184 protein-coding genes and 3 tRNA genes (1 of these 187 only partly in view) are annotated in these 230,686 nt (G+C 43.5%); 114 read left to right on the forward strand and 73 right to left on the reverse strand.

Annotation, left to right across the window (positions count from 1 at the left end; all coding sequences use genetic code 11):
* Positions 1-60 precede the first annotated feature (60 nt).
* Genes BLR84_RS15430 through gldD form a run of 3 tightly spaced genes read left to right on the forward strand, consistent with a single transcriptional unit; the run spans position 61 to position 2,234 of the window.
* Positions 61-822, forward strand: coding sequence for a YoaK family protein (locus BLR84_RS15430; protein ID WP_090469795.1), 762 nt, complete (start codon positions 61-63; stop codon positions 820-822).
* Positions 823-858: 36 nt separating this feature from the next.
* A complete protein-coding gene (locus BLR84_RS15435) occupies positions 859-1,659 on the forward strand; it encodes a shikimate dehydrogenase family protein (protein WP_090469798.1) in 801 nt (266 codons plus the stop codon).
* Complete coding sequence (gldD, locus tag BLR84_RS15440) at positions 1,656-2,234, forward strand: gliding motility lipoprotein GldD (protein WP_090469800.1); 579 nt, start codon at positions 1,656-1,658, stop codon at positions 2,232-2,234. The genes BLR84_RS15435 and gldD overlap by 4 nt, the downstream gene beginning before the upstream one ends.
* A gap of 253 nt (positions 2,235-2,487) precedes the next feature.
* Here gldD and BLR84_RS15445 read toward each other — a convergent pair whose 3' ends face one another.
* Positions 2,488-4,467 carry an alpha-ketoacid dehydrogenase subunit alpha/beta gene (locus BLR84_RS15445; protein WP_090469803.1) on the reverse strand — a complete coding sequence of 660 codons (1,980 nt, stop codon included), beginning with the start codon at positions 4,465-4,467 and terminating at the stop codon, positions 2,488-2,490.
* Positions 4,468-4,526: 59 nt separating this feature from the next.
* Here BLR84_RS15445 and BLR84_RS15450 point away from each other — a divergent pair, with 59 nt between their 5' ends.
* The gene (locus BLR84_RS15450) at positions 4,527-5,378 is read left to right on the forward strand and encodes a DUF4198 domain-containing protein (RefSeq protein WP_090469806.1); all 852 of its coding nucleotides are present in this window, start codon (positions 4,527-4,529) and stop codon (positions 5,376-5,378) included.
* Positions 5,379-5,553: 175 nt separating this feature from the next.
* On the opposite strand, the gene BLR84_RS15455 is transcribed toward BLR84_RS15450, so the two are convergent.
* Entirely contained in the window at positions 5,554-6,597 is a 1,044-nt protein-coding gene (locus BLR84_RS15455) for a hypothetical protein (protein WP_090469809.1), read from the reverse strand.
* Positions 6,598-7,211: 614 nt separating this feature from the next.
* On the opposite strand from BLR84_RS15455, the gene BLR84_RS15460 reads away from it, so the two are divergent.
* The 9 genes from BLR84_RS15460 to BLR84_RS29710 all read left to right on the forward strand — a co-directional run bounded on the left by BLR84_RS15460 (position 7,212) and on the right by BLR84_RS29710 (position 16,568).
* Complete coding sequence (locus BLR84_RS15460) at positions 7,212-8,171, forward strand: AAA family ATPase (RefSeq protein WP_369829183.1); 960 nt, start codon at positions 7,212-7,214, stop codon at positions 8,169-8,171.
* A gap of 165 nt (positions 8,172-8,336) precedes the next feature.
* Complete coding sequence (locus BLR84_RS15465) at positions 8,337-9,218, forward strand: DUF58 domain-containing protein (protein WP_090469814.1); 882 nt, start codon at positions 8,337-8,339, stop codon at positions 9,216-9,218.
* Positions 9,215-10,195, forward strand: a complete 981-nt coding sequence (locus BLR84_RS15470; protein ID WP_255366955.1) for a BatD family protein — start codon at positions 9,215-9,217, stop codon at positions 10,193-10,195. Before BLR84_RS15465 ends, BLR84_RS15470 begins: the two co-directional genes overlap by 4 nt.
* On the forward strand, positions 10,192-11,193 hold the full coding sequence (locus BLR84_RS15475; protein WP_176852080.1) for a vWA domain-containing protein: 1,002 nt from the start codon (positions 10,192-10,194) through the stop codon (positions 11,191-11,193). Before BLR84_RS15470 ends, BLR84_RS15475 begins: the two co-directional genes overlap by 4 nt.
* A gap of 139 nt (positions 11,194-11,332) precedes the next feature.
* On the forward strand, positions 11,333-12,373 hold the full coding sequence (locus tag BLR84_RS15480) for a vWA domain-containing protein (RefSeq protein ID WP_090469817.1): 1,041 nt from the start codon (positions 11,333-11,335) through the stop codon (positions 12,371-12,373).
* Positions 12,370-13,128, forward strand: a complete 759-nt coding sequence (locus BLR84_RS15485; RefSeq protein ID WP_090469820.1) for a tetratricopeptide repeat protein — start codon at positions 12,370-12,372, stop codon at positions 13,126-13,128. The genes BLR84_RS15480 and BLR84_RS15485 overlap by 4 nt, the downstream gene beginning before the upstream one ends.
* 166 nt (positions 13,129-13,294) lie before the next feature.
* Positions 13,295-15,127: a BatD family protein gene (locus BLR84_RS15490; RefSeq protein WP_090469822.1), complete on the forward strand. Its 1,833-nt coding sequence runs from the start codon at positions 13,295-13,297 to the stop codon at positions 15,125-15,127.
* Between the two features lie 195 nt (positions 15,128-15,322).
* On the forward strand, positions 15,323-16,081 hold the full coding sequence (locus tag BLR84_RS15495; protein WP_255366956.1) for a tetratricopeptide repeat protein: 759 nt from the start codon (positions 15,323-15,325) through the stop codon (positions 16,079-16,081).
* A gap of 265 nt (positions 16,082-16,346) precedes the next feature.
* Positions 16,347-16,568 carry a hypothetical protein gene (locus BLR84_RS29710; RefSeq protein WP_143013920.1) on the forward strand — a complete coding sequence of 74 codons (222 nt, stop codon included), beginning with the start codon at positions 16,347-16,349 and terminating at the stop codon, positions 16,566-16,568.
* A 184-nt stretch (positions 16,569-16,752) separates the two neighbouring features.
* On the opposite strand, the gene BLR84_RS15500 is transcribed toward BLR84_RS29710, so the two are convergent.
* Positions 16,753-17,643 carry a PfkB family carbohydrate kinase gene (locus BLR84_RS15500; RefSeq protein WP_090469824.1) on the reverse strand — a complete coding sequence of 297 codons (891 nt, stop codon included), beginning with the start codon at positions 17,641-17,643 and terminating at the stop codon, positions 16,753-16,755.
* A gap of 321 nt (positions 17,644-17,964) precedes the next feature.
* Here BLR84_RS15500 and BLR84_RS15505 point away from each other — a divergent pair, with 321 nt between their 5' ends.
* Positions 17,965-18,366 carry an EthD family reductase gene (locus tag BLR84_RS15505; RefSeq protein WP_090469826.1) on the forward strand — a complete coding sequence of 134 codons (402 nt, stop codon included), beginning with the start codon at positions 17,965-17,967 and terminating at the stop codon, positions 18,364-18,366.
* Positions 18,367-18,689: 323 nt separating this feature from the next.
* Here BLR84_RS15505 and BLR84_RS15515 read toward each other — a convergent pair whose 3' ends face one another.
* From BLR84_RS15515 to BLR84_RS15525, 3 genes are all read right to left on the reverse strand, one after another.
* The gene (locus tag BLR84_RS15515; RefSeq protein ID WP_090469832.1) at positions 18,690-19,418 is read right to left on the reverse strand and encodes a heavy-metal-associated domain-containing protein; all 729 of its coding nucleotides are present in this window, start codon (positions 19,416-19,418) and stop codon (positions 18,690-18,692) included.
* 105 nt (positions 19,419-19,523) lie between these two features.
* Complete coding sequence (locus BLR84_RS15520; RefSeq protein ID WP_090469835.1) at positions 19,524-20,096, reverse strand: helix-turn-helix domain-containing protein; 573 nt, start codon at positions 20,094-20,096, stop codon at positions 19,524-19,526.
* 136 nt (positions 20,097-20,232) lie between these two features.
* Positions 20,233-22,176: a vWA domain-containing protein gene (locus BLR84_RS15525; protein ID WP_090469838.1), complete on the reverse strand. Its 1,944-nt coding sequence runs from the start codon at positions 22,174-22,176 to the stop codon at positions 20,233-20,235.
* Between the two features lie 170 nt (positions 22,177-22,346).
* On the opposite strand from BLR84_RS15525, the gene BLR84_RS15530 reads away from it, so the two are divergent.
* Complete coding sequence (locus BLR84_RS15530) at positions 22,347-22,919, forward strand: RNA polymerase sigma factor (protein ID WP_090469840.1); 573 nt, start codon at positions 22,347-22,349, stop codon at positions 22,917-22,919.
* Positions 22,909-24,300, forward strand: a complete 1,392-nt coding sequence (locus tag BLR84_RS15535; RefSeq protein WP_090469843.1) for an energy transducer TonB — start codon at positions 22,909-22,911, stop codon at positions 24,298-24,300. The genes BLR84_RS15530 and BLR84_RS15535 overlap by 11 nt, the downstream gene beginning before the upstream one ends.
* Before the next feature lie 334 nt (positions 24,301-24,634).
* Here BLR84_RS15535 and BLR84_RS15540 read toward each other — a convergent pair whose 3' ends face one another.
* The 8 genes from BLR84_RS15540 to BLR84_RS15575 all read right to left on the reverse strand — a co-directional run bounded on the left by BLR84_RS15540 (position 24,635) and on the right by BLR84_RS15575 (position 31,823).
* Positions 24,635-25,366, reverse strand: coding sequence for a DUF4197 domain-containing protein (locus tag BLR84_RS15540; RefSeq protein ID WP_090469846.1), 732 nt, complete (start codon positions 25,364-25,366; stop codon positions 24,635-24,637).
* A gap of 41 nt (positions 25,367-25,407) precedes the next feature.
* Positions 25,408-26,418: an inorganic phosphate transporter gene (locus tag BLR84_RS15545; RefSeq protein ID WP_090469849.1), complete on the reverse strand. Its 1,011-nt coding sequence runs from the start codon at positions 26,416-26,418 to the stop codon at positions 25,408-25,410.
* A 20-nt stretch (positions 26,419-26,438) separates the two neighbouring features.
* Complete coding sequence (locus tag BLR84_RS15550) at positions 26,439-27,089, reverse strand: DUF47 domain-containing protein (protein ID WP_076371689.1); 651 nt, start codon at positions 27,087-27,089, stop codon at positions 26,439-26,441.
* Between the two features lie 47 nt (positions 27,090-27,136).
* Positions 27,137-28,201, reverse strand: coding sequence for a sensor histidine kinase (locus tag BLR84_RS15555; protein WP_090469852.1), 1,065 nt, complete (start codon positions 28,199-28,201; stop codon positions 27,137-27,139).
* Positions 28,202-28,210: 9 nt separating this feature from the next.
* Positions 28,211-28,909, reverse strand: coding sequence for a methyltransferase domain-containing protein (locus BLR84_RS15560; RefSeq protein WP_090469855.1), 699 nt, complete (start codon positions 28,907-28,909; stop codon positions 28,211-28,213).
* Positions 28,910-28,927: 18 nt separating this feature from the next.
* Positions 28,928-30,052, reverse strand: a complete 1,125-nt coding sequence (locus BLR84_RS15565; protein ID WP_090469858.1) for an NAD(P)/FAD-dependent oxidoreductase — start codon at positions 30,050-30,052, stop codon at positions 28,928-28,930.
* Positions 30,053-30,055: 3 nt separating this feature from the next.
* Positions 30,056-31,165 (reverse strand): type III polyketide synthase, encoded by a 1,110-nt coding sequence (locus BLR84_RS15570; RefSeq protein ID WP_090469860.1) that lies wholly within the window; start codon positions 31,163-31,165, stop codon positions 30,056-30,058.
* Between the two features lie 121 nt (positions 31,166-31,286).
* A complete protein-coding gene (locus BLR84_RS15575) occupies positions 31,287-31,823 on the reverse strand; it encodes a YceI family protein (RefSeq protein WP_090469863.1) in 537 nt (178 codons plus the stop codon).
* Between the two features lie 154 nt (positions 31,824-31,977).
* Here BLR84_RS15575 and BLR84_RS15580 point away from each other — a divergent pair, with 154 nt between their 5' ends.
* On the forward strand, positions 31,978-32,862 hold the full coding sequence (locus BLR84_RS15580) for a UbiA family prenyltransferase (protein ID WP_090469866.1): 885 nt from the start codon (positions 31,978-31,980) through the stop codon (positions 32,860-32,862).
* A 311-nt stretch (positions 32,863-33,173) separates the two neighbouring features.
* On the opposite strand, the gene tnpA is transcribed toward BLR84_RS15580, so the two are convergent.
* From tnpA to BLR84_RS15610, 6 genes are all read right to left on the reverse strand, one after another.
* On the reverse strand, positions 33,174-33,638 hold the full coding sequence (gene tnpA / locus BLR84_RS15585) for an IS200/IS605 family transposase (protein WP_090469869.1): 465 nt from the start codon (positions 33,636-33,638) through the stop codon (positions 33,174-33,176).
* 83 nt (positions 33,639-33,721) lie between these two features.
* Complete coding sequence (locus tag BLR84_RS15590; RefSeq protein WP_090469872.1) at positions 33,722-35,032, reverse strand: carbohydrate porin; 1,311 nt, start codon at positions 35,030-35,032, stop codon at positions 33,722-33,724.
* A 41-nt stretch (positions 35,033-35,073) separates the two neighbouring features.
* Complete coding sequence (locus BLR84_RS15595; protein WP_090469875.1) at positions 35,074-35,721, reverse strand: HD domain-containing protein; 648 nt, start codon at positions 35,719-35,721, stop codon at positions 35,074-35,076.
* Positions 35,722-35,833: 112 nt separating this feature from the next.
* The gene (locus BLR84_RS15600) at positions 35,834-36,073 is read right to left on the reverse strand and encodes a helix-turn-helix domain-containing protein (protein WP_090469878.1); all 240 of its coding nucleotides are present in this window, start codon (positions 36,071-36,073) and stop codon (positions 35,834-35,836) included.
* Positions 36,074-36,276: 203 nt separating this feature from the next.
* Complete coding sequence (locus BLR84_RS15605) at positions 36,277-36,774, reverse strand: hypothetical protein (RefSeq protein WP_090469882.1); 498 nt, start codon at positions 36,772-36,774, stop codon at positions 36,277-36,279.
* Positions 36,775-37,953, reverse strand: a complete 1,179-nt coding sequence (locus tag BLR84_RS15610) for a THUMP domain-containing class I SAM-dependent RNA methyltransferase (RefSeq protein WP_090469885.1) — start codon at positions 37,951-37,953, stop codon at positions 36,775-36,777.
* 90 nt (positions 37,954-38,043) lie between these two features.
* On the opposite strand from BLR84_RS15610, the gene BLR84_RS15615 reads away from it, so the two are divergent.
* The 5 genes from BLR84_RS15615 to BLR84_RS15635 all read left to right on the forward strand — a co-directional run bounded on the left by BLR84_RS15615 (position 38,044) and on the right by BLR84_RS15635 (position 43,975).
* Positions 38,044-38,412, forward strand: coding sequence for a DUF3127 domain-containing protein (locus BLR84_RS15615; protein ID WP_090469888.1), 369 nt, complete (start codon positions 38,044-38,046; stop codon positions 38,410-38,412).
* Between the two features lie 447 nt (positions 38,413-38,859).
* Positions 38,860-40,668, forward strand: coding sequence for a sensor histidine kinase (locus BLR84_RS15620; protein WP_090469891.1), 1,809 nt, complete (start codon positions 38,860-38,862; stop codon positions 40,666-40,668).
* Between the two features lie 87 nt (positions 40,669-40,755).
* On the forward strand, positions 40,756-41,454 hold the full coding sequence (locus BLR84_RS15625; protein ID WP_090469894.1) for a response regulator transcription factor: 699 nt from the start codon (positions 40,756-40,758) through the stop codon (positions 41,452-41,454).
* 487 nt (positions 41,455-41,941) lie between these two features.
* Positions 41,942-43,504: a M20/M25/M40 family metallo-hydrolase gene (locus tag BLR84_RS15630; RefSeq protein WP_090469896.1), complete on the forward strand. Its 1,563-nt coding sequence runs from the start codon at positions 41,942-41,944 to the stop codon at positions 43,502-43,504.
* Between the two features lie 141 nt (positions 43,505-43,645).
* Positions 43,646-43,975, forward strand: a complete 330-nt coding sequence (locus BLR84_RS15635) for a hypothetical protein (RefSeq protein WP_090469899.1) — start codon at positions 43,646-43,648, stop codon at positions 43,973-43,975.
* Between the two features lie 60 nt (positions 43,976-44,035).
* Here BLR84_RS15635 and BLR84_RS15640 read toward each other — a convergent pair whose 3' ends face one another.
* Positions 44,036-45,439, reverse strand: a complete 1,404-nt coding sequence (locus BLR84_RS15640; protein WP_090469901.1) for an MBL fold metallo-hydrolase RNA specificity domain-containing protein — start codon at positions 45,437-45,439, stop codon at positions 44,036-44,038.
* Between the two features lie 167 nt (positions 45,440-45,606).
* Between BLR84_RS15640 and BLR84_RS15645 the strand changes: the two genes are divergently transcribed.
* Together BLR84_RS15645 and BLR84_RS15650 are read left to right on the forward strand one after the other, a co-directional pair.
* Positions 45,607-45,978, forward strand: a complete 372-nt coding sequence (locus BLR84_RS15645) for a BlaI/MecI/CopY family transcriptional regulator (protein ID WP_090469904.1) — start codon at positions 45,607-45,609, stop codon at positions 45,976-45,978.
* A 2-nt stretch (positions 45,979-45,980) separates the two neighbouring features.
* The gene (locus BLR84_RS15650) at positions 45,981-47,975 is read left to right on the forward strand and encodes a M56 family metallopeptidase (protein WP_090469907.1); all 1,995 of its coding nucleotides are present in this window, start codon (positions 45,981-45,983) and stop codon (positions 47,973-47,975) included.
* Between the two features lie 69 nt (positions 47,976-48,044).
* Here BLR84_RS15650 and BLR84_RS30075 read toward each other — a convergent pair whose 3' ends face one another.
* Entirely contained in the window at positions 48,045-48,182 is a 138-nt protein-coding gene (locus BLR84_RS30075; protein WP_176852081.1) for a hypothetical protein, read from the reverse strand.
* Between the two features lie 317 nt (positions 48,183-48,499).
* Between BLR84_RS30075 and BLR84_RS15655 the strand changes: the two genes are divergently transcribed.
* Positions 48,500-48,910 (forward strand): SPW repeat domain-containing protein, encoded by a 411-nt coding sequence (locus tag BLR84_RS15655; RefSeq protein WP_090469909.1) that lies wholly within the window; start codon positions 48,500-48,502, stop codon positions 48,908-48,910.
* A 106-nt stretch (positions 48,911-49,016) separates the two neighbouring features.
* On the opposite strand, the gene BLR84_RS15660 is transcribed toward BLR84_RS15655, so the two are convergent.
* Complete coding sequence (locus BLR84_RS15660) at positions 49,017-50,303, reverse strand: BamA/TamA family outer membrane protein (RefSeq protein WP_143013921.1); 1,287 nt, start codon at positions 50,301-50,303, stop codon at positions 49,017-49,019.
* Positions 50,304-51,095: 792 nt separating this feature from the next.
* On the opposite strand from BLR84_RS15660, the gene BLR84_RS15665 reads away from it, so the two are divergent.
* From BLR84_RS15665 to pyrH, 9 genes are all read left to right on the forward strand, one after another.
* Positions 51,096-52,034: a pentapeptide repeat-containing protein gene (locus BLR84_RS15665; protein ID WP_090469915.1), complete on the forward strand. Its 939-nt coding sequence runs from the start codon at positions 51,096-51,098 to the stop codon at positions 52,032-52,034.
* 9 nt (positions 52,035-52,043) lie between these two features.
* The gene (locus BLR84_RS15670; protein ID WP_090469918.1) at positions 52,044-52,805 is read left to right on the forward strand and encodes an ABC transporter ATP-binding protein; all 762 of its coding nucleotides are present in this window, start codon (positions 52,044-52,046) and stop codon (positions 52,803-52,805) included.
* A gap of 1 nt (position 52,806) precedes the next feature.
* Positions 52,807-53,580, forward strand: a complete 774-nt coding sequence (locus BLR84_RS15675; RefSeq protein WP_090469920.1) for an ABC transporter permease — start codon at positions 52,807-52,809, stop codon at positions 53,578-53,580.
* Positions 53,581-54,339: 759 nt separating this feature from the next.
* Positions 54,340-54,777, forward strand: a complete 438-nt coding sequence (gene rplM, locus BLR84_RS15680; RefSeq protein ID WP_090469923.1) for a 50S ribosomal protein L13 — start codon at positions 54,340-54,342, stop codon at positions 54,775-54,777.
* Positions 54,778-54,803: 26 nt separating this feature from the next.
* Complete coding sequence (gene rpsI, locus BLR84_RS15685) at positions 54,804-55,190, forward strand: 30S ribosomal protein S9 (protein ID WP_090469926.1); 387 nt, start codon at positions 54,804-54,806, stop codon at positions 55,188-55,190.
* Positions 55,191-55,208: 18 nt separating this feature from the next.
* Positions 55,209-56,069, forward strand: coding sequence for a 30S ribosomal protein S2 (gene rpsB / locus BLR84_RS15690; RefSeq protein WP_090469929.1), 861 nt, complete (start codon positions 55,209-55,211; stop codon positions 56,067-56,069).
* Between the two features lie 220 nt (positions 56,070-56,289).
* Positions 56,290-57,141, forward strand: a complete 852-nt coding sequence (gene tsf, locus BLR84_RS15695) for a translation elongation factor Ts (protein ID WP_090469934.1) — start codon at positions 56,290-56,292, stop codon at positions 57,139-57,141.
* 179 nt (positions 57,142-57,320) lie between these two features.
* Positions 57,321-58,442, forward strand: a complete 1,122-nt coding sequence (gene nagA, locus BLR84_RS15700) for an N-acetylglucosamine-6-phosphate deacetylase (RefSeq protein ID WP_090469936.1) — start codon at positions 57,321-57,323, stop codon at positions 58,440-58,442.
* Positions 58,443-58,583: 141 nt separating this feature from the next.
* Positions 58,584-59,288: a UMP kinase gene (gene pyrH / locus BLR84_RS15705; protein ID WP_090469938.1), complete on the forward strand. Its 705-nt coding sequence runs from the start codon at positions 58,584-58,586 to the stop codon at positions 59,286-59,288.
* A gap of 191 nt (positions 59,289-59,479) precedes the next feature.
* Here pyrH and BLR84_RS15710 read toward each other — a convergent pair whose 3' ends face one another.
* Positions 59,480-61,981, reverse strand: a complete 2,502-nt coding sequence (locus tag BLR84_RS15710; protein ID WP_090469939.1) for a M1 family metallopeptidase — start codon at positions 61,979-61,981, stop codon at positions 59,480-59,482.
* Positions 61,982-62,276: 295 nt separating this feature from the next.
* Here BLR84_RS15710 and BLR84_RS15715 point away from each other — a divergent pair, with 295 nt between their 5' ends.
* The 10 genes from BLR84_RS15715 to BLR84_RS15760 all read left to right on the forward strand — a co-directional run bounded on the left by BLR84_RS15715 (position 62,277) and on the right by BLR84_RS15760 (position 86,087).
* Positions 62,277-64,649 carry an ABC transporter permease gene (locus BLR84_RS15715; protein WP_090469941.1) on the forward strand — a complete coding sequence of 791 codons (2,373 nt, stop codon included), beginning with the start codon at positions 62,277-62,279 and terminating at the stop codon, positions 64,647-64,649.
* A 104-nt stretch (positions 64,650-64,753) separates the two neighbouring features.
* Positions 64,754-67,141 (forward strand): ABC transporter permease, encoded by a 2,388-nt coding sequence (locus tag BLR84_RS15720; RefSeq protein ID WP_090469943.1) that lies wholly within the window; start codon positions 64,754-64,756, stop codon positions 67,139-67,141.
* 105 nt (positions 67,142-67,246) lie between these two features.
* The gene (locus BLR84_RS15725) at positions 67,247-69,676 is read left to right on the forward strand and encodes an ABC transporter permease (protein WP_176852082.1); all 2,430 of its coding nucleotides are present in this window, start codon (positions 67,247-67,249) and stop codon (positions 69,674-69,676) included.
* A gap of 119 nt (positions 69,677-69,795) precedes the next feature.
* Positions 69,796-72,177 carry an ABC transporter permease gene (locus BLR84_RS15730; protein WP_090469945.1) on the forward strand — a complete coding sequence of 794 codons (2,382 nt, stop codon included), beginning with the start codon at positions 69,796-69,798 and terminating at the stop codon, positions 72,175-72,177.
* 52 nt (positions 72,178-72,229) lie between these two features.
* Positions 72,230-74,626, forward strand: coding sequence for an ABC transporter permease (locus BLR84_RS15735; protein WP_090469947.1), 2,397 nt, complete (start codon positions 72,230-72,232; stop codon positions 74,624-74,626).
* A 104-nt stretch (positions 74,627-74,730) separates the two neighbouring features.
* Positions 74,731-77,103, forward strand: coding sequence for an ABC transporter permease (locus BLR84_RS15740; protein WP_090469949.1), 2,373 nt, complete (start codon positions 74,731-74,733; stop codon positions 77,101-77,103).
* 96 nt (positions 77,104-77,199) lie between these two features.
* Positions 77,200-79,575: an ABC transporter permease gene (locus BLR84_RS15745; protein ID WP_090469952.1), complete on the forward strand. Its 2,376-nt coding sequence runs from the start codon at positions 77,200-77,202 to the stop codon at positions 79,573-79,575.
* 115 nt (positions 79,576-79,690) lie between these two features.
* The gene (locus tag BLR84_RS15750) at positions 79,691-82,051 is read left to right on the forward strand and encodes an ABC transporter permease (RefSeq protein WP_090470372.1); all 2,361 of its coding nucleotides are present in this window, start codon (positions 79,691-79,693) and stop codon (positions 82,049-82,051) included.
* Positions 82,052-82,164: 113 nt separating this feature from the next.
* A complete protein-coding gene (locus BLR84_RS15755) occupies positions 82,165-84,546 on the forward strand; it encodes an ABC transporter permease (RefSeq protein WP_090469955.1) in 2,382 nt (793 codons plus the stop codon).
* Between the two features lie 11 nt (positions 84,547-84,557).
* Positions 84,558-86,087 (forward strand): alpha/beta hydrolase-fold protein, encoded by a 1,530-nt coding sequence (locus BLR84_RS15760; RefSeq protein ID WP_176852083.1) that lies wholly within the window; start codon positions 84,558-84,560, stop codon positions 86,085-86,087.
* Between the two features lie 58 nt (positions 86,088-86,145).
* On the opposite strand, the gene BLR84_RS15765 is transcribed toward BLR84_RS15760, so the two are convergent.
* Positions 86,146-86,556: a BrxA/BrxB family bacilliredoxin gene (locus BLR84_RS15765; RefSeq protein WP_090470374.1), complete on the reverse strand. Its 411-nt coding sequence runs from the start codon at positions 86,554-86,556 to the stop codon at positions 86,146-86,148.
* Between the two features lie 212 nt (positions 86,557-86,768).
* On the opposite strand from BLR84_RS15765, the gene BLR84_RS30495 reads away from it, so the two are divergent.
* From BLR84_RS30495 to BLR84_RS15785, 4 genes are all read left to right on the forward strand, one after another.
* Positions 86,769-87,632, forward strand: a complete 864-nt coding sequence (locus BLR84_RS30495; RefSeq protein WP_176852084.1) for a M23 family metallopeptidase — start codon at positions 86,769-86,771, stop codon at positions 87,630-87,632.
* Positions 87,633-87,738: 106 nt separating this feature from the next.
* A complete protein-coding gene (locus BLR84_RS15775) occupies positions 87,739-88,119 on the forward strand; it encodes a bactofilin family protein (protein ID WP_090469964.1) in 381 nt (126 codons plus the stop codon).
* A 172-nt stretch (positions 88,120-88,291) separates the two neighbouring features.
* Complete coding sequence (ahcY, locus tag BLR84_RS15780) at positions 88,292-89,608, forward strand: adenosylhomocysteinase (RefSeq protein ID WP_090469967.1); 1,317 nt, start codon at positions 88,292-88,294, stop codon at positions 89,606-89,608.
* Between the two features lie 163 nt (positions 89,609-89,771).
* On the forward strand, positions 89,772-90,767 hold the full coding sequence (locus tag BLR84_RS15785) for a serine hydrolase domain-containing protein (protein ID WP_090469969.1): 996 nt from the start codon (positions 89,772-89,774) through the stop codon (positions 90,765-90,767).
* Between the two features lie 11 nt (positions 90,768-90,778).
* Here the strand turns inward: BLR84_RS15785 and BLR84_RS15790 are convergent, their stop codons facing one another.
* The 3 genes from BLR84_RS15790 to BLR84_RS15800 all read right to left on the reverse strand — a co-directional run bounded on the left by BLR84_RS15790 (position 90,779) and on the right by BLR84_RS15800 (position 94,401).
* Complete coding sequence (locus BLR84_RS15790) at positions 90,779-92,503, reverse strand: amidohydrolase family protein (protein WP_090469972.1); 1,725 nt, start codon at positions 92,501-92,503, stop codon at positions 90,779-90,781.
* Positions 92,504-92,909: 406 nt separating this feature from the next.
* A complete protein-coding gene (locus tag BLR84_RS15795; protein WP_090469976.1) occupies positions 92,910-93,908 on the reverse strand; it encodes a polysaccharide deacetylase family protein in 999 nt (332 codons plus the stop codon).
* Complete coding sequence (locus tag BLR84_RS15800; protein ID WP_090469980.1) at positions 93,889-94,401, reverse strand: hypothetical protein; 513 nt, start codon at positions 94,399-94,401, stop codon at positions 93,889-93,891. Before BLR84_RS15800 ends, BLR84_RS15795 begins: the two co-directional genes overlap by 20 nt.
* A 70-nt stretch (positions 94,402-94,471) precedes the next feature.
* Here BLR84_RS15800 and BLR84_RS15805 point away from each other — a divergent pair, with 70 nt between their 5' ends.
* The 3 genes from BLR84_RS15805 to BLR84_RS15815 all read left to right on the forward strand — a co-directional run bounded on the left by BLR84_RS15805 (position 94,472) and on the right by BLR84_RS15815 (position 99,430).
* A complete protein-coding gene (locus tag BLR84_RS15805; protein ID WP_090469983.1) occupies positions 94,472-95,203 on the forward strand; it encodes a pyridoxine 5'-phosphate synthase in 732 nt (243 codons plus the stop codon).
* Positions 95,204-95,541: 338 nt separating this feature from the next.
* Positions 95,542-98,433 carry an aminomethyl-transferring glycine dehydrogenase gene (gene gcvP / locus BLR84_RS15810; RefSeq protein ID WP_090469987.1) on the forward strand — a complete coding sequence of 964 codons (2,892 nt, stop codon included), beginning with the start codon at positions 95,542-95,544 and terminating at the stop codon, positions 98,431-98,433.
* A gap of 577 nt (positions 98,434-99,010) precedes the next feature.
* Positions 99,011-99,430, forward strand: a complete 420-nt coding sequence (locus tag BLR84_RS15815) for a response regulator (RefSeq protein ID WP_076371791.1) — start codon at positions 99,011-99,013, stop codon at positions 99,428-99,430.
* Here the strand turns inward: BLR84_RS15815 and BLR84_RS15820 are convergent.
* A complete protein-coding gene (locus tag BLR84_RS15820; protein WP_090469990.1) occupies positions 99,427-100,194 on the reverse strand; it encodes an MBL fold metallo-hydrolase in 768 nt (255 codons plus the stop codon). The genes BLR84_RS15815 and BLR84_RS15820 overlap by 4 nt on opposite strands.
* Positions 100,195-100,325: 131 nt before the next feature.
* Between BLR84_RS15820 and recJ the strand changes: the two genes are divergently transcribed.
* From recJ to BLR84_RS15840, 4 genes are all read left to right on the forward strand, one after another.
* Positions 100,326-102,026 carry a single-stranded-DNA-specific exonuclease RecJ gene (gene recJ / locus BLR84_RS15825; RefSeq protein ID WP_090469993.1) on the forward strand — a complete coding sequence of 567 codons (1,701 nt, stop codon included), beginning with the start codon at positions 100,326-100,328 and terminating at the stop codon, positions 102,024-102,026.
* Positions 102,027-102,148: 122 nt separating this feature from the next.
* A complete protein-coding gene (gene lptB / locus BLR84_RS15830) occupies positions 102,149-102,889 on the forward strand; it encodes an LPS export ABC transporter ATP-binding protein (RefSeq protein WP_090469995.1) in 741 nt (246 codons plus the stop codon).
* A 126-nt stretch (positions 102,890-103,015) separates the two neighbouring features.
* A complete protein-coding gene (locus tag BLR84_RS15835; protein WP_090469997.1) occupies positions 103,016-104,539 on the forward strand; it encodes a GH3 auxin-responsive promoter family protein in 1,524 nt (507 codons plus the stop codon).
* Positions 104,540-104,950: 411 nt separating this feature from the next.
* On the forward strand, positions 104,951-106,015 hold the full coding sequence (locus BLR84_RS15840; protein ID WP_090470000.1) for a type I restriction endonuclease: 1,065 nt from the start codon (positions 104,951-104,953) through the stop codon (positions 106,013-106,015).
* A 232-nt stretch (positions 106,016-106,247) separates the two neighbouring features.
* Here the strand turns inward: BLR84_RS15840 and dnaA are convergent, their stop codons facing one another.
* The 3 genes from dnaA to BLR84_RS15855 form a co-directional block, all read right to left on the reverse strand.
* The gene (dnaA, locus tag BLR84_RS15845; protein WP_076371801.1) at positions 106,248-107,672 is read right to left on the reverse strand and encodes a chromosomal replication initiator protein DnaA; all 1,425 of its coding nucleotides are present in this window, start codon (positions 107,670-107,672) and stop codon (positions 106,248-106,250) included.
* Positions 107,673-108,106: 434 nt separating this feature from the next.
* Positions 108,107-109,654, reverse strand: a complete 1,548-nt coding sequence (locus BLR84_RS15850) for an acyl-CoA mutase large subunit family protein (protein WP_090470004.1) — start codon at positions 109,652-109,654, stop codon at positions 108,107-108,109.
* Positions 109,655-109,658: 4 nt separating this feature from the next.
* On the reverse strand, positions 109,659-110,189 hold the full coding sequence (locus tag BLR84_RS15855) for a DUF7935 family protein (protein ID WP_090470007.1): 531 nt from the start codon (positions 110,187-110,189) through the stop codon (positions 109,659-109,661).
* 92 nt (positions 110,190-110,281) lie between these two features.
* Here BLR84_RS15855 and BLR84_RS15860 point away from each other — a divergent pair, with 92 nt between their 5' ends.
* The gene (locus BLR84_RS15860) at positions 110,282-110,629 is read left to right on the forward strand and encodes a HesB/IscA family protein (protein ID WP_076371805.1); all 348 of its coding nucleotides are present in this window, start codon (positions 110,282-110,284) and stop codon (positions 110,627-110,629) included.
* A gap of 53 nt (positions 110,630-110,682) precedes the next feature.
* Here the strand turns inward: BLR84_RS15860 and BLR84_RS15865 are convergent, their stop codons facing one another.
* Entirely contained in the window at positions 110,683-111,426 is a 744-nt protein-coding gene (locus BLR84_RS15865) for a TlpA family protein disulfide reductase (protein WP_090470010.1), read from the reverse strand.
* Positions 111,427-111,601: 175 nt separating this feature from the next.
* Between BLR84_RS15865 and BLR84_RS15870 the strand changes: the two genes are divergently transcribed.
* Positions 111,602-112,840, forward strand: coding sequence for an ABC transporter permease (locus BLR84_RS15870; protein WP_090470375.1), 1,239 nt, complete (start codon positions 111,602-111,604; stop codon positions 112,838-112,840).
* 81 nt (positions 112,841-112,921) lie between these two features.
* On the opposite strand, the gene BLR84_RS15875 is transcribed toward BLR84_RS15870, so the two are convergent.
* From BLR84_RS15875 to BLR84_RS15890, 4 genes are all read right to left on the reverse strand, one after another.
* On the reverse strand, positions 112,922-113,659 hold the full coding sequence (locus tag BLR84_RS15875; RefSeq protein ID WP_090470013.1) for a tyrosine-protein phosphatase: 738 nt from the start codon (positions 113,657-113,659) through the stop codon (positions 112,922-112,924).
* 47 nt (positions 113,660-113,706) lie between these two features.
* Positions 113,707-114,759 (reverse strand): dTDP-glucose 4,6-dehydratase, encoded by a 1,053-nt coding sequence (gene rfbB, locus BLR84_RS15880; protein ID WP_090470015.1) that lies wholly within the window; start codon positions 114,757-114,759, stop codon positions 113,707-113,709.
* Between the two features lie 122 nt (positions 114,760-114,881).
* Complete coding sequence (gene galE / locus BLR84_RS15885) at positions 114,882-115,901, reverse strand: UDP-glucose 4-epimerase GalE (protein WP_090470018.1); 1,020 nt, start codon at positions 115,899-115,901, stop codon at positions 114,882-114,884.
* 15 nt (positions 115,902-115,916) lie between these two features.
* A complete protein-coding gene (locus BLR84_RS15890) occupies positions 115,917-116,900 on the reverse strand; it encodes a UDP-glucuronic acid decarboxylase family protein (RefSeq protein ID WP_090470020.1) in 984 nt (327 codons plus the stop codon).
* 178 nt (positions 116,901-117,078) lie between these two features.
* Between BLR84_RS15890 and BLR84_RS15895 the strand changes: the two genes are divergently transcribed.
* The 9 genes from BLR84_RS15895 to hemH all read left to right on the forward strand — a co-directional run bounded on the left by BLR84_RS15895 (position 117,079) and on the right by hemH (position 125,254).
* The gene (locus BLR84_RS15895; protein WP_255366960.1) at positions 117,079-118,317 is read left to right on the forward strand and encodes a 3-deoxy-D-manno-octulosonic acid transferase; all 1,239 of its coding nucleotides are present in this window, start codon (positions 117,079-117,081) and stop codon (positions 118,315-118,317) included.
* Positions 118,318-118,413: 96 nt separating this feature from the next.
* Positions 118,414-119,223, forward strand: a complete 810-nt coding sequence (locus tag BLR84_RS15900) for an alpha/beta fold hydrolase (protein WP_090470024.1) — start codon at positions 118,414-118,416, stop codon at positions 119,221-119,223.
* Positions 119,224-119,226: 3 nt separating this feature from the next.
* Positions 119,227-119,850: a 1-acyl-sn-glycerol-3-phosphate acyltransferase gene (locus tag BLR84_RS15905; protein WP_090470027.1), complete on the forward strand. Its 624-nt coding sequence runs from the start codon at positions 119,227-119,229 to the stop codon at positions 119,848-119,850.
* A 28-nt stretch (positions 119,851-119,878) separates the two neighbouring features.
* On the forward strand, positions 119,879-120,505 hold the full coding sequence (locus BLR84_RS15910; protein ID WP_090470030.1) for a lysophospholipid acyltransferase family protein: 627 nt from the start codon (positions 119,879-119,881) through the stop codon (positions 120,503-120,505).
* 2 nt (positions 120,506-120,507) lie between these two features.
* The gene (locus BLR84_RS15915; RefSeq protein WP_090470034.1) at positions 120,508-121,596 is read left to right on the forward strand and encodes a glycosyltransferase family 2 protein; all 1,089 of its coding nucleotides are present in this window, start codon (positions 120,508-120,510) and stop codon (positions 121,594-121,596) included.
* A 14-nt stretch (positions 121,597-121,610) separates the two neighbouring features.
* Positions 121,611-122,249: a carotenoid biosynthesis protein gene (locus BLR84_RS15920; protein WP_176852085.1), complete on the forward strand. Its 639-nt coding sequence runs from the start codon at positions 121,611-121,613 to the stop codon at positions 122,247-122,249.
* A 216-nt stretch (positions 122,250-122,465) separates the two neighbouring features.
* Positions 122,466-123,317, forward strand: coding sequence for a 4-hydroxy-3-methylbut-2-enyl diphosphate reductase (locus BLR84_RS15925; RefSeq protein ID WP_090470040.1), 852 nt, complete (start codon positions 122,466-122,468; stop codon positions 123,315-123,317).
* A 30-nt stretch (positions 123,318-123,347) separates the two neighbouring features.
* On the forward strand, positions 123,348-124,046 hold the full coding sequence (locus tag BLR84_RS15930; protein ID WP_090470377.1) for a fatty acid desaturase: 699 nt from the start codon (positions 123,348-123,350) through the stop codon (positions 124,044-124,046).
* Positions 124,047-124,234: 188 nt separating this feature from the next.
* A complete protein-coding gene (hemH, locus tag BLR84_RS15935; protein WP_090470045.1) occupies positions 124,235-125,254 on the forward strand; it encodes a ferrochelatase in 1,020 nt (339 codons plus the stop codon).
* 116 nt (positions 125,255-125,370) lie between these two features.
* Here hemH and BLR84_RS15940 read toward each other — a convergent pair whose 3' ends face one another.
* From BLR84_RS15940 to BLR84_RS15965, 6 genes are all read right to left on the reverse strand, one after another.
* The gene (locus BLR84_RS15940) at positions 125,371-126,771 is read right to left on the reverse strand and encodes an aminopeptidase P family protein (protein ID WP_090470047.1); all 1,401 of its coding nucleotides are present in this window, start codon (positions 126,769-126,771) and stop codon (positions 125,371-125,373) included.
* 61 nt (positions 126,772-126,832) lie between these two features.
* Complete coding sequence (gene crtD / locus BLR84_RS15945; protein ID WP_090470050.1) at positions 126,833-128,305, reverse strand: 1-hydroxycarotenoid 3,4-desaturase CrtD; 1,473 nt, start codon at positions 128,303-128,305, stop codon at positions 126,833-126,835.
* Between the two features lie 275 nt (positions 128,306-128,580).
* The gene (locus BLR84_RS15950) at positions 128,581-129,135 is read right to left on the reverse strand and encodes a type 1 glutamine amidotransferase domain-containing protein (RefSeq protein ID WP_090470053.1); all 555 of its coding nucleotides are present in this window, start codon (positions 129,133-129,135) and stop codon (positions 128,581-128,583) included.
* A 338-nt stretch (positions 129,136-129,473) separates the two neighbouring features.
* Positions 129,474-130,367, reverse strand: coding sequence for a LysR substrate-binding domain-containing protein (locus BLR84_RS15955; RefSeq protein WP_090470056.1), 894 nt, complete (start codon positions 130,365-130,367; stop codon positions 129,474-129,476).
* A gap of 51 nt (positions 130,368-130,418) precedes the next feature.
* Positions 130,419-130,913 carry a hypothetical protein gene (locus BLR84_RS15960; protein WP_090470059.1) on the reverse strand — a complete coding sequence of 165 codons (495 nt, stop codon included), beginning with the start codon at positions 130,911-130,913 and terminating at the stop codon, positions 130,419-130,421.
* A gap of 33 nt (positions 130,914-130,946) precedes the next feature.
* Positions 130,947-131,729, reverse strand: a complete 783-nt coding sequence (locus BLR84_RS15965; RefSeq protein WP_090470061.1) for a hypothetical protein — start codon at positions 131,727-131,729, stop codon at positions 130,947-130,949.
* Positions 131,730-131,895: 166 nt separating this feature from the next.
* Between BLR84_RS15965 and BLR84_RS15970 the strand changes: the two genes are divergently transcribed.
* Entirely contained in the window at positions 131,896-132,987 is a 1,092-nt protein-coding gene (locus BLR84_RS15970; RefSeq protein ID WP_090470062.1) for an acyltransferase family protein, read from the forward strand.
* Positions 132,988-133,107: 120 nt separating this feature from the next.
* On the opposite strand, the gene BLR84_RS15975 is transcribed toward BLR84_RS15970, so the two are convergent.
* Positions 133,108-134,115: an aspartate-semialdehyde dehydrogenase gene (locus BLR84_RS15975; RefSeq protein WP_090470064.1), complete on the reverse strand. Its 1,008-nt coding sequence runs from the start codon at positions 134,113-134,115 to the stop codon at positions 133,108-133,110.
* Between the two features lie 580 nt (positions 134,116-134,695).
* Between BLR84_RS15975 and BLR84_RS15980 the strand changes: the two genes are divergently transcribed.
* The 5 genes from BLR84_RS15980 (at position 134,696) to BLR84_RS16000 (ending at position 138,966) form a co-directional block, all read left to right on the forward strand.
* On the forward strand, positions 134,696-135,646 hold the full coding sequence (locus tag BLR84_RS15980) for an NAD-dependent epimerase/dehydratase family protein (protein WP_090470066.1): 951 nt from the start codon (positions 134,696-134,698) through the stop codon (positions 135,644-135,646).
* 117 nt (positions 135,647-135,763) lie between these two features.
* On the forward strand, positions 135,764-136,489 hold the full coding sequence (locus tag BLR84_RS15985; RefSeq protein ID WP_090470379.1) for a YebC/PmpR family DNA-binding transcriptional regulator: 726 nt from the start codon (positions 135,764-135,766) through the stop codon (positions 136,487-136,489).
* A 191-nt stretch (positions 136,490-136,680) separates the two neighbouring features.
* Positions 136,681-136,896, forward strand: a complete 216-nt coding sequence (locus BLR84_RS15990; protein ID WP_166092845.1) for a DUF2442 domain-containing protein — start codon at positions 136,681-136,683, stop codon at positions 136,894-136,896.
* An 89-nt stretch (positions 136,897-136,985) separates the two neighbouring features.
* A complete protein-coding gene (locus BLR84_RS15995; RefSeq protein WP_090470071.1) occupies positions 136,986-137,945 on the forward strand; it encodes a hypothetical protein in 960 nt (319 codons plus the stop codon).
* A gap of 127 nt (positions 137,946-138,072) precedes the next feature.
* Positions 138,073-138,966 (forward strand): glycoside hydrolase family 43 protein, encoded by an 894-nt coding sequence (locus tag BLR84_RS16000; RefSeq protein WP_255366961.1) that lies wholly within the window; start codon positions 138,073-138,075, stop codon positions 138,964-138,966.
* 159 nt (positions 138,967-139,125) lie between these two features.
* Here BLR84_RS16000 and BLR84_RS16005 read toward each other — a convergent pair whose 3' ends face one another.
* The 5 genes from BLR84_RS16005 to BLR84_RS16025 form a co-directional block, all read right to left on the reverse strand.
* Entirely contained in the window at positions 139,126-139,923 is a 798-nt protein-coding gene (locus BLR84_RS16005; protein WP_090470075.1) for a carboxylesterase family protein, read from the reverse strand.
* A gap of 111 nt (positions 139,924-140,034) precedes the next feature.
* On the reverse strand, positions 140,035-141,387 hold the full coding sequence (locus tag BLR84_RS16010; protein ID WP_090470077.1) for a glucoamylase family protein: 1,353 nt from the start codon (positions 141,385-141,387) through the stop codon (positions 140,035-140,037).
* A gap of 102 nt (positions 141,388-141,489) precedes the next feature.
* The gene (locus tag BLR84_RS16015; protein ID WP_090470079.1) at positions 141,490-142,974 is read right to left on the reverse strand and encodes a RagB/SusD family nutrient uptake outer membrane protein; all 1,485 of its coding nucleotides are present in this window, start codon (positions 142,972-142,974) and stop codon (positions 141,490-141,492) included.
* Positions 142,975-142,985: 11 nt separating this feature from the next.
* Complete coding sequence (locus tag BLR84_RS16020) at positions 142,986-146,027, reverse strand: SusC/RagA family TonB-linked outer membrane protein (RefSeq protein ID WP_090470081.1); 3,042 nt, start codon at positions 146,025-146,027, stop codon at positions 142,986-142,988.
* 262 nt (positions 146,028-146,289) lie between these two features.
* Complete coding sequence (locus BLR84_RS16025) at positions 146,290-149,181, reverse strand: ligand-binding sensor domain-containing protein (protein ID WP_090470083.1); 2,892 nt, start codon at positions 149,179-149,181, stop codon at positions 146,290-146,292.
* Positions 149,182-149,354: 173 nt separating this feature from the next.
* On the opposite strand from BLR84_RS16025, the gene BLR84_RS16030 reads away from it, so the two are divergent.
* A complete protein-coding gene (locus BLR84_RS16030) occupies positions 149,355-149,558 on the forward strand; it encodes a hypothetical protein (RefSeq protein WP_090470085.1) in 204 nt (67 codons plus the stop codon).
* Positions 149,559-149,769: 211 nt separating this feature from the next.
* On the opposite strand, the gene BLR84_RS16035 is transcribed toward BLR84_RS16030, so the two are convergent.
* Both BLR84_RS16035 and BLR84_RS16040 read right to left on the reverse strand, forming a co-directional pair.
* Positions 149,770-150,729, reverse strand: a complete 960-nt coding sequence (locus tag BLR84_RS16035; RefSeq protein ID WP_090470087.1) for an oxygen-dependent tRNA uridine(34) hydroxylase TrhO — start codon at positions 150,727-150,729, stop codon at positions 149,770-149,772.
* Between the two features lie 134 nt (positions 150,730-150,863).
* Positions 150,864-153,344 (reverse strand): DUF5686 and carboxypeptidase regulatory-like domain-containing protein, encoded by a 2,481-nt coding sequence (locus tag BLR84_RS16040; RefSeq protein WP_090470089.1) that lies wholly within the window; start codon positions 153,342-153,344, stop codon positions 150,864-150,866.
* Between the two features lie 645 nt (positions 153,345-153,989).
* Here BLR84_RS16040 and kbl point away from each other — a divergent pair.
* The 4 genes from kbl to BLR84_RS16060 all read left to right on the forward strand — a co-directional run bounded on the left by kbl (position 153,990) and on the right by BLR84_RS16060 (position 160,031).
* Positions 153,990-155,180, forward strand: coding sequence for a glycine C-acetyltransferase (gene kbl / locus BLR84_RS16045; RefSeq protein WP_090470091.1), 1,191 nt, complete (start codon positions 153,990-153,992; stop codon positions 155,178-155,180).
* 526 nt (positions 155,181-155,706) lie between these two features.
* Positions 155,707-156,990, forward strand: coding sequence for a glycoside hydrolase family 99 protein (locus tag BLR84_RS16050; protein ID WP_090470381.1), 1,284 nt, complete (start codon positions 155,707-155,709; stop codon positions 156,988-156,990).
* A 26-nt stretch (positions 156,991-157,016) separates the two neighbouring features.
* Positions 157,017-157,562, forward strand: a complete 546-nt coding sequence (locus tag BLR84_RS16055) for a hypothetical protein (protein ID WP_090470092.1) — start codon at positions 157,017-157,019, stop codon at positions 157,560-157,562.
* A gap of 204 nt (positions 157,563-157,766) precedes the next feature.
* Positions 157,767-160,031, forward strand: a complete 2,265-nt coding sequence (locus tag BLR84_RS16060) for a glycoside hydrolase family 3 N-terminal domain-containing protein (protein ID WP_090470094.1) — start codon at positions 157,767-157,769, stop codon at positions 160,029-160,031.
* A 473-nt stretch (positions 160,032-160,504) separates the two neighbouring features.
* On the opposite strand, the gene BLR84_RS16065 is transcribed toward BLR84_RS16060, so the two are convergent.
* The 5 genes from BLR84_RS16065 to BLR84_RS16085 form a co-directional block, all read right to left on the reverse strand.
* Positions 160,505-161,740: a glycoside hydrolase family 99 protein gene (locus BLR84_RS16065; RefSeq protein ID WP_218128355.1), complete on the reverse strand. Its 1,236-nt coding sequence runs from the start codon at positions 161,738-161,740 to the stop codon at positions 160,505-160,507.
* A 195-nt stretch (positions 161,741-161,935) separates the two neighbouring features.
* Positions 161,936-163,075 (reverse strand): hypothetical protein, encoded by a 1,140-nt coding sequence (locus BLR84_RS16070; RefSeq protein ID WP_090470098.1) that lies wholly within the window; start codon positions 163,073-163,075, stop codon positions 161,936-161,938.
* Positions 163,076-163,096: 21 nt separating this feature from the next.
* Positions 163,097-163,801, reverse strand: coding sequence for a DUF3823 domain-containing protein (locus BLR84_RS16075; protein WP_090470099.1), 705 nt, complete (start codon positions 163,799-163,801; stop codon positions 163,097-163,099).
* 18 nt (positions 163,802-163,819) lie between these two features.
* Positions 163,820-165,637 carry a RagB/SusD family nutrient uptake outer membrane protein gene (locus BLR84_RS16080; protein ID WP_090470101.1) on the reverse strand — a complete coding sequence of 606 codons (1,818 nt, stop codon included), beginning with the start codon at positions 165,635-165,637 and terminating at the stop codon, positions 163,820-163,822.
* A gap of 11 nt (positions 165,638-165,648) precedes the next feature.
* The gene (locus tag BLR84_RS16085) at positions 165,649-168,786 is read right to left on the reverse strand and encodes a SusC/RagA family TonB-linked outer membrane protein (protein ID WP_090470103.1); all 3,138 of its coding nucleotides are present in this window, start codon (positions 168,784-168,786) and stop codon (positions 165,649-165,651) included.
* A 608-nt stretch (positions 168,787-169,394) separates the two neighbouring features.
* Here BLR84_RS16085 and BLR84_RS16090 point away from each other — a divergent pair.
* The 3 genes from BLR84_RS16090 to BLR84_RS16100 all read left to right on the forward strand — a co-directional run bounded on the left by BLR84_RS16090 (position 169,395) and on the right by BLR84_RS16100 (position 174,617).
* On the forward strand, positions 169,395-170,798 hold the full coding sequence (locus BLR84_RS16090; protein WP_255366962.1) for an alkaline phosphatase family protein: 1,404 nt from the start codon (positions 169,395-169,397) through the stop codon (positions 170,796-170,798).
* Positions 170,799-170,925: 127 nt separating this feature from the next.
* A complete protein-coding gene (locus tag BLR84_RS16095; RefSeq protein ID WP_090470105.1) occupies positions 170,926-172,728 on the forward strand; it encodes a cytochrome-c peroxidase in 1,803 nt (600 codons plus the stop codon).
* Positions 172,729-173,012: 284 nt separating this feature from the next.
* Positions 173,013-174,617 (forward strand): glycoside hydrolase family 99 protein, encoded by a 1,605-nt coding sequence (locus BLR84_RS16100; RefSeq protein WP_090470108.1) that lies wholly within the window; start codon positions 173,013-173,015, stop codon positions 174,615-174,617.
* Between the two features lie 55 nt (positions 174,618-174,672).
* On the opposite strand, the gene BLR84_RS16105 is transcribed toward BLR84_RS16100, so the two are convergent.
* The 4 genes from BLR84_RS16105 to BLR84_RS16115 form a co-directional block, all read right to left on the reverse strand.
* Positions 174,673-175,662 carry a hypothetical protein gene (locus BLR84_RS16105; RefSeq protein ID WP_090470111.1) on the reverse strand — a complete coding sequence of 330 codons (990 nt, stop codon included), beginning with the start codon at positions 175,660-175,662 and terminating at the stop codon, positions 174,673-174,675.
* Positions 175,663-176,190: 528 nt separating this feature from the next.
* Positions 176,191-176,277, reverse strand: a tRNA-Cys gene (locus tag BLR84_RS30080).
* 211 nt (positions 176,278-176,488) lie between these two features.
* A tRNA-Ile gene (locus tag BLR84_RS16110) sits at positions 176,489-176,561 on the reverse strand.
* A gap of 11 nt (positions 176,562-176,572) precedes the next feature.
* Positions 176,573-176,646: transfer RNA gene (locus BLR84_RS16115), tRNA-Pro, on the reverse strand.
* Between the two features lie 530 nt (positions 176,647-177,176).
* Between BLR84_RS16115 and BLR84_RS29715 the strand changes: the two genes are divergently transcribed.
* The gene (locus BLR84_RS29715) at positions 177,177-177,359 is read left to right on the forward strand and encodes a hypothetical protein (RefSeq protein WP_143013922.1); all 183 of its coding nucleotides are present in this window, start codon (positions 177,177-177,179) and stop codon (positions 177,357-177,359) included.
* 209 nt (positions 177,360-177,568) lie between these two features.
* Here the strand turns inward: BLR84_RS29715 and BLR84_RS16125 are convergent, their stop codons facing one another.
* The 3 genes from BLR84_RS16125 to BLR84_RS16135 all read right to left on the reverse strand — a co-directional run bounded on the left by BLR84_RS16125 (position 177,569) and on the right by BLR84_RS16135 (position 180,828).
* Positions 177,569-179,128, reverse strand: coding sequence for a DHA2 family efflux MFS transporter permease subunit (locus tag BLR84_RS16125; RefSeq protein ID WP_090470116.1), 1,560 nt, complete (start codon positions 179,126-179,128; stop codon positions 177,569-177,571).
* 76 nt (positions 179,129-179,204) lie between these two features.
* Positions 179,205-179,897 (reverse strand): ferredoxin reductase domain-containing protein, encoded by a 693-nt coding sequence (locus tag BLR84_RS16130; protein WP_090470120.1) that lies wholly within the window; start codon positions 179,895-179,897, stop codon positions 179,205-179,207.
* A gap of 76 nt (positions 179,898-179,973) precedes the next feature.
* Complete coding sequence (locus tag BLR84_RS16135) at positions 179,974-180,828, reverse strand: helix-turn-helix domain-containing protein (RefSeq protein WP_090470123.1); 855 nt, start codon at positions 180,826-180,828, stop codon at positions 179,974-179,976.
* Positions 180,829-181,132: 304 nt separating this feature from the next.
* Between BLR84_RS16135 and BLR84_RS16140 the strand changes: the two genes are divergently transcribed.
* From BLR84_RS16140 to BLR84_RS16185, 10 genes are all read left to right on the forward strand, one after another.
* Positions 181,133-181,708: a TerD family protein gene (locus BLR84_RS16140; protein ID WP_090470126.1), complete on the forward strand. Its 576-nt coding sequence runs from the start codon at positions 181,133-181,135 to the stop codon at positions 181,706-181,708.
* A gap of 100 nt (positions 181,709-181,808) precedes the next feature.
* Complete coding sequence (locus tag BLR84_RS16145) at positions 181,809-182,477, forward strand: TerD family protein (protein WP_090470129.1); 669 nt, start codon at positions 181,809-181,811, stop codon at positions 182,475-182,477.
* A gap of 185 nt (positions 182,478-182,662) precedes the next feature.
* Positions 182,663-183,370 (forward strand): HAD family hydrolase, encoded by a 708-nt coding sequence (locus tag BLR84_RS16150; protein ID WP_090470132.1) that lies wholly within the window; start codon positions 182,663-182,665, stop codon positions 183,368-183,370.
* Between the two features lie 144 nt (positions 183,371-183,514).
* The gene (locus tag BLR84_RS16155; protein ID WP_090470135.1) at positions 183,515-184,360 is read left to right on the forward strand and encodes a phosphoribosyltransferase family protein; all 846 of its coding nucleotides are present in this window, start codon (positions 183,515-183,517) and stop codon (positions 184,358-184,360) included.
* On the forward strand, positions 184,350-184,904 hold the full coding sequence (locus BLR84_RS16160; RefSeq protein ID WP_090470138.1) for a TerD family protein: 555 nt from the start codon (positions 184,350-184,352) through the stop codon (positions 184,902-184,904). Before BLR84_RS16155 ends, BLR84_RS16160 begins: the two co-directional genes overlap by 11 nt.
* Positions 184,905-184,910: 6 nt before the next feature.
* Positions 184,911-185,525 (forward strand): TerD family protein, encoded by a 615-nt coding sequence (locus tag BLR84_RS16165; RefSeq protein ID WP_090470141.1) that lies wholly within the window; start codon positions 184,911-184,913, stop codon positions 185,523-185,525.
* 94 nt (positions 185,526-185,619) lie between these two features.
* Entirely contained in the window at positions 185,620-186,768 is a 1,149-nt protein-coding gene (locus BLR84_RS16170) for a toxic anion resistance protein (protein WP_090470144.1), read from the forward strand.
* A 149-nt stretch (positions 186,769-186,917) separates the two neighbouring features.
* A complete protein-coding gene (locus BLR84_RS16175; RefSeq protein ID WP_090470149.1) occupies positions 186,918-187,880 on the forward strand; it encodes a hypothetical protein in 963 nt (320 codons plus the stop codon).
* Positions 187,881-187,915: 35 nt separating this feature from the next.
* Positions 187,916-188,737, forward strand: a complete 822-nt coding sequence (locus tag BLR84_RS16180; protein WP_090470152.1) for a TerC family protein — start codon at positions 187,916-187,918, stop codon at positions 188,735-188,737.
* Positions 188,738-188,926: 189 nt separating this feature from the next.
* On the forward strand, positions 188,927-189,391 hold the full coding sequence (locus BLR84_RS16185; RefSeq protein WP_176852086.1) for a phosphatidylglycerophosphatase A family protein: 465 nt from the start codon (positions 188,927-188,929) through the stop codon (positions 189,389-189,391).
* 124 nt (positions 189,392-189,515) lie between these two features.
* Here the strand turns inward: BLR84_RS16185 and BLR84_RS16190 are convergent, their stop codons facing one another.
* From BLR84_RS16190 to BLR84_RS16200, 3 genes are all read right to left on the reverse strand, one after another.
* Positions 189,516-191,240 carry a GMC oxidoreductase gene (locus BLR84_RS16190; protein ID WP_090470158.1) on the reverse strand — a complete coding sequence of 575 codons (1,725 nt, stop codon included), beginning with the start codon at positions 191,238-191,240 and terminating at the stop codon, positions 189,516-189,518.
* An 85-nt stretch (positions 191,241-191,325) separates the two neighbouring features.
* Positions 191,326-192,057: a 6-phosphogluconolactonase gene (locus tag BLR84_RS16195; protein WP_090470161.1), complete on the reverse strand. Its 732-nt coding sequence runs from the start codon at positions 192,055-192,057 to the stop codon at positions 191,326-191,328.
* Positions 192,058-192,062: 5 nt separating this feature from the next.
* On the reverse strand, positions 192,063-193,148 hold the full coding sequence (locus BLR84_RS16200; RefSeq protein WP_090470164.1) for a Gfo/Idh/MocA family protein: 1,086 nt from the start codon (positions 193,146-193,148) through the stop codon (positions 192,063-192,065).
* 384 nt (positions 193,149-193,532) lie between these two features.
* Here BLR84_RS16200 and BLR84_RS16205 point away from each other — a divergent pair, with 384 nt between their 5' ends.
* Both BLR84_RS16205 and BLR84_RS16210 read left to right on the forward strand, forming a co-directional pair.
* Entirely contained in the window at positions 193,533-195,914 is a 2,382-nt protein-coding gene (locus tag BLR84_RS16205) for a glycoside hydrolase family 3 C-terminal domain-containing protein (protein ID WP_090470167.1), read from the forward strand.
* Between the two features lie 99 nt (positions 195,915-196,013).
* Positions 196,014-198,353 (forward strand): glycoside hydrolase family 3 protein, encoded by a 2,340-nt coding sequence (locus BLR84_RS16210; RefSeq protein ID WP_218128356.1) that lies wholly within the window; start codon positions 196,014-196,016, stop codon positions 198,351-198,353.
* Between the two features lie 219 nt (positions 198,354-198,572).
* On the opposite strand, the gene BLR84_RS16215 is transcribed toward BLR84_RS16210, so the two are convergent.
* The 3 genes from BLR84_RS16215 to BLR84_RS16225 form a co-directional block, all read right to left on the reverse strand.
* Entirely contained in the window at positions 198,573-198,884 is a 312-nt protein-coding gene (locus BLR84_RS16215; RefSeq protein ID WP_143013923.1) for a hypothetical protein, read from the reverse strand.
* A 210-nt stretch (positions 198,885-199,094) separates the two neighbouring features.
* Complete coding sequence (locus BLR84_RS16220; protein ID WP_076378323.1) at positions 199,095-199,397, reverse strand: winged helix-turn-helix domain-containing protein; 303 nt, start codon at positions 199,395-199,397, stop codon at positions 199,095-199,097.
* Positions 199,394-200,014, reverse strand: a complete 621-nt coding sequence (locus BLR84_RS16225) for a hypothetical protein (RefSeq protein WP_255366963.1) — start codon at positions 200,012-200,014, stop codon at positions 199,394-199,396. Before BLR84_RS16225 ends, BLR84_RS16220 begins: the two co-directional genes overlap by 4 nt.
* Before the next feature lie 887 nt (positions 200,015-200,901).
* Here BLR84_RS16225 and BLR84_RS16230 point away from each other — a divergent pair.
* Both BLR84_RS16230 and BLR84_RS16235 read left to right on the forward strand, forming a co-directional pair.
* Positions 200,902-201,726, forward strand: a complete 825-nt coding sequence (locus tag BLR84_RS16230; RefSeq protein ID WP_090470176.1) for a thiol-disulfide oxidoreductase DCC family protein — start codon at positions 200,902-200,904, stop codon at positions 201,724-201,726.
* Complete coding sequence (locus BLR84_RS16235) at positions 201,726-202,655, forward strand: TIGR01777 family oxidoreductase (protein WP_090470179.1); 930 nt, start codon at positions 201,726-201,728, stop codon at positions 202,653-202,655. Before BLR84_RS16230 ends, BLR84_RS16235 begins: the two co-directional genes overlap by 1 nt.
* A 303-nt stretch (positions 202,656-202,958) precedes the next feature.
* Here BLR84_RS16235 and BLR84_RS16240 read toward each other — a convergent pair whose 3' ends face one another.
* Both BLR84_RS16240 and BLR84_RS16245 read right to left on the reverse strand, forming a co-directional pair.
* Positions 202,959-204,203 (reverse strand): DUF3999 family protein, encoded by a 1,245-nt coding sequence (locus BLR84_RS16240; protein WP_090470181.1) that lies wholly within the window; start codon positions 204,201-204,203, stop codon positions 202,959-202,961.
* Complete coding sequence (locus BLR84_RS16245; RefSeq protein ID WP_090470183.1) at positions 204,175-206,583, reverse strand: DUF2339 domain-containing protein; 2,409 nt, start codon at positions 206,581-206,583, stop codon at positions 204,175-204,177. Before BLR84_RS16245 ends, BLR84_RS16240 begins: the two co-directional genes overlap by 29 nt.
* Before the next feature lie 163 nt (positions 206,584-206,746).
* On the opposite strand from BLR84_RS16245, the gene BLR84_RS16250 reads away from it, so the two are divergent.
* The 3 genes from BLR84_RS16250 (at position 206,747) to BLR84_RS16260 (ending at position 211,590) form a co-directional block, all read left to right on the forward strand.
* Entirely contained in the window at positions 206,747-208,153 is a 1,407-nt protein-coding gene (locus tag BLR84_RS16250; RefSeq protein ID WP_090470186.1) for a serine hydrolase, read from the forward strand.
* Between the two features lie 125 nt (positions 208,154-208,278).
* Positions 208,279-210,660, forward strand: coding sequence for an alpha-L-rhamnosidase-related protein (locus tag BLR84_RS16255; RefSeq protein ID WP_090470188.1), 2,382 nt, complete (start codon positions 208,279-208,281; stop codon positions 210,658-210,660).
* A gap of 438 nt (positions 210,661-211,098) precedes the next feature.
* Positions 211,099-211,590, forward strand: coding sequence for a cytochrome P460 family protein (locus BLR84_RS16260; RefSeq protein WP_090470190.1), 492 nt, complete (start codon positions 211,099-211,101; stop codon positions 211,588-211,590).
* 183 nt (positions 211,591-211,773) lie between these two features.
* On the opposite strand, the gene BLR84_RS16265 is transcribed toward BLR84_RS16260, so the two are convergent.
* Positions 211,774-211,965, reverse strand: a complete 192-nt coding sequence (locus BLR84_RS16265) for a hypothetical protein (protein WP_090470193.1) — start codon at positions 211,963-211,965, stop codon at positions 211,774-211,776.
* A gap of 589 nt (positions 211,966-212,554) precedes the next feature.
* On the opposite strand from BLR84_RS16265, the gene BLR84_RS16270 reads away from it, so the two are divergent.
* Complete coding sequence (locus BLR84_RS16270) at positions 212,555-213,427, forward strand: CPBP family intramembrane glutamic endopeptidase (RefSeq protein WP_090470196.1); 873 nt, start codon at positions 212,555-212,557, stop codon at positions 213,425-213,427.
* A 302-nt stretch (positions 213,428-213,729) separates the two neighbouring features.
* Here BLR84_RS16270 and BLR84_RS16275 read toward each other — a convergent pair whose 3' ends face one another.
* The gene (locus BLR84_RS16275; protein ID WP_090470199.1) at positions 213,730-214,140 is read right to left on the reverse strand and encodes a hypothetical protein; all 411 of its coding nucleotides are present in this window, start codon (positions 214,138-214,140) and stop codon (positions 213,730-213,732) included.
* Positions 214,141-214,512: 372 nt separating this feature from the next.
* Between BLR84_RS16275 and BLR84_RS16280 the strand changes: the two genes are divergently transcribed.
* The 15 genes from BLR84_RS16280 to BLR84_RS16350 form a co-directional block, all read left to right on the forward strand.
* Positions 214,513-215,262, forward strand: coding sequence for an ROK family protein (locus BLR84_RS16280; protein WP_090470384.1), 750 nt, complete (start codon positions 214,513-214,515; stop codon positions 215,260-215,262).
* 23 nt (positions 215,263-215,285) lie between these two features.
* Positions 215,286-217,289, forward strand: a complete 2,004-nt coding sequence (gene tkt, locus BLR84_RS16285; RefSeq protein WP_090470202.1) for a transketolase — start codon at positions 215,286-215,288, stop codon at positions 217,287-217,289.
* A 97-nt stretch (positions 217,290-217,386) separates the two neighbouring features.
* Entirely contained in the window at positions 217,387-218,094 is a 708-nt protein-coding gene (gene rpiA / locus BLR84_RS16290; RefSeq protein WP_090470205.1) for a ribose 5-phosphate isomerase A, read from the forward strand.
* A gap of 274 nt (positions 218,095-218,368) precedes the next feature.
* Positions 218,369-219,466, forward strand: coding sequence for a transaldolase (gene tal, locus BLR84_RS16295; protein ID WP_090470208.1), 1,098 nt, complete (start codon positions 218,369-218,371; stop codon positions 219,464-219,466).
* Positions 219,467-219,473: 7 nt separating this feature from the next.
* A complete protein-coding gene (locus BLR84_RS16300; RefSeq protein WP_090470210.1) occupies positions 219,474-220,100 on the forward strand; it encodes an HAD family hydrolase in 627 nt (208 codons plus the stop codon).
* Between the two features lie 113 nt (positions 220,101-220,213).
* Positions 220,214-221,635, forward strand: a complete 1,422-nt coding sequence (gene gndA, locus BLR84_RS16305) for an NADP-dependent phosphogluconate dehydrogenase (protein ID WP_090470213.1) — start codon at positions 220,214-220,216, stop codon at positions 221,633-221,635.
* Positions 221,636-221,778: 143 nt separating this feature from the next.
* Complete coding sequence (gene zwf / locus BLR84_RS16310) at positions 221,779-223,296, forward strand: glucose-6-phosphate dehydrogenase (protein ID WP_090470215.1); 1,518 nt, start codon at positions 221,779-221,781, stop codon at positions 223,294-223,296.
* Positions 223,297-223,388: 92 nt separating this feature from the next.
* Positions 223,389-224,120, forward strand: coding sequence for a 6-phosphogluconolactonase (gene pgl / locus BLR84_RS16315; RefSeq protein WP_090470218.1), 732 nt, complete (start codon positions 223,389-223,391; stop codon positions 224,118-224,120).
* Positions 224,121-224,639: 519 nt separating this feature from the next.
* Positions 224,640-225,539, forward strand: coding sequence for a helix-turn-helix domain-containing protein (locus BLR84_RS16320; protein ID WP_090470220.1), 900 nt, complete (start codon positions 224,640-224,642; stop codon positions 225,537-225,539).
* Between the two features lie 375 nt (positions 225,540-225,914).
* A complete protein-coding gene (locus BLR84_RS16325) occupies positions 225,915-226,772 on the forward strand; it encodes an SDR family NAD(P)-dependent oxidoreductase (protein ID WP_090470223.1) in 858 nt (285 codons plus the stop codon).
* Between the two features lie 50 nt (positions 226,773-226,822).
* On the forward strand, positions 226,823-227,665 hold the full coding sequence (locus BLR84_RS16330) for an SDR family oxidoreductase (protein ID WP_090470226.1): 843 nt from the start codon (positions 226,823-226,825) through the stop codon (positions 227,663-227,665).
* A gap of 2 nt (positions 227,666-227,667) precedes the next feature.
* Positions 227,668-227,910: an Atu4866 domain-containing protein gene (locus BLR84_RS16335; RefSeq protein WP_090470229.1), complete on the forward strand. Its 243-nt coding sequence runs from the start codon at positions 227,668-227,670 to the stop codon at positions 227,908-227,910.
* Positions 227,911-228,007: 97 nt separating this feature from the next.
* A complete protein-coding gene (locus BLR84_RS16340) occupies positions 228,008-229,630 on the forward strand; it encodes an NADP-dependent glyceraldehyde-3-phosphate dehydrogenase (protein WP_090470234.1) in 1,623 nt (540 codons plus the stop codon).
* A gap of 205 nt (positions 229,631-229,835) precedes the next feature.
* Positions 229,836-230,381: a peroxiredoxin gene (locus tag BLR84_RS16345; RefSeq protein ID WP_090470236.1), complete on the forward strand. Its 546-nt coding sequence runs from the start codon at positions 229,836-229,838 to the stop codon at positions 230,379-230,381.
* A 164-nt stretch (positions 230,382-230,545) separates the two neighbouring features.
* On the forward strand, positions 230,546-230,686 hold the beginning of the coding sequence (locus BLR84_RS16350) for a carboxymuconolactone decarboxylase family protein (RefSeq protein ID WP_090470239.1). It continues 444 nt past the right edge of the window; only the first 141 of its 585 coding nucleotides appear in the window; it begins with the start codon at positions 230,546-230,548; the stop codon falls past the right edge of the window.

A 230,686-nucleotide genomic window follows, 5' to 3' on the forward strand; every position in this document is an offset into this window, starting at 1 on the left:
AATTTGTTTAGCTATCTTGGGCATGATATCATTTACCTATAAAACTATCGAACAACAGCAATGGTCACAGAAGCTGAAAATTCATCAACAGAAAATTCCGGCCAAACGCCGGTGCAGGTGTATTCTGATAATTCTATAGAAGTTGCCGCCTTGCTTACCTTGTCTGGCGGTTTTTTGGATGTATTTACCTATGTTGGGCATGGTGGCGTATTTGCTAATTCCATGACGGGTAATGTAGTGTTTCTGGGGATGTATGCCGCCCTGGGCGACTGGCAGCAGGCCATGCACCACATTCCGCCTATTATAGCATTTTTGATCGGTGTGTTCATCGCTTACCGCATGCACTTGCCATCAGTATTAAAATATCTGCCCAAGCCCGCCTTAACCTGTCTGGGTTTCGAGATCATTGTACTTATAGCCTGTTCGTTTTTATCTGATTCTTTTCCGGATATACCTTTGGTGTTGGCCATATCGCTGGTGGCGGCCATGCAAAATTCGAGCTTTACCAAACTGGAGCAATGGACCTATAACTCCGTCATGACAACCGGTAACCTGCGCCGTTTTGCCGAGGCTTTTTTTAGGGGTACTATGCCGGCGCGAAACCCCGTGGCCCTGCGCGAGGCCCGGCTATTCGGCTTTGTTTGCGTTTGTTTTTTAGCAGGCGCCATCCTGGCAGCCTTAACCACCAAACGCATGCATGATTACGCCCTGTTTATACCCGCGGGTACTTTGCTTATAGCATTCATTATTTGCTGGCGCAGGCAAAAGGCGAAAGTTTTGTATTTTAAATTGAAAAGGAATCAGCCTCCCACTGCTCAATAGTTTCCATAACTTATGAAATGTTGCTAATATTACGCCATGAAACAATACGGACTTATAGGCTATCCCCTTTCACATTCTTTTTCAAAGAAATATTTTGCCGAAAAATTTAAGGACGAAGGTATAACCGATGCTGCTTATGAGCTGTATCCCCTGGAGCATATCAAAGACCTGCAGGATCTGCTGGATGAACACCCGGATATCTGCGGTCTCAATATCACCATCCCACATAAGGTGGCTGTGTTGCCCTACCTGGATTGGATTGAGCATGATGCCCGCAAAGCCGGAGCGGTAAACTGTATCTGTGTAATTGCCGAAAGTCCTGTACAGGCAGCTTTTACCGGCGAGGTCGGTATTGGAGGCCATGATTTCAGGCTGGAGGGATATAACACAGATCTGTATGGTTTCGAAATGTCTATCCGTCCATTAATAAAGGATACCGAAGATGAGGCCCTGGTGCTGGGCGATGGCGGCGCGGCACAAGCGGTAAAATGTGTGCTGGAAAACATGGGTATTGCCTATAAAACCGTTACCCGTAAACCGCATCCCGATCATATCCTGTTCAGCGACCTGAAACCGGATCACATTAAACAGCATAAGATCATTATCAATACCACCCCTGTTGGCACCGCACCCAAGATTGATGAGTGCCCGCCGATACCTTATGAGGCGATAACCGATGAGCATTTGCTGTATGACCTGATCTACAACCCGGAAGAAACCTTGTTCTTGCGAAAAGGCCGCGAGCAGGGCGCCGCCACCAAAAACGGTTACGAAATGCTGGTACTACAAGCCGAAAGATCATGGGAGATATGGAATGCTAAAGATAACCGCGTATGAGATATGCAGGGCTATTGACGGCAGCGCTGTTGTTTTTGGCGGCCTGTGGTGGTAACCATGATTATTCGCCAAAGCCGAGGGGATATTACCGCATCGCTTTTCCTAAAAAAGAATACCAGGATTATAACGCGGGCTGTCCTTATTCTTTCAGCTATCCTAAATACGCCGTTATCGAGCCCGACAGAACCAAAGGTGCGAAACCATGCTGGGTAAATATGCAGTTCCCGCAATTTCATGCTACATTGCATTTAAGCTATCAGCCGGTAACCTCCAAAAAAGTATTTAATGAACTGGTGGAGGATGCCCGCACCTTCGCCTTTAAACATACGGTAAAAGCCACTTCTATTGATGAAGGTGTAATAGGTTATACCGAGCGTAAGGTTTATGGTATCTATTATACCATTGATGGCAACGCGGCATCATCGGCACAGTTCTTCCTGACCGACAGTACAAAAAATTACCTGCGCGGCGCCCTCTACTTTAACTCCGAACCCCGCCTGGATTCTATTCAGCCCGTGCTTAATTTTATCAAGCAGGATATAGCTGTAATGATCAAGAGTTTTAAGTGGAAGTAGGTTTTAGAGGCAAGAGATAAGAATCAAGAGACAAGAAAAAATTCAAAAACCACGTCATTGCGAGGTACGAAGCAATCTCTAAACTGTACAGAGCAAATAGGCGTAACCGATATGCTTACGTAGAGATTGCTTCGTACCTCGCAATGACGTATTTTTTATTAACCATGAGGTGTCACCCTGAGCTTGTCGAAGGGCGCGCGCAGAGGCCTGCCCACCATGCTTCGACGGCGCTCAGCATGACACCTCGTGTTAACTAATACTTTAGCAACCTCTCCACCGTTTCCTCCAGCCTTGCTTTCGCCAAAAATTGGTCTTCCAGGGCTTTGTTCATGGGGATGGCGGTATCCAGGCTGCCGCAACGCATTACGGGGGCATCCAGGTATTTAAAGCAATGCTCAGCAATATGCGCGGCTATCTCCGCGCCAAAACCACTGGTTAGGGTATCTTCATGCAATACCAGGGCTCTGCCGGTTTTCTTTACGCTTTCTTCCACTGCCTGGTGATCCCATGGCAGCAGGCTGCGCAGGTCGATGATCTCGAGCGATAGTTCAGGATGTTTTTCGGCATATTCCAGGGCCCAGTGTACACCCAGGCCAAAGGTAATAATACTGGCTTGTGTGCCCTGTTTCACTACATTGGCTTTGCCAATTTCTATCAGCACATCGTTATCGGGTACATCGCCGCTGATGCTGCGGTACAAATATTTATGTTCAAAATAAATGACCGGGTTAGGGTCGTCAATAGCGGCTAATAGCAAACCCTTGGCATCAGCCGGGAAAGCTGGATAAACTACTTTTAGTCCGGGTGTTTTGGTGAACCAGGCCTCGTTGCTCTGCGAGTGGAAAGGGCCTGCGCCTGTACCTGCACCTGTAGGCATCCGCACCACCATATCAACCGCTTGTGCCCAGCGATAGTGTGTTTTGGCCAGGTTGTTAATGATCTGGTTAAAACCACAGGTAACAAAATCGGCAAACTGCATTTCAACAATGGCTTTGTAACCATTCAGGGCCAAGCCCATGCCTGCTCCCACTATGCCCGATTCGCAAATAGGCGTGTTACGCACACGCGGCTTGCCAAATTCTTCCAAAAAGCCCTGGGTAATCTTGAAGGCGCCACCGTATTCGGCAATATCCTGCCCCATGATCACCAGGTTGGGGTGTTTGCGCATAGCCTGGCGCAGTCCATCGCTTATAGCATCAATATAACGTTTATGGGTTGCCGGGGTTGCAGTAGGTTGTGCAGCCGGGAATTGGTAAGGCTGATACATGTCCAGCACTTCGGTTGCTATATCCGGTATAATATCTGCCTCGTTGTATACCTTTTCAAATTCCGTTTCAATAAGCGTGGTGATCTCTTTTTTAAATACCGGGATCCACTCCGGACGGATCACACCTTCGTCCAATAAATATTGCTCAAAATTGGCTACCGGATCTTTACCGGCCCACCATTCAAACAAATTCTGTGGAACATATTTAGTTCCCGAGGCTTCCTCGTGCCCCCGCATCCTAAAGGTCATACACTCCAACAGTACCGGTCGCGGATTTTCACGGATGCTATCGTTTATCTCTTTAATGGTGTGATAAACCTCCAGTATGTTGTTGCCGTCAATGCGGCGGCCTTCTATACCATATCCTACAGCTTTATCAACTAGTTTTAAACAATTGTATTGCTCGTTCACTGGGGTCGATAGACCGTAGCCGTTGTTCTCGATCAAAAATATAACCGGTAGTTTCCAAACTGAGGCAATGTTGAGGGCCTCATGAAAATCACCTTCGCTGGTAGCTCCCTCGCCGGTAAATACCAGGGTCGATCTTTTCCGGTCCGCTAAAACATCTGCCAGGGCAATACCATCGGCCAGGGCCAGCTGCGGCCCCAGGTGCGATATCATCCCGATGATCTTATATTCCTGCGTGCCGAAATGGAATGAGCGGTCGCGCCCCTTGGTAAAACCCGAAGGCTTACCCTGCCACTGGGCCATCAGCCGGGAAAGCGGGATATCGCGGGTAGTAAAAACACCCAGGTTGCGATGCATGGGCAATATATATTCGTCGTTTTGCATGGCCAGCGTACTGCCCACGGCAATAGCTTCCTGCCCTATTCCCGAAAACCATTTGCCAATGCGGCCCTGGCGTAAAAGGATCAGCATCTTCTCCTCAATGAGGCGCGGCAGCAACAGTTTTTTGTAAAAAAATGTTAAATTTTCGTTATTCAGGCTTTTACGGTCAAAAATCATACTGTAAAACTACTGAAGTTTTTAAAACTTTGTATGTTTGGTAATCCTATCTAATAACTATGAAACGAAACGGACTTTTACTCCTCGCGCTCTTGCTGATCATTGGGTTTGCCGCCAGCTCACAGGATTATTTTTTGCTGCCGGAATCCTTTAACATGAAAAAAGGCGACAAGCTCAGTCTGCACCTGTTAAGCGGTAATGATTTTCAAAAAGACGCCGAATACCGGTATAAAGATGCCAAGTTGACCAAGTTCATGTTGTATGAAGGATCAAAAAAGACCGACCTGACACAGGCCCCCAAAGATACATCGGCCAATGTGCTGAATTACAAGCTGGAGAATAGCGGAATAGCCCTCATCGAGATGGTGAAAAGCGAAAGCATCGAATCGGAAAGAAATAAATTCTTGAAATATCTGGATAACGAAGGGTTGGATAAGATAGCCGAAGATGCCAAGAACAGCAACCAGCAGTATTTTGTCGAAAAAACAAACCGGTACTTAAAAACGCTGATATCAGTTGATAAACCCAACGGTAAGGATTTTGATAAACCGCTTGGCGAAACTTATGAAATAGTAATACAGCAAAACCCGTATAAAGCCAGCTATGGCGATGATGTAACCGCCCAGGTACTATTTAAAGGAAAGCCTTTGAAAGATGCCGTGGTAATTGTATACATCAGAACTATAAACGGTAATGTGTTCCCGCAAAAACTAAGCTCTGATGCCCAGGGACAAATCTATTTTAAACTGAGCCGTGAAGGCGTATACATGATCAGCTCGGTACATGTGGAAACATCGACCGATAAAAATGCCGATTTTGAAAGCTGGGGTGCCACCTTCACTTTCGCGTTCAAAAACGCGGATAGCGCGCCCAATACTTATAAAGAGTTTGGCTTTGGGGATAAGCACTGAGTTAGATGTGCGGATGTGCAGATTTCAGATGTGCGGATGATTAGAAAATAGCCAGTAAAACATAGTTTGTTATTCTGAGCGCAGCGAAGAATCTGTTGTTCAGTATGCATGTTAGCGGATAGATCCGTCACTACGCTCAGGATGACAAGTTTAAAATATAAGCCTCTCAACATTATTAAAATTTCACATACCCAAACGTAGTCAACTGTTTGCTGCTGCGGTTGGCATCGGTAATAATCAATGCACCATCCCGGTAAAGTGTTATACCTTCCCAGTTATTTTTTGGTGCAGGGAATGCCGCGGTAACCTGTTTCCAACGTTTATCTTTCCGGTTCTTGAGCATCACAATGCGGCCATAGTTGGTGCTTTTCTTTTTCAGATAATCCGGGTTTTGGGTAATATTATCCTTCAGATCGGGAATGCTTGCTTTTATATTTTCTTCTTGGTTTTTAAGCTGATCGTTATTAAGGTAAGCATCATAGTCGCCGTTCCAGAAATAATTGATGCCGTAGATCTTATCCTTTTTGGTAGCCACCATATCCGTTATCCTGAAATAGAGGAACGGTACTTTTACAGATTGTGGAGCCTTCTGAAGCGAAGTATCAATCAAATAACCTTTACCACCGCCAGGCATCCCGTTATACTCGTAATAAGCCAGCAGCTTTTTCTCTTTAGGCAGCCAGGTAACGCTTTCAAACCCCGCGTTGTTAATACGCAGGGGCCTTTTAAGCGTCGCGAAGTGCAGAGGATCGATAGTGATGGTATTTTGAAGGGTGTCCAGGACTCCCCGGAGCAGAAAGCAATAGTCGTAAGTATCGTTGGTTTCGATAGACAGGTATGCTATATTATTGACAATGGTTATAGCCTCAAAACCTTCATAATAAGTTTTTACGGAGTCGGGCAATTTATCCAGATTTTTAACACGGATGGGCCGGTAAGCGGTTAACGCCGTGTCTTTACCATCTATCACGCGGCCGACACTATCGGCCAGCAGGCTGTATATAAAAAAGTCGCCATCAAGTTTGGTTTCTTTATGACTGCCGTATTGCGGTTCAAGGTAAACCCTGCCGGCGTATAGCGTCATGCCCGAAAATTCTTCGTTTACACTACTGATGTTTGGCGGAAGGGGGATGTTTTTAAATGCAGTTTGACTGTGAACAATGCCTGAGAAAAATATACTGCCAGCAAGCAGCATGAGGAGTAGATATTTTTTGTACATGTATATTACAATAGCTGATAATACTTTAAAGGTAGCCAAATCGTTCTGTTTCTGTTATAAGAATTTGGTTACAAACGCCGATTATTTCCGAATGCATAGTAATGCCATTGACTTAACAATTAGTAAGTGCACCGGTAGGTGCAAAAGCTCGGTAGGAACCAATAGTAGTACATTTCGCGTGCCGTAGGTACGCCACATAATCCGCTGATAAATAACACAGGGTTTTCGTACCTACGGCACGGTACTTTTATTCTTTTGTTTTCTGCCGAGCTTTGACCCCGATGGGGTCGGGGCTAATTTCTTAACTCAGTGACATTGATATGTATCTGAAAAGTTATTAAAGCCTCTTTTTATATAATAGTCGCTTTAGGCTTTCTGCTTTGCGCTTTAGGCTCATAAAAACCTATATATTTACGGCGAACGACAAAGATTTAACAAATTTTAACATTTAAGCGGGCATTTTTTTTGGCGAAAAAATGTTAAGGTGAGTAAGTTTGCCTACCGAACAAAAAAGAAGCATGGAAGAATTAAAAAGTAATACTGAAAACGTTTCATCAGGCACTGTACCTGGTAGCTTATCGTATTCAACCGATATCAGGGCGCTGAATGAAATGATACAAAGAGAAAGCGCTTTTATCGACCTCCTGAAATTGGAGATGGATAAAGTGATCATCGGGCAAAAATATATGGTGGAACGCTTACTGATCGGTTTGCTGGCCGACGGGCACATCCTTTTGGAAGGAGTTCCGGGACTGGCAAAAACGCTGGCCATCAACACGCTGGCCAAAGCCATCCAGGCCGACTACAGCCGGATCCAGTTTACCCCCGATCTTTTACCGGCCGATTTGCTGGGTACCATGATATACAACCAGAAAAAAGAAGAGTTCATTGTGCGTAAAGGACCGCTGTTCTCCAACTTTATCCTGGCCGATGAGATCAACCGTGCGCCAGCCAAAGTGCAAAGCGCGCTGCTGGAAGCGATGCAGGAACGCCAGGTAACTATTGGCGACAATACCTTCCCGCTGCCAAACCCTTTCCTGGTACTGGCTACCCAGAACCCGATTGAGCAGGAAGGTACCTACCCGCTGCCCGAAGCACAGGTTGACCGTTTTATGCTGAAAGTGGTGATCAACTATCCGGATAAGGAAGAGGAGAAACGCATCATCCGTGCCAATATATTGCCGGGCGGTATGCCAAAACCATCGCCTATCATCAAACCGGAGGAAATTGTGCGTGCCCGTAAAATTGTAAGGGAAGTGTACATGGATGAGAAGATAGAGCAATACATTATTGATATTGTTTTCGCTACCCGTTACCCTGAGCAGGCAAAACTGGCGCACTATAAAAACCTGATCACCTTTGGCGCATCGCCAAGGGCGAGTATCAACCTGGCGCTGGCCGCGAAAGCCTACGCGTTCATCAAACGCAGGGGCTATGTGATCCCCGAGGATGTGCGTGCCATCTGCCATGATGTACTGCGTCACCGTATCGGTTTAAGCTATGAAGCCGAGGCTGAGAACATCACCTCAGAAAATATTATTACAGGGATATTGAACGTGGTAGAAGTACCGTAAGAAAAGAATCAAGAGATAAGAGTCAAGAAATAAGAGAAAAAGAATCAAGAGATAAGAGTCAAGAGCCAAGAGAAAAGAATCAAAAATCAAGTATTAAGACAAGAGTTTAAGTTTTTGTCTTGATTCTTGGCTCTTGACTCTTGATTCCACTCTCTCCTCCAAATTATGGCTAAGGATACCAAAGAACTGCTAAAAAAAGTAAGGAAGATCGAGATCAAGACCCGGGGGTTGAGCAATCACCTGTTTTCGGGCGAGTACCATTCGGCTTTCAAGGGCCGTGGTATGGCTTTTAGCGAGGTGCGCGAATACCAGCTGGGCGATGAGATTCGCACCATCGACTGGAACGTGACCGCCCGTTTTAACCATCCTTACGTGAAGGTTTTTGATGAGGAGCGCGAGCTTACTTTTATGCTGTTGGTTGACGTGAGCGGCTCTGAAAACTTTGGAACACAAAATCAGCAAAAGCAGGATATAGCCACCGAACTTTGCGCGGTACTGGCATTTTCGGCCATACAGAACAATGATAAGGTGGGCGTGCTATTTTTTAGCGATAAGATCGAAAAATTCATTCCACCCAAAAAAGGCCGCAGTCATATCCTGATGATCATCCGCGAGCTGATCGACTTTAAGCCCGAAAGCAAAGGAACTAATGTTGCCGAAGCGCTCAAATTCTTTACCCGGGCCATCAAGAAAAAGTGTACCGCCTTTATTATTTCCGATTTTATTAGTCCTGCCTTTGAGGATGAATTAAAGATCGCCAATAAAAAGCATGACCTGATTGCCCTGCGCCTTTATGATAAACATGAAGAAGAGTTTCCGAACCTGGGCCTCATCCCGATGAAGGACGAAGAGACTGGCGAACTTTTATGGGTGAATACCTCCGACAAAGCCGTACGCACCGCTTTTAAAGCCGAAGGGCTAAGAAGGAACGGCCAGCTGAGGGAAACCTTTAGCCGCTCGGGTGTGGATTTTACCAGCATTGGTACCCATGAATCATACGTTAAACCACTGATGACATTATTTAAAAAGCGGGAAGGCAAAAGATGATAAAGTGCTTTATAAAACACCTGCTACTGTTAACCATACTGCTTACCGGATTTGTTTACGAAAGCAGTGCGCAAACCGCGGAAGTTGGAGCCAGCCTCGACCGTAAGGCTATTAAAATAGGCGAGCAAACACAGCTGCACATCACAGCCCGTGTACACGTAAAAGATAAGGACAAGGTTGAATTCCCGGTACTGGCAGACAGTATCGCCAATAAAATTTTAATAGTAGGCGGTAAAGCCGATACTGTAGTTGATAAAAATGACGCCAGTATCGAAACCATCGGGCATCATTATCTCATCACCGCATTTGACAGTGGTGAATATGTGATCCCGGCATACGCGTTCCATACCGAGGGTGCTGAGATTAAAACCGCGCCCTTGAAGCTGATAGTAGCCACCGTTGCGGTGGATACCACCAAAGCCGCCTACGATATTAAACAGCCACTGGTTGTTCAGTATACTTTTTTAGACTGGCTGATGGATAACCTGGTGCTGGTACTCATTATAGAAGCAGCCATCATAATCGGCGGGGTACTCTTTTTGATTTTTTACCTGAGGAGTAAGAATAAAAAGAAGGTGGTTGTTGAAGAGCCAAAACCGCTTGTGCCTATTCATGTGTTAGCGCTGCAAAAACTAACCGAACTGCGTAACAGAAAGCTATGGCAGCAGGAGCAGACGAAACAATACCATACCGAGCTTACCGATATTATGCGCGACTACCTGGAAAATCGTTATGTGATCAAAGCGCATGAGCAAACCTCTGACGAGATATTTGCTAGTCTGCGGTACATGGATATAAGCGAAGATAACCGCAACGCGCTGCGCCAGGTGTTGATACTGGCCGATTTGGTGAAATTTGCGAAAGAGAAACCATTGCCGCAGGATAATGAACAAAGCATGGATAATGCCGTTGCCTTTGTGAACAGAACGCAGCAAGCCATTCAATTACCCATTGAAAAGCAAGAGGATAACAAATGAGCTGGTTTAAAGGAATAGAATTTGCCCATCCGGGATTTTTCTGGTTGTTTATCATCATACCATTAATGGTGGCCTGGTACGTATGGAAACAGCGCCAGTTACAGGGCACGCTGGGTGTGCCTACCCTGAAAAGCTTTGCTATTAAAAAAAGCAATACAGCCCGTTTCAGACACGTGGGGATTGTGATACGGTCATTGGCTATTGCCGCCTTAATTGTGGCACTGGCAAGGCCACAGTCGTCATTAAGCTGGCAAAACAGTACTACCGAGGGTATCGATATTATGATTGCCTCCGATATTTCGGGCAGTATGCTGGCCGAGGATTTTAAACCCAATCGCCTGGAAGCCGGTAAAAATATCGCTATTGATTTTATCAAGAACCGGCCTGATGACCGTATTGGCCTGGTGATCTTCAGCGGTGAAAGCTTTACACAGTGCCCGCTCACGATTGACCATGATGTACTGATCAACCTGTACGCCGATATCAAGAACGGTATGATCGAAGACGGAACGGCTATAGGCATGGGTCTGGCTACGGCTGTGAACCGCTTAAGAACCAGCACCGCCAAAAGCAAGGTGATCATTTTACTTACCGATGGCTCCAACAACTCCGGTTCTATACCGCCCATTACGGCTGCCGAGATAGCCAAACAGTTTGGGGTAAGGGTTTATACTGTGGGCTTGGGTACCAATGGTTATGCGCCTTACCCGGTGCCTACACCAATGGGGGTACAATACCAGCGCATGAAGGTGGATATTGACGAAGGTACACTCTCAAAAATTGCCAACATAACCGGGGGCAAGTATTTCAGGGCTACAGATAACGAAACACTGAAGCAGATATATATACAGATTGATAAGCTGGAGAAAGCTAAGATTGATGTAACCCAGTTTCGCAGAAAAACAGAGATGTTTATGCCCTGGGCCATCATAGCACTGGTATTATTATCGCTTGAATTTTTATTGAAAAATACCCTGTTTAAAGGAGCTTTAACATAATTAAAATAGAATCAAGAAAATAGAATCAAGAGTCAAGAAGAAGATGGATTTAGTCAATAAGGTATAATAAGGAATTTAGAGTCAGCAATATTTTTGCATTTGTCTTGATTCTTGGCTCTCGATTCTTAATAAAAAAAAGATGCTACGTTTTGCACATACAGATATTTTATGGGGACTGCTGGTTATTCCGGTATTTATCCTGCTGTTTATTCTGGTAAGCAGCTGGAAAAGGAAAGCCATTGCCTCTTTGGGCGATAAAAAGGTGGTACGCCTCATGATGCCGCAGGTTTCGTTTTCGAGGCCATGGCTCAAGTTTATCTTTTTTGTGGTGGCCTATGCCTTTTTGATCATCGGCATGGCCGATCCGCAGCTGGGTTCAAAAACCGAAGAAGTAAAACGCAAAGGCGCCGATCTGATGATATTGCTTGATGTATCCAACAGTATGCTGGCACGCGATCTGGCTCCAAACCGCCTGGAAAACGCCAAACGGGCTATCTCGCAGTTGGTGGACAGGATGCACGATGACCGTATCGGTCTGATTGTTTTTGCCGGCCAGGCCTATGTACAGTTACCCATGACCACCGATTACTCGGCGGCTAAGCTGTTTTTAAATACCGTAAGTACCGGCATGGTACCTACACAGGGTACGGCTATAGGCGCGGCTATTGATCTGGGCGTAAAATCATTTGATTTTAAGAACGGAACGGGTAAAGCTATAGTCCTGATAACAGATGCCGAAAATCATGAGGATAATGCCATGGAGGCAGCATCATCGGCCAAAAGCAAGGGAGTAATGGTGAACGTTATAGGCGTAGGTTCGGCAGAGGGCGCTCCTATCCCGCTTTATCCGGACGAGGCTAACAGCACTTTTCGTACCGATGAAACCGGTAATAAGATCATCACCAAACTCAATGAAGAAATGGGCAAGGATATAGCAGCAGCCGGTGGAGGTATCTATGTAAGGGCCAACAATTCTAACAGCGGTTTAAGCATTGTGATGGATCAGGTAGCTAAAGTTCAGCGTAAAGAATATGATAACAAATCATTCAAGGATTTTGAAGACCGCTTTCAGTTTTTCCTGGCCATAGCGCTGGCTTTATTAGTGGCGGAGTTTTTTATATCTAACCGTAAAAACATGCGGTTAAGCGGGTTAAAATTATTTGAAGTAAAAAAGTCATGAAGCAATATATCATCGTAGTCATATTGGTGCTGCAGGCTTCTATCCTTTTTGCCCAGCAGGAAAAAAAGTATATCAGAAAGGGTAATCAGCTATACCAGCAGCAAAACTATAAGGATGCCGAAAATAACTACCGGGCATCAGTTGGTAAGCAGGGCAAAACCGTTGCAGGTAACTTTAACCTGGGCGATGCGCTGTACAAGCAAAATAAGTATGCCGATGCAGGGCAGCAGTTTACCAAAATAGCGGCATCAACCAAGAATAAAGACGTTTTGGCCAAAGCCTATCATAATTTGGGTAATTCCATGCTGCAGTCAAAAAAACTGGAAGAAAGCGTAACAGCTTATAAGAAATCATTGTTGAACAACCCCGATGATGAGGAAACACGCTACAACCTGGCTTATGCCCAGGAAAAGCTGAAACAAAAGCAAAAACAGGACAAGAATAAAAACAACAAGAACAATAAGGACAAGAACAAAGATAACAAGGACAACAAAGATAAGGATAAGAAGGATCAGGACAAGAAGAACGACGATAAGAACAAGGACAATAAAGACAATAAGGATAACAAAGACGGCAAGGATAAAAACGACCCGAACAAGAACAAAGGCGACCAGCAACCCAATCCTAACAATGTATCAAAAGATGATGCGGAACGGATGCTGGAAGCCCTGAACAACGATGAAAAACAAACGCAGGATAAGCTTAAAAACAAAAAGCAAAAAGGCGTTAAAATGCACATAGAAAAAGAATGGTAGGTTTAAGTTGTGAGCGACTTTATAAAAATATCGTCATTGCGAGGTGCGAAGCAATCCCCGATTTGCAGAGCCGCTCTGTATAGTTTGGGATTGCTTCGTACCTCGCAATGACGGCAGTTTTAGACTTGTAAAACTTGACTTACAGCTACAGATTTGAAAGAATTAAATGAAAAAAAAATACTGCATATTGTTATTATTTCTGCTGAGTACAAGCCTGCTTTTTGCTGCCGATATTCATTTTACGGCTTCGGCAAGTAAAACAGAAGTAAGTACAACCGAGCAGTTTGAAGTAACTTTTACCATCAATAATAGCGGCGACCGTTTTACGCCTCCTTCATTTACCGGTTTCCTGGTAGTATCGGGCCCTAACGTGTCTACCAGTATGGAAGTTATCAATGGCAACGCTTCTTCGAGCATGGCTTATAGTTATGTACTGGTTGCTGTAAAAGAAGGTACCTATACCATTGGGCCGGCAACTATTTTTTCGGGTGGCCGGCAGCTGAACACCAAACCCCTGAAGATAAAGGCGGTGAAAGGATCGGCGTCTCAGCAGAATAATGCTGCCGCGGCCGCTGCTGCCGCTCAGTCGCAAAATGCGCCCGATAGCCGGGTTACCATGAAAAGACCAGGAACAGATATTAATAAATCATTATTTATCAGGGCCGATGTCGACAAAAGCAACGTGTACCTGGGCGAGCAGATCACTTTAACCTATAAATTGTATACGCGGGTAGCTATAGTAGGCAGCGAACCGGACAAACTTCCGGATCTGAACGGTTTTTTTAGCCAGGATATCAAAAATCCAAATCAGAGCCCAAATTGGCATGTGGAAACTTACAAAGGCGTAAAATTCAACGTGGCCGATATGAAAAAGAATATCCTGTTCCCCGAGCATACCGGTAATATCAACATCGACCCCATATCCATGCTTTTTGTGATACGGGAGGCCGCCAAAGCCAGTGACGACGATATGTTCGGACAGTTTTTTGGCACCTATAATGATGTTAAATACAAGATCAAAAGCGCGCCGACCATTATTCACGTAAAACCACTCCCGCCTGGAAAACCGGATGGCTTTGGTGGCGCGGTGGGTAAATTCTCTATCAGCACTTCCTTAGATAAAAAAGAGATCAAGGCTAATGAGCCGATCAACTATACCATTAAAATTTCGGGAACCGGGAACCTGAAATTGTTAAAGCCATTAAGTCCGGCTTTCCCTGCCGATTTTGAGAAGTACGATCCAAAGACGGAGGACACCATTGCCGAAAAAGAAAGCGGCGAAACCGGCAGCCGTCTTTATAGTTACCTGCTGATACCGCGGCACGAGGGCAATTTTACCATCGATCCGGTTAAGTTTTCGTACTTTAACCCGGCTACCGGCAAATATGTATCGCTGCCAACCCAGGGTTTCACGATAAAGGTGAACAAGGGAACCATGGAAAATAATGTCACCGCTTTTTCCGGTGCCGATAAACAGGATGTAAAATTGCTGAATAAGGACATCCGTTATATTAAAACCAGTGGCGATATCGCCAAAAACGGCGAAGGTTTTTATGACTCGGGCTTGTACTACGGTTTACTGGCTTTTGGTCCGCTGTTGTTTTTAGGCGCCTTGGTATACGGCAAATGGTACGAAAAGAATAACAGCGATATTGTTGAGGTAAAAAGAAGGAAAGCCGGTAAAATAGCAGCCAAACACCTGGCCAGCGCGCAGGCACAGTTAACAGCTAAAAACTCCAAAGCTTTTTACGAAAATGTGTTCAGGGGCCTGTACGGTTATTTAAGCGACAAGCTCAATATTGCCGCAGCCGATCTGAACCGGGAAAAAATTGCTTCGGAACTGAAAGCACGTTCGCTGGATGAAGGACTGATCAATGAACTGCTGGATACGCTTGACCTGTGCGATATGGCACGTTATGCACCGGTATCTGGTATATCAGAACAGCAGATGTTTGACAAAGCAAAAAACATGATCAATGACATTGAAGATAAGTTATAGATGTGCAGATATGCAAAGGTGCGGATGTGCAGATGGTTATGATTTTCAAAATCTAAAGAGGGGTGTCATGCTGAGCCCGTCGAAGCATGGTGGGTGGGCCTCTGCGCGCGCGCTTCGACAAGCTCAGGGTGACAGGCCAATAGTTTAAAATGTTGTGAAATCACTAATTCAATAAATCACTAATTAATCACCCCGATGAGGCGTATTATATATTTGTTATTGCTTACCATATCGCCGCTATTGGCTTTCAGCGATGATGCTACATCGGCGCTGTTTAAAAAAGGTAACGCCGAATATGCCAAAGCCCAATATCCGGCGGCCATAGCATCCTACCAGAAACTGGTTGATGGCGGTTACCGGTCGGTAGCAGTTTACTTTAATTTAGGTAATGCCTATTATAAAAACGGCGATATTCCATCGGCATTGCTGTATTACGAAAAGGCACACAAGCTTTCGCCGGGCGATGAGGATATCCGCATCAATATCCAGCTGGCCAACTTAAAAACTACCGACAAGCTGGAAGCAACGCCCGAGTTTTTTATCACCAAATGGTGGCATAGCTTTATTTTGGCCTGCTCTTTAGGCACCCTGGCTGTGCTGAGTGTGCTGTTGATACTGGCAGGTTCGGGGATATTGATCCTTTATCGCTTTACCTCGTCGGTAACCATTAAAAAAGTCTCCTTTTACTCGGCTATTGCGCTGGTGTTTTTGGGCTTGGTTTGTATTTTTATAGCCGGTAGACAGGCGGATTATTTCGACAGTCATCACGAAGCCATTGTTTTCAGCGGTTCGGTAACCATCAAAAGTGAACCTGCATTAAAGTCCAAAGATCTGTTTATACTGCACGACGGCACCAAGGTTGATATCCTGGAGCATAGTAACGATTGGGTAAAGATCAGGCTATCCAACGGCAACGAAGGCTGGATAAGTGCTACGGATGTAAGGGAGATATAAATAATGTCCACAATTCAATTCCGCGCGTCATTGCGAGGAACGAAGCAATCTCTAAGCTATACAGGGACGTTTTGCATGGCGTATACCCGCTCTTGGCCGCGGGAGGGCCAGTCACGTTTTTCGTTGTTGTTTGTTTTTTTATAGGTACTCAAGATGGCTTCGCCGTATGTCGCCACAAAAGTAACCAAGACCGAGCGAAGCGAGATAATGAGTACCGATAAAAAACAAACAACAACGAATAAAGGCTGTCACCAGAAATGCTTCTTTGCCGCACATAGCCTTTGCCCCGCAAAGCAGTCAGAATCACGGGCTGCTAAACCTTACCTCCAATCGTTCGCACTATTCCCCGGCTTCGGCAAGGTTTGCTAATGCCTCTGCCGTTACACAGGCCACCATATTCTGCCCGCTTTCGTCCGAAGCTTATCTGCTGACGGAGAAGAAAATGTCTTTGCTGCTTGAGTGTTACCTTACTGAATTGAACGATTAATAAAGGAATTTAAAAGGGGTGTCATTTCGAACGAGGTACGAGGAGAAATCTTCTACGCCTGGATAAGCAAATTGTACAAGATTTCTCTTCGCCCGCTAACACAAGCTCCTGCTTTTACCCATCGAAATGGCAAATTTGTTAGAAATTTATTTCTTCCGCCCGCTCATGGTCTATTAACCATTAACTATAAACAGCAAACGTTTTTCTCACCTACTTCCTGCAAATTCAACACATCCTCTTTAGTACCGGTAAACGGTCCTGATGATTCTATTTTGAAACTGGCCATGGCGGCTGCAAATTCGCCTGCTTCCTGGAACGAAGCGCCTTTTGTGCGCTGGTATAAGTATCCGGCCATATAGGTATCGCCGCAACCGGTAGCATCAACAACAGCTGTGGGGATATAGGCAGGCACATTGTAAAAAAGACCATCGGCATAAATTACGGAGCCCATGCTGCCCAGGGTGATCACCACTTCTTTCACGCCCCAGTCGGCTAGTACTAAGGCACCTTTTTTAATATCTGTCAATCCGGTCAAGGCTTCCAGTTCGTGCTCGTTCACCTTTAAAATATCGATGTATTGCAGGGCTTCTTTTTTGGCGGGCCAGTCAACGGGGATCACGTTTTTATCTTCCACCTTGCGTAAATAACCTTGTGCATCCAACGATACCCTGCCACGACTGCTTAGTTCCTTGATGAGGCTAACCGGGATATCATCGGCCAAAAGCGGACCTAAGTGAAAGATCAGGGCATCAATGCCCCGCAATTGTTCTACAGTAAAAGGGGCGGCTTTTTGGAGCACGCGCTGGGTGCGGTGATCCTGGTTGCCCGAGTAAATATTTTCGAAATATACGGTATGGGCACAGGTTGATGCATGAACCTCGGTACCTTTGGCGCGTAAAGCTTCAACGGTTGGCATTTCGTTTTCGGCAAGCGAAGTCACCAGCGTATAGCTTACATCCATATTCCGGATGGCGCTTGAAAAGTAAAAAGATGTGCCACCGGCCATGTGTTTAACCGCCTGTGGTGTCACCACTTTATCTAACGTAATATGCCCTATGCAACAGATATCGTACATGTAATTCCCCTTTTTATAACAAATGCCCTTGATGTTTTATATCCGGAGCAAACCGCAAAGGTAGGTAATAAGATGGTTTTTAAATGTATAATGCTGGTTACATGAAAAAAAATGACATATAGTGGGTAGTTTTAGAATGGATTTTTACCTGTTTAACAAGTGAATAGACCTTAACCGGGCTTGGGTGTAATGTTTCCAGGCGCCGACACGTAATAGGTGAAAGTCAACATTTTGCGGATCGGTTATTTTCGTCACTACGGAAAAATAGGCTGATCCCGGCTTTTTTCGATACCTTTAAATTTAACCTTAAAAGCCTATAAAATGAAAACAAAAGCTATTTTATTGCTCCTGTTTTTGGGAATGTCTGTAAGTTGCCTGCAAGCTCAAACTACAGATGCTCCCAAAGTAAAAAAAGGAATGATCAAAGTAACCGTTCTTTATCCAAATGGAGAAGGGAAAACCTTTGACATGGACTACTACACCAAGAACCATATGCCGTTGATGGCTAAGTTCTTTAACCTCAAAATTTACGCTATTGATAAAGGCATATCAAGCGGAACGCCTGGTACACCGGTTCCGTTCCTGGCCATTGGTTACCTGTATTTCGATAAACTTTCTGATTACGAAACCGCCCTTGCAAAACATTTGGACGAAATTAGAGCTGATTTTCCGAAGTATACCAATATCACGCCACTTATCCAGATCAGTGAGGTGGTTCAATAACGCCTGGATATTCCGCTAAATATTGCGTATATTTGTATATATAAACATAAACAGCCCGGTTTTCCAATCAAAAGGAAAACCGGGCTGTTTTGTTAAGAGGAAAAAGGGAACAAAAACCGACTGTTTTATAGATAGTTATTTGAATATCAATAATTTAATACTTCTTAAACCGCTCAAAACCATGTTAAAATTTGTTAAAAAGTGTTAAAATCGGTGGTTTTGAATGAGTTTTGAGCAGTTTTAGATGCATTTTAGCTCTGTTTTTAGTTAAAAAAGTGTTAAAATAAAGCTTTAAAAAGTTTTTTAGGTAACCTGAGGGTTTCTTAAAGGAAGGTCACCAAGGTTACCCCGCTCATTATGATCATCAGGGCATCTTCTACAATGGTAACCGTGCTCATGGGCAGGTTAAAAACAGCACCCAGACAAGCACATTGAATTTTGCGTTTGTTCAGCACGCTTTGCAGCACACCAATCAAACTTACTGTCATCACCACAAAGGTGACCGCATTTACCGCAATAGGTTGAATACCCAGCGCGAAAGCCAGGCCTAATCCCAGCTCAACAAAAGCATATATATAGCCCCATGCCCTGAACCGCTTTGCTACAATATCATACATGGAATAACTATCCGCAAAGCCCTGGAGGTTAAGCAGTTTAAAAAAGGAGAAGGTGAGGAAAAAGCCGCTCATAAATATGCGCATGGCGGTCATGGTCATAAACCCATGTGCGGTATACCCTGCTATAATAGCTATGGTTAAAATATAGCCGAAAATGAGCAATATGGGTTTATAGGTCGCCAGCCAGGTACGGTTTTCGGTATCCATATCCATACTCATGGTATGCTGTGCTTCACTGAGTTGATACTTGGGATAGTCTTTTAAGGCATCCCGTAAGGTAGATGTAGGGATATGCTGCGCCATGGTGATATCGGCGGTACCTTCGGCAAGGGAGATATCTACCTTTTGTACATCCTTTACCTGCGTAAGCAGGGCTTCAACTTTATGCTGACAACCGCTGCAGGTCATGCCGGTTATTTGATAAGTATGTGTCATGATTTAAATATTAAATTGATAACACAAATTTACCTACAGCAGAGCCGGGCGGCCTTACAGAATTATGGATGGTTGTTATAAGATTTTTATCGGGAAAGAGCCCGGTTACACATCATCGATATTTTTACGACCATGCTTTTGCAGACTTTTAAATTGCGATGGTGTCATCCCGGTTACCTGTTTAAACTGGGCCGAAAGATGCGCTACACTGCTATAACCTAACTGATAAGAGATCTCCGAAAGACTCAGCTCGTTATAGATCAGTAGTTCTTTTACTTTTTCAATTTTTTGGGCGATGTAATACTTTTCTATCGTAGTGCCTTCAACGGATGAAAATAAATTGCTCAGATAGCTGTAATCGTGGTGCAGATGGTTGGCTAACAGCGCCGAAAGTTTTAGTGGATTAGTGGTATCTGTATAATGTACCAGTTTGATGATCTCGGTTTTTATTTGCTCTATCAGGCGGCTTTTCTGGTCGTCTATCATTTCAAAACCCAATGCTGTCAGGGATATTTCCAGCTGCTGAAGCTGCTCGTCGCCAGGTTTTTCTTTCAGACTGATCTCGCCCAACTCAACACTTAAAGGTTCCAGGCCGGCTTTTTCCAATTCGGTTTGTACCGCCATTTTACAGCGGTTACATACCATGTTTTTGATGTACAGTTTCACAGGAGTATTCATGCTTTGTAAAGCTATACATAAATTTAGGGTACAACAAAAGCCCCTGCATGAGCAGAGGCTTTGTTTACAGAAAGGTGATACAGGCCAGCCGCGCATTTCCCCCTTACCGGCACTGTATCCCTGGTTCTGTAGTGATTTAACGTTCTTCGTCGGCTGCCAATGCTTTGTTTGGATTGAGCAATTTCGCGCTTTCGGCCAGTTTAATGAACTCGGCGCGGTAACCTTCGCTATCGTCGCCTTTGGCGGTACGGGCCATTTTGATGGCTTGGTCGTAGGTAGAATGTTGTTTGAATTGCGAATCGCGGAGCAACATGCCAAACTCGGCCACAGCAGCCGCGAACCGGAAATCGGTTGATGTAGAATTTAGGACCACTGGCTTGTCATACACTTCCACATGGCTCATTTTGCTTACCGATGAGGTAGGTTGTTTGTACCGGAACTTGATGGTGAGCATTTCATCAGATGAGCTGGTGTAAGGCACAGGCTTTGGTTTTTGATATTTAAGCGGATCAACACTACTCGAATAATCATCCTTAACACCGGCGGGCACTATCTCATAAAAAGCGGTTACGGTATGACCAGAGCCCATATCGCCGGCATCTTTTTTATCGTTGTTAAAGTCCTCTTTGTTGAGGGCTCGGTTTTCATAACCTAATAAACGGTAAGCCTGTACTTTACCCGGGTTAAATTCTACCTGTAGTTTTACGTCTTTGGCAATGGTGAACAGGGTACCGCCAAACTCGCTGATGAGTGTTTTACGGGCCTCGGTAATATTATCGATGTAGGCGTAGTTACCATTGCCTTTATCGGCCAGGGTTTCCATTTTACTGTCTTTATAATTGCCCATGCCAAAACCTAAAACAGATAGGGATATGCCGCTTTCACGTTCTTTCTCAATCAGTTTTTCCATGTCATCATCGCTGGAAGCGCCTACGTTAAAATCACCGTCGGTAGCCAGCATTACCCGGTTATTGCCGCCTTTCATAAAGTTTTCCATGGCTATTTTGTAGGCCAGCTTAATACCCGCGCCACCGGCTGTTGAGCCGCCTGCCTGCAGATTGTCGATGGCATTGCTAATGGTGGTCTTTTTATCGCCCGAAGTTGCCGGTAATACCACGCCAGCAGCGCCGGCATAAACTACAATAGCTACTTTATCCTGCGGGCGCAATTGGTTAACCAGCATTTTTAAGGATGATTGCACTAACGGTAGTTTATTGGGTTCATACATCGATCCTGAAACGTCAATCAAAAATACCAGGTTGGATGCCGGCAGCTTGTCGTTAGCAATGGTTTTGGCCTTTAAGCCGATACGTAACAAACGGTGATTACTGTTCCATGGGGCGGCAGAAAGTTCGGTATGTATGGCAACCGGTTCGTTATTGGTTGGGCCGACCAGGTTATAATGAAAATAATTGATCATTTCCTCAATCCGTACGGCATCGGCAGGGGGGAGTTGGCCGTTGTTGATAAAACGCCTTACATTGCTGTATGATGCAGCGTCAACATCAACGGAAAAGGTGGATAACGGCTCGCTTGTAACGGTTTTAAAACCATTTTCGTTGATGCCTTTATAGCTTTCAGTGTTCTCGGGCGGTGAGGGCATCATTTGTATTGAACTCATCTGAACAGACTTGTTCGAATATCTCTTGCTTTTGCCGGCAACCACCCCGGCTATAGGTGCTGAGTACATTTTATCGGCGGCGGCCGAATTGATACTAGTAACGGCCCCGGTTACATCTTTTTTGTGTTGTACGCCATAACCTACAACCACAACTTCGTTCAGCGATTTATTTGATGCTTTTAAGTGAACATCCAACGTATTGCTTTTGCTGATCTTTATAGTTTGCGGTTCAAAACCTATAAAACTGAAAGTAAGCGTGTTTTTGCCCTCAGGTACATCAATAGTGTAATGGCCTTTGATATCGGTCTGCGTACCTTGATGGCCGCCGGTGATGATTACCTGTGCGCCTGGCAGGGCCTGGCTGTTATCGTCATATACCGTTCCGCTGATGTGGCGGTTGGTGGCAGGCTTAAACCCGGTTAGGCCCGCGAATATTAAAATGAATAGTAGCTGTTTCATTTGATAATTATTGATTTACTGATTTAGTGAATTAGTGATTTTTATACCTACAGAACCTCATCTGCATATTTGCACATCTGAAATCTGCACATTTGCTTTCATTTTAATAAGGATGTTATAGCAGCTTAATTTCCATAAACGATATAAAAAATTTATTTTGGCACTGTTTAATGACCAATTTTATCAAACCAAATAAACTAAGCTCATCAACTGACGCCGAACTGTTAGCTGTTTACCGTGATAACGGTGATATTGCTGTTTTAGGACAGCTGTATGAAAGGTATATGCCTTTGGTTTATGGCGTTTGCTTAAAATACCTCAAGGATGAAGAGCTGGCTAAAGATGCCGTTATGGGCATATTTGAAGAGTTGGTTGTTAAAGTAAAACAGCATGATATCAGCATATTCAGGAGCTGGTTGTATGTATTGGGGCGCAATTATTGCTTGATGCAGTTAAGGGCCGGTAAAAAATTAGAGGTAGTTGCTTTGGATGAGGTTATGGAATTTACCCCGCTTTTGCATCCTGATGATAATAACCGCGAAGAAGCCTATAAAGCCTTGGAGCGTTGTATAGATAAACTAACCGGGGCGCAGCAGCAAAGCATCGATCTGTTTTACTTAAAAGAGAAGTGTTATAAAGAGGTGGCCGATATAACCGGGTTTAGTTTAAATGAAGTGAAAAGTTATATACAAAATGGCAAAAGGAATTTGAAGATTTGCCTGGAGAAGAACAGTGAACAATAAAAAAGCCGACATATCGCAGATTAGGAAGTACCTTAACGGGGAGCTTAATGCCACCGCCATGCACCGGCTGGAGCGCGAGGCACTTGACGATCCGTTTTTGATGAATGCCCTGGAAGGTTATGAAGCCACTGCGAAAGATCAGCAGGCAAACCTGAACGAACTGGCCGGTCGCCTGCAAGAACGCACAGCCGAAAAACGAGGCCGGGTTATTTCATGGAAAGTGTGGTCTATAGCGGCATCGGTTTTAATCGTATTGACCATTGGTGGATTGTGGCTCAAAAACTCATCTCCTACACCGGAGAAAGCAAGAGTAGCCGATGTAGTGCAGCAAACCAAGGCCGACAAGACACAGGCTGTACCACTTAAAGATACTGTAGCGGCGCCAAATCAGCCGGCCACCCAGCCCGAAGCATTGGTGGCCCAAAGTATAAAACCAGCGCCTGTGGTGAAAGAAGCCAACAAGCCGGTTGATAAAGCAAGTGATAAAGCCGTTTATCAACAGGAAATATCTGCTACTGATAATAAACAAGCTGCAACACCTTCTGCAACTGATTATGCATCTAAGCAACCGGCCCCTATAGTTTTGCGGGAGGTTAAAACTCAGGCCAATAAAACCGATAATACACAGCAGTTAAGCGAGACGGTGGTAATGGGCTATACTTCGCAAAGTAAAAAGGATAGCCTGGATAATGTGATAGCCTTGAGAAAATCAAAGGCCCCTAAAACATACGGTTCATCCGCATTGCCCGGAAAGGTGGATGGCTTAACCGTGATCCCGGCAGATTCAAAATCACAAGCCGAAGCCAGCCGGATAACAGGCATCATTATTTCAAAGGGCGATGGCTCGCCGGTTATCGGGGCCGCCATACGTATCAAGGGCACCAATAAGTCAACCGTAACAGATACCAATGGTAAATTTGCCTTGTCGGCCTCGTCTTCAACCAATGAAACCCTTGATATTGCATCCATCGGTTTCGAGCGTAAACAAGTAAGCGCAAAAGTAGGCGATAGCCTAAAGGTTGAGCTCAAGGATGCCTCCAGTTCGCTTAACGAGGTTGTGGTAGTAGGTTATGGTAGTAAAAAAGATGTGGACGGAGAACCCATTGCCGAAAGCGCTCATCCACAAAATAACTGGAGCAGCTTTAAAAAATATTTGCAAACCAATGCCGTTTTACCAGATGGTACAACCGGCAATGTAAATGTAAGCTTCACCGTAGACGCCGACGGATCATTAAGTGATTTTAAGGTCAAAAAAAGTCTGAACGCTGTAGCTGATCAAAAAGCGATCGACCTGATCAAAAACGGCCCCTCATGGATCGGGAATAATAACCACAAACCCGAAACGGTTACCGTAAAGGTGAAATTCCAGACGCAGAAATAAAACTTAACAATAGTTTAGAGTATATGGGCTATTTATGGTGAGTCAACCAGACATGATGAGTTGGGCCATACCATTATAAAACGCGTCATTGAGAGGTACGAAGCAATCTTTATGCTTTACAGAGCAAGCAGAAGAGCGTAAGCAAGTTCACTTTTATGGCCGATCTACCAGTATAGAGATTATTAATATTGTGTTTGTTTTATTGGTATTAATGAGCTCCCTCCGGTCGGTTGTCTTCGTACCTCGCAATGACGTGCGGGTAATAATACATGCAAAAAGAAAAGAGCAAGGAAAATCTCCCTCGCTCTTTTCTTTGAGTATATCTACATCTTTTTTATTTCTTATTCTTATCGGCAAAAGAAAATACTTTTTGCAATAACGGTGTGGTGCGGGCTCCTAAATTGGAACGGATGTTCAGTTCTTCCTTAGCTATCTCTACAAATAAGCCCGAGATAGCTTTTTGAGTAGCGTAATCGCTGATATCCGGATTCAATTTCTTTACAAAAGGGACTTTATTGTAGGCCTTTGCAACATCCGTATAATACTTAGTAGCGTTGGCCTTGTTCAGGCTGGTTTGTATTACCGGTTTAAATTTAGCAGTTAACTGGGGAGTAGTAGCGCGTTCAAAATATTGCGTAGCCGCATCCTGGTTACCCATTAAAATATTGGTTACATCTTGCAGCGTCATGTGCTTAATGGCATCCACAAAAATAGGTTTGGCTTGTTTTGCAGCATCTTCGGCAGCACGGTTAAGGGATAATATCACATTATCACAAAGTTTGCCCATACCCAGGCTGCGCAAAGTTTTTTCGGCCTTTTGAGCCTCTGGCGGGAAAAGTATTTTAACCGCTGCATTGCCAAAAAAGCCGTTAACGGCCGATAACTGGTCTGAGCTTTTGCCTGTGGCTATTTCAAGCGCCTGCTTAAGGCCATTGCCTATCTCTAAATTGGTTGGTATGGTTTGGGCCGATGGTACTGCAGCTTGTACTGTCTGATTAAGGGTGTCGCAGCTGGCTAATGTTATAAATGCCAGCAAACCGGTAATTACTAAAAACTTTGTTCTCATAGTGGTTAAATTTAGTAAAAAATGCAGGCAATAAAAAAAACTTATCCGATGATGTGTATGAGTGCAAATACACCAGCGGCGATAAGGGCAGATATAGGTATAGTAATGATCCAGGCCCAAACCAGGTTAATGGTTACGCCCCAGCGCACTGCCGAAACACGTTTGGTTAAACCTACACCAATAATTGAACCCGTGATAGTATGTGTGGTTGATACCGGGATACCAAATCTTTCTGTGATAAACAAGGTAACAGCACCTGCGGTCTCCGCACTTACACCCTCCAATGGAGTTACCTTAGTGATCTTGGAACCCATAGTTTTTACAATTTTCCAACCACCAGACATGGTTCCTGCTGCAATGGCGGTATAGCAGGCCAATGGAATCCACTCGGGCATAGGAGCACCGGTTTTAATGATATTAGAAGTAACCAGGGTTACATATAATATCCCCATTACTTTTTGAGCGTCATTACCACCGTGAGCAAAACTTAACGCCGCTGCCGATACCAGTTGCAGTCTTTTGAACCAGCGTTCGGCGACAGCTGGGCGCGCCTTTTTACATATATGCAGTATCAGGATAGTAATGATATAAGCGATGATCAAACCGATGAAAGGTGCTAAAACAATATATGCTATAATAGTGAGCACATAATGCATTTCTATAGCACTCAATGGGTTGGCATGCATGTAAATAGCGTTAGCCATACCCGCACCTGCAAAACCACCGATAAGCGTGTGCGACGAACTGGAAGGGATACCAAACCACCAGGTTATTAAATTCCATGATATAGCGGCAATTAGGCCCGCGAGTATCACATGAATGGTTACAAAGTGCTCTAATACAATTTTTGACACCGTATTGGCAACTTTGTGATCTTTGATAAAAAAGTATGCTGCGAAATTAAATACTGCCGCCATCAGTACCGCCTGAAAAGGCGTTAATACTTTGGTTGATACGATAGTGGCAATGGAGTTGGCTGCATCGTGAAAGCCATTGGTATAATCAAAAATAAGTGCCAGGGCAATTACGACAACAAGTAGGGAGGTAACCATTTAGTGATGATTAAGTATGCTTAAGCGTTTTTAACTAAAATTGATTCCATAACGTTTGCCGCGTCTTCGCACATATCGGTAGCGGTTTCAAGCGCGGCAAGTATTTCTTTGTATTTGATGAGGCGGATAGCGTCTTTTTCATAAAGGAAAAGATCGGCTACGGCGCGGTCAAATACATAATCGGCCTGGTTTTCCACACTGTTTATCCTGATGCAGGAGTCGGCTATATTGCGTACGTTCCTGAGGTCTTTCAGCTCCTTTACGGCTTTTTCCAGGTCGATGCTGGCCTGTAATATCAGGTCAGACAGCTTGCGGATATGCTCATTAAAGTCATCTATTTTGTAAAGACTCATGCGGTTAGCAGCTCCATGAATATAATCAGCCACATCATCAATAGCGGTGGCTAGTGCGTGTATATCTTCGCGGTCAAACGGAGTGATAAAGTTTTTGCCCAGTTCCAGGTATATCTGGTGGGTTAACTCATCGCCTTTGTTCTCCAACTTATCTATTTGTTTGTAAAGCTCTTCCTGGGTTGCAGGATTGTTCGAGTTAACCGCCTCAACCAATACGGTAGCCATAGTAACTACATTGCTTGCCGCCTGCTCAAATAAGGGAAAAAATATTTTCTTGTCCTTGGGTACAAAGTATTGGAATATGCTGTTAAGTGACATAATGCTTTAAATTGGGGTAAAGGTACGTTTGCTATGTTAAGTTAGTGTTAACTTTTCAACACTGGTATATTGGGTAAATGTAAGGCTTGTTTGGCAATTTGCAGCGTAAAACCAAATGTTGAACCAAGGCCTTCGGTGCTGCGCACATTGATGGTTTGCTGGTGCGCCTCGATAATATGTTTCACGATGGCCAGCCCTAAGCCTGAGCCTCCAATTTGCCTTGAGCGACTGCTATCGGTACGGTAAAAACGCTCAAATAAACGCGGTAGAAACTTTTCTTCGATGCCGATACCATCATCAGTTACCTCAACCAATACCTGGTCATGCAGTACAAACAGACTTACCGAAGTGCTGCCTTCTTCCTTGCCATACTTAAAGGAGTTGTCAATGAGGTTAACCAATACCTGGCGTATTTTTTCGCGGTCGGCATATACTAAAATGCCTTCGTCGTATTTTTGTTTAAATATTAATTTAATATGGTATTGCTTGCCCTTGATCTCCAACGATTCAAAAACCTCTTTGATGAGATCATTGATTTTGAATTTGCTGTAATTGATAGGTATTTCGCCCGATTCCAGTTTGGAGATCTCATCCAGATCCTTGATCAGATAGCTTAGGCGATCCACATTTTTAGAGGCTTTCTCCAAAAACTGACGAGCCATATCGCGATCATCAAAATCATCATCCTGGAGAGCCTCAATATAACCTTGTATGGCAAAAAGGGGCGTTTTGAATTCGTGTGATATGTTTGACAGGAAGTCGCGGCGGAATTTTTCCTGTTTGCGCAGTTCGTCTATCTCAATCTTTTTCTGTTTGGCCCATTCCTTCACTTCTGATTCCACATCGTTGATAGGGTTGGCGCTTACATGTTCGCCAAGGGCATCACGCAGATCGCGGCCCAGCTTTAAATTATGGATGAGTTTATAGATCAGCTTAATGCGCGAATAAATGTATTTTTCAATCAGGTAATAGAAAACCACATAGCTGGTAATGAGCGTAGCCAGAAAGGTTACCATAACATCGTACCACTTGTGCTGAAAATAAAAGTTAACGGCTGATAGCGTAATTGCCACGCCCAGGGCGGTTATTAAAACCAGTACACGCAAATTCATATCGTAAAGTTACGATTTGTAGATGATTAACTGCCAGCGGAATGGCCAATGCCATGTTAAATTATAGTTATCAATTCCTGCATTTTTTAATAAGGCCACTAATTCTGCTTTTTTGAAGGCGCGTTTTACCGACAGCGGCCCGTCGTTACGTGCCATTTTGCTCCGGGTAAAAACATGGGTTATCACTATAATAGCATAGTACAACAGCCAATGGCGGTGCAGGTCGGTAATGATGACGCCTTTGCGGGCCGATGCCTGCATATTTTGGATAAGCCTTACCCACAGTTCATCATCAAAATGATGGGTAAACAGGCTGCTGATAATGATATCATAGGTTTTGATCCGATCGGTATCCGTAATAACATCGGCCTGCAGATAGTCGATATTATTAAATCCGACCGATTCCTGCCGGGCAAAATTAATAGCGGCGGGTGCGGCATCGATACCGGTTAAATGCAGTTGTAAATTGTTTTTAGCGGCCCATTTGGCAATAGCAATTAAAGCATCACCGCCACCGCAACCCCAATCACTTATGGAATAGCCGGTACGTATCGGAAAGTTCTTCAACGCTTTTATCAGGCTTTTATGACCACCCAGCAAGGAGTTTACTTTACCTAAGCCGGCTAACACCGGATTGATTTCACTAGCTGGCAGATCAAAATCGTCCATTATTTCGGCATCGGAGGCGCGTATGGTTAAATCAGGCATATAGTGAATACGTCGGTATCAGGCAAAAGGTTTGCCATGCGTTTGACTGATCAAAAACCGGGATACCGGAGGCAGGCCATTCAGGATATTTAAGGTGAGCGCCGTGGTAGTATTATTACCAAATAAGCGCTGCAATTGCCTGCCAACCCAAAGGCGACGGGCAAATTCCTTATTCCAGCTATGGGTATAATCAGCTTCGAGCGCGGTGCGTTTATCGGCAGTAAATTTTGTGGACTGATAATGGGCGATGATCTTTTCAGATAATATTTTAGCTGAATGGATAGCCATGGTCATACCGTTGCCGCAAAGCGGGGCTATCATGCCGGCGGTATCGCCGCTCATGAGGATATGATCTTCAACAGGGGCCTTTTTCTCAAAAGATATCTCATTGATCACTTCGGGCTTGTCCAATAAGAACTCGGCATTGCTAAAAATATCATCGAGATATGGGTTCTTGCGGATCACATGCTGCTCCAGCGCTTCAAGTGTGCCGTATTTGCGAAGATCATCGCGGTGAGCCATATAACACATACAGTAGCGGTCGCCATCGGTTTTGCTTACGCCACAGTAGCCGTCTTTGTAATTATTGAGCTGAATAAGATCGTCCGGAAAATCCATCCTCACATGAAACTTCACGGCCAGGTACGGACTCCGTTTATAAAAGAAAGGGCGTTTTAATTTTTGATCAAGATTGGACCGTTTGCCAAATGAACCAATTACCAATGGGGCGGTCAGGGTATTGCCCGGCGTAATCACTTCAAAATGTTCGTCAATAAAACGGATATCCTCTACACGTGTGCCGGGCAGTACATTGACGCCCTCGGCTACGGCCTTGTGGTATAAAAGGTTGTCAAAAGTAAAGCGGCTTAAACCAAAACCACCCAGGTCCAATTTTTGCGAAAGTTTGGTGCCAGATACCGCGGTTACCTCCAGGCGATTGATGCGGGCCACTTGTAATGGCTCCAGGTCGATATCCAGTTTACTCAGAAAGGGGATCACTTCGTTGGAGATGTATTCGCCGCATACCCGGTGCGTGGGGTATGTTTTTTTTTCGATCACGGTAACCTGTAAACCAGCCCGGTTCAATAAAATGGCATTGAATAAACCAGCCAGTCCTCCGCCAACTATGATTACATCGCTCATGGTTTAATGCATTTCGAGTATCATTCCCTCAACAGTTAAACCGGGGCCAAAGGCAAAGCTCATGATTTTTTGCTCCTTGAGATTTTGGGCGGCAAGCATTTTTTGCAGTACGAATAATATAGTGGCCGACGACATGTTGCCATATTCCTGCAAGGTTTGGTAAGCAAATGCATTGCTTTCTTCAGGAAGTTCCAACGCGGTTTCAACCGCTTCCAATATCTTGCGACCGCCCGGATGTACGGCATAAGCGGTGATCTGCCCGGCATCCATTTTTACTTTATACAGAAAACGATCCATCAGGGCACCGATATGTTTTTTGATCTGCTTGGATACTTTGGATGTCAGTATCATCTCGAAACCCGTATCGCCCACATGCCATCCCATATCATCACGGGCCTCGGTTACAAATTCGGTATAAAAGTTCTTTAGAGAAAAATAGGTTCCTGTACCTGAGCGATTGGCCGTGTTTTCGACTAAAACAGTTGCTGCCCCATCACTAAACAGGGAGTTGGCTACCCAGTTATCAAGCGTATTATTTTTTTGAAAGTGCAGAGTGCACAGCTCAATACTTACTATCAGTACTTTAGCTTCGGGGTTGGCCCGGCAAATATAGTCGGACACCTTTAGCGCGTTGATAGCGCCATAACATCCCATAAAATTGATACAGGTGCGCTCGGTATCGCGGTTAAGTGGTAACTTTTCAACCAGTTCAATATCAATACCGGGGGCATGCATGCCGGTACAGCTCACGGTGATCAGGTGGGTGATTTGCGATAGAATACCCTCCTCAAAGCCTGCAAGGCAGTTTTGTACTGCTTTAATGGCAATAGCAATGGCCTCCTTTTCGTAAAATTTAAGCCGTTCCTTAGTGCCTGGAAAAGGTTCCAGATCGGTTGATTGTTTAAAAAATGTATATTGAGATGGATCGCCGGCGCCAAAATCCGGGATCACCGAATAGCGATGATCAATGCCGGAGTGGTCATAAATGCTTTTTAATCGGGCCGCATTAGTTGCATCCAAGCCAAACGCGTTCACCATAAAATGGTAAATATCGTTTTGAGCTATTCTATTATCGGGATTAGCTATCCCAATGGCACTGATGCAACTATCCATTTGTATTATTATTGTTGTTTTAGTATCAAGTAGTTAGTATCAAGTATTAAGATTTTTGATAATCCTGCGTGAAAAACGCTTCGGTCATGATACTTGATACTAGCTACTTGATACTTATATGCTACTTGCTGATTTCGGTGTTTACCGTAACCGTGGCTTCGTCTGCCAGTACCATGCTATTGCCGCCTACGCCAAAATCCTTGCGGTTTATTTTAAAGCTGCCATTAAACACCGCGATATTACTCGTTTCGATGTAAGTAAAAGGTACCTCTATCAGTTTTGTTTTGTCTTTTATAGTTACGTTAAAACTGCCACTATAGTTGTCTCCACTTTTATGTTTAAATGATACTGACTTTAGCGTGATCTTTGGATAAGTAGCTATATCAAAATAATCAGCACTTTTCAAGTGATTATCACGCATCTCGTTATCCGTATTAACCGTGGCAGTTTCAACCGAGGCTGTAATGCTGCTACCGGTAAGGTCTGCAGGTTTAAACTGTACATCGGCTTGCAAACCATTAAAAACGCCAGTGCAACTGATACCCATGTTTTTAATTTTAAAGCTAATGGCCGATTTGGTGACCGTTGTTTTTACCTGTGCAAAGCTGTTAATTACTAAAAAAACTAAAACTGCGGCGATATAAATTTTTTTCATCATGAATTACGAACGTACTTTCAAACATAACATTTTATAAGGCACCATTTTTTACATTCGTAATCTACAAGGCAACCATGTTTACTATTATTACGTTAATGAGACTACGAAGGGTTGCCTTCCTTGTTTAATAATATTTATCATAATTGCCCAATAAATGAACCTGAAACAGTTAATACCTACCCGATCGGCATGGGCGCATCTGCGTTTTGTGTTTTCTGTTTTTTTGCTCCCGGTATATCTGTTTGCTTTCAGCCAGGCAGATGCTGTTCATTTTTGGCCGGCTATTTTGGTGTTTTTTATCTGGCACTTACTGGCTTTCCCGGCAAGTAACGGCTATAACAGTTATTTTGACCGCGACGAAGAAAGCATTGCCCTGCTGGCAAAACCGCCTGAGGTGGATATCAGTTTGTATTATTTTTCGATACTGCTGGAAGGTGTGGCCTTTTTGCTGGGCTTCCTGATCAGTTGGGAGTTTGCTTTTGCGGTATTGCTTTACGGCATTATGTCAAAACTGTACAGCCACTCCTCTACGCGATTAAAAAAGTATCCTATTATCAGTTTTTTAACGGTTTTCTTTTTCCAGGGGGCGTTTATTTATTATACCACTTATTCTGCTTTAAGTGGTATAAGCTTGTTCAGGCATTGGGATATTGGTTTTGCTGTGGCCGGGGCTATATGCTCCTGCCTTATCGGGGCATCATACCCGCTTACCCAGGTTTACCAACATGCGGAGGATAGCCGTCGCGGCGACCGCACGATAAGTTTGTTGCTGGGTTATAAAGGCTCGTTTATTTTTTCGGGTGCACTATTTGCCCTGGGGATAGCTTTATCTTATTATTACTGGCACTTGGCAGGGCAGATGCTGAATTTTTACTTTTTTCTGCTTTGCGCCCTGCCTATATTTTTGTTTTTTAACTACTGGTTTTATAAGGTTGGCCAATCAACCGAGAACGCCGATTATAAAAATGCTATGCGCATGAACTTTTTAAGCTCCGGATGCATGTTGCTTTATTTTGGGGTGCTGGCGATTTGGGGGTAATTGATTTGGACGTTTTTGGGTAGCTCCTACGGAGCAAAGGATTCTAATTTAGATTTCTACAAACAGGTAGCCTCTACGAGGCATTGCTCCCGTTTTTGTATAAACAATAAATTAAATAAGGTGCTACGGCTATAATATGCCTCGTAGAGGCTACCTGTTTGTAGAAAAGCTATGAGGCATTGCTCCCGTTTTTATAAACAATAAATTAATAAGATGCTACGACGATGGTATGCCTCGTAGAGGCTACCTGTTTGTAGAAAACCACCTAGTGTATTTTGCTCCGTAGGAGCTACCTATGAGCAATCAGAGAATTAATCAACTAAATCCTGGAAAATATATTTGTCATCGTATTTAACCGAATAGTCTTTTAGAATATCAAGATATTCTTCTTTAAACGATTTTTTAAGATGATGTTGTTTTTGGTTAATGATATATTTAATAATTGCATCAATTTGTGAATTACTGTTACTGAATGCGCCATAGCCTTCTTGCCATTGAAATTTACGTTTCGTATAACCTGATTTATTGATGAACTCGGAACTATCACCCTTTACCAGTCTCATTAGTTCAGATATGGATTGGTTTGGATTAAGGCCGATAAATAGATGCAAATGATCTGTAGCAGAATTTATAGAGAGTAATTTATGTCCGTTATTTTGAACGATGCCAGTAATATATCGGTGCAAATAACCTTCCCATTCAGATTGGATAATGGCATTTCTATATTTTACGGCGAAGACACAATGAATATAGAGTTGTGTATAAGTGTTAGGCATAATCAAATATAATATTTTGCCCGGATATAAATTATACGCAGGAAACTATGTTAATTGAAAAGCAAAACATTATAATTATCTATCTAAAACTCTACGTGCGCCCTTAACGATAATACATTTACCGGGCCGCGGTCTTTATTGTAGGCCGGATTCACAATAAACTGGTAATCGGGTGTGAGCCAAACTTTCTTTTGGTAAGCATTTATTTTATAATACAATTCCGCTATCAGCTCGTGTCCGTAATTCAATTTGCCATCGCCAATAATAAAACCATAGCCTCCGGCTGCCAGGTAATTGCGATGTGACGCTGATAGTCCATTAGCTACAAAGGCCAAAGCCAGTTCGTCATCACCACGTTTCCAGGAAGTACCTTTAAGCACCCCACCAAAACTTAATGAGCGATCGATCTCGGTAAAATACCAGGTTTCGGTTTTGCCATCGTTATAGCTTACTTTGGCAAATACCCCAAAATCTTTACTCAGGTACTGATCGGCACTGATGCCAAAACCATATTTATGCTTGCCATAGGTAAGGTTGGTATCAACTACAGGGTTCACCGGGTTTTGAGCCAGGGCCTGGTTATAGGTGCCCATTTTGCCGTTGTTCCTGAAACCTAATACCCGCACAGTACCTTTGTTACCATCGATGGTGTAGCGGCGCTCATACTCCAGTGTTTGGGTATTAGCATGGCCTATTTTAGCATCCCAGATGGCGCCATTAGCTGTAGTGGTTGACATGGTGAAGGCAAAACGCAGTGTCCAGTTAGGCTGGCCCAATTCCAGGTGTGAACCCAAAACGTAGCCGCGCGTATTGGCCGGATAATCCCAGGCGCCGTTATCCATCAAGGCCCAGTTCATGAATTGTGAGCGTGGGTCATGACTAAACTCATTACCATCATAAAAATCGGCCATGCCAAATTTACCAATGGTAAAGGAAAAATATCGTTTGCTTTTTAAACCTGCCAATTGGTTATTGTCATCAGTGAGGGTGTCTTTTTCTTTACCCCATTCAAAATTCTGGGTAAAGTAAAGCCGGGCGATATAAATTTTAGGTTCCGCAGCGCCTACCCTAAAAGTTTCACCATTAGGAAAGCCCGCTACACCCAGGGTTTTGCTCAGGCCTGATCCTCCCGAGAGTTCGGGATTAAAGAAAGCCTGTGCCCCTTTCCATAACCGGGCTGCACCAAAAAGTGTGGTGGTGATGGAACTTTGAGTTTCTGATTTGGTAAGCAAGCTGTTGGCCCCGGTATAGTCGGCACCAAATGATGGCTTGTATTGGGTAATAACAGTTTGCTGGAAATGGAGATTAAAACGCTGTTGTTTTAGGGTATCCTGCGCAAATACAAATAAGGTAATGTTCAGCAGGAGAGTAGTTAGCAGTATCGTTTTTTTCATCAACCTCAAATTTTGCGCAAAGAAACTAAACTTTATTTAGTTTACGATCCCACTTCCGTATAAAATTGTTTTAAATAGGCTTCCATAAAATCATGTCGTTGCTGAGCCAGTTTCCTACCTGTGCTGGTATTCATTTTATCTTTTAGCAATAACAGCTTTTCATAAAAATGGTTGATAGTTGGGGCCGATGTATTTTTATATTCCTCCTTACTCATGTTCAGGTTAGGCGCAATTTCGGGATTGTACAATTCCCGGCCTTTAAAACCTCCGTAAGTAAAAGCCCGGGCAATACCAATGGCGCCGATAGCATCAAGGCGGTCGGCATCCTGTACAATAGCCAGTTCGGGAGAATGAAAAGTGAGTTTGTCAAAGCTTGATTTGAACGACATGTGCCGGATGATCTGCTGTACATGCTCAACCACGGCTGCATCTACGTGCATGCTTTGCAGGTAATTGCCGGCGGTACGCGGGCCAATTTCCTCATCGCCATTGTGGAATTTACTATCGGCAATATCATGTAATAAGGCAGCCAGTTCTACCGTAAGCAAATCGGCATTTTCTGTTTGCGCTATCAGTTTGGCATTAACCCAAACCCTTTGTATATGCCACCAGTCGTGGCCGCCTTCGGCATTTTTAAGTGTTTCGCGTACAAATTGTACGGTTGCATCAATCAGTTCACTGTGTTCCATCAGCCAAAAATACTAAAAAGCTTAAAGCCGAAGGCAGAAAGCTTAAAGCTTTAAATAACCAGATGGGTTGCTTCATAGAGCATTAGGCTTTCTGCCTTTAGCTTTCAGCTTATCAGGCGGCTGCCACTTTTTCGGTCTCAATCAGGTCATGAACATCCGAGCCTAATATGGCGGCTATTTGGAAAAGGCGTTCAACCGTTATTTTAGTATAGCCCAGTTCAATTTTACTATAAGCATTTTGCGATATACTTAACTTTGCAGCAAGATATTCCTGCGTATAATTCAGGCCCTCCCGGGTATTCCTGATATTGGCCGCAATCGCCTTTATTTTGAAATTCAGCATCTCTTTCATTTACGTAATATATTGGTTATCTATACCTAACGAAATTAATGGGTAGATGGATTTCTATTTTTTATTTTTAATTGAATTTTTTTTAACTGGTTAAATGTATTGCCTGAAAGATTAAAGCGGGAAGGTGGAAAATAGGGAAGCAAAAACAAAGCCCATGATCAATTCAATGATCATGGGCTTTGTCAGTTAAAAACTTAGGGTTATTATTCCGGTATATCGTAGCTTACAACAACTGTTGGTAACAGGGTGGCATACTCCAATGGTACCTGGTTGTAAGATATAATGGGTTTGCGCTGGCTGTAAAATTTATAAGCCTCTTTGATAGTTGCATTACTGGCCATAGCCGGCGGATTAAAGCTGATAGAAAACGGGATAATGAAATCGTGTAATTTCTCATGATCAGGGATCACCCATTTGTGATTTGATTTTTTTAGTGCTTCAATAATGGGCAGGGTTAGCACATAATCATCAGCATAATAAACAATTATTTTTTTGATGGTACCCTTTTCATCGGCCGTAAATTTAAATACAGCTGTGCCGCTGGCTTTCTTTTTGATGATTTCAGGCGATACTTTCAGGCTATCCCTGAAAAAGCGGGTCATTACAGCGCCGCCGCCCTGAAACGGAAATGCCAGTTCGGTTTGTGCCTTACAGTAAGCTGATAATAAAATAGCAGCGGACAATAATATGATCTTCTTCATTTATACTTCTACTTCTTTTGGTTCTCTTTTGCTGCCTTCATACAGCTCATATTCCAGTAAACGGCAATCCAGTTTACCATTGTAAAATTCAATTCTGCGCGACGGGCGAAGACCGATCTTTTTAGCCAGATCGGGATTGCCCGTAAAAATATAGCCCCGGTATCCCAGGCATTTCTTTTTCATAAAATCGCCCATACGTGCATAGGTGGCCTCCAGTTTGGAGTGTACACCCAGGCGTTCGCCGTATTCGGGATTAAACATCACGATGCCCGCATCTTCAGGCACTTCGGTGTCTGCAAAATCACAAACGTTAAAATCTATCAAATGGTCTACACCAGCGGTTTTTGCGTTTTTTTGCGCGATGTCAACCGCATCGGCAGATAGATCGGTAGCTATGATCTTAAATCCGGTCTCTTTTTTCGACTTATCCTTTAATTTACGGCGTTCGGTAAAAAATACCGTTTCATCGTAACCTAAAATGTGCATAAAGCCATAGTTCATCCTGAACAGGCCCGGGCATTTATCGGTTGCCAGTAAAGCGGCTTCGATGGCCAATGTGCCTGATCCGCACATGGGGTTAATGAACGTGCTTTGCCTGTCCCAGTTGGTAGCCATAACGGTTGATGCCGCCAAAGCCTCCAGCATAGGCGCTTTGCCCGGTATTTTGCGGTAACTGTGTTTGGCCAGTGTTTCGCCCGAGGTATCGATAAAAATATCGGCGTCGCTATCCTGCCAGTACAGGTGTATCAGGGTTTTGTTGGCTTCGGCGCCCGAGTTGGGACGTATGCCTTTTACAGATTTTATCCTGTCGGCAATGGCATCTTTTACCTTTACATTGGCAAACAGGGGGGTAAGGATATGTTCGTTATTTACATTTGACGATACCGAGAAATATCCGGCAAAATCAATCAGTTTTTCCCACTCAATGGTCAGCAGCTCATTATAAAGCTGTGCGGGATCATCGGCTTTAAAGCTTTTTAGTAAATAAAGCACCTGGCTGGCGCAACGCAGATTAAGGTTAAGCGCAATGGTATCGGTTACGGTACCCTGAAGCTCAATCCCTGTCTGGAAAACACGGGTTGGTTTAAAACCCAGTGCCTCAACTTCCTGCTGCAGGTAAGGCGAAAGCCTTTTATTGCATGTAATTACGATTTTACTCTCGGTGTGGAAAACTTGCATATTTATTTTGCGAATTTATAAATTAAAAACACCCTATTTTAATTTCTTATCTATTAACTTTACATTTTAAATTTTTTTGAGAAGATTATTATGGAAGTTAAAGGTAAGGTATATGAAGTGTCGCCAACAGTGCAGGTTACTGAGTCACTTAAAAAACGCGAACTAATACTTGAATATATTGAGAACCCTCAATATCCTGAATATTTAAAGTTTGAAGCTATACAGGACCGTTGCGCGCTGCTTGACGCTGTTAAAGTAGGCGATGATGTAGAAGTGTTTTTTAACCTGAAAGGCCGTCCGTGGACTGACAAATCAGGCAAAAAAAGCTATTTCAATTCATTACAGTTATGGCGTGTGAATGCACTGGCGGCAGGTGCCGGTAGCGCTACAACACCAGAATACGCAGCACCATCACCGGATATCGCTTCATCGGCCGATGATGATGATCTGCCGTTCTAATTTCGCTGTGCGATAAGAAAGATATTGTCAATTTTAAGAAAGCCCCTTTAACAGGGGCTTTTTGTTTTTAGCTATTTTTACAACCGCTGTGCGCCCCGCACTCCAGTAATAACCTATGGATTACATTTCTAAAAAAGGGTGTCATGCTGAGCTCCGTCGAAGCATGGTGGGCAGGCATCTGCGCTCGACCCTTCGACTGAGCTCAGGGTGACAGCTCCTTTTTTGAACGTTATTTGTTCGTTAGGTCTACTCATGGGCTATTACTTTCGCCCCCCGTTTAACGCCCTCTTCCCGTTTCATTTTTGTATATTGTATAATTCAGGCCATTTATGGGTTCTGAAAGGGCAAAATGTTATATGTCAAAAGGTTATTGCCGCTGATAATTGTTAAAATTTGTTAAAAGGGACTGTTGTACGGTTATTTTAAAATAATTTTGCTTGTTAACAAATGAAGAAAAGAAGCATCGGTTTAATAATTGGGTTAATGGGTTTTGCACTGCTCGGTGTAATGGCCATGCAATTATACTTTTTGCGGCAATCGTACCAGATGCAGTCGGAACTGTTTGATCGCTCTGTAAACGAGGCGCTTAACAACGTGGTGTCAAAAGTGAGCAAGCAGGATGCCATGAACTTTTTAAGTAACAAGGCACAGCGAAAGGTAAGCAACCCGGATGATGCCAGTGCCGGAATAAAAGTGGTAAAAAGTGATGCCAATAAACTGTATCTGCCCAAAAGAAAAAAACAAAGCCTGCGCGAAAAGAAAATAGCCCTTTTACGTGATAGTTTGGAGCGGATGATCATGCATAAAAAGATGGATGATGAACTGGCTAATTTGCTACAGCAGGAAGGTACAGTTGATTTCCAAGTAAAGGTAGAAGAGTATACTGATGAGCTTGGGGTAGTGCACGGCCGGTTTACACCCCAAATAGTGCGTACCCGTATCAGCGGCAGCATACGTACTAAAAAACTGCATAAATATGATACCCTGAGGTATGTATATATCGATCCTCAATTCGGGAAACAGCTCATTTCTGTGCCGCAAATAAATCCTTTATGGCAGCGCGAGCAGATCCGTAAACAAAAAGAACGACAGGTAGCGCAGATCAAAAAAATGCTGGAGACAGATTCGCTGCAAAACATAAATGTTGGTAAAACTACCGTAATTGAAAACCTTGCCGAAGAGTACCGTAAAACGGGCGAGCCGTTAAATAAACGCATAAATCCGTTTTGGATTGATTCTTTATTACGTTTTGAACTACATAATAAAGGCATTTCTCTACCCTTTAGCTACGAAGTAACAACCGCCAGCAGCGATTCACTCATATTTTCAAGTGCTACTGATAACGATGGTAATAAACCCGTATTTATAGCCGCCAATACCTATCAAACCCCCATATTTGGTAAAGATGTGATCAATGATCCGGGTAAGATCAGGTTATCATTCCCACAAAAAAACTCACTCATATTACGTAATATGACCGCCACCATGGGTACCACCGGTGGATTATTGATCGTATTGATATTTTGTTTTGGTTATACCATTTTCTCGATCCTCAGGCAAAAAAAGGTTTCGGAAATGAAGATCGATTTTATCAATAATATGACCCACGAATTTAAAACTCCGGTATCAACCATTATGATAGCCAGCGAAGCTTTAAAGGATAATGAAATTGCAGAAGATAAGACCCGGGTGTCTCGTTTGGCTAATATTATTTTTGAAGAAAACGCCCGTTTAGGTAGTCATATAGAACGAGTACTCAATATAGCACGTATTGAAAAGAACGATTTTAAGCTGGATAAAAAGCCCTTGGATGTGAATGATATGATAACGGTGGTAATAGATAGCATGGCGCTCAAACTACATAAATGCAACGCCAAAACCACCCTGGAACTCACAGATGAAAATACAACGATCATAGCTGATGAGCTGCACTTTTCAAATGTGCTGTACAACCTGGTAGATAATGCGATAAAATACAGCGCAGACACACCAGGCATAACTATTACAACGTTGGTTAAAAGCGGACAGGTACTCATTAGGGTGGCCGATAAGGGAATAGGCATGAGCCGTGATCAGCAGACAAAGATATTTGAGCAGTTTTATCGTATCCCTACCGGGAACCTTCATGATGTGAAGGGCTTTGGCTTGGGCTTAAGCTATGTGAATACGATTGTAAAAAGATTGAACGGCACAATAAGTGTAAGATCTGAAAAAGACAAAGGCTCGGAATTTGAGCTTAAGTTTTCGCAGGTATAAGAGATCTCAGACAAGTCTGAAAGACAAAACAGTTAAAACAAATCTTTCGGGGTGCCGACTTTTTCGGCCACACGGAATAAACGTAATATGAAAAAAATACTACTGGTTGAGGATGATGCCAATCTGGGCGCACTACTACAGGATTACCTGCAGTTAAAAGGTAAATTTGATGTTGTTTTATGTAAAGACGGCGAAGAAGGCCTGCGCGCCTTTACCAAACAGGTATATGACCTGCTGATATTAGATGTCATGATGCCTAAAAAAGACGGCTTTACGCTGGGTAAGGAGATCAGAAAGATAAACCCGCATGTGCCTATTATTTTTGCAACAGCGAAAAGTATGATCGAAGATAAGATGCAGGCGTTTAACCTGGGAGGGGACGATTACATCACCAAGCCTTTCCGTATAGAGGAGCTATTGCTGCGCATTAATGCCATGCTTAAAAGAACCGAGAATACCGATAAGGAGAAACGAGAAGAGGAGAAACAAACCTCATTTAAAATTGGCAAGTACGTATTTGATTTTACCTTGCAGATGATCACCATTGGCGATAACCAGCAAAAACTTTCAACCAAAGAGGCTGAGCTGCTCCGCTTATTGTGTATGCGTAAAAATGAAGTGCTTACCCGCGAAGAAGCTTTGCTCAACATCTGGCATGATGACAACTACTTTAATGGCCGCAGTATGGATGTGTTTTTAAGCAAGATCCGCAAGTATTTAAAAGATGATACCAATGTGGAGATCATCAATGTACACGGTCGGGGCTATAAACTGCTGATCAATTAATAAAATTATATAACAATAAATCGCGTCATTGCGAGGTACGAAGACAACCGACCGGAGGGAGCTCATTAATACCAATAAAACAAACACAATATTAATAATCTTTATGCTGTACAGGGCCGCTCTGCCTATCGGGGATGCAATGACGTATTTGAGATTTATTCGGGGTTTTACCAGTGTCTTAAAGTATCCACATAAATGATGCTTAATTGCCCCATCGGGGTATTTCGCAGAGAATATTATGGTTTACACTGTAAACCCAGTATTTGACGAAAATAAAAACCAACTATTTGATTTTTAAGTAATTACTTTAGTATTAACCATAAAAAGTGTAAACCATGTAAACCCACTTTTAATAAAATGTCATGGGCTTATTTTGAAAGCCTTACTGAAGCGTTCGCTTGTAACAAATTTGTTAAGAGCGGATTGCTGCTTTTTCTGATGATTAATAAATAGATTTGTTATTGACTGATCACAAAATTTATTATTCATGAAATTAAAACTACTTTTTTCATGCCTCATTTCCGCAGGCATTACCTTACCTGTATTTGCACAGGAAACCGTTGACCCGGCCATTGTTCAAAAGATCCGCGAGGAGGGGCTAAATCACTCCAAAGTAATGGAAACCGCTTTTTATCTCACAGATGTTTCCGGTCCACGTTTGGCAGGCTCACCTGGCTTAAAGCGGGCGCAGAACTGGGCTGTTAACCAATTGAAAACCTGGGGCCTGGCCAATGCCAAACTGGAGGCCTGGGGTAAATTTGGCAAAGGCTGGGAAGTTCAAAAAAACTACGCCGCTATTACTATACCCTACTATCATGCTATTATAGCGATCCCCAAAGCCTGGACACCCGGTACTGGCGGGTTGATCAAAGGAGATGTTGTAGTTGTAAAAGCCGATTCTGCTGCTGAGCTGGATCAATACAAAGGTAAGCTGCAGGGCAAGGTGGTGATATTTGACACCAAACCGCTGGTTGAGCGCAGTTTTAAAGTGGATGCAGCCCGCTATACAGACGAAGAGCTTGCCGAAATGGCCAATGCTACTATGCAACCAGCCGAAGGGCGCCGGCAATTTGATGTCAACTCGCCGCAATTTGCCGCTATGCGTAAACTGCGTGCTTTCCAGACTACTTTAAGAACATTTATACATGATGAAAAAGCGGCACTGATATTAAGCCAGGCCCGCGGAACTGATGGTACGGTATTTACTACCAATGGCGCATCATACGCCGATACGGCTAAAGCGGTATCTCCCGAATTGGAAACCAGCAGTGAAGACTACCAGCGTATTTTGCGCCTGGCAAAAGCGGGTCAAAAGGTAGAGTTGGAGGCTGATATCAAAACCCAGTTTTTAACCGACGACTTACAGGGTTATGATGTAGTTGCCGAAATTCCGGGCACGGATAAAAAACTAAAAGAGCAGGTAATCATGATTGGTGGCCACCTGGATTCATGGCATGCGGCTACAGGCGCTACTGATAACGCGGCAGGTAGTGCAGTAATGATGGAGGCCATGCGCATTTTAAAAGCCATCAACTTTAAACCTAAACGTACTATACGCATAGCGCTATGGAGCTCGGAAGAGCAGGGTTTGTTTGGTTCACGCGGATATGTGCTGAATCATTTTGGCGATCCTAAAACCATGCAGTTAAAACCGGAACAGGCCAAATTATCAGCCTATTACAACCTGGATAATGGTACTGGTAAAATACGCGGTATTTATTTACAGGGAGATTCGGCCGCTGGCCCTATATTCAAAACCTGGCTGGAGCCTTTTAAAGATCTGGGCGCTACAACCGTAACCATCCGCAACACCGGCGGTACCGATCACCAATCGTTTGATGCAGTGGGTATCCCGGGCTTCCAATTTATACAGGATGCTATTGATTATGGTTCACGCACGCACCACAGTAATCAAGATACTTATGACCGGCTGATAGAAGATGACCTGAAACAAGCGGCCACCATCATCGCGTCTTTTGTGTACAACACATCGGAACGTGCCGAAATGATACCGAGAAAAGAGTTGCCTAAGCCACAACCAGTAAGGTAAAAGCCACGATTTATACTCAACGCAGAACTTGCGTGGAGGAAAGTAAACCTATTCCATAAATTTCTTATTGAGTAGGTTATTTTTGTATTTATTATAATTATCTTGTTGCTATTATTATAAATTAACTTTAACTGATAGATGATGAAAAAACTAATTGTATTATTTGCAGCTGTATTTGTATTGGCGTGTTTTTTGGTGCCTGTAAATGGAAGTCAGGCTAAAATCAGTTCCATTGCAAAACGGGTAGTGATTCAAAAAACGGGAAACTATGGTTATGAAGTTACTATAACTTTCAATACCGCATCTGGTAAAGTACTAAGTGCTGATAGTCCTGATGGAACCGTTGTGAGTTATACCTATAGTTCAGCAGTAGATAACGCGGGCGTTGTTACGGTTACCAATTTCCTGATAAAATTTATACCTACCGGCTCGTCTCAAATAACCTATGATGGTTCGGGCGATTATTTTTAAAGAATTAGTTACTCAATAAAATAAAAAATGCCTTATATGATTTATAAGGCATTTTTTATTTTACTCCAATTCTATCTTTTGATGTTGGAATGGTATCTCTACCTGCTTAAATCCTGCATCTTTCAGCTTATTGCTAAAGTGCTGTTGTACTTCATATTCACCATGAACCAGGAATATCTTTTTGACCTTTTCAACATCCTGGCAGGCCAGAAAATGTAATAGGTCTTCATAGTCACCGTGAGCACTCATGGATCTGATCGATCTTACCTCAGCCTTAACCTCATACATTTCACCATAAATATGTACCTCATGGTCGCCATTAAGCAGATGCCCGCCCAGGGAGTTGGGTTCGCAATACCCAACCATTAAAATGGTATTCTTATCACTGTTGATGTTATTTTTAATATGGTGCTTTACCCGGCCTGCCTCGGCCATTCCCGAAGACGAGATGATAACACAAGGGCGCTGGTCATTATTCAGCGCTTTTGATTCTTCTGTTGATTGTATAAAACGTAAACCTTTAAAGCCAAAAGGATTGGCATCGGTTTTTAAAACCTCTTTTACCTCTTTGTTGTACACTTCCGGGTGATTCATAAGCACCTCGGTTGCCTTTTGCGATAGTGGGCTATCTACATAATAGTTTAAGTCGGGCAGAACGCCTCTTAACTCCAACGCGTTTAAGGCATACAACAACTCTTGAGTACGACCAACACTGAACGCCGGGATGATCACTTTTCCTTTTTTGATCTCGCAGGTTTGCCTGATGATATCCAACAAGGCATCCTCAATCGGCCCCTGCTCTTTATGGAGCGAGTCGCCATAGGTTGATTCCAGCAAAATGTAATCGGCCTGTTCAAATGTTTCGGGATCGTTTAGTAACATATCGTCATAACGGCCAACATCGCCACTAAAAGTAATATGGGTGGTCTTGCCATCTTCCAGGATATCTAAATGTACCGCGGCACTGCCCAAAATGTGCCCGGCATCTGTAAAGGTGAGTTTTACGCGAGGTGTTATTTCATATTCTTCGTGATATTCAACAATTTTAAACAGACGCAGGGCAGCCATCGCCTGCTCATCCGTATACAGTGGCTCCAACAGTGGTTGACCCTTGCGGGCACGGTGCTTGTTACTATAAGCAACATCCTGCATTTGTATATGTGCAGAATCAAGTAAAAGGATGCGAGCCAGGTCCATAGTGGCCGATGTGCAAAATATCGGGCCGCTGAAACCCTCAGCCACCAGGCGCGGTATCAATCCGCAATGATCAATATGCGCGTGCGATAGTATCAGATAGTCGACTTTTTTAGGATTAAATCCAAAATGTTCATTGAGATCCTCAGCGTGATCGCCCATGCCCTGGAACATGCCACAATCCAATAAAATAGAAGTATCGTCTTTTAATCTGATCAAATGTTTGCTGCCAGTAACATTACGGGCGGCACCATGAAAGGTTATATTCATTGATAATAGGTATGAAATTACTAACGAAGATGCACAATAAAGCGGATAAAAAATAAAAACTAAAACTTTAGTTGTTATTTTCATTTATAGTATCTAACTTAGATTAACCAATTGGAGAATTTGATGCAGTGTTGGTTAATGCATCAAGAAAATTTACAAAATGTACTATGGAAATTAAAGAATTAACGCGCGCCGAAGAACAAATTATGCAGGTATTATGGCAATTGGAAAAAGGGTATGTAAAAGATGTGATCGACCAGCTACCCGAACCCAAGCCCGCTTATAATACGGTATCAACCATTATCAGGATATTGGAAACAAAAGGTTTTGTAGGGCATACGGCATTTGGTAAAAGCCATCAGTATCACCCTGTAGTGAGTAAAGATCAATACCAGAACTTTGCTGCCGATAAGTTATTGAGTGGTTATTTTGATAACTCGGTAAACCGAATGTTGTCCTTTTTTGTAAAGAAGGAAAAAATAGACCTGAAAGAGGCTGATGCCATTATGAAACTGATTGAAAAACTTAAAGACCAATAGTTATGAGCTGGTGGCAATACTTATTACTGGTAAATATTTACCTGGTACTGTTTTATGTATTTTATGTTTTACTGCTGCGGAAAGAAACTTTTTTTCAGCTTAACCGCATCTACCTGGTAACGGCCGCGTTACTATCGTTCTTTATACCAATGATCCAGGCAGATTGGGTGCAAAATCTGTTTATTACGCAGCAGGTAAAATATACTATTTATAGCAGTCCAGTAATGATTTACAGTTTTAAACCTATTGCCGCTAGCCACATCAGTATTGGTCAGGTGCTAGCCGTTTTATATGGTGCAGGCATATTGTTTTTATCGGTAAGGCTTATCTGGCAGCTTATCAAATTAAAAAGAGTGATCAACCAACCGCAGGCAACTGTCGCTTATTCTTTTTTCAATACGGTACGGCTGGATCAAGCAAGTTCTAATAATACCATAATTGAGGCTCATGAGCAGGTTCATGCGCAGCAATGGCATTCGGCAGATGTAATGCTGATTGAACTGGTTATGATCATTAACTGGTTTAATCCGGTAGTATATATGTACCGTTTCGCTATCAAACACATTCATGAATACATTGCCGACAGGCAGGCTGTACAAGCTGGCACCAACAAAGCCGAATACGCCTTATTACTGCTGAGCCAAACATTTGAAACACCGGCACATCAGCTGGTTAATCCATTTTTTAATCACAGTTTATTAAAACAGCGTATCATCATGTTACAAAAAAATAAATCACAGCGCATATCGCTCATTAAATACGGTCTCTCTGCACCACTGTTTATATTGATGCTTATTTTATCGTCTGCAACTATTAATAACAGCAAGCCGATTACCGTTATTAATAATAGCGCTCATCAGTTATTTACCACACCCGCAACGCCGGCATTTTTAGGCGATGCCATTCACGAAGACAGATCTTTAGAAAAAAAGGAGGTCTCCCATGCCATTCACGAAATTGGAATAGATACTGTCAGGAAAAAAGGCAATGTATTTACCTCTGTTGAAAAAGTGCCGGAATTTCCGGGTGGAGTTGAAGCCTTTGGTCAATTTTTGGGTAAAAGCATTAAATATCCCAAGGCTGATCGTGAAAAAGGTGTACAGGGGAGAGTTATTATAACCTTCGTGGTAGAAAAGGATGGGTCTTTGTCAGGGCTGAAGGTTTTAAAGGGTGTAAGTAAAACTATAGATGCTGAGGCAGTTAGGGTATTGAAACTATCACCCAAATGGAAGCCTGGTATAGAAGGTCATAAAAAAGTAAGGGTTCAATATACCGTTCCGATCAGCTTTACCTTGAATGATGTTGCTGCTAAACCAGCAAATGACGATATCAATACTGTATTTACCTCAGTTGAGCAAGTACCTGAATTTCCGGGTGGCCTGGAAGCTTTTGGCAAATTTTTAGCCACTAATGTAAAATATCCTAAGGCCGACAGAGAAAAGGGTGTACAAGGGCGTGTTATTGCCAGCTTTATTGTAGAAGTTGATGGTTCATTATCAAACATCGTAGTAAAGCGGGGAGTAAGTACGGCCATTGACGAAGAAGCGGTGCGGGTATTGGACATATCACCTAAATGGAAACCAGGCATACAAAACGGGAGGACTGTAAGAGTTCAATACTCCGTTCCGATAAGTTTTAAATTAGATAACGATAAATCAGGCAAACCGGGCCCGGATAAAATGGGGGTAACCGGCACAGATCAGAGTAAGAATGAAACTAACTTGATTGCTCAAAATACAGACAAAGCCCTGCGTAACCCTTCGCTTATTACTTTTCGCGACAAGAGTATCTTGCAAGCCGATCCGTTATATGTATTAGATGGCAAAGTGATCAATGAAGCAGATATGAAGAATATGAACGCAGACAACATTGAAAGCCTCAGCGTACTTAAAAGTCAAGCGGCTACAGCCATTTATGGGAAAAAAGGCGCGAATGGAGTTATTGTGGTCACTTTAAAAAAGCAAAAAGATAAAACCGAACAACCTAAAAGTTATTAATAAAGCCTTAGTCTTATCCTCAAAAAACCTTTCATATATAACTATGAAAGGTTTTTGTGTTTATGTCTGCTACTTTTTCTTTTTGGCCGCTTCAATGATTGGCTTTACAGCGTCCTTTTTGCCCGATTGATAGTCTGATGGCGCTTTTTTGCTGCCTTCGGCCGCTGGTTTCTTTTTTTCTTTAACGGCTTGCTTGTCCTTGCTCATAGTTTTATGTTTTTAATGTTTAATGACAACAGGATGGAGGTATTTACACCTGTTAGTAAGTATATGTTGCCTGAGGTATTATTTTCCCGGGTCAATTCAGTTAATGCCCGGTTTAGAGAAGAAAATGGTTGCTTTAATTTAAAAACGCTATATCTTTGACCGTTTTTTATAGCAACCGATTAAAGGTAGCTATTTAAATTAATAATAGCTTTTATATTATGTACATTTTAATACCAAATGCCTGTATAATTGCTTAGCTTTGAAACAATTTTTGATACACATATATTTATACAGATAAATTATACAATTCGCTTAAAATGAAAAGTTTTATTTCACCAACACTTTATGCAGCTTTTAACTACGTGATAGCTATAGTATTAATTGCTTCACCATGGTTATTTGGTTTTGAAGGTCATAAAATAGGAGCAGCTTTATTGTTACCTATGATCTTAGGATGGTTTCAGCTGATAATGGCAATTTTTAGCAATCATCAGTTTGGTTTCATTAAACAGTTCCCTTTGCAAATGCACTTTTTCCTGGATGTGCTGGGTGGTTCATTCCTGTTTTGCTCACCATGGATATATGATTACGCTCACATCACATTTTGGCCACAGGTAATTATGGGTGGTTTACTGGTTATCTTTGGTGCTTTTACAAAAGGTTCAAGATTTTCAACTCCACCGGTTCATCATTACGATGGTGGTTTGGCTAACCTACGCGAGAGCTAAGCAATTATTAAAAATATAAAACAAAAGGGGCGCAAATTTTTGCGCCCCTTTTGTTTTACCAGATCCAGGTACTGCAAAACTGACGTATAAAATCAAAGTATCGATATTAAAACACCTCGTTAAGGCCTAAGAAAAAGCCGCTTGAGCCATAGCTGCCCCTGCCATAATCAATGCACAGGTTGGAGCGGGTATATTTGTTAAACAGCAACCGTAACCCTACCCCTGCACCCGGCTCCCAGTATCGGAGCAGCTTAATATCGCGTTGATTGTTGGCCGATTCGATATTTACAAAAGTAACACCGCTTAATAGTTTGTTATCGGTGATGGGAAAACGGTATTCCATCTCGTTATATACAAATGAGAGTCCCTTAAAACGACCAATAATAAAAGCCCGTCCGATACGGCCATAAGCATCGCTGCCCGTGCCCGGCAGATCAAGATAAGGCAAGGATCCGCTAAGCAGATAATTGGCCCAATGCCAGAAAGCCAAAACTTTTTCGGGGTTACTGTCAGACAGGCTCCAATATTTCCTGAATTCAATTTTTAGCTGTAAGGCCTTGTGTTCGCTGCCGAGCCAGGTTTCATTTTCTTTTAAAATAACATCGGCGTAAATGCCACTGAATGGCCGGTTGGGCTGGTCGCGGTTATTAAACTGAAAGTTTACTAATACACCATTGGCGGCATAAGCATCCGGTGAATAGCCATTTTTAATGCTGTACCGGAAGTTATGGGTAGCCGTTATTGGTATATTTTTACGGTCATCATCAATATGACTGTAAAAGTTAAAGCTAAGGCCCGCGCCTGCATAAATATGATTGGCCAGTTTTCGGTATATCCGCTCATTAATTTTGATGTATACGTACCGCACTGGGTACTCATCAGGGTTATTGTCATAATGTTGACCTCCCATGTGAAAATCGCCTTCGCCAAAGCTCCGGTGCCCGGTACCCAGGCCGTTATCTTTAGCTATGGTTTTACCAATTTGCATAACGCCCTGAAGGTTCCATTTATTTTCGGACGAAAACGCGTTATGCTTGAACTCAAATGTTGAGAGCTTATTAGTAGAGATATAAGCCCCCGCATTAATTACCGACATGGTGGTATTTTCGGGATTTCCAAAATACTTGCCGCCAGAAGTGATAGCCCCTATAGCGAAACCCACGCTGGGATTATAAGCAGCCGATGGCAACACTGACCAGGTGGAGGGCTTCTTTTTTTTGCCGGTATCTATTTTGGGGCTTTTGCCTCCGAAAAACGAACTCAAAATACCATTAGCATCCCTTTGGGTTTCCAGCGAATCAGCACCCACAGAACCTGTTTGTGCCAACAGGATGTTCGCGCTCAGGATCATCAGGCAAAAGGCAAGCGCATAGCGGCAAATCAACAGGGTCAATTAGATTAATTATTTAGAGTTACCGCTAATATAGAATTATATGGTAATGATTAAAATACTACCCCGGATAATTGATTGTTAAATTTTCGGAGCTCATGAGCGGTAACCAGGCCGACAAAACTTTTTAAACCTTAAATTTTAACAAATTTCTTATCGAAACGGCGTAAAAACAGCTCAAAATTGCCCGGAAAACATCGATTTTAACACTTTTTAACAAATTTTAACACGGTTTTGAGCAGTTTTTGAAACTTTAAAAAGTATTAATTTGTTGATTATCAATTTTTTAACTTAAAATTGGGTAATTCTTGGCCCTGTTTTGGTCTTAACAAAACAGCCCGGTTGTCTGCTAAAAGACAACCGGGCTGCTGATTATATAAAGATACGAAAATTTAGGGAGAGTAGCCAACCTTAAGCCAAACTTGTTTCAGCATCTCAAAGCAAGGGGTTCTGCGAGGTGGTTAACGCGTCATGTGGGAGGCGTGAAATAGGTTCAGAAAAACTTGGCAGATTAGTATAGGCGCAACTCACCAGACCATCGTTAAGCCCTGTCATCCTTTTCGCGCCAGATGGGGCTACCTTATCCGTATTTATACGGTCTCGTAACTCGCTTGCTTACTACAATTAGTTCAATTTGTAAGCCGAAACATTTGAATGTGCTATATACTACCGTTGGTTGTTGAAAAGCAACTATAAGTAGCGGGTTTACAACTAATATGATCGGGCTTTGTGCAAAATCTGGCTAAGATGCTGGTTATCTTTGCCATGTCGAAAGACTAAATCAAAAGATAGTATATGGACACAAAAATGATCGGTAACAAAATTGCTGAGGCACGAAAGAAAATCAACATGTCGCAAGCCGGGCTTGCCCAACATGTATTTGTAAGTCCGCAAGCGGTTGGCAAATGGGAACGGGGGGAGTCGTTGCCAGACATTATAACTCTAAATCAACTGGCAAAAATCCTGGGCGTTGATCTTAACTATTTTTCAGAAAATCAGCAGTCTCCAGAAGATGTAACGCTTTATAAGGTAACCGCTAACGCTGATATGGATCAAACAAAACAAGTGGCAACTGGTCCATCAGGCTCCGGGGAACTACAATTGCTGACAAATTTTAGTGGGAGCGACTTGGCAAAGAGTGATTTTGCAGGTGTTACGGCGCATAATAGCAAATTTAACGGGAGCGCGCTACGTGGATCTGATTTTGCAAAAGCAGATTTGACCGGCAGCTCGTTTAGTGGCAGCGATGTACGTGAGGCCAATTTTGAAGAGGCCAATCTGACGGATTGCACATTATCTGTAAACGACCTTACGGAGGCACGCTTTAACAAGGCTATCCTGGTGCGGACAGAATTCAGCAGGTCTGCATTAACCGGTGCAAAATTTAGCAATGCTAAACTGATTGATGTAAAACTAACCAAGACAGACCTCAGGCAAACGCTATTCGAAAATTGTGTTTTTGACGGTGTGGATTTTAACTACTCGGATTTAAGCGGGCTATGTCTTGATAAACAGGTTTTTACCAGTGTTAAATTCCACAATACCGCGTTGACCGGCGTCAGTTTTAATGGCGCGACGCTAAAAAATGTGTCGTTTCGTTCGCCATATGCGCTCACCAACAGGTATTACCGTGCAATAAAAACCATCCGTTTCGACGATGCAATGATGGATAAGTTAACCTATGCCACACTCAAAGGGCTGGGGGCTGATCTGTCAAAAGTTACATTTATTTAAAAGAATCATATGCAGAATGCAATTCAAGTGAAAGGGCTGCAAAAGTCCTATAGGCAGCTCCATGTCTTAAAAAGTGTAGACTTCGAGGTGGAAAAGGGCAACATTTTTGCCTTGCTTGGCACCAACGGTGCAGGAAAAACCACGATTGTCAACATCCTCACGACGCTGCTGAAGAAAGATGGCGGACAGGTTACCGTAAATGGATTTGATGTGGCTTCAAAGCCCGACAGTGTGCGACAATCGATCAGCCTGACCGGGCAATTCGCTGCCGTGGATGAAGTTTTGACCGGCCGGGAAAACTTGGTCATGATTGCCCGGCTACGGCATCTAAGCCATCCGCGCGAGGTGACCGATGATCTGCTGCAACGTTTCGGTTTAAGCGATGCGGCTGATCGAAGGGCTTCCACCTATTCTGGCGGTATGCGCCGCAGGCTCGACATCGCCATGAGTCTAATAGGAAAACCGCAGATTGTTTTTTTGGATGAGCCAACCACCGGCCTTGACCCCGAGGGGCGCATTGAAGTTTGGAAAATTATTAAGGAACTGGCCGGCAGTGGTACGACCGTATTCCTGACGACGCAGTATTTGGAGGAGGCCGAACAGCTTGCCGATCAGATCGCCATTCTTCACGAGGGGGAGATTATTGTAAGTGGCACCCTTGCCGAACTGAAAAAGCTTTTTCCACCCGCAAAGGTTGAATACATTGAAAAACAGCCGACACTGGAAGACATATTTCTTAAAATCATTGGTAATAAAAAGGAGGATAAATAAAATGGAAACGATTAAGATGAAGAACTATTTTTTCATGGACATGGGCATTATGCTCATCCGTTCCATGCGTCATGTTTTCCGCAGCCTGGACACCATTATCACGGTCACCATTATGCCTATCGCAATGATGCTTTTGTTTGTCTACGTATTAGGTGGCGCCATTAAAACCGGTACGGATAAATATGTGAATTACCTGTTGCCTGGCATACTGCTGGTTGCCATTGCAAACAGTGCAGGCTACGTATCTTACCGCCTGTTTTTAGATAAGCAACGGGGAATCTTCGAGCGTTTCCACTCGATGCCAATCGCGCGGTCGGCCCCACTGTGGGGACATATGCTTACCTCGCTTGTATCCAACGTGATCTCGCTTATCGTGATCATTCTCGTGGCGCTTTTAATGGGTTTTCGCTCTTCGGCAGGTATTCTGTCATGGCTTGCTATAGTCGGAATACTGACACTGTTTACACTAACGCTGACCTGGATTGCGGCGATTGCCGGGTTATCGGCAAAATCGGTGGATGGCGCAGGAGTAATTGCCTACCCTATTCATTTTCTCCCACTAATCAGTTCTGCATTTGTACCTACCAAATCGATGCCATCTGGCGTTAAGGCCTTTGCCGAGCACCAGCCGGTTACACCAATAGTTGAAACCATCCGCGCACTGCTTTATAACCAGCCGGTAGGCAACCAAATATGGGTCGCCCTGGCATGGTGCATTACAATTATGTTTTGTGCCTATCTCTTTGCAATGCGTGTTTATAAAAAGCGGTTGTAAAGATTATTTTTGCCGGTAGGGCTATAGGGAATATCCATGGAAGGGTTTTTTAACATGCCATCCTAAATTCCCCCGTATCTCTGCTGAAATAACAATTTTACGATTCTGGTTTACTCTTAACAAAACAGCCCGGTTAGCTTGTGGAAAGCTAACCGGGCTGGTATGTATATAAAGATACGAAATTTTTGGCGGAAGTTAAAATGGGATGTGCCGACTCATCCAGCCGTTGCGCCTGGTCAACCCTCTTCAGCTTCGCTGGAAAGAAAGCAGAAGCCTCCTGCCCCCGCGCGTCATTGCGAGGAGGGACGACGTGGCAATCCCCGATAGGTAGGTCCGCTCTGTAAGTAGGGATTGCCACGCTGCGCTCACAATGACGGATGGGAAAATTTTGCATACAAGTTTTCTGTGGGAACACAGACAACGGAAAAGAATTCTTGTGTTTAATCAGTAATTCACTAATTCAATAATTAAAAAGCGTTAGGGATAGCAGCGGATACCGGCCGGTGACTAATGCCTGAGGGCGTATGAGCGGATAGCCCGGGCCGCAGGCAACGCCCTCAAAAAACCTTTTAATTGACAATCTCTACACTGCCTCATATATCTTATAAAAAAATCACCTCAAGTGTTTCATAAATAACCAACACTCCGCTTCTTTAATAAAAAGCTCAAAACCATTTGTTAATAACATAAATAGCTGTATCTTTGCAGTCCCGAAAATGCGGGGTATAATAAACGTTTAAACAATTTAATTTAAAGCAAGTGAATACGTTAAGTTACAAAACTGTCTCAGCCAACAAAAAAACCGTTAACAAACAATGGGTTGTTGTTGACGCACAAGGCGAGATTTTGGGGCGCTTGTCTACGAAGATCGCCATGATCATCCGTGGAAAAACCAAGCCAGATTTCACCCCGAACGTAGACTGCGGTGATAATGTAATAGTTATCAATGCAGACAAGGTAAAGTTGACCGGAAACAAATTAAGCGCAAAGCAATATGTTTCTTACACTGGTTATCCAGGTGGTCAGCGTTTCATTTCTCCTAAGGAGTTAATGGCAAAACATCCAACACGCGTAATTGAAAAAGCCGTGCGTGGTATGTTACCTAAAAGTCGTTTGGGTAAAGCATTATTTGGTAATCTGTATGTATATGCAGGTTCTGAGCATCCTCATGCAGCACAAAACCCAACAACCATTTAACTTTTTATTTTTAAAGGAGAAAAAAAATGCCAACAACTAACACTTCAGGCAGAAGAAAAACAGCCGTTGCCCGCATCTACCTTTCAGAAGGAAATGGTGCGATCATCGTAAACGGTAAAGATTACAAAGAGTACTTCCCAACATTGCCATTACAATACATCGTTACTCAGAGCACTGAGGTTTCTGGTTCAACCGGAAAATTTGATGTTAAAGTAAATGTTGCAGGTGGTGGTATCAAAGGACAGGCAGAAGCCGTTCGTTTAGCCATTGCTAAAGCCATTGTTGAACTGGATCCTGAAAAGAAACCAGCACTACGCGCTAAAGGTATAATGACACGTGATGACCGTATGGTTGAGCGTAAAAAACCAGGTCGTAAGAAAGCACGTAAGAGATTCCAATTCAGTAAACGTTAATCAAAGGAGGACAACAAAATGGCAAGAACAACATATCAGGATTTACTGGATGCAGGTGTACACTTTGGTCACCTTACCCGTAAATGGGATCCGAAAATGTCACAGTACATTTTCATGGAGCGCAACGGTATTCACATTATCGATTTAAATAAAACCTTAACTAAGGTTGAAGAAGCTGCTGCAGCTATAAAACAAATTGTAAAATCAGGCCGTAAGGTATTATTCGTAGCTACAAAGAAACAAGCGAAAGATATTGTTGCCGATTATGCAAAAACCGTAAACATGCCATACATCACCGAGCGTTGGTTAGGTGGTATGTTAACTAACTTTGCAACCGTACGTAAGTCGATCAAAAAGATGTCAAACATCGATAAATTGACTAAAGATGGTACTTACAGCAACCTTTCTAAAAAAGAACGTCTGATGATTCAGCGTGAGCGTATCAAATTAGAAACCCTTTTAGGTGGTATCTCTGACTTGAACCGTTTACCTGCAGCATTATTCCTGATCGACGTTAAGAAAGAGCACATCGCGGTTTCTGAAGCATTAAAGTTGAACATCCCTACATTTGCTATGGTTGATACCAACTCTGATCCTTCAAACATCGATTTCCCGATCCCTGCGAATGACGATGCTACTAAATCAATTTCATTGATCACCAGCATTATCATCAAAGCTATCGAAGAAGGTTTAGATGAACGCAAACGCGAAAAAGAAGACGAAGCTGAAAAAGAAGCGGCTGTTGCTAAAGCAAAAGCTGACGCTCCTGAAGTAGCTGACAGAGCCGAAGGTGCTAAAAGGACCCGCAAAACTGCTGAAGTAGCAGACGTTGTGGCCGATACTGACGCCGAAGCTCCTGCTGCCGAAACAGAAGAGTAATATTGAAGTCGTAAGTACGGAGTCGCGAGTCTGAAGTATTTAGACTTTGGACTTCATACTTACGACTTTTAACTTTTAGAGGTTGTGGGTTATAAGTTCTTCTTGTAATTACAATTTACAGCCCATAGTTTTAATATTAAAAATAGTTGCAGGTTATACAGGCCAGCTAATTTTGGCCAAAACACATAACCGATAACATAAAACTTAAAATTCAAAAAACATGTCTACAGTACAAATATCTGCAGCCGACGTAAACAAACTGCGCCAGCAAACTGGTGCCGGTATGATGGATTGCAAAAAAGCATTAACCGAAACTAACGGTGATTTTGAAGCAGCTATCGATTTTTTAAGAAAAAAAGGTGCTAAAGTTGCAGCAAGCCGTCAGGACAGAGAATCAAACGAAGGTGTTGTTATTTCACGCACTTCTGCTGATGGTAAAACCGGTGTAATTATTGAATTGAACTGCGAAACTGATTTCGTGGCTAAAAATGCTGAGTTTATTACTTTTGCAAATGAAATTGCAAACAAAGCAGTTGAAAACCAACCAAAAAGCATCGAAGAGCTTTATGCTCTTTCTATAGATGTTGACGCTACTACCACTACTATTGGTGAAGCGGTTATCGACAAAACCGGCAAGATCGGCGAAAAGATCGGTGTATCTAAATTAGAAGTTATTAACGGCGAAAAAGTTATCGCTTATGTACACGGTAACTTCCGTTTAGGTGTATTGGTTGCTTTAAACTCGAACCCGGCTGGTGCTGACGAGGCAGGTAAAGACGTAGCGATGCAAATTGCTGCCATGAACCCAATCGCGGTTGATAAAGACGGTGTAGATGCTACTACTGTTGAGCGCGAATTAGAGATCGCTAAAGATCAGATCCGTGCAGAAGGCAAACCAGAAGAAATGGTTGAAAAGATATCTTTAGGTAAGCTGAACAAATTCTACAAAGATTCAACCCTGTTAAACCAGGAGTTTGTAAAAGATTCTTCAAAAAGCGTTGCTCAATTCCTGAGCACTGTTGAAAAGGGGTTAACAGTAACCGCCTTTAAGCGAGTAGCTTTAGGAGCTTAAATATTTTATCCCCCTCGTTTTAACGAGGGGGATTTTTTTTGCCATATTGTTTTTGGCCTGTCATCCTGAGCTTGTCGAAGGATCGAGCGTAAAGGCCCACCCACCATGCTTCGACAGGCTCAGCATGACATCCGTCCCATACAGGGGATAACAGAACGACGTTATAAAATAGCAGTATCATGATAACAGCGCTTCACAATCTTAAATTGATTTCTGGTGGCCAGATCGCCGAAGGTAAAGCCGTTTTAATTTCCGGCAGTCAGATCATTGATGTAATTGCCGATACGGCCATCCCGCAGGATGCTGTAAAAAAGGATCTGCAAGGCTACTATCTTGCTCCCGGATTTATCGACCTGCAGATATATGGCAGCGGCGGCCAGCTGTTTGCCGGTAAACCAACGGTTGAAGCGCTTGCCCAATTGGAAAACGATCTGCTGAACCAGGGAACTATCGGGGTATTTGCCACCATAGGTACCAATACCAATGATATTGTGGAAGCTGGGATAGATGCTGCCAAAATATACCGTGCGCAAAGTAAAGGCGCTTTCTGGGGACTTCATTTGGAAGGACCTTACCTGAATCCGGCAAAAAAAGGAGCGCATCCCGAAAAATTCATCAAGAAAGCTACGCTGGCCGAAGTGAAGGGCTGGTTGGAACGTGCCGATGGTGTGATAAAAATGATCACGATAGCACCAGAGCTGCAGGATCAGGAAGTGATTGATTACCTGTTTAACCAGGGCATTATTATTTCATCGGGCCATAGCAATGCTACTTATGCCGAAGGAAAATCGTTTTTAAATAAACCGGTGCAGGCGGTAACCCACCTGTTTAACGCCATGCCGCAAATGCATCACCGCGAACCGGGTTATATCCCCGCTATTTTTGAAGAACGTCCGTATACCAGTGTTGTGGCCGATGGCATCCATGTGGATTTTGCCATGATCCGTTTGGCTAAACGCGAACTGGGCGACAAACTTTTTTTAATAACGGATGCCGTTACCTCCACCAAAGAAGGTGCTTATCAGCATGAATTAAGGGGCGATAGGTATACTATGCCCGACGGTACACTGTCAGGCTCTACCCTAACCATGTTAAAGGCGGTTGAAAACTGCGTAAAAAAGGTAGGTATTGATTTGGCTGAGGCGGTAAATATGGCATCCTTATATCCGGCACAATTAGCTAAACAAACAGAAAAAGGTAAAATTGAGAAAAACTTTGATGCCGATCTTGTTGTTTTTGATGCGGATTTTGAAGTAAAAGACACCATCTTAAAAGGTGATTTTTTAACAAAGACAACATAAAATTTTAACACTGGCTTTTATTCTTTATTTTTGCCGAACTACCCATTATATGAACAGAGCTTTATCAATTCATGATATAAACGCAAGCAAGTTCTGTCTATTCCTATTACATCTATTTCTATTCATAACAAACCACACCAGATGAAGTACAAAAGAATCTTACTCAAACTTTCGGGCGAATCGCTGATGGGCGCAAGGCAATACGGTATTGATAACAACCAGGTATTGCAATATGCCCATGACATTAAAAACGTATATGATGCAGGTATTGAAATTGCGATTGTTGTTGGTGGCGGTAATATTTTCAGGGGATTAAGTGCCGAGAAATCGGGTATGGAACGTGCCCAGGCCGATTATATGGGCATGCTGGCCACGGTAATTAACTGTATGGCACTGCAAAACGCGCTGGAAAGCATTGGCGTGGAAACACGTTTGCAATCGGCCATTAAAATGGAGCAAATCTGCGAGCCTTATATCCGCCGTCGTGCTATGCACCATTTAGAAGTGGGCAAAATTGTGATATTTGGCGCCGGTACAGGTAATCCATATTTTACTACTGATACAGCCGCATCATTGCGCGCTATTGAAATTAAAGCCGATGTGGTACTGAAAGGTACCCGTGTTGATGGTATTTATACTGCCGATCCGGAGAAAGATCCATCGGCAACCCGTTACGACGAGATATCGTTCCAGGAAGTTTATGACAAAGGCCTGAACGTGATGGACATGACTGCCATAACCCTTTGCCGTGAAAATAAACTACCGATCATTGTGTTTGACATGAACCAATCCGGTAACTTCATGAAAATAGCCCAGGGCGAAGCGGTAGGTACATTGGTACACTAATACTAAGGTTTCTTTCTATCATGTCATTGCGAGCGCAGCGTGGCAATCTCATCGCGTTTTATACTCATCGGTGAGAATAGCTACGAGATTGCTTCGTCGTTCCTCCTCGCAATGATATAAGGGAATTTAACGACAACAAAAAGGCCGCCATTGAAATTGAAATGGCGGCCTTTTTGTTGAAAGAAACAATCCTATTTGGTGTCTGGAGCAAGTTCCTTAGCCGCGTTATCCGCAGCCGTTGCCGACGCAACGTCATTTAATTGTGTGCGTTGTGTTTTGATAGTTTGCATTGTGGTAGCTATAAATTTGTCGGCACCATACATTTTATATTTAATACCAAACTCTTTAAGCTCTGCAATACCCTGTTGGGCGTATTCAGGTTTCTCGACCCTGCCGGTCATATCGGCAAGTACCCGAACGCTGTTGAACTTGTTTTGTAGAGTAGCATTTTTAAAGGTATCAAATACGTAAGGCCACTCGGCTGCTCCTCCTTTTGTAGCATACAAGCTAAATATAGCGGTTGTTAAAGCGCCTTTATTGTCCTTTTCAAGCGCTTTGGCTTGTTTCAACGCGTCGGTTGCATCTACCTGGCTAAGGGCTGTTAAAGCTGCTCCCTGCACCGCGTATGATTCGCTGTTAAGTGCTTGTTTAAATAAAGTTGAATTACCCGAAGCGTTAAGCTTGCCTAAAGCGGTGATGGCCGCTGCTTTGGCCAGTGTATTATCATCGGTTTGTGCCAGTGAAGCCAGTATGGGCTGTGCCGCTGTGCGGATGTCATCATTGGTAAGGTTCAATGCCTTAATGGCTTTGATGCGCAAGCCATAATATTTATCCTTTAAAGCGGCTATGATGATTTTTTGATTAGGTTTTTCTTTTTGGTTGGCAGCAGCCGCTTCAATGGCCTCATACCTGTCCATATACAATGACGCGTTAAAGTACTGGTAGGAGAATTCCTCGATACTTTTATTATCGGTTTTTTTGGCCAGCAAAATTTTATCACCATCCACATTCACCAGGTCAGGTTTGGTGGCTACGTGGAAAGTTAAAGTATCAGCCTTGTCGTTCATCCAAACTTTATGACGCTCTTTTTTGCCACCGGCATAAATATCAATGGCCATAGGCAATTTAAAGGTTTGGCCATCCTGGTTTTGTTGCAGGTAAATGGTTTGGGTTTTGGTGGCATCATCCCATTTATAGCTGATGTTTAAAACCGGGTTACCGGCACCATAATACCATTGGTTAAAGTACCAGTTCAGGTCTAAACCGCTGGCTTCTTCCAGTGCCAAACGTAACTGTTGTGCTTCGCCGTTTTTGAAGGCATTTGTTTTCAGGTAAATACCCAGTCCTTTAAAAAACGCGGCATCCCCCAGATAGTTACGCAGCATGTTTAAAATACGACCGCCCTTTTGGTAGGTAACTACATCAAAAACATCTTCTTTATCGTCATAATGAAAGCGTACCAGGTCTTTGGTTTTGGCATCAGGCGATCTGAAATAGCTCAGCATATCATTATGATTATGCTCGTCGCCGGCATCTTTACCATATTTATGCTCCGCCCAAAGGGTTTCGCTAAAGTTGGCGAACGATTCATTCACAGTCAGATTGCTCCAGCTTTCGGCCGTCACGTAGTCGCCAAACCACTGGTGAAAAAGCTCATGCACTATGGTGCTGCGACCGTCGTTATAGTAAGCGTCAAGCAGCTCGCGGTGCGTACCCTGTACATATTCGCCATGTAAGGTAGCGGTGGTGTTTTCCATGGCGCCGCTCACATAATCGCGAACTACTATTTGGGCGTATTTGTTCCATGGATAATCAACGCCTAATGTTTTAGAGTAAAACTCGATCACCTCAGGTGTAAATCCGAATATTTCTTTGGCGTAAGGGGCGTATTTGGGCTCCAGGTAATAGTTTACCTCTTTATTGCGCCATTTGTCTTTATAGATCTTGAAATCGCCAACGGCCATCATGAACAGGTATGGCGAGTGTGGCAGGTCCATTTTCCAATAATCGGTACGGGTACCATCGGCATTGGTTTTTTGCGATACCAGCTTTCCGTTGGATAGCGTAACGTATTTGGAGGGCACGGTCATGCTGATCTCTTCGGTAGTTTTTTGACTTGGCTTATCAATGGTCGGGAACCAGGCCGATGAGCTTTCAGTTTCGCCTTGTGTCCAAACCTGTGTTGGTTTATCTTTTTCGGTACCATCGGGGTTGATAAAGTATAAACCCTTGGCATCGTTGATGGCAGCGCTGCCTTTTGATTTTAGCTCGTTTGGCTTGGCGGTGTAATCGATATAAATGATATAATTTTCGTTGTTATGGTAAACCTTATCCAGTTTTATGGCTACCGAAAGGCTGTCCTGGTATGTAAATTTCAGGGGGATATTCTTTCCGTTTTTTACCACCGATATATTTTTAAGATCCATGCCTTTGGCATCAAGCCTTAAGCTGTCGGTTGGATAAAAATGGGGCTTTAAAGTAACCCACTCTTTGCCGTACAGGTAACGTTTCTTATAGTCAAAACGTACATCGAGTTTGGTGTGTATCAGGTCATTAACCTTGGTAGGTACCGCACGGTAAATTTTCATTTCCGGATCGTCCGGTTTCGGCGCCTGCTGCGCGTACGATGAGGTTAGGGCTGCCGTTAGCGCGCACGATAACAACAACGTTGAAATTGGTTTCAGATCAGTCATATAACAATATTAGTATTTTGTACTCAAAAAATATAAACTGAAGACAGAATAGTGAATTTGGCACATCCTCAGTTTAAACAGATTAGCTTAAAGTAGCTATGACGTTTTATATGTACTGTATGTTACGACAGATATAATTTATTTTAGCATATACCGCGTAAAAGCGAACACCACCTGTACGGATTCGAACAGTTTGAGATGATTTTATTGATTAACTAATTGATTTATAGTAAATTAAATATGTGGCACAATATTTTATCTTAAGTCAAGGTACCTAATAATGTAAGCTTGCTATATGATCAAAAACTATTTAAAAATCGCCTGGCGCAATTTAGTAAAGAACAAGGCACATACATTTATAAACATAGCTGGTCTTTCTATTGGTTTGGCTTGTAGCCTGCTTATTATGCTGTGGGTGCAAAATGAGTTAAGTGTTGATGCTTTTCATAAAAATAAATCGCGTTTATATAATGTATATGAGCGCCGGTATTTTGATCATAAAATTTCGGGACAATATCGTACCCCGGGCATTTTGGCCGATGAGATGAAAAAGGTACTCCCGGAGGTTGAATATGCTGTTAATGCCAGTTATTACGAACGCGGTACCTTTAGGGCAGGTGATAAAGTACTAAAGCTGGATGGCGCAGCCGCCGGTGACGATTTTTTTAAAATGTTCAGTTATCCGCTTGTACAGGGGAATGCGAAGACGGCTTTAAATTCACCGCTTAGTTTAGCTATATCGCGTAAAATGGCCCGCGACTTTTTCGGTAGCCCCGAGGCTGCTATGGGTAAAACTATCCGTTATGAAAATAAAAAGGACTTTAAAGTAACCGCGGTATTTGATGATGTGCCCGCCAACGCTTCCAATAAATTTGAATATGTAATGAACTGGTACACTTTCCTTGAGGAAAACCCCAGTTCAAAAGACTGGAACAATAATGGGCCATATACCAGTATTATGCTCCGCGCTGACGCCGATCCTGCTTTGTTTGAAAAAAAGATAACGCACTTTCTGGATAACTATAATAAAAGCCAAAAGAAGGGGACTTTCACTGTTGAGTTAGCTATACAACGCCATGATCAGGAGTACCTTCACGGGACTTTTGAAGATGGTAAACTGGGTGCCGGACGTATTGAATATGTAAACCTGTTTAGTATTGTGGCTATTTTTATTTTATTGATAGCCTGTATCAATTTTATGAACCTGACCACGGCGCGGTCTGTAAAAAGGGCCCGGGAAATAGGCGTACGGAAAGTAGTGGGTGCGGTACGATCAGTACTGATCAAACAATTCATCGGCGAATCATTATTTGTTACTACGCTTGCAGTAGCTATTTCCTTAATGTTATTGGTTTTGTTATTGCCCTTATTTAACCAGGTAACCCAAAAACAAATTGAACTGCCATTCGGTCAAGCCGGATTTTGGCTAAAACTTATATCGCTTACGCTTATTACCGGTCTTGTGTCTGGTAGCTACCCTGCTCTGTTCCTATCGTCATTTAACCCGGTTATGGTTTTAAAGGGCACTCTTAAACTGGAGGCCGGTACAACCTTGTTTCGTAAAGGGCTGGTAGTGTTCCAGTTTGTGCTTTCTGTAGTGCTGGTAACCGCTACCATTGTGGTGGCCCGGCAAATGAACTTTATTCAATCGCGTAATTTAGGTTATGATCGGGAAAACCTCATTTTTATACCAGTAGATGGTGAGCTTTCCGCACGATATGATCTGTTTAAACAGGAAGCTTTAAAAATGCCGGGGATCCAGGCGGTCAGCGTTTCAGGCGCGAGACCTACTCAAATGACCAGTGGGACAGTTGGTGTTGACTGGGCCGGGAAAGACCCCGATCTCCGGATCAGGTTTAACCAAAGCGCTGTTGGTTATGATTATATAAGCACACTAAAATTAAAGATGGCAGCCGGGCGTGATTTCTCCAAAGATTTCCCTACAGATACTGCCGGCTATATAATCAATGAAACGGCTTTAAAAAGAATAGGCTACACCAATCCTATAGGTAAATCATTAACCTTATGGGATAATAAAGGTACAATCATTGGCGTAGTGAAGGATTTTCATTTTGATTCCATGCATGAGCAGATCAATCCTTTGATCATTTGGCTGGGTAAAAGTGGTTCCTATGGTAATTTACTTATCCGTACAGAGCCGGGTAAAACCAAACAGGCCCTGGCCAGTCTGGAAACGCTGTGCAAACAGATCAATCCGGCATTTCCGTTCACTTATTATTTTTCTGACGAAGAATATCAGAAATTGTACCGTAGCGAGCAGATAGTAGGTAAGCTGGCCAACGCGTTTGCTTTTCTGGCTATTTTTATTTCATGCCTGGGGCTCTTAGGCTTAGCTATGTTTACTGCCGAGCAGCGAGTAAAAGAGATCGGCATCCGCAAGGTATTGGGCGCCAGTGTGGGGTCACTTTTCAACCTGTTATCATCTGAATTTTTGGTACTGGTATTCATTGCCCTGGTCATTGCTTCGCCTATAGCCTGGTACGCCATGAACAAATGGCTGCAGGGTTTTGCGTATCACACGAGTATTCAATGGTGGATGATTGCGCTTTCCGGAGGGATGATCATCGTGATAGCGCTGGCAACGGTAAGTTTCCAGGCAGCGAAAACGGCGCTGATTAATCCGGTAAAGAGTTTAAGAAGCGAATAACCTCACCCCGGCCCTCTCCAAAGGAGAGGGAGGTATAATTGGGGTTTTAAATAAATTAACAAATAATCACAATTCCTCCCCTTTGGGGAGGTTAGGAGGGGTTCATGATCAGGAATTATTTAAAAATGGCGTGGCGCAATTTGCTTAAAAACAAAGCGCATACCTTTATTAATGTAGTTGGTCTTTCGGTTGGTATGGCAGTGGCCGTGCTCATCGGTCTTTGGATATGGGACGAACTGTCATATGATAAGTATTTTACAAACTATGACCGGCTGGTACAGGTTATGCAGCATCAAACCTTTAATGGTAATGTAGGCACACAATTGGATATGCCAATGCCAATAGGTTATAAGCTGCGGGATGACTATAAGAATGATTTTAAGTATGTGGTACTATCAACCTGGACAAGCCCGCACATCCTGGCATTTGGTGATAAAAAACTAACCCAACAGGGAAACTATATGCAGGCCGAAGCGCCAGACCTGTTTAGCTTAAAAATGATCAAAGGCACACGATCGGGGCTAAAAGATCCATCGTCTGTCATACTCTCTGCATCATTGGCTAAAGCTCTTTTTGGTGATAACGATCCCATGTTTAAAGCCTTAAAGATCGACAATAAATGGAACGTTAAGATTACCGGCGTTTACGAAGATCTGCCGCATAATAACAGCTTAGCTGAAGTGGCGTTTATTGCACCCTGGGATCTGTACATGACTACTCATGTAAAAACAAACATTACAAACTGGGGTAATAATTCATGGCAGCTATTTGCACAGCTAAGCCCCAATGCAGATATAAACAAGGTATCGGCCAAAATAAAGAATTTGAAGATGGCTGCTTTTGTTGCTCAGGGTAATACGCTGGGCATGTCTTTTAAACCAACTGTGTTTTTGCATCCGATAAGCAAATGGCATTTATACTCGGAGTTTAAAAATGGTATTAATACCGGGGGGGCTATACAATTTGTATGGATGTTTGGTATTATTGGCGTATTTGTACTGCTGCTGGCCTGTATTAATTTCATGAACCTCAGTACGGCCCGGTCAGAAAAACGGGCTAAAGAAGTAGGTATCCGCAAAACGGTAGGATCATTACGCAGCCAGTTAATTAGTCAGTTTTTGGTAGAATCGATAATGATCGCCGTTTTTGCATTCCTGTTTTCCATACTTCTTGTAGTGCTTATTTTACCCTGGTTTAATCAGGTAGCCAATAAAACCATGCAGGTATTATGGGCTACCCCGATGTTTTGGATACTGGGAATTGGCTTTAGCCTGATAACCGGGCTCATAGCGGGTAGTTACCCTGCCTTTTACCTATCATCATTTAAGCCAGTAAAAGTTTTAAAAGGGGCATTTAAAGCCGGTAAGCTCGCCGCCCTATCCCGCAAGGTGCTGGTAGTTGTGCAGTTTACGGTTTCTGTTATCCTAATTATAGGTACCCTTATTGTTTTCAGACAGGTGCAGTTCACCAAGAACAGGCCAATAGGCTATAACCGCACCGGTCTTATACAGATGGAAATGAAAACGGATGCTATTCATCAGCACTTTACCGCGGTAAGGAATGACCTGCTGCAGTCGGGGGCAATAGTTGAAATGGCTGAGTCTGATAGTCCGTTAACTGGAGTATATTCCAATAATAGTGGTCTTACCTGGAGGGATAAGGATCCTAATTTGCAGGATGATTTCGGCATTGTTCCGGTAAGTCCCGAATTTGGAAAAACAGCCGGTTGGAAGCTTACCGGCGGGCGCGATTTTTCAAGGGACATTTCAACTGATTCGTCGGGTATAGTGCTGAACGAAGCGGCTGTAAAATTCATGAACTTTAAACACCCGGTTGGCGAAACCATAAAATGGTACAAGAATTTTAAAGTTATAGGTGTAGTGAAGGATATGGTCATGTCATCACCCTATGAGCCTGTAAAACCAACTATATTTTATATAGCTCCCTACGCTCCAGGGATAGTTGATATCAAGCTGAACACAAGCAAAAGTGCCAGTGAGGCATTACATAAAATTGAAGGTGTATTTAAACAATATGACCCGGCGAGCCCTTTTGATTATAAATTTACAGATGAAGAGTACGCCCGAAAATTTGCTAACGAAGAGCGTATAGGCAAACTGGCTGGGTTCTTTACCCTGTTGGCCATTTTCATCAGCTGTATGGGGCTGTTCGGTATGGCATCTTTTATGGCCGAGCAACGTACCAAGGAGATCGGTGTGCGCAAGGTGTTGGGTGCATCAGTATTTAGTTTATGGCGCTTAATGTCGCGCGACTTTGTATTGCTGGTAATTATAGCATTGTTTTTAGCCACTCCTGTTGCTTACTATTTTATGCATGATTGGCTGCTGCATTATACTTACCGTGCCGCACTTTCCTGGTGGATATTTGCATTAACTGGTGCTGGGGCAATTATCATAACATTATTAACCATAAGTTATCAAAGTATCAGGGCAGCGCTGGGTAACCCAATTAAAAGTTTAAGGAGCGAGTAACCTCACACCGCCATCTCCAAAGGAGAGGGCGGTATAGTCGGGGTTTTAAATAAATTATAACAAATAATTACAATTCCTCCCCTTTGGGGAGGTTAGGAGGGGTTTATGATAAAAAGTTATTTAAAAACAGCCTGGCGGTTTTTGTTAAAGAACAAAACATTCAGTTTTATAAACATCATTGGCCTGGCAACAGGTACCTTATGCTGTCTGTACATTTTGTTGTATGTGCAGGATCAGTATAGTTATGATAAGCATCATAAAGATGTGAATAATATATACCGGGTTACAACCGATTTGGAGTTAACCGGCGATAAGCATCACAGTGCAGCAAGTTCGCCACCTATTACCCCGGCTATGAAAAGTGATTTTGCAGAAGTAATGCAATTTACCCGTGTTACAAACACAGAGGGCTTTGGCGCTAAACAACACTTGCTGCGTTATAAAGAGAAGTCATTTTATCAGCAGGAGGCCGTTTATGTCGACTCCACTTTTTTTGATATGTTCAGTTATCACTTTGTTGCGGGGAACGTATCAAAGGTATTGACCGAACCCTACTCTCTTGTGCTTTTTAAACCTGTTGCCGATAAGCTTTTTGGAAAGGAAGACCCGATGGGTAAAATGATATCTATTGATAATTCATTTGGCAAGCATGATTTTAAAGTGACCGGTGTGGTTGATGAAAGCCTGGGGAAAACACACGTTCATGCCAGTATGTTTATGGCCATGAATAGCGGTGGATTAGGGGAGTATGTTAGGCAGAATAGCAACTGGGCCGGTAATAACTTTCTATATGCCTATATAAAGCTTAGACCCGATGCCAGCGCTGCAGCGCTGGAAAAAAAGCTACCCGAATTTTTAAATAAATATGGCGCGGCGCAATTGAAGGAGATAGGCATGAAAAAAGTGCTGTATCTACAGCCGATTACAACTATACATACAACATCTGGATTCGAACATGAATTAACCAAAACACTTGATCCATCGTTCTTGTACATATTAATATTGATAGCCGTATTGATACAGGTAATTGCCTGCATCAATTTCATGAACCTGTCTACCGCACGTGCATCAAAACGGGCCAAGGAAGTAGGCGTACGGAAGGTAATTGGCGCAGGCCAGATCGACCTCATTAAACAGTTTTTGGGCGAGTCGTTTTTATTGGCGCTTATTGGGGTGGCCATAGCCCTGCCCCTGCTCATATTATTGCTGCCATATTTAAACCAGATAACCCGCACAGATATACATCTATCGTTTTTTACCAACTACAGGCTCTGGATAATGTTGCTAAGCCTGGTATTGGTTACCGGTTTGGTGGCCGGCAGTTATCCTGCATTTTATTTGTCGGCGTTTAAGGCCATAAAAGTGATCAAGGGCAATTTTACCAGTCATATCTCGGCTGCGGGTATCCGCAGGTCGTTGGTAGTGTTCCAGTTTGTTTTGTCAATTGTGCTGGTTACCGGGATCATTGTTATCTATAGTCAGCTTAATTATATTAAAAACAAAGATCTGGGATTTGATAAAAGCCAAAAACTGATCTTTAATTTTTACACCAACGGTACCCAAAGTAAAATGCCTGTTTTTACAAATGACCTGAAAGCACTGGCCGATGTAAAAGCAGTTAGTAATGCCGATAATTATTTAGGCCAGTTTGTACCACATGATCATGGTGTTTACCTGGCCGGGGGTAATATGGCAACTGCAACTGATGCACAAAATATAAACACCGATGAAAATTTTGTAAAGGCCAATGGTATAACACTGATCAGTGGGCGCGATTTCAGGCAAGGTGACTCAAGCCGGGTACTGATCAATGAAACCCTGGCTAAGCGTTTAGGGTTAAATCTGCAAACTGCAGTGGGTACCCGCTTATATACCAAGTATGAGCCTAACCCGGTAACATTTGTTGAGGTGGCCGGTGTGATGAAGGATTTTAACTATAACTCCCTGCATAGCGAAGTGAAGCCCTTTATGCTTGTTTATGATGGCAGACAGAGCGATTTTAATAACATTATAGTGGCAACTAATAGTTCAAACTATAAGGTTATGTTAAAGAAAATGGAAGCTATATGGCATAAGGACCTTCCGGAAGTGCCCTTTGAGTATTCATTTTTAGATACCGAGGTGCAAAAACAATATGAAACCGAGATCACCTTGTCGCAGATCATTAATTCATTTACAATGGTTGCCATTGTTATTTCATGTTTGGGTTTGTTTGGTTTGGCCGCCTTTAGCGCCGAGCAAAGGAGTAAGGAAATCGGCATTCGTAAAGTGTTAGGAGCCAGTGTATCGGGTATAGTTGGGTTGTTATCAAAGGATTTTTTAAAACTGGTTATGGTAGCCCTGGTAATTGCAACACCAATAGCCTGGTGGGGTATGAGCAAATGGTTACAAGCCTTTGTATATCGCATCAATATAAGCTGGTGGATGTTTGCTTTAGCCGGATTGCTGGCCATATTGATAGCCTTGTTTACAGTGAGTTTTCAAGCGATTAAAGCTGCATTAATGAACCCGGTTAAGAGCCTAAGGAGTGAGTAATAGCTAAAAGCCGAAGGCCTAAAGCTGAAAGCAATAAACAGGATAAATAAAGGCTTTGTGTCTTTAACTTTAAGCTAAAAGCAAAATAAACGTATTACGTACAACATAAAACGTACAGCATGTTAAAGAACTATTTAAAAATCGCGTGGAGAAACCTTATCAAAAATAAGGCTTCTTCTTTTATCAATGTCGGCGGATTAGCCGTAGGGATGACCGTAGCCATGTTGATCGGGTTGTGGATATGGGATGAATTGTCATTTGATAAATATCACCAAACTTATGATCGTGTAGCCATAGTAATGCAGCACGAGGTTTTTAATGGCAATATCAATACGGGGGCACCGATTCCCCTGCCCCTGGATGCGGAGCTGCGCAAAAACTACGGAAGCGATTTTAAGCATCTGGCCTTGTCATCATGGACAAGCAGTCACATTTTAAATGTTGATGATAAAAAGATCTCTTATAAAGGAAATTTTATGGGAGCGGAGGCCCCCGAAATGCTTTCGCTCAGGATGCTGCAAGGCTCACGCGGCGGATTAAAAGACCCATCCTCAATACTGATCTCCCAATCGGTAGCCAAAGCTTTATTTGGCGATGCCAACCCCATGAACAAGGTGATCAGGCTGGATAATAAAGACGGCTTCAAAGTTTCGGGTGTTTATGAAGACCTGCCCAATAATACAACCTTTCACGATGTGGCATTTATTGGTCCATGGGAATATTATATCCATGCTCCAGGTAATGAAAGATCACCTACCGATTGGGGCGACAATTCCCTGCTCATGTATGTGCAGGTAGCTGATCATGCGGATATGGCCAAAGTATCGGCAAAAATAAAAACTATCAAACTCGATAAGTTGGAGCGAGAGGACAAGAAGTTTAACCCCCTGCTGTTTCTTCAGCCTATGAGCAAATGGCATTTGTATTCAGAATTTAAAAACGGGGTTAATACGGGTGGTGCTATCCAATATGTATGGATTTTCGGTATCATCGGCATATTTGTGTTGCTGCTGGCCTGTATCAATTTTATGAACCTGAGCACAGCCCGCAGCGAAAAGAGGGCTAAGGAGGTAGGTATACGTAAAGCTGTAGGTTCATTACGCGGGCAATTGATCAAACAATTCTTTTGCGAGTCGTTCCTGATCGCCACACTGGCTTTTGCATTTTCGCTATTGCTACTTTGGCTGGCGATGCCCTGGTTTAATGATATAGCCGGTAAACAGATGGCTATTTTGTGGAACTCTCCGTTTTTTTGGCTGGCCTGTATAGGTTTTACCTTATTTACCGGTGTAATTGCCGGGCTTTACCCGGCCTTATATCTTTCTTCATTTAACCCTGTTAAAGTATTAAAAGGTACTTTTAAAGCGGGGCGTTTTGCAGCGCTTCCACGTAAAGTACTGGTAGTAACCCAGTTTACGGTATCTGTTATCCTGATCATTGGTACTATCATCGTTTTTAAACAAATACAGTTTGCCAAAAACCGGCCGGTAGGATACAGCCGGGATGGGCTGGTGGATATTGAAGTGACCAATGATGATCTGCACAAACATTTTGACGCGTTGCGGACCGATCTGCTGCAATCTGGAGCTGTAGCGGAGATAGCAGAATCAACCAGTTCAACCACCGGGGTAAACAACCACCGGGGCGATGTGGGCTGGAAAGGCAAAGATCCATCGATGACCTCCTTTTTTGGAAATATCAGCGTGAGCACAAACTATGGTAAAGCTGTGGGCTGGCAATTTACAGATGGCAGGGATTTTTCAAGCCGCTCTGTTGCCGACTCCACAGCCATTGTATTGAATGAGGCTGCCGTAAAGTATATGGGACTGAAAAATCCTGTTGGCGAAATAGTGCGCGTAGGAAAGTGGGATATGACCGTAATTGGTGTAGTAAAAGATATGGTGATGGAATCGCCTTATGAGCCGGTTAAACAAAGCCTCTTCCGTATTGGCCATGGCGCCATGGATGATGTACTGATCAAGATCAACCCGAAAATGAGCGCGCATGACGCGCTTGGCAAAATAGAAACGATTTGTAAAACTTATTCGCCCTCGGTCCCGTTTTCGTACCGCTTTGCTGATGATGAATACGCCAGAAAATTTGCCACCGAAGAGCGCATAGGCAAGCTGGCAAGTTCTTTTGCCATGCTGGCTATTTTTATCAGCTGCCTGGGCCTGTTTGGCATGGCATCTTTTATGGCCGAGCAGCGGGTAAAGGAAATTGGTGTACGCAAGGTATTGGGCGCAAGTGTTTTTGGCCTGTGGCGCTTAATGTCCAGAGATTTTGTATCGCTGATAATTATTGCATTGTTTATAGCTACGCCGGTTGCTTATTATTTTATGCACGGTTGGCTACAGCACTACACCTACCGGGCCGAACTTTCCTGGTGGATATTTGCGCTAACCGGGGCGGGAGCAACTATCATAACATTGCTAACCATAAGCTATCAGAGTATCAGAGCAGCGTTGGCTAACCCGGTAAAAAGTTTAAGGAGCGAGTAAGGGAATTTTGGATTTAGAAATTAGGGTTTTAGGGTTTAGAATTTAAAGAATCATGATCAAAAACTATTTAAAAATCGCCTGGCGAAACCTGATTAAAAATAAGGTGCACAGCTTTATCAACATCGCCGGCTTATCGGTAGGTATGGCTGTAGCCATGCTGATAGGTTTATGGATATGGGATGAACTTTCGTATAACAAATACTTTACTAATTACGACAGGATTGTACAGGTTTGGCAGCATCAAACATTTAATGGTAGTGTAGGCAGTCAAACCGCTATGCCTATTCCCTTAGGATTAAAGCTGCGTGAATCGTACAAGAGCGATTTTAAGTATGTAGTACTTTCTACCTGGACACAGGAGCATATTATTACCTATGGCGACAAGAAATTTACGCAACTGGGCAACCATGTACAGGCCGAATTTCCAGATATGCTTGGCCTGAAAATGATCAGAGGTACGCGATCCGGGCTAAAAGACCTGTCATCTATCATCATAAATGCATCGCTGGCAAAAACACTTTTTGGGGATGTCGACCCGATGGATAAAACCTTAAAAATTGATAACCAATGGGTTGTTAAGGTAACCGGCGTTTATGAGGATATGCCTAACAATACCCAATTCAGGGATGTAACCTTTTTTGCTCCATGGGATCTGTACATGACTACCATGCCATGGCTTAAAAACGCGGCTTCCCGCTGGGGTAATAATTCATGGCAGATATTTGCTCAACTGGCCCCTGGTGCCGACTGGGAAAAAGTATCGGCTAAGATCAAGGATATCAAGCTGATCAACATAGCCGCCCAGGGTGATAAAATCGGGGCTGATTTTAAGCCTGCCGTTTTTCTGCATCCTATGTACAAATGGCATTTATACTCGGAGTTTAAAAATGGTATAAATACCGGTGGCAGCATCCAGTTTGTATGGATGTTTGGCATCATAGGTGTGTTTGTACTATTGCTGGCCTGTATCAATTTTATGAATTTGAGCACGGCCCGTTCCGAGAAACGTGCCAAGGAAGTGGGCATCCGTAAGGCCATAGGCTCGCAGCGTGTACAGCTGATCTGGCAATTTTTTATGGAATCAATGCTGATTGTTGCCTTTGCTTTTATTTTTTCCATCATCCTGGTAATGCTGGCCCTGCCCTGGTTTAACGGTGTTGCTGATAAAAAAATGTCGATCTTATGGGGCAATCCATGGTTTTGGAGCCTGAGCCTTTTGTTCAGCCTGATATCTGGCATTATTGCGGGGAGCTACCCGGCCCTTTATTTGTCGTCATTTAAACCCATCAAAGTATTAAAAGGGACGTTTAAAGTTGGGCGCTTGGCAGCCATACCGCGCAAGGTGCTGGTGGTTTTACAATTCACCGTTTCTGTAACGCTTATTATTGGTACCATTATCGTTTTCAGGCAGATACAGTTTGCCAAGAACAGGCCCATAGGCTATAGTCGCGATGGCCTGATATACCTGGTAGAAAAAACAAAGGATATCCATGATCATTACGCCGCATTTAAAGATGAGGTAATCAAATCAGGTGCCGCGATACAAACAGCCGAATCGGGCAGCCCTGTAACAGGTGTGTGGAGCAATAACAGTGGTTTTGACTGGAAAGGAAAAGCCCCGGGGATGCAGGACGATTTCGCGACTGTTGGTGTAACCGACGATTTTGGAAAAACGGTTGGCTGGCAGTTTGAAGGTGGCCGTGATTTTTCAAAAGCATTTTTAACGGATTCATCGGGTATTGTTATCAATGAGGCTGCTGCAAAATTTATGAATTTTAAAAACCCGGTTGGCGAAATTGTAAAGTGGGGCGATAAGCCGTTTAGAGTGATCGGGGTGATCAAAGATATGTTGATGAGTTCGCCCTATGAACCAGTTAAGCAAACGTTTTTTTATTTGGATAAAAATCCTGAGGGGGTAATATCCGTAAAGATCAATCCGCGGTCAAGTACGCACGAAGCATTAGACAAGATTGCGACCATATTCCAGAAATACTCACCTGCCGCGCCGTTCGATTATAAGTTTGCTGATGAAGAATATGCCAAAAAATTTGATGAGGAAACTCGCATTGGTAAACTGGCCAGCTTTTTTGCCTTTCTGGCCATATTCATCAGTTGCCTGGGCTTGTTTGGTATGGCCTCTTTTATGGCCGAGCAGCGTGTTAAAGAGATAGGTGTACGCAAAGTTTTAGGCGCTTCGGTATTTAACCTATGGCGATTGTTGTCAACCGATTTTGTGATATTGGTAGCGATATCTTTCCTTATAGCATCTCCGGTTGCCTATTATTTTATGCATGGCTGGTTACAGGGTTACGCCTACAGGTCAGAAATTTCCTGGTGGATATTTGGTGTATCAGCAGCAGGCGCTATAGTAATAACGCTGGTTACCGTAAGTTTTCAGGCTATCAGGGCAGCGTTGGCTAACCCGGTAAAAAGTTTAAGGAGCGAATAACCTCACCCCGGCCCTCTCCAAAAGAGAGAGAGGCACGGTTGGGTTTTGAAATAAATTAACAAATAATTACAATTCCTCCCCTTTGGGGAGGTTAGGAGGGGTTTATGATCAAGAATTATTTAAAGATTGCGTGGCGCAACCTGATCAAAAATAAAGCGCATAGTTTTATTAATATAGCAGGTTTGTCGGTTGGGTTGGCTTGCAGCCTGCTCATTTTATTATGGGTGCAAAATGAGCTGAGTATGGATCAGTATCATACCAATGGCAAGCGTTTGTATTCGGTATATGAAACGCAATATGTTGATAATAAGGTGGAGGGACAATACAGCACGCCAGGGTTGTTGCCAGAAGAATTAAAAAAGCAGATACCTGAAATTGAAGCCAGCACAGGGATCAGTTATGGGGAAGAAAATACTTTCCAGGTTGGTGATAAAATATTAAAAATGAACGGTACGGATGCCGGGGCCGATTGTTTTAAAATGTTTAGTATCCCACTGCTACAGGGAAATGTACAAACAGCCTTAAATTCGCCGGTAAGTATGGCTATATCCCGTAAAATGGCCAGGGCTTTTTTCGGTAGCCCAGAGGCAGCCATTGGTAAAACCATCCGCTATGATAACCGAAAGAACTTTACCATTACCGCGGTATATGAAGATCTGCCGAATACCGCCTCGCAGAAATATGATTACCTCCTGAACTGGTATAATTATATAGAGGAGAACCAATGGGCAAAAAGCTGGGGCAATAACGGGCCGGCTACAGTTATTATGCTGCGTGCCGATGCCAACCCGGACGCAGTTGAAAAAAAGATAGCTCACTTTTTAGATAACTTAAATAAAAGCCAAAAGAAGGGCACTTTTACCGAAGAATTAGGACTGCAACGCTTTGGCGATGGTTACCTGCAGGGGAATTTTGAAAAGGGAAAACCACAAGGAGGCCGTATAGAATATGTGCGTTTGTTTACTATTGTTGCCATTTTTATTTTATTAATAGCCTGTATCAATTTCATGAACCTCACCACCGCCCGGTCGGTCAAACGTGCCCGCGAAATTGGCGTACGGAAAGTAGTGGGTGCTGTTCGCTCGGTTTTGATCAAGCAGTTCATAGGCGAATCATTACTGGTTACTTCACTGGCAGTAGTAGTAGCATTAGTACTGTTAACACTATTATTACCGGTATTTAATCAAATTACTCATAAGGAAATAGAACTGCCGTTTTATCAGCCCTTGTTTTGGCTAAAGCTGATCGGAATCACTTTAATTACCGGTTTAGTATCGGGTAGCTATCCAGCTTTGTTTCTATCGTCATTTAACCCGGTTAAGGTGTTAAAAGGCACTTTGAAATTAGATTCAGGTGCAACAATGTTTCGCAAAGGTTTGGTTATATTTCAATTCGCGCTATCAGTTATCCTGATAACGGCCACTATTATTGTTTCCCGGCAAATGTCCTATATTCAGTCAAAAAACCTTGGCTACGACCGCGAGAACCTGATATACATCCCCATGAGTGGTGAGCTTATAAACAAATACAGCACTTTTAAGGACGAAGCTTTGAACTTGCCCGGGATACAGTCGGTTACCCGTATCAGTAACACCCCAACAAATATTCAAAACTGGACAGGCGATGTTAACTGGACTGGTAAAGACCCCAATGTAATTATACAGTTTACACAGGTTTCGGTTGGTTATGATTTTGCGAAAACCATGAAATTAAAAATGGCAGCCGGGCGCGATTTTTCAAAAGCCTTTGCAACCGACTCGATAGGATACCTGATTAATGAGTCTGCTTTAAAAAGAATAAAATATGCCGATCCTATAGGCAAACCACTCACTTTTTGGGATAAAAAAGGGGTTATAGTTGGGGTGATCAAAGATTTTCATTTTGCTTCCATGCATGAGCAGATCAAACCATTGGTGATCAGGTTGCGGGAGGACGAGAAATATGGCAACGTATTAGTAAAAACACAGCCTGGTAAAACCCGCGATGCGCTGGCTGGGTTGGAAAACTTGTGTAAGCAAATTAATCCTGCATTTCCGTTTACTTATAATTTCTCGGATCAGGAGTATCAGAAATTATATCAGAATGAAGAGATCGTAACCCAAATATCCAATGCGTTTGCCTTCCTGGCTATATTTATTTCGTGCCTGGGACTGCTGGGGTTGGCTATGTTCACCGCAGAGCAGCGGATAAAAGAGATCGGTATCCGCAAAGTGCTGGGCGCCAGTGTAAGTTCATTGCTTACTTTACTATCCTTGGAGTTTTTGGTGCTGGTAGTTATTGCTTTACTAATTGCTTTACCGGTATCCTGGTACAGCATGAGCAAATGGCTACAGGGTTTTGCCTACCGTACGCCAATGCAATGGTGGATGTTTGGCCTGGCAGGGGGCATTATTGTGATAGTAGCTATGTTAACGGTTAGTTTCCAGGCTGTTAAGGCGGCCTTGGTTAATCCTATAAAAAGTTTAAGAAGCGAATAAAGCAAAAAGCCGAAGGCTTAAAGCTGAAAGCAATAAATAGTATAAATAAAAAGCTTTAGGCTTTGCGCCTTTAGCTTTAAGCTAAAAACGGATATCATGATCAGAAACTATTTAAAGATCGCCTGGCGAAACATCGTCAGAAATAAAGCACACACTTTTATTAATGTGGCGGGCCTATCTGTGGGTTTGGTATGCAGCCTGCTTATTTTGTTATGGGTGCAAAATGAACTGAGTGTAGATGGTTTTCATAAAAACACCTCTCGTTTATATTCGGTATATGAGCATCAGAACTTTGATCATAAGATGCATGGATCATATAATACACCCGGGCCAACCGCTGATCAAATGAAAAAAGTGTTGCCGGAGGTGGAGTACGCAACCAGTTTTGGTTTTGATCAGTGGAATACATTTCAGGTTGGAGACGAAATTATAAAACAGCAAGGTTCAGCGGCGAGCGCTGATTACTTTAAAGTCTTCAGCCTTAAATTGCTACAGGGTAATGCGCAAACCGCATTAAGCTCACCAGTAAGTTTGTCTATCTCCCGAAGAATGGCCAACCGTTTTTTTGGAAGCCCGCAGGAGGCAATAGGTAAAACTATCCGTTATGAAAACAGCAAAAACTTTACGGTAACCGCTGTATTTGAAGATCTGCCTAAAAACTCGTCGCAAAAATTTGATTACCTCATCAACTGGTATGCTTTTTTGGATGAGAACGGCTGGGCCAGGGAATGGGGTAACCAGGGACCTGCCACGTTTATTATGTTAAAGCCCAATGTCAACCCTGTAATATTTGAAAAAAAGATCGCTCATTTCTTAGACCTATATAACGGTACCATTCGCAAAACATCAACTTTTATTATTGATCTGGGTATCCAGCGTTTTGATGAAGGGTATCTGCATGGTAAGTTTGAGGGAGATCAGTTTGTGGGAGGACGCATAGAATATGTACGTATTTTTAGTATCGTAGCTATATTTATTTTGTTGATAGCCTGTATCAATTTTATGAACCTAACCACCGCCCGTTCGGTTAAGCGGGCTAAAGAAATTGGTGTACGTAAAGTTGTTGGGGCGGAGCGCTGGGTTTTAATACAGCAATTTATCAGTGAGTCGTTATTGATCACCACTATTTCAGTGTGCATATCATTATTCTTGTTGATTATATTGCTACCGGTATTTAATCAGGTAACACAAAAACAAATAGAATTGCCATTTAATCAGGTTTCTTTTTGGGTTAAACTGGGATTGATCACCTTAATAACCGGGCTGGTATCAGGCAGCTATCCGGCTTTATTTTTATCATCATTTAACCCGGTGAAGGTTTTGAAGGGCGCATTGAAACTGGATGTTGGCACAACGCTTTTTCGCAAAGGCTTGGTTGTATTCCAGTTTGTGCTGTCGGTTATACTCATCTCAGGAACCATTGTTATTTCGCGCCAGATGAATTACATCCAATCAAAAAATCTGGGGTACGACCGCGAAAATATGGTCTACATACCGCTTGAAGGTGACCTGTTGCCTAAATACAATTTATTTAAAAACGAGGCTTTACGAATGCCCGGAATACAATCGGTAACCCGCATCAGTATCGAACCCACCAATATCCAAAATAGTACAGGTGGAGTAAATTGGGTGGGGAAAGATACAACTGTCAATATTCAGTTCACCCAGGCTTCTGTAGGGTATGATTTTGTGAAGACCATGAAACTGAAAGTGCTTTCCGGTCGCGATTTTTCAAAGGAATATCCAACAGATTCAGTTGGATATATACTGAACGAGGCCGCCTTGAAAAGGATAGGTTATAAAAACCCAATTGGTCAGCCGCTTACTTTTTGGGGAAACCGGGGAAAGATTGTGGGTTTGATAAAAGATTTTCACTTTAACTCCATGCACGATGAAATACGACCACTGATCATAAGACTAAGGGAGCATGAAACGTATGGAAGTATCCTGGTAAGAACTGAGCCCGGTAAAACCCGTGAAGCGCTGACCAGTATGGAAAAACTATGTCGCCAGCTGAACCCGGCATTCCCCTTTACCTATAATTTTTCGGATCAGGAATATCAGAAGCTATATCAAAATGAGCAGATCGTGGGCAAGTTATCAAATGGGTTTGCTTTCCTCGCTGTATTTATTTCATGTCTGGGCCTGCTTGGCTTGGCCATGTTTACGGCAGAGCAGCGGGTTAAAGAGATAGGCATCCGTAAGGTTTTGGGGGCCAGTGTAAGTTCATTGTTTGCTTTATTATCATCAGAGTTTTTGGTGTTGGTGGTTATCGCCCTGTTTATCGCGTCGCCAATTGCGTGGTATGCCACGGGCAAATGGCTACAGGGTTTTGCTTATCGCACACCGGTACAATGGTGGATGTTTGCCTTGTCGGGAGTTATCATCGTCTTTATCGCCCTGGTTACTGTAAGCTTCCAATCGGTTAAGGCAGCGTTGATCAACCCTATAAGGAGTTTACGAAGCGAATAAAAGCTTAGAGCAGAAAGCTAAAAGCCTAAAGCAAAATGTAATTCAATAAGCCGGTACCGGTGTTTAGTAGTTAGGATTTAGAGTTTAAGTTTTAGCATTTAGATTTTTAATGATCATGGTCAGGAACTATTTAAAAATTGCATGGAGAAACCTTATCAAAAACAAGGTACACTCTGCCATTAACATCATTGGTTTGTCTGTGGGCATGACCATAGCCATGCTTATTGGCCTTTGGATATGGGACGAACTCTCATTTGATAAGTATCATCAGCATTATGACCGCGTTGGTCAGCTGATGGTCACTCAAACAGCTAATGGTGAAACAGGAACATTCCCATCAACCGTTGTACCATTGAGCAATGAGCTCCGCACCAAATATGCAGGGGATTTTAAACTGACGGCCCTTACCTGGGAAAGTGCACATATACTGGCGGTAGGCGATAAAAAGATATCGCAAAATGGCATGTGGGCCGAGGCCGATATGCCCGGGATACTTTCACTGAACATGATAAAAGGGAGTTATAGTAATTTTAAGGATCCTTCATCCATGGTAATCGCGCAGTCGGTTGCTAAGGCGCTGTTCGGGGGGGCAGATCCTATCAACAAAGTAGTACTTGTTGATAATAAAACCAACATGAAGGTGACGGGTGTTTACCAGGACCTGCCCCACAATACTACCTTTTACGCAGCCAAATTTATGTTACCATGGAATAGCCCGGGAAACTGGTGGGCAACCCAAAAAACAGCATGGGATAATCACGGCTGCCATCTTTTTGTGTTGATGAATGAGCATGCTGATTTTAAAACGGTATCGGCCAAAATACGAAACATTACAAAGCCCTACTTTAAACTCAATGATGAAACAATGCAGGTGCACCCTATGAGCAAATGGCATTTATACAGCGATTTTCAGAATGGCATTGCTGTTGGCGGGCGCATTCAGTTTGTTTGGTTATTTGGTATCATTGGCTTATTTGTATTGCTGCTGGCCTGTATCAATTTCATGAATTTAAGCACCGCCAAAAGCGAGAAACGGGCCAAAGAAGTGGGGATCCGTAAAGCTGTCGGCTCTGTTCGTACCCAATTGATCGGTCAGTTTTTGAGTGAATCATTACTGGTTGTGTTTGTGGCATTGATATTAACTATTGTTTTAACTTTATTATCCATTCCATATTTTAACCATATAGCTGATAAAGAGGTGGCCTTACCCTGGAGTAATCCATTATTTTGGTTGTTTACTTTAAGCTTTTCAATTTTTACCGGCCTGGTTTCGGGCAGCTATCCTGCTTTTTATTTATCGGCTTTCAATCCGGTAAAAGTTTTAAAAGGAACTTTCAGGGTTGGGCGTTTAGCCTCAATTCCGCGTAAAGTGTTGGTAGTGGTGCAGTTTACTGTATCTATTATTTTAATTATAGGTACCGTTATTGTTTTACGGCAGATCCAGTATGCTAAAAACCGACCTGTTGGCTATTCGCGTGCTGGACTGATCACTATTGAAATGAACACTCCTGAAATTTACGCGCATTATGAGGCCATGCGGCATGACCTGATACAAACCGGCGCTGTAGAGGATATGGCCGAATCAAACAGCACCACAACACAAATATGGTCAAATAATAGTGGTTTTAACTGGGTAGGAAAGCCAGCCGGTTTCGACCCTACATTTGGTTGCATCGCTGTAACCTATGATTTTGGCCACACCGTGGGCTGGAAAATAATTAATGGGCGCGACTTCTCCAGAAACTTCCCCACAGATACCGATGCATTTATACTCAATGAATCGGCATTGAGAATGAGCGGCATTAAAAATCCCGTTGGCAAAACAATGTTCTGGAATGGTAAAGATCATGTTATTACAGGAGTAGTTAAAGATATGGTGATGGAATCGCCTTACAACAAAACGGTGGCTACTGTTTTTACGATGAAGCCCAGTTGGGTGCATTGGATAACTGTGCGCATCAAACCTACCATGGCCATACATGATGCTTTGAATAAAATAGAACCCATATTTAAAAAGTATAATCCAGGGAGTCCGTTTGAGTATAAATTTAATGACGATGAGTATGCCCAAAAGTTCTCGGATGAGGAACGTATCGGTAGTCTGGCTTCTACATTTGCAACGCTTGCCATTTTTATTTCGTGCCTGGGTTTATTCGGCCTGGCATCGTTTGTTGCCGAACAGCGTACCAAAGAGATCGGGGTACGCAAAGTACTGGGCGCATCCGTTGCCAACCTGTGGCGCCTGCTCTCTACTGAGTTTGTGGTACTGGTGGTGATATCTATATTGATCGCCGCGCCATTAACCTATTACTTTATGCAGCGCTGGTTGCTGGGTTATCAGTACCGCACCACCATATCCTGGTGGATATTTGCCTGCGCGGGTATAGGGGCTATTGTAATTACCCTGGCTACTGTAAGTTTCCAGGCTATTAAAGCAGCAATGGCCAACCCGGTAAAGAGTTTAAAAACAGAGTAGTTTTGATTTCGGATTTTTCACCATTATTTGTTTTTTCAGGGTGTTCAAGAAGGCTACGCTGTTTCGAATGTTCGATTTCGGATTTTAAAATTAGGATTTAGATTTTAAGTAACATGTTAAAAAACTATTTCAAAACTACGGTAAGGTACCTGTTGGTTAACAAAGCATTCAGCATTATTAATATTATAGGTTTGGCAACAGGTATTTGTGTTTGTTTTTTTGCCTTGTTGTATGTGCAATTTGAACTTAGCCGGGATAGCTATAACGAACGGGCCGATCATATTTATCGTCTGGTAACAGATATTAAAACTCCTCTGGGGATTAATTATGAAAGCGCACCGGCGCCAATGGGGCCGGCTATAATCGCAGCTTACCCCGAAGTAAAAGCTGTCGCACGGGTATTTATGGATGATATGATCATCCAAAGTAATCCCAATAACGCCACCAAAGAAGAAGTCGCTTATGCTGATGCTTCGGTATTTTCCATTTTTACATGGCCGTTATTACGCGGTGACTCCCGGCATTTATTTAATGCGCCATATAATGTGGTACTCTCTGAATCGGCTGCCAAAAAGTATTTTGGTGATGCAGATCCGATTGGTAAAACACTGCTAATAAACGGACAGCAAAGTGCGGCGGTAACGGGTATAATGAAAGATATTCCCTACAATTCGCATCTGCGGGTTGATATGCTTTTTTCCATGTCATCGCTGGTAAATGCAAATTGGGAACATAATTGGAGGAGTTTTGGCTTTTATACGTATTTGCTTTTACAGCCAGGTGTTGATGCGGCACAGCTAAGTGCTAAATTACCCGCCTTTGTGAATGCCAATATGGATCAGAGCCAGGTAAAATATAAGTTATCAATTGAGCCCTTAAAAAAAGTATACCTGTACGGTTATCCCAGAGGGCACCGTACGGGTAGTTCAGAGAGCGGCAGTATCAATAATATATACGTTTTTTCAATCGTTGCGGCATTTGTGCTTTTTATTGCCTGTTTTAATTTTATTAATCTTACTACAGCTTTCTCCCTAAAAAGAGCCAGGGAAGTTGGTGTACGTAAAGTGCTTGGCGCATCAAAAAAACAATTGGTATTACAGTTTTTTATGGATGCGGTTTTTCTTTGCTTAATAGCCTTTTTTATTGCTCTGCTGCTGGCTGCTTTTTTATTACCTCTGTTTAATCGGCTTTCAGGCACAATCATTAGTACAAATGTATTTGAACATTTAAGTTATGTTAGTTATTTGTTGCTCATAGCGATAGTGGTTGGCTTATTGTCGGGCATTTATCCCGCTTTGTTTTTATCAGGATTTAAGCCTGTAAATAGCCTTAAGAAACGGTTTATGCCAGGGAATAACAGTTTGCTGTTTCGCAAATCATTAGTCGTTGCGCAGTTTACCATTTCAATTGTGCTTATTGTTGCCACTCTTGTAGTTTATACACAGCTTGATTTTATGCAAAATCAAACATTAGGATTTAAAAAAGAGCATAAGCTGGTAATTGATTATCAGTTCGATAAGCGCATTAATGAGCATGCCGCCGCCGTAAAACAACAACTTTTAAACATTCCCGGAATAAAGGGAGCCTGTTTATCATCAAGCATACCCGGTACACCTAATAACAGTTATAGCGTATTTTTGGATGATAGCCACAACCTGCAACAGGAAATACCGGCAGATTCTTATTATACCGACGATGATTTTTTAAAGCAGTATGGTATAAAGATCGTAGCAGGGCGTGGTTTTATACCACAATACGATACCGAGCGAGACAAAGTTTTGCTGATTAACGAGGCCATGGTGAAAAAGCTGGGATATAAAAACCCGGATGAAGCAATTGGTAAGCGATTTAGACAATTTGCTGGCGAAGGTACAGTTGTTGGTGTGGTGAAAAATTTTCATGTCCATTCTTCACAAGAGGTGATAAAACCTTTGTTTATAAGACCGGCTAACGGCTTTTTTACCTGTCTTACTTTAGATATTAACTCAGATCATGTTCAACAAACCGTGGACCTGGTTGAAAAACAATGGAAACAAATAGCACCGGGTCTACCATTTGTTTACTTTTTTGCTGATGAAGCTTATAACAAACAGTTTACAGCCCAATTACGTTTTGGCCGGTTATTCATTTGTTTTTCAGCATTGGCCATATTAATATCTTGCCTGGGATTGATAGGGCTTTCGGCTTTTAGTGCAGCTCAGCGTAAAAAGGAGATCGGTATACGAAAAGTTTTAGGAGCCTCTGTTATAAGTATAACTACTTTACTATCCAAAGATTTTGTAAAGCTTGTTTTATTGGCGTTCATAATTGCTTCGCCATTAGCATGGTGGGCCATGAACAATTGGCTACAGGATTTTGCCTATCGTATTCAAATATCGTGGTGGTTATTTATATACTCAGGTGTGACTGCATTGCTGATCGCTCTATTTGCTGTAAGTTTTCAATCGATTAAAGCAGCAATGGCCAATCCGGTAAAGAGTTTAAAAACTGAGTAATGATCCTTAAAATGAAAAACAAGTTCTATCTTTTCTTAATACTGCTCATACTGATGATTAGCAGCCTGGTTAAAGCGCAAGATACCGTTGTCACGAAAATCTATCATGGTAAGCTTGATTCCATAAACTCAGACATATTAAAGCAAAAAAGGTTGATACAGGTGTTTACTCCCTCCGGTTATAAACCAGGCAGTACCGATAAATATGATGTACTGTATGTACTTGATGGCGGCAACTGGAATACAGGCCTTATTCTGCAACTTCAGCAGTTTTTAGAGGGGGAACCCTATATGCCTCCAACCATCATTGTCAGCGTTTTAAATATCGACCGCATCAAAGACTTTACACCAACGCATGCGGATGATTGGAAAACTTCGGGCGGGGCAGATAACTTCCTGGGTTTTCTTAAAAATGAATTGATCCCTTATGTTAATAAAACATACCCCTCCAATGGCAATAATACACTTTGGGGGCATTCATTGGGTGGCTTATTTGTAGTGTACGCGCTGTTAAATGAACCAAAGACTTTTAAATCATATATCGCGGTTGATCCTAGTCTTTGGTGGGATAAGGTTTATCTACCCAAAATGGCCGCCGGTAAATTACCTGCTTTAGCCGGTTTAAATACCACCCTTTTTATGGGCGGTCGTGATAGTGAGGATGGTAGAAGCATGAAGATTGATACCATGGATGCCGTGTTTAAAAAAATGGCTCCCGCTGGGTTTACCTGGAAATCTGTGATGTATCCGGATGAAACGCATAGTTCGGTACGACTAAAGCTCACGCATGATGGGTTGAAGTTTATCTACAAGGGTTATGGTACCCAAAGTCCCACAATTCATCCGACGAACGGAACTCTCCTGAAGAGCAAGCCAATTAAAATGTGGTTTTTTGGCGATTCATCAAATGTAAGATATACTACCGATGGAACGGAACCTACTTTGGCATCAGAAAAAATAAAAAAGGAGTTTACTTTATCTGCGCCGGGCAAACTAATTGCAAAAAGGTTTTCGAATAATGGCAAATATGATATTTCCAGCATCGCTGAATTTAAAGAAGGAACCTATCTGCCTGGCCTTTCGAAGGTGAAAAATTCAATACCGGGTGGCTTTCATTATGCTTATTATGAGGGTAAATGGGATAAACTACCCGATTTCAGTAAATTAAAGCCCCTTAAATCGGGGCTTACCGATACAGCTTTCAAACTCAATAAACTTCCCGCCAAAAATAACTTTGCCCTGCTTATTGATGGCTGGTTGCAAATAAAAGAAGATGGCTATTATTTTTTTGCACTGGTTTCTGATGATGGCTCAAGATTTTATATTAACAACCAGTTGGTAATTGACTATGATGGATTACATAGTGGTGATGGAGCCAGATCATATATAACGCCATTAAAGAAAGGCTTTTATCCTATCCGGGTGGAGTACTTCCAGAAAGAAGAAGACGCTGACCTGGACCTACTTTACCTCACACCCGGCATCTCCGATATTAAAAAGCTTATTCCGGTGCCTTTTGAGGTACAATACCATCGTAAATAAAAAAGCTGAAAGGAGTTTGATCATCCTTTCAGCTTTTTGCTTTAAGCCTTGAGCTTAATTAGCAATATTGTTCAAACGCGCCAATTAAGTTATCGGCAATCATTTGTGCCGGACGGCCTTCAATTTGATGACGTTCGATGATATGTACCAGTTTACCGTCTTTAAATAAAGCCATAGCTGGTGATGATGGTGGGTATGGCAGCATGTAGTTACGGGCAGCATCAACAGCATCTTTTTCCATACCTGCAAAAACGGTTACCAGTTTATCGGGGTGTTTTTCATTTGCTGCGGCAATTCTTGCTGCAGGGCGTGCATTAGCTGCTGCACAACCACAAACCGAATTTACCATTACAAATACAGTGCCTTCGCTTTCAATAGCATGCTTTACAGCATCGGCATCCTTAAGCTCCTCAAAGCCAACTCTTGTCAAATCTTCCCGCATTGGGGCAACTAAATATTCCGGATACATAATTTTTTTGTTTACACTAAAATTTACTTCAAACAAAAATAACAAATGATTAGCAGCTTGTATGTAAAAAACACAATAATAACACTTTGCTGACGATGAAAGGTTGCCCAAGGCCTAACCGTTAATTGCTTATTAGTTATTGTTTTATTTACAACAAGGGTTGATTTATAAATTGTAATAAGTATATTGCGTACCCCTAATTAATGAATTTGATGAGCAAAAAACCTTCTGAAATTAGTACGGTTGTTATTATTAGCAAGAACCACCAGCATACCAGATCGGTACAAATAAAAACCAAACATTTGAACAGAATACGGCACTATGTGTTTAGCACACTGTCTGTTGTAGTAGTGTTGGTTGGTTTGGTCATCTACTTAAGAACAGAAAATACCCGGCAGGAACAGGAGAAACAACAGTTGCTTGCGCAGATAGTAAAATTAAAAGGTGCTGTTCCTGTGGCATCTGCCGAGGTTAAAGAAGGCAGCGCACAATCATATATTCAAGCTATTGAGGGAAAGTTAAAAACTATTAACAGTTATTTAAAACGCCGGGGCTTAAAAGGTTTTTCAAACAAAGGTGTTGGCGGTGATAATAATGCCGAGGGTAAAAAACTGAGCGATAAAGAAGTATATTCCTTGTATAACGATTATCTGAATCGTTTGGTGGGTACCATCGCGTTTACACCAATGGGATATCCGCGTATAAGTTCCTTTACTTCATTTTTTGGTTATCGCAACGATCCATTTGAAGACGGCCATGCCGAATTTCATCCAGGTATCGATTTTAAGGGCCACAAAGGTGATGAAGTAAAATGTACCGCCAGTGGTAAAGTGGTTTTTGCAGGCTGGAGTGGTGGTTATGGCAATTGCATCCGCATAGCGCATATCAATAATCTGGAGACTGTATATGGTCACCTGTCAAAGATCAAAGTAAAAGTAGGCCAGGAAGTAAGTGTTGGGGACGAAATAGGGCTTGTGGGCTCCACCGGCCACTCTACCGGTGCGCACCTGCATTACGAAGTACGTAAAAATGGCAGACCGATCAACCCGGTTAACTTTTTAACGCTCAATAAGTAAATTGGTGAGTAGTGAATAGAGAGTGGTGAATGGTTTTTACTAGACGAGCCAATATTAACTACTCTCTATTCACTACTCACTGCTCACCAATTCATACAATACTCTAATGGCTATTTTCGGAAAAAAAGATAAAGTTGCGCTTGATCTTCAGGCTATCTCCACCCTGATTGGTGATGGCGGCATTTTAGATGGTAACCTTAAAGCTCCGGCTTTTGTCCGTATTGATGGGCAGGTAAACGGAGATGTAAACATTGCCGAAGGGTTGATACTGGGCGAAAAAGGAGTGATCACCGGGAATATCCAAACCAAGGAAATTGTTGTTTACGGAACGGTTAAGGGCGATATTCAAACCGATTCGCTCGAAATAAAAGCTACAGGCAAAATTACAGGTGAAATAAACACACAAACTTTATTGGTTGAAACCGGGGGTGTTTATAACGGTAAGCTCACCATGCAATCAGCGGATAAAAAGCTTCTGGGAGCATAATACGTTTTACGTTACTTCGGCATCTTCAACGCTTAGTTAAAAACGTACAACTTAAAACGTCAGACGCACAGCGTCCAATTGTCATAGGGCAATTAATTAAGCCCGCTATGCCGTTCATTTCATTTTGATGTTTTTATGACTTATTTTTGTGTCTCATAAAAATTGAAATGTTATGTCATCAGTAGAAACTGCATTCGTTAAATACAAAGTAAAAGACTTTTCACTGGCCGAGTGGGGCCGTAAGGAAATTGAGCTGGCCGAAGCTGAAATGCCAGGCCTGATGGCTCTGCGTAAAGAATACGGCCCGTCGCAACCTTTAAAAGGCGCACGTATTGCAGGCTGCTTGCACATGACCATCCAAACCGCTGTTTTAATTGAAACTTTAATTGCCCTTGGCGCCGAAGTTACCTGGTCGTCATGTAACATATTCTCCACCCAGGATCACGCCGCCGCCGCTATTGCTGCTGCCGGTATTTCTGTTTATGCCTGGAAAGGGATGAACGCCGAAGAGTTTGACTGGTGTATTGAGCAAACCTTATATTTTGGCGAAGACCGCAAACCATTGAACATGATATTGGATGATGGCGGCGATTTAACCAATATGGTACTGGATAAATATCCGGAGCTGATCGGCGATATCAAAGGTCTGTCAGAAGAAACTACTACCGGTGTTCACCGTTTATATGAGCGTGTTAAAGCCGGTACTTTGCCAATGCCTGCTATCAACGTGAACGATTCGGTTACCAAATCAAAATTTGATAATAAATACGGTTGCCGCGAATCATTGGTTGACGCTATCCGTCGTGCTACTGATGTGATGATGGCTGGTAAAGTGGCTGTTGTTTGCGGTTATGGCGACGTAGGTAAAGGTTCTGCCGATAGCTTACGTAACTCAGGTGTACGCGTTATTGTTACCGAAATTGACCCTATCTGCGCGTTACAGGCAGCTATGGAAGGTTTTGAAGTGAAAAAGTTAGGCACCGCTATTGCTGAGGCTGATATTGTGGTTACTGCCACCGGTAACAAAAACATCGTTCGTGAGCAACATTTCCGTGCTTTGAAAGATAAAGCCATTGTTTGTAACATCGGTCACTTTGATAACGAGATTGATATGGCCTGGTTAAACGGGGCTTACGGTAATACCAAAATTGAAATTAAACCACAGGTTGATAAATATACCATTAACGGTAAAGACGTAATTGTACTAGCCGAAGGCAGATTAGTGAACCTGGGTTGTGCAACCGGTCACCCAAGCTTTGTAATGAGTAACTCCTTCACCAACCAAACTTTAGCCCAGTTAGAGCTTTGGACAAATGGTGCTGCATACGAAAACAAAGTATACACCCTGCCAAAACACCTGGACGAAAAAGTTGCCCGCTTACACCTGGCCAAAATTGGTGTAGAGCTGGAAGTACTTGACCAGGATCAGGCTGAATACATCGGTGTAACTGTTGAAGGTCCGTTTAAACCGGAATACTACAGGTACTAAATTTAAAGAATCAAGAATTTAGATTCAAGAGTCAAGATAAAAAAGGCATGGTTTTCGGATCATGCCTTTTTTGTTTACCTTAACTTTTACCACTCGTCAAAAGCCTGATCCCATTGGTCAAAACGGAATGTTACTTGCGGAGATCCCTGCTTATTTTTAATCTATGAAAAGAATCGTGCTCCTCCTGATCTTGAGTTTTGTTGGTAATCTCAGCAGCTTTGCCCAGATCCCAATTGATACTATAAGCTATATCAAAAACAATCCTCTCCTTTATTCATTGGTAATTTCAAAGAACGATAAGATCATCCACCAGCAGTATTTTAATGGACAGGATAGTACTACCCTGTTTAATGACCAGTCGCTTACCAAGAGTGTTACTGCTTTGCTCATTGGTATTGCTATTGATAAAGGCTATATCAGATCGGTAGATGAAAAAGTAGCCGATTTTTTCCCGAAACTGAAAACAGATACTGATAAACGGAAACAGGATATCACCATTAGGCAGGTCATGAACCAGGCCTCCGGTTTTAATCACGAAGGCGTAAATGTGGGCGCCTTACTAAACATTCCCGATCCATCGGGTTATGTGATCAATGCGCCGCTGGTTTCAGAACCCGGGAAAGTGTTCCGGTACAATAACGCGGCTACGCATTTGCTATCTGTCATCATTGCCAAAAGCACACATATGGATACCCGGGCTTTCGCCAAAAAATTCCTGTTCGATCCGCTGGGCATTACCCATTTCGACTGGAAAAAAATGAAAGACGGCTACTACGATGGCTGCGGACTGTTAAGCATCCGCCTGCGCTCCCTTGATATGCTGAAGTTGGGTAACCTGGTATTAAATAAAGGCGTATATCATCACCGGCAGATCGTTTCGGCCAAATGGATAGCTTCCATCATCAACCCCGAGGTCACCTACAAAACACCCTGGGGACTGGATAATTCCCTGTACGGCCTGTGTTGGTACCACGCCGACTACCAGGGGACAAAAATAACCTACGCCCTGGGCTGGGGAGGACAATTTATGTTCATCATCCCTTCTCTAAAAGCCGTCATCATGACCAACTCCAGCGTAGCCGATGCCACAGCCATTAAAGAAGCAGCATTGATCACCGGCAGGCTTTTGCCTGAATTGTTTAAGCAACTGCAAAACTAACCTGAGCTGGATTACTGTATAAAATATACCTTCTTTATCTTATTGTTTTCGATATGATAAATAGCTACGGCATCCAGTAGTTTGCCAGTGCCGGTTACACGCTCATGATCAATAACAACATTGCCTTTTACAATCCGTGACTGTATCTCACAGTGCAGGGCTGGTACATGCTCAAAAAATGCCGAATACAGGTTACGCATATTATCTTTTCCTTTGCCTATAAGCTTATCCGGAAAGGTATATAATTCTACATCATCGGCATAAGGTTCTAAGAACCCGTCGATATTCCGGAGGTTGTAGGCATTTAACTGGCGCTGCACCAGGGCCAACGGGGTTTCCTTAAGCAAAGTATCCGGCGAAAGGACATGACCTTTGTTAATCACCAGGCTTATTTTCTGCAGGTTTTCTAACTGCTCGGCGGGGTTGCCGTTGAGTAATACCAGGTCGGCTTTTTTGCCTTTTTCTATGCTGCCAAACTCCTTTTCTTTACCAATAGCTTTGGCCCCGTTAATAGTGGCCGATTGGATCACCTGCCAGTTGCTCATGCCGCTTTGCTGCATCGCCTTTAACTCCGTAAAAAGCGAAGAGGCATGTTGGGTACCGATATTACCCGCATCGGTGCCGGCGGCGATAATTACCCCGGCATCAGCCATTTTTTTAAGATTTACCATCCGGATAGAATCAGTTGTTGCCGCAGCACGCATCCGGGCTATTCCTAATGATTTATAACGACCGGTTAAAATAGTATCCGCTAAATGTTTCAGATCGCTGATGGAACCCAACTGTTCGGGGTTGGCCTGTATGAGTTCATCATAAGAGAAATTCTTTTTTTGCGAGAAAGTATTGAAATAGCCATCCATCACAATCAGTGTAGGGCAAAGCACTACTTTGTTTTTCTTGAGCAAGTTGATAAAATCGGCAGATACTACTTCGTCTTCCACCTCGTGAACCAGGTAGTCGCAACCACTTTCGACCGCCAGTTGCGCCGTTAGTCTTTCAGTCGCGTGTACAGCCACCCGCAGGTGATTTTTATGCGCCTCGTCAATAATGGCTTTTACCGCGGGCTGGTACTTTTTGGCTTCTTCCTCTTTATTTTTCCCGAGCACGATGTACCAGATCTTGATAAAATCCGGGCGATGCGGTAATTGCTTTGCTAACAGATCGGTTGCCTCGGCGGTATTGCTAAATAGGTTAAATGGTTCGTCGTTTCCCAGGTTTTTATAAACTTCCGGTTCATAGGTGGTTAATAATGGCCCCGCCATGTAGACAGCCGGTGCGTAACTTTTATTGGCGAAACTATCGCGCTGGGCTAGGTAGTTAAAGTTTGCGCCGGGATCAATAACCGTGGTGATGCCCGCACGGGTATAGCAGCGCAGAAAATCTTCCATATGCTGATGGGTCCAGGCTGTTTCTTTTTCGTAGGGCATATATTTTTGCAGGGCGATAGCATCGGGTCGGGCATACAGACCACCACTTTGGAAAAAATGCACATGGGAGTCGGTAAGTCCAGGCATCAGGAATTTTCCCTCACCATTGATCACCGTGGCGTTTCCCGGGATCTTTACGGTTGCCGGATAGATCCCCGAAATGATATCACCCGCGATGGCTACCGTTCGCCCGGGTAATAGTTTATTTTGAGTAACATCAACCAGGGTTACATTTTTAATATAGGTTTGACAGAGCCCGGGCAGGGTATACATGACCGCGATAAAGAACAGGCCGAATTTTGTTTTCATAGGTTTTTATTAAGATAAGCTAGATGGCAAATGCTAATTTAATATTTATAAAACAGATGTAGTAATGGGTAGCGGAATTTCCAGAGCGGGAGGCAGCCGAAAAACTTTTTAAACCTTAAATTTTAACACTTTTTTAGTCAAAACAGGATGAAAACGCTTGATTATTGCCCATTTTAACAAAGTTTTAACGCTATTTTAACACTTTTTAACAAATTTTTTGCATGTTTTGAAAGGTTTAAAAAGTATTAATCTGTTGATAGTCAAATAACTATGTTAAAAATGGTCGATTTTGGGCTCTTTTTACCCTTAAGCAAACAGCCCGGTTTTCCTTTTTGATCAGGAAAACCGGGCTGCTGTATATACAAATATACGGAATATTGGGCGTAATACCTAAGACCGGGAAATGTCAATTGCTCCCCTCGAACTCCTCCTCCACGCTTTCCCGCAGGTCATATAGCAGCCATTGTTTTTTGGCGATGGAGCCTGCTTCTGATTTTAATAATTTGATAAAATCGTTTACGCCGGTGGGTTCGTTGCCATTGCCATGGATCAGCACAATGCTGCCGGCCTGTGGTTGTTGACCTTTGGCCAGCCAGGCATCCGTGCCAATGGGGATCAGGCCATAGTCGGTTAGTTTATATACCAGTTGCTGGTCCGACACCAAACCCGGAAACCTAAAAAATACCGATGGCAGCAGACCGTTTTTGAGCATGGCCTTTTCGGTTTCCAGGATTTCGTAATTCATATCGGTACCCGGCTCCAGCAAAAAGTTTTCTTTGAGCGGTGCTTTCGCGCTTACCCGGTGATTAAAAGAGTGGTTGATCCAGGTAATGTAGATCTCATGTTTGGCCTGCATTTGTTTGAGCCATTCCAGGTCCTGCGGATGTTGGCGCATCCAAACGCCGGTAACCGAAAGGGCGATGGGTGCCGGGCGTTCCACTTTCTGGAACTCCGTAAAAATGTCGGTAAATATGCGCCTGTCGAGCGGGCGGTGCGAGGGACAAAGATCGGCCGTTAAGCTGATGCCTGTTTCTTTGGGGATGCCGCTCTCAATACCTGCATCCTGCAGGGCTACCGATTGCTTTTCGGACCTGCGAAGTGCTTTTTGGTAAGGTGTGTTTTTGAAAAAATCGCGGGCTTCGGTGATGCTCATGGGTTTCACCTGGTAAAAGCCGGGCTCATCAATCTTGGTCACCAGGGTTTGCGGATTTACCAGCAGGTAGTAGGTTTTGCCTTCGTTCTCAAACTGGCGCAGTATCATCCAATCCTGCGGGGCATGGTGCGCCCAGCCATAAAATGGTTTGTAATTTTCTATTTTACGGTAATTGGCTTGCGCGGCAACCTTATATTGTAGACTGCCTAAGATCAATATAAGGAGCAGGTATTTAAGAAGGGGTTTGTTCATGCTTATTCAAATTCCAGTTTTTGCCTGTAAGTATAGCGGTTATTACCAATATCAGCATAAAAATAATGACCAATACCGGGGTCATTTGCTTAATAAAGTAAAATGTGTTCATTTCCTGATCTGGAGTGGATTTGGGCAATGCCGATAGTGGCGGGTAAATTGTCCAACCGGGTTTGGGTACCAGGTTAAGTAAGGTTGAGAAAGGGTATAATGTAATAAGGAATAAAAAATTGGCTATTATCAATATCAGGTTTTGCAGCCTTCGTTTATAGCGATAAAAAAACTCGGCAATCAAATAGGTTACGGTGGTAAGCAGTAAAAATGCCGGAATAGTAATAGTCGATCTTTTAATAACGAAATAAGTATCAGGGAAATTAAGTTCAAGGGAGCCTTTACTATCCCATGAGCCGGACAATAAACACATCAGTAACCACGTAACTATATAAATGACAAATAATTTAACAACGTCTGTGATAATGGTTTTAAGTTTCATAACTTAAATATAAAACTTAGTAAATAAGATTAGGTTTATTATTGTATAAAGGATGTATTAACTTTGAACCATGACCCGCTTATCTGTCAATATCAATAAAATAGCTACACTGCGCAATTCGCGCGGTGGTAACAATCCCGACCTGATACAAGTTGCCAAAGATTGCGAGCGCTTTGGCGCCCAGGGCATCACCGTACACCCCCGGCCCGACGAAAGACACATCCGCTATAATGATGTTTTTGAACTGAAAAAGATAGTGACCACCGAGTTTAATATCGAAGGCAATTGCCAGGAACAAAAGTTTATTGACCTGGTGCTGGCCAATAAGCCTGAGCAGGTGACCCTGGTGCCCGATGTATTGGGGCAGATCACCTCCAACCATGGCTGGGACACGATAACGAATTATCATTATTTGAAAGATATGATAGCGGTTTTTAAAGAAGCCGGGATCCGCGTATCGATATTTGTTGACCCGATTGCTAAAATGGTGGAGGGTGCCGCCAAAACCGGTACCGACCGTATTGAGCTATACACGGAAGGCTATGCTACGCATTATCACCAGGGCCGGGAACTGGCCATTGCGCCATATATAGAAGCCGCCGAAGTCGCGCAGGCCGCAGGCCTGGGTATCAATGCCGGGCACGATCTTGATTTGAACAACCTGAAATATTTTGCCGAGCTGGTTCCCGGATTGCAGGAAGTAAGCATAGGCCACGCGCTCATCAGCGACGCGCTTTATTACGGTCTGGAAAACACCATTCAGCAATACCTGCGGCAGTTGGTGCCAGTGGAGATTGAGTAATTTTTGATTTTTTCACTTTTGTTTGTTTTTTAAAGGTGTTCAAGAGGGCTACGCCGTTCGGATTTATTTTTTGTTCTTTCCAAAGGGTGTCATGCTGAGCACCGTCGAAGCATGGTGGGCAGGCCTCTACACTCGACCCTTCGACGGTGCTCAGGGTGACACCCCACTTTTTTGACAATATTAAAAGCTTCCTGCCCCTGAGGCTAATTCCGAAATCGAACATCCGAATTCCGAAATTCCACCTCCCCTGTAAATCCTTTGTCAATAATATATTAGAGAATTGTTACTCATGTTGTAAAACTGTACCTTTGCGCTAAATTTAGAGGGACACTTGATTCATGATGTTGAACGCAGACTACCAGGAGAAGTTTCAGTCGAGACATATTGCTCCAAATGAGGCCGATACGGCAAAAATGTTAAAAACTGTCGGTGTAAATTCACTGGATGAATTAATATCGCAAACCGTGCCTGACAGGATCAGGTTGAAAGCTCCGCTTAACTTACCGCCCGCCAAAAGCGAATTTGATTACCTGAACACTTTAAAGCAAACCGCTTCAAAGAACAAAGTTTTCAAATCATACATCGGTAAAGGTTATTACGATGTTATTGTGCCGGGAGTAATTCAACGCAACATCCTGGAAAACCCGGGTTGGTACACGCAGTACACCCCTTATCAGGCCGAGATCGCGCAAGGTCGTTTACAGGCATTGCTTAACTTCCAGACCATGGTCATCGACCTTACTGGGATGGAAATTGCCAATGCTTCGTTATTGGACGAAGGTACTGCGGCTGCCGAAGCGATGTTTATGCAGTACAGTCTGCGTAAAAACAGTAACGCCAATATTTTCTTCGTATCTGAGGAGTTGTTCCCTCAAACTATTGATATTTTAAAAACCCGTTCAGAACCTTATGGTATTGAACTGCAAATAGGTGACCACCGTACAGTAGAGTTAACCGAGAATATGTTCGGCGCTATTGTACAGTACCCGGCAGGTAACGGTGCGGTTTATAACTATGCCGACTTTGCCGCTAAAGGACATGAAAAAGGCATTAAACTAACCGTTGTTGCCGATATCATGAGCCTGGTGCTGTTAACGCCTCCGGGCGAATGGGGCGCCGATATTGTGGTAGGTTCTTCACAACGTTTTGGCGTACCTATGGGCTTTGGTGGTCCGCATGCCGCGTTTTTTGCTACTAAAGAAGAATACAAACGCTCTATCCCGGGTCGTATCATCGGTGTAACGATCGATAGTGCTGGTAACTACGCTCTGCGTATGGCCCTGCAAACCCGCGAGCAGCACATCCGCCGCGATAAAGCAACTTCAAATATTTGTACCGCGCAGGCTTTACTGGCTATTATGGCTGGTATGTATGCGGTATATCATGGTCCGCAAGGGGTTAAATTAATTGCCGAGCGTATCCACGGTCTTACTGTTTTATTGGCCAAAGCCCTTGGCGAATTAGGTTACGAGCAACTGAACGAATCATACTTTGATACCTTAAAGTTTGATGTTGCCCACTTAGCCGGTCCTATCCATTCAGAGGCTTTAAACAACGAAATGAACCTGAGCTATAACGGTTCGGTGGTTACCATTTCGCTTGATGAAACTACTTCTGTGGAAGATGTTAAAACGCTGGTTAGGTTTTTTGCCAAAGTAAAAGGCAAATCGCTTACCGATGTCAATATCGACGAGCTGAAAGCTAATCTGCAAACGGTTATCCCGGCCGATCTGCAACGTCAGTCGGCTTATTTAACGCACGCCATATTCAATACGCACCATTCAGAGCATGAAATGCTGCGTTATATCAAATCATTGGAAACCAAAGATCTTTCGCTTTGCCATTCCATGATCGCTTTGGGTTCATGTACCATGAAACTGAACGCTACTACCGAAATGGTGCCGGTTACCTGGGCCGAGTTTAGCAAGATCCATCCATTTGCTCCTGCCGACCAGGTAGGCGGTTATATGCAGCTGTTTGACGAGATCAACAACTGGCTGAGCGAGATCACCGGTTTCGCGGCCATGAGCTTACAGCCAAACGCTGGTGCACAGGGCGAATACGCCGGTTTAATGGTTATCCGCGCTTATCATCATGACCGTGGCGATCATCACCGTAACATCGCTTTGATCCCATCATCGGCACACGGTACCAACCCTGCTTCAGCAGCTATGGCCGGTATGAAGATCGTGGTAGTAAAATGCGATGATAACGGTAACATTGATGTGGCTGATATGAAAGCCCGTGCTGAGCAATATAAAGATGAACTTTCCTGCTTAATGGTTACTTACCCATCTACCCACGGGGTATTTGAAGAATCGATCATCGAGATCTGTGATATTATACACCAGAACGGTGGCCAGGTTTATATGGATGGCGCCAACATGAACGCACAGGTAGGCCTGACAAGTCCGGCCAATATCGGTGCCGATGTTTGCCACCTCAACCTGCACAAAACCTTCTGTATCCCACACGGTGGTGGTGGCCCGGGTATGGGTCCTATCGGTGTAGCTAAACACCTGGTTCCTTATTTGCCGGGTCATGCGGTGGTTGATATCGACAGGGGTAAATCTATCCACGCGGTATCAGCAGCTCCTTGGGGTTCAGCTTCTATCCTGATCATATCACACGCTTATATCGCGATGATGGGCGGCGATGGTTTAACCAATGCCACACGTTATGCTATTTTGAACGCCAACTATATCAAAGCACGCCTGCAGGATCACTTCCCGGTATTATACACCGGCGCCAATGGTCGTTGCGCACACGAGATGATACTGGATTGCCGCTCATTTAAATCGTTTGGTATTGAAGTAACTGATATCGCCAAACGTTTGATGGATTATGGTTTCCACGCGCCAACAGTATCGTTCCCGGTTGCTGGTACCGTTATGGTTGAGCCAACCGAATCGGAACCAAAGCATGAGCTTGACCGTTTCTGTGACGCCATGATCGCTATCCGCCACGAAATTGCTGAGGTGGCAGAAGGCGTATCAGATAAAACAGACAATCCTTTAAAAAATGCCCCGCATACTGCTGCTGTAATTACCGGCAACGAATGGGAGCATAGCTATACCCGTCAAAAAGCGGCATTCCCGCTTCCTTATGTGGCCGCTTACAAATTCTGGCCATCTGTGGGCAGGGTTAATGATACACATGGCGACCGGACATTGATTTGCTCATGCCCGCCGCTGGAAGATTATGCTTTTGAAGAAAGCGTGATAGAATAGATGTGCAAATGTGCGGATGTGCAGATGTGCGGATGTGCAAATGAAAAATAAAATAAGCAAGTTTTAAATGAGTGGATGGTTACAAAGATCATCCACTCATTTAGTTAATTACTGGATGAGACTCCATTTGCACATCCGCACATCTTTAAGCATATCTGCACATCCTTCTTCATCTCTTCTTTTTAGTCATTTAGTTGGCGGCTGGTCATTTTATTCACTGATTCTTTTTGGAGCATTGTTTACGTGTATATTAAACTTTCAATACACCAATAGCTTTTTATTGGATAGTTAAAATTTGGATTTGATATTTTAAATATTTGATTTTTAGCTTTTTTAGCACTATTTTTATTATTCGAGAAGAAATTTACTGAAACGCTATTGAAAAAATTCGATACACTTTTGCCTGATGTTTTTACTGGAAAAAGTTGGTCGACATAAAATAAACACCCCACTTTGTGGTTATTAATACACCCGGTTAAAACAATACCAGGCTTAACAACTTATAGGAATATAACTTTTTAATTTCACGTAGCGTATAAGTATATCTATAACAAAGCACATCTATTTTAAATGCCTTATGACCATTAATGATAAACCTGTGAGTGTATTGTTAATTGATGATGATGAGATCAATAATTTCATCTCCATTAAATTAATAAAAAAAGCGTTGCTTAATACGGAGATCATGGCGTGTTTAAACGGAAAATTCGCCATTGAACAATTATCCGATATACAACGGAAAGATCCTGCAAAAATGCCCGATTATATTTTGCTGGACATTAATATGCCTATTATGAATGGCTGGGAATTTTTAGATGAGTTTAAGCGCCTGAATATCGATCCGCAGGGCAAAAGCAAAATCTATATCATTTCATCATCGGTGTTCAGTAATGATATAAACAAAGCCAAATCATATCCGCTGGTAAAAGACTTTATATCAAAGCCCCTTAACGTCGAAAAAATAAAAGAACTTTTTGAAGTAGGCGCCCACAACTAAGCGGGCTCAACTTTAAAATGTTCGTCATTACGCGTTACATTACCGATAGCAAAAGATTTAGCATGATAAAACAGGCAGATCCAACCTTCCCCTGCTGCCTTTTTTCCATACTCTTCGCGTAACTGCATCGCCTTACGGCCATCCATATCATATTTGGCAATAAACTTTCTGATCAGCTGCTCGGGTTCGGGCAGTTCATCGCCTCCAAAAAATACTTTTTTACCTTCCAGTTCTATCCAGAATACCTGGTGATAAGGGCAATGCCCTCCCGAATGTTCATACCTGATACCCGGCTGCAATTCTCCGCTACCTTCCACAAAAGTAATATTGACTCCCTGGAGCGCTTCAAATATTTCTTTATGATATGATGAGGATTTACCTGCCAAACCGGTTTCCCATTCCTGGCGTTGTATTACATGTTGTGCCTGCGGAAAGCTGGGCTCCAGTTTTCCGTTCCGTTCCACAACCAAACCGCCAGAGTGATCATAGTGCAGGTGCGACATCAGTACCAGGGTAACATCCTCCGGATCAAAACCGGCGTTGCGGATGTTTTGGTGCAGCAATAATTCGTCCCGTGTATCTTTAAAACCAAGCCCGGTATCCAGCACGATCAGGTCATGATCTGTTTTGATCAGGAAAGGGTTAACGTGGATAAATAAAGACGCGGGGCGATCTTTCGGATTATCGGTTTGTGGATCAAAAGGAATAAATTTCTTACTTGCATCAACCGAATAAGAGCCCTCACCTAACGCGAAAATTTCCATTTTTTTAGTATCAAGTCGTTAGTATCAAGTATCACGACAAAAAACTTTGCAAGTATTCAAAAATCTTGATACTTGATACTAGCTACTTGATACTAACTATAGTTATCTTTACTGTTTTTATTTGCAAATGTATGAATAAACGCTGGACGGTAAGGGATAATGCTGATCATGAAGTAGTCAAAAAATTAGCTGACGACCTGAATATTGATGCCGTTTTAAGTACTCTGCTGGTTAACAGGGGGATAGGTACATTTGATGAGGCGCGTTACTTTTTCAGGCCCGATATTTTGCACCTGCATGACCCTTTCCTGATGAAGGATATGGAAAAGGCTATTGAACGGATTAACAATGCCATAGCCGCAGGTGAAAAGATACTGATCTTTGGTGATTATGATGTGGATGGCACCACTGCTGTTGCTACCGTATACAGCTTTTTTAAGGAGCGGTACGAAAACCTGGAATATTATATCCCCGATCGTTATAAAGAAGGTTATGGGATATCAACCCAGGGTATCGATTATGCTGCTGATAATGGTTTTACCCTCATCATAGCGTTGGACTGCGGTATTAAATCGGTTGATAAAATTGATTATGCCAATACCCGTGGGGTTGATTTTATTATTTGCGACCACCACCTTCCGGGTGCCGAACTGCCAGCAGCCATAGCGATACTTGATCCTAAACGGCATGATTGCGAATATCCCTATAAAGAACTCTCGGGTTGCGGTATCGGCTTTAAGCTGATACAGGCTTATGCCGAAACACACGATATTCCTTTTGAGGAAGTTGCCCGTTATCTAGACCTGGCGGCCATCAGCATATCTTGTGATATTGTACACATTACCGGCGAAAACCGTACGCTGGCTCATTTCGGTTTGCAAAAGATCAATACCGATCCTTGTATGGGGGTTAAAATCCTGGTGGAAATTGCCGGTAGAACGGGTAACAACCTTAGCATATCGGATGTTGTGTTTTTGTTAGGTCCCCGTATCAATGCTGCCGGCAGGATAGATGATGCCAAACACGCGGTTGAACTATTGATTGCCTGCGACGAAAAACTGGCCCGCGAAAAAGGCATGATGATCAACACTCATAACGCCGAACGAAAGGGGCACGATCTGGATATTACGGGTGAGGCTTTAAATATGATCGATAATGACGAGGAGTTGATCGGTCGTAAGTCAACAGTGGTTTTTAATGAGCATTGGCATAAAGGGGTTATTGGTATTGTGGCATCGCGCCTTACCGAAAAATATTACCGGCCAACCATTGTACTCACCCGCTCCAACGGGCATGTGGCAGGGTCGGCCCGCTCGGTATTAGGATATGATCTTTATGAGGCTTTGTGCGAGTGTAAAGACTTGCTCATTCAGTTTGGTGGCCACAAGTATGCTGCCGGCTTAACCATGGAGCCCGAAAACGTGGAAGCCTTTAAAGCGCGCTTTGAAGAAGTGGTAAGCGCGACCATCTCGCCTGAACAATTGATACAGCAGATACAAATTGACGCCGAATTACGTTTAAGCCAGATAGAACCAAAATTTTTCCGGATCCTGAACCAGTTTGCACCGTTCGGGCCCGAGAATATGTCACCGGTTTTCATCAGTAAAAATGTGTATGTTAGTGGCAATGCCGCTTTGGTGGGTGCTGCCCATATTAAAATGTCGGTAATGCAGGAAGGCTCGGCAGCGTTTGATTGTATCGCCTTTAACCATGGCGAATACCTGCAGCAGCTAAAGCCAGGTGTACCGTTTGACATCTGCTACAGCATTGAAGAAAACGTATGGCGCGAAAGGCGCACTATACAGTTGAATATAAAAGGAATAAGGATATAACCCCACCCAACCCTCCCCGGAAGGGAGGGCTTTAAAAAATAAGAAAATCAAAAGTCTCCTCCTTCGGGGGAGATTATTACATGAGGGCTTCGCCGTTTAGAGGGGGTAATTGAATTTGCAACATGATATTAAGAGCAGATAATTTAGTAAAAAAATATAAACAGCGTACGGTTGTTAACGATGTATCGTTTGAGGTATCGCAAGGCGAGATAGTAGGTTTGCTTGGGCCGAACGGTGCCGGTAAAACTACTTCGTTTTATATGATCGTTGGGTTGATAAAACCTAATGAAGGCGTTATTCACCTGGATGATCAAAACATTACCCAAGACCCGATGTATCGCCGGGCGCAAAAGGGTATCGGTTACCTGGCCCAGGAAGCATCGGTATTCCGCAAGCTCTCTGTAGAAGATAATATTAAAGCAGTGCTGGAAATGGGCAAGATGACCAAAGAAAGGCAACGCGAAAAACTGGAAGAGCTCATTGACGAATTTAGTTTGCACAAGGTTCGTAAGAACCGGGGCGACCTGTTATCGGGTGGCGAACGCCGTCGTACCGAAATTGCCCGTGCCCTGGCTGCCGAGCCCAACTTTATTTTACTGGATGAGCCCTTTGCCGGGGTGGACCCGATAGCGGTAGAGGAGATCCAGGCTATGGTGGCTAAGTTAAGGCACCGTAACATCGGTATCCTGATAACGGATCACAACGTACAGGAAACATTGTCCATTACAGACCGTGCTTACCTGCTTTTTGAAGGTAAAATACTGGAATCGGGTGTTCCGGAGGTGCTGGCTGAAAATGAAATGGTGCGTAAAGTATACCTGGGATCGAATTTTGTTTTGAAAAGAAAAGTATTTCCGCAGTAAAAGAGGCAAGAGCCAAGAATCAAGAAAATAATAATAATAATAATAAGTTGAAAGGTTTTTATGTTTAACTGAAATTTTTCATATCTTGATTCTTGACTCTAGCCTCTTGATTCTATTCCACAACCCATGACGATCTTTAATTCGGTATTCACCTGGTTCATGAAAAAGCGTATTCATCAGATAGAGCTTTTTATGAAGTACCCCAACGAGGTGCAGGAGGAGTGGTTTGAGCAACTGATATCTGGCGCCGAAAACACCGAATGGGGGCGCAAATATCAGTATAAAAGCATCGATAACCTCAATCAGTTTAAAGAACGGGTACCTATACAAAGCTATGATACGCTTAAACCCTATATCGAGCGTATGCTCATGGGCGAAAAAAATGTATTGTGGCCCTCTGAGATCCGCTGGTTTGCCAAATCATCAGGTACCACCAACGACAGGAGTAAATTCATCCCCGTGAGTGAGGAGGCGTTAGAGGAATGCCACTTCAAAGGCGGTAAAGACCTGCTCACTATTTATTTTAATAACCAGCCCAATGCCCGCATGTTCACCGGGAAGATCCTGACGCTTGGCGGTAGTCACCAGATGAGCCAGCTGAGTGCCGATACTTCTTTTGGCGATCTTTCGGCAGTGATCATGAAAAACCTGCCCCTTTGGGCCGAGTTTCACCGCACCCCCGATCTGGACATCGCCTTGCTGGAAAATTTTGAGGAAAAAATTGAGAAGATAGCACAGGCCACCAAGGATGTGAATGTAACCAGCATCAGCGGCGTCCCCACCTGGAACCTGGTACTGTTTAAACGCATACTGGAAATTACCGGCAAAAAAAACCTACTCGAAGTATGGCCCAACCTGGAGATGTACTTTCACGGAGCGGTTAATTTTACTCCATATCGCGAGCAGTTTAAATTGCTGATCCCAAGCGATGATATGTACTACCTGGAGAATTATAATGCCTCAGAAGGCTTCTTTGGTATCCAGGATACCAAAGAGCCGGGCGATATGTTGCTGATGCTGGACTATGGTATATTCTACGAGTTTTTGCCCCTGGAAAACCTGCACGACGATGACCCTAAAACGCTCACGCTTGATGAGGTGGAACTGGACAAGAACTATGCCCTCATTATCACCACCAACGCCGGCCTGTGGCGTTATATGATCGGCGATACTATCAGGTTTTCGTCCTTAGCGCCATTCCGTATACAAGTAACCGGGCGTACCAAACATTACATCAATGCCTTTGGCGAAGAGGTGATCATTGACAATGCCGAACGAGCGCTGGAAGAGGCCTGTCGCCAAACAGGCGCCATTATCAGGGAATATACGGCAGCCCCTGTCTACTTTAATGGTAATGATTGCGGAGCGCATGAATGGATCATTGAGTTTGAAAAGAAACCCGCCGAATTTGAACGTTTTGTCGACCTGCTTGATGAAACCTTGCGCCGCATCAATTCCGACTATGATGCCAAGCGTTTTAAAGATATGGCCCTGCGCCGCCCTATTGTACGTCGCGCCCCCGAAGGCACTTTTTTCAACTGGATGAAAGAAAAAGGTAAACTGGGCGGTCAGCATAAAGTACCCCGCCTGGCCAACAACCGCGAATACATCGATGCCATCTTAAAAATGATGGAGCCGGTGAGTGGATAGAGGTAAGGAATTTGAATCAAGAGATAAGAGCCAGGAATCAAGACGCGTGTGGCCTGTGAGGTGATGGCTTGTGCTTATATGCCAGGTATTGAAGGCACAAGTCAGCTTTTGTTCGCAAAGTCACTGTACACAAGATTTGCGTCAAAAGCGAAATAGATAACTTCCTCCCTTTTGGCTAAAGCCCTTTCCTATTTTACTTGTTATCCGTTGGTTAAAACCAACGGCAATGGATGATCAATCTGTCTGTTATTCATTGCCGTCCCATTTATGGGACGGATAATGAAAATATTTGTGGGCTTTAGCCAAATAGCAATCTTCCACTGGCCGTATTAATGAGTATTTGTTAATAATTACAAATACAGTATCTTTAACATTAAGTAAACCAATAGATTAAACCTAAATCTTATCCACATGGACTTTAAAGACCAAATATTACAGCTTGCAGCGCGCGCTGAAAAAATGCTCCCACAAATTCAAACCGAAGAAGCTACCAAGAACGCATTAATTATGCCCTTTATACAGATAATGGGTTATGATGTATTTAATCCCTCTGAAGTTAACCCCGAATTTATTGCTGATATAGGTATAAAAAAAGGAGAAAAGGTTGATTATGCTATCATGAAAGATGGTGAGCCGGCTATTTTAATAGAATGTAAACATCATCTCGAAAATCTTGATCCGCATAACTCGCAGTTGTTTAGATATTTTCATACAACAAAAGCCAAATTTGGATTATTGTCAAACGGGATGACCTATCGGTTTTATACAGACCTGGTTGAGAAAAATAAAATGGATACTACGCCATTTTTTGAATTTAAACTAACTGAGATCAAAGAGGTTGAAATTGCAGAGTTAAAGAAATTTCATAAATCCTATTTTGATGAAGAGAACATAACAAATACGGCAAGCGAGCTTAAATATCTTAACGAGTTAAAAGTAATTCTTAATAAAGAGATAGAATCACCTTCTGAAAATTTTGTGGCATTTTTTACCAAACAAATTTATCCAGGGGTACTAACAGCAAAAGTTAAAGAGCAATTTATACCTATTGTTAAACGATCATTTAATCAATTGATAAATGATACGATAAATGAACGATTAAAATCTGCGTTGAATCAAGAAAAGAAAAAGGATAGCGAAGAAGCAACAAAGGTTGAAGAGGCTCAGGAAAAGGCTGCAACTAATATCATTACAACAGAAGAAGAGCTTGAAGGGTTTTATATCGTAAAGTCGATATTAAGACAAACTATTGAATCTACAAGAATTACATTTAGAGACGCTCAATCTTATTTTGCTATTTTACTTGATGACAATAACAGAAAAACGATCTGCCGTTTGTATCTGAACAGCAAAAAGCATCTTGTTGTACTTGATGAAAGTAAAAAAGAGATCAAATATGACATTAACGGAATAGATGACATATTTAAGTACGCTGATATACTCATAAAAACAACAGAAAAACTAAATAAAAAATAATTGAGTCATTTAGCAGGAATCGCGTGCTATAGTGTAGAAAATCAAAAACTGAAAAGTCATGCCGAATTTATTTCGGCATCTCACTTGCACAGTTACAGATAAGCATGGTTTTAAACCTGCTAATGGGATGCTGAAACAAGTTCAGCATGACAAATTCTGGTTATAGCATCCAACACAAAAAAGCCCTGCATAAATGATATGCAGGGCCCATAGTAATATGATAATAGGTCAGTTATGACATTTTTAGCTTCTTTTGAATGTCGGCAACATAACCTTTAAATTTCTTATCGGTATCAATAAGGTCCTCAACGGTTTGGCAGGCGTATATTACGGTAGAGTGATCACGGCCGCCAAAGAAGTGGCCGATTGATTTTAATGAACTTTTGGTGTGGGCTTTGGCCAGGTACATGGATATTTGACGGGCCTGTACAATTTCGCGTTTGCGGGTTTGTGATTTTACCATTTCAATAGGTACTTCAAAATACTCGCAAACCAGGCTTTGGATATACTCCATCGAAATTTCTTTGGATGAGTTTTTCACAAAGTTCTTGAGCATTTGCTTGGCCAGATTCAGGTCGATCTCCTTGCGGTTCAGCGTTGACTGTGCAAGCAGGGATACCATGGCGCCTTCCAGCTCACGTACATTGTTATCAATGTTGTGCGCTACGTACTCAATTACATCGTTCGAAAGCTCAATGCCATCCTGATAGATCTTGTTTTTGAGGATAGCCATGCGGGTTTCCAGATCAGGGATCTGCAGATCGGCAGATAAGCCCCATTTAAATCTTGAAAGCAAACGTTCCTCTAAACCAGCCAGATCCTTAGGCGCTTTATCTGATGTAATGATCAGTTGTTTGCCTGATTGATGTAGATGGTTAAAGATGTGGAAGAAGAAATCCTGCGTTTTTTCTTTACCGGCAAAGTTGTGCACATCATCCATGATCAGTACATCAATAGCCTGGTAAAAGTTCACAAAATCATTAATGTTATTATGTTTAAGCGCGTCAACAAATTGTTGGGTAAATTTTTCGCACGATACATAAAGTACCAGTTTATCGGGCAATGAGCGCTTTATTTCGTTACCAATGGCCTGGGCCAGGTGGGTTTTACCTAAACCAACACCGCCATATATCATTAAAGGATTAAAAGAAGTGCCACCGGGTTTTGCAGCAACGGCATAACCGGCAGAGCGGGCTAAACGGTTGCAATCACCTTCAACAAAGTTTTCAAAGGTGTAGTTCCTGTTTAGCTGCGGATCAACATTTAATTTTTTCAAGCCGGGGATCACAAAAGGATTTTTAATGTCCTTATTGATCGAGATAGGGATCGGCATTGACTGATTTTTGGACTCGGCACCATTTCCGTTCGAAGGCATATTAGTGGTGTATGGTTTACTTGATGATTGCTCCACAACTATATTATACTCTAAACGCCCTTCGTCGCCTAATTGTTTTTTTATTGTTTTGCGCAGTAAGCCTACATAGTGCTCCTCGAGCCACTCGTAAAAGAATAAACTTGGTACCTGTATCGTAAGAACGCTTCCTTCCATGCGTAAAGCTTTTATTGGCTCGAACCAAGTTTTAAAGCTTTGTGCTGGGATGTTATCTTTTATGATCTGGAGGCAGCTATTCCAAACGGTAGTACAGGTTTTTTCCATATAGATATTAGTAATATATTGATTTCCAACCCCCAGCGAAACAATTTTTGGGCCTGCTACGGAACATCGAATATTGCCAAAAAAAGCTTATAAAAAAATTAAATTTTCACTTTTTTGGCAAATAAATTTCTGGCATGATAATCAGCTTTTTAATGAAAAAAACTCATTAAATATTGATTTTTACGGCAAAAATTGCAATTATATTTCCGTTAGTCCCAATTAATATGAACCGATTAATTTAATAAAAAATCAGGATAATTACCAGGGGGATAATTATTTTTTATACGAGGGCATGCCACAATAGTTGAGCCAATTTGATGTTAACGCAACAGTTAAAAATTAATGTTCTGGTATACTGGTAAATAAAATAAAGTATTGGTTTTATTTATCAACAGTAGGGCATAATAACTGTCTGAAAAAATTTACAACATGTGTTAATATTCGCCAAAAACGTGGCGCAGTGTGTCAGCAATTTCCCCCAATGTGGCATAACACTCTACAGCAGTGAGGATAAAGGGCATTAAATTTTCCTGGCCTTTGGCTGCTTCCTGCAATTGTTGTAAACTTATAGCTACTGCTTGATTGTCCCTGCTGCTTTTTAATGTTGATAATTTTTCTGTTTGCATCTTACGGATACTGTCATCCACCCTGAAAACATTTAGCTCGGCAGCTTCCTGCTGGGTAAAGCGGTTTACACCTACCAATACCTTTTCGCCGCTTTCAATATCGTTTTGATATTGGTAAGCCGATGCAGCTATCTCTTGCTGGATGTAATCCTGTTCAATAGCTTTAACAGCGCCACCCATGGCATCTATCTTGTCGATGTATAATTGCGCGGCTGCCTCTATCTCATCGGTTAGGGCCTCTATAAAATAAGAGCCGGCCAATGGGTCAACCGTATCGGTAACACCGCTTTCAAAAGCGATGATCTGCTGGGTGCGCAACGCTATTTTGGCTGCAGCTTCGGTTGGTAAGGATAAAGCCTCGTCGTACCCGTTGGTATGTAACGATTGTGTGCCGCCCAGCACCGCGGCCAAAGCCTGGTTACTTACCCTGATGATGTTATTCAACGGTTGCTGCGCCGTTAAAGTAGAGCCCCCGGTTTGGGTATGGAAACGTAACTTTTGCGCGCCAGCATCAGTCGCACCCAGTTGTTTGGTGATGTGTGCCCACATGCGGCGGGCTGCCCTGAATTTGGCTATTTCTTCAAAAAAATTGTTGTGGCAATTAAAAAAGAAGGATAAACGTTTGGCAAACACATTAATATCTAATCCCTTGTCCAGCGCTGCTTTTAAATAAGCTTTGCCATTGGCCAGGGTAAAGGCCAGTTCCTGCACAGCAGTTGAACCGGCTTCGCGGATGTGATAGCCGGATATGGATATGGTGTTCCACTTAGGCACCTCTTTGCTGCAATATTCAAACACGTCGGTTATCAGCCGCATGGATGGCGCTGGTGGATATATATAAGTACCACGCGCGGCATACTCCTTTAATATATCGTTTTGTACCGTTCCGGAGATCTGCTTCAGGTCGGCTCCTTGTTTTTTGGCCAGGGCTATGTACATGGCCAGTAAAATGGGTGCCGTGGCGTTGATGGTCATGGAGGTGGTGATATCCTTGAGGGCTATGCCATCAAACAATATCTCTATATCTTTTAAGGAGTCAATGGCTACCCCTACCTTACCTACTTCTCCCTCGGCAAGCTCATGGTCTGAGTCGTACCCGATCTGGGTGGGCAGGTCAAACGCTACAGAAAGACCGGTTGTACCCTGTCCCAGCAAATAATGGTATCGTTTGTTGGATTCCTCGGCGGTAGAAAAACCCGCGTATTGGCGCATGGTCCAGGCTTTGCCCCGGTACATATCTTTTTGGATACCGCGGGTGAACGGAAATTCACCGGGTAGCTCATCCATAGCGGATGGCTGGGTATAAACCTCTTTAATTTCGATGCCCGATGTGGTGCTGAACTTTTTTTCGGCCATGAGGTTAAAATAATTCTTCTATATCCTGCCTAACCAAACCTGTGGCTATTTCATATGGATCCTGCTCCAACTGACTTAGATGGATCAGCATAGTTTTGCTCATCTCGGTGCCTGAAGCATCCGGCGGGAGAGTCTTAATGGTATTGTTCACCAGGGTCAGTGTATCATCCTTTACCCTTTTTACTACGTTCCATACCCTAACGCTCACGTAAATTTGCTGGGTAACATTATGCTGAAACTCGTTCCGGATCTCGGTAACAACCATCATGTGCAGTTCGGCTGCAGACAAGCCCGGAGTATTAAGGCGGAGAAGCATACTGGCAGGGTTAACCCTTTCAATAAATAAGATGACCCGCTCATAAGCCTGCAGGCGTAGCGGTAAAGTTTGACTGCTAACGGCTCTTTTTAATTCCAGTACCTGCACTTGCTGGGCCTTGTCAAGATAAGGCTTAAATAAATACAGCGCAACCCACACCACCCCGATGCCCGCAATAGTATATTTTAAAATATCAAGTATATAGGGTAATGTTTGCATGTTTTATAAAATGTTAAACTGAGGTCATAAAATACCGGTTGCAACAAAAATCTACATTTTACATTATATTTGTATAGTTAAATAAAAATAAGATGAGTACTGCTGTTGAAATTGCACCGGTAACCTTTACTCCAGGAGCCGTTAAAGAACTTTTTAAATTGAAGGATCAGCAAGAGATAGGCGACGATTTTGGCCTGCGTGTTGGTGTTGAAGGTGGTGGCTGCTCGGGCATGAATTATGTGCTTGGCTTTGATCAAAAAAAGGATGGCGACCAGGAATATGATATTGATGGTATAAGGGTATTTATGCATAAAGCCCATGGCTTGTACCTGGCAGGCATGCAAATTGATTTTCAGGACGGTTTAAATGCCCGCGGATTTACCTTTAATAACCCCAATGCTGCCAGTACCTGCGGCTGTGGTACTTCATTTGCGGTATAAACTACAGGTTTTAAGATATTATGAAGAGGCAGCCCATGGGCTGCCTCTTTTGTTTACTTTGATTTTTCAGCGGCCAGGCTCTTTTTGATTGCTTTATCAATCCACTGCTCCCAGCCCGGGCCGTATCCCGTGGTATTATACCTCACAATGCCCTGCTTATCAACTACCACATTAGTTGGGTATTGACGTATACCAAACAGATCTGCATAAGTTTTCCCATTAACAACCTGATGATAGCTGAAAGGGGATGTTTTGATGAAGTCTTCAACATCACTTTTATTATCCAAACAAATGGCTATAAAAATAATATCAGAATCATTAGGATAACTGGCAACTATTTTATTCAACTCAGGGATTTCCTGTCGGCATGGGGGGCAATTAATAAACCAAAAGTTAAGCACCACCACTTTGCCGGCCCAGGCCTCTGTATTAAATTTAAACTTGTTAATGCCGCCAATGGAAAATGGTTTTATGGGTTCCCCATTATTAAAATAAGGACCTTGCGGTGGCTCAGGCATATTAGCGTAACGCTCTGCTATTTCTTCTGCCGAAAGCTGGGTTAAGATAAGGCCGGCATTTTGATCTCCCGGCACTTTAAATGTAAAACGATACTGGCCGGTTATGAGTTTGTTATGCCAGTTTTCATAGGGTAAAGTATTACCGGCTGAGTCAAGAACTAATGTGCTTTGATCAGGAGGATGAAACGCTACCGTTTTCTTAACCGTGTTGGTAGTTTGGGCGTGGCAGGATAAATAACAATAAAAGCTAATGACAAAAAACAGGAGGTACTTTTTCATGAGGTAAGGTTTGTGATGTTTATAAAGATATTATCTATTTATAAACCGTGCAAATGATATAATAACTTATAGGTTAAATATTAAAACGTGATTTTATTTATTATAACGGTTGAGTTTGCTGTAACAAAATGATGCAGTGCACAGTCAAACCGCAAAGTTTTTTTATTTTTATACCATGCCGGTAAAAACCTCCTACAAAGAAAATGTCTCCATTGCATTACAATCTATAGCCGGCAACAGGCTGCGTACATCGCTTACCTCGTTAATTATTGCTATAGGTATTATGGCCCTGGTGGGTATTTTAACCGCTATTGAGGGGATACGACAGTTTACTAATGATGCTTTTGCCGATCTGGGCGCCAATTCGTTCACTATTCAAAATCGTGGTGAAGGGCTCAACTTTGGCAATGGCGGAAATCATAAAGCTTACCCGGCAGTTACTTACGACCAGGCCGAACGGTTTAAAAAAACGTTTAAATTACCGGTTTTAACCGCCATCAATCTGGATGTGACAGGTACGGCTGTGGCTAAATACGGCAATCAAAAAACAAATCCGAATATTTCTATTTCTGGATCCAATGAAAATTATCTGGCTACCAGCGGGAAAAAATTATCCTTCGGGCGTAATTTTTCATCATCAGAGCTGGAACATGGCGCCAACGTGGTACTTATTGGTGACGAGATCAAATCAAAACTTTTTAAAAAGGAAGACCCGATAAACAAGTCGCTTTTTATTGGTAGTAATAAATACCGTATAGTTGGCGTAATCGCGTCAAAAGGCTCCAGCTCATTTGGCGGCGATAAATTCTGTATTATACCCATACTTAAAGCTAAGCAGATAGATACGGTGCGCAACATCTCCTACACTATAACTATTAAGGTTGCCAATCCCGGCGCCCTTGATGCATCCATAGGTGAGGCTACCTCTTTATTCCGGAACATTCGTGGCCTCAACATCGCCAACGATACTAATTTTGATATTACCCGGAGCGATTCTATACAGAAAGAACTTTCGGGCCAGTTAATGGGTATTACTGTCGCGGGTTTTGCCATCGGTATCATTACCCTCATCGGGGCGGCAATAGGGCTCATGAACATTATGCTGGTATCTGTTACCGAACGTACGCGCGAGATAGGTGTGCGTAAGGCTATCGGGGCAACACCAGCGGTGATCCGCAAGCAGTTTTTAATAGAGGCTATTGTGATATGCCTTATAGGCGGGGCTGTTGGTATATTGTTAGGAATGGCAATAGGTAACCTAATAGCTGTTCAAATTAGCGGAACATTTGTGGTGCCCTGGGCATGGCTGTTCTTTGCCGTGCTGTTATGTACTTTTATTGGTTTGATATCAGGCTATTATCCGGCAAAAAAGGCCTCCAGGCTTGACCCGGTAGAAGCATTGAGATACGAATAAGAGGAGAAGCAAGAAATAAGAGTCAAGAACCAAGACCCATTTTTCATATCTTGATTCTTGACTCTTATTTCTTGCTTCTCCCTACATCAACAAAGTGTTTTTCAGCGGGTAATCAAAGAGTAACTTCTCGATGTAAGTAGTACGCAGAGCATCCTTTAGCGCCGCTGCGTGTTTGGGATGGTGCATATCACTTGATATAAAATCGATCAGCTCATTGTCTATCAGGCTTTCGGCCATTTTCTTTGCTTCACGGCCATAGTACCCGGTTAACGAAATGGTATTCAGCTGGAAATTACAACCCCAGGTATGCAGGTTTTTAAACTGTTCCAGATCCATATAAGGATACCTTTCTGGGTGGGCGAGGATCGGTTTATAGCCCATGTCGTTCATCTTTTGAATAACCGTTATAGCGTTTGGCGGTTTATTGATGAACGAAAACTCAAATAAGGCATAATTGTCGCCCATGGTAAGCAACCTGCGTTCATCTACACGGGCTTCAAAGGTTTCATCGAAATAATGCTCGGCGGCTGCTTCAACGGGTATGTCAATGTTTTCCTTTATCAGCTCAGCTTTTAGTATGTTAAGCGCGTTATTAATGGTTTCGGGTGTGTTCCTGTAAAAATCAACCATTATATGCGGGGTCGCAATAATCTTTTTTATCCCCAGCTCTATCATCTTCCGAATCAGGATAATGGAGTCTTCTGGTGTTTTGGCACCATCATCTATTCCGGGCAATACATGTGAGTGCATATCAACCATGATCGAATCATAGTTAAAGTTCGCATGCCTTTCCTTTTTCTTTTTAAATAACCCAAACATAATATTCGCAGTTAATTATTTTTCTGGCGCTCATGCGTACGGTGCAGTTAACGGTTAGCATATTGTTCACTGTAGTATTGCTGATAATGGCCTGATGTAACGTTTTCCAACCATTCTTCATTAGCCAGGTACCAGTCTACTGTTTTTTCCAGTCCTTCTTCAAATGTTATTCCGGGTACCCAACCTAATTCATCTTTAAGTTTGGATGCATCTATGGCATATCTTAGATCATGTCCCGCCCTGTCTGTTACAAAGGTGATCAGTTTGGCTGATTCTCCTTCGGCCCTACCCAGTTTCTTATCGAGTATAGTACATAACAAATTAATCAGGTCAATGTTCTTCCATTCGTTATGACCACCGATGTTATAGGTTGATCCTGCTTTAGCTTTATGGAAAATAAGGTCGATAGCGCGGGCATGGTCTTCTACCCAAAGCCAGTCGCGGATATTTTCGCCCTTGCCATATACCGGTACGGGTTTGCTTTGTTTAATGTTGTTAATAGCCAAGGGTATCAGCTTTTCAGGAAAGTGATAGGAACCATAGTTATTAGAGCAATTGGATAGTACGGTGTTCATACCATAGGTATCCTGATAGGCACGCACAAAATGGTCGGAGCTGGCTTTTGATGCCGAGTATGGCGAATGCGGATCGTAGGCAGTCTCTTCGGTAAACATGCCATCATCGCCCAGGGTGCCATAAACCTCATCGGTTGAAACATGGTAAAAACGGGTTTGATCGTAACGCCCTTTCCAGTTTTCACGGGCCGCGTTAAGCAGGTTAACGGTACCTACTACATTGGTCATCACAAATTCCAGCGGACTTACAATAGAGCGGTCAACGTGCGATTCTGCAGCCAGGTGTATCACCGCGTCTGGCTGTTCGGTGGCAAACAATTCGTTAATAAAAGCTATATCAACTATATCGCCTTTTACAAAGCGGTAATTAGGCTCGTTCTCAATATCAGTAAGGTTTGCCAGGTTACCTGCATAAGTTAGTTTATCTAAATTGACAATAGTGTAATCAGGGTAGTTTTTTACAAAACGGCGCACCACATGCGATCCTATAAAACCAGCACCACCTGTAATAATGATCTTTTTCATCTGTAAATGTTTAATAGACGCCAATTACACGAATTTTATCGAATTTCACGAATCAAATTGTACTGATAAAAAAGCTTCAATTAGTGAAATTCGATAAAATTCGTGTGATTAGTGTTTGTTTTTTATAAAGGATTTTGTGATATATATTTTTCCCACTCCCAGGCCGATAACATCATGGTTTCAACGCCCAGTTCGGCTTTCCAGCCCAGTTTATTAGTTGATTTGGTTACATCGCCCCAAACTTTTTCTACATCACCTGCACGGCGCGGGCCAATCTGGTAATTTAATTTTACACCGGTGGTGCGTTCAAAGGCGTGTATCACCTCTAATACGGTGCTGCCATTACCAGTGCCAATATTAAATACGTCATAACCGGTAAAGCTTTCTTTTTCGGCCAGTTTTAGAGCTGCCACATGCGCTTTGGCTAAATCAACTACGTGTATATAGTCGCGGACACAGCTACCATCTGCAGTATCATAATCATTGCCAAATACGGTCAGTTTTTCGCGTTTGCCAATAGCTGTCTGGGTGATAAAAGGAACCAGGTTTTGTGGTACACCGATAGGTAGCTCGCCTATAAGCGCGGTTTCATGCGCTCCTACCGGATTGAAATATCTTAGTGCTATTACCTTATAGTTACTACCAGAGGCTATCGTATCTCTCAGGATCTCTTCGGCTATTTGTTTAGTGTTACCATAAGGAGATTCTGCCGGTTTCACCGGTGCAGCTTCGGTAACGGGTAATATGTCTGGCTGTCCGTAAACGGTGCAGCTTGATGAAAAAATAAAATTTAGTGGTTTACCGTAATAAGCATCCAGCAAATTAATGAGGGAGTAAAAATTATTGCGGTAATATTTTAATGGTTTTTGTACCGACTCACCTACTGCCTTAAAAGCGGCAAAATGAATAATGCCATCAATATCAGGCTCGTTAACGGCCAGCTCCTTTACACTGTGCTCATTGCTCAGATCAAGTTTATGGAAAACGGGTTTGTAGCCTATTATCCGGGCTATCTGATCCAGTATTTTAGGGTCGGAGTTTGACAGGTCATCAACTATAACAGGTTCATAACCTGCATTTACCAATTCAACAACGGTATGGGAGCCAATAAAACCCAAACCGCCGGTTACTAATATCTTCATTTTAAGTAGGGTATGTTATTTATTATAGTACGCAAAATCCTTGTGGTTTATTTCTTTTTCGGGCAAGGATTTAAAATAATCCAAAGTGATTTTTAAGCCCTCGCTCCTGGATACTTTGGGCTCCCAGCCTAAAATCGCTTTGGCCTTGGTAATATCAGGCCGGCGTTGTTTGGGGTCATCAACCGGCAATGGTAGGCTGATGAGTTTTTGATCGGTACCGGTTAGCTTAATGATCTCCTCGCCAAATTGTCTGATAGTGATCTCATCAGGGTTGCCTATGTTCACCGGCTGTGCATAATCACTATGCAACAGGCGGTATATGCCTTCAACCAGGTCATCCACGTAACAAAATGAGCGGGTTTGTGAACCATCGCCAAACATGGTTAATGATTCGCCCCTTAAAGCCTGGCCAATAAAAGCGGGTAATACACGCCCGTCATTTAACCGCATACGCGGACCGTAGGTATTAAATATCCGTACTATACGGGTTTCTAGCCCATGAAAGGTATGGTAAGCCATGGTAATGGCTTCCTGGAAACGTTTGGCCTCGTCATAAACCCCCCGTGGACCTACCGGGTTTACATTACCCCAATATTCTTCGGGCTGTGGGTTAACGTTCGGGTCGCCGTAAACCTCCGATGTAGAGGCGATCAGCATCCGGGAACCTTTGGCCCGGGCCAGTCCCAGCAAGTTATGCGTACCCAATGAACCCACCTTTAAGGTTTGTATAGGTATTTTTAAATAATCAATAGGGCTTGCAGGCGAGGCAAAATGCAGTATGTAATGCAGTTCGCCAGGAACATACACAAACTTAGATACATCATGGTTATAAAACTCAAAATTCTCCAGTTTAAACAAGTGTTCAATATTACGCAGATCGCCGGTGATCAGGTTATCCATGCCAATTACATGATAGCCTTCTTTGATGAACCTATCGCATAGGTGCGAGCCCAAAAAGCCGGCAGCTCCGGTTATTAATATCCGTTTAGGGGTTGACATATTTATTCCGTTATTACGAGTGAGTGGTTGATTAGGTGAGCAGGTGAATGGTTAAGTGAAAACAGCTATAAACTATTATAACTTAATCAACTACTCACTCAATCAACTACTCTCCTCATATTGTAATTATTGTTATTACTTTTATGCCCGGCTAAGATAATCATTCATACTTAAATTGATGTTTTTATATAACATTGGGATCAAATTATATTACTTCGCTATATGGCTCGCTTCGTTTTTTAACACAAAAGCCGGCCTGTGGATAAAGGGTCGCCTGCAACAAAAACTGGTCAGTTTTAAGAGCAGTATCTGGTTCCATTTTGCCTCCCTGGGTGAATTTGAACAGGGGCGGCCAATTCTGGAGGCTATGCGTGAGCAGTATCCCGGCAAAAGTATTGTGGTTACTTTTTTTTCACCCTCAGGCTATGAGATCAGGAAAAATACCCCGCTTGCCGACGCGGTTTATTACCTGCCTTTGGATACCCCCAATAATGCCCGCGATTTTATTGCCGCCATAAAACCGGATATGGCCATTTTTACGAAATACGAATACTGGTATCATTATTTTAAGGAGTTGAACCGGCAGCATATTCCACTATATATAGTCTCCGGTATATTCAGACCCGGGCAGGTATTCTTTAAATGGTATGGCGGTTTGCACCGTAAAATGTTAGGCTTTGTTACCCATTTCTTTTTACAGGATGAAAACTCCAAACAGTTGCTTAACCATCTTGGGTTTACCAACGTAACTGTAAGTGGCGACACCCGTTTTGACCGGGTATGGGCCAATGCGCAAAGCCCAAGAGAGATAGCAGGCGTAAGCGAATTTAAGAACGCCCAAAAGCTTTTTATTGCAGGCAGCACCTGGCCCGAAGATGAAAAGCTGCTGGCCACTTTGCCTGTACTATATCCCGACTGGAAATTTATTTTTGCCCCGCATGAGATTGGTGAGGAAAAAATAAATAACCTGATCAATCTGCTACCAAAGGGTACAGTTGTGAAATACTCTGAATTAAAAGATGTTCAATCGGATCTCACATCTCATATCTCAAATCTCACATCTCTTGTTATCGATAACATCGGTATGCTGTCATCCTTATATGCCTATGGCGAAATAGCGTACATTGGAGGTGGCTTTGGTGCCGGTATCCACAATACACTTGAAGCCGCAGCCTTTGGTTTACCCGTAATTTTTGGTCCGCATTATTTAAAGTTTAACGAAGCACGAGAACTGATAGCACTAAAAGCAGGTTTCAGTATCAGCGATGAAACACAACTAAAAGGTATTGTGGATACTTTAATTACCGACGAAACATTTTATGCTGTAACCAGCAAAAAAATATACAACTACGTACAGGAGCATACCGGGGCAACAAAAATGATCATGGAACATATAGATGTGCAGATGTGCAGATGATAGATGTGCGGATGTTTTTGTCTGAACCGGAATTTATGAATTAATAGAATTTGCACATCTATAATTATAATCTGCACATTTGCACATCAAAAAATAATGGGTTTTTTACATCTGCCCGGTTTGGGTAAAGCGCATTTTCATGAATATGGTACCGGTCAGAAACCATTGCTGGCTTTTCATGGCTATGGCATGACGGGGAAGCAATTCCAGGTGCTTGAACAGTCCATATTACCCAAATATCATATTTACGGTTTCGATCATTTCTTTCACGGAGGCAGTAAGCTGGAAGGCTGGACAGAAGAGCAGATCACCGCTGGTATGCCCAAAAATATGGTGCATACGTATATGCAGGAATGGTTTAAAACCTATGGCGAACAGCGGTTTTCGGTGATGGGTTACTCCATAGGCGCCAACCTGGCTTTGATATTACTGGAAGAATACGCTCACTTAATTGATGATGTGATATTAATGGCACCGGATGGGCTGTCGGTATATAAAGGGTTTCATTTTTTATTGCATAACCCGCTGGGTAAATTCCTATTCAGGGGGGTAACCAAAAGCAAATGGCTGGCCCCTTTTGTGCTGAAAACCGCAAAGCGGGCAGGTATGATAGATGATAACCTGTACCAGATAGCCTATAATGAAATTGATACCGAACAAAAACGGCTGGATACTTATTATACCTTAAATTTGATCCGTTTACTGAAACCCGATGTGGAAAAAATAGCCGCTCAGATCAATCAGTATAAAATTAATTGCCAGCTGATATTTGGTAAGGATGATAAGCTGTTCCCCAAATCGGCAGCGATGCCTTTTATTGAAAAGCTGGATAATGCCGAGGTGCACGAACTGGCACTAGGGCACTGGTTGGTTATTAAAGCATTGGATGAATATTTAGTACAATAAATTATGTTGCCATCGCGCCAGAATGATACTTTAAGTAGAATGTTTTACCGCTTTATGCGCTGGTGGATGGGCCGTAATTTTAAAGAGATCAACCTACAGCCATTTGAACCACGCCCGGGGCATTCTATTCTGCTGCTCACCAATCACTTTAGCTGGTGGGACGGCTTTTTCGCCAACTACGCCGCCTTTAACAACTTAAAGCGCCGCCTTTATATCATGATGCAGCATGATCATTTTTTAAAACACTGGTATTTTAAATACCTGGGGGCTTTTTCCATGAAAAAAGGCTCGCGCGAAATGCTGGAGTCATTAACCTATTCGGCTGGTTTGCTGAACAACCCCGAAAACCTGGTCACTATATTTCCGCAGGGGGCGCTTTACTCCAATCATGAAACGTACATCCATGTTGAAAATGGTATTGAGCGATTGATTAAACAGATCAAGGGCCCCTGCCAGATAGTTTACCAATGTACGCTGATCGATTATTTTGAAGGTCTGAAACCACGGGCCTACATGCATCATTTTGACTGCGGCGTTGCGGGCGAGGTGCCCTTTGAAGAGCTGAAACAACACATCAACGATTTTCATCAGCAGGCCTTAAAAAAACAGGCTAATATGGAGCACTGATAGCTGTTATTAGTTAACTTGCGATAGCATGCTGTACGATAAAAAGAACTTTTTTATTAATCGCTTTATGCACTACTATATCAGGTGGATAGTTGGCAGGCATTTTTATAATTTATCGTTTAACAGTATTGAAACCGATCCTCAAAGATCAATCCTGCTCATCAGCAACCACTTTAGTTTTTGGGACGGATTGATATTATACTGTGTTAATGATAGACTGTTAAAAAAGAAACTTCACGTGATGATGCTGGAAGATACGGCCCGTAAAGCACCGGCGTTAAGATATGCAGGCGCCTTTTCGGTCAATAAAAATTCCAGGGATGTGTTACAGTCACTAAACTATGCCGCCCAACTGCTTGATGATCCGCAAAACCTGGTATTGATATTTCCGCAGGGAAAACTTTATTCGAATTTTGTCGACAAGGTATATTTTGAAAAGGGGATCTGGCGGATAATAGAACAGGCCCGGGATAATTTCAGGCTTGTATTTTCGGCAACATTTATTCAGTACTTAAAACATAAAAAGCCAACGGCCACCGTTTACTTAAAAAGCATCGATGGAAATTCGGCTTATAAAAGTATAGATGAGCTTGCGAAGGCTTATCAGCAGCATTACGATTTATCAAAACAAAGTGAAACCGAAATAATATTATAAAAGTGATCATTGCCATATCAATAACCCTCTTTTTTATTGTTCTGCGTTTTACAGTAACCCTGTTTAATTTTATATCCAACCCTAAATTGCACCGGGTAGCTAAGGCCTATCAGGACAAAGTATCCATCCTCATCCCGGCCCGTAACGAAGCTGGGAATATCCTTTTGTTGTTACAATCTATCCATCAGCAAGAGTATCAAAATTATGAGGTGATCATACTGGATGATGAATCAACCGATGATACTTATGCCGTTTGTTCGACTTTTGCTGAAAATCACCCGCATTTCCGGGTGATAAAAGGCGGCAAATTACCCGATGGCTGGATAGGTAAAAATCACGCCTGCTACCAACTGGCCCAGCAGGCTGATGGTAAGTATTTGCTTTTTCTGGATGCTGATGAAGAGGTAAAAGATGGTTTGATCAATAGCGCGGTGCACCGGATGCACCTGCACCAGTTGGGCTTGCTGAGCCTGTTCACTAACCAACAAATGGAAACTCCAGGCGAAAGGGCCGTTGTACCGCTCATGCACTTTATACTGCTAAACTTATTGCCTGTACGCTTGATATACCTGGTGAAAAATGCATCGGTAGCGGCAGCAAGCGGGCAGTTTATGCTGTTTGATGCCTTTACTTATCACAAACATCAATGGCACAAAGCGGTAAAAAATAAAGTAGTGGAGGATGTAGAGATCATGCGGTTGATTAAAGCCAACACTTATAATGGCGAATCGCTGCTGGCCAATGGCATGATCAGCTGCCGTATGTACAAAAGCTATAACGAGGCCATAAACGGATTTAGTAAAAACTTCCTGGCGGCTTTTAATTACAGCATTATCGGCTTTTTAATCTACATTGTGCTCATTATCGGTGGACCGATGATCGTGATCATGACCTTAAATTTACCTCTGTTGTTCTTTATGCTGGGACTAATTGCGTTGAGCCGTATCATGATCTCGTTGTTATCAGATCAGAGCCCGGTGAGCAACATTATCATGCACCCTGTACAAATGTTCAATATGCTGATCATCGCGGCTCTATCCATACAAAAGTATCTCACCAAAACCACGGTATGGAAAGGGCGCAGGATTTGAAAAATCCATTGAACATGATCGCTACAAGATCGCAGCGTGTATCCATTATCATCATTATATTATTTCATGTGGTTGGCTTGGTAGGATGCTCCCTGCCGGCAACCGATGTGTTATTTTTAAAACTGGTGCCCTGGCATTTACTACTGATGACGATCGTCATTATATACAATCATCATCAATTGGATGGCCGCTTTTTTCTTTTTGCCCTGCTTGTTTTTGTTATTGGTTTTATGGCAGAACTAATAGGCGTGCATACCGGTTGGTTATTTGGCAACTATGCTTATGGCGAAACACTGGGCATCCAATTGTTCCGGATACCGCTGATGATTGGTGTAAATTGGTTTTTGCTGATCTACTCCACCGGGGTATTGCTGCAAAGAAGCCGCATTAAAAACAAGGCTATAAGAATACTAACAGGTGCCATTATCCTGGTATTGTTGGATATATTGATAGAGCCCATGGCCATTCATTTTGATTACTGGCACTGGGCAAATAGCCATATCCCCCTAAAAAATTATGTTTGCTGGTTTGGGTTGAGCGCATTGTTGCTCTTTGTTTTTGATCAATTTAAGTTTAAGCTGCAAAGTATAGTGGCCCCCGCGCTTCTGATCATGCAGTTTTTGTTTTTTATGGGCTTGGGGATATTGAACTGAGGTGCCCACCCCCCTGCTACACACTCTGGCGCAAGTCTTGTGTCGTGGGATTGTGGGGGCTGACTTGTGACATTACCATGCTCATAAACACAAGTCATCAACCCACCAGCAACCGCACAAGACTTGCGCTAAAGAAAGCAATAACAATGCATTAAGCTAAGCGTTATTATAAAAACATTACCATCAACGTTTTTTTTGCTGTAAATTTGCAACACCATGGGAGAGTATCAGTTAAAGGTTACTATTGATCAGGATTCGGGCTTTTGTTTCGGGGTGGTTTATGCTATTGATATGGCCGAAGAAATACTGGCCGAGGATGGCTACCTGTATTGCCTGGGCGATATTGTGCATAACGACGAAGAAGTGGAACGACTGAAAGCGCTGGGCTTGCGGATTATTGAACATAGCGAGCTGGCAAACCTGCGTAACGAAAAAGTGCTGATCCGCGCACATGGTGAGGCCCCTGATACTTACCGCACCGCTTTAGAGAATAATATTACGCTGATAGATGCCTCCTGCCCGGTGGTTTTAAAACTGCAAAACCGCATCAAGACCTCGTACGATGCTAATGAGAAGATCCTGATTTTTGGTAAACACGGTCATGCCGAGGTTATTGGCCTGGAAGGACAAACCAACAACGAGGCCCTTGTTTTCCAGGATATTGCCGAGCTGGACAATGTAGAGCTTCCGCAAAACATTACGCTGTACACTCAGACCACCAAAAGCATGGAGAAGTTTTATGGTATAAAGGATGAACTGATATCCCGTGGATACAACCTTAAAGCAAACGATACTATTTGTCGCCAGGTATCCAACCGGGATAAGGATCTGCCCAAATTTGCGCGCCAATTTGATAAGGTCGTTTTTGTATCTGGTCGCAAATCGTCAAACGGAAAGGTGTTGTTTGAAGTATGCCGCAAGCATAATCCCAATACCTACTTTATATCATCAGCAAGCGAGCTGGATAAGACTACCTTTTCACCAAATGATACCATTGGTATAGCCGGCGCCACATCAACCCCTATGTGGCTGATGCAGGACGTAAAGGCCGCGCTTGAACAATTTTAACAGCACGCTTTTTGCTGTTGTATGAGCATCATGCCAAAAAGCCCATCAAATACAGGTTTATTTATTGCCATGCTGGTTATGGGCAGCTGGGCGGTCAGCATTGTTTTATTAATGCGCTGGCATTTCAGCTTTGCTAATCCTTTGGTTTATTTATTGATGCTGGTTCAAATGCACCTGTATACGGGTTTATTCATCACCGCGCACGATGCCATGCACGGTACCGTATCATCCAACCGTACATTGAATAACATTACCGGGTACATCTGTACTCTTTTATATGCCTCGTTCTGGTATCCAAAACTATACACCAAACACCACGAGCACCATAACCACGTACATACTGCCAGCGACCCAGATTATCATGAAGGGAGTTTCTGGAGCTGGTATGTAAGATTTATTCGCAATTATCTTTCGATATGGCAAATTGTGGTGATGGCTGTTTTGTTCAATATTTTAAAAATTTGGATCCCCCAACCCAACCTGATTATGTTTTGGGTGGTACCCTCGCTGTTAAGCACGCTACAGTTATTTTATTTTGGTACTTATCAGCCCCATAAAGGCGAGCATGATAACGCTTATTTTGCCAGGAGCCAGCGGCGGAACCATGTATTGGCCTTTTTGAGCTGTTATTTTTTCGGCTATCATTATGAACACCATGATTCGCCGGGGATACCCTGGTGGAAATTGTGGAGAGCCTTGCCAGAGCCCGGAAGGGGGAGCATAAAATAACGTCATTGCGAGCGATAGCGTGGCAATCCCCGATAAGCAGAGCCGCTCTGTACTTTAGGGATTGCCACGCTGCGCTCGCAATGACGCGCTTTGATAGGATGATTCCCCTACCAATCATTTATTTGTAATATATCCCCTCAAAATCTGTTAGGGGGCAATAATTTTATATTTTTGCGGCTGAAATAGTTATGGGTAAAAAAGCAGTTTTATTAGTGAATTTAGGTACGCCTGATAGCCCTTCAACGGCGGATGTACGTACTTATCTGAATGAGTTTTTAATGGATCCGAGGGTAATTGATATCAACCCTATATCACGTACGCTGTTAGTACGTGGATTGATAGCTCCGTTCAGGGCGCCAAAATCGGCTAAATTATACCAGGCCATTTGGGATAAGGAAACCGGTTCACCATTAATGCATTATAGCCTGCTGCAGCAAAAAGCCCTGCAACAACGCCTGGGCGATGAATACATTGTTGAACTGGCTATGCGTTACCAAAACCCTTCTATTGAATCGGCGCTGAACAGGCTTAAAGCCGCTTTGGTGGATGATATACAGGTTATCGCCCTGTTTCCACAATATGCGTCGGCTAGTACCGGTTCTGTTTATGATAAGGTGATGGAGCTGTTAATGCAATGGCCTACCAAACCTAATATATCCTTCGTGAACTCTTTTCATGATAACGAAGGCATGATTGCCACCTTTGCCGATAATGCTCAGAAATATAACCCGGAGAGCTACGATCACGTGTTGTTCAGCTTTCATGGTTTGCCGCAAAGGCAACTGGTTAAAGCCGATCATACCCAGAAGCATTGTTTAAAATTGAGCGACTGCTGCCAAACGCTCACCGATGCTAATAAAAACTGTTATTCGGCACAGTCGCACCATACCGCACAATTGATCGCCGAAAAACTGAATATTCCTAAAGATAAATATACCATCTGCTTTCAATCACGCTTGGGTAACGACCCATGGGTACAGCCCTATACCAGCGAAATTGTAACCAAACTGGCTAAAGAAGGTAAGAAAAGCCTGCTGGTATTTTGCCCCGCTTTTGTAGCCGATTGCCTGGAAACCGTTTACGAAGTAACTACCGAATACGGTGACGAGTTTAAAGCCCTCGGCGGCGAAAAAGTTCAGCTGGTTGAAAGTTTGAATGACTCGCCGATGTGGATAGATGCTTTGGAGAAAATGGTAAGGGAAAATTAAGAACAATATTTAACCATTACGTCATTGCGCAGCAATCCCTAACTATACAGAGAGGCTCTGCCTATCGGGGATTGCCACGCTGCGCTCGCAATGACGTGTTTTATAAAAGGAATTCTTTACTCCCTCAACCCCTCAATTTCCTTCAAAGTCTTTGGCAGATACTTACCCAGCAAATGACTGCCGGTATCGGTAATCAAAAAATTATCTTCAATACGGATGCCGCCAAAATCACGATAGGTGTTCAGTACATCGTAATTGATAAAATCGGCATACTTGTTTTCGGCTTTCCAGCGATCTATGAGCTCGGGGATGATGTAAATACCGGGTTCCACGGTAAGTACGTAGCCCGCTTCCAGCTCGCGACCAAGGCGCAAGGATTTCAATCCGAACACTGTTTCTTTTTTCAGCGTATCTGTATAACCTACATATGGTTCGCCCAGATCTTCCATGTCATGCGTATCCATGCCCAGCATGTGGCCAAGTCCGCATTGGAAAAACATGGTATGCGCACCGGCCGCAACGGCTTCGGCCGCGTCGCCTTTCATCAGGTTAACCTGTTTTAATCCCTCTACCAATTTTTGGCAGGCCGCCAGGTGAATATCTTTATAGCGTGTACCTGGTTTTAGCAGACTGATGGCGTGATTCATCGAATTTAGCACCACCTCGTATAATTCTTTTTGTTTATTGGTAAAACTGCGCCCAACCGGGAAAGTGCGGGTAAGGTCGCCGCCATAGTGCATGTCGTTTTCGGCGCCAATGTCACTCAATACCATGTTTCCATCCTGCAGGGTGTTGCCATAATAATGGGTATGCAGTGTTTGGCCATGTGTAGTGATAATGGCCGGATAACCCAGGCGACCGTTGGCTGCCGCTACTGCTTCGTTGGCTATGGCTACCAGCTCATATTCCTTAATACCGGGGCGGGTTGCTTTAATAACGGCCAGCTGCATATCTACGCTAATGGACACCGCTTTTTCCATCTCCTGGATCTCCAAAGGAGTTTTGATCACCCGCTGCGCGATCACCGCTTTAATCAACTTAACGGATACATGATCCTGCACATCCTCCAGGCTTACGTTAAACCAGGTAGCCAGTTTCATGCGGTTTTCGGGGCGGTAAGGTGGTAAAATATGTACTTTTCTGCCGGCTATCAGGGCCTTGTGTACATAGTGCAATATCTGATCAGATGGCTTTGTTTGGGTAACGCCAACCAGCCCCGCCATTTCGTGCACGGTAGGCAGGGTGCCTGTCCAGATGATATCGTCAATGGTTAGTTCGTTGCCAAAAACTACTTCTTCGCCGGTATCGGTATCAATTATGGCAGCCAGGTTTTGCACATCGAGGCCGAAGTAGTAAAGAAAAGTACTGTCCTGACGGAAGGGGTAGCAATTATCCTTATAGTTCATGCTGCTATCCTCGTTACCTAATAACAGGATAATACCATCTTGCCCGATATTTTGCTTTAATACATTTCTTCTGTCGGTATAAACCTGTTTGTCAAAAAGCTGAAGTTTCATAGGTTATTATAATTTATCAATATAGATTGGATGGTCAAATTTAGCGAATCGTACGGCAAAATTACCCTATCCAATCGCTCACAATTTTGGCCGAAAGCAGGCAAAGCGGGATGCCGCCGCCCGGATGCACGCTGCCGCCGCAAAAATACAGGTTTTTAATTGCCGACGACCGGTTGGCATGTCGTGAAAATGCCGCGAACTGGTTGTTGGAGCTGGTGCCGTACAACGATCCCTGGTACGATGATGTTTTACTCTCGATATCGCGCGGATCAAGAATGCTTTCGGATATGATCAAGTTGCTGATATTCTCACCCAGGATACGGCTAAGTTTGGCTAATATATTTTGGCGTGCGGTGCTGATCAGACTGTTCCAATCCTGCCCGGTATTGGCGGGTACGTTGATCATAGTAAACCAGTTCTCACAGTCGGGAGGTGCATCATCCGCTTTGTATTTGGAGCTGATGTTAAGATATACGGTTGGATCATGGTAAATATCTTTTTGCTGCCAGATATGATCAAATTCGGCTTTATAATCCTTGCTGAAAAAGATATTATGAAGGTTTAGCTGCGCGAATTGTTTGCTGATGCCCCAATAAAATATCAGGGCGGAGCTGCTGCGTTCCTGCCTCAGGACTTTTTTAGGGAATAGATGAGGATGTTGCTTTAACAATTTGTGATAGGTAAACCATATATCCATGTTGGATACAATAATATCCGCAGGTATTAATTCGCCTTTTACTTTGATGGCTTTTGCGCTTTGCTTTTCCAGTATGATATCTTCCACCAGCGAGTTATAATGAAATACCACACCCAGCGATTCTGCCAGTTTTACCAGGCTGCTCATGATGCTGTACATGCCACCCTCAGGGAAATAGGCGCCGTAATGCTGCTCCAGGTGCGGGATCACATTGAGTGTAGCCGGTGCGGCGTAGGGGTTGGAGCCATTGTAGGTAGCATACCGGTCGTAAAATTGGGTAAGGCGTTTATCCTTAAAAAGACTTTGGTTGGCCTCGTGCATGGAGCGAAAAGCATCAATCTGCGGAAACCTGAAAACAGAACGTACTGTATCCCCATGTAAGTAAGTTTTCAGGCGATGTAACGACTGCTCCAGGAAAACATGATTAGTAATGCCATATATATTGGCGCTGTTTTTAAGGTGTTTTTTGATGGAATCGGCTGGCTCGCCGGTTTGTTGATTTGCTTCTGCCGCGAATTTCTCCTGATCGGCATAAGCGTTTAGGGTGGTGCCATCTTCATAAAAATACCGGCAAACCACATCCAGCTTTTGGTAGTTGAAATAATCTGAAGGGTTTTTACCGGCGAGGGTAAACAGTTCATCTACATATTGGGGCATGGTGAACAGGCTGGGCCCGGCATCAAACCGGAAGCCGTTTTGCTCAAACTCGTATAGCTTGCCGCCCGGGTAATTATTGGCCTCGAAAACATCAACCTGGTAACCTTTTACCGCCAAACGGATAGCCGTAGCTATACCAGCGATCCCGGCACCAATGATCAACACTTTTTTTACAGGCATGGGGTAAAGATAAAAAAGCCCCCTCTATATCTCCCCGAAGGGGGAGACTTTTATCGGAAGTTCTCATAAAAAAGGGCAGAACCACGAATGATCCTACCCCCAGTTAGGTTATTGTACTGAATTTGTCCTTAATGATTGTAGAGCATGCTTCACAGCGTGCCCGGTTGACAAACTCGGCATAATAAGCTCACTATATACTCAACAGGATTTATCGGTTATTGTTTCTCTGCGTTGGTATAAACTTTGGATAAGGTATTTATAAAAGCCAGCTTATATCAGACATGATGATGCACGCCTTCGCCAATTTCTTCTATGGCTTTACGGTTAAAGGCGTCCAGATCAGCCGGCCGGCGACTGGTCACCAGACCTTGATCAACCACTACTTCCTGGTCAACCCAATCGGCCCCGGCATTTTTTAGATCGGTTTGTAATGATGGGTATGAGGTAAGTCGGCGACCCTTGATCAAACCTGTTTCTATCAGTAATTGCGGTCCATGGCATATGGCTGCCACAGGTTTACCTTCATCTAAAAATGCCGATGCAAAGGCTACCGCGTCTTTATTTTGTCGTAATTTATCCGGGTTAAGCACACCACCGGGCAGTACCAGTGCGTCGTACTCATCCGGGCTTACTTCACTCAATTGTCGATCTACATTAATTTCAATACCCCAGTTGGTTTTATCCCAGGCCTTAATAGTTCCACTTTTGGGCGATATCACATGAACGATTGCGCCGGCTGCTTCCAACGCTTGTTTAGGGCTTGTTAACTCTACCTGCTCAAATCCTTCTTCGGTAAGGATCGCTACTTTTCTGTTGCTCAAACTTGCCATAATTTTATATTTTAATTTTAAGTTATAAAAATTAAGTATAATATAATTACAGCTGGACTGGCAGATGGTTTTTGTTATTTGAAAATAAGCACGTTTGCACCTTATGCTCGTTTGTAATCATAGGTGTTGGTGAATGGACATTGTTTTTCATGGTTTACATGTAAACCCGGCATATTGGGCATTTTTTCACATAAATTACTGATTGTCAATAATATAAATTCATGTTAACCGTAAAAAGTGTAAACCATGTAAACCCACTTTTTATCTTGCGTAGGTTACAAACGGCGCAGATAGGTTTGCTTTTAGCTCCCTCTCCTTTGGAGAGGGCTGGGGTGAGGCTATTGATGCCCCAGCGCAAAATTGATAAAATTGCTGGTTAAGCCATAGTCTTCTGTCCCCTTACGGCGGATGAAAAAGAAATCACGGGTGATCTTCAATCCCTCAATCGGCACTTCTACCAGGTCGCCTTCGGCCAGCTGACGGATGATGGATGGGCGAGGCATAAAGCCCAGGCATTGATCGGCCAGGAGAAAATTTTTCAGTGCCTCGGTACCGCCCAGGCGGATCTTTACGGATAAGTCGGCCGGTTTGATGTGCAAAGCAGATAATGATTTTAGTACCGCGTTCAATGTGCCAGACCCTCGCTCCCTCACTGCCAATGGCGTTTTTAAAAGTTGTTTTAGTGTAAGCGACTTACCAGCCAACGGACTTTTAGCTGAGCATACCGGGATCACCTCATCGCTCATAAATGGTGTATAAGATACCGTGGTGAGCTTGTTATCAACCTCAATAATACCGATATCGACTTCGTGGTTAAGCAGGGCGTTCAGAATATATTCCGAGTTGCGGTTTACCAATTGTACATCCACATTGGCATATTCACGCTGAAAACCCGAAAGTATGGATGGTAAAATATACAGGGCGATAGTGGTACTGGCCCCCAAACGCAAATGCCCGGCGGCTTGCGACAGGTTGCTGAGCACCGAAAGATCATACTCTATCTTACGCTCAATTTCGGTAGCCTGCTGTAGGTATTCGTTGAGCTTGTTGCCAGCGTCGGTAAGCAGGATGCTGTTGCCCTTGCGCTCAAACAGAGGGACTTTATACTGATCTTCCAGGGCTTTAACGTGCTTGCTAATGGCTGGCTGTGTAATAAACAGCACCTGTGCTGCCTTGCTGAAACTCAGGTTGGCAGCCACTTCCATAAATACACGGTGAGCAAAGGAAATCATTTGGCTAAGTTAACTTTTTAAGTTTTTAAAAAGCGCGGATGAGTTGATAGGTCATTTAACTTTTTTTCTTACTTCAAACAGGTGGTCAATTATGGGGCATAACGGGATGAATTTCTTCAACAGGTGATCCACATCTTTTTCAAAGCTTTCCTGCACCAGGGGCATGTATCCCTGCATCAGCGTAAGCGGGCCGTAATTGACCGATACATTTTTCCAGGAAGATTGATCCGAGGTAAATGCCAACCGGAAGTCGTTCGCGAATTCACGACTTTTGATGGTATACCCCTCCAGTTCCCGGAGTTTCAGCGCATGAATATTGTAATTGAATACTGATTTCTCCAGATCTTTCTCAGTTAACCAAATGGAGAAAAATATGCCGGAATGAATGGGGTTTTCGTGTAATGCCGTCGATGACCATCCCTTTTTCTGTAATTTTAAAACCCATGAATCATACCACCACTCAACAAATGAACTGATCTGGTTTTTTTCAAGAGCTGCACGGTTGTTTTCTACTACGCTGTTAAATACTTCAAGAAACCGGTCCATAAAATTGATTTTAGGTTTTGTCTTAAGTCAGTATCATTTTACCTTTTCAAAAAATCGACCGGTGAATTTATAAGTGATTAGCTTATGCGTCATTTTATGATTGTAATCAACCAGCGGTGTATGAATGGTTTGGGTGGCTTTGTCAAAATAAATGGCCGGGTACGATTTCCAGTCGGCTATGGAGCTCACATCAAAATCATAATGTAATTGGCTGTATACCCCGGTGGGTGTTTTTATAAACGGCGGATTGCCAATCAGCTTACCTTTATCAATAGTAAATATTTTTAAGCCCTGCCCGGCTTTGGTAGCCGAATAAACCGAGTTATAAGTAGCCAGGTAATAAACCTTGCCGGCAGTAGTAAAAGTGTATATTTTAGGGTACCAAAGCGATACATATCCCTTTTTACCAATGGTATCCATTTTTAAGAGCGACACCGTTTGCCCCCCGTTTTTGTATTGCAGCACATTATAAATATCAAAGCCTTTAACACCCAACTGTGTGTTCCAGGAATAGGTACGGAATATACCATCGGCAGAAGTGGCTATCACCAAACGCTCCTTAACCAATGATGTAAAGGGTTGTTTAATGGTTTCGGGATATTTAGACGTATAATATTTGAGTTTTACAGCAAAGATCTTGTTTTGCTTCAACAGCGAGTCCATCGCTTTCCACTCTTTTTTGTGCGATCCGTAATAGTTTACTTTTTTGAGTATCCGGAGCAGATCACCTTCAATAGCTTGCGGACTATTCTGCGCAAACACTCTGACTGAAGCTAAACAACAGCACAAAACAACTATCAGCTTAATGGTTTTCATAGCAAACAAGTTTAAATAAAAAAAGGGATAATCAATTGATTATCCCTGTCAAAAATATTACTTTAACAGCTACTTATTTGTTTACATAAACTGAGTAGGTTAGGGAAATATGATTCAAATGTCACTAAAATTATAAGACCGAACCATTACACCTGATCCCCAATAAATGCATAGGTTTAAATATATTGATTCTTTACGTGGTATCGCTATTATATTGGTGGTGCTTCATCACACGCATCCATATTTTGCAGGGATCAATAATTACCAATTACCCGCATTTTTTGAAACTTTCCTGCAAAATGGTGATAAAGGTGTAACACTTTTTTTCTTGATGAGTGCCTTTACACTTTGCCTGTCGTTAAATGCAAAAATGAACTGTGAAGCACATCCATTACGCAATTACTTTTTGCGACGCGTTTTCAGAATATTACCACTTTACTACTTCATGATATTATTGATCTTGTTAACAGGTGTACAAACGCCTACAAATTATTCTAAACTGGCCAATCTTCTTTTTTTACATGGGCTAAGCCCATTCTGGATTAACTCTACCATCCCTGGCGGCTGGTCGGTTGGTATCGAAGTTCTTTTTTACCTGATATTTCCCTTTTTGTTTTTGAGAATCAGATCTGTCTGGAGTGCTATCAACATCACGCTCATCGGTATGCTTTTAGCAAAAATGGTTACTAGTATCATGTCAAAACATCCACTTATTAATGATCCAATACTCTGGGGCGTGTTCACTTATGAGAACTTTATTTCGCAACTGCCGATTTTTTTAATTGGGATATGTCTTTATCATATATCGGCAAATAAATATAATAATGCTTTGAATCCCCGGAGATACAGGACCTATGGCTTAATTGCGGCATTCATAGTTTTGCACTTATTGGGAGGCAATGTGTTTAAAGTGCATTATATTTTTGCCATCGCTTTTGCATTTTTAGCATTTGGCTTATCAGGGTATCCATCCGTTTTATTGGTAAACAGATTTACCGTTTGGATAGGAAAATTAAGCTACAGTATCTATTTGGTACACCTGTTGGTGGCGGGCTTACTTCAAAAATACCATTTAAGTCACTATTGTAATAATTCCTCGATGGATGTGATGGTCAGGTTTTCGATCATTTTTTCCATAAGTGTTGCGGTTTCGCTGCTTACTTATAATTTAATTGAGGTGCCTTTTCAAAATTGGGGAAAGCGTATCATTGAAAAATTAGAATTAAAGGCTGCAACAGATTCAGAGGTAGTACAGTAACAAAATCCCCTACATAATTAGGTGTTTATTTAGGGAAAACCATGAACAAGGCCTTTTTAACCATAAATAATAAAGCCCTGCAATTCTCATCACAGGGCCTAATTCTATTTAAAGCTAAAATTACGCTTCAACCGGTTGACCGATCAAATGCGCGGCAACCAAATATTCGGCAATTTGCACGGCGTTGGTAGCAGCGCCTTTACGCAGGTTGTCTGATACTATCCAGCAGTTCAGGGTATTGTCCTGAGTTTCGTCACGACGGATACGACCTACAAATACCTCGTCTTTATCATGCGCGTCAAGCGGCATTGGATATTTCAGGTTGGCAGGATCGTCAACTACAACAATACCTGGCGATTTAGCTAGCAGCTCACGTAGTTCGGTCAAGTCAAAATCATTGAAAAACTCAATGTTTACTGACTCAGAGTGACCACCCATAACCGGGATACGTACTGTGGTAGCAGTAACTTTGATGCTATCGTCGCCCATGATCTTTTTGGTTTCCAGGATCATTTTCATTTCCTCTTTAGTATAGCCGTTCTCGGTGAAAACATCTATCTGCGGGATCACGTTCAGGTCGATTGTATAAGGATAAACCTTAGGTCCGTCGATACCCTTACGCTCGTTAAATAACTGGTCGACAGCTTTTACGCCTGTGCCGGTTACCGATTGATAGGTAGAAACCACTACCCTTTTAATTTTGTATTTATCGTGTAGCGGTTTTAAGGCCACTACCATTTGTATGGTGGAGCAATTAGGGTTGGCGATGATCTTATCATCAGCGGTCAATACATCCGCATTTACTTCAGGTACTACCAGTTTTTTGGTAGGGTCCATGCGCCATGCCGATGAGTTGTCAATAACAGTTGTACCAGCGGCTGCAAATAAAGGAGCTTGCTGTAATGAAGTGCTTCCGCCGGCCGAGAAAATCGCTACGTCCGGCTTCATCTTAATCGCATCCTCAACAGAAACCACCTTAAACTGCTTACCATTAAAAGTAATTTCTTTGCCAATACTTTTTTCTGAAGCTACGGGAATTAATTCTGTAACGGGGAAGTTGCGTTCTGCAAGAACCTGCAACATTTTGGTGCCTACTAATCCTGTAGCACCTACTACTGCGACTTTCATTTTGTTGTTATTTGTTTTTGATCTGTAATGAAGCTTCCATCGGAGGTTTCATTTTGTTAATTTGTTATATAATAAATTGTTAAACTCCAAATATGCGATTTTTTTTTGAGGATTTGAACTTAATCTATCAGATTGGTAGTTTATGCAATTATTGAATTAGTGATTTATTGAATTATTGAGTTGGTTTTCTTGATTCTTGTCTCTTGATTCTTGACTCTGATGTGGGCGTTGCCTTCGGCCCGCGCTATCCGCTTATACGCCACAACGCATTAGCCACGGGCCGGTATCCACTGCTATCGCTAACGCGGGTTGTCTGAACCTTGATTTATAGAATTCAAGGATTAACATGATTCATCTAAAACTTATCTGCTAAGGGGGAAAAGAAATTCTAAGTCATTGCATTGTTATTCTGTTAATTCTAAAATTCAGTAAATTCTGGTTCAGACAAAAGTAAAGGCCCTCCCGCGGCCAAGATCAGGTCTCAAACTATTCAAAATCGCAATTCAAGCCCGAATAAACTTCATCAACTCCTTCAACACATTTCGCCCAAATTTTTACCTTTGCCTAAACTCAAAAATACATGAGCGAAAAGATTTTAGTGATAGGAGCCAACGGCCAGATAGGGACAGAACTGGTTGTTGCTTTAAGAAAGATACATGGAGCCGAAAGCGTTATAGCATCCGACATCAATGATCCGGGTTACGCCATACGTCATAGCGGTCCGTACGAGCTGGTGAACGTGCTGGATAAGGACAATCTGCACCATATATTTGATAAACACCGCCCTACCCAGGTTTACCTGCTGGCAGCCATACTTTCGGCCGTAGGCGAGCAAAAACCCAAACTGGCCTGGGATCTAAACATGACCGGCCTCATCCACATACTTGATTTTGCGGTGGAGTTTAAAACCGCCAAAGTTTTTTGGCCAAGCTCCATAGCGGTATTCGGGCCAAACTCTCCGCAGCTTCATACCCCGCAGTATTGCGTAATGGACCCTAACACCGTTTACGGTTTCAGCAAACTGGCCGGCGAACGCTGGTGCGAATATTATTTTACCAAATACGGACTGGATGTACGCAGCATCCGTTACCCCGGCCTCATCGGCTGGCGCGCTAATCCGGGCGGCGGCACTACCGATTACGCGGTGCATATATTCCACGAGGCCTTAAAAAAAGGTAAATACACCAGCTTCCTTTCGGCAGATACCGCTTTGCCCATGATGTATATGGATGATGCCATCAGGGCCACTATATCCTTAATGGATGCCCCTGCCGAACAACTGACCATCCGCTCATCATATAACCTGGCGGGGATCAGTTTTACGCCAACTCAACTGGCCGAGGAGATCAAAAAACAGATCCCGGGTTTTGAGATAAGCTATGCCGAAAATGATCCGCGACAGGCCATTGCCGATAGCTGGCCAAAATCAATTGACGATAGTTATGCCGAAAGAGATTGGGGCTGGAAGCTGGAATATGACCTGGCTGCCATGACCAATGATATGCTGACTAATTTAAAAACCGTTATATAAAGCCGAAGGTTGAATGCGTAAAGCAAAAGACTAAGGGTTTGAAACTTATATAAAACAAATATTATATTCGCTTGATCCATGGACTATGAACCATGGGCTATGGACAAAAAAAGAATTATGGGAAGAGCATTTGAATTCCGCAAAGAGAGAAAATTTAAACGCTGGGCCAAAATGGCCGTGCAGTTTACACGTTTAGGTAAAGAGATTGTAATGGCCGTAAAAGCAGGTGGTGGTGATGTAACTACCAACTCGCGCCTGCGCACCGCAGTACAAAATGCCAAGGCGGTAAATATGCCTAAAGATCGTGTGGAAGCCGCTATAAAAAGAGCTACCAGTCGCGATGAAAAGGATTACGAAGAATTAGTATACGAAGGATACGCCCCTTATGGTGTTGCCGTATTGGTAGAAACCGCTACCGATAATACCAACCGCACCGTAGCTAACGTACGCAGCTATTTTACCAAATATGGTGGTTCGTTGGGTAAAACCGGGTCATTGGATTTCATTTTCACCCGCAAATCTGTTTTTACATTTGAGCCCGGCGACCGCGACCTGGAAGAACTGGAGTTTGAACTGATAGACGCAGGTTTGGAAGATCTGTTTGTGGAGGCTGATGAAGAAGGTAAAGATATCGGCGTGATCCATACCGCTTTTGAAGATTTTGGTAAAATGCAGAAAGCGCTGGAAGAAGTAGGTGTTGAAGTAAAATCGGCCAAGTTGGAGCGCGTACCGCAATCATTCCATGAAGTTACCGAAGAACAGGTTACCGATATCATGAAACTGATTGACCGCCTGGAAGAGGACGACGACGTGCAGGCGGTTTACCATAATATGGCAGAGTAAGTTTGATTTTTCACTAAACGTCATTGCGAGGTACGAAGCAATCTCTAAACTATACAGAGCAAATAAAAAAGCATATTTGACCTGCTTACGTAGAGATTATTAATGTTGTGTTTGTTTTATTGGCATTAATGAGCTCCCTCCGGTCGGTTATCTTCGTACCTCGCAATGACGGGTTTATATATATTAACATCATGCCACTATTCAGTTCACGTAAGGAAGAAAAAAAGGTAAAAGTAACTTTTGCCAATGGCTTGCTTTTTGTTGAAAAACCAGATGGCAAACAGCAGGCTTTCCCGTTGGAATGGTTCCCCAAGCTGATGAACGCCACCGACGAGGAACGTGATGACTGGAAACAAACCGATAAAGGCATCCACTTTAACCAGTTGGATGTGAACGTGGATCTTTAAAATAGATATGAGAAGTTAGATGTGAGATATGAGATTGGGAAACATGAAGTTGTCTCACATCTCACATCTCACATCTCAAATCTAACCCTATGTTATTCGAAGAGTTTTTTAAAAAGAAAAAGATCGACCTGGTTGCTTTACAAGCGGCGGAGGCAGCGCTGTTTTCTGAATTTAAAACTCACTTTGAGCAAATGGGCGAAAAAAGCTTCGACCATACCAAAAAGTACTGGTTCAATAAGCTCAGGCGACAGTTTCCGGCTGCTCCCGAAGTAAAAACAGAAAAAGTAAGAATCGAAAACCCGCTGGCCGAACAAACCATTACTGAGAGTCTGACGGAAACAGCCTCGCCATCACCCAAACTGGGTTTCGCGCCCAAATTCAGGGCTGGTGGGGTTGCCAAACCTGCTGAGGAAAAGCAGGAAACCACGCCAGAAGAAATTACACCTGCGGTGGAACAAACTGCAGCCAAACCGGCATTTAAACCCCGGTTTAATCCCGGCATGGTGAAACCCAAGCCAGCGGAGGATACTACAGAACCACAGGAAAAGGCAGAAGCAAAAGAAGAAGACACTACGCCAGCAGCTGACGCTCCTAAACCGGCATTTAAGCCCCGGTTTAATGCTGCGATGATGAAGCCGAAACCTGCTGAAGAAGCCGCAGAGCCACAGGAAAAGCCAGAGACGAAAGAAGAAAATACACCACCACCTAGCGAGCAAGCCCCAGCAAAACCAGCATTTAAGCCCCGGTTTAACGCCGCGATGATGAAGCCCAAGCCCGCGGAAAGCGAACCTGTAGCAGAAGAACCACAGGAAGCAAAACAGGAGCCATCGCCAGAGGCTGGAATGCCAGCCGCAAAACCGGCCTACAAGCCACGTTTCCAGGCGGGTATGGTAAAGCCAAAGCCTGCCGAAACTGAACCAACAGCTGAACAGGACCCGGAAGAAGAACAGCCAACTGGTACGTCGCCGCCAGCCGAAGAACCCGCAGCTAAACCGGCTTACAAGCCCCGGTTTAATATGAAAAACATCCCTCCAAAATCAGGGGAATAATTGTTGCTGTAATTTTTAAGCCGGCTTTCCGTTTGCCATAACAATTGATTATAATTGTGAAAAATACAATTATAATTCAACCATGAAACGTTGTTTCCTTCTCCTTTTTCAATTCTTGATTTTTTCTATGGCTCACAGCCAACAAGCTATTGAAAAACCGGTTTATATGTTTTGTTATTTTAAAGATAACGGGCAGGATGGTTTGCACCTGGCCTATAGTCGCGATGGTTATCAATGGACAGCATTAAAAAAGGACAGCTCATTTTTAAAGCCCACTGTAGCTAATGATAAACTGATGCGTGATCCCTGTATTATCCGTGGCGCCGATGGTTTATTCCATATGGTGTGGACAGTGAGCTGGAACGATAGAGGAATTGGCTACGCTTCATCCACCGATCTGATACACTGGAGCGAACAGCAATTTGTACCCGTAATGGCCGATGAACCCACAGCTCGCAATTGTTGGGCTCCGGAGATAACTTATGATGGTAAAACAAAAACCTATATGATCTATTGGGCAACAACCATCCCGGGCAAGTTTACCACTACAGATTCGGAAGGGGATAGTAAGTATAACCACCGGCTTTATTATGTTACTACCAGGGATTTTAAAACGTATAGCAAAACTAAACTGCTTTATGACCCTGGCTTTAACTCCATAGATGCCACTATTGTAAAAGATGGCAAACGCTTTGTTATGTTCCTGAAGGACGAGACCCGCACACCACCACAAAAGAATATAAAAATAGCGTACAGCAATAGTTTAACAGGCCCGTACTCGGCGGCGAGTAGTAAAATTACAGGTGATTATTGGGCCGAAGGACCTACAACTTTAAAGATCGGTAAGGAATGGCGGGTTTATTTTGACAGGTATATGGATCATCACTATGGCGCCATCAGCTCAACCGATCTTAAAAACTGGACGGATATTACGGATAAGATCAACCTGCCCACAGGTATCAGGCATGGTACCATTTTCCAGATAAGCGAAAAAGAGCTGAACGCGTTGATGAAATTATAGTATGGGTTAAAACGAGCGTAAGCAGACATGGCATTTCATTCCCACGCGTCATTGCGAGGTACGAAGCAATCCCTAACTGTACAGAGCGGCTCTGCTTATTGGGGATTGCCACGCTGCGCTCGCAATGACGCGCAGGGAGGGAAAACCCATCACTCCAAACTACTTACTGTGCGAAAAGAGCCAGCTGAATAGCTCAGGTTCCTTAAAAGCATTATCCCAGCTGTTATGGTCAACGCCAGGGTAAAGGGTAAACTTAGGGTTGCCGCCAGCTTCTTTGATCGCCGCTACCATCACTTCAGAATGATCGGATGGAACAACGCTGTCCTTACTGCCGTGGAAGATCCAGAGTGGTACTTTTTTGGCGTATTTTTTGGCGTTCAACGTATTATCGCCGCCACAGATGGCAAAAGCCGCGGCAAATATTTTTGGTTCGCGGCCAATAATTTCAAACGTGCCCATGCCGCCCATACTCAGGCCGCCTACATAAACGCGATGTTTATCAACAAAAGGTTTATCCAAAAACTGATCAACCAGACCCATCAACATGCGCATGGCTGTAGTAGGCTGCTCATTTACCTGGAAAACGAATTTACGCTTCTGGGTAGCCGGATCGGTTTCCTGTTGCACGTTTGACCAATAGCTGTTTGTCGGGCACTGCGGAAAAACCACAATGGCCTCATATTTTTCCCGCACACTATCCTGCAACAGGCGCGAAGGGCCATATTTTAACTGCGCCTCGTTATTGTTGCCGCGCTCGCCGGCACCGTGCAACACAAATAGCAGTGGATATTTTTTGGTAGGGTCAAAATGTTTGGGGAACAGTAATCGGTAAGGTAAAGTATCGCCTTTTACAGCAAAGCTGCCGCGATCAAAGGATGATAAGTTTTGTGAACGGGCCGAAAAAGAAAATGCTAAGAGTAAACTTAGCATTCCCAGTATAATTTTTTTGTGGATCATGGGCTATTTTTAAGATCTGTTTATTCAATAGTTAGTTAAACAAATTTAATGCCTTTTGATCTACATTTTTTTAATATTTTTTTACAGCAGTAACAATGAACATAAAAATCACTACTTTTTAGCTATAGCCGGGCTTTCAAAACCCAGTTTGGTAAGCCCTTTCTGTACTTCAGGGCAACTCATAAATAGTTTCCATAACAAGCCGGTGCGGTAGTTTTCGATCATCACGATGATAGGCCCCTGGTCAATAGCCAGGTATGATTTAGCGTACCAGTTATGCGATTCGCTAAAGGCATCAACAAAACCATATTCGCCCCAGATCTTATCGCCCAGGTCATAATAAAAATGGCGCAGAGCTTTCATGGAATACTCAGGGGTGTACGGAAATGCCGACAGGGCCGCGGTAGGTGTGATCACCCCCAGGTCGTTAGTGGGTGAATGGGCATTATATCCCTCAAAATTATCACTGGCTGTAAGTCCCCAGCAGTTTTCGCCATAGCCTTTAAATTTTTTAGGATTATCTACACAGTATGCATGATTGATGAGTGTATGGTTTTTGTTCTGCTCCCAGTAATCGGCGTATTGGTCTTTTAAGCCTTTGGGGTTTAAGCCCAGGAACGAGTATTGTGAAAAGAAAAGTGGACCCCCGTAATCAAAGCCCAAAGGCAGCTTTACGCCATAAAAGGTTTTGCCGTTTTTAAAGAAATCACTTTGAGCCCAGCCCCTGTGGTATACATCGGCACTTACCGGGTAGCGCTCTGCCGAAGCGGCCAGCACATAGGTGATCAGGCATTCATTAAAACCATGTATCGGGAAGTTCATGGCCCAGCCGTTGTTAGGGCTCCAGTGCCAGTACAGGGCATCCCTGCCATCGCGGGTGTACCAGTTCCACTCCATTTCGCCCCACATCCAGCTGATCACATCGCGTATGCGTCGTTCGTCCGGGGTGTTGGCTGCAAAGTATTGTCGGGCACAAAGCAGGCCCTGGAAAAGATAGGCCGATTCCACAATATCGCCGCCATCATCCTTACGGCCAAATGGGATGATCTTGCCGGTTTCGCCATTCATCCAATGGGGGAACGCGCCGTGAAAAGAGTTGGCCTTAAATAAAAACTCAACAATTTTAGCCATGCGGTTAACAGCCTGCTCATGAGTTATCCATTTGCGGCTATCGGCTACGATGATAGACATGATGCCGAAGCCCGATCCGCCGGTGGTTACCACCTCGTTACCATAGTCAAAAGAAGTATTGCTGCGTTCACGGGCCAGGCCGCTTACCGGGTGACCAAAATCCCAAAAATAACGAAAGGTTTGGCGCTGTACCACATCAAGCAGGGCGTTATCGCTCAGGTTTTTGATAATGCCGACGGGTTTAATAGTATCGGTGTTGGCTGTTGCGGGTTTTTGCGCCAGGCAGTATAGGGCCAGGCATAATAAAAAGGGGGTTAACAATAGTTTTTTCATGTAGATAGTGTATGCGGGTTGCTTGTTTGCAAAACCGGGGGAGCGGTTAAAAATGGCTGCCTGCCCATGAAACAGACAGCCGGTAAATAAACCAATCGAAAATTAATATCCTGAATTTTGGGTTAAAGCGCCGCCACTCAGGTCAATTTCTGTTTGCGGGATGGGCCAAACTTCGTTTTTGCCAGCTTTCCATCCGCGTGAGCCAAAAACAGCAGTACCCCGTCCCTGGCGCAACACATCAAAATAACGTTCAAACTCCATCGCGAATTCAAAGCGGCGTTCGTTGTAAATAGCTGTACGAAGTGCGGCCTGATCGGTAGTAGTTACCTTAGGTAGTACACCGGCATTTACGCCGCGCGCACGGGCACGTACCAGCTCTAGTGGAGCAAGGGCTGCCCCTGAATTTCCCAATTCATTATTGGCTTCGGCGTTCATCAGCAATACATCGGCATAACGCAACACAATTTTGTTTTGCTGGCAGCCTTCGTTAAAGCCCGATACATAAAGTGCGAATGGTACGTATGATTTCTGATTGTACATAGGGTTATCGCCCGTTGCCGGAATTTTGTCGCCCTCGGGGGTAGTTTCGCCCCTGAATATGATAGTGGCATCGCGGCGCGGATCGCCTGTTTCATAGGCTGCTGCCAGTTGGGGACTTGGTACGTTAAAGCCCCAGCCACCGCCGGTTACACCACGTACGCCCTGTACCTGTGAGTATTGTGAGTTGGAGGCAGGCGGGTTGTTGGGTATCAGGTTACACTGGATCTCAAAAATAGACTCCTGGTTGTTTTTGTGCGTTGTTCTGAACATTTGCTCATAATCAGGATATAACGAATAGCCCATACCCATTACTGCCGTGGTGTAAGTGGCCACATCGCTCCATTTTTTTAAATACATGGCTACTTTGGCATGCATAGTTAAAGCAGCACCCTTGGTTACGTGCCCAGTTTCGGCAGCGCTGTAAGTTTGCGGTAATACGGTAGTTGCTTCGGTCAGATCTTTTTCAATCTGCGCCCAAACCTGGTCTTTCGGGGTACGCGGGAGGTTATATTCAGAGGCATCTTTAGGCAGGGTTATGCGTAAAGGCACATCGCCGAAAGCCCTAACCAGCCTGAAATATTCGTAGGCACGGATAAATTTAGCTTCGGCCACATAACGGGCTTTTAATGCTTCGTCCATGCTGATGCCTGGTACATTAACGATTATCTGGTTGGCAAAGTTGATGGTTTGATATTGCCCTTTCCAGAAACCGCCCAATTGGGCATCACCTGCGGTAATGGTAAAGTTGTGGTAATCATTAAAAAAGGTAGCATCGCTGGCGGTACTTCCTTTTTCTACATCGTCAGAACCCATGCTTTCAACAGCGATGGGCGCAAATGCGATGTTGTTCCACTCGTGCAGGTTGGCGTACATGGCATTAACGGCCTTAGTAGCATCATCCTGTGTTTTAAAAAACTGGGTGGCTGCCGTATTTTGAGCCGGGTTAACATCTAAAAAGCTCTTTTTACAGCTTTGAATGGATATGGTGGATGCAATAAAGCCTAAAATAAAGGCTTTACGCATGAATAAGTTTTTACTGTTCTTCATCTTTATACTGATTAAAAAGTAACGTTAACGCCAAAATTATAGGTTGCATACAATGGATAAACGTTGGCATCAATGCCACGACCGGTAACGATTCCGCCGTCGCCAACTGATCCGCCTATTTCGGGCGAGAAGCCTTTATAGCCAAAAATATTGATTGGGTTTTGAGCGTTGGCAAATAGCCTTACTTTGGATATTTTCCATTTGCTGAGCAGGCTGGCAGGTAACGTATAACCTAACTGAGCATTCCTTACCCTGAAATATGCACCACTTTCAACATAAAATGAATTTGGTGCTGCGTTTGAGTTTTTGCCTACATTAACTGAAGGGTAGGTGTTGGAAGTACCTGCACCGTGCCAGCGGTGGTCATAAAAATCCTGGGTGAAGTTCTCATTACCAAAACGGTAAGCAATATTGGCGTTATACACGCTTACACCGGTTACTCCCTGAAAATCAATAGCCAGGTCGAAGTTTTTATAGGTGAAAGAGGTGTTGATACCATAGTTATATTTAGGCAGCGGATTGCCCAGTGCTACGCGGTCGCGACTGTCAACAATACCGTCGTTATTAGTATCCTGGTAAATAAAATCGCCCGCCTTCGCTCCTGGTTGTTTCACACCGGTTGTTGGTTGGTCACTCTGGAATATCCCGGTTACTTTGTAGCCATAAAACTGACCAATAGGTTGGCCCACAACGGTACGTGTTGCTAATGCACCGTTGGCAATACCGGCACCACCATCATAAATAGGGTTTTGACCGGTTATTACGTTAAGTACCTTATTGTTGTTGATACCCAGGTTGGCACTGATGCTGTAAGAAAAATCTTTTGATGCCTGATCTTTCCAGCTTACTAAAAACTCAAAGCCGCGGTTACGGATAGTGGCCTGGTTGCCGATGATGGAGCTGTTGTTGGTACCCAGCGAACCTGCTACCGGTATAGCGAAAATAGCATCCTGTGTTTCGCGATTATAATAATCGGCTTCAAAGGTTAGCTTATTAGAGAGCAGGCCGCCTTCTAAACCAAAGTCAGATGATACTGTTTTTTCCCATACGATGGAAGGAGGCACAATACTGTTGATGCTTGCACCCGGATAGGCCACCTGCGGATTACCGAATATGGCTGTGAGGTACGGATCTGTTGCTATAACCTGAACGGTTGGGTTAATAGGTACTACAGAGTTACCTACTTTACCCCAGCTTCCGCGCAATTTTAGATTACTGAACACCTTTTGATCTTTCATGAAATCCTCATTGGTAACCACCCAGCCTGCACCTACAGAAGGAAAGTAGCCATAAGTATGTGCACCATAAAATTGTGAGGCACCATCGCGACGAATAGAGGCATTCAACAAATACTTGTCTTTGTAGGAGTAATTAACACGGGCGAATTGCGATAATGCACGGGAACGTATCTGTCTGCCCGGAGTAGCCAGGTAAGTTACCTTCGCTGTATCAGGGAACGATGTTTGCAGATTGCCGTTGGCCTTGTAGGGCACATTATCGGCCTGTGCATCGTTTTGCCTGGTTACATTTTCAAGCGCGCTATAACCTACCAGGGCAGTTAACTTATGGTCGTCGTTGATTTTAACATCATAGGTTAAGGTATTTTCCCAGATCCAGTTGCGTACATCGGTATGGTCGATATTCAGATTGGTTTTGTTGCTGAACTGTTTAACAGTAGCCTGGTACATGGGCACAAATGACCTCACCTCGGCCTGGCTTACATCGCCACCAAAGCTTGATCTGAATTTAAGGTTTTTCAGGATTGAAACCTCACCGTATACATTATAGGTAACACGCTTGTTTTTGCTACGCTGGTTATAAAAATCAAGTGTAGCCTGCGGGTTGTAGTTGTTACCATCACCTGTGCCATAATCATTCGGGTCGCCATAGCTGCCGTCTGCCTTACGTACCGGCAGGGTAGGCGCTGCACCATACAACTGATTGAAAATGGTTGTCGGGATATCTCTTGATGTGCTGGATAATCCGCTGGCAGTATAACCCAGTTTTACAGCTTTCCCTAATTTAAAATCGTTTGATAAGTGCAGGGTATAGCGTTTGTAATTGTTGGTTTGTACCAAACCATCCTGATCAAGGTAACCAAACGAGTAGTTATAGGTGTACTTATCTGTACCGCCGCTAACTGATAGTTCATGATTGGTGATAAAAGCTTTACGCAGGATCTGTTTGTACCAATCGGTGCCGGTACCAAAGCTGGCCGGATCGGCAAATACAGGTTTACCATTGTTAAGAGCCGCCAATTCATTTACAGCAGTAGCATATTCGGTACCGTTAGCCACTTTTACCTGGTTGGTAACCGCTTGAAAGCCCACAAAGCCATTATAGTTGATAACCGGGGCTCCCTTAACACCACGTTTAGTACCGATAAGCACAACACCGTTAGCTGCCCTGATACCATAAATGGCCGTACTTGAGGCATCTTTCAGGATACTGAAACTTTCGATATCCTGCGGATTAAGAAAGCTGATATCATCATACCATACACCGTCGACCACAAAAAGGGGCTTGGTGTTACCATAGATAGTACCCAAACCACGAATGGTGATATCCGGCGATTTGCCCGGTGTACCATTGTTGGTGATCTGCACACCTGCTACTTTACCTTGCAGGCCACTTATAGCATTTGGCGATGCCTGTTTAGCCACGTCAGCTCCTTTAACGGTGGTTATAGAGCCGGTAACGTCGAGCTTGCGCTGGGTACCGTAGCCAATAACTACAATTTGCTGCAGTTCGTTAGTTTGGGGTAACAGTGTAATATTAATACTGGTTTGGCCATTAACCGGTGTTTCCTGAGTGGCATATCCTAAATAAGTAAATCTCAGTGTGGAGTTGCCGGGGGCGCTAATGGAGTATGCTCCATTAGCATCTGTTTGTGTTCCTGTTGTTGTTCCCTTTACCGAAACAGTTACGCCTATTAAGGCCTGGCCGGTATTGTCGATTATTTTTCCTTTTACTGTAACGTTTTGTGCAAACGCCGCGTCATAAGAAAATAAGAACAATAACATTAACCCCGAAATAGTAAAAAATCTCTTCATAGTGGTTAATAATAAAAATGATAGAATGGAATAATTGGTTTATTAGTTCTACAAAACTGGGGAGATATTACTCGTTTATCAAAAAAATTAACTCAACATTAATACATCATGAATAAAACACTTTCTCAAGGGAAACTGTTTTAATTTATAATGATCTGATTGTTAATTTATTAACAACTGCGAATTGATTGTGTGTGTACTACAATATTAAAGTCTGTCGACTAAACATTTATAAAGGTTGTGAGAGGTAATGATGTAGTGTTTATAGTTCTATCAGAAACTCCGTAAGGTTTTTATCATGCTCCAGGTTGAGCTTTTTACGCAGCCGGTAACGGCGTATCTCGACACCGCGTAGCGAAATATTCAGCAACGAGGCCATTTCTTTACTGCTCATGTTCATGCGCAGATAGGCGCATAATTTCAGGTCATTCGGCACCAGATCTGGGTGCCCGGATTTGAGTTTTTTGAAAAAGTTTTCGTGGGCTTCGTTAAAACTTTTTTCAAATATGTTCCAGTCGCGCTCATCATTCATGCCCTCGTCAATAACTTTTTGTATGCGACGTAACTGATCGTCGGCTAGTTTTTTGCCCGAGCTGTCTTTCAGGTGTGTTATTTCTTCGCTGATCTTTTGCAGCAGTTCGTTTTTATAAACCAGGTTCATGGCCGAGTTGGCCAGCTCACGGCTTTTACCGGCGAGGTCGGCCTGCAGCTGTTCATTTTTAATATTGATGATATGCTGTTCGTTGGCAATGGCCTCCTGTTTTAAAAATTCCTCCTTTTCCTTTTGCAGTTTCTCCTGTATGTGCTGCTGATGGCGCTTTAATTTCAGACGGTAATAATATCTTACCAGGTAATAGGCCAAAATGAGCAATAGCACATAAACAAGAATCGCCAGCTTGCTCGCATACCAGGGTGGCAGCACGGTAAAGGTTAAAGTAGTTATAGCTGATACATTTTGATCATTGATCTTGGCCCGAACCTTAAAGTGATAAGTGCCCTGGTTAAGATTGGTAAACTCTTTCTGGCTTTGCGGCGCCCAGTCAGACCATTGCCTCGAGTATCCTTCCAGGTAATATTGAAATTTGATCTTAGCTTGTTTGTAATAAGGTAATGAATAGGCAATGCGGATATTGTTTTGCGAATAATGTATCTCGATAGAGTTATGTATACTATTCATATCGCTGATCACGTAAACCTTGTCGGTCACGTTTTCAATGCGGCGTATCAGCACCTGGGGGATTTTTACCGGGCTGGGTAAAAGCGCGTCGCCATCATTCAATATCACAAAACCATCATCGATACTGATAAGATAAGTTAAATTATTGATACGGTTGATGGTTTCATAATGCTGCACCATTTGCCCGTTAAGTACTGTGAACCTGTTGGTATCAATGCTGGTTTTGCCGGGCACCGAAAAATCGGCCAGGGCAACACGCCCCTGGTTGATGAACCAATACCGTTTCCCTATAGCCTTGATGATTTTACCCGACGAGGCGAAAGTTCCCAGTTTTTTATTGAGCTGCGTGTATTTAAAAAAGCGGTCGGTAATGTCGTCATAGATATAAAAACCCGAATCGGATGAGAATACTACGCGGTTATCCAGGTCGAAAACGTTCACATTGTAGCTGCCCGGCAGGCCATATTTGCTGTCGTAATATATACTGGAGGTTACTTTTTTAAGGTCGCTGCTTAGGGTGAGTTTATAAATACCCTTGTAAGCATGGCTTACCCAGATCTGGCCTTTGCTGTCCTGCTCCACATAGCGCGATGGCTCGCCAAAGCCCTCTACCTTATGGCTGAATACCCAATTGCCGGCGGCGTCTTTTTTATAGATCACCAAACCGTTGTAGATGCCCTGGATCAACAGATCATGGTTGAGCTTTTTGATGGTCCAGCCACCCGTCATCGTCGAAATTTTGGTAATGGTATTGCCGTTTACCTGGTAGGTGCCATTATTATGACCACAAAGCAAGCGCCCGTCCTGTAACGACAGATCCCAAACCTGCCCCTGTGAACCGGGTATCAGTTTAAAATCAAATGATTGAAAAAGCTGGTTGTTATCGGCAATCCAGTCGCTGTAAAAAAGGCCCTGGTTGGTGCCCAGGTATATTTTATTGTTAAAAATGATACTGGCATAAACCGTCCCGAATTTACCTGTTTTATCAAAGTAAAAATACAGCGGTGAGTTTACCTCAATACGGTCGATACCATTATCGAGTCCCGCCCAAAGGTTTTGCTCGCTATCGATATATAAACTTAAAACGGTATTGTTTTGCAGCCCACTTGCCTTATTAATGTGTTGTACCACATGCCCTGCCGTATCTACGATCACAATACCGTTGAGTATGGTACCATAGGCAAAATATTTCCCCGGGATAACAGCCCCATTATTAAGCTGGTAGGTTTTTAAAAAGTCGTTAGCCTGGTTGGCCCAGGGGCTTATATGAACACCGTCATAAATAAACAGGCCGTTTTGCGCGGTGCCAATGATATATTTATTGCCCTGAAAAGGGAGTATAGACAGTACACCGCTGATCCCTAATATATTGCTCCCCTGTATATATTCCAGCTTATTGCCTTTTAATTCAAACAAACCTGCCGATACCTGTTCTACAAAAAAACGTTTACCGGCCTGGAATAAAAACAAATAAGGTTTGGCTGCTTTAACAACGCTGATACTGCCCTTTGCATAAATGTATATGGCGCCGAATGATTGGAAAAGCACCCTATCGCCATCGATATATATTTTCCAGATCTCCTCGTTGATGGGCCGGTATTTTTGAGGGATGAGATTAATTAGTGAGTTATACCTTAAGAAGCCTTTGTTATCATCCTGCCAGTAGCCAAATTGGCCAAAGGCACCGGTGTATATTTTGCCCTTACCATCGGCCAAAACCGAACGTACAATAAGGCCGTTGGGCATATGGTGCTGCTGCCAGTATTTACCGTCGAAACTTAACAGCCCTTCGGCATTGCCAAAGTACATAATGCCCTGCTCGTCGCGCGTAACCGACCAGTTTTGATTGCCCGACTGGTATATATTTTTGGTATAATTTTGTACATACGGAACACCTATGCTTTTGATATCAACCGCGCCGGAATGAAAAATAGCAGTGAAAAACAGGAGTAAACTAATCCAAATAGCTTTACGCATAGTGCTTAATAACAGATACCCAAATGTGATCAGTTGTACGAAAATACAGTTTGCCCACCGGATTAAAAAACAATAATAGCTACATAGTTGTATTACAACAAGCACGAAATGGCTATTGCAGATACTAAGCTATTTCCTTAGCTTGCATTTAAACAACGATAATTCTAAAAAACATGAAGAAACTATTTACTATGCTGATGCTCGCTGTAATGAGCTTTGGCGCTATTACCAGCTACGCATTACCACAAACCAAAAAAGACGGTACTGCCGATAAAAGATACAAGGCAAATAAAACAAAATTAAAGAAAGACGGAACGCCTGATAAGCGTTATAAAGCAGCTAAACCAGCAGCAACGCCGGCTAAGAAAAAAGCTTAATAAAACAATAAACCCCGATGAAACATCATCGGGGTTTATTGTTTATGGGGCTCTCCACACCGTCATTGCGAGGTACGAAGCAATCTCTATGCTATACAGAGCAAACATGCATGACTGACCTGCTTATGTAGAGATTGCTTCGTACCTCGCAATGACGGGTTTATTATCAGGCGGGGTTAGTCAATTCGACGACATCACATCCGCCAAAGCCTTACTCAGCCAGCTGTATCTTTTCTTTTTTCTGCGTGTTGATGGGTTGAGGCACTTTTACATAATAGCCGGTACCATCGTACTCCCTTTTGCGGGGGTGACTTTGGCAGGCATCGCTGCAGCAGCCTTCCATTTTAGTGCCACATTCATCACACTGGGTAAAATGCTCATTACACTCCGGATTGGCGCAATTGATCATTTTGGGCGTAACCTTACCGCAGTTACGGCAGGTAGATATTACCACCGGGTTCACACTGTTCACGTCGACAGAAAGGCGGTTGTCAAAAACATAACATTTGCCTTCAAAATCTTCGCCGCCGGCTTCTTTACCATATTTGATGATACCGCCATGCAGCTGGTAAACATCCTTAAAGCCTTCATGCAGCAAGAGGGCCGATGCTTTTTCGCATTTAATGCCGCCGGTGCAATAGGTTAATATTTTTTTATCCTTGTATTGGGCCAACTGGTTGATCATCTCCGGGAAGTCCCTGAAATTCTCGATATCCAGCGTCACCGCGTTTTTGAATTTGCCTAAGGAGTGTTCATAGTTGGAGCGTACATCAAGCACCACCACATCGTCGCGATCCTTCATCGCCAGGAAATCTTTTGGTTCCAGGTGTTTGCCGGTTTGCTCTTGCGGGTTGATCACCTTCGGATCGCGCAGACCAGAGTGTACGATCTCTGATTTATACCGTACGTGCATTTTTACAAACGAAGGGGTATCTACCACATCAACCTTAAAATCGATACCGGCAAAACGAAGATCGGCATGCACCGTATCCATATAAGTTTTACAAGCTTCGGCTGAGCCAGAAACGGTGCCGTTAAGTCCCTCGGTTGCTACAATAATGCGACCGGTTAAGCCTAAACTTTTGCAAAATTTTAAATGATCGGCAGCAAATTGCTCCGCATCAGCTATTGTTGAATAACAATAGTATAGTAGTGTATTATATTGTGCCATAATCCATTGATACCGCTGCAAACGGTGTTAAATGAGGCGCAAAGATAGTTATTTGAGCTGAAAGCAAAAAGCTTAAGGCGTAAAGCTTTTACTTGTCGCCTTAGGCTTTCGGCTTTAAGCCTTAAGCTTTCAGCTTACCTTATACCATAAAATATCCTGAACCCTTGTATATATTTCTGATTGCCGGCGTAGGAGATACCATAATCAACCCGGAAAATGAGGCGTTGTACCCCGATGTAAAACTCGCGGTAGTTGGTATTGCCTTTGGTGGTGAGGTAATTGGCACCTATCAATTCTTCGAGTTTTAGTTTCCGGAGGATAGGGATCCGGTTGAATATCGACCCGGCAAAATTATGCTGGAAATGCGCCTCCAGGAATGCGCCGTTGGTGCTATAGGTATAAAAAGGTAAAAAGTGGAAGCTACCCACATAGGTTGGGTCGAAGGTTAGACCCTGGTTACCCAAAAAGTGGTTATAATCCATATAATACAGCTTGTTATTATTGAAAAAGCCACCCGCGGATACTTTGAACGACGAGAAGCCGGTTAGCCCTACGCGTATATTGTTTTGCGAAATATCAGCCGAAGCAAAATCATAATCGACATCAGACCCAAACGCGCTTTTGATACCCTTACGGTAATTTACGGTTAGGGTAGGGTATTTTGAGGGTAGATTGAATTTGCCGGTAGGCCTGGTTTCGTATTGCTGATCAAAAGTAATAATAGCCGATGCCGCGAAAACAAGCGCCTGGTTATCGGGAAATAGCTCCGAATGATCATCGGGCGGCGTTCCCGGCGGGGCCAAAGGGTTATTGGAGGTAAATTCCCGGTCTTTCACATCTTTTAACTTTCCGAAAGCGGTATTATATAACTGGCTGCGGCTGGCATAGCTGAGGTTGCCGTTCAGCAAAACACCATTCAATATCTCGCGCTGATAACCAAACATGCCGTAGTGCGAACGGTAATATTTTACATAGTTATTTTCGCTGAGCAGCGTACTCAGGGTATTAAAATATAAGGACCGTGTACCTACATTATTCAGATCGAGTACATCGCTGCCAAAACCGGCAAAGAATTTAGCGTTATGAAAAGGGTCGTTCATGTACTCACCGTACATATTGGCACTGAACGTTTTGTTGGTGAAGCCATACCGAACATCGGGAGTTATACTGTACCTCCTGAGGCTGTCCAAAACATGGGTGTATCTTATTTTGGCATTGATGCCAAAGCCCTCCACCGTATTGTAATAAAAGGTTTGAATGAAAGGAAATATATACAACGAGTCTTTTTCACTGCGATTACTGGCATGATACCCAAATATGAGGTATCCCGGATAATTGATCCGGTTTTTGTGGTGTTGCAGGGTATCCAGGTACTGGTCGGTTTTTTTAAAAGCAGCTATGCTATCTTTTTTCTGGTTGTCACGCGCCTCCTGTTGTGTTAAAGGAACTGGGCGTGCCGATACCCAGAAATCTTCTTTTTTGGAGTTGGCGGTAGTATCAACCTTTAATATTTCGCCGGTAAAAAATCTATCCGGAAAAGTGGGGTTAATTTTATAGTTATTGTAAATGGTATTATAATAGCCCCCAAACCTAAATCCCAATACCTTGCCTTTAAAGCTAAACTGTACCGAGGCAGGCATCCAAACACTGTCGGTAACGGCTATGTACTGTTGTTTTATTTGTAAAGTGTCAATCAGGTTGATGTTACTCATCTTGTTGGTCACGTACAAATCGGCAGCGTATATGCGCCAGTCGCCCTCCACAATATATATATTACCTTCAAAGTACTGGCCGTGCCCGCGACGGGGTATCACCTGTATCTTATCAATGGTGCGGCCATTCTCTACCGAGGTACCCAGCAGTTTATACCGGTAAAAGATACCGGCAAAAGAAGCTACCGGCGATACAAAGCCCCTGGTGCTTAGTCCATTGATCGCAAACACATTCTGATAAAAATTCACCTGCAGATCTGACGCCTTGGTATAGCTGAATGCGGTGTTAATACCCGACGTTTTTTTGGCAATGGTTACCTCCCTTATTTTATTGGGCTTTTCAAAACTGAGATCAGACAGCGACTCCGATTGATAAAGAATACCCCTGCCGTTGGCGTCGAGATCAAGGGTTTGCCGAACTGCCGGTGATAATAATGATTTGGGGGCGCTCAGCAATCTTTGTACCCCTTTAATATAAACCGCGCAGGAGTATGATGTGGCTTCCTCTATATAATATTTACGGTTTTTGATCACCTGTTTCATGATGGTATCGCCGGCGTCATGATTTTTCTGATAAACAGATGCCACACGGTTGGTGGCAAACACCTCATCCTGCATCTGCACATCCAGTTGTTGATCATGGTCGGCTATAGTTACACTAACAATTTTCTCCTGATAACCAACCACCCGGTAAATTACGCGATAAGTACCCGGGCTTAGTTTAAACTGGTAGGCCCCATCCTCATTGGAGGTAGTGCCATAAGTGGAGTTTTTGATGTATACCGATGAGAAGGGGATCAGGTTGTTGTTTTGATCGGTTATCCGGCCCGATAATAAATATTGTTGTGCCGAAGTATTTATAGCACATAACACTATAAAAATCAATAGTATGCAGTTTTTCATATTCTATAACTAATCAATACGTTTTAACCGCAAAATGTTTTAAACTGCTCTTAATAAATATTTAACAATGGAGAGCCTCACCCTGCCCTCTCCAAAGGAGAGGGTATAAAAAAAGCTGTCATGCTGAGCGCCGTCGAAGCATGGTGGGTTGGCCTCTGCGCTCAACCCTTCGACGGAGCTCAGGGTGACAGGCCCCCCTTTTTAGCGCAAGTCTTGTGTGGTTGCCGGTGGGTTGCTGACTTGTGCTCTGTCGTTGTTCATTCCTATTTAATTTATCGATTAATAATATTTGTTACATTTGATTAAACTTAAACTTATATCATGCAATTAGCTCTTTATCAATTTGATGATGGATCTCCCCGCCCTTAGCGCAAGTCTTGTGTTGTGGCCAGTGGGCTGCTGACTTGTGTTCTGTCGGGTCACAAGTCAGCCTGTACGCAGGGGCCACTACACAAGACTTGCGCCAAATAATGAAAATAAAATCCCCTCTATGCGCGAAGCGGAGAGGGGTGACGAGCGTAGCGATGTCGGGGTGAGTCGAATCAGCGTTCGCTATTCAAAATTCATTATTCGATATTATTTTTCCTTTCAGTTCCCTCCCCGCGGAGGAATGTTTAATTTTGCCCTCTCTAAAACAGTATAGATATGTATAATACACTAAAACCGGTTTTACAGCAGGAGCTTGCCGACATTGAAAATGCAGGGTTATATAAAAAAGAACGCGTCATCACATCGGCACAGGGTGCTGATATTACCGTTCAGGGTGGTCAGGAAGTAATTAACTTTTGTGCAAACAATTACCTCGGTCTGTCGGGCAATCCCAAAGTGGTACAGGCGGCAAAAAACGTGATGGATACTCATGGTTATGGTTTATCGTCCGTGCGTTTTATTTGCGGTACACAGGATATCCACAAACAGCTGGAAGCTAAAATATCAGAGTTTTTAGGAACTGAAGATACTATATTATACGCCGCGGCATTTGATGCCAACGGCGGTGTTTTTGAACCCCTGTTTAATGAGCAGGATGCCATTATATCCGACGAGCTGAACCATGCCTCCATCATTGACGGCGTGCGTTTGTGCAAGGCCCAGCGCCAGCGTTATAAACACGATGACATGGCCGATCTGGAAGAAAAACTAAAAGCGACCAAAGATCTGCGCCACCGCATCATCGTAACTGACGGTGCTTTCAGCATGGACGGAACCATTGCCCAGCTGGATAAAATTTGCGCACTGGCCGAGCAATACAATGCCCTGGTGATGATTGACGAGAGCCATTGCTCGGGCTTTATGGGTAAAACCGGCAGAGGTACGCATGAGCACCATAACGTAATGGGGCAGATAGATATTATTACCGGCACATTAGGCAAAGCCCTGGGTGGTGCGTCGGGTGGTTTTACATCGGGTCGTAAAGAAATTATTGATATGTTACGCCAGCGCTCACGCCCGTACCTGTTCTCCAATACCCTGGCACCGGCCATTACCGGCGCTTCGATAGCGGTACTGGATATGCTGAGCGAAACTACCGCCCTGCGCGATAAGCTGGAAAGCAACACCCAATATTTCCGCCAAAAAATGACCGAAGCCGGTTTTGATATCAAACCGGGTGTGCATCCCATTGTACCCGTAATGCTGTACGAAGCCAAGCTGGCCCAGGAGTTCGCTGCCAAAATGCTCGAGGAGGGTATTTATGTGATCGGTTTTTACTACCCGGTAGTACCACAGGGCAAGGCCCGCATCAGGGTACAAATATCGGCCGCCCATGATACCCAGCACCTGGATAAAGCTATTGCGGCGTTTACCAAAGTGGGTAAGGAACTGGGTGTGATTAAATAAGTGATACGAAAAAAGGGCTGTCACCCTGAGCATCGTCGAAGGGTGGAGCGAAGAGGCCTGCCCACCATGCTTCGACGGTGCTCAGCATGACACCCTTAGAAGGCATTTCAGCATCCGGAATAATTTTCGTATATTGTATAAAACAGCAGCCCGGCTCCTCGAAAACAGGAAGCCGGGCTGTTGTTTTAAAGGGAAATATGGCCCAAAACTCGACCGTTTGGTAGGTAGTTAATTGACAATCAATAAATTAATACTTTTTAAAGTTTTAAAAACTGCTCAAAACTGTATCGAAATTTGTTAAAAAGTGTTAAAATCGATGATTTTGAACTGATTTTTGAACGTTTTTAGCCCCTTTTGGGGCAGAAATTTGTTAAAATTTAAGTTTTAAAAAGTTTTTCCGGATGATGCCTCAAAATGCCGGATCATTTATTTGTTAAACCATTTTTCAATTAATGATTTTTTAAGAATTAATTAAGCGGCGATCACAAATTTGGCTTTTATAATTATAACCTTTTATAATAAACCCATGTTTAATTCTTCCAGATTTCAATCCATATTGGTGGCCTGGCTGCTGCTGACTGGTACCCTCGCTTACAGCCAAAGCAAGCATAGCAAAACCTCGGCATTTACCAGTTATAAAGGCCTGATGATGGCCGGTTACCAGGGCTGGTTCAATGCTCCCGATGATGGTGGTGGTCGTGGCTGGAACCATTACAATTCGCACGGGAAATTTGAACCCGGCCACACCAATATTGATGTATGGCCCGATGTAAGCGAGTACAAAAAAACCTATAAAACACCCTTTAAACATGCCGATAGCAGCTATGCCTATGTTTACAGTTCGCATGATGCATCTTCTACCGAAACCCACTTTAAATGGATGCAACAGTACGGTATAGACGGGGTATTTGTACAGCGCTTTATAGGCGATGTGCAAAGAGGACGCGGCAAGGCGCATAATGATGTGGTGCTGGGTAATGTACTTAAATATGCGCAAAAATATAACAGGGCCGTATCGGTGATGTACGATCTTTCGGGGATGCAGGCCTGTGGCGATTCCCTGGTGATCAAAGACTGGAAACACTTGGTTGATAGTCTGAAACTAACCAACCGGGGCAACAAGCAAACCTACCTGTATCATAATGGTAAACCGCTGGTAGCTGTATGGGGTATTGGTTTCAACGATCACCGCCGCTATGGCTTAACCGAAGCTGAAAAGATCATTGATTTTTTAAAGAACGACCCGGTTTATGGCGGTTGCTCTGTTCTGCTAGGGGTACCCACCTATTGGCGCGATTTTGGGAATGATACCGAAAAGGACCCGCATCTGCATAATGTGCTGCGCAAGGCCGATATTATACATCCCTGGTTTGTTGGCCGGTATAACGAGCAATCGTACCCACAATTTAAACACCGCATTGCCGAGGATATAGCCTGGTGCAAAACCAATAAACTGGATTATGTACCTGTGGTTTTTCCGGGATTTAGCTGGCATAATATGAACCCGCACAGCCCGCAAAACCAGATCCCGCGTAACCGTGGGCAATTTTACTGGAAACAAATCACCGGGGCCATATCCAGCGGCGCCGAAATGCTGTACGTAGCCATGTTTGATGAAGTTGACGAGGGTACGGCCATACTCAAGGCATCCAAAAATCCACCTGTGGGTTTAAGCAATTTTGTGAAGTATGAGGACGATATCCCCAATGATTATTACCTGTATTTAACCGGCTATGCAGGCAAAATGCTGCGGAAGCAGATACCACTTCAGGATAGTATACCACCGCCGCTTACCGATAAGAAAAAATAAAAAGATTATGTAATTTGTGCTTTATAATGCCCAAACTACAATCGCCGACCTTTATTGATCATATTAATACATCCTTTAAAAAGAATGGGAATAAATATATTGTCAATTTGTTGTTATGGGTGTTGGGTATTGCCTTATGCGGACAGTTAATTGCTCAGCTATTTACTGTTAAACAGTTAAACAAGGTTACCGGCTTGATCCTGGCAAAAGAAGTCAGGGTCACGTCGTATGAAGGTGGCAGAGGAGGTAAACAAAACTATTCATTGATAATTACCTTAAAAAACAAGCAAACGTATAATATCGATTTTAATACAAATAGCGATTGGTCGATAGGAGATCAATTACACATCAACGAAAAGGTTACGCTTTACAATCCTTCCTGTATTTACAATTTACTAAGTCTTGACTGTCTTGATTTTGGGAGCAGGGTTAGCCAGGTTGAGGCAAATGGCGAAGTTATTTACAGTTTTAAAGCACACCAAAACAAAGCCTGGAGCTTTATCGCTTATTTAATTGTTGCTATGCTTATAGTGGTGTTTATAAAAAGGAAACTGAAAATTGATGCGGCCTAAACTTCTTATACTTCAGGAAAAATAAAGCCATTCAGGCACGGGTAAATCGATTTTAGCAAATTCTATAACATTTTATATTCTAAACAGGCACTGTTAATGTTTTATTAATGTGTTATTATTTACGGCGCATAGTTTAGCTCCTGGTTGGCAATTCACTCGGATTGCCGATATACAAAATATTTAAACCTGATAACCATACATTTTATGAAGAAAAAGTATGCCGGTGCGCTGGCTATTTTAATAATTGCGTTTTGCTCTTTTGAGTCGCCTAAACCACCTGTTAAATACCCGTATCAAAATGCCGCTTTACCGGTTGAAAAACGGGTAGCCGATCTGTTAAGCCGCATGACGGTTGCCGAAAAAATAAGGCAGCTGGATATGTACAGTGGTCATGAAGTGGCCAATATGAAAGGCCACGAATCAGAATCTTACTCAGACAGTGCCCGCATCAGCATAGGCACCGAAGGCATTGGTTCAGTGCATGATCTTTATCCTTTAACCAGCGATATCAGCAACCAGATACAGCGTTATGCTGTTGAGCATACCCGGTTGGGTATCCCCGTGTTGTTTATTGAAGAGGGCTTGCATGGTTACTCGGGCTTGGGAAGCACTACCTTTCCTATTCCTTTGGCATTGGCCGGAGCCTGGGATACTACCCTGGTGCACCAGGCAGGGCATATTATTGCTACCGAAATGCGTGCACATGGGGTAGCCATGGTGTTGGGGCCGGTGCTTTGCCTGCCGCGCGATCCGCGCTGGGGCCGTGTGGAAGAAACTTATGGTGAAGACCCTTATCTGGCGGCCGCCAATGGTGTTGCCATGGTAAAGGGCCTGCAAGGCATCAAAGTAAGCGCCCCGGATGCCGTATTGGCTGAACCCAAACATTTTGCTGTTCATGGCATACCCGAGGCGGGCAGTAATACGGCCCCGGTAAATATGGGCGAACGTGAAGCGCGATCATCGTTCTTATATGTGTTTGAAAAAGCCATCAAAGAGGGTGGGGCATTGGGGATGATGGCCGCTTATAGCGAACTTGATGGGATACCTTGTGTCGATAATAAATGGTTGTTGAAGGATGTGCTGCGCAAGGAATGGGGCTTTAAAGGCTTTGTGCTGTCAGATTTGGGGGCTATCAAAATGTCGATGATCAACCACCGGGTAGCGGCCAATACCGCCGATGCGCTGGCTCAAACGCTTACCGCCGGGCTGGATATGCAGTTTTATGATTTTCCGCATGCGGAGTTGATGAGCGCCATCAAAAAAGCGCTGTCCACCAAACAGCTAAGCATGACCGAACTTGACCGGGCTGTGGGCGACGTACTGCGGGTTAAATTTATGCTGGGGCTGTTTGATCATCCTTATGTTGATAAAAGCCTGATTAAAAAAGTATTCCATACCGAAGCGAGCCATGCTGTGGCCCTGAAAGCGGCGCAGGAAGGTATCAGCCTGTTGAAAAACGATAATGGCTTGTTGCCGCTTAATGCAAATACGCATTCGGTAGCCGTAATTGGTCCGCTGGCTGCCAGTACTTACCTGGGCGGTTATGCCAACACCGATGGTAAGGGCGTTGCCATATTGGAAGCACTGAGGCAAAAAGCCAGCAGTGATATGAAAATTGAATATGAAGCCGGCTACTCTACCAAAGATACATCCGCGGCAACACAAGGCGAAGAGCTGCAAAAAGCAGTGGACCTGGTGAACCACTCCGATGTAGCCGTAGTCGTATTGGGCGAAGATATTGGTGAAGTTGGCGAAGGAAAAGACAGATCGAATCTTGATCTTAACGCCAGGCAAACCCGCTTGATAGAGACCCTGCAAAAAACAGGTAAACCTATTGCTGTGGTGCTTTTTAATGGCAGGCCCTTGTGCATCAACTTTGTGGCAAAAAAAATACCGGCCATTGTTGAATCATGGTTCCTGGGTGAGGCTGGGGGATCGGCCATTGCCGATGTACTACTTGGAAAAATCAACCCATCAGGTAAATTACCGATGACCTTCCCTCGGTCGACAGGGCAGATACCTTATTATTACGACCATAAACCTACGTCAAGACACGTATATGTTGATCAGGATACTTCGGCCTTGTTCTCCTTTGGGCATGGTTTGAGCTATACCACATTCGCGTATTCAGACTTAAATATTAGTCAGAAAAGTATACCGGCTAATGGTTCGGTCAATATCAGCGTCACTGTAAAAAATACCGGCAAGGTAGCAGGTACAGAGGTAGTGCAATTATATATCCGCGATGTAATTTCCAGTGTGACCACCCCGGTAAAATCATTAAAGGGCTTTAGCCGCATCAGTCTGAAACCCGGCGAAAGCGGCAAGGTTCAGTTCAAATTAAATACAGAAGAGTTAAAGATCTGGAACCGTGAGATGAAACACGTGGTGGAGCCCGGCGAGTTTAAGATCATGGTAGGTTCGTCGTCTGAAGATATCAGGTTGAGAGGCAGCTTTTGGGTGAAATAGGCTGCTTAATGTGCAGATGTACGGATTTCAGATGATTTTGGAACGAGTACATGTAGAGATGTATGTAATGGTAATAGCCTATCATTAGACATCACACATCAATAATATCAAAAAAGGGTGGCTGTCACCCTGAGCTCCGTCGAAGGGTAGAGCGCAGAGGCCTTCCCGCCATGCTTCGACGGAGCTCAGCATGACACCCTTTTTAGACAAATGTCTAATCATGGACTATTACTATTATAAGAGGGCATTTTGTTTTTAAGTTATGGTTTACACTGTAAACCGTTTTTTTTAATAAAAAATATCATAATCAATTGATTATCAATTTAATAAATAAGTATAAGCCCCAAAAAGTGTAAACCATGTAAACCCACTTTTATAACTCGGTTATATTGAGACCCCCATGATGTGTCTCCGGCAACAACAAAGCCCTGCTGTTATTAACAGCAGGGCTTTTATTGAAAGGTTAATATGAATTAAGGTTTAGGTATGGTGGGTCGTATTGTGGTTAAGGCTATCTGTCCTTTGAACATTTTAGCCCCGTCTCCGGTTAGCCTCAGGTAATAATCGGATGAGCAGGGAGTGCCGTCTTCATCCAATGATTTAAAGCCTGATCCCACCGGTACAAAAGCCTGGCTTTCTGCGGTCTTGGCAATCTGGTTGCTTTCGTTGTATTCATCAAACATAGAGATGTAGATACCCTGCGCACCGGCGCGTTTCATGTTGTAAAACTGACGCCACATAAAATCGCCATGGGCCCTTTGCTGTGCACTTAAATCGCCGGGCAAAACGCAGGGCTGATAATCAATGCCATTAGCTGCGCAATAAGTTTCGTCCGGAACATTGATGGTATTGTAGAAATTGTCTGATTCGATCACGTTACCTATGCGGCCTACCATCCATGGCGATAACATATCAAAGGCCTTGTAAGTAGCTAGGAAGCCAGGGCGGGAATCGCTTTCCTCCTTACGCCAATGAGTTGGTACACCACCAATAACGTAACAGCCCTTGCTTTTAAACCAATTGATCACAGCCAGGCAGGAAGCAGCCGAAAAATTATGATTATCATCGCTGAAACCAAAACCCCAGATACACACTACGGGCTTACCATTCTGTTTGGCGTAAGCCGTTGAGGAGGTATAAACCGACATTTTATTGGTCCAGTCGGTTTCCATTTCTGTGGCCATGTTTGTCCAGCCGCTTACATCATACATAATGTAAAATTTTACGCCATTTTTTTCGGCAGCTATCTTTACTTTGGCGGCCATGGCATCACGTACCGGGCCTTCGATGCCGCTGGGGTTAAAGCGCTGTAAGGCGGCCCCATCAATACCATAATCTTTCATCCACTTAAACTGTACATCAACGGTTTGATCGGTATAGGATGAAAATACGCGCGCTTCGCTGCCATTGTTCAAATTGGCGAAATCGGTTTTAAAAGTCGTAGTATAATCACGCACATCGGGCCATGCATATATAGCTTTATTGGTTGGCGAAGGCGCTTTTGCCCAGTCGTTTGACCAATGCCAGAACATGTTGATGGGCGATCCATCGCCAATAGCGGCAAACCAGCCCTGGTAACCCACCACAACTTTACCTACCACATCACCAACAGGCGAAGGGGTAACGTCGACAGGAGTGGTTGGAGGGGGGACAACAACGGGTGGAGGTGGGGTGCTGCTATCCGATGTTTTTTTTGAGCAGCTGTTCATGGAGCAAGTGCTGATTGTGGCCAATAAGACTATTAAACTTAAAGTGCCGGATTTATGTTTTCTCATCATTTGGGGTTTAATTGAGGTAGAATGAAGGGTTGGATTAACAGGTTACTTTTTATGTCTGCTATTTGCTTTAAATACCGGTGGCAGAATGCTGCCGCCACCGGTATTGTTATTAAAAATTAGAGGTGTTTATTTTGATATAAACCTCAGGTCGTCTATCCCGGTAGTAAGATCCGCATGGGCTTTCCCGGTTGTGAAAAAGAATATGCGGAAATGGTTTATCGCCGTATAGTCTGCTCCTCCATCATCTGTTTTGATCGCCTTGTCAAAGTCGAGCGTTATTTCATTCCATCCGTTTTTCAGATTAGGGATAAGCGGGGCCACATCCCATGCCGACTCATGGTCATCTGATTTGCCGGAGCTGGTAATCTCGATAGATCCATCATTTTTAAGCAAAGAAACATCTGACACATACCACCAGAATTTAAACCTGCCGTTAGCTGCGGTAAAGCTTGTATTTACAGGTACGGCCACATCCTTTATAAATTGCATAAAATCGTTGCCGTTGGTGATGGTGTTTTTTAAATATCCTGTACCCACTTTTGCTCCTGATGTTTCGATGGTTGGGGTACCTACTGTTTGCCAGCCGTCGGCCAGGTCGGCACCGTCAAATACAACCGGCGGGGCGGGTGGCGCCTGTCTGAACACCAGGTCATCTATACCCGTAGTTAAGTCGGGGTGGCTTTTGCTGGTAGTGGAAAAGAATATACGGAAATGGTTTATCGCCGAATAATCTGCGCCGCCATCGTTGGTTTTAATAGCCACGTTAAAATTAAGGGCTATTTCGTTCCAGCCGCTTTTTAATGTACTTACCAAAGGCGCTACATCCCAGGCCGACTCATGATCGTCTGACTTGCCTGAACTGGTAATTTCTATGGAGCCATCTTTAATAATGGTAGGGTCTGATAAAAAGAGCCAGAATTTGAACTGCCCATTAGTTTCGGTAAGCTTGGTATTCAGTGGTGTTGGCAGATCCTTGATAAACTGCATAAAATCGGATCCATTTGTTATGGTGTTTTTAATATAACCGGTGCCTTCTTTTTGGCCCGATGTGGTAATGTTTACATCGCCCACCGTTTGCCAGCCATCTTTCTTGTCGGCGTTATCAAACACCACCAATGTAGGATCGGGCGGAGGAGTTGTCGTGGTATCAACAGGCGGCGGTTTAAGCCCCGAGGTATCCCGCGACGCATATTTTTCTTTTTTACAACCGGCAATTAGGCCTATGATAAGGATGGAGCATACCATCGTTGTTTTTATGAATTTCATTTCCTGTTTGTTTAGGTTAAATTATTTAGGAACATCTATCTGCACTATTTCCGAAAAATTGGAGCTGTTGAAACTGTCGCTTAAACGCACCCCTACACGTACAAAAAATGTACGGCCCGGAATCATGTTTGGTACGGTTAGGGTTACTGATTTTTCGGCATCGGTCAGATCCGTAAAGTTTTTGTTGATGCTTACGGCTAAAGCATCCGAATACTCCCTGATGGAAGCCCCGGCGCCTACAAGCTTAGTGGTATTGATATAAGGTTGCGTGTCCTTAATGGTCGGTAAACCGGCGGCAATAGGCGCGGTAATATCATACTTAAGGGTTAGGGTTGTCCCGGTTAAACTTGTAGTGAAGTTTTTGATAACGATGTAAGGGGTAACCGTAAAATCATGCTTGGTGCCCTGGGCAATGTTTACCACTATGGTATCAGTTACCGGCCAGAATGCGCCATTGGTAGGTACAACCTTGTAGGCGCTTTTAAACAGCTTGGTATCCTCAAACGTACCATCAAATTTACTGGGGATGGTTTGCGGGGTTGTCCACCCGATCTGTTGTAGTTTGATCTGTGTACTGCCGCCGGATGTTTGCAGGTTACCGCCTGCAGATGAAATGATATTACCCTGAAATGAGGCGTTGGGGCCATCATAGTTATCTATTTTTGTGCAAGCAGAGATGGTAAGAATAGCTGCGACCACTAAAAAATTGCTAATTAGCTTTTTCATATTTAAAAATTTTAATGCTTAATAGTTAGGGTTGTTAGGAAGCAGGTTTGGGTTTTTGCCGATCTCGCCGCCAGGGATCCCTTCATAATAAAATTGTTTCTGGAAGGTATATTCACGGTTAAACAGCTCTGGCTCGGCCAGGAAAATGTATTTATTTTCGTTAAATACGTAATAAGGCATCAGGCCCTTAAAGTGCGCGCGGTCAAGTACCACATCGGCAGTACGCCATCTTTTCAGGTCCCAATAGTATTGGTTTTCGAAAGCAAGTTCCATGCGGCGTTCGTTACGCACTTTAGTCAGGTCGATTGATGAGTAAAGCGTAGCGCCGGCCCGTGTCCTAAGCTGATTAATGGAGCTTAGTGCATCAGTAGGGTTACCTAATTCCATAGCGGCTTCTGCGCGGTTCAGCAAGATTTCACCATAGCGCAGGTCTATCCACGGCTGTTCGCTTCTGTTCAGATCCACAGTTGCCTGGGGTTTGTTATAATCAACATATTTACGCACATAAAAACCTGTGCGGGTTAACTCATCGCCACCGGTCCAGGGGCCGGTAAAGCCGATGATCTGTTTGCCCTGGTACAGTGTTTTTGTATCGCCAGCAAGTATGTATGAGCGTGAGTTGGGCTGTTTGGCCACTTCTGCGGCAGCTGTTCCGCTAAAAGAGGGGTATATACCTCTTTGCATATCAAAGGTAAGCCCTCTTAAAGTAGTGCCGGGGAAATAAATGGTAGCCAGTAACCGGGGTTCAAGACCCTGCATTAAGTCCGCACGGCTATTGAAACGTTTTGGAGTGCCATCGTCGTTGGTTACAGGCAGATTGCCCCAAAGTTGTACCAGATCCAATGTTGGGTACGAGCGTGAAAGCGCGTTGGCTGTCATATAACGGGGCGACATGGTAGCATCCCAGCTATGGGCGGTCTGGTTAGCGATGGAGTACTGCTTGATGAAAATGTTTTCTGGACTCCCGCTTTTCAGGAACAGGTCGACATAGTTCTGTACCTTATCGGAATTGGCATTATAAAGCGAGTAATGACCTTCCAATGCTTTGGCAGCATCATAGGCAGCCTGGAAATATTTGCTTGCCTGATCGGCCGGAATGCCTACCAATCCTGCTGACCTTGCCGGGCCATCAACAAAGTTTACAGATCCGTATTTGGCTATACAGGCCGCGTACAACATGGCCCTTGATTTTAAGGCAATTGCCGCGTATTTGTTGGCCCTGCCGGCATCACTCGTTTCGGGCATCATCTGATAGCCTAAATCAAGTTCTGACCCAATAAAATCCCATGTTTCCTGCTCTTTATTACGATGTACCTGAAGGGTTGACAATGGAGCTGCCGGATCTTGTGGCTCCTTGATAATAGGGACCCCTCCATAGCGTTTGGCCAGGCCAAAATAATAGTAAGCCCTTAAAAAGTGGGCTTCGCCTAAAAGCGCGTTTACGGTTGACTGGGTTAGTGTAGAAACGTGTTTAGGAAGCTCGGATATCAGGGTGTTCACATTCCGGATATCGCCATATGGCCAGTACCCGAAACCACCGGCAATATCCATACCGCCAAAGGGCCCAACTTCTTCACCGATTACTCCTGCCTCATTGTAAAAATTCTCCCAGTCGTTACCTCCGGTTTTAAATCCCTGATCGGGCCTGTATTTGAAGTCCTCGATAGGTAAATTCTGATATATGGTTGCTAAAAACGACTTAACACCTGCCTCGCTGCTATATATAACTTCGGGCGTAAATATATTGGTTGGCGGTATATTCAACTTCTGACAGGAAGTTACCGATGCTCCAACGGTGATAGAGATGGCTATGATTAATTTGTTTATACTTTTCATATGTCAATAGTTTAAAAGGAAACGTTGGCTCCCAGATTAAAAGTCCTGTTTATTGGATAGGTGTATCCGGAAATGCCGTCATTTCCATTCCTGGGGCTAGGGCCCTGGTGTTCAGGGTCGTAATTCTTCAATCCGGTAAATGTTAACAGATTGTAGCTGTTTACATAAACCCTTAATTTTTTTATGCCTATAACTTTCAGGGCATTTGGCGATAATGAATATCCAAACTCCAGTGATTTTACACGCAGATAACTGGCGCTTTGTATGGCCTTAGTGCCCTGTGCATCAGGCGAACCCATGGCAGGGTAAAATCCAGGAACCCATACCGTGTTGGGGTCAAAAACGTTAGCATAAGGGTCAGCGGTGTGCCAGCTGTCCAGGAAGCGGGTCAGCGCGCTTCGGTTATACATCAGCGGCGATGCAAACTGTTCTCCGTATTGTACGTAAACGCCTGCCGCACCTTGTAAAACCATATTCATATCAAAGCCTTTATAACTTAAGCCTATAGTAAGGCCATAGTTATACAAAGGGATATCTGAAGTAGCAATAGGATGGTTGTCTTTATCGTCTATCACCCCATCATTGTTCCAGTCTTTATAATAATAGTCACCCGGAATAACGTTGTTATTACCTCCGCCGGTGTTTACACCATAATTGTATATCTGATTGTAACTGGTGAACTGCCCGGCATATTCAGGCCCCCACCAAACATTCTGATACCTGTTTGTCTGGTTTTCTTTCCAGTTCAAATACTCATTACCAGATTTACCACGAAGCACATTCAATGCTTTTAAGCGGGTGCTACTAATATTACCGGCGAGGTTTAAACCAAGCTTGCCAAATGTGGTGCGGTATGCGAGATTAAAGTCAAGCCCCTGCACACGGTCGCTGTTATAGTTGATCTGCGGTACATCGGCACCTACAGTACCCGGTAAAGCTACAGAAGGTTGAGCTGGCAAGCCCGTTCTGTCGTTTCTGAAAACTTCAATAGTACCATCTATTTTGCCACCAAACAGACTAAAATCCATCGCAATGTTTTTGATGGTATTTACTGACCAGGTTAAACCGGGGTTACCCAATTTAGGTGCCGATCCGTTAACAGAGCCGGCTCCGAAAATATATTTATTTACCGGGTAGGTATATCCGTTAACATAGTTGAATGGAGGCGCATTGGCCTCGTCGCCGGTTTGGCCATAAGAAGCCCTGATCTTTAAATTGGTCAGGATATTTTCAGGTATCAGGTTACGGAAAAAACTTTCCTTGGTTAACACCCAGCCTACTGATCCGCCCGGAAAGAAGCCCCATTGGTCTGGCCCTGGTTGATACAGGTTATTACCATCCCGGCGAAAACTAAACTCGGCCAGGTACTTACCTTTGTAATCATAGTTAAACCGGCCTATAATACTCTTATGCGCGCGATCCTGTAACGCTCCGGCATCCATACCGCCAGACATGTTGGAGTTTTGCAAGCCACCAAATAAATAGTCAACTGGTATCTCCACATCTCTGTAAGCGTTAAAGTTATCCGCGGTTTCATGGCTTTGTTCATAAGTAGCCATGGCGGTTACATGATGGTTTTCCAGAAATGTATGTGAATAATTTAGTGTTACCTGGCTCAGGGTGTTAAAATGAGTATAATAAGACCGTGTTATGCCCGCGGGCGAATTGGTTAAACTTGGTATATATGAATCATCAGCTGCGCTGTACGTATACAAATAGTATGATCTTTTAATTTGATTATTATCAGCAGTGCCGTAATCAATATTGAATAATGCTTTAGCGCTCAATCCCTCTACACCCGGAATGTCATAGGTCAGGTTTAATTGGCTGGTGATGTTTTTATTCCTGAACCTTTTTGATCCCACTTTACTGGCATCGGTAGCAATAGCCGGGTTCACGTTGTCGCCACCAGGTATCAGGTTGGGGTATAATGGGTTATCATTGGCGTAAATCTGGTCAATAGGTTTCTCGTTCCAGGTATACTTATAAACGGTCCATTCATCGGTTAAAGGCTGATTTTTTTCATCCATCCAAGCCGATGTTAAGATTTGTGCTTTTAACCCTTTGCTGATGCTGGCTGTAACGTTTGAGCGGAAGTTATATTTATTGTAATTCAGATCGCCGCTTTTAAAAACACCGTCCTGTTTTTGATAACCAAAGTTGAAGAAATAGCTGATCTTGTCGCTGCCTCCGTCAATGTTTAAGTTATGCTGTATCTGGTTGGCGGTTTTCTTGAAAGCCAGGGCTACCCAGTCTGCCGATTTGCGGGTGCCGTCAAGCCAGGGTTTCATATCGGCATAGGAAAACTGCGGGGTAATATTGGATACAAAGTTATTGGCGAAATCGCGTTTAACTTTTTCATTGGTCAGCATCATATAATCAACCGCGCCAACTCCTTCAGGCATACCCAGGAATGTTTGTACCGCATCATTAACCGAGTAATTAATGCTGATCTTCCCATTTTTCGAGCCCTTTTTGGTGGTGATCAAAATGGCGCCCCCTGCGGCGCGCATACCGTATATCGACGCAGCAGCATCTTTCAATACAGAGATGCTTTCAATTTCATTGGGGTCCATTCTGCCTATGGTCGATTGGTCGCCGCCAATGATACCATCAATTACAATTAATGGCGCGGTTTGATAACCCCTGATATTTAAAACGTTGGCATAAGAACCAGGCTCGGCGGTTGTTTGAAGAATGCGTACACCGGGGATCTTACCGGTTAGCATATTGATCACGCTCTCGTTTTTGGTCGTAACGATCTCCTTGCTTTGCAGCGTTGCTATGGAGCCGGTTATGGTGGCTCTTTTTTGTACACCGTAACCTACAACTACCACCTCATCCAGACTTTTGTTGGTGGTTTTTAAGGCTATAGTACCACCTTTGATGTCTTTAACTGCCAATTCCTGTGTTACATAACCCAGAAAAGATAGCTGTAAAATGGCATCGGTATTGGCAACATTCAGTTGGAATTTCCCGGCTATATCGGTAATGGCGCCTATGGTTGTTCCTTTAATTTTTACACTTACCCCCGGAAGTGCCGACCCATCGGTTAAGTCAATTACTTTTCCGCTGATTGGAATTTGCTGGGCTAACAAACTAAGCGGGAAAAGAAAAAATATTATAAGTGAGTATTTAAGTTTTTTCATACTGTTTCTCGTTAATGATTAAGTTTAAATTATTGGGTTACCTGGTTAAGGTAGTAGGTGTAATGCGGTAGCACACCTACGGCGGGTACGATTGATAGTGATTCATGGTTATATCGGTTAATCTGGTACACTAACTCATTGCCGGTGGGTTGGCAAGAGTGGTATGCAACTGGTTTATAATTGCATACAAAGCAAGAGCGGATGATTAATAAAAGATAAATAATTGATTAATATGGAGCTTGATTCAAATTTTATCGCAATCGATTGTAATTATTTGCAATAATTGATGATCAGTTTTATTATGTGCTGATTTAATGCGTGTTACTGATCTTAATAGATGGTGTTAAGTTTAATTAACAGAACCATTAATATCTGTACAATTAGCAAAGTACTTGCTGGGCGATCAGTAACTTTTAGTGGAGTTTCTTAACAAGAAGTAATAAATCAGCTATTAAACCCATAATTTAAGAATTTACACTTTGGGGAAGTATTTGTTTATTGCTCAGATTAATCTTTTACGGTTATAAAACATCGCTGAGGAGTATTTTATCTTAACACAATGATTATTTTAAACTAATGTTCAATTGATGCTAAAGTTGTCTTTTGCGATGGGAAATTTAACAAATTTAAAACCCGTTATCTCCATCATGAAAAGCAACTCGCGCTACTTAAAAATAGGTGCATTATTAGTTCCGGCCATTGGCATTGTGGCTATAAGTGCGGCCTTTATCAGCTGCAAAAACAAAAACAATCCCACTCCTGCTATCGATAAGGTAGGTCACGTAGTGGTCATTTATCTGGAGAACCATAGCTTTGATAACCTGTACGGTCAATTCTCTGGTGCCAATGGATTATCGGCAGCAGCAACTGCTAATGTTACCCAGGTTGATGCCAACGGAAACGCTTATACTTATTTGCCTCCTATATCCGGCACCAGCGCTTTCCCAACTAATTTGCCTAATACCTATTTTAATATTGACCAATATATCCCATCTGATCAGGAAACACCAGATGTATTGCACCGTTATTACCAGGAGCAAATGCAGATAGACGGTGGTAAAATGGACAAATTTGCCCTATATAATACAACCGCCGGTTTGGCAATGGGTTATTATAAAACCAGTTTATTGCCTTTGTTGGGTATGGCTCAAAAATATACCCTGTGCGATAACTTTTTTCACAGCGCGTTCGGAGGCTCGTTCCTGAACCACCAGTGGCTTATTGCTGCCGCAAGCCCTGTGTTCCCAAATGCACCGGCCAGCATGGTTGCTAAATTGGACGGCTCTGGTAATGTAATTACCGATGGTGCGGTTACACCTGATGGGTATGTGGTAAATACCAGTTATACGGTAAATGCCCCACATCCGGCCAGCGCCAGTGCTGCCACATTGGTTCCTAATCAAACTATGCCTACCATTGGCGACAGGTTAAGTGATAAAAATATTTCATGGGCATGGTATTCAGGTGGCTGGGATAATGCCCTGGCTGGTAAGCCTGATGCTACCTTCCAGTTTCACCATCAGCCATTTGCATATTTTGCCAAATATGCCGATGGTACACAGGCTAAAAAGGATCACCTAAAAGACGAAACCGCTTTTATTGATGCCGCTAAAAATGGTACTCTGCCAAGTGTTTCGTTTGTAAAACCATTAGGTATCAATAACGAGCATCCGGGTTATTCCGACGTACAGAATGGCGAAAGCCATACTGTTGAATTGATCAACGATGTGCTAAATGGCCCCAATGGAAAAGACGCAGTAATTATAATTACTTATGATGAAAATGGTGGTTTTTGGGATCATGTGGCCCCGCCGGTAATTGATAAAAAATGGGGACCTGGTACACGTGTGCCGGCGTTGATCATTTCGCCATTTGCTAAAAAAGGATATGTAGATCACACACAATATGAAACTATCAGTATCCTATCGTTTATTGAAAAAAGATGGAGCTTACAGCCATTGACCGACCGGGACAAAAACGCAAATCCAATGCTTAACGCGTTTGAGTTTTAATATCAGGATAGGTACCGCGATCTATAAATAATATTAAATCAGGGGACAGTTCGATAGAACTGCCCCTGTACTTTTTTATCCGGTTTTGAGTTTTGAAGACAGTTTACAGGCATAGCCATTATCGTACATGAAGAAAGTTGTTTTTATAGGGGTAGTACTGATCGCTGTAATAAGTTATGCGTTTTTTTCAAGCGGAGAGGAGAAACCAACCCCGGGTAAAGCGATAGCACAGGTATTATTGGCACAGGTAGATGATTTTTCAGGATTTTTGAAAGATAGATTCCAGGTGGCTGCCGAAAGTAATTCGTCCAACGAAAAGCAATTGCAGCAATTGTTTTTGCAGGCGCGGCTCCGGTATAAAAAAATAGAATGGGCCGCAGAGTATTTTGACGCTGCCACCACCAGGTCGGTAAACGGAGCGCCCGTACCAGAAGTGGAAATGGGCAGCGGACAGGTATTTGAACCTGCCGGGTTGCAGATGATGGAAGGCTACCTGTTCCCCAGGTATGATGCCAGCAAACAAAAGGATCTGGTAAAGCAGCTTAAAACGCTGCAATATGGATGCAATAAATACAAAACTTATTTCGGTAATATTGATATTCTGGACGGGCAGGTGTTTGATGCCGCCCGGCTCGAAGTGTTCAGGATATTAACGCTGAGCATAGCCGGGTTTGATGATCCGCTAACGCAGAAAAGTATGACCGAAAGCGCTACAAGCCTGGAAAGTCTTAAAAGCGTATTGAAGTTTTATGCTGGTAATGATGAAGCTTCTAAAAAGTTGACATCGCAAATTTCGGCTGCTGTTGCCTATCTGGAAACGCACACAGGTTTCGATAATTTTAACCGGGCAGAATTTATAACACGGTATGGTAATCCTATCAGCCGGAGTATTTCAGATTTAGAGCAGCACCTAAAGATCCATGTAATCAGGTACAACCGTTTACTGCGCCAGGATGCCAAAACTTTGTTTGATACCAATGCTTTTGACGTAAACGCCTACGCGCCCAATGCCGATGCGGTATCAACCCCGCAAAAAGTAATGCTGGGCAAAATGCTGTTTTCTGATCCGGTATTATCTGGTACCGGAACAAGAAGCTGCCGCTCCTGTCATCAACCCCAAAAAGCTTTTACCGACGGATTGATCAAGAACACCGTGATCGGCGGTAAACAACCGCTAAAAAGAAACACACCAACCCTATTAAACGCGGGCCTTCAGCCATCACAGTTTTACGATCTGCGGGCGACAACGCTGGAAGACCAGGTGAGTAACGTTGTGCAAAATCCTGATGAAATGCATGGCTCAATGGCCAGGGCTGCCAAACGGTTGTGGCAAAATAAAATCTATCGCGAAAAATTCGCCAGTGCTTATCCTTCAAAAAAACGTACAACGATTGACACGCTTGAGGTGATGAACGCCATTGGCTCCTATGTGCGTAGCCTTACTGCACTGAACAGTCGCTTTGATGCTTATATGCGTGGTGATAATACCGCTATGACCAAAGATGAGCTGCATGGCTTTAACCTGTTTATGGGTAAGGCCAAGTGCGGTACTTGTCACTATATGCCTTTGTTTAACGGCAACCTTCCGCCACGTTTCATGAAAATGGAAAGCGAGGTGATTGGTGTTCCTCAATCGGTAACCTCGCACACGATTGATGACGACCTGGGCCGGTTTAATATAGTACAAACGCCATCATTTAAGCACGCTTTTAAAGTAACCACGGTACGCAATGCCTCGCGCACAGCCCCATATATGCATAATGGGGTGTACAAAACACTTGACCAGGTGATGGATTTTTACAACAAGGGCGGCGGTACCGGTTTGGGTATAAAAATCGATAATCAAACCCTGCCCTTTGATAAACTCAACCTTAGCGCCAAAGAAAGCAAAGATATCATCGCGTTTATTAAAAGCTTGGATAGCCGGTGATATTGCACAGCCCCTGGAACATCATATAATTAATTATATGTATGTGTTTAGGTGTTTTTGAAATCTCAGATAGTTTATATTTTTCATGTATTCATATGTGTTTGGTGTTTGCGTATGTTATTGATAATTAGCTGATTAATAGTATTGTCAACGAGCTGTTGATTTATATTTTCATAAGACAGCCTGGCTTTTGCTGCATATTACGCTATATACTTCTCTCCTTTGTATTAATACCGGGCCACCCTAAGCCCGGCAGCTGTAACCAATTAAAAACCAATTACCTTATGAAAAAGCTCAGTATCTGTATGCTTATGGCCATGCTATGTTTTGGCTGTAAGAAAAACTCATCGGAAAACCGGCCCGACGAGCCAAATTCCATCAACAACAAAACGCTTGCCGCCGTTCCGGTAGGCAAATCCACCTCCAAAAAGATCTTTATACACTGGATGCCCTGGTTTGAAACGCCCGAATCAAAAGGCGCCTGGGGGTATCACTGGAAAATGAACACCCAAAATCCAGACATCATTACCAACGGTCGCCGGCAAATTGCCGCTTATTATTACCCGCAAACCGGGCCCTATGCCTCGGGCGATGCCGATATTATTGAGTATCAGCTCCTGTTGATGAAATACTCCGGTGTTGATGGGGTTACTATAGATTGGCCCGGTACCCGTGTACTTTATGATTATCCCGACAACCTCAATAACTCCAATGCCCTTATTGCCAAACTAAACGCGGTGGGTCTGCAATTTTCTATTGTGGAGGAAGACCGCAACTGGGATGCCGGCCAAACCAGTGGCGCTCATGGCGATTTTACCTACATGCAAAGCAACTACTTTAACCAGGGCAACTATCTCAAAGTAAACAATGTGCCGGTAGTGCTCAATTTTGGCCCGATAACTTTCCATTCATCCAGCGAATGGGATCAGATTCTGGCCGGACTAAACCCCAAACCCAAAGTTATCCCCTTGTATGGCTTTACCAGCCAGGTTGGTGCTAACAACGCAGGTGGCGAGTTCCCCTGGATATACCAGGATCACCCAACCGTGGTGAATAATTATTACGCGCAGGCATCCAGTTTCCCCATCTCGGTAGGAGTAGTATACCCGGGTTTCAACTCCTTTTACGCGGCCGGTGGGGCTAGCGGGCCAACCTGGCAAATCGCCTATAACGGCACTTCAACTTTTGGTACCATGCTGGATAAAGCCCTGGCATCAAGTGTGGGTATTGTTCAGTTTGCCACCTGGAATGATTATGGCGAAGGCACCATGATCGAGCCAACTGTTGAGTTTGGCTATGGCTTTTTAACCACCATGCAGCAAAAATTGGGTGTGCCTTATCATCAGCATGAGTTGGAGCAGATCTATCGCTTATATCAATACCGTAAACAATACAAGGGCAACACCAGCGTGCAAAATCAGCTTAACCAGGTGTTTACTTATTTTGCCAATGTGCAGCCAGCTAATGCCGAAAATTTAATGAACACCATCAGCGGCGGTACTACTCCGCCTGTAACTACGGGCGTAAGTATCAAAAACAAATGGTTGAATACCTATCTGTATGAAGATAACGGGCAGGCAAAATACAGTTCGTCAAGCACCGTGGCCAATGGCAAATGGACATTGGAGCAGGTTAACGGCCATACCCGCATCAAAAATGTAAGTACCGGTCATTACCTCAATATCGAACACCTGTACAGCTATGCCGAAAGCACCGCCGTTCCGGATAGTTTTTACAGCAGCTACTGGGTGCTGGAAGATTACAATGGTTATAAACGCCTCCGTAACGAATGGCAGAACACTTACCTGAACCTCGAAAATCAAAGCGGGTTTGCCCAGTGTACCGCTATCGGCGCTACTGCTGAAAGCAGCCAGTGGACGGTTAATTAAGTTTTTATCAATATACCGGGCAAATTATTGTCCGGTATATTGTTTTGATTTACTTCTACTTCAGTTTCGCGGTCATATCAAAATGATCAACTTTCATGCCCGATGGTAATTTATTAAAAGCCGAGTATAGTACGTATTTTTTGTCCTGGTCAATACCGGGTAGGGTTTGGTTGATCACTTTTTTGATGTTCTCATTTTCCTGTTTGATAGCCGTGGTATCTTGTACTTTGATAGATGATATATAGTAGATCATCGGAAAAACACCCTCGGGCGTGGTCTGGTTAAATATCCGGATGATATACGGATGGCTTGGTACCTGCTTAATAGCCAGCGGGAATCTATATAGGCCATAGGCTTCCTTTAAAACCTTATTGTAAAAGCTGCTCATATCCTCTTCGCTGTTGTATTTCCACAGATCGCTGGGGCGCGAGCAGTCTATGGCCGATGAAGATATATTTAAGGCATCTATTAAAAAACCTTTGTTATAGCACTGCTGGGCCTGATCATGCAGTTCAGGGGCTGTTTTGCCATTAACTTTATAACGGCTCACATCCAGCTGACTCAGTTTCCAGCCATAATCATATTTGCAGTAAACCGCCGTGATCATATCCTGGTTGGCTGTCGACTTATTTTTAGGTACAAAAAAGGCCAGATACATTTCATGTGTAGCGCCCTGGTAGGTTAATGAATAACCGGTAGGGCCTTTAATGCCAGAGCTGATGGTATCGCCACTTATATAGCGGTTTACCACATAATATTCATCAAACAGGGTGTAGTCGGTTGTTTTTACGCGGTTGCTTACCAGTTCTATTTGCCTGTTTTTGCCACGGGTATCAATAAAATCCCTCGACATGATGTTTTCCAGGTCTTTTTCATTGTTCACTTTCAGCTGTTTAAGAAGCTCGGCGTTAAGCTGGTGAAATTTATCCGGACTGCTGATCTGTTCATTTTTCCAGTTGCCGGGTTGGGTAGGTTCGCAGCTTTGCAGGGTAACCGTAATCAGCAAAAGGCCGAGCACCTGCGATAAGGATGGTTTGAATTTCATCGTTAATGTTAATTAATTAGGAGGTACTATTTTAATGATTTGCGGGCAGATTGCCAAATATCCGGCGAGGGTATTTCAAATGCTAAAATCCGTATCCGAAAACTTTTTAAAGTTTTATTTTAACACTTTTTGCCTCAAAAACGACTGAAAACGAGCGAAAAACTGTTCAAAACTCATTCAAAACCATCGATTTTAACACTTTTTAACAAATTTTAACACGGTTTTGATAGGTTTAAAAAGTATTAGTTATTTGGTTATCAATATATTGAATGGAAAATGGTGCGGTTTGGGACTGTATTTCTCCTTAACAGAACAGCCCGGATTTTCTTTTTAAAGAAAATCCGGGCCGTTGATATGTACAAATATACGCATTTAAGTCCGAAGTTTTAAGCTCTAGATAATTCCTTTGTCATCCTGAGGAACGAAGGATCTTCTTCAATATGTCCTATAGTATAACAGATGCTTCGCTCCGCATGACAAAATAATTAAAAAATGAGGCCGGTACAAGATTTTTCGCCCGCTTGGTCCTGGCAATGCCCGCTCAAGAGATAGTTCGAACTTGCGGACATTCCTTTTGCAGAGGACTCCCTTGAACCACTCGGGCAACCGGCCATTTTATTTTTGTTATTTATTCTTTTTACAGAAATTTCTGTATTTTATCGCGCGCTTCACCCTACCCGGCACTGGCCGGTTAAGCAGTAACAGATCAAGGCAAAAAGCCACATCTGTTGTTTTTGAATAAACTGTTTTCCTACGTGCGTTGGAACCACGACTTTCAGATCCAGAATCTGATGTGCTGCCCTTGCACCATAGGAAAATAAACCCGTGGAAATAAAAGGACTTGAACCTTTAGCCAACACCGTATAAGGGTGCTGCTCTAACCATTGAGCTATATTTCCTTTATAATCAGTAGGGTAACCCGGACTCGAACCAGGAGCCTCTCCGCTCCAAACGGAGTAATCTGACCAATTGATATACTACCCTGAAATTTCTCCCTAAAACAAAAAATCCCCTTAGATTTGTCTAAGAGGATTTGCGCATTTGATTATATTTTACTCAATACATAGCTATCCCCTCCGATAAATCGGTTGCGGTATACAGCATAGTATTGTTGTTGTTTTCATGGCACAATGATACACAATTATTTTATAAATCAAGAAATTTCTGAAAAAAAATATTCTGCCTAACGATTCTTGCAGCTCTGGCAAACCTATAAAGCTGTCATCCTGAGCATAGCGAAGGATCTTCTATAATTGTACAAGTTCCCTTTGTCATACTGAACGGTTGAGGCATCTGTTATACTATAGGACATATTGAAGAAGATCTTTCGTTCCTCAGGATGACAAATTTTTGCCTTCTCAGGGTCTCGGGTAAATCCGAAAGCACCGCAAGTATTTTTATTCCTTTCATAAATAAAATAATATTTTCTTTATAAAACCCTTGCAATGAGTAAGTTTTATGCTTAAATTTATATAACCAATTGCTCTAAAACCTTAATTTCAGGAGGATTCGTCATGAAGAAAAAAGCTACGATAGTTCCTCAGCCTGATAAGACTGAAGCTACTCACCCAGAATTGCTCGCCAATCACCCCAACAATCCTAAAATGTATCGCGATCATAAAGTATGTGATCATTATACACATGGAAGAACTAACAAATTTCCGTTTGGCAGCAGCCACGGGCCAGCCTGTTTTTAAAGGCCCGCGTTTATAAAGTATTTCGTGTGCAGGTACGTGCTGGTATCTGGTTTGCTTCGTCGGCCTTTGCCAGCTGAAAAGTCCCATGTATTTGATGCGTATTCGCTGTCTGCTTATGGAAGCATTAATGCCGGTCGTGCCCACACCAACGGCATTATTTTGCATTATAAATTAGTGCTGCGGTAACATAACCCTAATTCGTGCCGTCTTTAATGCGCATCGGGTATAGTTACCTTTACAGCTTTCACTTCCTTCCTTTTTTTAATGGTGATGATCACTAAAGGGATACAGCAGGCATTTAAAATAGCCAATAGTAAAAAAGCGTCCATATAACTCAGCAAAAAAGTTTGCCTTACTACTATGTTTTCCAGCGCGCCGATGGATTGCTGCAAAGCACGCAGGTAGTTGGAGCCATGCACCATAAAATTATGGATGAGGGATTGCTGCCGCATGATGGTTTGCGGGTCCGAAGCAGTAACATGCGTAATTAAGGCAGTGCGGTTGGCCGCTTCCCGGTGCGCGATGTAGGTGTTAATTAAAGCTATGCCAAATGAGCCGCCCATCTGCCGCATCATGTTGTTGAGGGCTGCGCCCTGCGGTATCTCTGCCGGTTTTAATTCTGATACGGCCAGCGCTGTTAATGGGACAATCAATAATGCTGCGCTAAGTCCCCGGAAGATCAAAGGAATGAAAAAGTAAGCGCTTCCGGTTGCCAGGTTTGATCCCGACATGATATACCCAAACGCTGCCGACAAGCCAAATCCCAAAATGATGAGGTATTGCGGCCGCAGACCGCTTTGCAGCATCTTACCCAAAAAAGGCGAGATCATGGCGGCCATTAAAGTTCCGGGCAACAGCATGGTGCCGGTTTGAAAAGCGGAGTAACCGATGATCCGCTGCGAAAACAGCGGAAAAACAAACACATTGCTGAACAATCCAAAGCCCAAAACAAAGGTCATGATAGCCGAAATGGATAAGGTGGTGCTTTTTAACACCCGCAGGTTGATTACCGGGAAGGGGATCCGCAGCTCCCACCAGATAAGGATAGCTAATGATAGCACCGATATGATGGTAAGCACCAGGATGTAAGTTGCGGAGAACCAATCGTCAGTTTGGCCGCGCTCCAAAACTACCTGTAATGCACCCACGCCTACGGTGAGCAGGAAGATACCGAGCCAGTCGATGCTTCGCCCATCCGCTGATTTTTTGGTAGGCTTGAGGTAGATGTATGACAGCAGTGCCGCGAAAATGCCGATAGGAATATTGACATAAAAGATCCATTGCCACGATAAATTATCCACAATATAGCCTCCCATTACCGGACCGATGGACGGGCCGATAATGATACCCAGGCTGAATATACCGCTGGCGGTTGCCCGTTCTTTAGCAGGAAAGGTTTCAAAAAGGATAGATTGCGAGGTGGATAGCAAGGCGCCGCCGCCGATACCCTGCAGAAAACGAAAGGCCACCAGTTCCCATAAATTATTGGAGAACCCGCACATAGCCGATGCCAGTGTAAATAATAAGATGGAGCCAATATAATATTGCTTCCTGCCAATCTTTTCGGCTAAAAAGCTGGTCATGGGGATAATGATCACGTTGGCAATAGCATAGGAAGTGATCACCCAGGCGGTATCTTCCAGCGAAGCGCCCAGGTTACCACTCATGGTGTTGATGGATACGTTAACGATGGTGGTATCAATCAGTTCAATAATAGTTGAAGTGATGATGGTGATAACGATGATCCATTTTCTGAATCCAGTTTCCATAAAGGAGATGTATATGATTTTAAATAAAATAGGAGTTTAGTCATGTAATCGAATGGAATTGCCATAATTGGACAATTCATGACCAAAATCCCTTTGCCTGGATGTTGGAATGGCCCAGGTTTCTTAATAAGGTACGCAGTTCAACAACCAGCCTGCGATTCCCTGTGAGGTAGAACGAGGTGTGCGGCGTGCAATAGCCCTGTTCCTTTAGCCAGTCAGTCAGTTCATATGGGCTGGTTAACGTGTTTAGCGGTGAATAGAAATAATCCTTAACCAATTGCCCGGTCCGTGGGTTGTCCAATAATACGGCGCCGTCAAAGCGGATACCGGGCAAAGTGAGCTGTTTTAAAGCCAACAGGTGCCCCAGGCTACTGGCATCGCCCAGGCCCACCACCAGGTTGGTAGGATGGGGTGCCTGATGAGTAGTCCTTGTCTTGATGTATTGAACCGTATCGCCGGCAGAAAGCTGCTTTGCCCAGCGGCTCCCGCAGCCATCGTGTGCTATATCGATGAGCAACGAGCAGGTGGCCGTATCGGCATCCCAGCCAAATGGCGTATAATCGCGGAAGCACGAATCACCCACCCTGAATTTGATGTAGGGTACTTCTGTCCATTGCCGCATATCCACAAGGGGTAAATGCAGGTCGATCTCTATGATGGTAGCGGAATCCCAAACGCGCACTTCCAGCACCCGCCCGGCCTGGATCAATTGCTGCCCGATGAGTCTTCCCGCTTTATTTTTGATTTGTTGTAAAATAGATGTTTCCATGTAACATTTTTTTGATGGTACAAAGAAACTGGCTTTTTAAGTGTAAATAAATGGCGGCTTTGGTGTAATGATAGGACTATTTACGGTATTGTTGCCGAAAAGCGATTGCTGAAGTGCCCGTTACTTTACGAAATAGCCGGGAGAAATAAGAGTGGTCGGTATAGCCCAAAGTGTGGGCGATCTCTTTAACCGTGAGCTGGCTATAGTATAACAAGCGTTTGGCTTCCATAGTTACCTCCTGCTGTATCCAGTAACTTACCGGGAACCCGGTGATCTTTTTCAACGCTTCACTCAGGTAGGCTTCAGAAACATTGAGCATGGAGGCATAATCTGCCGGACTTTTATTTGACCGTAACTCGGTTACCAGCAGATTTTTGAACTGGCTGGTGAGTTGAGTCGGGCGGGATACTTTCAAATTTGTACCGGAATGTCCGTTATAGCAACCTGCTGCAATAGTTAAAAAAGATTTTAATAAGGCATGGATAGTTGTTGCGTAAAAGGGATTGGTATCATCCTCGTCATATTTTTCGTGGAGCAACAGCAGCAGGCTTTGGTATTGCCTCAGCTGGATCTCATGGAGAACATAAGGTTGCTGAAGAAACAGCTGCCCTTCAAATACATTTCTGCATGCAGGTGGTATCAGTGAGGTATCAACCCCAATAAACCAGCCATCTGTATGTTCGTTACGGATGCGTTGATGTACCTGGGTTGGCAGAATATAATAAAGCATACCTCCCGATAACTGAACTTCGTTGAAATCGATCATCAAAGAGCCGGAACCCTCCTCTATCAGAAAGAAAATATAATGATCATCCCGGTGCGCCTCCAGCACGCGCGGGTCCATCTCCACAGGATCGCCCTTTTTAAAATGCTTCAGGTGAATGCCAAAGTCGGTTCTGTCCTTTAATAAATGAATCGGGATGTTGTTCATTATTCAAAAGTAATCATTTGAATTAGGGTTGTACGTTTTAGGTTATACGTTGTATGTCAAAAAATAGGGAAACGTATAACCTGAAACATATCACCCAAATCGGCTCCTTCCTGTAACATTCCGCATTTCCCTTAGTCACAATCCATGGATGTGATCCTAACATAATTGTTATGTTGTTTTGGATGCACGGATTAAAAAAGCGTATATCTTAGACTAATATTTAAAATATCAATTCACGAACAAAACAAACTTAGCTCCTGCAGTATTATAGGGATGCTTAAGTTTTTAATAAAATACTTTTAACATGGCTATCAACTTACAAAAGGGACAAAAAATAGATCTCGGTTTATCAAAAATGACAGTTGGTTTGGGCTGGAACCCGAACGAAGGCACAGGCTACGACTTTGACTTGGATGTATCGGCAATTATGATCGATGAGAACAGGTTTGTTCCGCAGGATGAATTTTTTGTTTTTTATAACAATGTAGATTCGCCCGATTCGGCTGTTCACCATACCGGCGATGATCCATCTGGAGGAAACAGCGATGGTGGTGATGACGAATCGATCAACGTGGATCTGACTAAAGTAGACCCCAAAATACAAGAGATATTATTTGTGGTGACTATACACGAGGCGCAGCCCCGCAGGCAAAACTTTGGCCAGGTTCGCGATTCCTACATCCGTATTATTGACGACCTTACCGGCAGCGAAGTATGTAAATATGAACTGGGCGAAGATTTTTCCATCGAAACGGCCATCGAGTTTGGCAGGTTATACCGCCGTGGCGGTGCCTGGAAATTCGAAGCATCGGGTGTGGGCTATAAAGAAGATCTGGCCTTCTTTTTAAGTAAATATTTTAAAGGACAGATCATTAAATAAGACCTCACCCAACCCTCTCCAAAGGAGAGAGCTTTGAAAATGTTTTTTTGAAGTGTCCTCCTTTGGAGGAGATTTAGAGGAGGTTAATAAACTATCAACTATGGCAATTAATTTAGTAAAAGGTCAAACTATTGACCTGCGTAAAAATGATAAAGGCGAGAGTTTTGATCTGTCGTCGGTTACTATTGGCTTAGGCTGGGATGTAAAACAAAGCGGCGGTGGCGGCTTTTTGGGCAAGCTATTTGGTGGCGGTGAAGAGGCTGAGTACGACCTGGATGCCATTGCTTTCCTGCTGGATAAAAACGGGTTGGTGGCTAACAGGGGCCGTACCTTTGAGAAGCCAAATGGTAATAAAGTAAGCTTATATGAAGGCGATGTGATCTACTTTAATTCCATGAGGCACCCGTCGGGTCATATCTGGCTTACCGGCGATAACCGTACAGGCGCGGGTGATGGCGACGATGAGCAGATCATCGTAAAGCTGGATTCGCTCGACCCAAAATTCGACCGTATTCTTTTTATTGTGGCTATATATCAGGGGCGCAAAAACAACCAGCATTTTGGCATGGTTGATAATGCTTTTATCCGCGCGGTGGATAATCACGGCAAGGAGATAGCCAAATTCAGTCTCTCTGGTGATTCCACCTACAACGGCATGTGCTCCATGACCTTTGCCGAAGTTTACCGCAAAGACGGCACCTGGAAATTCCGTGCCATTGGCGAACCACATACCACAGATAATTTTTTAGAAATACTTAAACAATATTAGAATCAAGAAACAAGAGTCAAGAATCAAGACCTCATTTGTCATGCTGAATGTAATGAAGCATCTATTCGTCAACAAGTATAGCTTACCCATAGATCCTTCGCTATCGCTCAGGATGACAAATTATTTTTTATTTTTCCCATCTTGATTCTTGACTCTAATCTCTTGCATCTTTCCCCCAAAAACCTATGCCTTATTACCAGCACTATTCCTTTGATCTTTGGCTTACACTGATCCGTTCCAATCCTGATTATAAAACCGAACGTGCAAAAATATTTCACCACGATTATAACCCATCTGGCAAAAGTATCGATGAGGTGGCCAAAGCATTTCGCACGGTCGACCTGATGTGCAACGCCGTTAACGAACGTACCGGCAAAAACATCGATGCCGAAGAGATGTTCCTGATGGTGATCAGCCTGATCAATGATAACCAGTTGAATTTGAATGAGATTGATACTGCTCAACTTTATGCCGATATGGAGGCATTGGTGTTTAACTACCTGCCCACGGTTTATGAGCCTGTAACAATTGAGGTGCTGGACAATCTAAAACAAAAAAGCGGTGCCAGGTTTAGCTTGCTAAGCAACACCGGTTTTATAAAAGGAGCAACATTAAAAAAGGTACTGGCAAAATTAAAGATGGATAAATACTTTGATTTTCAGCTGTACTCAGACGAGGTAGGGATGTCGAAACCCAACCTGGAGTTTTTTAATTTGATGCTGCAAAATATTAAACAGATCAGTAAAGAAAAAAATATAACTTTAGCAGGCATCATTCACATTGGCGATAACCCTAAGGCCGATATTGAAGGTGCTACGGCGGCAGGCATAAAAAGTTTGCTTGTCAATTCAAACAACACATCCATTTCTTCATTATTAAATTATTATAGATAAAAGGATTTTTGGAACAAAGATTTTGAGAGCAAGGGGAAAGGATATTTGGAACAATGATTTTATAGGAACAAAGGATAAAAAAATCCTTAATCCAAATATCCTTTCTCCTTGCTCCAAAAAAATCATTAATTCAATAATTGACGAATGAACACTACCTATTCATTACATCATATCAACAATGCGCAGGCATTTGGGTTTAACCCGGATGATTACAGTCGTTTTAAGTTTGGCGATGATGCCGTGGCTAAATATTTTGGTGCCCACCTGGCCGATGGTTTTATCAGGGATTACCTGGCCGAAAATCCCATCAAACAGCAAGTTGTGGTGATATCAAGCCCGTACTCGTTTATCCCAACGGCTACCTTCGCCATGAAAAACTGGTTTGTGGCCCGGCTTAACCGCTGGCTGGCCCGGCACAGTTATCCCGTAGTACAGGAAACCAAAGTGCACCGCACCATCACCTATAAAGAGGATTACGGCGAACTGGATGCCGAGCAAAGGATGAACCTGATCGGGAATGATTCGTTTCATATCGATAAGGATTTTTTGCAGGACAAAACGCTGATATTTTTGGATGATATTAAAATAACCGGCAGCCACGAGCGCATGATCATGAAAATGGTGGGCGAGTATGGCCTCAGCAATGATATCTTCATGCTGTACTTTGCCGAGCTGGTGAATAAAAACATCCACCCCAATATCGAGAACCATTTAAATTATCACCAGGTAAAAAATATTTTTGATCTGGATGGCATCGTCAAAAGCAATAATTTTTGCATCAACACCCGGATCGTAAAGTATATTTTAAATTACGATTTTGAGAGTTTTTGTATTTTTATTCAGGATCAAACATTTGATTTTATAAACTTGCTTTATGATATGGCATTGGGTAATGGCTACCATACAATCGAGGCCTATGAACTTAACCTGAACTTTATAAAAGAAAACCTATTTTTAAACAATCATAAATTAATTCAACATGGCAATTAACTTGCAAAAAGGTCAGCGGGAAAGCATTAATGCCCCCCAGTTTACCATTGGCCTGGGATGGGATACCAACAGTTCTTCAACAGGAAGCGCGTTTGATTTGGACGCTTCTGTTTTTATATTAGGCGATAACAAGAAAATTATAGCCGACGAATATTTTGTTTTTTATAACAACCTGAAATCACCTGATGGTTCGGTGGAACATACCGGTGATAACCTGACCGGTGCCGGTGATGGCGACGATGAGCAGATCAAAGTCGACCTGTCGAAAGCCGATTCCAAAGTATCTGAAATATGCATTGTGGTAACCATTCACGAAGCCGAAGCCCGCAAACAGAACTTTGGCCAGGTACGTAATTCTTTCATCCGGATATTTGACACTGCCACAGGAGCCGATATTTTGAAATACGAGTTGGAAGAGGATTTTTCGATAGAAACTGCTGTTGAATTCGGTCGGATCTACAAAAAAGATAACAACTGGAAGTTTGAAGCTGTAGGAGTTGGCATGAAAGGCGGTTTACAGGATTATTTAACCAAATACCAATAATAAATTATGGCTATCAATCTTCAAAAAGGACAAAGGATAAGTCTGGAAAAAAGTAACGGCAGCAAATTGCAAACGATTTGTGTAGGCATTAACTGGGGCGCTATTGAAAAGAAAGGCCTGTTTGGTTTTGGTACCACCAAAGAAGCAGTTGACCTTGACGCCAGCTGCGCCTTATATGATGATAATAAACAGCTGATAGATGTGGTTTACTTCGGTCACCTGAAATCAAAGGATGGCGCAGTAAAACACAGCGGCGACGATTTAACTGGTGACTTATCTGGCAACGACGGCCTGGACAATGAGGTGATCACCGTTGACCTGTCTGGCCTGAGTGCGTCTGTAAGCTATGTGGGTTTTATCCTCAATAGCTTCCGCGGGCAGGATTTTGGTACCATTCCGTTTGCATCTATCCGCATTTATGAAGGCACCCCAACCCGGGTAAATGAAGTATTTGCCACTTATGATATCGCGCACAGCAAGGATTTTGCTGGTCACGTATCTATGGCGATGGGCGTATTTTACAAAAAGAACGGCGAATGGAAATTCAACGCCATTGGTGAACCAACCCGCGACAGGAAACTGGAAGAGTCGGTTAAAACTATGGCACAAAATTATTTATAGGTAGCGAGGTTTGTGGATCGTGGTTCGCGTACTATTTAATACGAACCTCGCAACACGAACCACGATCCCGAAAAAAACATTAAAACTCAATACAATGGAAGGCACACCAGGAAATAACGAACTGAATATAACCCCGGTTAATTTAGATATTAATCCGGCTCCGGCTACAAATACCAATACACCGGCAAAATTGCTGGATAAGGAAGGTAATGTTGATTTAGCCAATATTAGCCAGGCCGAGGTACAAAAATATGGCGAAGTAGCCAAGGCTCTCGATCCAAAAGATGTAAACTCCATCCTCAATTACGGTACGGAGGTGCAAAACTCTATGGAAAAGTATAGCAATACTTTCCTGACTTCGGTACGTACCTACAACTCGGGCGAGGTTGGCGGCCTCATCAATGAGCTGCTTACCGAACTGAATTATATTGATGTGGATGAGTTGAATCAGAACGCGTTCACTTCCTTTATATCGCACATCCCTTTTATGAAAAAGCTGGTGGTTGATGCCAAAAAGCTTTTCCAGAAATATGATACGGTTATTAACAATATCGATAAGATCACCAACAAGATCAAGGCCGGTCGTGTTAATTCATTAAAGGACAACAGCTCGCTGCAAACCATGTTTGATAGCAACGTGGGTTACATCCATCAGATGGAAGAGCTGATCATATCCGGCCAGTTAAAATACAACGAACTGAGCGAGCAGCTGGCCCAAATGGATGCCAATCCATCGGCCTATAATGATTATGAAATCGCCGATATGCGCGATTTTGTGAATCGTTTAGACAAGCGCCTGGCCGATTTGAAAGTGGTGCGTTTCATTATGCTGCAATCGCTGGCGCAAATACGTGTGGTGCAAAGCAACAATACCACCATTGCCGAAAAAGCACAGTCTATTGTATCCACCACCATCCCGGTTTGGAAAAACCAGTTGACCATTGCTGTGGCTTTGAACCGTCAAAAGGAAAACGTGGAGATGCAGAAAAAGATCTCGGACACCACCAACACCATTTTGCAAAAGAATGCCGAGCTGTTGAAACAAAACAGTATCGACGTAGCTAAGGAAAACGAGAAAACCGTAGTATCGCTGGATACTTTGAAAAAAACAACCGCGTCGCTTATTGAAACACTTACCGAGGTTAAACGCATTCACGAAGAAGGTACTGCCAACCGCAAAACCCTCAACACCGAACTGCAAAACCTGGAAGTGGAACTGAAAAAAACGGTTACCAACGGGTAATACCCCCTCTAAATCTCCCCCAAAGAGGGAGACTTTCTGTAAATTTATATGCTTACCCATGATTTTTTAAGTCCTCCCCTTTGGGGAGGGTTTGGGTGGGGTTATTTTCGTAAATTTGCATTTAATCAAAATTTGAGGTCGCCAAATTGATGGATGAAAGCAGGTTAAATATTTTAAATCAGTCAAACCGGATGCTCAGTAAGCTGCAATTGCTCTCTGTTTTTTTCGGTGATGACATTATTTATAAAATATACCTGCGCAGCCAGGTGATCCACAAGCTTTTTGAAACCAACCCCGAGCTGGATATCAACAAGCTCGATCTGTTTCACCTGCAATTTACCCAAAGCTTGATCGATCTGCTCCGCAAGATCAAAAAGAACAACGAAACCAACGTGAGCCTGCTTTTCGATGAGATCCAGATCAACAAGGAAATGATTGACCGGTTGAACGATCCTTACTATACCCTGGCTAATTTCAATCTCGAAAAACAACGACAGGCGCTGAAGGTCAATCTGTCATTGCGGAAGTTATTCCAGGTGTTGTCGGATAATTCAACAGATAACCCGCTGTCTAAAAATATCAACGCGTTTAGCTCCCGGTTTGCTGCTGATTTTTTTTATCCCATTGCACCCGAGTTATTGCAGGAGATAACTGCCTATAATGATAAAGACGTTTACACCGATGAGTATGCCACCATTCAGCGTAAACTGATGGGCGTTTTGTGCAAATATGAATTTAAAACCGAGTTTTACTGCGGATTAAAGGCAGGCACGCAGGTGGCGGAAGTTTACAAGTTTGTTGAAGACGACCGGTACTTTATCTATTCGCTGTCCGACAATCTGTTCGTGTTTTTGGATATCGCGAAGTTAGCCGGTATCGACATGACGAACAATATGTCGAAAAAGGAAAAACTGATACACGAGCTGCGGGACAAGAACGACAAGCTGGAAGGTAATGCCTCCGCTATGAAAGCGGCCATGCCCCTCGAGATCAAAAACCTGCTGGCCGACAATTATAAAAAGATATCGGATATGAGCTTTATGGAAAACATCAGCAATATTGATGTACAGGCCAATATTTTAAAAAGCATGTTGAATACCGATTTAATTTAGTTTATTTAACCCGAAATTAATTCCTTACCTGTTATATGGATTTCTTACACACCATCCTGGGCCCCGATATTAAAGCCGGTTTGCTCATCATTTTAAACCTGATTGTTATTGAGAGCTTGCTCTCTGTTGATAATGCCGCGGTGCTGGCCACTATGGTTTTGGATCTGCCCCCAACCCAACGTAAAAAAGCATTGAGGTACGGGATACTAGGCGCCTATATATTGCGCGGGGTATGTTTGTTTTTGGCAGCCTGGCTGGTAAAAATCTGGTGGTTAAAGCCTATTGGCGGTTTATATCTTTTGTATCTGAGCTTTGATTATTTTAAAGGTAAAATCCAGGCTGCCAATAGCGATGGCGGAGAAGAAGAGGTGGATAAAAGCAAGAACTGGCTATACCGTTCAACCGTGGGCGTATTTGGTGTATTCTGGGCAACTGTGGCTTTGGTTGAGCTGATGGACCTGGCCTTTTCTATTGATAACGTATTTGCTGCGGTGGCCTTTACAGATCACGTAGTGTTGATATATATTGGTGTATTCATCGGTATCCTGGCTATGCGTTTTGTGGCCCAGGCTTTTGTGAAGCTGATGGAGAAATTTACCTTTTTAGAGACCGTAGCTTTTATCGTGATCGGTGTGTTGGGTATTAAACTCTCCGCATCATTGTTTGTACACTTTAATGAAACGTCGTCTTTCTCTAAGTTTATGGAAAGCGAAAAAGCTGATATTTTCACCTCGGTGTTTACCGTGGGGGTATTTATCATCCCGGTATTAACATCACTGTTATTCAACTTTCCCAAAAGGCACACCATCGAACCGGAAGTAGCCGAAGCAGCGGAAGATGTACTGGATAAGCAATAGAAGTTGGCAGTTTGCAGTGAGGCGAAAATATTTTGTCCAGGTTGGGCTTGTGTGAGTTCCCTCTTGAGAGGGGCGGAGGGGTGTGTTTATGAAGGCTAATAACACACCCCTGCAACCGCACTACCTATTCGGCTCCCCTCTCAAGAGGGGAGCCGAATAGGCTCCAATAACTAATGAACTATTGAACAAATGAATTTTAATAAAATAATAGCTTCCATATTTGGCATCGGGTTTTTAAAGGGCGGTGGTACCTATGCGGCTATAGTAACCTGCGGGTTTATTTGGTTGTTATGGCAAAGCCCGGCATTGCAAAACCCCTGGTACTTGTTTGTGATTACCATTGTAATAACCCTGTTGGGTGTATACGTAAGTAACAAGGTGGAGCCCGATTGGGGTGAAGACAGCTCGCGGGTGGTTATCGATGAGGTTGCCGGTATGCTGATAGCGGTGGTATTTGTGCCCATGAATATTTATACCCTGATCGGCGGACTTATCCTGTTCCGCTTTTTTGATATTGTAAAACCTTTAGGTATCCGTAAAATGGAAGCCCTCCCCAGCGGCACGGGTGTAATGATGGACGATGTGTTGGCAGGTGTTTATTCCAATATACTGGTGTGGGTTGGTTACCTGCTTTGGCTGAAATTTGGAGCATAAAAAATAGATACAAAATCAGGAAGTCATCCCGAATTTATTTCGAGATCCCACATGTAAAGCTACGGTGTTCAACCCTGCTGATGAGATGCTGAAACAAGTTCAGCATGACACGGTTATATGGTAATTACAAATTCCCTTTCCTGATCTCATCCGCCGCATAATTAGCCGCCCTTGCGGTTAAGGCCATGTATAGAATGGACGGACTTTGGTTGCCGGTGCTGGTCATGCAGGCGCCATCGGTCACAAATACGTTTTTGCACAGGTGTAGTTGGTTCCATTGATTGAGCAGCGAGGTTTTGGGATTCTTACCCATGCGTACGCCGCCCATTTCGTGAATATCGAGGCCGGGGGCTTGTTTGTTCTCGTGTTTTTCGATGTTTGTGCAGCCGGATCTTTCCAGCATTTCGGCGCTTTGGGTTAAAAAATCCTGGATCATGCGCTCATCGTTATCGTCATACTCTACAGAAGTGATGAGCAGCGGGATCCCCCATTGATCCTTCTGATCTTTACTCAGGCGTACATGATTGCTTTCTTTGGGGATGGTTTCACCTTGCAGGTACATGTACACCTGCCATGGTCCGGGCTCGGTTAAGGCATCTTTAAAATCGCCGCCGATTGATGGATGGACTTTGCCGTAAGACATTGGGCTGCGGTAAGCCCCCATGAAAGTAGTGAAGCCACCTTTGTAATCTGTTTCCTGTTGGTGCAGGTTGCGATAATTAGCCAGGATCAGCTCCGTAGGGTTGCGGCCAAAATAGTATCTATCTAAAAAACCATCCATGCTGGCTGTTACTGATGCCCGGTAGTTTTGGAAGGCCACATATTTGCCCAGCAGTCCGTTATCATTGCCCAGGCCGTTCGGAAAACGTGCCGAGGTTGAATTCAGCAGGATGAGGTTGGTATTCAGTGCCGATGCATTCATAAAAATGATCTTTGCTTTGTATTCGATTACTTCTTTAGTGTTGGTGTCTATCACTTTAACGCCGCTTGCTTTGCCCAGCTTTTCGTCATAAATAACAGAGTGAACCACCGAAAATGGTCTTATAGTGAGGTTGCCTGTACGCTTGGCCCAGGGCAATGTGGAGCTTACCGAGCTGAAATAACCACCAAACGGGCAGCCCCTCATACACATATTACGCGCCTGGCATTTACCCCGCCCTTGGTCCAGATGCAGCTGGTTGGGTTTGGTTAAATGCGCCCAGCGTGCATGTACCAGGTGGCGGTCGGGATAATGCTCACTGATCTTTTTGCTGACCACCTCCTGCACGCAGTTCATATCAAAGGGCGGCAGAAACTCACCATCGGGCATGGATTCAATGCCATCTTTATTACCACATACACCAATGAATTTTTCTACGTGCGAATACCAGGGCGCTACATCATCATAGCCGATGGGCCAGGCAATACCATAGCCAAAACGCTCAGGATTGGTAAATTCATACTTACTCCAGCGCTGGCAAGCACGCCCCCAGGTAAGCGATTTGCCGCCAACCTGGTAGCCCCTGATCCAGTCAAACGGTTTTTCCTGTATATAAGGATGGTCTTTATCTTTTATAAAAAAATGCGCATCGTCTTCACCAAAACCCGCCGCTTTGCTGATCAATGGGTTCTCATCCAAAAACTCCCGGGTCATTTGCCCGCGGTGTTTAAACTGCCAGGGATCCATCGTAGCCGTTGGGTAGTCTTTGATATGCTCTACATTACGACCGCGTTCCAGTACCAGGGTTTTTAAACCCAGCTCGCATAATTCCTTGGCGGCCCAGCCACCACTGATGCCTGAGCCTATAACAATGGCATCATAAGTTAAATGATCTGCTGTTTGCTGTGGTTTTTTTGGTTGATCGGGCATCGTGATTAGTGATTATATTTAAAAACTATTCAATAATTTATTTATATAGATTTTGTCGATATGGGTGTGTGATTGTTCTTTTATTTTACTCCTTATTCAACTTTTCTGCTGCGCTATGATCTAAAAAGATCTGCGCGTTTGGCAGGGTCTGGAAGATAGATGCCGGTACATCCGTTGTTACCGGGCCGTTCAGGGCCTGCGCTATGATGCTTGCCTTTTTCGCTCCACTCGCGATCAGCATCGGTGTCCGGGCTTCGGCCAAATGACGAAGTCCCAGGGTGATCCCTTCGGTTAATTGTGGTTGTTGTGTGAAATACTTTTTGGCTACATCAATAGTTACAGTCGCTAATTCGGAGTGATGGGCGTAGGTGTTAAAATCCGTGCCGGGTTCATTCAGGCCGATATGTCCGTTCATACCAATACCTACGATCATCATATCCAAGCCGCCAAGATTGCTAATATGCTCATTCATTTTCCGACACTCCCCGTCCAGATCAGCAGCCTTGGCATCGAAAAATCTTACCTGTGCCGGCGCTATCTTTAACAGCGAAAAGAAATGCTTGTGCAGGTAATGACTGCAGCTGCCTTCATCATTTTTATCCATACCCACCCACTCATCCAAGCCCACAAAATGCGCCTGACTAAAATCTATCTTCTCCCCCTTAGCATATTGTACCAGGAATTTAAACATGCCCGTTGGTGATTCGCCAGAAGGAAAGCAGATCAATGAATCGGGTTTCTGTTTGATTTGCCGCCATACCCAGTATGCTGCCGCGGATGATAACGAATCGTAATCTTTATACCGTTGTATAGTCATGTCGCTTATTGATGGTTTAGCCAAAGGTCTATCGGTTTGGCCACTTTAGCCGAAAATGGCAGGTTGATCTTTTTACCCTGTCCTGCCGAAGCATAGGCCGCGTAAATGATCTCCAGAACAGCCCTGCCGTCTTCGCCGGTTACAAGCGGAGTTTTATCGTGGCGTACACAATCAATAAAGTGTTTGAGCTCATGAGGGTAACCCTGGTTAAAGGCCTCTTCAAAAATGGTGAAGCTCCAGCCTTTGGAGGTGTCGGCTTTTTCCATGGCGTAACCATAACCTTCGCGGCTGTAGGTTACCGCGGCGTTGCCCATAAACAGATCAGCATAAATTACGCCCCCGGTACCATATATCTCACAACGATCGTCCATGCCGCCATGTTTGGCCCAGCTGTTTTCGGCTACGGCAGTCACCCCATTTTCAAACTCTACAATAATTACCGAATTATCTTCGCCTTTGGTACGGCCTTTATGAAATACGGTACTCATGGTGGCGTACACATTGCTCACTTTGGCATGATCAAGCATCCACCGGAACCAGCCCAGGGCGTGGCAACCCATGTCCATAATAACCCCGCCACCGGCCAGGTTAATATCATAAAACCAATCGCTGTGCGGGCCCGAATGTTTTTCACCTTGTTTTAGCATAAATACCTCACCCACGGCGCCGTCTTTGACCAATTGCCGGGCACGCTCATATTTTGGCGCGAAGCAAAGCTCTTCGGCATACATCAATTTTACCTTATTGGCTTTGCACACAGCAATCATCTCGTCGGCCTCTTCCAGTGTTACGGCCAGCGGCTTTTCAATAATGATATGTTTACCGGCATTAGCAGCTTTAATGGTAGCTTGTGCATGCAGGTAATTGGGCAGGCAGATATCCACCACCTCACAGCCGGATTCGGCGATCAGTTGATCGATATCATCAAACCATTGAGCTATCTGATATTTTTCGGCAAAGGCTTTGGCTTTATCCGGATTGCGGGCGTATACGGCAACCACCTCAGCTTCGGGTATAAAGCGATGGTACGATTCCATGTGGATGTCGGTAATAAAACCGGCTCCGAGTATGGCTACTTTGGTTCTGTTCATAGGTATAATTAGGTTAAATAACTCAGGAGACGCATGTAATGCGTCTCTACAAAAAACAGCACGTAGAGACGCATTACATGCGTCTCCTATTTAAATTTTATTCTCAACGCTTGTGAGCGAAGCACTGTTAGGTTTATTCAAGATTACTGAATTAAATACTAAATCAAAAAAACTAATTAAAGTTTTAAAAAAGGGTTTAGCATTGGTAAAAGGCGGCATTTGGATGATCTGCTATATCGCTCCTGATTTATTTTCGGTTGTTAACATTTGCAATTTAAAAAGTTAATACATAGTATTGTGTAATATTGACACAATGATTGTTATTTGCTGTTAATTAGACATTTATAACCAATAAATAAGCGCTAACCTTTTTAATCCTAATCAATGAGAATAAGCTACAAACTCGGTGTCGCGCTGATGATGGCGTGTGCTGCCGGCAATTTCCATACAGCTGTGCATGCGCAGAGCAAAGCACAGGCGCCGCAACTGCGTGCCAATAACATAAAGCAGATCATAGCTGTTATGACGCTGGAAGAAAAATCGAAACTGGTGGTGGGCATGGGCTTTAAAATGCCCGGCATGCCGCCGCCATCAAAAGATAAGATGAATGAGCCGATAGATATCGGCGGGTTTAAACTCCCCCCATCTGATCCGGATGCTTATAATATACCTGAGAAAGTGCCCGGCGCTGCGGGTCGTACCCATGGCATTGCCCGTTTGGGTATCCCTTCCATGACCGTGTCTGATGGGCCTGCCGGCTTAAGGATCGAGCCTATCCGCAATGGCGACAAATCAAAAACGTATTATGCAACCGCTTTCCCGGTGGCAACCCTGCTGGCATCAAGCTGGGATACCGAACTGGTGAACAGGGTTGGTGTGGCTTTTGGTAACGAGGTGCGCGAATACGGAGTGGATATATTATTGGCCCCCGGCTTAAACATTCATCGCAACCCCCTGGGCGGCCGTAATTTTGAGTATTACTCAGAAGATCCGCTGATTGCCGGCAGTATGACCGCCGCTATTGTTAACGGGGTAGAATCAAATGGCGTGGGTACATCTATCAAACACTATGCAGCCAATAACCAGGAAACCAACCGTAACAGCATCAACACTATTGTAAGTGAGAGAGCCATGCGCGAACTATATCTGCGCGGATTTGAGATAGCCGTGAAAAAAGCGCAACCCTGGACAGTGATGTCGTCCTATAACAAGATCAACGGTACTTTTACCTCGCAAAGGCATGATCTTTTAACCACCATCCTCAAAAAAGAATGGGGCTTTAAAGGTTTTGTAATGACTGATTGGTTTGGTGGTGCAGATCCGGTAGCGCAGATGAAAGCCGGTAACGACCTGATCATGCCGGGCAGCCCGAGCCAATCAGTTGCCATTGTGGCCGCGGTTAAAAATGGTACGCTGGATATTAATCAGCTGAATGCCAATGTGGAACGGATTCTGAATATCATTATCAAATCACCATCGTTCACTAAATATAAATACTCTGATAAGCCCGATCTGGTTGGCCATGCAAAAGTAGCCCGTGAAGCCGCAGCACAGGGTATGGTATTGCTGAAAAATGACGACCATGCTTTGCCTTTAAAAGGAGCTAAAAGGGTAGCTGTATTTGGCAATACTTCGTATGATATTATTGCAGGTGGTACCGGAAGCGGCGACGTAAATAAAGCATACACCATATCGTTGATGCAGGGCCTGGCCAATGCCGGTTATAAACTACAGGAAAAACTTTCAAAAAGCTATGCTACTTACCTGGCCGAAATGAAGCTGAAACAGCCTAAGCCTAAAAACTTTTTTGATCACCCGGCACCGATTCCCGAAATGGATGTAGCCGGTATTGTAGCCGACGAGGCCAATGGTGCTGATGCTGCCCTGATCACCATAGGCAGAAATGCCGGCGAAGGTGCTGATCGTAAACTGGAGAATGATTACTACTTATCTGACGCGGAAAAAGCATTGATCAAAACCATTGCAGGCGCGTTTCATGCCAAAGGCAAAAAAGTGACCGTAGTGTTAAACATCGGCGGCGTAATTGAAGTGGCCAGCTGGCGCGACGAGGTCGACGGTATTTTACTGGCCTGGCAACCTGGCCTGGAAGCAGGCAATGCCATTGCCGATGTGCTGAGCGGTAAGGTAAATCCATCGGGCAAATTAGCTACCACTTTCCCGGTTGATTATAAGGATGTGCCATCTGCCAATAATTTCCCGGGTACACCTGCCGATAAACCCGAGCAGGTGGTTTACGAAGAAGGTATTTATGTGGGCTATCGCTATTACGATGCGGCAAAAGTTAAACCGGCTTATGAGTTTGGCTATGGCTTGTCATACACCAGCTTTAAATTTAGCGGGTTGAAACTGAGTTCGGCAAATTTTGCCAATAGCATTACAGCTACTGTAACCGTAAAAAACACGGGTGACGTGGCTGGTAAAGAAGTGGTACAGCTATACCTGGCTGCCCCTAAAAAAGATCTGGATAAACCCGAGGATGAACTGAAAGCCTTTGGTAAAACCCGCCTGCTGGCCCCTGGACAATCGCAAACTTTGAGTTTTGTGATCAAGGCTGCCGACCTCGCTTCTTTTTATACCAACAGACAAGCCTGGATAGCAGATGAAGGTAAGTATGAAGTAAAAGTAGGTTCGTCGTCAAGAATGATCGAAGAAAAAGCTTCCTTTAAACTGGCCAAAGATATTACGGTAGAGAAAGTGAACAAAGCGCTGATGCCCGAGCAAGCTATCAAGGAATTGAAGCTATAAGGCAGAGTCAAGAAGTTAGAATCAAGAGATAAGACAAACCGCCATCACAACATCATTAATATGTTGTGATGGCATTTATAACCAACCTGCTTAAATTTTATGGCGAACCAATTTAAACTCATAGCCTTGCTTGGCCTGCTGCCTGCAACCGTAGCGATGGGCCAAATCAAATGGACAGAGAAAAAATCGGACGATATTGTTTGGGTGACCAATACCGGCGGGCAAAACCTGGGGTATTCCACCACATCCGGCGTAAAAATATTAACGGTGGATGGTCTTGCTTTTAAAGACCTGAACAAGAACGGTAAGCTGGATAAGTACGAGGACTGGCGCCTGCCGGTTGATGTACGGGCGAAGGACCTGGCATCAAAAATGAGCGTGGAGCAAATAGCCGGCTTGATGCTGTATAGTAAACATCAGCCTATACCCGCCGCTCCAGCCGGGCCTTTCGCCGGGACTTACGGCGGTAAGGTATTTGCCGAAAGTGGCGCCAAACCATACGACCTGTCCGATCAGCAAAAGCGATTCCTGGAAAAAGATAATGTACGGCATGTGCTGATCACTTCGGTGCAAAGTCCGGAGGTAGCCGCGCAATGGAATAATAACGCGCAGGCTTTTGTGGAGGGTTTAGGATTGGGCATCCCGAACAATAACAGTTCCGACCCGCGGCATGGCACTGTAGCTACTGCCGAGTTTAATGCGGGTGCGGGTGGATCGATCTCGATGTGGCCCGGTTCATTGGGTTTTGCTGCTACATTTGATCCCAAGGTGGTGGAAGATTTTGGTCATATCGCCGCGCTGGAATATCGGGCTTTGGGTATTGCTACCGCGTTATCGCCACAGGTTGATATTGCTACCGATCCGCGCTGGTGGCGGGTGAGTGGTACTTTTGGTGAAGATCCACAGCTCTCGGCCGATATGGCGCGGGGGTATATTGATGGTTTTCAAACTTCTGTTGGCGATAAAGAGATCAATGGTGGATGGGGATATGGCAGCGTGAATGCCATGGTGAAACATTGGCCCGGAGGTGGTACCGGCGAAGGTGGCCGCGACGCGCATTATGGTTATGGCAAGTACGCCGTTTATCCCGGTAACAACTTTAAGCAACACCTGATCCCCTTTACAGAAGGTGCTTTTAAGCTGAAGGGTAAAACAGGCATGGCCGCATCGGTAATGCCTTATTATACCATATCCTTTAATCAGGATGTAAAGAATAAGGAGAATGTTGCCAATAACTACAACTCCTATATTATTAATGACCTGCTCCGGAAGAAATACCATTTTGATGGTGTGGTATGCACCGACTGGCTGGTGACGGGCGACGAAACCGCTGTTGATCAGTTTTTGTCGGGCAAATCATGGGGAGTGGAAGGGCTTACAGTGGCACAGCGTCATTATAAAGTATTGATGGCCGGGGTTGATCAATTTGGAGGTAACAACGAGGTGGCACCTGTGGTGGCTGCTTACCAGATGGGCGTAAAAGAGCATGGTGAAACGTTTATGCGGGCACGGTTTGAGCAGTCGGCGGTAAGATTGCTGCGTAATCTGTTCAGGACAGGATTGTTTGAAAACCCATACCTTGATCCGCAGGTATCAAAAAGTATCGTCGGTAATCCCGATTTTATGAATGCCGGTTATCAGGCGCAATTGAAATCTATTGTACTGCTGAAAAACAAGAGCAATATTTTGCCTTTGCAGAAAAACAAAACGGTATATGTGCCTAAACAATTTACCCCGGCAGGCAAAAACTTCCTGGGTATGTCAACCCCCGAAAAGCTGGAATCCCCGGTAAATATAGAAACAGTAAAAAAATATTTTAAGGTTACCGAAAACCCCGACGAGGCAGATTATGCCCTTGTGTTTATCAACAGCCCCAACAGCGGCGGAGGTTATAACAGTGAAGATGCCAAAAATGGGGGCAACGGTTATGTACCGGTGAGTTTGCAGTATCAGAAATACACCGCTACCGATGCCCGGGCAACCAGCATAGCCGGCGGTGATCCGCTGGAAAAATTTACCAATCGTACCTATAAAGATAAATCGGCAACAGCTATTAATGTAACCGACCTGGCAATGGTGAATGACACCTATACCAAAATGAAAGGCAAGCCGGTGATAGTTTCGGTTAATATGGCCAACCCTATGGTGTTTTCGGAATTTGAAAAGAATGCCAATGCCATTGTAGTTGATTTTGGCGTACAGGGACAAGCCACATTGGATATACTCACGGGCAACAGCGAGCCATCGGCCTTGTTACCGCTGCAAATGCCGGCTGATATGCACACGGTTGAAAAGCAGTTTGAGGATGTACCCCATGATATGAAATGCTATGTGGATGATCAGGGTAATACCTACGATTTTGGTTTCGGTTTGAACTGGAAAGGTGTTATTAATGATGCGCGCACCGCTAAGTATAAAAAGGCAGGTATAAAACCATAGGGTGTGACCAAAAGAAGTGTTCGGAAGGCTGAAAATTAACTAATAGCTTTTTGGGCTAAAGCCAATAGTTGCTCATTTGAAAACCGTTGGTTAAAACCAACGGCAATGAAAGATCAATCTTTCCTTTATTCATTATCCGTTCCATTTATGGGACGGATAATGAATAATTTGTTGGCTTTAGCCCAAACAACAATCGTCCGAACACTTCTCAACTTTTACCTATCCCCAGAACTTTTCAGTAGATGCAACCAGCGAAAGCAGGTCGAGTACGGGTTCAATTTCAAGACCGCTAGCCCAAAGCTCGGCATCAAATTTTTTGAATGATGCCAGGGATGTCAGGACCTCATGGTCAGCCTCATTTTCAAACTGGTCAAAATGCATAAAAGTTTTACCATCGGGCAGCAACCAGCAACCATACTTAATTCCCGGGTGGTTAAGTGCTTTTAATTCTTTTACAATACCAGCAATATTGGCCTGGTTTATAGGCACAAATTCGGGCCGGGTGGTGTAGTGTACTCTTACTATTTTCATGGTCATCAGCTTTGATTATGGTGTATGTAAAATTACCTGCTAAGCAACAACTGTAAAACGGGCAAAAGAGACTTTTTACGGGTGTTTTGCGACAAAGTAACAAAGCAGTGCATTATAATATTAAGCGAAAGCTAACAGCAAAGCCTTTGCCAGATAAGGCCGCTTTAGATTTTATGTTGAAAGAGATGAGTAGGAAGTAAAGACAGGCTATTAGTTTTTCTGCTGTTTGATGAGATTTTCCAGTGCCTGCAAATGTTTCTTGAAAGCTGCCCTGCCTTTTTCGGTCACGGAATAGCGGGTGTTAGGTTTACGGCCGATAAAGCTTTTTTGCACCTCCATATAGGCCTCCTTTTCCAATGCTTTAAGGTGCGAAGCCAGGTTGCCATCGGTAAGCTCCAATAACTCTTTGAGCGAGTTAAAATCGTAGCTTTCATTGGCAACCAATACGCTCATGATCTGTAGGCGTATGCGGTTTTCAAATGCTTTATCAAACTGGTCTAACGATATTTTCACGAATCGTATTTAAAGTGCATCACGGTGCCATATATAATATGCAGCACGCCAAAACCAATGGTCCAGAGTAGCAGGCCATATCCGGGTATCAGCGCGGCAAGCAAACCTAATAAAATCTCTATTATCCCCAAACTCTTTACGCCCGAATAGGTGTAATGGCTGCCGGCAACCAAAGCCAGGCCATAAAATATGAGCGTGGCCGGTGCAACAATACCATAATAGCCATGATAAATGAGGATAAAAGTAAACAGTCCGCCGCTTACCAGGGGAATAGCCATATTGATCAGCAATCTTTTGCTGCCGGTACTCCAGAAAAGTTGACCATTCTTTTTGGACTTTCTGTAGGATAGCCAAATGCCTGTGCCAATGGAAAGAACAAGAACGGCGAAGGCTACCAGGAATAACTCGGTGATAAATACGATATTATTTCCCTCATAATTACCGGTTTTAAGCAGATTGTAACCAATGCCCGCCCCGATGAGGGCATAAATACCCGCCATAACGCCCGACAGGCCACTAAGCGAAATGAACTTGGCCGAACGCTCCATCAGATCGCGGATGGAACTGAGCTCGGCATGAATGTCTTTTTCTTCCATTGAAAGTGCTTTGATTTTCAAAGTTATTAAGATAGTTTGGAATTGCAAGGGGGATAATACGTTTTCTCTCTGCGCGTCATTGCGAGGAGGAACGACGTGGCAATCTCTATGCTGTACAGGGCAGAGCAGTTTGGCATGGCGTATCCCCGCTCTTGGCCGCGGGAGGGCCTTTACTTTGTCGCCACAAAGTAACCAGACCGAGCGAAGCGAGATAATGAGTGCCAATAAAAATAAACAACCTCGAATAACGGCTTTCAGAGAAAGGCTTCTTTGCGCTCCTGTCCTTTGCCCTGCAAACCGGGCAGAACCAGGGCCGCAATTATTTTGCGCTACTTCGTTCGCACATTTCCTCACGCTTCAGCAAAAACTTGCTATGCCCCGCAACCGCACAGGCTCGCATCGTTCTGCCCGCTTTCACCCGAAGCTTATCTGCTGACGGGAAGAAAGAATGATTGTGCTCAATCCAGTAAATCACTAATTCAATAATTATCCCCCGCGTTAGCGATAGTAGCGGATACCGGCCCGTGGCTAATGCCTTGTGGCGTATAAGCGGATAGCGCGTGCCGGAGGCAACGCCCTTATTAGCGTCAAGAAAACCAACTCAATAATTAAAAATCGTGGTAATCCTTAAACGGCGGAGCCCTCTTGAACGCAAAAAAAAAATTAATCCGTGAAAAGTCCCTTTAATCAAGGTTCAGAAAAATTCACTAATTAAGCTTCTCTACCCCACGTTTTCCCGGCAACAAACGAAGAGCCCTATAAGACATAACTCAAATGAGGATACAGCGTGATGAAAGAAGAAAGAATGAAGCGATGATTTTTTAATTATATTTTCAATAATTATTGAAAATTCAAAATAAATAGTAATTTTGTGTTGTTGAATCATCAGAACATAAAATTATAGCAGTATGAAAACGCTAAAAGATCATGTGGTACTTTTTGATGCTGAATGCCCTATGTGCAGTGTATATACCAAAGCTTTTGTTAAAACAGGCATGCTGGCCGGCGATGGCCGGCAGGCTTATCAGCAGGTGTCCGAAAATAGCTGCCCGGTGTACGATCGCCAGCGCGCTGCTGATGAAATTGCCCTGGTCAACCTGAAAACCGGCGAAGTAACTTATGGCATCAAAAGCCTGTTTAAAATAATAGGCAATACATGGCCGGGATTCGCGCCTCTGTTCGCGTTTAAGCCGTTTGTTTGGTTGATGAGCAAGCTTTACGCTTTTATATCACACAACAGGCGGGTTATTATTCCGCCTTCTAAAGGGAGCGATAGCTTTGAGTATCAGCCCACATTTAAACTGCGTTACCGTATAGCCTACCTGCTGTTTACCTGGTTTATTGTTGGGTATACGCTTACCGCTTACGCGCATTTACTAAGCCCAACGGTGCCTCTGGGTAATGCTTACCGTGAGTATATGATATGTGGCGGACAGATCATTGTCCAGGGAACAGTGATGAGCTTTTGGGACCGCCGGCAAACCTGGACCTACCTGGGCAACATGATGACCATTTCTTTGGCAGGCAGTTTGCTGCTTTTAATTCCGATGGCAATAAACCATTGGTTTCAATTCGGGTCTGAAGTGTACGCCTTGTATTTTATGGGAGTGGCCGGATTAATGTTTCTGGAACACATCCGCAGAACTAAGCTATTGAACCTGGGCTGGACATTGACCATTACCTGGGTTGCATATCGTATTATTTTATTGGCACTGATCTTAAACCTGAACTAATGAAAACCTACAAAAAAATTGTACTCGCCGGTGGCAACGGTTACTTAGGTACCGTACTGGCGAATTATTATAAAGACAAGGCAAACGAAGTGATCATACTGGCCCGTAAACAGGCTAAAACTATTGATAATATCCGTACGGTAGTTTGGGACGGCAAGGCCGAGAACGGCTGGACGGTACAACTGGCCGGTGCCGATATGCTGATAAACCTTTGCGGTAAAAATGTAAATTGCCGCTATACCGAAAAAAACAAGTCTGAGATTATTACTTCCCGGGTTTTACCTACCGAGCTGCTGGGGCACGCTATACATAAAATGAGCAGCCCGCCAAAACTGTGGATCAATGTAACCTCTGCCACGATATACCGCCACGCGGAAGACCATCCGCAGGATGAGGAAACCGGCGAAATTGGTTATGGTTTTTCTATCGATGTATGTAAAATATGGGAGGAGGTTTTCCTGAAAAGCGAAACTCCGCATACCCGTAAGATAGCTTTACGCATGGGTATTGTATTGGGTCGTAGTGATAGCGTTTTTCCACGTTTGCTTAACCTGGTCAGGTTTGGTCTTGGGGGTAAACAAGGTACCGGTAAACAATACATCGCCTGGGTGCATGAACAGGATGTGGCCCGCAGCACCCAATGGCTGCTTGATCATCCCGAAATAGAAGGGGTGGTTAACTGTACCGCGCCCGATGCCATAAAAAATGCCGATATGATGCAAACCATACGTAAAAGCTATGGCATGCCATTTGGTCTGCCCGCACCGGAATGGCTGCTTGACATCGGGGCGGTAGTGATTGGTACCGAGCCCGAGCTGATATTAAAAAGCCGCTGGGTAAAACCCAAACGCCTGCTCGATTCCGGTTTTACCTTCCAATATGAAAAAGCGGAATACGCGGTGCACGATATTTTGAGTATTAAAGGGTGAGGTAGTTTTGTCATGCTGAACTTGTTTCAGCACCCCATACGCAGAGTAAATGTGCGTGTCCGCTGCCGCGGGCTTTCAGCCCGTGGCAACCATAGTCTCAGCTTTCAGCTGAACACTAAAGCTGAAAGCTTTAACCATGCCACCCACGAGATACGCTCTGCGCTAATCTCGCGGTAGCGGAAATGAAGAGAGGCAAGTCATGCTGAACTTGTTTCAGCATCCCACGTGCAGAGTGATATGCATGCTCATTACCTGGCTTGTGGGATCCCGAAATAAATTCGGGATGACGGGCAGGGTTGCCTTTTAATCTTTCTTTTCCCCTGCTTTTTTCTTCACCTCCTTGGTCATTTTCAAGGTCAGGAAAAGCAGCAAGCCCGCGGCCACCACAATAGCAATCCATATAAACACCGTATAATCACGATCGGCTTTTGCAGGTTGCTTGGTTTGATAAGCAACGTTTTGATTAACCACTTCATGACTTATCTGTGGGGTATTACCCTGGATACTGTCTGTAAAAAATTTAAGGTCATATTCTGGTGCCTGTACCGATTGATCTCCAGCCAACAAACGGTAGGTTTGTTTACCATCCAGGTAACTGATTAGTGACTCGGCCGATTGGAAAGCGTCTATGCCGGTAATGGTTAAAGGTAAATTATCGCCATTGCTTATTTGCACTATCAGCTGATTGGTTTTAGCTGCTATCAGCAGATCGGTAGCTTTGGTGGAGTTTAATTCCTCCTCTCCAAGTAGTTGTTTATCATGCCCGTTAACCTGGTAAACCGATACGTCGCGCTTAAAATATTTCGGCGCGGTGATATTTAAATGCAGTTTATTGACCTGGTAATTGTCCTGAAGCTTGATAGTAATGAACGTGGTTTTGTTGCTGTCGATTCGGGTTAATTGAACGGGTGAAACAGGAACGTAGCTAAAAGTAGCCGCGTATTCTGTATACACACCCGCCTGCAAAAACTTGATGGGTGTTTTATTTTTATCATTCACCAGCAATTTCAGGTACCGGTAATTGCTTGCCGGGAACGAGAGCGACTGCATGTAAGTGCCCTCGCTATTCACCACGGCTTCCTGTAACGGGATATCTTCCTGAATGGCGAACCATTGTTTCAGATCGTCGCTGCCCACTAAATTCACCTTGCGTTGTACGGCCGTGTTTTGCAGCCTTATCCACAGTCGATCGAGCGCCAGGCCTGTTTTATTTTCTACAATAAAAGTGGTGCCGGTATCGGTACTCAGTTTTGCGTCAACCTGGTTAAAAACCACAAAGCTTTTCTGATCCTTCTGTGGTAGACTCCCGGCCTGGATGTAGGGTATAAAATTGCCTTTAGCATCAACTATCCTGATGTCGGAAAGATCAGCTTTGGCTTTGGCTACAAAAGCAGGCTGCAAGCTGATGCGGTAAAAGCCGGTACTATCTACCTTGGGCAGGGTAGCCTGGTATTTAAAATTTTGTTGTGCCGATGCCGACAGCATCAGTCCGCAACAGAGTGCCGTGAGGGTTAATATTTTATTCATCCTTAGGTTTGGCTTCATCATCAACAATAATTTTTTTAACCTTTTGATACATGAACGATATCACCAGCAGTATGATACCCAGGCAAAAGAACGCGGCTATTTTACCCGCCACCGGTATGTTATTGATATCGAACAAGAATAATTTAAGCAGTGTTAACGAAAATAGGCTTAATGATACTATCCGCATTACCCGTAACTTATGGCGCATCCCCAGCCACATCAGGGCAAAGGATAGCAAGCCCCATAAAATAGGCAGCCCGGTTTTAATATAAACCGTTTCAATACGATTGATGGAATGACTATTGCCATAAAATAACAAATTGCTCAGCAGGCTTATCTCTAAACTTAAAAATAATACCACCGCCGCGCTAATGAGCCAGGTGAACATCACCTTCATCCCAGAATCCAGGTTTTTCTGGCTCAAACGAATAATGCGGTAAAATAATAATCCAACAAAAATGGCCGCTATCCAATGCGCGGTAAAATGACCGGCCGGTATTTTTTGCTGCTCCAGCATCAAGCGTTGCAGAGCGAAAAACTGCGGGGTAAGCGCCAGGTAAACCGTAACGCATACCATGAGTATGGCCAGCCTTATTTTTTCATTAAAATTGAGTGCTTTTACTTTTAACGATACCAGGTAATACGTATATACAAACACGGGCGTGTACAACATCATGTATAATATATTAAGCGGGGTATTGGGGAAATGATTTACAAACTGATGGTTAACCTCAAATAATCCGCTTAAAAACAAAAGCGCCAAAGCCGTTATACTGAAAACATGCCGGTCAACAGCTATGCCTTTTACCGTGGTCGGTTCTTCTTTGCCTGCCAATATTGATAACAGGTAAGAGCTGATGGCCGCAACCAGTGTAGTGATAAAACCCTTATTGGCAATAACGGTGAGACTTAAGTTATTGTCTACGTATATCTGGTACCAATCCATCAAAAGGCTCAGCAGCATGGCTACCCAAAGCAGTAAAGAGGTAAGTTTCATTAACTGGATAGACGAGCGCTGGTACAACCAGTATAATAATACGGTTTCAGATGCCCAGAAAATAGTAATGCTATGGCCATGCAGTTGTATAGGCGCCGCCAGCGAAATAAAGGTAAGCGTGATGCCAATGAGCAAGTACAAAATGTTAGTATCTACCTTACGGTTACGGAATAACAGGTAGGATAATACCAGGTTAACCACGCCCAGGCTTATACAAAACAAGCCTCGGAACTGCTCTTCTTTCATCACCGTAAGCAGGTATAAGCCGGCCGCGAAATAAAGCGCGGTATTGCTGAGCAGGATGGTAAAATCAGAGGCGATGAATTTTTTATTTTCCTTAACGTTATGCGCCACATTGATGATAAAGTACAGCACATAAAAGATACTGGCATAAATAAAGCCGATATGATAGCTTGGGGCAGTAAGCGTATACAGCACGGATGCAAAAACAATCACCGTAAACACAAAGCTGATGATGTTGAGCACCCGCCAGGCTTTAAAGTAGGAGATGATAAGCAAGCCGGTATTCAATATCAACAGATATATAAATAAGGCATCGTAATTAGCGTGCCCGGTACTTACCATAAACGGACTGGCAAAGCCGCCTACCAGGGCTATCACGGCCAGTTCCTGCTTATCATACAGTAACGAAAGCAGTACCGCGAAAATGGTGATCACTATTAAAATAATGAACGCTACGGTTTGGCTAAATAAATTGAACTGGTGAAATGCCAATGTTATGGTAAAATAAAACACGGCTAAACCGCCACCAACCAATACCGAGCTGAATGCTTTATAACTATTACGCAGGCGATGGGCAATACCAATTAAAATGGCTCCGCATGCTACACCGATGCCCACACGACCGATCGGGCCTACCCAATCATTATCAATGGCATATTTTACAAAAAAGCCGATGGCTAAAACCAGTATGGCAATACCAATTTTGTTGATCAGGTTTTCGCCAATGAATTTTTCCAGATCTGGGTGGCTTTCAAAGAAGGATGGTTTCGGTTCTTTAGGTTTTGGCGGAGCAAACTCTCCCGTTTTAACAGGTCGGTGGATGGCCGATAGACTGTCTGATATCACCTCGGGCTGCCGCTCAATATGATCGGGTTTAATAAATGTTGGCTGTGACTCAGGAGGTACAACCGGTTCTGGCCGGGATATATTAACCGGTTCATCGGGCGTAACAACCGGCGGTGTTTCACTGATGACGGGTTTGGGTTCTTCGGTCTTTTTAGCCGGTTCTTCAAATGGTTTATAAAGTTTAAGTGCTTCTGTTAACCGTTTTAATTCAGCTAATTTATTGTCAATATCGCTCAACTTACGGTTAGTATCCGTTTTGTTGCCAACTATTAAAAAAATAATCAGAAGCAGTATACATATAGTTAAAATGTCCATGGGCATAGGTTTGGCAAAAGTTAAAGATAGATGATTTATGCAAGGCAAACACATAAAAATTTATTTAGCATCAGCTTGGAGACGATCCTCATTCCAAGCCATCAATATTTATGACGGTAGACTGCCTTTTTATTGACAGCAGTAATTATTAAATTTAGAGGCTATGAAAAACGTATTTATATTGCTCTTTTTACTGCCATTTACCGCACTGGCTCAGCAAAACTATTCAACCTCCATTGATAATTTTATGCAGGCTCAGGTTGCAGTAAATAACTTCAACGGGAATGTGCTGGTGGCAAAGGCCGGAAAAGTAATTTACCAGAAGGCGTTTGGTTACCGCAATTACGATACAAAACAGCTGCTTGATACCAATTCTGTGTTTGAATTGGCCTCTGTTTCTAAACAATTTACGGCTATGGGAATCCTGATGCTGTTAGAGAAAGGGAAACTTTCATTAACTGACTCCCTGCGAAAGTTTTTCCCTCAGCTTCCATACAAAGGTGTAACCATACAAAACCTGCTCACACATACATCGGGTTTGCCCGATTATATGACCGCGATGGAAAATAAGTGGGATCATAAAAAGATCGCGTTTAATGATGATATGATCAATTTTCTGGCTTCAGAAAAAGTTCCGGCGAATTTTGCTCCCGGCAAAAAGTTTGAGTATTCCAATACCGGCTATGCTATCCTGGCCAGCATTATTGAAAAAGTATCGGGCTTAACTTATCGGTACTTTATGTATAAAAATATTTTTGTGCCCTTGCGGATGGATCACTCGCAGGTTTATAATACCAGGCGCTCAACAAAAGATACCATTGCCAATTATGCGTATGGATTTGTTTTTGCAGACAGTCTGAAAAAATATGTACTTCCCGACAGCTTAACAAAGGACGACGTAGTTTTTTACCTGGATGGGATAGAAGGTGACGGTACTATCAATTCAACAACCGGCGATCTGTTAAAGTGGGATCAGGCATTAAAAAATCACAGCTTATTGGGCCTGGCTACCCAAAACGAAATGCTTTCAACGCAATCATTGATGGATACTGTAACTAAAAAATACTATGGTTATGGTGTAAGTATCGGTGCAGATCAGTTTGGGGTTGTTATCAGTCATAGCGGTGGATGGCCGGGTTACCATACTATTTTAACGCGTTATCCGGTAAAAGATGTCACCATCATCATTTTATCAAATAACGAATCGGATGTTTCCAGTATAGCCTATGGTATTACCGGGATCTTATTTGACATGAAGGTAGCCTTACCTTATGTTCATAAAGAAATAGCTGTCGATGCTACTATATTAAACAGGTATTTGGGTAGTTATTCACGTAAGCTCCAGACTTTAACCCTTAGTTTCGATATCATCAAAAAAGATGGGAAACTATATCGCCATCAGAATGGGATAGCCGATGTGGAACTCAAACCCGAATCTAACACCCGGTTCTTTTACGCCGATGGTACAGACAGGCAGATAGAATTTGAAACCGATAAAACCGGTAAAGTTACCGGAGGCTGGTTCATCAATACAGGGGTCCGGTCTGAACTGCATAAGGCAAAAAAATAACGCAGGCAGACTGATATGGCATTTGCGTTTGCAGATGAGGTATATGCTAAATCAATTAACTACTTTAGCTATAATTATATGCCAACGGCCTAACCCCTGCTGTTAATTGCCATAAGTAAAACGTGATGATGAAAATATTTTTTAAGCACTTCCTGTTGCTCTGTTGCTTATTGATCACCGCTACAGCCTGGTCGCAAACCATTTCTCCATCGCTGTTGCGCGGTCATTGGAAAGCCGTGTGGATCACCGCGCCCGATGAGCCGGCAAAGGATTACGGTGTTTATCATTTCCGGAAAAATATCAGTCTGAGTGCTAAACCCGCATCGTTTATGGTACATGTATCGGCCGATAACCGGTATAAGCTGTACGTGAACCAAACGCTGGTATCGCTAGGTCCGGCCCGTGGCGATACTTATTACTGGAATTACGAAACCATCGACCTGGCTCCATACCTCAAAGCAGGCAACAACAGCGTAGCCGCCCTGGTTTGGAACGAGGGCGATTACCGTCCCGAGGCGCAGATCTCTATCCGTACGGGCTTCATTATGCAGGGTAATACCACTGCTGAAGAAATAGTGAATACCGATAAAACCTGGAAATGCATCCGTGATAAAGCTTACCGGCCGCTTACCGGGATAGGTTATCATCCTTATTACGTTGCAGGGCCGGGCGAATTGGTAGATATGAGCGCCGCCATCAAAAACTGGAACGCTATTGATTTTGACGACAGCTCCTGGAAAAATGCCAGTAAAATCGACTTTGGTAACCCTAAAGGTACCGTGAATGCTTTTGGCTGGATGCTGGTACCCTCATCATTGCCGCAAATGGAATTGAAATATCAGCGTATACCCTCACTTCGTAAAGCAGAGGGTGTAAGTGTGCCCAAATCTTTTCCATCAGTAAAAACAACGTTAACCATACCGGCCAATACCACAGCTACTTTGCTGCTCGATCAAACTTACTTAACCAACGCTTTTGTAACACTTAATTTTAGCAAGGGGAAAAACGCGGCTATTAAATTAACCTATGCCGAATCGATGTTCAATAGCTTGAATCATGGTATAGTTAAAGGTAACCGAAACGATGTGGATGGTAAAATTTTTGCCGGTCGTAGGGATAGTATTACTGCCGATGGTTCGGCTGGTCAAACATTCACTACCCTGGCCTGGCGTACTTACCGCTACATTCAGTTACAGGTTAAAACCGGGGATGAGCCTTTGGTTATCGATGATATTTTCGGCACCTTCACCGGTTACCCATTCCAGCTCAATGCAAAGCTGGAAACAGGCAAGCCCGAAATGCAAAAAATACTGGACATTGGCTGGCGCACTGCCCGCCTTTGCGCCGGCGAAACTTATACCGACTGCCCCTACTACGAGCAGTTGCAATATGTAGGTGATACCCGCATCCAGGCCCTGGTATCCTATTATAATAGTGGCGACGACAGGCTGGCCCGCAACGCTATCAACCAGATGGATCAATCGCGTATTGCCGAAGGTTTAACGCTGAGCCGTCATCCATCCTTCTCACCACAGATCATCTCCACCTTTTCCTTATGGTACATCGGGATGCTGCATGATTACTGGATGTACCGGCCCGACAGCGCCTTTGTAAAAGATAAGATGGAAGGGGCAAGGGCTGTGCTGGCTTTCTTTGGTAAATACGAACAGGCCGATGGTTCGCTGAAAGATACACCCTATTGGACTTTTGTGGACTGGGTAAACGACAAAGGCTGGGATTTTGGCGAAGCCCCGCAAAGTAAAGATGGCCATTCGGCGGTGTTGGATCTGCAACTGATGTGGGCCTATAGCCAGGCTGCCGAAATGGAAGCAAAGATGGGTATGCCCGCTTTCGCCCAAATGTACAAGGCCAAAGCCGCACAGTTAAAAACTACTATTCAAAATAAATACTGGGATGCCGGCAGGCAGTTGTATGCCGATACGGAGGATAAGCAACTGTTTTCGCAGCACACCAATACCCTGGCGGTATTAACCGGTATGCTGGCCAGTGCTGATGCTACAGCAGTATGTAAAAAAATGCTTACCGATACTACCATCACCAAATGCACCATCTACTTTAAATATTACCTGCACCAGGCTTTAATAAAAGGGGGTTTTGGTGACGACTACCTGCAATGGCTGGATATATGGCGCAAGAACATCGATATGGGCCTGACCACCTGGGCCGAAATATCCGACCTGGAACATAACCGCTCCGACTGCCACGCCTGGGGCGCCAGTCCCAACATTGAGTTTTACCGGACGGTATTAGGGGTAGATAGCTACGCGCCGGGCTTTAACCAGGTTAAGATTGAGCCCCATTTAGGCGATTTAAAAAATGTAAGCGGCGAGATCCCGCACCCTAATGGGAAACTATCCGTAAAATATCAATTGGCGAAAAATAAATGGACGGTCTGGATCAACCTGCCGCCAAATACATCGGGTGTGTTGGTATGGAAAGGTAAAAGTTATTCTTTAAAAGCCGGGGAGAACAAACTGATTATTTAAATTGGAGCAGCGATGAACTAATAATAGTTTGTCATGCCGTGTTTAAAACCATAGAGCTTTGAAGGTGAAATGACGCATTCAATTATTTATAAAGAATATGTCATTGCGTAGCGTGGACAACCGACCGGAGAGAGCTCATTAATGCCGTAAAAAACAATTGACATCATTAATAATCTCCTCGCCTGCATATTGAAGGCGAGGAGATTGCTTCGTCGTTCCTCCTCGCAATGACATGAGGGAGACGCTGACGGTTGAAGCATCTATTGTGCGACATACATGTAGAAGAAGATCCGACACTCCGTTCAGGATGACAAATTGTGAGGGATTATTTAATATATTGATTTTCAGGCAGAGCTCCATCTTTAAAAGGTGATATTGGCATAATGTCTTCATGGTCAAATATTTGTAGATTTGATAAAGCCAATTAAACCCAAACCTATGAAAAAAATAATTATAGTAGGCCTGCTAAGCCTGATGGTGATCATGATGTATTCATTTAGCCGGGCCGAAAAGAAAAGCCCTGAAGGTATTTCAATCCCGGAAGGTTACCGGAACTGGACGCATGTGAAAACGGCAGTTAACAATCCTACTTTCGCGTCACATTCGGGTTTTCATCATATCTATGCCAATCCAAAAGCTCTGGAAGGTTATAAAACAGGCCAGTTTGCCGATGGCGCTATTATCGTGTTTGACGTATTGGAATCTCTCCCTCAAAAAAACGGGGATATTTACGAAGGCAAAAGAAAGCTGATAGATGTAATGGTTAAAAACAGCTCCCAGTTTAACGAAACAGGCGGCTGGGGATATGAGGAGTTTATTTACAGCGATAGTGTAACCACAAAAGCATTACACCCTACCAAAGAACAATGCTTTAACTGTCATAACACCCGGAAAGCAAATAGCTTCATTTTTAGTAATTACAGGAGTTAGCGGAACCTGACCCTTACGCTCGTTTGGCACTACAAAGCTTGTCATCCTGAACGGAATGAAGGATGACATTGGAGGAAGATTTTCCGCTACCGCAAGCGTTCCGCTTGTGGTCACCATGATTTGCAATAACCCAACTAATCAATTTACCACAAGCGGGACGCTTGCGGCAAATTGGATTAGAATTCATTTTGAACCTTCTTTTTCTCCTTCTGGTTCTTGGGGGCTGGAAGTAGTCTGAGATTTGTCAGATACTGTATCGTTGGCTTCCATATTAGGTTCCATTTTATTACCACTTTTACTCCAAAAGAATTCCAAATTATATTTGTCTGATAGGGTTAGGTGGTGGTCATACGCTTCTGTCTCTTCGGTGGCCATAATGTTTGATTTTAAGGGTTAATAAAAAATGCGTTGGCAATGCGATTAATAAATAATAATGTGTAACGTTTAGTTTATCAGGAAGTTAAATAATTTGCCACGGTTTTTAAATGTTTATTTTGTTCGATTGCTGTTCCGCTACCGCAAGCGTCCCACTTGTGATCGTCATGATTTGCCCGTATTAGCGCAAGTCTTGTGTGTGGACCCGCGGGGCGATGACTTGTGCTTATATGCCGGGCATTGAAGTCACAAGTCAGCCTTTGCCCACAAGGTCGCTGCACAAGACTTGCGCCAAAAAAGGATTTAAATAAAAACGCGTCATTGCGAGGCGCGAAGCAATCTCTATACTTTACAGAGCAACTAGTTAGGTAATGAACCTGCTTATGTAGAGATTATTAATATTGTGTTTGTTTTTTATCGATATTAATGAGCTCCCTCTGGTCGGTTGTCTTCGTGCCTCGCAATGACGCGTGAAAAAGAGCGCAAGTAGATATAAGCCAAGCGAATTTTGGTAATTACGCTGCTGTTGACCGCAGAATTGTGACGTCGCCATTATTTTCCTAATTAGCGTACTTATTTATATTTGAGGATGGAATTAAGTCAAACTAAACCACAGATCAAGAAATCAATTCTTGTATATCTCTTACTCACTTTAGTATTCAGCGCTATTGTTTGGGTATTGACCCTACACCAGGGTACAGGCCGGATCGGCGGGCGTATATATGGATACGGTATTATGTGGTGCCCTGCCCTGGCAACTTACCTAACGTGTAAAATACTCAAACTCGACTTTACACGCCTGGCCTGGCAATGGGGAAAACCGAAATATCAGGTTTGGGCTTATTTTGTACCGCTGATATACGCGGCGATCAGCTATGGCATTATCTGGATGATGGGATGGGGCGGATTTTATAATAAACAGTTCATCAAAGAAGCCGCACAGTCCCTGGGATGGAGTAATCTTCCCGATAGTGTTTTTATTCCCTTGTTTTTCCTGGTAAATGGCGTCCTGGGCTTTTTCGCGAGTATGTCTACGGCATTGGGCGAAGAGATAGGATGGCGGGGATTCCTGGTGCCCCAACTCAGTAAAATTAGCGGCTTCACTGCTACCTCTTTGATAACCGGGATTATCTGGGCTGTATGGCATTTTCCTTTAATCATATGGGGAAGCTATAACGGTGGCACGCCCTTCTGGTACAGCTTAACCTGCTTTACGGTAGCTATAGTAAGTATGAGTTTCATTTGCACCTGGTTCAGACTAAAATCAGGTAGCTTGTGGACCGGCGTTATGCTGCATGCCAGTCATAACCTTTTTGTTCAAACTTTTTTTACACCAATGACAGTTGCTAACGCACAAACCAAGTATTTTGCTGACGAATTTGGGGCGGTTATAGCTCTTGTATCTGTTTGCTTCGCGATTTACTTTTGGACAAGGCGAAAAGAATTAAGTGTAGCGAGATAAGGAAAGCAATAAAGAAAAGCCACTCCCTTGCGCTCGTTTGCAACGAGTGCTTAACATGGGTTTGCATTTAAAACGCTATGGCGATGCAATAAGCACTCGTTGCAAACGAGCGCAAGCAGATCAAGATACTCCGTAGGAGTAAAAGCTTTGTAGAAAATAAACAATAAACATTTAGCATGCCGTAGGTATGCAACCCGAGTACAGTACCTACGGCACTTACCCTGGAACGGCTATTTTCTACAAAGCATTAACCCCGATGGGGTTGCAAGGGGGCACAAGTAGAAGCGGAGCGTTATCAATAGTTAATTTCTGGGGGTGTTAATCCATTTTTCCCAAAATGCACTTTGCTCTATTATAAGTCCAACCCTCTCAGCAGGAGCAGGATCAAATATTTCTACCAATTGTTCAATTGCAGCCTTTTTACCAAGTACAAGCGAATATGCTTTTAGCCCTGAACTCATGTCCCGAGCCATTCTGGAAGGGTGAACATTCGTCACCGAACCCTGACATAATATAAAAAGTTGTTTCTCTTCAAGAAGTTGCCTCAATTTAAAAAGGGAATCAAGAAAATCATACCCCTCTATGTTAATTAAATTAATCTCTTTTGAAGAAAGATCAAGCGTTGCAACATTGCCATTCAGCCTGCCTTGTAAATGCGCTTCGAAAAATAAATTTACCTTGTCGGATATCGTAACTTGTCTGTCAAATTCCATTATTTGTAATTAGGATTATAAATATATTAATCATGGATGTGAATACTATAATTTATTATCAATGCTGGCCAAAAACAACTTCCCTGTTTAAAAGTTTATAAAAAGTGTAATAAAAACAATCAATTCTAACGGGAATAACATTTAATGGCGTTTTTGCCATTATTGAGTAAAATACTTTTGATTTCGGTTTGAAAAGAAAAAAGCTGCGCTAACTTTACCTTCGTGCTGCTTGTTGCTTATTGTATTAGTTACACTAATTTAATTGAATAATTAACAGTCAGATATTATTAAAAATGTGATATTTACGTGCGGGATTTTTTTAGCGGTTTAATCAGCCCCGGGCCGCACCTAAATACAGTTAAATCTATACGAATGAAGAACACGCCAACCAAGGTAAAAGTCCTCTCCATCGATATCGGTGGGTCACATATCAAAGCCACCATCCTGAATGAAAAGGGCGAGCTAAAAATGGATTATGATAAAATTGTAACGCCAGCGCCCGCCAGTCCCGAAAATTTAATAAAAGCCATCAAAACCCTGGTGAAGGATTTTCCGGCTTATGACTATATATCGGTAGGTTTTCCGGGATATGTAAAAAATGGCGTCATCAAAACGGCACCCAATCTGGGCACCAAATTATGGACCGGTTTTGACCTGAGCAAAAAGCTAAGCGAGGCTTTAGGTAAGCCAGCCAAGGTAGTAAACGACGCGGATATGCAGGGCCTGGGCGTAGTTGATGGCAAAGGCCTGGAAATGGTTATAACCCTGGGTACCGGTTTTGGTACTGCTTTGCTGATGGACGGCCATTTATTGCCCCACCTGGAATTGTCGCAATTGCCTGTTAAAACCGATAGGAATTATGATGAATACATCGGCGAGAAAGCGCTGGAAAAACATGGCAAGGAAAGATGGAACAAGCGGATGGAGAAAGTTTTTGAAATTTTAAAAACTGTATTCAATTACGATACTTTATATATTGGCGGCGGCAACTCAGATAAGCTTACTTTTAAGCTGGATAAAAATATGAGGATAGTAACCAATGCCGACGGTATAAAAGGCGGCTCAAGACTATGGCTGTCTGACGCGGAGAGCAGGATCACAAAAGCAACACCAACTAAATAAAATCATACAACACCGAATTAACAATGGAAAATTCTAAGGACATTGAAAAATTGGCGATAGATACCGTAAGGGTATTATCGGCCGATGCAGTACAAAAAGCAAACTCTGGTCACCCGGGAACCGCGATGGCTCTTGCACCTATGGGGCACGTTTTATGGTCGAAGTTTTTAAACTACAACCCTAAAAATCCTGATTGGGCAAACCGCGACAGGTTTATCCTTTCGGCAGGGCACGCCTGTATATTACAGTACAACTTTTTGTATTTAACCGGATATGATTTGAGTTTAGATGATATCAAGCAATTCCGCCAGCTCAACAGCAAAACCGCCGGTCACCCGGAATATGGTTTGGCTCCGGGTGTGGATGTTACTACTGGCCCGCTGGGACAAGGTTTTGCCAATGGTGTAGGTTTTGCCATAGCGCAAAAACATTTGGCAGCCCGTTATAATAAACCAGGTTTCGACCTTTTTAACTATAATATTTACGCGATCACCAGCGATGGCGACATGATGGAAGGTGTAACATCAGAAGCAGCATCACTGGCAGGCCATTTACAACTGGGTAACTTGATTTACCTGTATGATGATAACCACATCTCTATTGAAGGCAGCACCGACATTGCCTTTAACGAGGATGTAAGTGCCCGTTTCCGTGCATACGGCTGGCAGGTGCAGGAAGTATCAGACGTAAATGATACCCACGCTTTAGAGCTGGCTCTGATCAACGCTAAATCAGAAACACAAAAACCATCATTGATCCGTGTTCGTTCACTGATCGCTTATGGTAGCCCAAATAAATCAGGTACCGCAGGTTCACACGGTTCGCCGCTGGGTGCCGATGAAATTAAGCTGGTGAAACAGTTCTTCGGTTTCGATCCTGAAAAATCATTCAACGTACCAGACGAGGTAATCAAATACTACCACGAAAAAGGTGCTAAAGGCGAAGGCAAAGAAGAAAAATGGAACAAGCTATTTGCCGACTATAAAGCCAAATATCCAGAATTAGCTGCCGAGTACGAAGCCGCGTTTAAAGGCGAACTACCTGCAGGCTGGAAAGATAAGTTGCCGGTATTTAAAGGCTCAGATCCTAAAATGGCAACCCGCCAGGCATCTGGTAAAGTATTGAACGCCATCGCCCCGAGCCTGCCTAACCTGATCGGTGGTGCGGCTGACTTAGCTCCATCAACAGAAACCAACCTGAAAGAGTATACTTCATTCACTTCTGAAGACAGGCATGGCCGCAACTTCCACTTTGGTATTCGTGAGCATGCCATGGGGTCGGCGTTAAATGGTATGTCGTTAACCAAAGGTTTGCTGCCGTTTGGCGCTACCTTCCTGCAATTTTCTGATTATATGCGTCCGCCGATCCGTTTGGCGGCTATTATGAAGATCAGCCCGATATTTGTTTACACCCATGATAGTATCGGTTTAGGCGAGGATGGTACAACCCACCAGCCTGTTGAGCACTTAGCAACATTGCGTGTAATTCCTAACGTAACGGTTATCCGCCCGGCTGATGCTAACGAGTCTGCTCATGCATGGCGCGTAGCTATCGAGAAAAAAGGTGGCCCAACTGTATTGATATTCACCCGTCAGGCATTGCCTATCCTTGATCAGGATAAATATGGTAAAGCCAGCGATCTGGAAAAAGGTGCTTACATCGTATCAGAAGGTAGCAAAGGTCCGGATCTGATCCTGATAGCTACCGGTTCTGAAGTATCCCTGATCATGCAGGCACAAGAAAAACTGGAAGCAGAAGGTATCTCGACCCGTGTGGTAAGTTTCCCATCATGGGAACTGTTCGAGAAACAGGATGCCGCTTATAAAGAAAAAATATTACCAAAAGCAAGCCGCAAACGTTTGGCTGTAGAAATGGCATCCCCAATGGGCTGGCATAAATACACTACCGACGAAGGTGATATGCTGGGCATGACCACCTTTGGCGAGTCGGCCCCGGCAGAAGACCTGTACAAACACTTTGGTTTTACAGTTGAAAACGTAGTTAAAAAAGCAAAAGCGCTTTTATAAGAGAGGCAAGAAATAAGAATCAAGAGATAAGATATTTAGCTTCAATGGTTGCTGTCTTGTTTCTTGATTCTTGTCTCTTGATTCTAATTTCAAAAGAATGGATTGGAATAGCAATTTAATCACAAACCTGGAATGGTCGTCGGAGATCACCCACATTAGCGGTAAGCAAAAGGTGGCCGATGAAATTGCCGCGAAGGTAAAGGATGGTGACATCCTGGGCGTTGGCTCGGGTTCAACCGCATACCTGGCCCTCGTAGCTATAGCCAAAAGGATAAAGGAAGAAAAGCTGAACGTAAAGGCCATCCCTACATCGCTTGAGCTATCCATGTTTTGCAGTAAGCTGGGCGTGCCTTTAACTAGCCTTTACGAAAACAAACCCGACTGGCTGTTTGATGGTGCCGACGAGGTTGACCCTAACAACAGTTTGATCAAGGGTCGTGGCGGGGCTATGTTCAAGGAGAAACTGCTCATCAGCTCAAGCGAGGTAAGCTATATTATTGTTGACGATTCGAAAATGGTGACTAAATTAGGCTCGAATTTTCCCGTTCCGGTTGAGGTGTTTCCGCAAGCCTTGTTGTATGTAGAAAAAGAACTGCAGCAACTGGGTGCCAACAGCATCCTACTGCGCCCGGCAAAAGGTAAAGACGGACCGGTAATTACCGAGAACGGCAACGTGATACTGGATTGCAAATTTGGTGAGATAGGCAGCAGCATGGAGCGTGATATCAAATCCATCACCGGGGTTATTGAAAGCGGGCTTTTTATAGGCTACAACCTGCAAATTTTGATGGCTTTGAATACGTAGGGGAAGGATGAAGGATTTTGGGATAAAAGATCAAGGACTCCGAAAAAAGAGACACATGTAATGTGTCTCTACAAAACAAAGGATAACGTAGAGACGCATCACATGCGTCTCCTGCTTTAAACAATGATACTCAGGTTACCTATTTTACAATATAAATTAGGAACTTTAACTTATCAATATAAATGCAGGCGGTTTGGGAGGTAAAACCGCCATCTGCACAAAAAATACATCTGCCTCGTTAATTAAATAATGAACTTTAAAACAACCTAATAAAATGGCAACTAATAATGTAAAGCAAATACATAGTTTCGGACAAAGCATCTGGCTTGATTTTATTGATCGTGAGATCATGGCATCCGGAAAGTTAAAAAAACTGATCGACGAAGATGGCGTTAGAGGCGTAACCTCAAACCCGGCCATTTTTGAAAAAGCCATCACCAGCAGCTCCGATTATGATAACGATATTGTAGAGCTGTCAAAAACTACTGACGACAATGAGGCTTTGTTTTTTGGTCTTGCTGTAAAAGACATTCAACAGGCAACCGACCTGTTTAAAGGTATCTATACCGAATCGAACAAAGTAGATGGTTATGTGAGCCTGGAAGTTTCTCCGTTTTTAGCTTTGGATACCGAAGGTACAGCCAAACAAGCAGAAGAACTTTGGAAAAAAGTTGACCGTAACAACGTGATGATCAAAATCCCAGGAACACAACCTGGTTTAGCTGCTATCAGGCAGTCAATCGCCAAAGGGATCAACATTAACGTAACCTTATTATTTGGTTTAGAGCGTTATGAGGCTGTTACCGAAGCCTATATCTCTGGTTTAGAAGATCATTTGGCCGCAGGTCATGAGATCGCTCATATTGCATCAGTAGCCAGTTTCTTCCTGAGCCGTATCGACGTTATTGTTGATCCGTTGCTGGAAGCTAAAGGCGAAAAAGACCTGGTTGGCGAAGTAGCTATCGCTTCTGCTAAAAAAGCATACGAAATTTACAAAAGAGTGTTCAGCACCGAAAGGTGGAAAAAACTGGCAGCCAAAGGCGCTCAGCCGCAACGTTTGCTTTGGGCAAGTACCGGCAGCAAAAACCCGGCTTTCAAAGACACCAAATATGTTGAGGCCCTGATTGGTCCGGATACTGTGGATACCGTTCCTTTGGAAACTGTTGACGCTTTCCGCGATCATGGTATTGCAGCAAACACACTGGAAGGTGGTTTGGATAAAGCAACCGCTACTTTGGCTAAACTAAAAGATTTTGGAATTGACCTGGACGCCATCACCCAGCAACTGGAAGACGAAGGCATCGAAAAATTCAACAAGCCGTTTGAAAAATTATTAAACGCTATCGAGGAGCAAAAAAGCAAAGTAAGCTAATTGCCCCATGGAAGCAGCAAATATTAAAATCCTCTTTTTTGACGTTGGTGGCATTTTGCTCACCAACGGCTGGGGGCGCGATTCGCGTAAGCTTGCCTGCGAAAAATTTGGCCTTGATCAGGCCGAAGTGAACGAGCTGCACAATTTCATTTTCAACGTATATGAAATTGGCAGTATCACGCTTGACCAATACCTGGATACGGTAGTTTTTAACCATCCGCGCGATTTTGTTCGTGAGGACTTTAAGGAGTTCATGTACGCCCAATCTGTTGAACTGGGCGAAACACTGGCCTGGCTTAAGGAGTGGAAAAAGGACTGCGGTTTCCGTATCATTTCGCTAAACAACGAAGGCAAGGAGCTGAACGATTACCGGGTTAAAAAATTCAAACTTCATGAGTGCTTTGATGCATTTGTATCATCGTGCGAAGTAAAAATGCGCAAGCCCGATCCGGGTATCTGGCAACTGGGTTTGGGTATAGCCCAGGCTTCGCCGCAGCAATGTGTGTATTTTGACGATCGTATCATGTTTGTGAACACAGCCCAGAAACTGGGGATCCGCTCGTTCCAGCACACCGATTTCGAGACCACCAAAAAAATATTAGAAGATCTAAAAAAAGAAAATGGGGGGCATTAACCTCTCCTAAATCCTCTCCAAAGGAGAGGACTTTAACTTCATTTGTTTTTGAACCCTCTCCTTTGGAGAGGGCAGGGAGAGGTGAACATTGAACCAATAAATTAAAAGATAAAATGAGCGCAACAAACGATAAATATGCTTTTGGTATGATAGGCCTGGGCGTTATGGGCCGCAGCTTGCTGCTGAACATGGCCGACCATGGTTTTGCAGTAGCCGGGCATGATAAAGATGCCGCTAAAGTAGCATCACTAAACGATGAAGCCGGCGACCGTGCCGCCAAAGGATTTGGAGATGTAAAGGAATTCGTCCAGAGTTTAACCACTCCGCGTGCCATCATGATGCTGGTACCGGCAGGTAAAATTGTGGATAGTGTAATTGAAGAACTAACTCCACTATTGGAGAAAGGCGATATTTTGATCGACGGCGGTAACTCGCACTTTACCGATACCAACCGTCGTGTAGAAGAACTGGAAGCTATTGGCCTGCATTTCTTTGGCATGGGTGTGTCTGGTGGCGAAGAAGGCGCACGCCGTGGCCCGAGTATGATGCCTGGTGGCGATAAAGATGCCTACAACGTGATGAAGCCTATTTTTGAGGCCATTGCCGCCAAAGTTGATGGCGTACCTTGCGTAACCTATATTGGTCCGGGTGCATCTGGTCACTTTGTTAAAATGGTACACAACGGTATTGAGTACGGTATTATGCAATTGATAGCTGAAACCTACGAGATCCTGAAAAAAGGTTTGAAACTGCACAACGACGAGATCGGTAAAATTTTCGCCGAATGGAACGAAGGCAGGCTACAATCATTCCTGTTGGACATTACCAAGGATATTTTCAAATTCAAAGCGCCGGGTACCGATCATTTATTGTTAGATGATATTAAGGACGAAGCCCGTGCTAAAGGTACCGGTAAATGGACCTCGCAAGTGGCTATGGACCTGCAGGCTCCTATCCCTACAGTAGATACCGCGGTATCTATGCGCGACTTATCAAAATACAAACAACTGCGCGAAAAAGCCGCAAAGCTTTACGCTAAAGATGCGATAGTACTTGATGGCGACAAAGCCGAGCTGATTGCTGCTTTGGAGCAGGCGTTTTACTTCACCATGATCATCAGCTATGCGCAGGGCATGCATTTGCTGTCAAACGCGTCGGCAGAGTATAAATATGATCTGCACCTGGGCGAAATTGCCAAGATCTGGAGAGGCGGTTGTATCATCCGTTCAAAATTCCTGAACGATATATTTAAAGCTTACGAAAAAGATGCCAACCTGGAACACCTGCTGTTGGATTCCAACGTACAGGCCATAGTGGAAAGTGTGGTACCAGGCATCAGAAAAGTATTGTCAAAAACTATTGCTGCCGGGGTAGCTGCACCAGCCTACGCCGCATCGTTAAGTTACTTTGATGCTTTCCGCAGTGCAAGGATGCCATCAAACCTGATCCAGGCTCAGCGCGACTATTTTGGCGCGCACACTTATGAGCTGATCGGAAAAGAAGGCACCTTCCATACACAATGGGCAGCGGAGTAATAAGAATCAAGAGATAAGAATCAAGAGTCAAGAAATAAGGATCAAGGAAAAGCAAGCATAATGAATCATTTACTATGGGGAGTTTTACTCTCTTGATTCTTGACTCTTGATTCCTGACTCTATCTAAAAAATAACATTGAGAAATGAGCACACAAACTAAATCAGATCCTACTATATTCATCATTTTTGGTGGCACGGGGGATTTAAATTCACGGAAAATTGCGCCGGCCCTGTATAATCTATTTTTAGATGGATGGCTGCCAAAACAATATTCCATTATAGGAACCGGTCGTACCAAATTGACCGACGAGCAGTTCCGCGAGAATTTGCATAACGATATCAACCAGTTTTCGCGCAGCGGTAAAGTTGACGAGAAAAAATGGGCCGACTTTGTAAATAACATCTATTACCAGGTATCGGATGCCAACGATTTTGAAACCTACAAAGAGTTTGGCAAACGTATCGAAAAACATAACGCCGACTGGAAAGCTAAAGCCAACGTTATATTTTACCTGGCTGTAGCGCCAAACTTCTTCCCGATCATCGCATCGAACATATCAAAAGCCAAATTGGCCGATGATAAAAAGCGTGTGAGGATCATCATCGAGAAACCATTCGGTCACGATCTGGAAACCGCCAAAGAGCTGAACAAACTATTGTCGGGTATTTTTGACGAGTCACAGATCTACCGTATCGACCATTACCTGGGTAAAGAAACCGTTCAGAATATTATGGCTTTCCGCTTTGCCAACTCCATTATGGAGCCATTGTGGAACCGTAACTATATTGAGCACGTACAGATCTCGGTAACCGAACAACTGGGTGTAGAAGAACGCGGTGACTACTATGACGGATCGGGCGCTATGCGCGATATGATCCAGAATCACCTGCTGCAACTGCTTTGCCACGTAGCCATGGAGCCACCGGTTAGCTTTAATGCCGACGAAGTGCGCGACCGCAAGGTTGACGTATTAAAGGCTATGCGCAGGTTTAGTCCGGAGGATGTACGTAATTCGGCCGTTAGGGGCCAGTACGGCAGCGGCTGGATGAAAGGTAAAGAAGTACCGGGCTATCGCGAAGAGCCAAAAGTAAACCCGGAATCAAACACCGAAACTTTTGCCGCTATCAAATTCTTTATTGATAACTGGCGTTGGCAGGGTGTTCCGTTCTATTTACGTACGGGTAAAAGATTGCACCAGCCGTCATCCGTTATTACCATCCAGTTTAAGGATGTTCCTCACCTGATATTCCCTACCGAAGCCGCCGAAAGCTGGCAGCAAAACAGGCTCATCATCAGCATACAGCCAGAAATGAGCATCCGTTTACAGGTGCAGGCCAAACGCCCGGGAATTGATATGGTGCTGAACGCTGTAGATATGGTGTTTGACTATAAAGGAACTTATACCAACCAGGCGCCTGAAGCTTATGAAACGCTGATACTGGATACCATGCTGGGTGATCAAACCCTGTTTATGCGTGGCGACCAGGTAGAAGCTGCATGGGAACTGGTTATGCCGATCCTGAGCACCTGGCAAAATAAAAAGAGCCTGAATTTCCCTAACTATTCTGCCGATTCATGGGGACCGGAAGCCGCCGAAGCATTAATTGCCCGCGACGGATTTACCTGGTTCACCCTGCCGGTAAACGGGAAGAAAAGTTAATAATGAGCGTGGTGAGTGGTCAGTTTTGAGTTCTATCAAAAGAAAGCATAGAGAACGGACCACTCACTACTCACCACTCACTACTCACAACCATGAAATTGAATATTTCTAATACTGCCGACGAAGTACTAATTGCCCTGGCAGATTATTTTATTAAAATAGGTAACGAATCCATCACCGCGAGGGGTAAGTTTACTGTGGCCTTATCGGGCGGTAGCTCACCAAAAAAATTGTATGAACTGCTGGCATCTACCTCTTACGCCGACCAGCTTGACTGGGAAAAGGTATTTTTCTTTTTTGGCGATGAGCGTAACGTACCACAGGATCATAAGGACAGCAATTACCTGATGGCTAAAAAGGCGCTGTTTGAGCCTTTGCTGATCAGTCCGGCTAATGTGTATGCTGTTGATACCACTTTTGAACCGGCAGAAGCCGCGGCCAAATACTGGACCCTGATCAGTACATTTTTTGACGAGGATGAGCCAAATTTCGACCTGATATTATTAGGCTTGGGCGATAATTCGCACACGGCTTCCTTATTCCCGCATACACCAGTATTGCATGATACCAAACCGGGTGTAAAAGAAGTTTGGCTGGAAGACCAGCAAGTATGGCGTATTACATTGAATGCCCCGCTGATCAATGAAGGTCGATATATCGCGTTCCTGGTTTATGGCGAAGGTAAAGCTATCGCGGTACACCACGTACTGGAAGATGCTGAAGATATTGAAGAATACCCGGCCCAACTGATCGATTCCATCGCCGGCGAAACCCTTTGGTTTTTAGACGAAGCCGCCGCCGCCGATCTGGAAGAACAGGAGTAAATCTGGTTTGAACCTTGATTGATTTGATTAAGGGATTTCCATGATAAAAAATAATGTAGAGACACATCACATGTGTCTCTTTTTTTGTGCTATAGCAAAATAAACTTGTCATCCTGAACGCAGTGAAGGATCTTCTTCGCTATGAATACCGCCGGCTTCCCTCCTGAAGAAGATCCTTCGTTCCTCAGGATGACATTCTTATCTACTTGCACAGAGCAGGGCCTGTGCGATTCCTTCCCTCGGGAAGGGGAGGAAGGGGTTTCGCAGACAAGTACCTCCTGACATACCAAACGGATAGGTTTTTAATTTTGAAAATATCCTGACCCTGATCTCCACTCATCAAAACCTCATTAAAATTGTGTTAAAATTTGTTAAAAAGTGTTAAATGGCCTGTTTTTAAACAAGTTTCGGGGATAAAGTGGCTCAAAAAGTGTTAAAATTTGTTAAAATACAGGGTCAAAATGACCTTGAATAGACAATGCTGATTTGTGCCTGTGTTTGAATTTTGTAACTTTGGGTATGGCAACAGAAACACTCGAAGATTTTTACAAGAACAAATTTGACTGGCTGCCCGATAACCTGCAGCAAAACATAGGTCACTTTAACGTTTTCAGGATAGAGGACTGCATTGGTCCCAATGCCAAGCCGGTTACCTATAGCCGCAGAAGTTTTTATAAGATCAGTTTGATGCGTGGTGAAAACATCATCCATTATGCCGATAAAAGCATTACACTGTCGGGCACTTCGCTGATGTTTTTTAGTCCGCATGTGCCTTATACCTTTGAGCATATGTCTGATGACCGGTCGGGCTTCTTCTGCATCTTTACCGAAGCTTTCTTTACCGAACGTTTTCGGGGTGGCCTGGGCGAGCTGCCGATGTTTGCCCTGGGTGCCAAGCCTGTGTATAGCCTGAATGATGATCAAGACCGCTATGTGACCGGATTGTTCACCAAAATGATGGATGAAATAGGCTCCGATTATGATTTTAAATACGACCTGATCCGCAATTACGTAACCGAAGTGGCCTATTATGCCCTCAAAACGCAACCTTCAGAGAATGTATATAAACACGCCGATGCCAAAAGCCGTATCACCTCAGTATTTACTGAGCTGCTGGAGCGTCAGTTCCCGATAGAAAACCCGGCACAGCGGTTTGCCCTGCGCTCGGCCAATGATTTTGCACAACGCCTTTCGGTGCACGTAAATCACCTCAACCGGGCCATCCGCGAAACCACCGGCAAAACCACTACCGATCACATTGCCGATCGTTTGCTGAGCGAAGCCAAATCGCTCCTCAAACACACCGACTGGAATATATCAGAAATAGGCTATTGTCTGGGTTTTGAAGAGGCTACGCATTTCAATAACTTTTTTAAGAAACAAACCCAGCTTACGCCATCGTCGTTCAGGAATGTTTAAATTTTACTTTTGTCATCCTGAGCGATAGCGAAGGATCTTCTTCGCCATACTGGTCGCTCAACAGATGCTTCACTCCGTTCAGCATGACAAATCTATTTTTCACCCTCTTTGCTGCGAAGCAGCAGAGAGGGTCGCCCAGCGAAGCGCAGGCGGGTGAGTCGTTTGCGATATGTGATTTTGAATTACTGTTATTCATTTGTTTTCATGCACGCAATTCGTTATATTTGTTATAACCTCGCTGTATCTTCCCTGCAAAACACAAGTAAAACACCATTACAAAATCAAAAATGTTTGAATTTTGTAACCATTGGTTTGATTGACGTAATCGATAGGCCCGTCTGACACCCTAACTTTGTTCTATCAATTAGAACAAAAATGGACAACAACAAAAAAGTATGGTTTATTACTGGTGCCTCTAAAGGATTTGGGCTCAGTTTAGTTAAACAATTACTGGATGCTGGTCAGCTTGTTGCCGCCACCTCCAGGAATCAAGAGGAGTTAATAAAAGCAGTTAACACCCAAAACAATAATTTTTTACCGCTACAGGTTAATCTGGTAAACGAAGCCAGTGTATCCCTGGCCCTGCAGCATACCTATGAATTTTTTGGTCAGATAGATGTAGTGATCAATAATGCCGGCTATGGCATAGGAGGCGCTATTGAAGAATTGACCGATAAAGAAACCCGTACAGCATTTGACGTAAACGTATTTGCCACCCTCAATGTGATCAGGTTTGTAATGCCTTATCTGCGTAAGCAACGCTCTGGTCATATCATCAATATATCATCCATAGCGGGTATTGCCCCGGGAACAGGTTGGGCCATCTATGGCGCTGCCAAATATGCGGTGATCGGTCTGTCTGAAGTATTGGCTGCTGACGTAAAAGCCTTGGGCATAAAAGTTACGGTGGTTGCACCGGGTGCTTTCAGGACTAGTTTTCTGACACCTGATTCGCTAAGCATCACCGAAAATCCGATAGCAGATTATGTGGATGTAAGGGAAACTCATGCCAAATACCTGAAAATGGATGGCGAACAGGCGGGTGACCCCGAAAAAGCTGCCGCATCTATTATCAAAATCGCCGGTGTGGAGAATCCACCACTGCATTTACTGTTAGGTGGCGATGCTTACAACCGCGCCTTAACCAAATTGGATTCGTTGTATAAAGAGATCCACGAGTGGGAAGAGCTTACCTGTTCAACTGATCTTGAACATGATTTGAAGGCTAATTAAAAGCCTGGGCCTAACCCTATTTCTATCTAAAACATTAAGAAAACAAGAAAATGAGCAATAAAAAAGTTTGGTTTGTAACCGGTGCCTCCAAAGGCTTAGGACTCTCCTTAGTAAAAAAATTATTAAAAGAAGGTTACCGTGTAGCTGCAACGTCCAGAAACCTGAGCGATCTGAGCAAAGCGGTTGATAACCATAGCGATCAGTTTTTGCCGCTGGCCGTGAATATCAAAAACGAAGAAAGTGTACAGGAAGCCATAGAGCTTACCATTAGCACCTTTGGTAAAATTGATGTAGTAGTTAACAATGCCGGTTATGGCCTTATTGGCGGCCTGGAAGAATTAACCGACCAGGAAGCACGTGATAATTTTGAAGTAAATGTATTCGGTTCCCTAAACGTGATCCGTAAGGCATTGCCTTATTTGCGTGAGCAACAGTCGGGGCATATCCTCAATATATCATCAATAGGTGGTTTTACAGGCAGCTTTCCAGGTTTCGGCATCTATTGCGCTACCAAGTTCGCAGTGAATGGTTTTTCAGAATCGCTGGCCGAAGAAGTAAAGCCATTTGGTATTAAAGTAACTATTGTACAGCCGGGCTATTTCCGTACCAGTTTCCTGTCAGAAGGCTCGTTGGTAGCGCCGAAACACCAGATAGACGCTTATCAGAATGTGCGCGCTTCACAAAACCTGCACCAGAACGAACTGGATCAGCAGCAAGCCGGAGATCCGGATAAGGCAGCAGAGGCTATGATTGAAATTGTAAATGCCGAAAACCCGCCGGTCAATTTGTTTTTGGGCGAGGATGCCTACAATGCGGCAAATAATAAAATAGCTGCGGTTCAAAGCGACCTGGAAAACTGGAAAGAATTAACAACCTCAACTGCAATAGCATAAATATGGAAAAGGATCAACATATAGGCGTTTGGGTAACAAGTGATGGTTACATACGCCATGAGTTATTACCAGACGGCCGTTATGTTGAAGGGCGTGGTAACAGGAAAATGGCTTATACCGGCTTTTACAGCATCCGGGGCAAGCATATCGAATACCTGGATGATACCGGCTTTACCGCCGACGGTGATTTTGATGGCAACGTATTTTACCATGCGGGCATGGTTTTATACAAAGAATCGGCTTGAATTGAAAATTTATCAACAAAAGTGGAACTGAATAAAAAGATTTGTTAATGAAAGGGGGCTTTCTTTATCTTTATAGAAATTCTAACCCCAATATAATATGAGTTTTCAAGACCAGATCAGTTCGATATTTGTGGAGGAAAGCCAGATACCGGCCGAATTCCAGATAACAGAAGTGCATCAGCGTGAATACCTGTGTGATGGAGAGATGAAGCCCTGGAACGGGCCTGTGACCGAAGTGTATTCTCCTGTTTGTTTCCCCGGCCCGGATGGGTTTAAACGCAAGCTAATAGGCACTTATCCTATTTGTACCGAAACAGAAGCCAACGATGCCCTGGAGGCAGCCATCACCGCCTACGATAATGGCCGTGGCGAATGGCCTACCATGAGTATTGATGGCCGGATCAAATGTATGGAGCGTTTCATCTATAAAATGATTGAACAGCGCAGCCTGGTAGTAAAGCTCCTGATGTGGGAGATTGGTAAATCATATGGCGATTCGGCAAAGGAGTTTGACCGCACCATCGAGTACATCAACGCTACTATTGATGCCCTGAAGGCACTCGACCGTAAATCATCCCGCTTTGAAATGGCCGAAGGGCTGATCGCCCAGATCCGCCGCTCGCCGCTTGGTGTGGTGCTGTGTATGGGGCCGTTCAACTATCCGCTTAACGAAACTTTTACTACCCTGATCCCCGCCCTTATTATGGGCAATACCATTTTATTTAAACCACCAAAGCATGGCACGCTGTTGCACTACCCGCTGTTAAGAGCCTTCCAGGAGTCGTTCCCTAAAGGTGTGGTGAATACGGTGTATGGTCGCGGCGCGGTGGTTACCCCCGGACTGATGCAAACCGGCAAAGTAAATGTGCTGGCTTTTATCGGCTCCAGTAAAGTGGCAAACGACTTGAAAAAGCGTCACCCCAAAATAAACCGTTTAAGGGCGGTGTTGAGTCTGGATGCCAAAAACGCAGCTATCGTTACCAAAAATGCCGATTTGCAATTGGCTGTGAGCGAATGTGTTTTAGGCGCGCTGTCATTTAACGGACAACGCTGTACGGCTATCAAAATGATATTTGTGCATAAAGATATAGCCGATGAGTTTTTAAAACTACTGAGCGAGGCTGTATCCAAACTAAAATTTGGCCTGCCATGGGATAAGGACGTAAAGCTTACTCCAATGCCTGAGCCGAATAAGGCTGAGTCGCTGACAGAAATGGTGGATGACGCCATAGCTCATGGCGCTAAAATTATCAATGAAAACGGTGGCGAAAGCGTGGCTTCGTTCTATTACCCGGCCATAGTTTACCCGGTGAACGAAAAAATGAAGCTGTACCGCGAAGAGCAGTTTGGCCCGATTATCCCGGTAATTCCGTTTGAGTCGATAGAGGAACCGATTGAATACCAGATCGATTCGCCACATGGTATGCAGGTGAGCATCTTCAGTAACGATGCCCAGGAAATCTCCTCACTGATAGATCCTTTTGTAAACCTGGTAAGCCGGGTCAACATCAATTGTCAGTGTCAGCGCGGTCCGGATGTGTTTCCGTTTACTGGTCGTAAGGACAGTGCCGAGGGTACACTTTCGGTATTTGACGCGCTGCGGGCATTCTCCATACGCTCATTGGTTGCTACCAAACTGAACGAGACCAATAAACAAATTATCAATGAAATTGTGAACGGTAGTGATTCCAATTTCCTCAGTACGAAGTTTATATTGTAAGGCATTTTTATATTCGTAAAAAGCGGTGCCTTAGGTGCCGCTTTTTTTATGAAATGGGAATTTTTTGCAGGATATATTAATGAACAAATAAAAAGTATATCAATAAATGTAATGTATAAATAAAATCTATGAGACATAGATTTTAAGAATGGATCGCACACTCTAAAAGTTCTATATTTGCGGAAATAATAAAAAAAGAGCTAATATGTTAACGATAGGACAAAAATTCCCTCAATTTTCTAAAACTGCTGTAGTAAGTCTTGAAAAAGGCAAAGAGTTTGAAACACTAACTTCTGAGTACCTGGTGAATGACGATAACGTGTGGACAGTAATGTTCTGGTGGCCAAAAGATTTCACTTTTGTGTGCCCAACAGAAATTGCTGAATTCAACAAAAACTATGGTGAGTTCCGTGATCGTGAAACCCGTTTAATTGGTGCTTCTACAGATTCTGAATTTGTACATGCTGCCTGGAGACGTGATCATGATGATCTGCGCGATCTGAAATTCCCGATGCTTGCCGATACTTCAAAATCATTGGCTGAAGACCTGGGTATATTAGAGCCAACCGAAAAAATTGCCTACCGTGCTACTTTCATTATCGATCCTACCGGTATCATCCGTTGGGTGTCAGTTAACGACTTAAGCGTTGGTCGTAACGTTAAAGAAGTTTTACGTGTACTTGATGGGTTACAAACAGATGAGCTTTGCCCTTGCAACTGGGAAAAAGGACAAGAAACGCTTACCGTTTAATACCCCTATTATACAATATGTCCCCGTACAGAAAATTTGTGCGGGGATTTTTTTATAAGCTGAATATCAACTGAAAGCTTAAGGCGTAAAGCCGAAAGCGATTAAAAGCTGTTTGAATCATAATTTGCTTTAAGCCTTCGGCTTTGAGCTTTAAGCTAAAAAAAATGAACGAAAGTACCGAAGTGATCCAGGAATTGCTGGAAAGTATTGGAATAGATAAAAACTACAGAACAGAGGCTCTTACCCTGCTCGAAAAAGGCGAATCACGTTACCTGCGCGATCTGAAGCTGAATTTTACAAGCACG

Origin of the sequence: Mucilaginibacter sp. OK268 (genome assembly GCF_900103125.1) — a bacterium.
Classification (GTDB): domain Bacteria; phylum Bacteroidota; class Bacteroidia; order Sphingobacteriales; family Sphingobacteriaceae; genus Mucilaginibacter.

Excerpts from the sequence above, each read along its gene's own strand:
- BLR84_RS16000 (WP_255366961.1), top strand. The coding sequence starts at position 138,073 with ATGGCTCACAGCCAACAAGCTATTGAAAAACCGGTTTATATGTTTTGT.
- BLR84_RS15950 (WP_090470053.1), bottom strand. The coding sequence starts at position 129,135 with ATGGCAAGTTTGAGCAACAGAAAAGTAGCGATCCTTACCGAAGAAGGA.
- BLR84_RS16105 (WP_090470111.1), bottom strand. The coding sequence starts at position 175,662 with ATGAAATTCAAACCATCCTTATCGCAGGTGCTCGGCCTTTTGCTGATT.
- ahcY (WP_090469967.1), top strand. The coding sequence starts at position 88,292 with ATGTCATCAGTAGAAACTGCATTCGTTAAATACAAAGTAAAAGACTTT.
- BLR84_RS15665 (WP_090469915.1), top strand. The coding sequence starts at position 51,096 with ATGGACACAAAAATGATCGGTAACAAAATTGCTGAGGCACGAAAGAAA.
- BLR84_RS15980 (WP_090470066.1), top strand. The coding sequence starts at position 134,696 with ATGAGCGAAAAGATTTTAGTGATAGGAGCCAACGGCCAGATAGGGACA.
- BLR84_RS15490 (WP_090469822.1), top strand. The coding sequence starts at position 13,295 with ATGAAAAAAAAATACTGCATATTGTTATTATTTCTGCTGAGTACAAGC.
- BLR84_RS16135 (WP_090470123.1), bottom strand. The coding sequence starts at position 180,828 with ATGAACAACATCCCGATTCATTTATTAAAGGACAGAACCGACTTTGGC.
- lptB (WP_090469995.1), top strand. The coding sequence starts at position 102,149 with ATGATATTAAGAGCAGATAATTTAGTAAAAAAATATAAACAGCGTACG.
- BLR84_RS16345 (WP_090470236.1), top strand. The coding sequence starts at position 229,836 with ATGTTAACGATAGGACAAAAATTCCCTCAATTTTCTAAAACTGCTGTA.
- BLR84_RS15655 (WP_090469909.1), top strand. The coding sequence starts at position 48,500 with ATGAAAAGTTTTATTTCACCAACACTTTATGCAGCTTTTAACTACGTG.
- BLR84_RS15570 (WP_090469860.1), bottom strand. The coding sequence starts at position 31,165 with ATGGATAGTTGCATCAGTGCCATTGGGATAGCTAATCCCGATAATAGA.
- BLR84_RS16335 (WP_090470229.1), top strand. The coding sequence starts at position 227,668 with ATGGAAAAGGATCAACATATAGGCGTTTGGGTAACAAGTGATGGTTAC.
- BLR84_RS16020 (WP_090470081.1), bottom strand. The coding sequence starts at position 146,027 with ATGAAGAGATTTTTTACTATTTCGGGGTTAATGTTATTGTTCTTATTT.
- BLR84_RS15590 (WP_090469872.1), bottom strand. The coding sequence starts at position 35,032 with ATGAAAAAAACGATACTGCTAACTACTCTCCTGCTGAACATTACCTTA.
- BLR84_RS15850 (WP_090470004.1), bottom strand. The coding sequence starts at position 109,654 with ATGGCCGAAAAAAAGTTCAGCACCACATCGGGCATCGAAATTAAAGAG.
- BLR84_RS15860 (WP_076371805.1), top strand. The coding sequence starts at position 110,282 with ATGAGTACTGCTGTTGAAATTGCACCGGTAACCTTTACTCCAGGAGCC.
- BLR84_RS16035 (WP_090470087.1), bottom strand. The coding sequence starts at position 150,729 with ATGGCACAATATAATACACTACTATACTATTGTTATTCAACAATAGCT.
- BLR84_RS16125 (WP_090470116.1), bottom strand. The coding sequence starts at position 179,128 with ATGGAAACTGGATTCAGAAAATGGATCATCGTTATCACCATCATCACT.
- BLR84_RS15905 (WP_090470027.1), top strand. The coding sequence starts at position 119,227 with ATGTTGCCATCGCGCCAGAATGATACTTTAAGTAGAATGTTTTACCGC.
- BLR84_RS16050 (WP_090470381.1), top strand. The coding sequence starts at position 155,707 with ATGTTTAATTCTTCCAGATTTCAATCCATATTGGTGGCCTGGCTGCTG.
- BLR84_RS15975 (WP_090470064.1), bottom strand. The coding sequence starts at position 134,115 with ATGAAAGTCGCAGTAGTAGGTGCTACAGGATTAGTAGGCACCAAAATG.
- BLR84_RS16190 (WP_090470158.1), bottom strand. The coding sequence starts at position 191,240 with ATGCCCGATCAACCAAAAAAACCACAGCAAACAGCAGATCATTTAACT.
- BLR84_RS15540 (WP_090469846.1), bottom strand. The coding sequence starts at position 25,366 with ATGAGAACAAAGTTTTTAGTAATTACCGGTTTGCTGGCATTTATAACA.
- BLR84_RS15815 (WP_076371791.1), top strand. The coding sequence starts at position 99,011 with ATGACCATTAATGATAAACCTGTGAGTGTATTGTTAATTGATGATGAT.
- BLR84_RS15575 (WP_090469863.1), bottom strand. The coding sequence starts at position 31,823 with ATGATGAAAAAAATTTATATCGCCGCAGTTTTAGTTTTTTTAGTAATT.
- BLR84_RS15465 (WP_090469814.1), top strand. The coding sequence starts at position 8,337 with ATGGCTAAGGATACCAAAGAACTGCTAAAAAAAGTAAGGAAGATCGAG.
- BLR84_RS15620 (WP_090469891.1), top strand. The coding sequence starts at position 38,860 with ATGAAGAAAAGAAGCATCGGTTTAATAATTGGGTTAATGGGTTTTGCA.
- BLR84_RS15725 (WP_176852082.1), top strand. The coding sequence starts at position 67,247 with ATGATAAAAAGTTATTTAAAAACAGCCTGGCGGTTTTTGTTAAAGAAC.
- BLR84_RS16065 (WP_218128355.1), bottom strand. The coding sequence starts at position 161,740 with ATGAACAGCTGCTCAAAAAAAACATCGGATAGCAGCACCCCACCTCCA.
- BLR84_RS15795 (WP_090469976.1), bottom strand. The coding sequence starts at position 93,908 with ATGAACAAACCCCTTCTTAAATACCTGCTCCTTATATTGATCTTAGGC.
- BLR84_RS15650 (WP_090469907.1), top strand. The coding sequence starts at position 45,981 with ATGAGCTGGTGGCAATACTTATTACTGGTAAATATTTACCTGGTACTG.
- BLR84_RS15955 (WP_090470056.1), bottom strand. The coding sequence starts at position 130,367 with ATGATTTCCTTTGCTCACCGTGTATTTATGGAAGTGGCTGCCAACCTG.
- tsf (WP_090469934.1), top strand. The coding sequence starts at position 56,290 with ATGTCTACAGTACAAATATCTGCAGCCGACGTAAACAAACTGCGCCAG.
- BLR84_RS15605 (WP_090469882.1), bottom strand. The coding sequence starts at position 36,774 with ATGAAGAAGATCATATTATTGTCCGCTGCTATTTTATTATCAGCTTAC.
- BLR84_RS15930 (WP_090470377.1), top strand. The coding sequence starts at position 123,348 with ATGCCAAAAAGCCCATCAAATACAGGTTTATTTATTGCCATGCTGGTT.
- BLR84_RS15985 (WP_090470379.1), top strand. The coding sequence starts at position 135,764 with ATGGGAAGAGCATTTGAATTCCGCAAAGAGAGAAAATTTAAACGCTGG.
- BLR84_RS16330 (WP_090470226.1), top strand. The coding sequence starts at position 226,823 with ATGAGCAATAAAAAAGTTTGGTTTGTAACCGGTGCCTCCAAAGGCTTA.
- BLR84_RS15965 (WP_090470061.1), bottom strand. The coding sequence starts at position 131,729 with ATGAAAACCATTAAGCTGATAGTTGTTTTGTGCTGTTGTTTAGCTTCA.
- BLR84_RS16245 (WP_090470183.1), bottom strand. The coding sequence starts at position 206,583 with ATGGACATTTTAACTATATGTATACTGCTTCTGATTATTTTTTTAATA.
- BLR84_RS15505 (WP_090469826.1), top strand. The coding sequence starts at position 17,965 with ATGAAAACAAAAGCTATTTTATTGCTCCTGTTTTTGGGAATGTCTGTA.
- BLR84_RS15580 (WP_090469866.1), top strand. The coding sequence starts at position 31,978 with ATGAACCTGAAACAGTTAATACCTACCCGATCGGCATGGGCGCATCTG.
- BLR84_RS16320 (WP_090470220.1), top strand. The coding sequence starts at position 224,640 with ATGGCAACAGAAACACTCGAAGATTTTTACAAGAACAAATTTGACTGG.
- BLR84_RS15470 (WP_255366955.1), top strand. The coding sequence starts at position 9,215 with ATGATAAAGTGCTTTATAAAACACCTGCTACTGTTAACCATACTGCTT.
- BLR84_RS15775 (WP_090469964.1), top strand. The coding sequence starts at position 87,739 with ATGGCTATTTTCGGAAAAAAAGATAAAGTTGCGCTTGATCTTCAGGCT.
- BLR84_RS16090 (WP_255366962.1), top strand. The coding sequence starts at position 169,395 with ATGGGAAATTTAACAAATTTAAAACCCGTTATCTCCATCATGAAAAGC.
- BLR84_RS15430 (WP_090469795.1), top strand. The coding sequence starts at position 61 with ATGGTCACAGAAGCTGAAAATTCATCAACAGAAAATTCCGGCCAAACG.
- rpsI (WP_090469926.1), top strand. The coding sequence starts at position 54,804 with ATGCCAACAACTAACACTTCAGGCAGAAGAAAAACAGCCGTTGCCCGC.
- rfbB (WP_090470015.1), bottom strand. The coding sequence starts at position 114,759 with ATGAAAAAGATCATTATTACAGGTGGTGCTGGTTTTATAGGATCGCAT.
- BLR84_RS16215 (WP_143013923.1), bottom strand. The coding sequence starts at position 198,884 with ATGAAAATAGTAAGAGTACACTACACCACCCGGCCCGAATTTGTGCCT.
- BLR84_RS16235 (WP_090470179.1), top strand. The coding sequence starts at position 201,726 with ATGAAAACCTACAAAAAAATTGTACTCGCCGGTGGCAACGGTTACTTA.
- BLR84_RS16265 (WP_090470193.1), bottom strand. The coding sequence starts at position 211,965 with ATGGCCACCGAAGAGACAGAAGCGTATGACCACCACCTAACCCTATCA.
- BLR84_RS15525 (WP_090469838.1), bottom strand. The coding sequence starts at position 22,176 with ATGAAACAGCTACTATTCATTTTAATATTCGCGGGCCTAACCGGGTTT.
- BLR84_RS15870 (WP_090470375.1), top strand. The coding sequence starts at position 111,602 with ATGCCGGTAAAAACCTCCTACAAAGAAAATGTCTCCATTGCATTACAA.
- BLR84_RS15445 (WP_090469803.1), bottom strand. The coding sequence starts at position 4,467 with ATGATTTTTGACCGTAAAAGCCTGAATAACGAAAATTTAACATTTTTT.
- BLR84_RS15990 (WP_166092845.1), top strand. The coding sequence starts at position 136,681 with ATGCCACTATTCAGTTCACGTAAGGAAGAAAAAAAGGTAAAAGTAACT.
- BLR84_RS16340 (WP_090470234.1), top strand. The coding sequence starts at position 228,008 with ATGAGTTTTCAAGACCAGATCAGTTCGATATTTGTGGAGGAAAGCCAG.
- gldD (WP_090469800.1), top strand. The coding sequence starts at position 1,656 with ATGAGATATGCAGGGCTATTGACGGCAGCGCTGTTGTTTTTGGCGGCC.
- BLR84_RS16280 (WP_090470384.1), top strand. The coding sequence starts at position 214,513 with ATGAAGAACACGCCAACCAAGGTAAAAGTCCTCTCCATCGATATCGGT.
- rpiA (WP_090470205.1), top strand. The coding sequence starts at position 217,387 with ATGGATTGGAATAGCAATTTAATCACAAACCTGGAATGGTCGTCGGAG.
- BLR84_RS15805 (WP_090469983.1), top strand. The coding sequence starts at position 94,472 with ATGACCCGCTTATCTGTCAATATCAATAAAATAGCTACACTGCGCAAT.
- BLR84_RS15455 (WP_090469809.1), bottom strand. The coding sequence starts at position 6,597 with ATGTACAAAAAATATCTACTCCTCATGCTGCTTGCTGGCAGTATATTT.
- BLR84_RS15765 (WP_090470374.1), bottom strand. The coding sequence starts at position 86,556 with ATGTATCCGGAATATTTAGTTGCCCCAATGCGGGAAGATTTGACAAGA.
- BLR84_RS16015 (WP_090470079.1), bottom strand. The coding sequence starts at position 142,974 with ATGAAGAACAGTAAAAACTTATTCATGCGTAAAGCCTTTATTTTAGGC.
- BLR84_RS15565 (WP_090469858.1), bottom strand. The coding sequence starts at position 30,052 with ATGAGCGATGTAATCATAGTTGGCGGAGGACTGGCTGGTTTATTCAAT.
- BLR84_RS15500 (WP_090469824.1), bottom strand. The coding sequence starts at position 17,643 with ATGTACGATATCTGTTGCATAGGGCATATTACGTTAGATAAAGTGGTG.
- BLR84_RS15640 (WP_090469901.1), bottom strand. The coding sequence starts at position 45,439 with ATGAATATAACCTTTCATGGTGCCGCCCGTAATGTTACTGGCAGCAAA.
- rpsB (WP_090469929.1), top strand. The coding sequence starts at position 55,209 with ATGGCAAGAACAACATATCAGGATTTACTGGATGCAGGTGTACACTTT.
- kbl (WP_090470091.1), top strand. The coding sequence starts at position 153,990 with ATGTATAATACACTAAAACCGGTTTTACAGCAGGAGCTTGCCGACATT.
- BLR84_RS15745 (WP_090469952.1), top strand. The coding sequence starts at position 77,200 with ATGATCAGAAACTATTTAAAGATCGCCTGGCGAAACATCGTCAGAAAT.
- BLR84_RS15840 (WP_090470000.1), top strand. The coding sequence starts at position 104,951 with ATGGACTTTAAAGACCAAATATTACAGCTTGCAGCGCGCGCTGAAAAA.
- BLR84_RS16255 (WP_090470188.1), top strand. The coding sequence starts at position 208,279 with ATGATGAAAATATTTTTTAAGCACTTCCTGTTGCTCTGTTGCTTATTG.
- BLR84_RS15450 (WP_090469806.1), top strand. The coding sequence starts at position 4,527 with ATGAAACGAAACGGACTTTTACTCCTCGCGCTCTTGCTGATCATTGGG.
- zwf (WP_090470215.1), top strand. The coding sequence starts at position 221,779 with ATGAGCACACAAACTAAATCAGATCCTACTATATTCATCATTTTTGGT.
- galE (WP_090470018.1), bottom strand. The coding sequence starts at position 115,901 with ATGAAGATATTAGTAACCGGCGGTTTGGGTTTTATTGGCTCCCATACC.
- BLR84_RS16165 (WP_090470141.1), top strand. The coding sequence starts at position 184,911 with ATGGCTATCAATCTTCAAAAAGGACAAAGGATAAGTCTGGAAAAAAGT.
- BLR84_RS15970 (WP_090470062.1), top strand. The coding sequence starts at position 131,896 with ATGCATAGGTTTAAATATATTGATTCTTTACGTGGTATCGCTATTATA.
- BLR84_RS16085 (WP_090470103.1), bottom strand. The coding sequence starts at position 168,786 with ATGAAAAAACTTAAATACTCACTTATAATATTTTTTCTTTTCCCGCTT.
- BLR84_RS15645 (WP_090469904.1), top strand. The coding sequence starts at position 45,607 with ATGGAAATTAAAGAATTAACGCGCGCCGAAGAACAAATTATGCAGGTA.
- BLR84_RS16005 (WP_090470075.1), bottom strand. The coding sequence starts at position 139,923 with ATGATCCACAAAAAAATTATACTGGGAATGCTAAGTTTACTCTTAGCA.
- BLR84_RS15890 (WP_090470020.1), bottom strand. The coding sequence starts at position 116,900 with ATGTCAACCCCTAAACGGATATTAATAACCGGAGCTGCCGGCTTTTTG.
- BLR84_RS15960 (WP_090470059.1), bottom strand. The coding sequence starts at position 130,913 with ATGGACCGGTTTCTTGAAGTATTTAACAGCGTAGTAGAAAACAACCGT.
- gcvP (WP_090469987.1), top strand. The coding sequence starts at position 95,542 with ATGATGTTGAACGCAGACTACCAGGAGAAGTTTCAGTCGAGACATATT.
- BLR84_RS16205 (WP_090470167.1), top strand. The coding sequence starts at position 193,533 with ATGAGAATAAGCTACAAACTCGGTGTCGCGCTGATGATGGCGTGTGCT.
- BLR84_RS15760 (WP_176852083.1), top strand. The coding sequence starts at position 84,558 with ATGAAAAACAAGTTCTATCTTTTCTTAATACTGCTCATACTGATGATT.
- BLR84_RS16145 (WP_090470129.1), top strand. The coding sequence starts at position 181,809 with ATGGCAATTAATTTAGTAAAAGGTCAAACTATTGACCTGCGTAAAAAT.
- BLR84_RS15530 (WP_090469840.1), top strand. The coding sequence starts at position 22,347 with ATGACCAATTTTATCAAACCAAATAAACTAAGCTCATCAACTGACGCC.
- BLR84_RS16260 (WP_090470190.1), top strand. The coding sequence starts at position 211,099 with ATGAAAAAAATAATTATAGTAGGCCTGCTAAGCCTGATGGTGATCATG.
- BLR84_RS15635 (WP_090469899.1), top strand. The coding sequence starts at position 43,646 with ATGAAAAAACTAATTGTATTATTTGCAGCTGTATTTGTATTGGCGTGT.
- BLR84_RS16150 (WP_090470132.1), top strand. The coding sequence starts at position 182,663 with ATGCCTTATTACCAGCACTATTCCTTTGATCTTTGGCTTACACTGATC.
- gndA (WP_090470213.1), top strand. The coding sequence starts at position 220,214 with ATGAGCGCAACAAACGATAAATATGCTTTTGGTATGATAGGCCTGGGC.
- BLR84_RS15820 (WP_090469990.1), bottom strand. The coding sequence starts at position 100,194 with ATGGAAATTTTCGCGTTAGGTGAGGGCTCTTATTCGGTTGATGCAAGT.
- BLR84_RS15675 (WP_090469920.1), top strand. The coding sequence starts at position 52,807 with ATGGAAACGATTAAGATGAAGAACTATTTTTTCATGGACATGGGCATT.
- hemH (WP_090470045.1), top strand. The coding sequence starts at position 124,235 with ATGGGTAAAAAAGCAGTTTTATTAGTGAATTTAGGTACGCCTGATAGC.
- BLR84_RS15555 (WP_090469852.1), bottom strand. The coding sequence starts at position 28,201 with ATGAATTTGCGTGTACTGGTTTTAATAACCGCCCTGGGCGTGGCAATT.
- BLR84_RS30495 (WP_176852084.1), top strand. The coding sequence starts at position 86,769 with ATGAGCAAAAAACCTTCTGAAATTAGTACGGTTGTTATTATTAGCAAG.
- BLR84_RS15785 (WP_090469969.1), top strand. The coding sequence starts at position 89,772 with ATGAAAAGAATCGTGCTCCTCCTGATCTTGAGTTTTGTTGGTAATCTC.
- pyrH (WP_090469938.1), top strand. The coding sequence starts at position 58,584 with ATGAAGTACAAAAGAATCTTACTCAAACTTTCGGGCGAATCGCTGATG.
- pgl (WP_090470218.1), top strand. The coding sequence starts at position 223,389 with ATGAAATTGAATATTTCTAATACTGCCGACGAAGTACTAATTGCCCTG.
- BLR84_RS15480 (WP_090469817.1), top strand. The coding sequence starts at position 11,333 with ATGCTACGTTTTGCACATACAGATATTTTATGGGGACTGCTGGTTATT.
- dnaA (WP_076371801.1), bottom strand. The coding sequence starts at position 107,672 with ATGGAAAAAACCTGTACTACCGTTTGGAATAGCTGCCTCCAGATCATA.
- BLR84_RS16080 (WP_090470101.1), bottom strand. The coding sequence starts at position 165,637 with ATGAAAAGTATAAACAAATTAATCATAGCCATCTCTATCACCGTTGGA.
- BLR84_RS15835 (WP_090469997.1), top strand. The coding sequence starts at position 103,016 with ATGACGATCTTTAATTCGGTATTCACCTGGTTCATGAAAAAGCGTATT.
- BLR84_RS16060 (WP_090470094.1), top strand. The coding sequence starts at position 157,767 with ATGAAGAAAAAGTATGCCGGTGCGCTGGCTATTTTAATAATTGCGTTT.
- tal (WP_090470208.1), top strand. The coding sequence starts at position 218,369 with ATGGCAACTAATAATGTAAAGCAAATACATAGTTTCGGACAAAGCATC.
- BLR84_RS15515 (WP_090469832.1), bottom strand. The coding sequence starts at position 19,418 with ATGACACATACTTATCAAATAACCGGCATGACCTGCAGCGGTTGTCAG.
- BLR84_RS15495 (WP_255366956.1), top strand. The coding sequence starts at position 15,323 with ATGAGGCGTATTATATATTTGTTATTGCTTACCATATCGCCGCTATTG.
- BLR84_RS16140 (WP_090470126.1), top strand. The coding sequence starts at position 181,133 with ATGGCTATCAACTTACAAAAGGGACAAAAAATAGATCTCGGTTTATCA.
- BLR84_RS16270 (WP_090470196.1), top strand. The coding sequence starts at position 212,555 with ATGGAATTAAGTCAAACTAAACCACAGATCAAGAAATCAATTCTTGTA.
- BLR84_RS16175 (WP_090470149.1), top strand. The coding sequence starts at position 186,918 with ATGGATGAAAGCAGGTTAAATATTTTAAATCAGTCAAACCGGATGCTC.
- BLR84_RS15730 (WP_090469945.1), top strand. The coding sequence starts at position 69,796 with ATGTTAAAGAACTATTTAAAAATCGCGTGGAGAAACCTTATCAAAAAT.
- BLR84_RS16185 (WP_176852086.1), top strand. The coding sequence starts at position 188,927 with ATGAATTTTAATAAAATAATAGCTTCCATATTTGGCATCGGGTTTTTA.
- BLR84_RS15720 (WP_090469943.1), top strand. The coding sequence starts at position 64,754 with ATGATCAGGAATTATTTAAAAATGGCGTGGCGCAATTTGCTTAAAAAC.
- BLR84_RS16230 (WP_090470176.1), top strand. The coding sequence starts at position 200,902 with ATGAAAACGCTAAAAGATCATGTGGTACTTTTTGATGCTGAATGCCCT.
- BLR84_RS15895 (WP_255366960.1), top strand. The coding sequence starts at position 117,079 with ATGTTTTTATATAACATTGGGATCAAATTATATTACTTCGCTATATGG.
- BLR84_RS15475 (WP_176852080.1), top strand. The coding sequence starts at position 10,192 with ATGAGCTGGTTTAAAGGAATAGAATTTGCCCATCCGGGATTTTTCTGG.
- BLR84_RS15910 (WP_090470030.1), top strand. The coding sequence starts at position 119,879 with ATGCTGTACGATAAAAAGAACTTTTTTATTAATCGCTTTATGCACTAC.
- BLR84_RS29715 (WP_143013922.1), top strand. The coding sequence starts at position 177,177 with ATGAAGAAAAAAGCTACGATAGTTCCTCAGCCTGATAAGACTGAAGCT.
- recJ (WP_090469993.1), top strand. The coding sequence starts at position 100,326 with ATGAATAAACGCTGGACGGTAAGGGATAATGCTGATCATGAAGTAGTC.
- BLR84_RS15995 (WP_090470071.1), top strand. The coding sequence starts at position 136,986 with ATGTTATTCGAAGAGTTTTTTAAAAAGAAAAAGATCGACCTGGTTGCT.
- tkt (WP_090470202.1), top strand. The coding sequence starts at position 215,286 with ATGGAAAATTCTAAGGACATTGAAAAATTGGCGATAGATACCGTAAGG.
- BLR84_RS16195 (WP_090470161.1), bottom strand. The coding sequence starts at position 192,057 with ATGACTATACAACGGTATAAAGATTACGATTCGTTATCATCCGCGGCA.
- BLR84_RS16275 (WP_090470199.1), bottom strand. The coding sequence starts at position 214,140 with ATGGAATTTGACAGACAAGTTACGATATCCGACAAGGTAAATTTATTT.
- BLR84_RS15545 (WP_090469849.1), bottom strand. The coding sequence starts at position 26,418 with ATGGTTACCTCCCTACTTGTTGTCGTAATTGCCCTGGCACTTATTTTT.
- BLR84_RS15630 (WP_090469896.1), top strand. The coding sequence starts at position 41,942 with ATGAAATTAAAACTACTTTTTTCATGCCTCATTTCCGCAGGCATTACC.
- crtD (WP_090470050.1), bottom strand. The coding sequence starts at position 128,305 with ATGCCTGTAAAAAAAGTGTTGATCATTGGTGCCGGGATCGCTGGTATA.
- BLR84_RS15900 (WP_090470024.1), top strand. The coding sequence starts at position 118,414 with ATGGGTTTTTTACATCTGCCCGGTTTGGGTAAAGCGCATTTTCATGAA.
- BLR84_RS16200 (WP_090470164.1), bottom strand. The coding sequence starts at position 193,148 with ATGAACAGAACCAAAGTAGCCATACTCGGAGCCGGTTTTATTACCGAC.
- BLR84_RS15755 (WP_090469955.1), top strand. The coding sequence starts at position 82,165 with ATGTTAAAAAACTATTTCAAAACTACGGTAAGGTACCTGTTGGTTAAC.
- BLR84_RS15875 (WP_090470013.1), bottom strand. The coding sequence starts at position 113,659 with ATGTTTGGGTTATTTAAAAAGAAAAAGGAAAGGCATGCGAACTTTAAC.
- BLR84_RS16325 (WP_090470223.1), top strand. The coding sequence starts at position 225,915 with ATGGACAACAACAAAAAAGTATGGTTTATTACTGGTGCCTCTAAAGGA.
- BLR84_RS15595 (WP_090469875.1), bottom strand. The coding sequence starts at position 35,721 with ATGGAACACAGTGAACTGATTGATGCAACCGTACAATTTGTACGCGAA.
- BLR84_RS15670 (WP_090469918.1), top strand. The coding sequence starts at position 52,044 with ATGCAGAATGCAATTCAAGTGAAAGGGCTGCAAAAGTCCTATAGGCAG.
- BLR84_RS15920 (WP_176852085.1), top strand. The coding sequence starts at position 121,611 with ATGATCGCTACAAGATCGCAGCGTGTATCCATTATCATCATTATATTA.
- tnpA (WP_090469869.1), bottom strand. The coding sequence starts at position 33,638 with ATGCCTAACACTTATACACAACTCTATATTCATTGTGTCTTCGCCGTA.
- BLR84_RS15485 (WP_090469820.1), top strand. The coding sequence starts at position 12,370 with ATGAAGCAATATATCATCGTAGTCATATTGGTGCTGCAGGCTTCTATC.
- BLR84_RS15750 (WP_090470372.1), top strand. The coding sequence starts at position 79,691 with ATGGTCAGGAACTATTTAAAAATTGCATGGAGAAACCTTATCAAAAAC.
- BLR84_RS15520 (WP_090469835.1), bottom strand. The coding sequence starts at position 20,096 with ATGAATACTCCTGTGAAACTGTACATCAAAAACATGGTATGTAACCGC.
- BLR84_RS15800 (WP_090469980.1), bottom strand. The coding sequence starts at position 94,401 with ATGAAACTTAAAACCATTATCACAGACGTTGTTAAATTATTTGTCATT.
- BLR84_RS16180 (WP_090470152.1), top strand. The coding sequence starts at position 187,916 with ATGGATTTCTTACACACCATCCTGGGCCCCGATATTAAAGCCGGTTTG.
- BLR84_RS16250 (WP_090470186.1), top strand. The coding sequence starts at position 206,747 with ATGAAAAACGTATTTATATTGCTCTTTTTACTGCCATTTACCGCACTG.
- BLR84_RS15560 (WP_090469855.1), bottom strand. The coding sequence starts at position 28,909 with ATGCCTGATTTAACCATACGCGCCTCCGATGCCGAAATAATGGACGAT.
- BLR84_RS15715 (WP_090469941.1), top strand. The coding sequence starts at position 62,277 with ATGATCAAAAACTATTTAAAAATCGCCTGGCGCAATTTAGTAAAGAAC.
- BLR84_RS16075 (WP_090470099.1), bottom strand. The coding sequence starts at position 163,801 with ATGAAAAAGCTAATTAGCAATTTTTTAGTGGTCGCAGCTATTCTTACC.
- BLR84_RS15925 (WP_090470040.1), top strand. The coding sequence starts at position 122,466 with ATGGGAGAGTATCAGTTAAAGGTTACTATTGATCAGGATTCGGGCTTT.
- BLR84_RS16160 (WP_090470138.1), top strand. The coding sequence starts at position 184,350 with ATGGCAATTAACTTGCAAAAAGGTCAGCGGGAAAGCATTAATGCCCCC.
- BLR84_RS16100 (WP_090470108.1), top strand. The coding sequence starts at position 173,013 with ATGAAAAAGCTCAGTATCTGTATGCTTATGGCCATGCTATGTTTTGGC.
- BLR84_RS15615 (WP_090469888.1), top strand. The coding sequence starts at position 38,044 with ATGGAAGTTAAAGGTAAGGTATATGAAGTGTCGCCAACAGTGCAGGTT.
- BLR84_RS15610 (WP_090469885.1), bottom strand. The coding sequence starts at position 37,953 with ATGCAAGTTTTCCACACCGAGAGTAAAATCGTAATTACATGCAATAAA.
- BLR84_RS16155 (WP_090470135.1), top strand. The coding sequence starts at position 183,515 with ATGAACACTACCTATTCATTACATCATATCAACAATGCGCAGGCATTT.
- BLR84_RS16010 (WP_090470077.1), bottom strand. The coding sequence starts at position 141,387 with ATGAAAAAACTATTGTTAACCCCCTTTTTATTATGCCTGGCCCTATAC.
- BLR84_RS30075 (WP_176852081.1), bottom strand. The coding sequence starts at position 48,182 with ATGAGCAAGGACAAGCAAGCCGTTAAAGAAAAAAAGAAACCAGCGGCC.
- BLR84_RS16030 (WP_090470085.1), top strand. The coding sequence starts at position 149,355 with ATGAAGAAACTATTTACTATGCTGATGCTCGCTGTAATGAGCTTTGGC.
- BLR84_RS15710 (WP_090469939.1), bottom strand. The coding sequence starts at position 61,981 with ATGACTGATCTGAAACCAATTTCAACGTTGTTGTTATCGTGCGCGCTA.
- BLR84_RS15940 (WP_090470047.1), bottom strand. The coding sequence starts at position 126,771 with ATGAAACTTCAGCTTTTTGACAAACAGGTTTATACCGACAGAAGAAAT.
- BLR84_RS16095 (WP_090470105.1), top strand. The coding sequence starts at position 170,926 with ATGAAGAAAGTTGTTTTTATAGGGGTAGTACTGATCGCTGTAATAAGT.
- BLR84_RS15865 (WP_090470010.1), bottom strand. The coding sequence starts at position 111,426 with ATGAAAAAGTACCTCCTGTTTTTTGTCATTAGCTTTTATTGTTATTTA.
- BLR84_RS15855 (WP_090470007.1), bottom strand. The coding sequence starts at position 110,189 with ATGCAAACATTACCCTATATACTTGATATTTTAAAATATACTATTGCG.
- BLR84_RS15790 (WP_090469972.1), bottom strand. The coding sequence starts at position 92,503 with ATGAAAACAAAATTCGGCCTGTTCTTTATCGCGGTCATGTATACCCTG.
- BLR84_RS15435 (WP_090469798.1), top strand. The coding sequence starts at position 859 with ATGAAACAATACGGACTTATAGGCTATCCCCTTTCACATTCTTTTTCA.
- BLR84_RS15625 (WP_090469894.1), top strand. The coding sequence starts at position 40,756 with ATGAAAAAAATACTACTGGTTGAGGATGATGCCAATCTGGGCGCACTA.
- BLR84_RS16025 (WP_090470083.1), bottom strand. The coding sequence starts at position 149,181 with ATGCGTAAAGCTATTTGGATTAGTTTACTCCTGTTTTTCACTGCTATT.
- BLR84_RS16130 (WP_090470120.1), bottom strand. The coding sequence starts at position 179,897 with ATGGAAACATCTATTTTACAACAAATCAAAAATAAAGCGGGAAGACTC.
- BLR84_RS16240 (WP_090470181.1), bottom strand. The coding sequence starts at position 204,203 with ATGATGAAGCCAAACCTAAGGATGAATAAAATATTAACCCTCACGGCA.
- BLR84_RS16210 (WP_218128356.1), top strand. The coding sequence starts at position 196,014 with ATGGCGAACCAATTTAAACTCATAGCCTTGCTTGGCCTGCTGCCTGCA.
- BLR84_RS16170 (WP_090470144.1), top strand. The coding sequence starts at position 185,620 with ATGGAAGGCACACCAGGAAATAACGAACTGAATATAACCCCGGTTAAT.
- BLR84_RS15735 (WP_090469947.1), top strand. The coding sequence starts at position 72,230 with ATGATCAAAAACTATTTAAAAATCGCCTGGCGAAACCTGATTAAAAAT.
- BLR84_RS16300 (WP_090470210.1), top strand. The coding sequence starts at position 219,474 with ATGGAAGCAGCAAATATTAAAATCCTCTTTTTTGACGTTGGTGGCATT.
- BLR84_RS16055 (WP_090470092.1), top strand. The coding sequence starts at position 157,017 with ATGCCCAAACTACAATCGCCGACCTTTATTGATCATATTAATACATCC.
- BLR84_RS16040 (WP_090470089.1), bottom strand. The coding sequence starts at position 153,344 with ATGAAAAACTGCATACTATTGATTTTTATAGTGTTATGTGCTATAAAT.
- BLR84_RS15600 (WP_090469878.1), bottom strand. The coding sequence starts at position 36,073 with ATGAAAGAGATGCTGAATTTCAAAATAAAGGCGATTGCGGCCAATATC.
- BLR84_RS16070 (WP_090470098.1), bottom strand. The coding sequence starts at position 163,075 with ATGAAATTCATAAAAACAACGATGGTATGCTCCATCCTTATCATAGGC.
- nagA (WP_090469936.1), top strand. The coding sequence starts at position 57,321 with ATGATAACAGCGCTTCACAATCTTAAATTGATTTCTGGTGGCCAGATC.
- BLR84_RS15740 (WP_090469949.1), top strand. The coding sequence starts at position 74,731 with ATGATCAAGAATTATTTAAAGATTGCGTGGCGCAACCTGATCAAAAAT.
- BLR84_RS15550 (WP_076371689.1), bottom strand. The coding sequence starts at position 27,089 with ATGTCACTTAACAGCATATTCCAATACTTTGTACCCAAGGACAAGAAA.